Origin of the sequence: Enterococcus sp. AZ015 (assembly GCF_050499225.1) — a bacterium.
GTDB classification, from domain to species: Bacteria; Bacillota; Bacilli; order Lactobacillales; family Enterococcaceae; genus Enterococcus_D; species Enterococcus_D entomosocium.
On the sequence record NZ_JBMHEX010000001.1, the window covers coordinates 2,896,445 to 3,127,130 of the forward strand.

The 230,686-nt window shown below is 42.4% G+C and carries 226 protein-coding genes, 1 tRNA gene, 1 pseudogene and 3 other annotated features (2 of these 231 cut by a window edge); of the genes and pseudogenes, 55 read left to right on the forward strand and 173 right to left on the reverse strand.

Annotated features, from left to right (window positions below; genetic code table 11):
• The 28 genes and pseudogenes from IGK85_RS13445 to IGK85_RS13580 form a co-directional block, all read right to left on the reverse strand.
• Positions 1-1,810, reverse strand: partial view of an immunoglobulin-like domain-containing protein gene (locus IGK85_RS13445; protein WP_429972267.1) — the 5' portion only. The gene continues 500 nt to the left of window position 1, outside the view; 1,810 of the gene's 2,310 nt are visible here — the first part of the coding sequence; it begins with the start codon at positions 1,808-1,810; its stop codon lies beyond the left edge, outside the window.
• Entirely contained in the window at positions 1,807-2,820 is a 1,014-nt protein-coding gene (locus IGK85_RS13450) for a hypothetical protein (RefSeq protein WP_429972268.1), read from the reverse strand. Before IGK85_RS13450 ends, IGK85_RS13445 begins: the two co-directional genes overlap by 4 nt.
• Positions 2,820-3,839, reverse strand: coding sequence for a phage tail protein (locus tag IGK85_RS13455; protein ID WP_429972270.1), 1,020 nt, complete (start codon positions 3,837-3,839; stop codon positions 2,820-2,822). Before IGK85_RS13455 ends, IGK85_RS13450 begins: the two co-directional genes overlap by 1 nt.
• Positions 3,840-3,847: 8 nt before the next feature.
• Positions 3,848-4,669 (reverse strand): phage tail domain-containing protein, encoded by an 822-nt coding sequence (locus tag IGK85_RS13460; RefSeq protein WP_429972272.1) that lies wholly within the window; start codon positions 4,667-4,669, stop codon positions 3,848-3,850.
• On the reverse strand, positions 4,669-9,180 hold the full coding sequence (locus IGK85_RS13465) for a phage tail tape measure protein (protein ID WP_429972273.1): 4,512 nt from the start codon (positions 9,178-9,180) through the stop codon (positions 4,669-4,671). The genes IGK85_RS13460 and IGK85_RS13465 overlap by 1 nt, the downstream gene beginning before the upstream one ends.
• A gap of 188 nt (positions 9,181-9,368) precedes the next feature.
• The gene (gpG, locus tag IGK85_RS13470) at positions 9,369-9,731 is read right to left on the reverse strand and encodes a phage tail assembly chaperone G (RefSeq protein ID WP_429972274.1); all 363 of its coding nucleotides are present in this window, start codon (positions 9,729-9,731) and stop codon (positions 9,369-9,371) included.
• Positions 9,732-9,772: 41 nt separating this feature from the next.
• Positions 9,773-10,345: a major tail protein gene (locus IGK85_RS13475; RefSeq protein ID WP_016612816.1), complete on the reverse strand. Its 573-nt coding sequence runs from the start codon at positions 10,343-10,345 to the stop codon at positions 9,773-9,775.
• Positions 10,346-10,349: 4 nt separating this feature from the next.
• Entirely contained in the window at positions 10,350-10,775 is a 426-nt protein-coding gene (locus IGK85_RS13480) for a hypothetical protein (protein WP_016620201.1), read from the reverse strand.
• A complete protein-coding gene (locus IGK85_RS13485) occupies positions 10,772-11,137 on the reverse strand; it encodes an HK97-gp10 family putative phage morphogenesis protein (protein ID WP_429972275.1) in 366 nt (121 codons plus the stop codon). The genes IGK85_RS13480 and IGK85_RS13485 overlap by 4 nt, the downstream gene beginning before the upstream one ends.
• Positions 11,137-11,472: a phage head closure protein gene (locus tag IGK85_RS13490; RefSeq protein WP_016620203.1), complete on the reverse strand. Its 336-nt coding sequence runs from the start codon at positions 11,470-11,472 to the stop codon at positions 11,137-11,139. Before IGK85_RS13490 ends, IGK85_RS13485 begins: the two co-directional genes overlap by 1 nt.
• Positions 11,450-11,794 carry a head-tail connector protein gene (locus IGK85_RS13495; protein ID WP_429972276.1) on the reverse strand — a complete coding sequence of 115 codons (345 nt, stop codon included), beginning with the start codon at positions 11,792-11,794 and terminating at the stop codon, positions 11,450-11,452. Before IGK85_RS13495 ends, IGK85_RS13490 begins: the two co-directional genes overlap by 23 nt.
• Positions 11,784-12,194 carry a hypothetical protein gene (locus IGK85_RS13500; RefSeq protein ID WP_429972277.1) on the reverse strand — a complete coding sequence of 137 codons (411 nt, stop codon included), beginning with the start codon at positions 12,192-12,194 and terminating at the stop codon, positions 11,784-11,786. The genes IGK85_RS13495 and IGK85_RS13500 overlap by 11 nt, the downstream gene beginning before the upstream one ends.
• Positions 12,194-13,405 carry a phage major capsid protein gene (locus tag IGK85_RS13505; RefSeq protein WP_429972278.1) on the reverse strand — a complete coding sequence of 404 codons (1,212 nt, stop codon included), beginning with the start codon at positions 13,403-13,405 and terminating at the stop codon, positions 12,194-12,196. The genes IGK85_RS13500 and IGK85_RS13505 overlap by 1 nt, the downstream gene beginning before the upstream one ends.
• Before the next feature lie 60 nt (positions 13,406-13,465).
• A complete protein-coding gene (locus tag IGK85_RS13510; protein WP_042890854.1) occupies positions 13,466-14,086 on the reverse strand; it encodes an HK97 family phage prohead protease in 621 nt (206 codons plus the stop codon).
• On the reverse strand, positions 14,022-15,284 hold the full coding sequence (locus tag IGK85_RS13515; RefSeq protein ID WP_429972280.1) for a phage portal protein: 1,263 nt from the start codon (positions 15,282-15,284) through the stop codon (positions 14,022-14,024). The genes IGK85_RS13510 and IGK85_RS13515 overlap by 65 nt, the downstream gene beginning before the upstream one ends.
• A gap of 28 nt (positions 15,285-15,312) precedes the next feature.
• Positions 15,313-15,483 (reverse strand): hypothetical protein, encoded by a 171-nt coding sequence (locus tag IGK85_RS13520; RefSeq protein ID WP_429972281.1) that lies wholly within the window; start codon positions 15,481-15,483, stop codon positions 15,313-15,315.
• Between the two features lie 10 nt (positions 15,484-15,493).
• Positions 15,494-17,236 carry a terminase large subunit gene (locus IGK85_RS13525; RefSeq protein ID WP_429972282.1) on the reverse strand — a complete coding sequence of 581 codons (1,743 nt, stop codon included), beginning with the start codon at positions 17,234-17,236 and terminating at the stop codon, positions 15,494-15,496.
• A 17-nt stretch (positions 17,237-17,253) separates the two neighbouring features.
• Entirely contained in the window at positions 17,254-17,778 is a 525-nt protein-coding gene (locus IGK85_RS13530; protein ID WP_016612827.1) for a phage terminase small subunit P27 family, read from the reverse strand.
• Positions 17,779-17,946: 168 nt separating this feature from the next.
• Entirely contained in the window at positions 17,947-18,282 is a 336-nt protein-coding gene (locus IGK85_RS13535) for an HNH endonuclease (protein WP_429972283.1), read from the reverse strand.
• Positions 18,269-18,568 (reverse strand): hypothetical protein, encoded by a 300-nt coding sequence (locus IGK85_RS13540; RefSeq protein ID WP_429972284.1) that lies wholly within the window; start codon positions 18,566-18,568, stop codon positions 18,269-18,271. The genes IGK85_RS13535 and IGK85_RS13540 overlap by 14 nt, the downstream gene beginning before the upstream one ends.
• Before the next feature lie 258 nt (positions 18,569-18,826).
• Positions 18,827-19,426 (reverse strand): sigma factor-like helix-turn-helix DNA-binding protein, encoded by a 600-nt coding sequence (locus tag IGK85_RS13545; RefSeq protein ID WP_429972331.1) that lies wholly within the window; start codon positions 19,424-19,426, stop codon positions 18,827-18,829.
• 101 nt (positions 19,427-19,527) lie between these two features.
• Entirely contained in the window at positions 19,528-19,713 is a 186-nt protein-coding gene (locus IGK85_RS13550) for an XtrA/YqaO family protein (protein ID WP_429972285.1), read from the reverse strand.
• Positions 19,714-20,231: 518 nt separating this feature from the next.
• Positions 20,232-20,786: a hypothetical protein gene (locus IGK85_RS13555; protein WP_429972286.1), complete on the reverse strand. Its 555-nt coding sequence runs from the start codon at positions 20,784-20,786 to the stop codon at positions 20,232-20,234.
• Positions 20,737-20,850, reverse strand: a pseudogene (locus IGK85_RS13560) (HNH endonuclease); the annotation flags it as partial. The gene IGK85_RS13555 and the pseudogene IGK85_RS13560, both read right to left, overlap by 50 nt.
• A complete protein-coding gene (locus tag IGK85_RS13565; RefSeq protein ID WP_429972287.1) occupies positions 20,838-21,080 on the reverse strand; it encodes a hypothetical protein in 243 nt (80 codons plus the stop codon). The pseudogene IGK85_RS13560 and the gene IGK85_RS13565, both read right to left, overlap by 13 nt.
• Positions 21,081-21,363: 283 nt before the next feature.
• Complete coding sequence (locus IGK85_RS13570; protein ID WP_315042382.1) at positions 21,364-22,125, reverse strand: DNA methyltransferase; 762 nt, start codon at positions 22,123-22,125, stop codon at positions 21,364-21,366.
• A gap of 42 nt (positions 22,126-22,167) precedes the next feature.
• Positions 22,168-22,620: a class I SAM-dependent methyltransferase gene (locus IGK85_RS13575; RefSeq protein WP_429972288.1), complete on the reverse strand. Its 453-nt coding sequence runs from the start codon at positions 22,618-22,620 to the stop codon at positions 22,168-22,170.
• Positions 22,620-23,285, reverse strand: coding sequence for a DNA cytosine methyltransferase (locus IGK85_RS13580; protein ID WP_429972289.1), 666 nt, complete (start codon positions 23,283-23,285; stop codon positions 22,620-22,622). Before IGK85_RS13580 ends, IGK85_RS13575 begins: the two co-directional genes overlap by 1 nt.
• Positions 23,286-23,402: 117 nt before the next feature.
• Between IGK85_RS13580 and IGK85_RS13585 the strand changes: the two genes are divergently transcribed.
• Positions 23,403-23,687, forward strand: coding sequence for a hypothetical protein (locus tag IGK85_RS13585; RefSeq protein ID WP_429972291.1), 285 nt, complete (start codon positions 23,403-23,405; stop codon positions 23,685-23,687).
• A 196-nt stretch (positions 23,688-23,883) separates the two neighbouring features.
• Positions 23,884-24,780 carry a toll/interleukin-1 receptor domain-containing protein gene (locus IGK85_RS13590; RefSeq protein WP_429972292.1) on the forward strand — a complete coding sequence of 299 codons (897 nt, stop codon included), beginning with the start codon at positions 23,884-23,886 and terminating at the stop codon, positions 24,778-24,780.
• A 385-nt stretch (positions 24,781-25,165) separates the two neighbouring features.
• Here IGK85_RS13590 and IGK85_RS13595 read toward each other — a convergent pair whose 3' ends face one another.
• The 15 genes from IGK85_RS13595 to IGK85_RS13665 all read right to left on the reverse strand — a co-directional run bounded on the left by IGK85_RS13595 (position 25,166) and on the right by IGK85_RS13665 (position 30,865).
• The gene (locus tag IGK85_RS13595) at positions 25,166-25,477 is read right to left on the reverse strand and encodes a MazG-like family protein (protein ID WP_429972294.1); all 312 of its coding nucleotides are present in this window, start codon (positions 25,475-25,477) and stop codon (positions 25,166-25,168) included.
• Positions 25,478-25,675, reverse strand: a complete 198-nt coding sequence (locus tag IGK85_RS13600; protein ID WP_429972295.1) for a hypothetical protein — start codon at positions 25,673-25,675, stop codon at positions 25,478-25,480.
• Positions 25,676-25,771: 96 nt separating this feature from the next.
• Complete coding sequence (locus IGK85_RS13605) at positions 25,772-25,960, reverse strand: hypothetical protein (protein WP_429972296.1); 189 nt, start codon at positions 25,958-25,960, stop codon at positions 25,772-25,774.
• Positions 25,961-25,972: 12 nt separating this feature from the next.
• Positions 25,973-26,305: a hypothetical protein gene (locus IGK85_RS13610; protein ID WP_429972297.1), complete on the reverse strand. Its 333-nt coding sequence runs from the start codon at positions 26,303-26,305 to the stop codon at positions 25,973-25,975.
• The gene (locus IGK85_RS13615) at positions 26,280-26,561 is read right to left on the reverse strand and encodes a hypothetical protein (protein ID WP_429972298.1); all 282 of its coding nucleotides are present in this window, start codon (positions 26,559-26,561) and stop codon (positions 26,280-26,282) included. The genes IGK85_RS13610 and IGK85_RS13615 overlap by 26 nt, the downstream gene beginning before the upstream one ends.
• A 1-nt stretch (position 26,562) precedes the next feature.
• Positions 26,563-27,075, reverse strand: a complete 513-nt coding sequence (locus IGK85_RS13620; RefSeq protein ID WP_429972300.1) for a Holliday junction resolvase RecU — start codon at positions 27,073-27,075, stop codon at positions 26,563-26,565.
• Between the two features lie 14 nt (positions 27,076-27,089).
• Complete coding sequence (locus tag IGK85_RS13625) at positions 27,090-27,908, reverse strand: rolling circle replication-associated protein (RefSeq protein WP_429972301.1); 819 nt, start codon at positions 27,906-27,908, stop codon at positions 27,090-27,092.
• A 225-nt stretch (positions 27,909-28,133) separates the two neighbouring features.
• Positions 28,134-28,883 carry a hypothetical protein gene (locus IGK85_RS13630; protein WP_429972302.1) on the reverse strand — a complete coding sequence of 250 codons (750 nt, stop codon included), beginning with the start codon at positions 28,881-28,883 and terminating at the stop codon, positions 28,134-28,136.
• 15 nt (positions 28,884-28,898) lie between these two features.
• Positions 28,899-29,321 carry a hypothetical protein gene (locus IGK85_RS13635; protein ID WP_429972303.1) on the reverse strand — a complete coding sequence of 141 codons (423 nt, stop codon included), beginning with the start codon at positions 29,319-29,321 and terminating at the stop codon, positions 28,899-28,901.
• On the reverse strand, positions 29,318-29,539 hold the full coding sequence (locus IGK85_RS13640) for a hypothetical protein (RefSeq protein WP_429972304.1): 222 nt from the start codon (positions 29,537-29,539) through the stop codon (positions 29,318-29,320). Before IGK85_RS13640 ends, IGK85_RS13635 begins: the two co-directional genes overlap by 4 nt.
• Positions 29,540-29,552: 13 nt before the next feature.
• Entirely contained in the window at positions 29,553-29,807 is a 255-nt protein-coding gene (locus IGK85_RS13645; protein ID WP_429972305.1) for a hypothetical protein, read from the reverse strand.
• Entirely contained in the window at positions 29,807-30,037 is a 231-nt protein-coding gene (locus IGK85_RS13650; RefSeq protein ID WP_429972307.1) for a hypothetical protein, read from the reverse strand. Before IGK85_RS13650 ends, IGK85_RS13645 begins: the two co-directional genes overlap by 1 nt.
• On the reverse strand, positions 30,021-30,182 hold the full coding sequence (locus IGK85_RS13655; protein ID WP_429972308.1) for a hypothetical protein: 162 nt from the start codon (positions 30,180-30,182) through the stop codon (positions 30,021-30,023). Before IGK85_RS13655 ends, IGK85_RS13650 begins: the two co-directional genes overlap by 17 nt.
• 66 nt (positions 30,183-30,248) lie before the next feature.
• Positions 30,249-30,560, reverse strand: coding sequence for a hypothetical protein (locus IGK85_RS13660; protein ID WP_429972309.1), 312 nt, complete (start codon positions 30,558-30,560; stop codon positions 30,249-30,251).
• Positions 30,561-30,619: 59 nt separating this feature from the next.
• The gene (locus tag IGK85_RS13665; protein WP_008380402.1) at positions 30,620-30,865 is read right to left on the reverse strand and encodes a helix-turn-helix domain-containing protein; all 246 of its coding nucleotides are present in this window, start codon (positions 30,863-30,865) and stop codon (positions 30,620-30,622) included.
• A gap of 193 nt (positions 30,866-31,058) precedes the next feature.
• Between IGK85_RS13665 and IGK85_RS13670 the strand changes: the two genes are divergently transcribed.
• The 3 genes from IGK85_RS13670 to IGK85_RS13680 all read left to right on the forward strand — a co-directional run bounded on the left by IGK85_RS13670 (position 31,059) and on the right by IGK85_RS13680 (position 33,653).
• Positions 31,059-31,373: a helix-turn-helix transcriptional regulator gene (locus IGK85_RS13670; protein ID WP_254904878.1), complete on the forward strand. Its 315-nt coding sequence runs from the start codon at positions 31,059-31,061 to the stop codon at positions 31,371-31,373.
• A 275-nt stretch (positions 31,374-31,648) separates the two neighbouring features.
• Positions 31,649-32,398, forward strand: coding sequence for a hypothetical protein (locus IGK85_RS13675; protein ID WP_429972310.1), 750 nt, complete (start codon positions 31,649-31,651; stop codon positions 32,396-32,398).
• A gap of 115 nt (positions 32,399-32,513) precedes the next feature.
• On the forward strand, positions 32,514-33,653 hold the full coding sequence (locus IGK85_RS13680) for a tyrosine-type recombinase/integrase (protein ID WP_429972311.1): 1,140 nt from the start codon (positions 32,514-32,516) through the stop codon (positions 33,651-33,653).
• Positions 33,654-33,784: 131 nt separating this feature from the next.
• Here the strand turns inward: IGK85_RS13680 and IGK85_RS13685 are convergent, their stop codons facing one another.
• From IGK85_RS13685 to IGK85_RS13695, 3 genes are all read right to left on the reverse strand, one after another.
• A complete protein-coding gene (locus IGK85_RS13685; protein ID WP_008380394.1) occupies positions 33,785-34,837 on the reverse strand; it encodes an aspartate-semialdehyde dehydrogenase in 1,053 nt (350 codons plus the stop codon).
• A gap of 304 nt (positions 34,838-35,141) precedes the next feature.
• Positions 35,142-36,929 carry a glycoside hydrolase family 13 protein gene (locus IGK85_RS13690; RefSeq protein ID WP_008380392.1) on the reverse strand — a complete coding sequence of 596 codons (1,788 nt, stop codon included), beginning with the start codon at positions 36,927-36,929 and terminating at the stop codon, positions 35,142-35,144.
• 160 nt (positions 36,930-37,089) lie between these two features.
• Positions 37,090-37,575, reverse strand: coding sequence for a MarR family winged helix-turn-helix transcriptional regulator (locus IGK85_RS13695; RefSeq protein WP_008380390.1), 486 nt, complete (start codon positions 37,573-37,575; stop codon positions 37,090-37,092).
• Between the two features lie 138 nt (positions 37,576-37,713).
• On the opposite strand from IGK85_RS13695, the gene IGK85_RS13700 reads away from it, so the two are divergent.
• Together IGK85_RS13700 and IGK85_RS13705 are read left to right on the forward strand one after the other, a co-directional pair.
• The gene (locus tag IGK85_RS13700) at positions 37,714-40,056 is read left to right on the forward strand and encodes an ABC transporter ATP-binding protein/permease (RefSeq protein ID WP_008380388.1); all 2,343 of its coding nucleotides are present in this window, start codon (positions 37,714-37,716) and stop codon (positions 40,054-40,056) included.
• A 156-nt stretch (positions 40,057-40,212) separates the two neighbouring features.
• Positions 40,213-41,562, forward strand: coding sequence for an Nramp family divalent metal transporter (locus IGK85_RS13705; RefSeq protein ID WP_008380385.1), 1,350 nt, complete (start codon positions 40,213-40,215; stop codon positions 41,560-41,562).
• Positions 41,563-41,604: 42 nt separating this feature from the next.
• Here the strand turns inward: IGK85_RS13705 and IGK85_RS13710 are convergent, their stop codons facing one another.
• The 9 genes from IGK85_RS13710 to IGK85_RS13750 all read right to left on the reverse strand — a co-directional run bounded on the left by IGK85_RS13710 (position 41,605) and on the right by IGK85_RS13750 (position 52,716).
• Positions 41,605-42,828 carry a DUF1015 domain-containing protein gene (locus IGK85_RS13710; protein WP_429972312.1) on the reverse strand — a complete coding sequence of 408 codons (1,224 nt, stop codon included), beginning with the start codon at positions 42,826-42,828 and terminating at the stop codon, positions 41,605-41,607.
• On the reverse strand, positions 42,828-44,012 hold the full coding sequence (locus IGK85_RS13715; protein ID WP_008380381.1) for a phosphoglycerate dehydrogenase: 1,185 nt from the start codon (positions 44,010-44,012) through the stop codon (positions 42,828-42,830). Before IGK85_RS13715 ends, IGK85_RS13710 begins: the two co-directional genes overlap by 1 nt.
• Positions 44,013-45,092, reverse strand: coding sequence for a 3-phosphoserine/phosphohydroxythreonine transaminase (gene serC / locus IGK85_RS13720; RefSeq protein WP_005233933.1), 1,080 nt, complete (start codon positions 45,090-45,092; stop codon positions 44,013-44,015).
• A 125-nt stretch (positions 45,093-45,217) separates the two neighbouring features.
• Positions 45,218-46,144 (reverse strand): alpha/beta fold hydrolase, encoded by a 927-nt coding sequence (locus tag IGK85_RS13725; protein WP_008380378.1) that lies wholly within the window; start codon positions 46,142-46,144, stop codon positions 45,218-45,220.
• Between the two features lie 205 nt (positions 46,145-46,349).
• A complete protein-coding gene (locus tag IGK85_RS13730) occupies positions 46,350-47,756 on the reverse strand; it encodes a glycoside hydrolase family 43 protein (protein WP_008380375.1) in 1,407 nt (468 codons plus the stop codon).
• A 30-nt stretch (positions 47,757-47,786) separates the two neighbouring features.
• Entirely contained in the window at positions 47,787-49,580 is a 1,794-nt protein-coding gene (locus IGK85_RS13735) for a glycoside hydrolase family 2 protein (protein WP_008380372.1), read from the reverse strand.
• Between the two features lie 18 nt (positions 49,581-49,598).
• Positions 49,599-50,432, reverse strand: coding sequence for a carbohydrate ABC transporter permease (locus IGK85_RS13740; RefSeq protein ID WP_008380370.1), 834 nt, complete (start codon positions 50,430-50,432; stop codon positions 49,599-49,601).
• Positions 50,433-50,443: 11 nt separating this feature from the next.
• Positions 50,444-51,319, reverse strand: a complete 876-nt coding sequence (locus IGK85_RS13745) for a carbohydrate ABC transporter permease (protein ID WP_429972313.1) — start codon at positions 51,317-51,319, stop codon at positions 50,444-50,446.
• Positions 51,320-51,474: 155 nt separating this feature from the next.
• The gene (locus tag IGK85_RS13750; RefSeq protein WP_008380367.1) at positions 51,475-52,716 is read right to left on the reverse strand and encodes an extracellular solute-binding protein; all 1,242 of its coding nucleotides are present in this window, start codon (positions 52,714-52,716) and stop codon (positions 51,475-51,477) included.
• 246 nt (positions 52,717-52,962) lie between these two features.
• On the opposite strand from IGK85_RS13750, the gene IGK85_RS13755 reads away from it, so the two are divergent.
• Positions 52,963-53,871, forward strand: coding sequence for an ArsR/SmtB family transcription factor (locus IGK85_RS13755; RefSeq protein WP_008380365.1), 909 nt, complete (start codon positions 52,963-52,965; stop codon positions 53,869-53,871).
• A 78-nt stretch (positions 53,872-53,949) separates the two neighbouring features.
• On the opposite strand, the gene IGK85_RS13760 is transcribed toward IGK85_RS13755, so the two are convergent.
• From IGK85_RS13760 to IGK85_RS13785, 6 genes are all read right to left on the reverse strand, one after another.
• Entirely contained in the window at positions 53,950-54,978 is a 1,029-nt protein-coding gene (locus IGK85_RS13760) for a Gfo/Idh/MocA family protein (protein WP_008380362.1), read from the reverse strand.
• Positions 54,979-55,002: 24 nt separating this feature from the next.
• Positions 55,003-55,971, reverse strand: a complete 969-nt coding sequence (locus tag IGK85_RS13765) for a sugar phosphate isomerase/epimerase family protein (protein WP_008380360.1) — start codon at positions 55,969-55,971, stop codon at positions 55,003-55,005.
• Complete coding sequence (locus IGK85_RS13770; protein ID WP_008380358.1) at positions 55,968-56,687, reverse strand: ThuA domain-containing protein; 720 nt, start codon at positions 56,685-56,687, stop codon at positions 55,968-55,970. The genes IGK85_RS13765 and IGK85_RS13770 overlap by 4 nt, the downstream gene beginning before the upstream one ends.
• Positions 56,684-57,436: a sugar phosphate isomerase/epimerase family protein gene (locus tag IGK85_RS13775; protein ID WP_008380356.1), complete on the reverse strand. Its 753-nt coding sequence runs from the start codon at positions 57,434-57,436 to the stop codon at positions 56,684-56,686. Before IGK85_RS13775 ends, IGK85_RS13770 begins: the two co-directional genes overlap by 4 nt.
• Before the next feature lie 30 nt (positions 57,437-57,466).
• A complete protein-coding gene (locus IGK85_RS13780; protein WP_008380354.1) occupies positions 57,467-58,540 on the reverse strand; it encodes a Gfo/Idh/MocA family protein in 1,074 nt (357 codons plus the stop codon).
• A 234-nt stretch (positions 58,541-58,774) separates the two neighbouring features.
• Positions 58,775-59,641, reverse strand: coding sequence for an AraC family transcriptional regulator (locus IGK85_RS13785; protein WP_005233920.1), 867 nt, complete (start codon positions 59,639-59,641; stop codon positions 58,775-58,777).
• Between the two features lie 132 nt (positions 59,642-59,773).
• Between IGK85_RS13785 and IGK85_RS13790 the strand changes: the two genes are divergently transcribed.
• Positions 59,774-60,562: a PHP domain-containing protein gene (locus IGK85_RS13790; RefSeq protein ID WP_008380351.1), complete on the forward strand. Its 789-nt coding sequence runs from the start codon at positions 59,774-59,776 to the stop codon at positions 60,560-60,562.
• A 111-nt stretch (positions 60,563-60,673) separates the two neighbouring features.
• Here IGK85_RS13790 and IGK85_RS13795 read toward each other — a convergent pair whose 3' ends face one another.
• From IGK85_RS13795 to pfkB, 12 genes are all read right to left on the reverse strand, one after another.
• Positions 60,674-61,324: an HAD family hydrolase gene (locus tag IGK85_RS13795; protein WP_008380349.1), complete on the reverse strand. Its 651-nt coding sequence runs from the start codon at positions 61,322-61,324 to the stop codon at positions 60,674-60,676.
• Positions 61,321-62,001: a fructose-6-phosphate aldolase gene (locus tag IGK85_RS13800; protein ID WP_008380347.1), complete on the reverse strand. Its 681-nt coding sequence runs from the start codon at positions 61,999-62,001 to the stop codon at positions 61,321-61,323. Before IGK85_RS13800 ends, IGK85_RS13795 begins: the two co-directional genes overlap by 4 nt.
• 42 nt (positions 62,002-62,043) lie before the next feature.
• Positions 62,044-62,400, reverse strand: a complete 357-nt coding sequence (locus IGK85_RS13805) for a PTS glucitol/sorbitol transporter subunit IIA (protein ID WP_008380345.1) — start codon at positions 62,398-62,400, stop codon at positions 62,044-62,046.
• A gap of 22 nt (positions 62,401-62,422) precedes the next feature.
• The gene (srlE, locus tag IGK85_RS13810; RefSeq protein WP_008380342.1) at positions 62,423-63,421 is read right to left on the reverse strand and encodes a PTS glucitol/sorbitol transporter subunit IIB; all 999 of its coding nucleotides are present in this window, start codon (positions 63,419-63,421) and stop codon (positions 62,423-62,425) included.
• Positions 63,422-63,433: 12 nt separating this feature from the next.
• Entirely contained in the window at positions 63,434-63,988 is a 555-nt protein-coding gene (gene srlA, locus IGK85_RS13815; RefSeq protein ID WP_008380340.1) for a PTS glucitol/sorbitol transporter subunit IIC, read from the reverse strand.
• Positions 63,988-64,473, reverse strand: a complete 486-nt coding sequence (locus tag IGK85_RS13820; RefSeq protein WP_008380338.1) for a transcriptional regulator GutM — start codon at positions 64,471-64,473, stop codon at positions 63,988-63,990. Before IGK85_RS13820 ends, srlA begins: the two co-directional genes overlap by 1 nt.
• Positions 64,470-66,332 (reverse strand): BglG family transcription antiterminator, encoded by a 1,863-nt coding sequence (locus tag IGK85_RS13825; protein WP_008380335.1) that lies wholly within the window; start codon positions 66,330-66,332, stop codon positions 64,470-64,472. Before IGK85_RS13825 ends, IGK85_RS13820 begins: the two co-directional genes overlap by 4 nt.
• A gap of 15 nt (positions 66,333-66,347) precedes the next feature.
• On the reverse strand, positions 66,348-67,148 hold the full coding sequence (locus tag IGK85_RS13830; RefSeq protein WP_008380333.1) for an SDR family oxidoreductase: 801 nt from the start codon (positions 67,146-67,148) through the stop codon (positions 66,348-66,350).
• 558 nt (positions 67,149-67,706) lie between these two features.
• The gene (lacD, locus tag IGK85_RS13835; protein ID WP_008380331.1) at positions 67,707-68,684 is read right to left on the reverse strand and encodes a tagatose-bisphosphate aldolase; all 978 of its coding nucleotides are present in this window, start codon (positions 68,682-68,684) and stop codon (positions 67,707-67,709) included.
• Positions 68,685-68,688: 4 nt separating this feature from the next.
• The gene (locus IGK85_RS13840) at positions 68,689-69,138 is read right to left on the reverse strand and encodes a PTS sugar transporter subunit IIA (RefSeq protein ID WP_008380329.1); all 450 of its coding nucleotides are present in this window, start codon (positions 69,136-69,138) and stop codon (positions 68,689-68,691) included.
• Positions 69,135-70,541 carry a PTS fructose transporter subunit IIC gene (locus tag IGK85_RS13845; protein WP_008380328.1) on the reverse strand — a complete coding sequence of 469 codons (1,407 nt, stop codon included), beginning with the start codon at positions 70,539-70,541 and terminating at the stop codon, positions 69,135-69,137. The genes IGK85_RS13840 and IGK85_RS13845 overlap by 4 nt, the downstream gene beginning before the upstream one ends.
• Positions 70,538-71,476 carry a 1-phosphofructokinase gene (gene pfkB / locus IGK85_RS13850; RefSeq protein ID WP_008380326.1) on the reverse strand — a complete coding sequence of 313 codons (939 nt, stop codon included), beginning with the start codon at positions 71,474-71,476 and terminating at the stop codon, positions 70,538-70,540. Before pfkB ends, IGK85_RS13845 begins: the two co-directional genes overlap by 4 nt.
• Before the next feature lie 154 nt (positions 71,477-71,630).
• Between pfkB and IGK85_RS13855 the strand changes: the two genes are divergently transcribed.
• Together IGK85_RS13855 and IGK85_RS13860 are read left to right on the forward strand one after the other, a co-directional pair.
• Complete coding sequence (locus IGK85_RS13855; protein ID WP_429972315.1) at positions 71,631-72,380, forward strand: MurR/RpiR family transcriptional regulator; 750 nt, start codon at positions 71,631-71,633, stop codon at positions 72,378-72,380.
• 217 nt (positions 72,381-72,597) lie between these two features.
• Positions 72,598-73,893 (forward strand): ISL3-like element ISEfa11 family transposase, encoded by a 1,296-nt coding sequence (locus tag IGK85_RS13860; RefSeq protein ID WP_429972316.1) that lies wholly within the window; start codon positions 72,598-72,600, stop codon positions 73,891-73,893.
• 169 nt (positions 73,894-74,062) lie between these two features.
• Here the strand turns inward: IGK85_RS13860 and IGK85_RS13865 are convergent, their stop codons facing one another.
• From IGK85_RS13865 to IGK85_RS13890, 6 genes are all read right to left on the reverse strand, one after another.
• Positions 74,063-75,001 (reverse strand): 2-dehydropantoate 2-reductase, encoded by a 939-nt coding sequence (locus IGK85_RS13865; protein ID WP_008379573.1) that lies wholly within the window; start codon positions 74,999-75,001, stop codon positions 74,063-74,065.
• A gap of 265 nt (positions 75,002-75,266) precedes the next feature.
• Complete coding sequence (locus IGK85_RS13870) at positions 75,267-76,229, reverse strand: rhodanese-related sulfurtransferase (RefSeq protein WP_008379571.1); 963 nt, start codon at positions 76,227-76,229, stop codon at positions 75,267-75,269.
• A gap of 107 nt (positions 76,230-76,336) precedes the next feature.
• Positions 76,337-77,086 (reverse strand): alpha/beta fold hydrolase, encoded by a 750-nt coding sequence (locus IGK85_RS13875; RefSeq protein ID WP_008379569.1) that lies wholly within the window; start codon positions 77,084-77,086, stop codon positions 76,337-76,339.
• A 98-nt stretch (positions 77,087-77,184) separates the two neighbouring features.
• Positions 77,185-78,057: a fructokinase ScrK gene (gene scrK / locus IGK85_RS13880; protein ID WP_008379566.1), complete on the reverse strand. Its 873-nt coding sequence runs from the start codon at positions 78,055-78,057 to the stop codon at positions 77,185-77,187.
• A 19-nt stretch (positions 78,058-78,076) separates the two neighbouring features.
• Positions 78,077-78,574: an LURP-one-related/scramblase family protein gene (locus IGK85_RS13885; RefSeq protein WP_008379563.1), complete on the reverse strand. Its 498-nt coding sequence runs from the start codon at positions 78,572-78,574 to the stop codon at positions 78,077-78,079.
• A 3-nt stretch (positions 78,575-78,577) separates the two neighbouring features.
• Positions 78,578-79,453 carry an SPFH domain-containing protein gene (locus IGK85_RS13890; RefSeq protein WP_008379560.1) on the reverse strand — a complete coding sequence of 292 codons (876 nt, stop codon included), beginning with the start codon at positions 79,451-79,453 and terminating at the stop codon, positions 78,578-78,580.
• 164 nt (positions 79,454-79,617) lie between these two features.
• On the opposite strand from IGK85_RS13890, the gene IGK85_RS13895 reads away from it, so the two are divergent.
• Positions 79,618-79,974, forward strand: coding sequence for a hypothetical protein (locus tag IGK85_RS13895; RefSeq protein ID WP_008379558.1), 357 nt, complete (start codon positions 79,618-79,620; stop codon positions 79,972-79,974).
• 39 nt (positions 79,975-80,013) lie between these two features.
• On the opposite strand, the gene queG is transcribed toward IGK85_RS13895, so the two are convergent.
• Positions 80,014-81,189: a tRNA epoxyqueuosine(34) reductase QueG gene (gene queG / locus IGK85_RS13900; protein WP_008379556.1), complete on the reverse strand. Its 1,176-nt coding sequence runs from the start codon at positions 81,187-81,189 to the stop codon at positions 80,014-80,016.
• A 259-nt stretch (positions 81,190-81,448) separates the two neighbouring features.
• Between queG and IGK85_RS13905 the strand changes: the two genes are divergently transcribed.
• The 4 genes from IGK85_RS13905 (at position 81,449) to dhaL (ending at position 85,982) form a co-directional block, all read left to right on the forward strand.
• Positions 81,449-83,773, forward strand: a complete 2,325-nt coding sequence (locus IGK85_RS13905; RefSeq protein WP_008379554.1) for an HAD-IC family P-type ATPase — start codon at positions 81,449-81,451, stop codon at positions 83,771-83,773.
• A 204-nt stretch (positions 83,774-83,977) separates the two neighbouring features.
• Positions 83,978-84,382: a dihydroxyacetone kinase phosphoryl donor subunit DhaM gene (dhaM, locus tag IGK85_RS13910; RefSeq protein ID WP_005228160.1), complete on the forward strand. Its 405-nt coding sequence runs from the start codon at positions 83,978-83,980 to the stop codon at positions 84,380-84,382.
• On the forward strand, positions 84,379-85,362 hold the full coding sequence (dhaK, locus tag IGK85_RS13915) for a dihydroxyacetone kinase subunit DhaK (protein WP_008379550.1): 984 nt from the start codon (positions 84,379-84,381) through the stop codon (positions 85,360-85,362). The genes dhaM and dhaK overlap by 4 nt, the downstream gene beginning before the upstream one ends.
• Before the next feature lie 14 nt (positions 85,363-85,376).
• Complete coding sequence (gene dhaL / locus IGK85_RS13920) at positions 85,377-85,982, forward strand: dihydroxyacetone kinase subunit DhaL (protein WP_008379548.1); 606 nt, start codon at positions 85,377-85,379, stop codon at positions 85,980-85,982.
• A gap of 78 nt (positions 85,983-86,060) precedes the next feature.
• Here dhaL and IGK85_RS13925 read toward each other — a convergent pair whose 3' ends face one another.
• From IGK85_RS13925 to hisS, 4 genes are all read right to left on the reverse strand, one after another.
• The gene (locus tag IGK85_RS13925; RefSeq protein WP_008379546.1) at positions 86,061-87,929 is read right to left on the reverse strand and encodes an acyltransferase family protein; all 1,869 of its coding nucleotides are present in this window, start codon (positions 87,927-87,929) and stop codon (positions 86,061-86,063) included.
• A gap of 198 nt (positions 87,930-88,127) precedes the next feature.
• Positions 88,128-89,003: a YitT family protein gene (locus tag IGK85_RS13930; protein ID WP_005233887.1), complete on the reverse strand. Its 876-nt coding sequence runs from the start codon at positions 89,001-89,003 to the stop codon at positions 88,128-88,130.
• Between the two features lie 156 nt (positions 89,004-89,159).
• The gene (gene aspS, locus IGK85_RS13935; RefSeq protein WP_008379543.1) at positions 89,160-90,935 is read right to left on the reverse strand and encodes an aspartate--tRNA ligase; all 1,776 of its coding nucleotides are present in this window, start codon (positions 90,933-90,935) and stop codon (positions 89,160-89,162) included.
• Positions 90,936-90,946: 11 nt separating this feature from the next.
• Positions 90,947-92,245, reverse strand: coding sequence for a histidine--tRNA ligase (hisS, locus tag IGK85_RS13940; protein WP_008379541.1), 1,299 nt, complete (start codon positions 92,243-92,245; stop codon positions 90,947-90,949).
• Positions 92,246-92,648: 403 nt separating this feature from the next.
• Positions 92,649-92,853, reverse strand: a binding site (T-box leader).
• 189 nt (positions 92,854-93,042) lie between these two features.
• On the opposite strand from hisS, the gene IGK85_RS13945 reads away from it, so the two are divergent.
• Positions 93,043-93,477, forward strand: a complete 435-nt coding sequence (locus tag IGK85_RS13945) for an acyl-CoA thioesterase (protein WP_008379539.1) — start codon at positions 93,043-93,045, stop codon at positions 93,475-93,477.
• Between the two features lie 90 nt (positions 93,478-93,567).
• A complete protein-coding gene (locus IGK85_RS13950) occupies positions 93,568-93,738 on the forward strand; it encodes a hypothetical protein (protein WP_008379536.1) in 171 nt (56 codons plus the stop codon).
• A gap of 68 nt (positions 93,739-93,806) precedes the next feature.
• On the opposite strand, the gene IGK85_RS13955 is transcribed toward IGK85_RS13950, so the two are convergent.
• From IGK85_RS13955 to nox, 14 genes are all read right to left on the reverse strand, one after another.
• Complete coding sequence (locus IGK85_RS13955) at positions 93,807-94,445, reverse strand: PepSY domain-containing protein (protein ID WP_008379532.1); 639 nt, start codon at positions 94,443-94,445, stop codon at positions 93,807-93,809.
• A 107-nt stretch (positions 94,446-94,552) separates the two neighbouring features.
• The gene (locus tag IGK85_RS13960) at positions 94,553-95,911 is read right to left on the reverse strand and encodes a sensor histidine kinase (protein ID WP_008379530.1); all 1,359 of its coding nucleotides are present in this window, start codon (positions 95,909-95,911) and stop codon (positions 94,553-94,555) included.
• On the reverse strand, positions 95,901-96,608 hold the full coding sequence (locus tag IGK85_RS13965; protein ID WP_008379528.1) for a response regulator transcription factor: 708 nt from the start codon (positions 96,606-96,608) through the stop codon (positions 95,901-95,903). Before IGK85_RS13965 ends, IGK85_RS13960 begins: the two co-directional genes overlap by 11 nt.
• A gap of 142 nt (positions 96,609-96,750) precedes the next feature.
• Positions 96,751-98,187 (reverse strand): ABC transporter ATP-binding protein, encoded by a 1,437-nt coding sequence (locus tag IGK85_RS13970; RefSeq protein WP_008379527.1) that lies wholly within the window; start codon positions 98,185-98,187, stop codon positions 96,751-96,753.
• Complete coding sequence (locus IGK85_RS13975; RefSeq protein ID WP_008379524.1) at positions 98,184-98,885, reverse strand: energy-coupling factor transporter transmembrane component T; 702 nt, start codon at positions 98,883-98,885, stop codon at positions 98,184-98,186. The genes IGK85_RS13970 and IGK85_RS13975 overlap by 4 nt, the downstream gene beginning before the upstream one ends.
• Entirely contained in the window at positions 98,882-99,481 is a 600-nt protein-coding gene (locus IGK85_RS13980; protein WP_005233871.1) for an MptD family putative ECF transporter S component, read from the reverse strand. The genes IGK85_RS13975 and IGK85_RS13980 overlap by 4 nt, the downstream gene beginning before the upstream one ends.
• A gap of 602 nt (positions 99,482-100,083) precedes the next feature.
• Positions 100,084-100,242 carry a hypothetical protein gene (locus IGK85_RS13985; protein WP_225869312.1) on the reverse strand — a complete coding sequence of 53 codons (159 nt, stop codon included), beginning with the start codon at positions 100,240-100,242 and terminating at the stop codon, positions 100,084-100,086.
• An 81-nt stretch (positions 100,243-100,323) separates the two neighbouring features.
• A complete protein-coding gene (locus IGK85_RS13990) occupies positions 100,324-100,911 on the reverse strand; it encodes a hypothetical protein (RefSeq protein WP_008379520.1) in 588 nt (195 codons plus the stop codon).
• A gap of 35 nt (positions 100,912-100,946) precedes the next feature.
• A complete protein-coding gene (locus IGK85_RS13995) occupies positions 100,947-101,846 on the reverse strand; it encodes a hypothetical protein (protein ID WP_008379518.1) in 900 nt (299 codons plus the stop codon).
• A 25-nt stretch (positions 101,847-101,871) separates the two neighbouring features.
• The gene (locus tag IGK85_RS14000) at positions 101,872-105,003 is read right to left on the reverse strand and encodes an RNase A-like domain-containing protein (protein ID WP_429972318.1); all 3,132 of its coding nucleotides are present in this window, start codon (positions 105,001-105,003) and stop codon (positions 101,872-101,874) included.
• Positions 105,004-105,592: 589 nt separating this feature from the next.
• Complete coding sequence (gene rplT, locus IGK85_RS14005; protein ID WP_003128653.1) at positions 105,593-105,952, reverse strand: 50S ribosomal protein L20; 360 nt, start codon at positions 105,950-105,952, stop codon at positions 105,593-105,595.
• Between the two features lie 63 nt (positions 105,953-106,015).
• Positions 106,016-106,216 carry a 50S ribosomal protein L35 gene (gene rpmI, locus IGK85_RS14010; protein WP_003128650.1) on the reverse strand — a complete coding sequence of 67 codons (201 nt, stop codon included), beginning with the start codon at positions 106,214-106,216 and terminating at the stop codon, positions 106,016-106,018.
• A 60-nt stretch (positions 106,217-106,276) separates the two neighbouring features.
• A complete protein-coding gene (gene infC / locus IGK85_RS14015; RefSeq protein ID WP_005228103.1) occupies positions 106,277-106,798 on the reverse strand; it encodes a translation initiation factor IF-3 in 522 nt (173 codons plus the stop codon).
• A gap of 47 nt (positions 106,799-106,845) precedes the next feature.
• Positions 106,846-106,969 (reverse strand) — a sequence feature (ribosomal protein L20 leader region).
• 99 nt (positions 106,970-107,068) lie between these two features.
• Positions 107,069-108,403 (reverse strand): H2O-forming NADH oxidase, encoded by a 1,335-nt coding sequence (gene nox / locus IGK85_RS14020; RefSeq protein ID WP_008379508.1) that lies wholly within the window; start codon positions 108,401-108,403, stop codon positions 107,069-107,071.
• A 332-nt stretch (positions 108,404-108,735) separates the two neighbouring features.
• Between nox and IGK85_RS14025 the strand changes: the two genes are divergently transcribed.
• Entirely contained in the window at positions 108,736-109,371 is a 636-nt protein-coding gene (locus IGK85_RS14025) for a pentapeptide repeat-containing protein (protein WP_005233801.1), read from the forward strand.
• Here IGK85_RS14025 and IGK85_RS14030 read toward each other — a convergent pair.
• Entirely contained in the window at positions 109,368-110,273 is a 906-nt protein-coding gene (locus tag IGK85_RS14030) for a magnesium transporter CorA family protein (protein WP_008379505.1), read from the reverse strand. The genes IGK85_RS14025 and IGK85_RS14030 overlap by 4 nt on opposite strands.
• A 90-nt stretch (positions 110,274-110,363) precedes the next feature.
• A complete protein-coding gene (locus IGK85_RS14035) occupies positions 110,364-111,008 on the reverse strand; it encodes a deoxynucleoside kinase (RefSeq protein WP_008379503.1) in 645 nt (214 codons plus the stop codon).
• 305 nt (positions 111,009-111,313) lie between these two features.
• Here IGK85_RS14035 and mvk point away from each other — a divergent pair, with 305 nt between their 5' ends.
• The 5 genes from mvk (at position 111,314) to IGK85_RS14060 (ending at position 117,610) form a co-directional block, all read left to right on the forward strand.
• A complete protein-coding gene (gene mvk, locus IGK85_RS14040) occupies positions 111,314-112,246 on the forward strand; it encodes a mevalonate kinase (RefSeq protein WP_008379501.1) in 933 nt (310 codons plus the stop codon).
• On the forward strand, positions 112,239-113,237 hold the full coding sequence (gene mvaD / locus IGK85_RS14045) for a diphosphomevalonate decarboxylase (RefSeq protein WP_008379498.1): 999 nt from the start codon (positions 112,239-112,241) through the stop codon (positions 113,235-113,237). Before mvk ends, mvaD begins: the two co-directional genes overlap by 8 nt.
• A gap of 36 nt (positions 113,238-113,273) precedes the next feature.
• The gene (locus IGK85_RS14050) at positions 113,274-114,356 is read left to right on the forward strand and encodes a phosphomevalonate kinase (RefSeq protein WP_005233792.1); all 1,083 of its coding nucleotides are present in this window, start codon (positions 113,274-113,276) and stop codon (positions 114,354-114,356) included.
• Positions 114,353-115,393 (forward strand): type 2 isopentenyl-diphosphate Delta-isomerase, encoded by a 1,041-nt coding sequence (gene fni, locus IGK85_RS14055; protein ID WP_008379495.1) that lies wholly within the window; start codon positions 114,353-114,355, stop codon positions 115,391-115,393. Before IGK85_RS14050 ends, fni begins: the two co-directional genes overlap by 4 nt.
• A 294-nt stretch (positions 115,394-115,687) precedes the next feature.
• On the forward strand, positions 115,688-117,610 hold the full coding sequence (locus IGK85_RS14060; RefSeq protein ID WP_008379492.1) for a heavy metal translocating P-type ATPase: 1,923 nt from the start codon (positions 115,688-115,690) through the stop codon (positions 117,608-117,610).
• Positions 117,611-117,691: 81 nt separating this feature from the next.
• Here the strand turns inward: IGK85_RS14060 and celB are convergent, their stop codons facing one another.
• From celB to rpsO, 4 genes are all read right to left on the reverse strand, one after another.
• Positions 117,692-119,032: a PTS cellobiose transporter subunit IIC gene (gene celB, locus IGK85_RS14065; protein WP_034872146.1), complete on the reverse strand. Its 1,341-nt coding sequence runs from the start codon at positions 119,030-119,032 to the stop codon at positions 117,692-117,694.
• A 2-nt stretch (positions 119,033-119,034) separates the two neighbouring features.
• A complete protein-coding gene (locus IGK85_RS14070; protein WP_008379488.1) occupies positions 119,035-120,435 on the reverse strand; it encodes a glycoside hydrolase family 1 protein in 1,401 nt (466 codons plus the stop codon).
• A 210-nt stretch (positions 120,436-120,645) separates the two neighbouring features.
• A complete protein-coding gene (gene pnp, locus IGK85_RS14075) occupies positions 120,646-122,763 on the reverse strand; it encodes a polyribonucleotide nucleotidyltransferase (RefSeq protein WP_008379486.1) in 2,118 nt (705 codons plus the stop codon).
• 382 nt (positions 122,764-123,145) lie between these two features.
• A complete protein-coding gene (gene rpsO / locus IGK85_RS14080) occupies positions 123,146-123,415 on the reverse strand; it encodes a 30S ribosomal protein S15 (RefSeq protein WP_005228072.1) in 270 nt (89 codons plus the stop codon).
• Between the two features lie 216 nt (positions 123,416-123,631).
• Here rpsO and IGK85_RS14085 point away from each other — a divergent pair, with 216 nt between their 5' ends.
• The gene (locus IGK85_RS14085) at positions 123,632-124,492 is read left to right on the forward strand and encodes a MurR/RpiR family transcriptional regulator (protein WP_008379484.1); all 861 of its coding nucleotides are present in this window, start codon (positions 123,632-123,634) and stop codon (positions 124,490-124,492) included.
• Positions 124,493-124,561: 69 nt separating this feature from the next.
• Here IGK85_RS14085 and IGK85_RS14090 read toward each other — a convergent pair whose 3' ends face one another.
• From IGK85_RS14090 to IGK85_RS14120, 7 genes are all read right to left on the reverse strand, one after another.
• Complete coding sequence (locus IGK85_RS14090) at positions 124,562-125,947, reverse strand: glycoside hydrolase family 1 protein (RefSeq protein WP_008379483.1); 1,386 nt, start codon at positions 125,945-125,947, stop codon at positions 124,562-124,564.
• Positions 125,944-128,199 (reverse strand): glycoside hydrolase family 3 N-terminal domain-containing protein, encoded by a 2,256-nt coding sequence (locus tag IGK85_RS14095; protein ID WP_035006799.1) that lies wholly within the window; start codon positions 128,197-128,199, stop codon positions 125,944-125,946. Before IGK85_RS14095 ends, IGK85_RS14090 begins: the two co-directional genes overlap by 4 nt.
• 6 nt (positions 128,200-128,205) lie before the next feature.
• Entirely contained in the window at positions 128,206-131,253 is a 3,048-nt protein-coding gene (locus IGK85_RS14100) for an alpha-mannosidase (protein WP_008379479.1), read from the reverse strand.
• Positions 131,254-131,337: 84 nt separating this feature from the next.
• On the reverse strand, positions 131,338-132,990 hold the full coding sequence (locus IGK85_RS14105) for an extracellular solute-binding protein (protein ID WP_008379477.1): 1,653 nt from the start codon (positions 132,988-132,990) through the stop codon (positions 131,338-131,340).
• A gap of 21 nt (positions 132,991-133,011) precedes the next feature.
• Complete coding sequence (locus IGK85_RS14110; RefSeq protein ID WP_008379474.1) at positions 133,012-133,926, reverse strand: carbohydrate ABC transporter permease; 915 nt, start codon at positions 133,924-133,926, stop codon at positions 133,012-133,014.
• A gap of 15 nt (positions 133,927-133,941) precedes the next feature.
• Positions 133,942-134,895, reverse strand: coding sequence for an ABC transporter permease (locus IGK85_RS14115; protein ID WP_008379472.1), 954 nt, complete (start codon positions 134,893-134,895; stop codon positions 133,942-133,944).
• Between the two features lie 55 nt (positions 134,896-134,950).
• Complete coding sequence (locus IGK85_RS14120) at positions 134,951-136,309, reverse strand: alpha-L-fucosidase (RefSeq protein ID WP_008379471.1); 1,359 nt, start codon at positions 136,307-136,309, stop codon at positions 134,951-134,953.
• Positions 136,310-136,605: 296 nt separating this feature from the next.
• On the opposite strand from IGK85_RS14120, the gene IGK85_RS14125 reads away from it, so the two are divergent.
• From IGK85_RS14125 to IGK85_RS14140, 4 genes are read left to right on the forward strand one after another with little or no spacing between them, the layout of a single operon-like run.
• Positions 136,606-137,235 (forward strand): DUF624 domain-containing protein, encoded by a 630-nt coding sequence (locus tag IGK85_RS14125; protein ID WP_008379469.1) that lies wholly within the window; start codon positions 136,606-136,608, stop codon positions 137,233-137,235.
• Between the two features lie 15 nt (positions 137,236-137,250).
• On the forward strand, positions 137,251-139,122 hold the full coding sequence (locus IGK85_RS14130) for a beta-N-acetylhexosaminidase (protein ID WP_008379467.1): 1,872 nt from the start codon (positions 137,251-137,253) through the stop codon (positions 139,120-139,122).
• 18 nt (positions 139,123-139,140) lie between these two features.
• Entirely contained in the window at positions 139,141-139,638 is a 498-nt protein-coding gene (locus IGK85_RS14135; protein WP_008379463.1) for a hypothetical protein, read from the forward strand.
• A 25-nt stretch (positions 139,639-139,663) separates the two neighbouring features.
• Positions 139,664-140,968, forward strand: a complete 1,305-nt coding sequence (locus tag IGK85_RS14140; RefSeq protein WP_086372375.1) for an alpha-L-fucosidase — start codon at positions 139,664-139,666, stop codon at positions 140,966-140,968.
• A gap of 238 nt (positions 140,969-141,206) precedes the next feature.
• Here IGK85_RS14140 and IGK85_RS14145 read toward each other — a convergent pair whose 3' ends face one another.
• The 8 genes from IGK85_RS14145 to IGK85_RS14180 all read right to left on the reverse strand — a co-directional run bounded on the left by IGK85_RS14145 (position 141,207) and on the right by IGK85_RS14180 (position 150,002).
• A complete protein-coding gene (locus IGK85_RS14145) occupies positions 141,207-141,707 on the reverse strand; it encodes a GNAT family N-acetyltransferase (protein ID WP_005233764.1) in 501 nt (166 codons plus the stop codon).
• 150 nt (positions 141,708-141,857) lie between these two features.
• Positions 141,858-143,159, reverse strand: coding sequence for a family 20 glycosylhydrolase (locus tag IGK85_RS14150; RefSeq protein ID WP_429966543.1), 1,302 nt, complete (start codon positions 143,157-143,159; stop codon positions 141,858-141,860).
• Positions 143,160-143,178: 19 nt separating this feature from the next.
• Entirely contained in the window at positions 143,179-145,446 is a 2,268-nt protein-coding gene (locus IGK85_RS14155) for a helix-turn-helix domain-containing protein (protein WP_008379459.1), read from the reverse strand.
• 129 nt (positions 145,447-145,575) lie between these two features.
• A complete protein-coding gene (locus tag IGK85_RS14160; protein WP_035006796.1) occupies positions 145,576-146,502 on the reverse strand; it encodes an ROK family protein in 927 nt (308 codons plus the stop codon).
• Between the two features lie 529 nt (positions 146,503-147,031).
• Positions 147,032-147,568, reverse strand: coding sequence for a flavodoxin domain-containing protein (locus IGK85_RS14165; protein WP_008379457.1), 537 nt, complete (start codon positions 147,566-147,568; stop codon positions 147,032-147,034).
• A 19-nt stretch (positions 147,569-147,587) separates the two neighbouring features.
• Complete coding sequence (locus IGK85_RS14170; protein ID WP_008379456.1) at positions 147,588-148,169, reverse strand: TetR/AcrR family transcriptional regulator; 582 nt, start codon at positions 148,167-148,169, stop codon at positions 147,588-147,590.
• Positions 148,170-148,451: 282 nt separating this feature from the next.
• Positions 148,452-149,633, reverse strand: coding sequence for an AI-2E family transporter (locus tag IGK85_RS14175; RefSeq protein WP_005233743.1), 1,182 nt, complete (start codon positions 149,631-149,633; stop codon positions 148,452-148,454).
• Positions 149,634-149,648: 15 nt separating this feature from the next.
• Complete coding sequence (locus tag IGK85_RS14180; RefSeq protein WP_008379455.1) at positions 149,649-150,002, reverse strand: PTS glucitol/sorbitol transporter subunit IIA; 354 nt, start codon at positions 150,000-150,002, stop codon at positions 149,649-149,651.
• A 118-nt stretch (positions 150,003-150,120) separates the two neighbouring features.
• Here IGK85_RS14180 and IGK85_RS14185 point away from each other — a divergent pair, with 118 nt between their 5' ends.
• From IGK85_RS14185 to IGK85_RS14195, 3 genes are read left to right on the forward strand one after another with little or no spacing between them, the layout of a single operon-like run.
• Positions 150,121-151,143, forward strand: a complete 1,023-nt coding sequence (locus IGK85_RS14185; RefSeq protein WP_008379454.1) for a lactonase family protein — start codon at positions 150,121-150,123, stop codon at positions 151,141-151,143.
• Between the two features lie 19 nt (positions 151,144-151,162).
• On the forward strand, positions 151,163-151,513 hold the full coding sequence (locus IGK85_RS14190) for a hypothetical protein (RefSeq protein ID WP_005233740.1): 351 nt from the start codon (positions 151,163-151,165) through the stop codon (positions 151,511-151,513).
• A gap of 33 nt (positions 151,514-151,546) precedes the next feature.
• Positions 151,547-151,708, forward strand: a complete 162-nt coding sequence (locus tag IGK85_RS14195; RefSeq protein WP_005233739.1) for a hypothetical protein — start codon at positions 151,547-151,549, stop codon at positions 151,706-151,708.
• A gap of 43 nt (positions 151,709-151,751) precedes the next feature.
• Here IGK85_RS14195 and IGK85_RS14200 read toward each other — a convergent pair whose 3' ends face one another.
• The 10 genes from IGK85_RS14200 to metG all read right to left on the reverse strand — a co-directional run bounded on the left by IGK85_RS14200 (position 151,752) and on the right by metG (position 166,835).
• Positions 151,752-153,299 carry a bifunctional metallophosphatase/5'-nucleotidase gene (locus IGK85_RS14200; protein WP_005228018.1) on the reverse strand — a complete coding sequence of 516 codons (1,548 nt, stop codon included), beginning with the start codon at positions 153,297-153,299 and terminating at the stop codon, positions 151,752-151,754.
• Between the two features lie 175 nt (positions 153,300-153,474).
• Complete coding sequence (locus tag IGK85_RS14205) at positions 153,475-154,758, reverse strand: ABC transporter substrate-binding protein (RefSeq protein ID WP_008379453.1); 1,284 nt, start codon at positions 154,756-154,758, stop codon at positions 153,475-153,477.
• Between the two features lie 16 nt (positions 154,759-154,774).
• Positions 154,775-156,067 (reverse strand): MBL fold metallo-hydrolase, encoded by a 1,293-nt coding sequence (locus IGK85_RS14210; protein ID WP_008379452.1) that lies wholly within the window; start codon positions 156,065-156,067, stop codon positions 154,775-154,777.
• Positions 156,051-156,869: a carbohydrate ABC transporter permease gene (locus tag IGK85_RS14215; protein ID WP_005228015.1), complete on the reverse strand. Its 819-nt coding sequence runs from the start codon at positions 156,867-156,869 to the stop codon at positions 156,051-156,053. Before IGK85_RS14215 ends, IGK85_RS14210 begins: the two co-directional genes overlap by 17 nt.
• 4 nt (positions 156,870-156,873) lie before the next feature.
• A complete protein-coding gene (locus IGK85_RS14220; RefSeq protein ID WP_008379450.1) occupies positions 156,874-157,755 on the reverse strand; it encodes a carbohydrate ABC transporter permease in 882 nt (293 codons plus the stop codon).
• On the reverse strand, positions 157,755-158,828 hold the full coding sequence (locus IGK85_RS14225) for an ABC transporter ATP-binding protein (RefSeq protein WP_005233711.1): 1,074 nt from the start codon (positions 158,826-158,828) through the stop codon (positions 157,755-157,757). The genes IGK85_RS14220 and IGK85_RS14225 overlap by 1 nt, the downstream gene beginning before the upstream one ends.
• 469 nt (positions 158,829-159,297) lie before the next feature.
• Positions 159,298-160,800 carry a ribosomal protection-like ABC-F family protein gene (abc-f, locus tag IGK85_RS14230; RefSeq protein WP_008379448.1) on the reverse strand — a complete coding sequence of 501 codons (1,503 nt, stop codon included), beginning with the start codon at positions 160,798-160,800 and terminating at the stop codon, positions 159,298-159,300.
• A 487-nt stretch (positions 160,801-161,287) separates the two neighbouring features.
• A complete protein-coding gene (locus IGK85_RS14235; RefSeq protein WP_005228008.1) occupies positions 161,288-161,716 on the reverse strand; it encodes a hypothetical protein in 429 nt (142 codons plus the stop codon).
• 171 nt (positions 161,717-161,887) lie between these two features.
• Complete coding sequence (locus tag IGK85_RS14240) at positions 161,888-164,566, reverse strand: cation-translocating P-type ATPase (protein WP_008379442.1); 2,679 nt, start codon at positions 164,564-164,566, stop codon at positions 161,888-161,890.
• Between the two features lie 262 nt (positions 164,567-164,828).
• On the reverse strand, positions 164,829-166,835 hold the full coding sequence (gene metG / locus IGK85_RS14245; RefSeq protein ID WP_005233704.1) for a methionine--tRNA ligase: 2,007 nt from the start codon (positions 166,833-166,835) through the stop codon (positions 164,829-164,831).
• Between the two features lie 356 nt (positions 166,836-167,191).
• Between metG and IGK85_RS14250 the strand changes: the two genes are divergently transcribed.
• Positions 167,192-167,467 (forward strand): hypothetical protein, encoded by a 276-nt coding sequence (locus IGK85_RS14250; protein ID WP_008379440.1) that lies wholly within the window; start codon positions 167,192-167,194, stop codon positions 167,465-167,467.
• A 50-nt stretch (positions 167,468-167,517) separates the two neighbouring features.
• Complete coding sequence (locus tag IGK85_RS14255; protein WP_005233702.1) at positions 167,518-168,348, forward strand: NUDIX domain-containing protein; 831 nt, start codon at positions 167,518-167,520, stop codon at positions 168,346-168,348.
• Positions 168,349-168,494: 146 nt separating this feature from the next.
• On the opposite strand, the gene IGK85_RS14260 is transcribed toward IGK85_RS14255, so the two are convergent.
• The 5 genes from IGK85_RS14260 to opp3b are packed head-to-tail and all read right to left on the reverse strand — an operon-like array spanning position 168,495 to position 173,513.
• A complete protein-coding gene (locus IGK85_RS14260; RefSeq protein ID WP_008379437.1) occupies positions 168,495-169,493 on the reverse strand; it encodes an RNA-guided endonuclease TnpB family protein in 999 nt (332 codons plus the stop codon).
• Positions 169,494-169,523: 30 nt separating this feature from the next.
• Positions 169,524-170,462: an ABC transporter ATP-binding protein gene (locus IGK85_RS14265; protein ID WP_005233685.1), complete on the reverse strand. Its 939-nt coding sequence runs from the start codon at positions 170,460-170,462 to the stop codon at positions 169,524-169,526.
• Between the two features lie 14 nt (positions 170,463-170,476).
• Positions 170,477-171,529 (reverse strand): ABC transporter ATP-binding protein, encoded by a 1,053-nt coding sequence (locus IGK85_RS14270; RefSeq protein ID WP_216593164.1) that lies wholly within the window; start codon positions 171,527-171,529, stop codon positions 170,477-170,479.
• A complete protein-coding gene (locus IGK85_RS14275; RefSeq protein WP_005233683.1) occupies positions 171,529-172,572 on the reverse strand; it encodes an ABC transporter permease in 1,044 nt (347 codons plus the stop codon). The genes IGK85_RS14270 and IGK85_RS14275 overlap by 1 nt, the downstream gene beginning before the upstream one ends.
• Entirely contained in the window at positions 172,572-173,513 is a 942-nt protein-coding gene (opp3b, locus tag IGK85_RS14280) for an oligopeptide ABC transporter permease (RefSeq protein WP_005233681.1), read from the reverse strand. Before opp3b ends, IGK85_RS14275 begins: the two co-directional genes overlap by 1 nt.
• Before the next feature lie 84 nt (positions 173,514-173,597).
• Between opp3b and IGK85_RS14285 the strand changes: the two genes are divergently transcribed.
• Positions 173,598-173,933: a DUF3899 domain-containing protein gene (locus tag IGK85_RS14285; RefSeq protein WP_005227990.1), complete on the forward strand. Its 336-nt coding sequence runs from the start codon at positions 173,598-173,600 to the stop codon at positions 173,931-173,933.
• A 100-nt stretch (positions 173,934-174,033) separates the two neighbouring features.
• On the opposite strand, the gene IGK85_RS14290 is transcribed toward IGK85_RS14285, so the two are convergent.
• From IGK85_RS14290 to IGK85_RS14345, 12 genes are all read right to left on the reverse strand, one after another.
• Positions 174,034-175,695 carry a peptide ABC transporter substrate-binding protein gene (locus tag IGK85_RS14290; protein WP_005233679.1) on the reverse strand — a complete coding sequence of 554 codons (1,662 nt, stop codon included), beginning with the start codon at positions 175,693-175,695 and terminating at the stop codon, positions 174,034-174,036.
• A 441-nt stretch (positions 175,696-176,136) separates the two neighbouring features.
• Positions 176,137-176,784, reverse strand: a complete 648-nt coding sequence (gene pcp / locus IGK85_RS14295; protein WP_008379428.1) for a pyroglutamyl-peptidase I — start codon at positions 176,782-176,784, stop codon at positions 176,137-176,139.
• A 30-nt stretch (positions 176,785-176,814) separates the two neighbouring features.
• The gene (locus IGK85_RS14300) at positions 176,815-177,735 is read right to left on the reverse strand and encodes a DUF979 domain-containing protein (protein WP_005233677.1); all 921 of its coding nucleotides are present in this window, start codon (positions 177,733-177,735) and stop codon (positions 176,815-176,817) included.
• Positions 177,736-178,419 (reverse strand): DUF969 domain-containing protein, encoded by a 684-nt coding sequence (locus tag IGK85_RS14305; protein WP_005233676.1) that lies wholly within the window; start codon positions 178,417-178,419, stop codon positions 177,736-177,738. It abuts the gene before it with no gap.
• A 196-nt stretch (positions 178,420-178,615) separates the two neighbouring features.
• Positions 178,616-179,683: a 23S rRNA (adenine(2503)-C(2))-methyltransferase RlmN gene (rlmN, locus tag IGK85_RS14310; protein ID WP_008379422.1), complete on the reverse strand. Its 1,068-nt coding sequence runs from the start codon at positions 179,681-179,683 to the stop codon at positions 178,616-178,618.
• A gap of 305 nt (positions 179,684-179,988) precedes the next feature.
• A complete protein-coding gene (locus IGK85_RS14315; RefSeq protein ID WP_008379420.1) occupies positions 179,989-180,285 on the reverse strand; it encodes a hypothetical protein in 297 nt (98 codons plus the stop codon).
• An 8-nt stretch (positions 180,286-180,293) separates the two neighbouring features.
• A complete protein-coding gene (locus tag IGK85_RS14320) occupies positions 180,294-180,665 on the reverse strand; it encodes a type II toxin-antitoxin system PemK/MazF family toxin (protein WP_005227961.1) in 372 nt (123 codons plus the stop codon).
• Between the two features lie 9 nt (positions 180,666-180,674).
• Entirely contained in the window at positions 180,675-181,796 is a 1,122-nt protein-coding gene (alr, locus tag IGK85_RS14325) for an alanine racemase (RefSeq protein WP_008379416.1), read from the reverse strand.
• A gap of 121 nt (positions 181,797-181,917) precedes the next feature.
• The gene (gene acpS, locus IGK85_RS14330) at positions 181,918-182,283 is read right to left on the reverse strand and encodes a holo-ACP synthase (RefSeq protein WP_008379414.1); all 366 of its coding nucleotides are present in this window, start codon (positions 182,281-182,283) and stop codon (positions 181,918-181,920) included.
• Positions 182,284-182,485: 202 nt separating this feature from the next.
• On the reverse strand, positions 182,486-184,012 hold the full coding sequence (gene cshA / locus IGK85_RS14335) for a degradosome RNA helicase CshA (protein ID WP_005233663.1): 1,527 nt from the start codon (positions 184,010-184,012) through the stop codon (positions 182,486-182,488).
• Positions 184,013-184,302: 290 nt separating this feature from the next.
• Positions 184,303-185,652 (reverse strand): UDP-N-acetylmuramoyl-tripeptide--D-alanyl-D-alanine ligase, encoded by a 1,350-nt coding sequence (locus IGK85_RS14340; protein WP_008379410.1) that lies wholly within the window; start codon positions 185,650-185,652, stop codon positions 184,303-184,305.
• Positions 185,653-185,738: 86 nt separating this feature from the next.
• Positions 185,739-186,833, reverse strand: coding sequence for a D-alanine--D-alanine ligase (locus IGK85_RS14345; RefSeq protein WP_005233659.1), 1,095 nt, complete (start codon positions 186,831-186,833; stop codon positions 185,739-185,741).
• Positions 186,834-187,015: 182 nt separating this feature from the next.
• Here IGK85_RS14345 and IGK85_RS14350 point away from each other — a divergent pair, with 182 nt between their 5' ends.
• Positions 187,016-188,758 (forward strand): ABC1 kinase family protein, encoded by a 1,743-nt coding sequence (locus tag IGK85_RS14350; RefSeq protein WP_008379408.1) that lies wholly within the window; start codon positions 187,016-187,018, stop codon positions 188,756-188,758.
• A gap of 52 nt (positions 188,759-188,810) precedes the next feature.
• Here IGK85_RS14350 and IGK85_RS14355 read toward each other — a convergent pair whose 3' ends face one another.
• The 6 genes from IGK85_RS14355 to IGK85_RS14380 form a co-directional block, all read right to left on the reverse strand.
• The gene (locus tag IGK85_RS14355) at positions 188,811-189,263 is read right to left on the reverse strand and encodes a YaiI/YqxD family protein (RefSeq protein ID WP_008379406.1); all 453 of its coding nucleotides are present in this window, start codon (positions 189,261-189,263) and stop codon (positions 188,811-188,813) included.
• A gap of 167 nt (positions 189,264-189,430) precedes the next feature.
• Entirely contained in the window at positions 189,431-190,096 is a 666-nt protein-coding gene (locus IGK85_RS14360) for an ABC transporter ATP-binding protein (RefSeq protein ID WP_008379404.1), read from the reverse strand.
• 10 nt (positions 190,097-190,106) lie between these two features.
• Positions 190,107-191,588 carry an ABC transporter permease gene (locus IGK85_RS14365; RefSeq protein WP_008379401.1) on the reverse strand — a complete coding sequence of 494 codons (1,482 nt, stop codon included), beginning with the start codon at positions 191,586-191,588 and terminating at the stop codon, positions 190,107-190,109.
• 170 nt (positions 191,589-191,758) lie between these two features.
• Complete coding sequence (locus IGK85_RS14370; RefSeq protein WP_008379399.1) at positions 191,759-193,615, reverse strand: carbohydrate-binding domain-containing protein; 1,857 nt, start codon at positions 193,613-193,615, stop codon at positions 191,759-191,761.
• Between the two features lie 15 nt (positions 193,616-193,630).
• Complete coding sequence (locus IGK85_RS14375) at positions 193,631-194,308, reverse strand: DUF4956 domain-containing protein (RefSeq protein WP_005233649.1); 678 nt, start codon at positions 194,306-194,308, stop codon at positions 193,631-193,633.
• Positions 194,298-195,020 (reverse strand): polyphosphate polymerase domain-containing protein, encoded by a 723-nt coding sequence (locus IGK85_RS14380; protein ID WP_005233646.1) that lies wholly within the window; start codon positions 195,018-195,020, stop codon positions 194,298-194,300. Before IGK85_RS14380 ends, IGK85_RS14375 begins: the two co-directional genes overlap by 11 nt.
• 131 nt (positions 195,021-195,151) lie before the next feature.
• Here IGK85_RS14380 and IGK85_RS14385 point away from each other — a divergent pair, with 131 nt between their 5' ends.
• The 3 genes from IGK85_RS14385 to IGK85_RS14395 are packed head-to-tail and all read left to right on the forward strand — an operon-like array spanning position 195,152 to position 197,631.
• Complete coding sequence (locus IGK85_RS14385) at positions 195,152-195,826, forward strand: response regulator transcription factor (protein ID WP_005233644.1); 675 nt, start codon at positions 195,152-195,154, stop codon at positions 195,824-195,826.
• Between the two features lie 3 nt (positions 195,827-195,829).
• Entirely contained in the window at positions 195,830-197,146 is a 1,317-nt protein-coding gene (locus tag IGK85_RS14390; RefSeq protein WP_005233642.1) for a sensor histidine kinase, read from the forward strand.
• Between the two features lie 11 nt (positions 197,147-197,157).
• A complete protein-coding gene (locus tag IGK85_RS14395; protein ID WP_008379395.1) occupies positions 197,158-197,631 on the forward strand; it encodes a GNAT family N-acetyltransferase in 474 nt (157 codons plus the stop codon).
• Positions 197,632-197,983: 352 nt separating this feature from the next.
• On the opposite strand, the gene udk is transcribed toward IGK85_RS14395, so the two are convergent.
• From udk to IGK85_RS14410, 3 genes are all read right to left on the reverse strand, one after another.
• Positions 197,984-198,607 (reverse strand): uridine kinase, encoded by a 624-nt coding sequence (gene udk / locus IGK85_RS14400; protein WP_005227927.1) that lies wholly within the window; start codon positions 198,605-198,607, stop codon positions 197,984-197,986.
• Positions 198,608-198,690: 83 nt separating this feature from the next.
• Positions 198,691-199,374: a YjjG family noncanonical pyrimidine nucleotidase gene (locus IGK85_RS14405; RefSeq protein WP_008379392.1), complete on the reverse strand. Its 684-nt coding sequence runs from the start codon at positions 199,372-199,374 to the stop codon at positions 198,691-198,693.
• Between the two features lie 14 nt (positions 199,375-199,388).
• Entirely contained in the window at positions 199,389-200,105 is a 717-nt protein-coding gene (locus IGK85_RS14410; RefSeq protein WP_008379390.1) for a 16S rRNA pseudouridine(516) synthase, read from the reverse strand.
• 300 nt (positions 200,106-200,405) lie between these two features.
• Here IGK85_RS14410 and IGK85_RS14415 point away from each other — a divergent pair, with 300 nt between their 5' ends.
• The 3 genes from IGK85_RS14415 (at position 200,406) to IGK85_RS14425 (ending at position 202,952) form a co-directional block, all read left to right on the forward strand.
• Positions 200,406-201,020 carry a 50S ribosomal protein L25/general stress protein Ctc gene (locus tag IGK85_RS14415; RefSeq protein ID WP_005227923.1) on the forward strand — a complete coding sequence of 205 codons (615 nt, stop codon included), beginning with the start codon at positions 200,406-200,408 and terminating at the stop codon, positions 201,018-201,020.
• Positions 201,021-201,338: 318 nt separating this feature from the next.
• A complete protein-coding gene (locus IGK85_RS14420) occupies positions 201,339-201,656 on the forward strand; it encodes a DUF960 domain-containing protein (protein ID WP_005233624.1) in 318 nt (105 codons plus the stop codon).
• Between the two features lie 243 nt (positions 201,657-201,899).
• Entirely contained in the window at positions 201,900-202,952 is a 1,053-nt protein-coding gene (locus tag IGK85_RS14425; protein WP_035006786.1) for a helix-turn-helix domain-containing protein, read from the forward strand.
• A 38-nt stretch (positions 202,953-202,990) separates the two neighbouring features.
• Here IGK85_RS14425 and IGK85_RS14430 read toward each other — a convergent pair whose 3' ends face one another.
• The 6 genes from IGK85_RS14430 to IGK85_RS14455 form a co-directional block, all read right to left on the reverse strand.
• The gene (locus IGK85_RS14430; protein WP_008379385.1) at positions 202,991-203,845 is read right to left on the reverse strand and encodes a MetQ/NlpA family ABC transporter substrate-binding protein; all 855 of its coding nucleotides are present in this window, start codon (positions 203,843-203,845) and stop codon (positions 202,991-202,993) included.
• A 44-nt stretch (positions 203,846-203,889) separates the two neighbouring features.
• Positions 203,890-204,576, reverse strand: coding sequence for a methionine ABC transporter permease (locus tag IGK85_RS14435; protein ID WP_005233617.1), 687 nt, complete (start codon positions 204,574-204,576; stop codon positions 203,890-203,892).
• Positions 204,569-205,603, reverse strand: coding sequence for a methionine ABC transporter ATP-binding protein (locus IGK85_RS14440; protein ID WP_008379383.1), 1,035 nt, complete (start codon positions 205,601-205,603; stop codon positions 204,569-204,571). Before IGK85_RS14440 ends, IGK85_RS14435 begins: the two co-directional genes overlap by 8 nt.
• Before the next feature lie 71 nt (positions 205,604-205,674).
• Positions 205,675-205,924, reverse strand: a binding site (T-box leader).
• Between the two features lie 77 nt (positions 205,925-206,001).
• Positions 206,002-206,340 (reverse strand): glycine cleavage system protein H, encoded by a 339-nt coding sequence (locus tag IGK85_RS14445; protein ID WP_008379381.1) that lies wholly within the window; start codon positions 206,338-206,340, stop codon positions 206,002-206,004.
• Positions 206,322-206,699, reverse strand: a complete 378-nt coding sequence (locus IGK85_RS14450) for an arsenate reductase family protein (protein WP_008379379.1) — start codon at positions 206,697-206,699, stop codon at positions 206,322-206,324. Before IGK85_RS14450 ends, IGK85_RS14445 begins: the two co-directional genes overlap by 19 nt.
• Before the next feature lie 9 nt (positions 206,700-206,708).
• Positions 206,709-207,893 (reverse strand): FtsW/RodA/SpoVE family cell cycle protein, encoded by a 1,185-nt coding sequence (locus tag IGK85_RS14455; protein ID WP_008379376.1) that lies wholly within the window; start codon positions 207,891-207,893, stop codon positions 206,709-206,711.
• Positions 207,894-208,457: 564 nt separating this feature from the next.
• On the opposite strand from IGK85_RS14455, the gene IGK85_RS14460 reads away from it, so the two are divergent.
• Genes IGK85_RS14460 through IGK85_RS14490 form a run of 7 tightly spaced genes read left to right on the forward strand, consistent with a single transcriptional unit; the run spans position 208,458 to position 214,585 of the window.
• The gene (locus IGK85_RS14460) at positions 208,458-210,401 is read left to right on the forward strand and encodes a BglG family transcription antiterminator (RefSeq protein WP_008379374.1); all 1,944 of its coding nucleotides are present in this window, start codon (positions 208,458-208,460) and stop codon (positions 210,399-210,401) included.
• Positions 210,402-210,403: 2 nt separating this feature from the next.
• A complete protein-coding gene (locus IGK85_RS14465; protein WP_008379372.1) occupies positions 210,404-210,859 on the forward strand; it encodes a PTS sugar transporter subunit IIA in 456 nt (151 codons plus the stop codon).
• 15 nt (positions 210,860-210,874) lie between these two features.
• Positions 210,875-212,212 carry a PTS galactitol transporter subunit IIC gene (locus tag IGK85_RS14470; protein WP_005233598.1) on the forward strand — a complete coding sequence of 446 codons (1,338 nt, stop codon included), beginning with the start codon at positions 210,875-210,877 and terminating at the stop codon, positions 212,210-212,212.
• Positions 212,213-212,227: 15 nt separating this feature from the next.
• Complete coding sequence (locus IGK85_RS14475) at positions 212,228-212,512, forward strand: PTS sugar transporter subunit IIB (protein WP_008379369.1); 285 nt, start codon at positions 212,228-212,230, stop codon at positions 212,510-212,512.
• 12 nt (positions 212,513-212,524) lie between these two features.
• Positions 212,525-213,373: a class II fructose-bisphosphate aldolase gene (locus IGK85_RS14480; protein WP_008379368.1), complete on the forward strand. Its 849-nt coding sequence runs from the start codon at positions 212,525-212,527 to the stop codon at positions 213,371-213,373.
• Positions 213,373-214,065: a triose-phosphate isomerase gene (locus IGK85_RS14485; RefSeq protein ID WP_008379366.1), complete on the forward strand. Its 693-nt coding sequence runs from the start codon at positions 213,373-213,375 to the stop codon at positions 214,063-214,065. The genes IGK85_RS14480 and IGK85_RS14485 overlap by 1 nt, the downstream gene beginning before the upstream one ends.
• A 4-nt stretch (positions 214,066-214,069) precedes the next feature.
• Complete coding sequence (locus IGK85_RS14490) at positions 214,070-214,585, forward strand: YjbQ family protein (RefSeq protein ID WP_008379364.1); 516 nt, start codon at positions 214,070-214,072, stop codon at positions 214,583-214,585.
• A 102-nt stretch (positions 214,586-214,687) separates the two neighbouring features.
• Here the strand turns inward: IGK85_RS14490 and IGK85_RS14495 are convergent.
• Positions 214,688-214,760, reverse strand: a tRNA-Thr gene (locus IGK85_RS14495).
• A 126-nt stretch (positions 214,761-214,886) separates the two neighbouring features.
• On the opposite strand from IGK85_RS14495, the gene IGK85_RS14500 reads away from it, so the two are divergent.
• On the forward strand, positions 214,887-215,123 hold the full coding sequence (locus IGK85_RS14500) for a hypothetical protein (RefSeq protein WP_005227896.1): 237 nt from the start codon (positions 214,887-214,889) through the stop codon (positions 215,121-215,123).
• 179 nt (positions 215,124-215,302) lie between these two features.
• Here IGK85_RS14500 and upp read toward each other — a convergent pair whose 3' ends face one another.
• From upp to IGK85_RS14545, 9 genes are all read right to left on the reverse strand, one after another.
• Positions 215,303-215,932, reverse strand: coding sequence for a uracil phosphoribosyltransferase (upp, locus tag IGK85_RS14505; protein ID WP_005227894.1), 630 nt, complete (start codon positions 215,930-215,932; stop codon positions 215,303-215,305).
• Positions 215,933-216,180: 248 nt separating this feature from the next.
• Positions 216,181-217,425, reverse strand: a complete 1,245-nt coding sequence (gene glyA, locus IGK85_RS14510; protein WP_008379359.1) for a serine hydroxymethyltransferase — start codon at positions 217,423-217,425, stop codon at positions 216,181-216,183.
• 81 nt (positions 217,426-217,506) lie between these two features.
• Entirely contained in the window at positions 217,507-218,535 is a 1,029-nt protein-coding gene (locus IGK85_RS14515) for an L-threonylcarbamoyladenylate synthase (protein ID WP_008379357.1), read from the reverse strand.
• Positions 218,536-218,711: 176 nt separating this feature from the next.
• Positions 218,712-219,569, reverse strand: a complete 858-nt coding sequence (gene prmC, locus IGK85_RS14520) for a peptide chain release factor N(5)-glutamine methyltransferase (protein ID WP_005233577.1) — start codon at positions 219,567-219,569, stop codon at positions 218,712-218,714.
• Positions 219,562-220,635 carry a peptide chain release factor 1 gene (prfA, locus tag IGK85_RS14525; RefSeq protein WP_005227884.1) on the reverse strand — a complete coding sequence of 358 codons (1,074 nt, stop codon included), beginning with the start codon at positions 220,633-220,635 and terminating at the stop codon, positions 219,562-219,564. The genes prmC and prfA overlap by 8 nt, the downstream gene beginning before the upstream one ends.
• Positions 220,636-220,638: 3 nt before the next feature.
• Positions 220,639-221,223 carry a thymidine kinase gene (locus IGK85_RS14530; protein WP_005227882.1) on the reverse strand — a complete coding sequence of 195 codons (585 nt, stop codon included), beginning with the start codon at positions 221,221-221,223 and terminating at the stop codon, positions 220,639-220,641.
• A 136-nt stretch (positions 221,224-221,359) separates the two neighbouring features.
• Positions 221,360-221,941 carry a GNAT family N-acetyltransferase gene (locus tag IGK85_RS14535; RefSeq protein ID WP_008379353.1) on the reverse strand — a complete coding sequence of 194 codons (582 nt, stop codon included), beginning with the start codon at positions 221,939-221,941 and terminating at the stop codon, positions 221,360-221,362.
• Positions 221,942-221,995: 54 nt separating this feature from the next.
• Positions 221,996-222,421 (reverse strand): GNAT family N-acetyltransferase, encoded by a 426-nt coding sequence (locus IGK85_RS14540; RefSeq protein ID WP_005233566.1) that lies wholly within the window; start codon positions 222,419-222,421, stop codon positions 221,996-221,998.
• Positions 222,422-222,423: 2 nt separating this feature from the next.
• Positions 222,424-222,945 carry an AAA family ATPase gene (locus IGK85_RS14545; protein WP_008379349.1) on the reverse strand — a complete coding sequence of 174 codons (522 nt, stop codon included), beginning with the start codon at positions 222,943-222,945 and terminating at the stop codon, positions 222,424-222,426.
• A 91-nt stretch (positions 222,946-223,036) separates the two neighbouring features.
• Here IGK85_RS14545 and msrA point away from each other — a divergent pair, with 91 nt between their 5' ends.
• A complete protein-coding gene (msrA, locus tag IGK85_RS14550) occupies positions 223,037-223,555 on the forward strand; it encodes a peptide-methionine (S)-S-oxide reductase MsrA (protein WP_008379347.1) in 519 nt (172 codons plus the stop codon).
• Positions 223,556-223,717: 162 nt separating this feature from the next.
• Entirely contained in the window at positions 223,718-224,782 is a 1,065-nt protein-coding gene (locus IGK85_RS14555; protein WP_008379345.1) for an iron-containing alcohol dehydrogenase family protein, read from the forward strand.
• A 152-nt stretch (positions 224,783-224,934) separates the two neighbouring features.
• Here IGK85_RS14555 and IGK85_RS14560 read toward each other — a convergent pair whose 3' ends face one another.
• Together IGK85_RS14560 and IGK85_RS14565 are read right to left on the reverse strand one after the other, a co-directional pair.
• Entirely contained in the window at positions 224,935-225,729 is a 795-nt protein-coding gene (locus IGK85_RS14560) for an HAD family hydrolase (protein ID WP_337447202.1), read from the reverse strand.
• A 183-nt stretch (positions 225,730-225,912) separates the two neighbouring features.
• Positions 225,913-226,731: a Cof-type HAD-IIB family hydrolase gene (locus IGK85_RS14565; RefSeq protein ID WP_008379340.1), complete on the reverse strand. Its 819-nt coding sequence runs from the start codon at positions 226,729-226,731 to the stop codon at positions 225,913-225,915.
• A 391-nt stretch (positions 226,732-227,122) separates the two neighbouring features.
• Here IGK85_RS14565 and IGK85_RS14570 point away from each other — a divergent pair, with 391 nt between their 5' ends.
• The 3 genes from IGK85_RS14570 to IGK85_RS14580 form a co-directional block, all read left to right on the forward strand.
• A complete protein-coding gene (locus IGK85_RS14570; RefSeq protein WP_008379338.1) occupies positions 227,123-228,529 on the forward strand; it encodes a TrkH family potassium uptake protein in 1,407 nt (468 codons plus the stop codon).
• Between the two features lie 198 nt (positions 228,530-228,727).
• On the forward strand, positions 228,728-230,077 hold the full coding sequence (locus IGK85_RS14575; RefSeq protein WP_008379336.1) for a Mur ligase family protein: 1,350 nt from the start codon (positions 228,728-228,730) through the stop codon (positions 230,075-230,077).
• On the forward strand, positions 230,070-230,686 hold the 5' portion of the coding sequence (locus tag IGK85_RS14580; RefSeq protein ID WP_005233555.1) for a type 1 glutamine amidotransferase. It continues 55 nt past the right edge of the window; only the first 617 of its 672 coding nucleotides appear in the window; the start codon lies at positions 230,070-230,072; the stop codon falls past the right edge of the window. Before IGK85_RS14575 ends, IGK85_RS14580 begins: the two co-directional genes overlap by 8 nt.

The window sequence follows — 230,686 nt, forward strand, 5'->3', positions numbered from 1 at the left end:
AAGAGGTTAGTTTGATCGTTCCTTGGATCCATACAGGAGAATTGTTAGATAAGGTAAACTTCAAATTTTCTCCTGAGCCAGTCCCGACCTCAACCTCTTTTCCCCAAGATGCTGCATCTGTATTAACGAACATCGCTACATTGTAAGTTCTTCCTATCGCTAGGCTAAGTGGTGGAGTCGCCCAATAAACTCTTCCTTTGGTGGCAGTTGTATTATTCAAGACAACACCGTTTGCATCATATGTCATTGCAAAGTTTCCTTCGTTAAACGGACGTGGTTCTCGCTTTTGGAAATCTGGGTCAGGAAACTGATTTGTGAGACGAATCGTATTTTGTTCCAGCGTTTGGACTTTTTGTTGTGTTAAGGTGAGATCTTTTTGCATTGCTAGCTCGTCTGGATTTGGTACCCAATCACCCACAACATTCCCTTGTGCAATCATTGCTCTCCAAAGGATGAACTCGCAATCATCCTCCACACGATCCCGACTAAACACAAATTGCATAGCCGCTGTTCCGGCAACAGATACCCTCGGGGGGAAAACCACTCTTTTTCTTTCCCCAGGCGATACAATAATCACTCCGCCTAAATTATTCTGAACTCGAACATTTGTTGAGCCTGTATTTTCAATATAGATACTATGGATGTAGCTCACGTTTGGAGAAACCAACCGATTGGCCCGCACTATCCCCATGATGATATTGGTCCCGCCTGTAACAGTATGTTTTACCGCATTATTCGTTCTCCATTCTTCTACTGACTGATTTTCTTCGTACGTGATCACTGACCCAAGGTAGTTGATCATTTTAGGTGATTCAGAATCACTTAAATAATTCCGTCCACCGTATTCAAGGCTATTGGCTAATGATTCAATTTCATTCCTAACCGTTGTTAGCCGATTTTCTAACTGCGTGATCGTTGCTGCTAAGGATGTCAGGCTGTTGTTGATCGCTGTAAATTTAGCTTCCGCCTCTTCTTTATACCGATCGACTTCTGCCTCGATTTCATCAAGCATCGCCTTTACCGATGCACGCATCTCAGTCAAATCATCTTCGACCTGTTGCTTTGCATTCGCGAGTTTCTCGTAGATCTCGTGGAATCCCTCGTAATAAAACTGAGACACGCTTTCGGTCATGTCGTCGATTGGGCTTCGTTCGATGTGAAAAAGAAATCGACCAGCTGTATCTAGTTGCTGATCGTTTGGAGGCTTGATGTAAATGCTTCCGTCCACTCGTCCTTGGTGGCCAAGGATATTATTTTTAAGGATAATCGACACAAGTCCTTCTGCAGCATCCTCGATCACCGCATGATATACGTGCCGGAAACGTCCCATGTCGCTTGTCTCTGATCCACCTTCTAAGCAGATTGGAACGACGGTGCCGTTTGATAATGGCTGTGGTGCGCCATCTTTATCAAGCTTGAAATACATCTTTGCAGTCCCTCGATCATGGGAGAAAAATACAACCTTGGTACTGATTGGATCCACACGTTCTGCTTGGATTCTGATCAAGGATTCATTTTTCTTGAATAACGCATTATCTGTCTCAACTTTGATCGTTACAACTACACGTGCAATTTCGTTATTGCCCGAGTCGTATCCGACTAATTCAACTTTGTCATGTCGCTTGATACGATCCGGACCAACATAATAGGTAAAGAATCCGTTGTTAAAGGTGCCGCCCCAAGACACGTGATGATCGTTGATAAACAATCGACCTCTGACGATTGGATCTGTGTATTGACCGGTGAGCTCCACCTGACCAATCGAAAAGGTATCTGGAAACAAACGAGGAATAGTTGATTTTTCTGTCATGAGAATACTTGCCCCCCTAACGATCTTTGCTCCATTGTAGTTCCTGTGATCGACGCTGCGGTGTCTCGGAAAATAATAGCACCACGTGCCCCACATATAACCGTGTTGTTATTCCCCGCCACATCTCCAGACAGACGAGTCATTGCTGTAAATTCGGCACGTATCACCATACGTTGATGACTGGCCCACGAGGTGTAGACATTACCCGAGCAACCGCTAAAGTGAAACGTATTGTAAGAATCGTGTGCAAGTGTCGAAGCCGTTGCCCGACAATTATCAATAGCACCATAGCTCACTCGGTCAAATCGGATGAAGTAGCCCGGCGAGTTTGCGATATCCGTAGATTGAATACCTCTTACACGGCAATACGTACTGCAATCAATGAACTGGATCGATCGAATAAAGCAACTTAAGTTCCCGGTTAGTGCGCTGACAGATGAGTTATTCTCTGCTACGATTTCAATATTATCTGCCTTAAAACCTCGAACGGTAACATCTTCAAGATATGCTCCGCTTCCAATCCGTATATTAAAGCGCGTGGTCGATAGCAACGGTAAACTGTTGACGGCTGCTTGAACTGTTAAGAACGGCTTTCGCTCCGTTCCGTCGCCTGTTGTGTCGTTCCCATCTTTAGAGACGTAAATTACTTGGGTTCCGCCAGATCCACCGTAAAGCATCTGGATTACCTCAAGTAGCTGATCATAACCATCGCTTAAATCCTCGATTTTAGATACTAATTCTTGCCTTTCATGTGCTGACAATTCCTCTCCGGCGATTAATCGCTCTTGTAGTGTTAAAAATGTCTCCCCTCGCCAGTTGACACGTGCGTCGATCACCTCATTCGGTGAGTTGCCGCCTGATTTTAGCACGGTGTTACTAAATCTTGCTTCAAGGTATTTATCTTTTTGATCGAGGCGGTTTATCTCTCGCTCTGTTTGATCAACGTTATGGTTAAATGCTTTTTTCCATTCCAAGCCAATACGATTCGTTACTAATTTAAAAAATCCCACTAGATCAACCTCCTTTGTATTAATTTTGCAAGTATGCTAGTCATCGTCTTTTTTGTGTTAGATAGCACTACCTCAGGTGGCTTATTAGGCAATGCAGGATATTTTTTATACCCAACTACTTGGATATAGGTATTGATGTTGAGCGGTTCATAGACAAATGGCACAAAATCACCTTTATCTATCTCAATAGCCCACTTCAGATTTACAACACCTGATATAGATGGTTGGTCTTGTAATTCACGAATTAATCTTTCCCGCATATTTGCAGCAACCTGATAGCGCTCGTCTCTCACTGGCTGTTGAATTCTGATCCCCCATTTTGCCGATTCGGGCGACGTGTATGTGATAGGTGAAAAATATTCCCTGTCGTCATCATCTGTTCCGCCAACCCCTCTAATCTGCGTTCGTAAATTCAACGTGTCAATATCAAACCGCACATCGTCAGTGTTGTGCTTATAACGTATTTGCTGCTCTGTTTTTTGACCGTAATTCCCAGAAGGATAAAACGTGAGGTGTTTATTATCAGGGATTACAACTGCTCCAAAGTCTGACAACAATTTATTGATTAGACCTAGATAACTGTCATCTCCAAAGTTTTCCACGTCTCGACTACCTAAAACATTATTTGGATCTATTAAACTCCAAGTAAATCCGCGATTTCCCGCTGCAAAAACGTGAGTAAGTAGTTGTCGCATTGTACGGCGACCGGTCACTGTATTGTATTGATATCCCTCGGCAATCGAGTAGTAAACGTGTGTTGCAACTACTGACTTAAATAAAAAGGCTCCTTCTCCGCCATCTGTCAGTTGCTTTATAATAAATTCTTGACCTTGGTATATAATCGAACTTTCAAAAGTAACAAGATCATATGAAACTTTGTTTTGCTCATTAAGCCTTACTGTTAAAGAAAGTTCCCACGTTTCGCTTTCTTGCCAATTTTCGAAGAAAGAGCCCTTGTCATAATCGACAAGAAGCTCTTCTTCTGTTTGTTCATAATTTCGTATAATTAAATCTGCCATGGTTTCACCTACTTATACAAAAAGCGGAAATCCCACTCTGATCGCACGCGGCTTATATTCTGAAGTTCGATATCGTTTATGCCAGGTACTAACCTAATCAATGCATGATTCGTATCGATGCCTCGATTGACACCGTTTCTTTTCGGGTATACACCATCTAATTCAATCCAATCACCACGTCTTGTGCTAAATTCAGGATGATAGATAAACCGTTCACCTGTAGTACGGTTAAATATGTTTAGCTGACCATCGCTTTCACCTTCAACTTTGATTCGCAAATCATGCTCCCGAGGATCTACTGTGAAATCTCCCGCATTAAAAATTATAAATCTACTAGTATCGTGCGTATAGCTATAATCCTCAGATGCTAAACCTTGCGAAAATTGCCAAGTTGATTCTAATGAGAAATCGTCTAGACTTGTGCTAATCGACTCAGCATGCCCGCGATAGCAATAGAACAAAATCGTCCCATTAACGTATCGGCTTGTGACTTGTTCATAATCAATCGCGATTCTCACACGATATCTCTTGCCCGGCTCATTTGGATTAACTAAGTAAATGAGCTGCTTGTCAATTAGGAAACTTTGAAACTCTGAGACGAAGAGAGAAGCATCTTGATATGAGGAAACATTTATTAAAAAATCTGTACTTATAAAAAAGCCATTATACCTCTCGTTACTAATCTGACTTCCGTCCACTCCTTCAAATTGTATAAAAGTTTGTTCGAGATCCGGTGCTTCTCTCTTCAAACCAGAAAATTTTATTCTAGGGCAACACTCTTTCAATGAATATTGTGCACCGCCTTTTATGATTAAAACGTCTGATCCCACTAAATCCCCCCTAATCCTTTATTCGCAAATAAGCGTTCCAAAGTGATTGCGTTGTTTCTATCTGCTGCAGATGCTATGTCTTTTTCTGAAATAACAAGCTCTTTGCGAGCTATTACCTCAAGCAACTTAACAACTTTTTTTAGATCTGAAGTATTTTTCTCTGTACTAGTAGTAGATACCCTATCCGTGCGTGAACTTGTAGTCCAATCATTGATTCTGCTCAATGCAGTATCATCGAAACTTGTTCCATGTTCATACCGCGGCAAAGTCTCCATCATTTTTGAGATTGATGGCCATATTTTTGTCCCTCTAGGAAGATCATAAAGTGTCCAATCAGGAGGAGATATACCAAAATCCCCTTGAGGTGTAAGAAATGGTTCCGCTTTGCCTCCATCACCAAGCCAAACAGGCCCTCCTTGAAAATATGGATCGCCGGTAGCCTTTCCCGGAAGTGTCGGTCCGATAAAATCAGCTCTAACAGTACGGGTTGTAGTTGCAGGTATCTCAGCGAACCTCTGCCATGCGCTCAAAGCATTTCCGAAAGGTCCGCTTGCCTTATCTTCACCCTGAGCAACTTTAGTTGATGGATTAACATTGCGATTGTAGTTGTTTATTGACGAGGAAGCGCTACTTACTTTATTTAGCACATCGGAATTTTCGCCGAACAGCGTCTTTAGATGAGGCAAGACATTTCTGTTATATGTTTCAACTGAAATCGTACCATCGCGAACCTTAGATAAGATATCCTCGTTGTTTCCTAGCATTAACTTAACTTCTGTAGGCAGAGCATTCCATGCGTTAAAAGAAGCTTCCGAGGCAATCACTTTATCAAGCAAATCTTGATTGTTTGCTAGGATTTCCTTTATGCTACTCGGCATTTCATTCCATAGCCCCAAAGCTGTCTCTGATGTTGCAAGGACTGCCAAAAAGTCATAGTTGTCGCCCAAAAGTTCTTTTGTATCATCAGGAATTTCTTTCCATCTATTGTACGCTTCTTCCGATTCATTTAACTTGCTTAGAAGATTAAAATTCTCGGCTTTCAAATCTTTAATTTCTGGTTCAAATTCTTCCCACAAGCCTAGATCGAGCATTGTTTCCGCCATAACTTCTGGTGTGTTAGAATAAAGAAATGCTGTTTTAGCTTCAAGGGACATCCCCTCCCAATTACCAGCTGATTCTAAAGCTTCATACATCGTTATAGAAAACTCATCTTGAAGGATTGCTTCCTTATCTCCCCAAGCCATTCCATCCCACCACTCATTAGCAAGCGCCGCTTCACCAATAATTTTTTTAGCGTTGGAGTCTAGATCCGCCTCATGGATCAACAATTTCATGTCATTCCATGTTTGCGCGTCTTTTGTCGCCTCGATAATTACCTCATTGGCATTTGTCTTTACCTCACCGGTCTTTTCATCGAACACCAGGTTATTCCATGTTGCAGCGGCACTGCCCAGATGCTTACTTGCCTCATTTGCTGTCCAAGCTTGCTTTTCAGCGTTTTTTGTAGCATTAATAGCCAGTTGACGGCTCATGTTTTCCGCATTTTCGATAATCGATTTATTATTAGCAATCATCGCTTGACCAGCTTCACTAGTGGCATTTATTAATTGTCCATTTGCTAAAGAAACTTCATTGATCAGTTCTGGATACTTAGCAGTAATTGCAGCCATTTGAGCGTCAAAACCATCAACCGTAGTTTGGTTAATATCATCCCATGCACCTAAAAATTTCTGTGCAAACTCGCCTTCGAGGTTATATCCAAGCGCTTCGAGGTTCTTTTCCATATCTTTTCTTAACTCGGTTGAATTTTCTGCAGCAGCTCGACGCTGTTCCCCTAAAGCCTGTAGCCATGCTTTGGATTGTTCTTTTGTTGCGTTTTCTACATCAGCGTTCATTGCATCCAGAATTCTTGATTTCTCATCAGCCGATACATCAAGTGTTTCCACATACGCTCGGGTTGTGTCTCTAGCTAAATCTTGAATGATTTTACTTTCTGCAACACTTAGATCACGATCGTGTTTCGCTGCATTAGCTTTGATCTCGCTGATTCGTTGAGTATTTTCTTGTACCGTTACCAACGCATTTTCTGCTGCCTCGATCTCGCCTTCTAGCATACTTTTCATGGCTGCATCAAAAGCTTCCGGAAGCTCATCAAGCAGGCCTTTAAGCCCCTCAATTTTTCGTGATAAAGAATCTTCAATAGTACGTCCAATGGATTCAACGCTTTCAACCATTTTAACCGAGTCAGTTTCAAAGCCTTGCGCCATCATTCCAAATTGTCCAGCAGCTGCTTCAGTATCGTTTTTGACAGATGATAATGTCTCATGTGTAACGGCTCCCACATCTGTGCCCCATTCGCGTGTTCTGCGGGATGATTCGATAGCTTCCTTGCCCCAAGTTTGGTAAGCAATTGCTCCCAAACCTAACGCTGCCACTGTCAAACCTAGAGGAGAGGTTAACAAACCTAAGCCTTTTGCAAACAGTCCAGTTCCGCTTTTTGCGCCTAAAATAGAGGTAGTGAACCAATTTGATTTATCAGTTGCTCCAGCTACTTGAGTAGCATATTCGACAGTTTTGCTACCGGCATCTGCCGTCGCTTTAGCTTTATGCTTTAGCGTGCCAGATATTTCGCCAATTTTTTTCGCAAATGATGCTACCGATGAAATCCCTCCGCCGATAGTGCTTAAGAAGGACCCAGTAGCTGTTACAGCTGGTCCAATTGCGGCAGTGTATAAGAGAGTTTTAACAATTGTTTCTTGTGTTTCTGGGCTTAACTCCGAAAACTTTTTAGCCAAATCAGCAAGTTTTTCAATTAATGGTTGAGAAGCAGCAATCGCATTCTCAAACGCATCCAAGAATGGTCCACCCATGTCAATCGCCACATCCCGTACTTGGTTTTTAACTACACCTAATTTATGTGCGACCGTCTCTTGTCTAATCGCATACTCATCCGCCAAAGCGGTTCCTTCATCATACGCTTGATTTCCCAATCGAATAGAATCAGAAAATAGATCCGATGCATTCGCCCCACGTAACAAAGCGTCACGTAAACGAACTTCACTGATTCCCATGTCATCAAGGACCTTTATTGTCGAGCTTCCTTGTTCCTCAGCTTTTGATAACCCGACAACAAATTCCATGATAGCCTCAGCTGGGTTTTCTTTAAATAGATTGGCAAACTGTTCGCTTGTCATACCCGCAACATCCGCAAATTCTTCTAAACTTGTCTTCGAATTATCAGCCTCTTTATACATTTTTCTGAGCTCAGCTGACGTGAAGCCCATTTTTCCAGAAACATCCGTTAACTCCTTGCCTCCGTTACGAACAGCTAACGTTAATTGTTCCCAAGAAACTCCTTGATCTTCTGCATGAGCTTTTAACTCATCGAATGCACCGATACCCGTTTCAGTGGCTAACTGCATCTCAATCATTACTTTAGAAAAAGCAGTACCACCCGCTTGAGCCTCAATACCAACTGACGAAAGAGCTGCTGCAAAACCTAATATTTCACCTTCAGTCATTCCTACTTGAGTCCCAGCTGCAGCTAGATTCATTGCCATGTTACCTATCTCGGCTTCGGTTGCAGCAAAGTTATTTCCGAGCTCAACCAATGATGACCCGAGATTTCTAAACTCGGTTTGTGGCATACCAGTAATATTTGCTAAACGCGCTAAGGCAAACGAAGCATCTTCCGCACTAAAAACTGTAGTCTCTCCCAACATGATCATCGTTTCAGTAAAATCAACTACATTTTGTGTTTCAATGCCTAACTGACCAGCTGCTTCAGCAACACCGGCTATTTTGGAATGACTTGAGTGGTATGTACTTGTTAATCCGCGCAGTCCAGATTCTAACTCATCGTAGGAATAAATAACTTTTCCGTTTGAATCAACCACTTCATCATTAGTTTTCATGACACTAGCAAAATCTGTTTCCCAGTCCATAGCAGCTTTAGTGACTAAACCAGCCCCTGCCATAATTGGTGCTGTAACCCCCATTGAATACTTCTTGCCAAAGGAAGACATGCCATCACCAACGGAGCTTACCTTGCCACCAAACTTTTCCATGGCTTCGCCACTTTTTGTCCAATTTGATTCGCCAATAGCAATCTGCTTGCCTAACTCGTTATGTTGGTTAGTTAACCTTTCAATTTCTGCTACGGTCTTGTTAACAGCTGCCTCAGCACTTAAAAGCTGTGTCTTTTGATCAGAAGTTGCGTTATTGACATCACCAATACTTTCAGTCAAACCATCGTATTTTTCACGTTGTTTAGCTAGTTGAGCCGTGTAATTTTCAATGGCTTTACCCGTTAAATTGTATTGTGCCTTTTGATTAGTTACTTTTGTTGCGTTATTGTCCCAAGCTGTACCTTGTGACTTCAGCGCCGTTTCTTGAGCCTTCATCACACTGTTGATCGATCGCATTTGAGTCTCTAGAACTCTTGACGACTGCTGAAAAGGATCAATATTAAGGCTTGCTGTAGTAACTAAGTTTCCTAGATTTGTTGACAAGGTTTCGCCTCCTCCCTACATAAGCATCGCTAGAAAGTCTTCTGTTAATTCCGATTCTTGCTTTTGCTCCTGGAACATCTCGTTAAATATCTCAAGGTCTTCTAAAGTCATATTTAGTATTTCAGGTAGTTTATAACCACTTCTCATTAAAGACTGGATAATATTTTTCAGTGATTCAAAGGCTTCATTTACGCTGACTGCTTTTTTTCGCCGTCGTCCTCAGCTTCTTCCTCGTCTGATTTTTCCTCTTTTTTCAGTTCCCCACCAAGAGCCAAAACAAGAGTTTTATCAATCATTATTTTGTCTTTAATTTCCAAGCCATCCATTAATTGTTCTGGTGAGAATTGGTTGCCAAAAATTTTAGATATCGTTTCAGCGAGGTGCTGCTGAACACTTTCGAATGCCTCGGGATCGTTGAATTTTTCTTGATCACTGTAATGGTTATCCCTAATGATCTGGTGCTGCATCGCATAAATACTTTCTTTTAAAGTAAAACGAGATTTTGTATATGTTCTTTGTTCGCCATTAATCAATAAATTAATTTCAATCACTTTTGCTCCTCCTTTAAAAAAAAGAGAGGGAAGATCCCTCTCTACGCTGTTGGAATAGTAATTCCACGAAAGACTTTTTGTCTGAACTTCGCAAGATCAAAATCTGGACTGTCAGCACGTGCAATAATATGAGTAATACCATCGTTACGCGGTTCGAAGTTACCAACAACAGAATCGGGCTGTCCAGTTGGTGTCTCAGCCCGAGTATTAAGATCAACTCCGCCAGGCATGAACTTGCCCTTAACTAATCCAAACCAGACAAACTGCCCAGTATTCAAACGTGAGCGGAAAATGTGAGCAGTGTATGGGATATTCATATCAGCTGTGTACACTTCCATACCGTCTTCTAACTCAATTCCATGTAATACAGCTTTATGTTCTGATTTAATATCTGCATTCCCGATAGTTAACGCTAATCCAGAAATACCACCATCTAAAATTGCCCATAATGCGTCATCTGCTTGAAATGTTCCGGTGTTAAACGTTAACGCCAACTGTGCTGAGGTTAACCCGGGGATTCTCATTGGTTGACCAGTAACTCGATCTGATTCATCCAGTTTTGCTACTTCCCAATTATCTAAACCAATTTTTACAGTGTTTGTTGTCTCTGCCATTTAATTATTCCTCCTTGTTTTTCCAATCAAAAAACCGATACTTTCTGTTGTTCATCAACAGATCAATATCGGTATCTTTGTATCTAGGATTTTCATTTGCTGTGTAATGCGTAAAATCATTGCTTTTCAGCACATGATCAATACATTCTTTGATTTGATATGATTCAGTGTCCGTATGACACCAGAATGAGATTAAAACTCTTTGCTCCTCCGAGTGCGCTGTATCATCAAAATATGATCCATCGCTCTCAAATATTGGACTAATACGAATAAAGGGTGCATGCTCCTTCTTGCAATAAAGCGGTGGTATCTCGTGTTTCCAGATTCCGTTTTCCCACTCTTCAAAAGGATCTATACGCATTTGTTCCATCAGCTGAGCCAGATCATCTGATTGGCTTAACAATTGATAAACTCTCGTTTCAATATTCATAATTTAAGCCCCTCGATGATTTTATCTGCGTATATCTGCTGTGCTATCGGTCGAGCCTCCGATACGGTTTTCTCTTTAAAGTTCTGCGGACGTTGATATATTGTGCCTGTATCGGGATATTTAACCCGCCAACCAGCTGTCCTACCAAATCCGATATCTTTTTCGATTTGCCCTTGTGGACCACCTTTAAAACCACTTACCGCAACATCGCTTTGCATCTGTCCTCCATCTACTGGTGTATTCCCCTTCAAGATTTCAGCCGTTTTATCTGCAACTTCGGAGACCGCTTCTCGAGCGACCCTCTTATTTTGCGCTTGGAGCTTATGAATATTAGACAAAACCTCATCTAATCCTTCTGGCATTATTTAACCACCTCCACCGTAATCATCAGCATGTCTTTCGATTGCCAATCCTCTTCGATATCGATGATTCGATACACGCGACCACGCCAGTTGATATACTTTTCCTCTTCGATGTCTTTGCGAAATCGAATATAAAAGGTTCGCTTGTTGCGTCTTTTTTTCAGTTCTTCAATCTTATCTGTTGAGCGATCGCGAAACTCTTTTGTCGTTGCTTTTGCTACTTCCGCCCAACAAAAAAAGCGCTCTTTCTCTTTTTTGATAAGATCGCCATTTTGATTCTTTTCATTCTTGTACTCAATGAAAAAGATACGTTCATTTAGGTTTCGAGTGAACAATCATGCTCCCTCCCTTAACACGCAACTGGTGAATAATATTTTCAACACCATTTGCGAGGTGTCGAAAGGTGTCTGCTGACACCCCTCGATGCTCGTATTCCTCTTTAGTTTGTTTTTTTACTGCCAAGTGAAAGCGTGGGTCATCCCAAAAGTCATTCATGGTCAGTCGCAAGCTGATCGCTTCCATAATTTGCAACGCCGCTGCATCTAAAAATTCCGCTATCAGATCATCTTCATAATCATGGTCAACCTTGAGATAATTTTTTATTTTCTCAAGCTCTTCGCTTGTCAAGAACGAAGAGTAGCTATTGCTATTCTTCATTCTTCTTTTTACTTTTCTTCGGCGCTGCTTTCTTAGTCTTCTTTTTTAGTTCAGGCGCTGACAGATTTTCGTCAGAATCCTTTACGTTTTGTTGGTCATTTTGTGAGAGCTCTTCTTCTCCGAGAATTTGAGACGTTTTTTCTTGACTCTCCTTTACCTCACCTTCGTTTACTTTCTCACTACCTTCCGGAATGCCACCCTCGTTATTGACAGCTGGTTTGACCTCTTCTGCAACATCCTCAACAATTTCAATATGTTCTGGATATTTTCGGAATCGTTGACTGTAGTTTTTCTTTTTCGCTACTTTGTCATCAATCTTGTATACCGTCCAAGAAGGAGCATATGTTTTGACTGCTCCTTCGATGTCTAGTTTGATTGTATTGCGCACGCGAATCTTCATTATTCTTCCCCTCCAGTAATTTCTGGCGTTTCATAAGTTAAGAAGTAACCAGCTTTTTCATCAGCGATTTGAATATCAAAACGTAAGACCGCTTGTAGGTATTGACCATAAAGGTCGTGTGCAACCCAACGCACACTTAGCTGTTTCCGATCTGCAAACAAAATACCTCGCTTGACATCTCCTAAGAATGCATTCGCTTCCCCCGCTTCTCCTAATAAATCATCACCGATAACAAAAATTGGATAGCCACCAAAAGATTTGCCTGAAGGAGAAATAATACTATCTTGCAACATGTATCTCCCATTGCCATCTTTGACCGTATCTAAAAAGTTGTAAAACGACTGAGAAGCAACAATGGTTTTAACATAAGCTGGATCTAAATCAACATTGTAAATTGTTTTAATGTCATCCAATCCATGGACAGTTTTCTTTGGAAATTTTTTAAGCGTCTCACTCATCGCGTAATTGGTAGTATTCAATGAGATTTCTGCGTTATTTTCAGCAACTAGATTGACCAAATCAATATCTGCATCATCGATTGACTCTTGAGATAATGGAATGGCTCCACGATAAGTCACGATATCCCATTCAACACTGCCAAATTCTGGTTTTGCTAACGCAGGATTTTTCTCTAGCTCAGCGACAGAATACATGCGAGTTGTAGCACGTTTCAAGATTGGATATTTTCCAGAGCCTTTTTTAGCTTTATGAATACGAGCTAGAAGCTTTAAATTAACGACCGTATTGATTTCTCGTACAGGAGTGTATGAAATTTCTTCCGAGGTCACATTTTTTGTATCATCTTTAATGATTCCGTCAGTGGTTGGGTCGATCGCACGCCAAAACTTCTCAGGTACTAGTGCTTCATCTTTTCCAACCATTGTCAGACCTTCTGTTTCTGCACCTTTCGATCGGATAAAACTATTCAATGCATCTCGGTATTCTTGGTCTTGCGAAGTTTCGCGATTACGTCCTTCAACGGGTTTAGTGTTACCATCTTTTTGTTCTTCATAAAGTGCCAAAGTCTCTCGCAACTCAGCAAGTTCAGCTTGCACAGCATCGCGCTCTGCTTTTTTGGCTTTTGCCTCCTTAACATTTTCTTCTCCCGCATCACCTTGTAATAGTGATCGAATTTCAGACGCTAACTGGTTTTCTGTCGCCTCGTTGGCAGTAATCTTTTCGCGCAATTCTTTGATTTTTTCTTCAAACATTTGTTATCCTCCTATTTTTTGGTATAAAAAATAGCCATCTCAAAGTTGAGTGACTAGAATTTATAAATTTTTTAGTATTTCTTCTTTTTCTAAATCGATCAACATACGGTCCGCCTCCTGTTTTTGCGGATGATTTCGCAGTTCATCAACGATCTGCTTGCTTCTTTCCCCTACCACTGCCTCAGTGTCTGGATAGGCTGGCGTAGTGACCACCGATACATCGTAGAGACGATCGATTTTATTGATCAACCGCTCATATATACCTGTTTCTTTGTTTTCACGCCATTCTTCAGCTTCTTCCTCATCAGGAATAGTAAAGCCAAAAGAGCATTGATTGATCACACCAGCGCGGATATTCTCGATCAAGTCTTTCGATAAAGTCGTATTAGTGGGTTTGATTCGGAATTTCAAACCGATATTATCGACTTCTAAGTCGAGGTTTGCCCCTGTACGTCCTAAGATTTGTGACTGGTTATGATTAAATAATGCAACGACATTGCTTATATCAGCTTCATCTAAACATCCTCGCTCTAACTTTTCACGGAAAGGATAGTACCAACCTAAAGTATCGGACCATCGATCGAATTTTAATGCATAACCTTCGATTACTTCGACTTCATTCTCCAATTTTCTCAATTCCAGTTTCGTTGTCCGCTGGCGGATCTCCGTTTTGTTCGTCATATTCTTCCCCCTTTCGTTTTCGTCTGTTTTGCAGATCTATTTGATACTTCTCAGCTAAATCAGACCAAACATAATTTAAGCTAAATTTGCGACGCTGCATATCAGGGTCCCTACTTGCAGATATTCCCATTAAATTAAGCGCCTGATCACCAGTGACTAAGCCGCCATTATATAAACGCATCACATCCTCCGGCATCAGTCCTGTAACGGATCTTGTATCGAAACTAAGAACAAATTTTTTGCGTTCCGATTGTTCCAAAAGCTTCAACTGAAACTCCGAAGTAATCGCATTAAAGTAATAAGGCAGATCATTCAATATATAATCGTCATTTAGTTGCTTGACGGACTGGTTTGGATTTGTTATCGCTAGCTTGTGTGCTGGAACCCTCAGACATTTAGCAATCTGAGCGGTTGAATAGTTATTAGAATTGATCAAAGATAAAACATTGGTATCAATTTCAAGTGGTGTATAGTCCATAGTTGAATCCATGACTATTGGACTTCCGCCTGTGGCTCCTTCTCGTGATACTTCAAATTCCTTACGAACGGCTTTTCTGGATTCGCCAGACAATTTTGCACCTTGCATTTTTAGAATTCCACTTGAAAATCCATCTCGGAAAAATTTTAATAATGTTGAAATTCCTGATTCTTGCAAGCTGATTTCATTTCTGAGCGAAAGCAAGGGCGACCGACCATATACTGTATCACTACTAAAAAACTTCCAATGGATGACATCTTCTGGGTCACAATGTATCTCTCGATTACCTTCTAACGGATAGAAAACATAGGATCGAGAAGTATAATCATCGCCAGATTCAATAGAAACTGCTGATGGCGGATAAAATTCAAACTCAAGAGCCCTTTTACTTACTGGATCACGAAGAATTCTTGAATAGGCGTTTCCACACAAAATTGCATTTACCGCCATCGCAAACTTCCATGCATGAGAAGTCGCTTCTTTAGTCGATTTCACATTAAGCAAGTAATTTAAGTCCTCATCTTGATTAATTCCGCCGTCTAGATCTTGTTTTATAAGCGGAAATCGGGCGATATCTCCAGCTACAATCGTAACTGCGGTCAAAATATCAGAATTTCTTAAAGCGCGTATACCTGTGTAGGATTGCGAAGTTGATGGGTCATCATAAATGAGCGCATTAATTTGCTCCTCATTTGATCCTAGCGGTTTAAAAAAGGTCACGTCATCACCTCCTTTCTGATAAATTTGATTAGCCTAATTCTTTATTAATAGCTATGCCAGTTGCAAGAAACACACTCCCCAATACCATCCATCCAATAATAGGATCGAGTAAAAATGCCCCATATACAAAAGAACTGGCTGCAAGAAACAAACAAATCGTATGAATGTTTTTGAATAATATTTTCATTAATTTTGTCATACTCTACCTCCTAGAATCCAAAATCCCCATCGAGTATTTTTTCATCAGTCCAATAACCATCTGCTTGAAATTCTGTGTAACAGACTGCATATGCGTCTAACAAAGCATCGATTGGATCAATCTTGTTACTATTTTTATTTTTATCTATGCGCATACCGTTATTGTCTGTCTTTGTGATTGCATTATTAATAGCTGCAGTCAGCAAACGATTTCCGCTATGCCTGACTTTCTTGTCAATTACATCATCTCTAAACTGCTTTGTCGGCATGTTTAGAGTTAAGGTACCTTGACGAATTTCAACTTGTAGCCATTCTGGATGATATTTTTCAATAGACGTCAAAATATGCCCATACTGATGAGGATCGTAAGCAATGCATTGTACATCTAGATCATTTTCAAGAATTAAGCTCTCTAACCACTCGTAAGCTTCATCATAATCAATCACACCGCTTTCTAGATCCGTAATTTTACATTCTCCCTTTTCTTGCAGATCCGTATAATTTATACCGTCACGTTTCTCTTTTGTTGCTAGTCCATACTTGGTTGCAACAAAAGAAAAGCTATCTACAAAAAAATAGTCTTCCATTTTTATAGCCCAAGAAATACTAAACAAGTCGCTTGAACGGCCGACATCTACACCGATCCACGCTTTGCGACCGCCAATATCAGGCTTTTCGACCTGTGCTTTTTTCCAATGCTCTGCCGATAAATACGACTCTTCGCTTGACTGCATCCACATGTTAAAATTTTTGACTAATACCCTTACTGTGTTACCAGTCTCTTTAGCAGTTTTCCATCGCTTTTTAAGATAGTTCATCATTTTTTCTTTCAAAGCATCAACCACTAGAATTGGATTACTTTTAATGTACATTTCAGGATTTTCTATTTCATCAAGTGATTCCTGCTCAGCAATATAAGCGAATTGTTCTTCATCATCAAGCTCGCCTTCTAGTATGCTTGTCATTCGTGGGTATTCCACGGTGTACATCGGCACATTTAAATCAAAGTTTGCTGTTGAAATGATCAGTGTCAACGGATTATCTAATTGCCCCTGTCCGGATTCGATAAGCTCCATCATCTCGTTCGTTTTACTCGCGCCATATTCATCAAAAACACCGACATATGGCTCAAATCCATCAATTGCTCCAGTTTCTTTGGATAAGTAGGTAATATATGACTCATCTCCTAGATTCTTCAGCTCATCTCGCACACGCTTTGTAGCCTTTTTGATTTCAGCAAACTTAGCACGTAATGCATCCAGCTGCTTCCTAGCCATCTCAAACGCAATTTTGGCTTGATCTTTTGCGTTCGCAGTACAAAAGATTTGCCGAGACATCGCCGGGTTTTTCCCAAAAAGAAACTCATATAGAACAATCCCAGCAATCAAAATTGTTTTCCCATTTTTCCTGGCAACACTGATAAAAGCACGTTTAAAGCGGCGTAGCGCATTATCCTTCTTATGTCTCCAACCATATATATTGCCGATAATAAAACGTTGGAAATTTGCTAATGGATAGGTTTTGCCAGTTTTCACATCTGGAAGCATTTCAAGAAAATCGATTGCTTTTTTTGCTTCTTCCGGCTCAAATACAAACTTCCAGCTCATTTTCGGAATCTTTAACAGATCTCTAAGGTGCCGCATACAAGCATCATAGACCTTTTTACATGATTCAATCTTTCGTTCGATTATGAGAACAGCATACGCATACGTATCATCTTTGTATTGATTAGGTATCTGATTATAGTCAAGCACGCATATCCCCTCTCTTTTTATCCGAACTGATCAAATATACTTTTTGGCTTTTCGCCTTCCTTAGGCAAGAAAATCCTCATTCGTGAATCAACTGTCAACCCAAGGTTGGCGGCGCAACTTTTGATTTGAGAACTAGCCTCAGCCATAATCGATATTGCTGGGTTCTTTTTTGTCTTGATTGGAATCTCGATTATATTTACAACTTCGTTCCCATCTTCATCAACGCTTGTTTCTTGTATTTGCCCGATCGCGTAAATCCCATTCTTCTGAACTTCTGATTCGGCTTCCCTGTATAATTCGTACCAAGTACAATACAATTCTAGAATCGCTCTATCTAGGTTTCTAATTGGCATTTCGTCCAATTCTTGTGATACCCTTTGATACTCATATCGAGCAATTCTCCCTAAATGCTTTGGCGGTGTGTTCTGTAATTTTTTGAAAGGATCGGATGCTGATTTCTCCGCATTTGTTCTGATTTCTTTCTGATCATTAGTCAAATGAGACTTGTTATTTTTCAAAGGCTTTATTTTCCTTCCGGCCATCACGATCACCTCCAAAAAAATATTTCAAAAACGGAAAATTGGTCACGGAAGAGGGCAGCGTTGTTCAGCCTCCCACAGACCCCACCCCGTACAAAAAAAGTGGGGGTACATCCCCCACTTTAAGTCTCTATTTATAATTTTTACCCACCGAAACTAGATGGAAATGTTTTAATTTATCATTTCTTTTTTTGTTTTTATAGTATGACAACTATCGCATAATGGTTGGATGTTATCTTTGTCTAGTCGTCTCTCCCAATCCGCACGAACTGGAACTATATGGTCAGCAACTGTTGCATCTCCACCACACATGCAGCACACGTAATAGTATTCGTTGAGCACTTGTTTACTCAGAGTGCGCCAAGGTTTTGAATTGTAGAACTGCATGAGTTCTTTTTGATACCTCCACCTATCTTGATTGTATGAACGAAATTCCTCAGTTCTACTATCATGATCAACAAAAACTCTTCTTCCATTTACAAAAGACAACTTTTTAGGTTTGCTCATTTTCTTTTGCTTTCTCAGCGTAAGTGCTGACCATAGCCTTAGCGATTGTAAACTTACCGTTTAGGCCCAATTTGTTAATATCTATCCCGAATTTTTCTCGAAGCATCAATGCATTGTGATCAGCTTTCAAAGCTTTATCAATTAAATAGTATGATAGAGCGCAAGTTTCCTCTACAGTTACTCCGTACATGATTACAACAGAATTAAACAAATCTGCTATTTTATCCATATCTTTTTCACTTCTTAATTCATCAAGTTTTTCTATAAACTTTTCTTTTTCATCCATGAATTTCCCTCCAATAGATAAATCCATAATTCGTGTAATCGATGGCAGGCTGCTATCCAACCATAACAACCCCATATATAACGATAGTTGGTCGTATGCCATCAACGTTTCCGCATTGATGGCGATTCCCCTCTCAACAGGAGGCACTCGAAGAAAAAGTAGAATGTGTGAGTAATCTAATCCACTACTCTCCATTTAAGAGGAGTTTTCCCTCTCATATATATGGCGCATACGGGTTACAAAATTCATAGATTTTATTTATAGCTCTTCCCAATCATCAAAAAATAAAGAGGTCTGGCACGGATTCTCAAAATAGAATTCTATTTTATTTCTGATTCTTTGAGCCATTGATTTTATTGTGCCGATTTCTATGTTCATTTTTTCTGCGCATTCTTCTTCAGTTAAGATGGCTTCATTCTTTAATAAGAAATATTCTTTTTCTCTCGGAGATAATACTGACATGATTTCTTTTATCTGGATCAACCGTTCCTGCTTCTCCCAGTTCTTTTCCTCTTTATTCAAACTAGCCAGAAAGTCTAGTTCTCTGGATGATTTCACTCCATGGTGTTTGACTGCTCCATCTATATCTCCCCATAGCTGGGTTCGTTTGTTCTTGTTTTGTTTAGTAATTTCTTGCAGTGACTGGGGTTTCTCATGACCATTTTTAAGCCACCACAAGGCGTACTGCGTGCTTGATAGCATTTCATTGAGTATTGTCAGATCTTGTTTGTCCTGCACTGCCCGCATATCAACAACCGTATCTTGGTTCTGAGCCTCAAGAGCCACTGTCTTTTTTCTCTGGATCATTTTAATCTGTTTTCTGATAGCCTTGATGTCATTTTTATAGGCATCGATCATGTAAGACACTTAAAAACCTCCTCGCTTAAAACAAAAAAACGGACACAAACCAGCAGGCATCGCCTGTTAGCTTGTGTCCGCCAGTTGTCTGGTAGGACTAACTAAAATAATTCTTCCGTATTTTCTTTCACGCGTTTAACTTTTCCATCTTTGCAGATAATCTGGATTTCTCCATATTCAGGGAGTTCTATCATTTTCACTTTGCCATCTGATGCGATTGCTACAAAATGAGAAGAGATAATCTTCTCATTTGATAAATCTATGTCATTGATTTCCTTACTTTTCATCTTCATCCTCCTGCATCGCTTTCTTGCAAATTATCACTGCACTCATAATGATAATGATGCAAAACACAAAACCTATAATTGATAATGTTTCCAAGTACACACCTCTTCTTTTAGAATAGCCCTCTGTTTGGTTATTTCTTTCTCTGTCGGTCTAAAAACCACATAACACGTTGCATAATCTCGATAATTAATGACTCATACGTAAATCTGACTTGCTTGTTCTTATCGTAGTATCTAATTGATGGTCCAAGTACCGCCAGAACCGATAGTAAAATGATAATATGCCTAAGCATTTCAATTCCTCCAACCATTTATATACTTTCCTCGGTTACTGCTGATTTTAACCGATGCAACTTACCAATAGCTTTGTCAATTAAATTCTGATCAAGTTCTTTCTTGCTTGCTCTTGCGTCCTTACTCATTGATTCATTACCTCCCCAGTGGTTCGATCACTAGATAATACTTTCTATTTAGGATCATCATTAGTCACATAAATAAATGTAATCACATTGGTTCCTTCACCCCATGCGTGGCTTGTTACATAATGATTCGTCATTGATACAACTCCGATCCTCTTGCTTTTTTACCTTCTCATCTTCAGATTGGTTGACCAAGTACCTATCTCCATATTGGTTTCTAATTACTGTTAAATCAGGATTCGTAGAAAAATCTAGGCCACATTTAAGTTCTTCAGTCGCTTCCACGATTTTATTAAATTCCTGCTCCCATCCCTCATATCCCTTCGAAGAAAAGTTAGCAGTTACATTACCACCTTCAACGAATTGCTTAGTGAAGTTTTCATACACTACATCTACGATTTTGTAATAAAGCAATGCTGACTTAAGACCTAATCCATCCGCTGCCAATTTATCAACCAATAGTTTTTTACCACCAATACCATCAGCATTAGAGGTTGTTACTACTGCTTCAGGATATAGTTCCTTGATTCTAGTCATCAAAGATTTATTTCTTTGACCAACAATAATAGTGTAACTTCCGTCTTCAACGTATTCCTTTAGTGTGTTATAAGCTGTCAAATTCATCATCCCACTTTCTTTTCTTTGGTTGCCCACGATAGTTCATTCTATCGTGTCGCTTGTTGTGACAGTCCTTGCATAACGTCGTTAATGTACTGAGACCTTCCTGATAGAAATTGATCGCTCTACCTCTTGTAAAGTCCCTTTTCCTTCAATCCAACTCGCAGAAATACCGTTACTATTTATAACAACATTCGCAACTATCCCTCTATCCTTGGCATAGTTATACTGATCATTGAATGCATAAAGGGCTTTTTTAAACGATGAGAAGAGCATTGGATAAACCCCATCATCATCGGGTAAACATGTAAACTCCCAAACTTTTTGCATACGAATCCACCTTCCTCCTGTTCCGTTATCGCTGACGATTGCGGAATTAATTGTGTTGCCACATCCTCTATTTACCATAGTTAAATTTTTAATGGTCTACTTTTAACATTGAATGATATACTTAAAAAAAGGAGTGATTGAAATGTGGCTTTTCAGTTTAGTTTGGTACATTTTCATTGGTTTTTGTTTATATTGGGTCATTAGACTTGCTGTAAAACACGGTATTAATGATTCAAAAAATTAAATTCTAATTTTTTACTACTCTTCCCTTAGAGTAGTTTTTTTATTTCGTCGGATTACCAACTAAACCCATCGCCAGAACTTTATGAAATATGTCCTCAACTAATGTAGCTGGTATATTTGATCGCTCGTTGTAGTCTCTACTAAAGCCAGAATTCCACTCAACTTCATTTGGGATAATATCTTTTTTTAGGTCTAAATCTATATTGCTCTTGAATTTAGTAGGTTTCTTAATTGGATAATCATAATTGTTGTAAAAAGTAAGATTCTCATAGGGAATCTCAAAGCCTAGAATCTTCTCAATATATTCCCACAAACGGCCATGAGCCGGATTCTCTATGATGTAAACGTTTGGTTGATATCGTTTGATGATTTCAATCGTGTTAAATGCACAAAGCTCGCCATTTATTCGCGTCATTAGTGACTTTTCTGGCTTGAATTGATACCGATCGTAGTCACTCCTGTATCTGATAGTAAAGCGAGATAAAGGTACTTGCGGCTCAAAGAGTCCATCTCCCTTTTCTTGTTTCCAACAGGCATTCCCATTATCCATAGCACTTGCCACAGACCAGGATTCACACGGCGGACTTGCAATGATAAGATCTGGATTTGGCAAGCTATCTAAGTGATCGAATAAAGTATTATCTCCAAACAACCTAGAATAATCTGCTAAGTTCAGATTGATAAAATGATTACTCTTGTTCTTGCGGTCAATTCCAATCGAATAAATCTCAATATCTTCAAACTTTTTTGCAGCTTTTGAATAACAACCATTTCCGCTGTCGAATAGCGCCCAAACGATCATTAGTGCCCTCCTTTCAGTTTGCTATTTTGGTGGATAGCTGACTTACTTCATAAATACTAGCCAATGTGTTTTACTCCTTTTATTACCAAACAACGGTTGCTCACCGATCGCTGCCAATACCTCTTGTAAAGAAATTTGATCTTCATTCCATTTGAATATCAAGCTACCATTAGTTTTTAGAACTCTCATACATTCTGCGAACCCTTGGCGGATATCTTCTGGCCAAAGTTCGTCTAACTTACCGTACTTTTTCGCTAGCCAAGAATTGTCACCTGCATGGATCAAGTGTGGTGGATCAAAGACAACCATATCGAAAGTGTCAGATTCAAAAGGCAATTCTCGGAAGTCTCCGACTATATCTGGATCAACATCAATCACATGTCCAGTTTCAAGTTCCTCATAATGCTGTCGAATATCCATAAAAGTTACATTGGGATTCTGCTTATCAAACCAGAACATACGACTACCGCAGCATGCGTCTAGAATTCTTGCCATTAATTCACCTTCTTCAAAGCTGCAGCTGAGATATATTCCTCACTAATGCTTGCAATATGCTCGCAAAGCTCTTGGGGAATTCTCGAACGGTCAACGTTGCCCTTTATCCCTTGTGTACCTGTCTGCGATCCACGAGGTGCAGAAACGTGACAAGGTGCTCCATTCTTGCACATCGGTTTAAATTTCGGCTCTGGATGATTTGTCCATATATCCGTTGGCTTCATGCGTGTATCGCCGTACTGACAATAAGTTACTGTATATCGTGGTAAGTCTTTCATAAATCGCATCTTCCGCATCCCACCTCTGGGATTCTCGATAAAGAAGAGTTTAGGATTCAAATCTCGAATCAATTTCAGCATATGTTGATTTGTTAGATCACAAAATGATGCATACTCTGATTTCGCGGCTAGATTTCCATCTGGTTCTTTCGTTCGATGATGACTGATTGCAGCGATACTGTATGATGTGCAATCTGGACTGGCCCATATCACATCTGGTTGTCCGAATCTAAGCAAGATATCTTGTGCAGTGATTTTTGAAATATCGGCATACCAGTCAATATTTTCATGCTTTCTATCCCATTCGATAGAAAATACTTCATGCCCTGCTTTTTCAAAAGCCTTTCCGATCGATCTGGTACCGGCAAATAATTCTAATACTTTCAAAGTCTTACCTCCTTCAGGTGGTTGATTTCATTAATTTTAATAATTTAATAGGCATGAAACGGAAAAAGGTATTAACGTCATTTATGGTATAATTATTAATAAAAGGAGATGATTATCTTGAGAAAGCTAATAACATTAACCCTATTCCCATCCAACATAGATGGATCTGAATATTATCTCGAAGAATTTAAGGAAAAACTACAAAATGACTTTGAGATTGTTCCTTTCTTTACCCCGAATGTTTCTTGTAATGTTCTTGCTAGGTCGTGTACTATGCGCATAGCAACCCATTCAATTGACAATTTACTTTTGATTGACGACCGCATATTCGAAAACCTTGAGTATGACAAAGTAAAAGGAGCAATTGATCAATTTATAGATTCTAATTCAGAAGACAATTAATTTTGTCTTCTTTTTAGTAATTTTGGTGTATTTAAACCAAAATGTAGTGATTTTAAAAAGTAATATTCTATAAAGATAATTAGGTTTTTTTAAAGATTATAAAATTGTATGGTTTTTTAATAATTGGCAGTGTGGAATACTGACTCTTTAGTTGTTATAATTCAGTTATCCGTAATAAAGATAAGGAGACTACACTATGCCAAACTCAAACCCATCACACTTTAATCTAATTGTTTCCGCTGATCCTTCAGCTTGGGAAGATAACGTCGCTACATTCTCTAGAGATAGATTTTTAGAGTTTACTTATGGTAATAAATTTGAAAAAAGAAATAGCCATGAACATTCCGAGTATTTGAAAGAAATAAAAGAATATCCTTGTCTTTTTTTATATGAAGAGCAATCAGTTAGAAGAGATAATCTATCAGTCATGGGTTATATTGGTTACATTAAACAACCAGTTATTTCTAACGTAAACATAATATTCGATATAGAAAAATTAGACTCATTATCACTACATGATGTTGAGGTTATGTCTTCAGCTCTTCAAGTAGAACGTACTTACTATGGTGAACTCAACAGAACACATTGGGCTGTAAAAAATATTAATTTATTCGAAGTAATTGAAAGATACAGACCTTATTTAGAAAATCAAACACTTGTAACAAGACCTAAGGTTTTCTTCTCTTACAGTTGGAATGAGGACTACACATCCCAGGTAGTTGAAGATCTATATGATATATTAATAGACCAAGGAATAGATGTAACTTATGATAAAAGGCATTTGAAGCCTGGCCATAACATGAACTTTTTTATGGAAAGTGTTAAGCGTGATAATTTCACTAAAATATATGTTTTCTGTGATAATTCATACATTAAGAAAGCAAATGGCTTATCTGCAGGAGTTGGTGTTGAGACAAATCTTTTAAAAGGTTATGTAAATAACCATCCTTATCAAACAAAAGTTATTCCTATCACACTCGATGGAAGTTTTGATGCACCTTTTTTCTTAGAAGATACAAAAGGATTTGATTTAAGCCCTTCTAATTGGATAAGTGGTAAAGATCAGATAATTAACGACATTTTTAATTCTTAGTTACCTCACAAAATTATTCGTCTCCCTGGATCATCTATTTAGGAAGACGAATGCTCCCTTAATAAAAGTCATGCTATATCTTTTGGAAAACGCCTTTTCGATCGTACCTAGTCAACAGTTATATCGCATCCTGTTGCTCAATCTGTACACCTTTTAGGTGGATTACTGAATTAAGGAATAAACTCAACTTCATTCAACGGAAAGTAGTGAACTATTCCCTTGTAATCCTTAACTTGAACATGTGTAGAAACAGTAGTATAAGAGCAAAGCTAAATTTCCTTTTGAACAAACTCGATAAATTCAAACTTTTTTCCACTCTTTATATGTGTTAAATCGTGTACTCTGCTCATTTATACCCTCCCTCTCTAGTTTGTAAAAAATTCCATTAATGGAATTTTTTCAGGTCACTGGACTTAACGAAAACACCATTGACCATCTTTCCAGTCCGACCTTTGATTTCGTCATAAGCGAAATTCAAGCACTCGTATAAATCCATGTCGTTTTGCATTGCCAAGATGATCAGGGTTACTACTACATCGCCAATACTATCGCGTAATGCATCTTGATCGTTTCTTGCTAATACAGCCAAAAATTCCCCTGTTTCTTCGATAACTTTCAGCATTTGTTTGCTAGATTCAGCATTGTTCAATCCTTTAGCTTTTGCCCAACTCTCTACTAATTTGACTAACTCATCCATTTAATTTCCTCCTCTTTCTTCTTTGTAAAATTTTTCATCGCCCGACCCTTTTAAGTTATCTACCCACTGATCAGCTCGATCGACATCAAATTGATAAGCTACATTTTTACAATCAGTCCAGCACATCATTGACCCGAAAAAATATGCGTAAAGCTTAGTATTTTTAGTCTGCATCACAACATAGAATTTTTTATCCATTCGATTCTCCTTTATTAAGCGTTTTAAAGATATACACATATCCACAGACTTATGCACAATATATTGTAGGAACGTATTTTCGCCCACAATATATTGTCAAAACACACATTTAAATCCTAAATCAATCAAAAACTCTTCACGCTGATTTAAAGCAGTCCTGTAAATTGCTTGCACACCAATTTGTTTCGCGTGTTCTAAACCTTCGCTGCTGCTGACATAGCGATAAGTTTTTGCTTTTTCATCGACTAAGATCGCGCTAAATTCGTTATAATAGATCCGTTTCAAAACAATGCCTCCTCATGATTCTTTAAACCGATACGTCCGCCCCTGGTCATCTCTTCCGCCGGTCCTAATGAGTGAGTTAATGTTTCCCCTCGTCTTCTTGCATTTATTGCAGATGTTGATTTTAGTGCCTTCGTAAATGACTTCACCTTTATAAATCACCTCGACGATTCGATTATTGGGATTTTCGGCACGCCACAACTCTTTTCTGAGCGCATCGCGTTCTATTATCACTGCTGGATTAGTGTCAAAATCTGCTCGCTTAGACAGCTGTTCCAATCGGTACAGCTTTTCAAGCCTAACTTTCCGCCTTAATTTCTTTTCAATATTCTTTTGGTGTTGCTGCAATGTGATCGCCCTCCTTGTCAGGGTTATAAACATAGTCGTATTCCTCATACTTTTTATCGCCTAATAGCCGGAAATACTTTCCGCTTTGAGTGATCAAGAAATAGTACTCCTCCGCATTCTGATCAACACACTGTCCTAGATATTGACTTGGATTTTTAGGATTTGAGCGAAATCCTAACCATTGCCATCCCCGCGCCTGTACGAAAAGTTCAAACGTCATTCGTGCAGTTGTATAACTGTTTACTAGATTGGACATACTAGGATGCGCCTCCTCTCCATTTGCCTAAAAAGTCAATGAAACCCGGGGTCTCAACTTGATAGGCTTGCAACTCAGATTCCGTCAAGTATTTACGACCATACTTGTTTTTCATGTTGATCCAATCCGTCCACGGCACAAATCCGACCGTTTTTCTGATCATACAGCAGACACCAGCGATCGCGCCCAGGTGCGCATGCATGTCGAGGCAAGCAGCTTGATGATCCGTAACAACTAATTGCTGGATTCGGTCCTTAGTCGTCCTCTTTGCTTCAAAAACCATCGACCGTCCATCTGCCAAAGTCCCCTTGTAATCCGGTTGCGCTTTGCCGATCGGATAAACGATCATGCTGCCATCTTTATTAATTTTCTTAACCCGAAAAGGTTCCGGAGTCTTCTCGATCATCGCGATTCCTTTGTGCTGATAGTAGATGCATCCTTGATCAATCAAATTTTCAAACAATCGTCCTTGATCATTACTTTGACGGTTACGCCAATTTGTTGAATAGTTCATGTGATCCTCACTTTCTAGCCATCTCGGCTTTTCTTCCACATTTTGAGATATAAATGCCATCCTCTGAACTCGTTGTATTTAAACTTGATGTCTTTGATCACGTGATTCGGATATATCTTTCTGATCGTCTCGAATCCTAAATCATTAGACATCGCCATTTTTTCAATCTGACGAAAAGAGAATATTTTTTTCCGCTTTTGCTTTTTCGGTCGCTTTAAATTCGTGCTGCAATTCCAAATCTTTTCGCCTTTTTTCCACCGCGCGCCTTTTGATAAGTATGTCGCTAATGCTTCAAGTCCTTCGTCTGTCGGGATTAACCGTTTAGCGTTGACCCTTCCTAACGATTTACGATTCTTGCATCTTCCACGCGCCCAACAATCCTCGATGTCATCTCTTGATAATTCCGGAACATGATTGATCACAACATGAAAATGCACGCGTTTAAGATAGTCGCCTTCTTGATCCAACTCATACTCCATGACCCAAATATATTTAAAGTCGCGACCATGCTTCTGATACTTTTTGCGACAGTTACGCAAAAACACTCTTGAGAGGATATATTTTGCTTTGCTGATTTGTTTTGGACCAGGCATCTCCCCCTCCTTAAACGTGAGTGTGAAGAAATAATCTCCTTTACCAAAGTTTCCTTGCAATGCGATCCTTAACCATCGAAATGTGTTACGGTTATTTACCAGCTGCTGCGCTGGCTTTGTCAGATATTCTGATCCTGTATTTTTGATTCGGTTCTTTCTTGTTTTTTCAACTTCCACTACTGGGACGATTGCCACTTCTTGATAATCTCCAGCGTAGTATCGATTCGCTTGTATATGCATATCCCATTTCTCCTAAAATCTGCTTTGTGTCCTCAAGTTAATACCTATTACAAGGACGTTAAACGCTGATTTATCAACGTTTTTCATTGAACCGAGACTTGAGAGATGATATAATGAACTCAGGTAGATTCATCAATCAAGAATGGTCCGTCTTTTTGTAAAGATGGGCTATTTTTGTATAGAAAAAAGCTGCATGAGATCATACAGCTTTATGAAGTTTTTGACTTATAAGATAATCGTGATCTTACTTTGTTCAATTAATTCTGCAAGCTCCTTCGCGAGATATTCGCTGATTGATTCTTTTGCATGATGCTTCCACAATCCGCCGTCCGCTTCAAACAATGCACATTCCCCACGCTCATTGATTCTGAAAATAAACTGGCTTTCCGGCTGCTCTACTTCTAAGAACGTCCGATACGGTCGCAACGTTGCCGGGCTAGGTACTTTTCCCTCAGCGACTGTTCTTGCGCCTGTTTTTACTGTTGCTGTTTGAGTTACTCCGTTATCCGTTACATCTGCGCCATCTTCGATCCGGATCGCGCTAGAAAATTTCAAAATAGCTTCCGCGTGATCGGTGCGATCAAATAGCGATTGAATATTGATGACAAAGCGTTCCTGATCTAAAAAGTTTCCGTAAGGGAATCGTTGCATTTCCGCTTGTGCTTCGATCAAGCTTTCTCGTTTACGCTCGGCATTCAGCTGACTGTATACAACGACCTTAGTTGGGCTTTCAACATGCACTAATAACTCGTCGGGATCATCGATCGTCTCCTGATCAAACTTAGACAATAAATACTGTTTTAGCCCGGTTAACGAGTTAACCTCAAGCGGTTTTGCGTATTTTGCAGGCAGCAAGTTGACTAAATTCGCTTTGCTGCTGTCATAAAACACATGATCCTCAATCTTGTGAATCACCTCTTGTCCGTTGCTCAGATCCACGGCATACTTCAATGCGTCCTTGATATTCTCACTCATGTTTTTTCCTCCAATTTAATTGATTTGTTGTTTCTGAAAATCAACAATGCCACTTTCTCTGCGCTCGATTTCCTCGACCGGCTGTCCGGTATCTGTTTTGACTTGTAAGTCGTCCGGATCCATGAACAACTGTCCGCGAGCGCTTGATTTCAATTCGCCGGCTTCAATTTGCCCGGTGTCTTGGTTGCGTCCGAACAGCACTTTAGTTTCCGTTTCTTCACGAGGGACCAACTTGGAATTGCTCTTTGTCGATAGAACAAACATGTCGCGATCTTTGTTAGGTATAACTTCAATCGTCAGTGTGATCGTGCGTTTTTTGGTCGGCTCGGTGTTGCGGTCTAGTACGTTTTCAAGCACTTTTGCCATTTCATGCTCGAATTTTTCTTGAATTGCGCCATCATCAATAGTAGATAAATTTAAGTCAATTTCTTCTTTCATCGTTTCCACGGCTCCTCTCTTCCTGCTATCGCTCGCCGATAAAGCACCGGATGTTTGACTTTGTACTTAAATTCGTTCAGCTGATCGAATAAAAAGTTCGGTACAGTTTTCTTCTCCTTCCTAATTTTTCGAATAGTACTGCGGACTACCCGGATTGTCTGGTAGTCATCATATCTTTCTTGTTCTGCCGCATTCATCGCGATCTTTCGTTTTGCCATGCGTTACCTCCTGCTAAGAATTATTTGAATCGGAAAAGCGGAAAATGATTTTTTCCTCTATGCCTTTGCCGATTGTCACTTTGTGATGCCACAACTCGATTCCATGAAGTTGAAACAGTTCTGTTTTCCCTTGTCCTGTTTTCGCCTCAATCTTATAGACTTGTGTGCCTTCTCGTATCATTTTGCGGATGTACAAGACATCTGCTGATTGTGAAGCGAGATATGCGATTGCTGTTGATAGTGTGTAAGTAGATGCCGTTTGATCCATCATCTAGCACCGTGAGCGTTCGAGTTATGACGCAATTTGCGTTTGTACTCGCCATTTGCGATCCTTGCATTGTAGCGATCGACAAACCTGTTATAGGCTGCGACAAAGAAATGCCATGCGGTCCAAAGAATAATTACTGTTAAACCAGCAATCAGCGATACGCTGCTAACCATCGCCAATAGTGATAAAAATAAAGTGACAAAAAGTGTGTCTTTAAGATCCTTGCTCATTCGGCTTTTCCCTCCCTTCTTTCGGAAAATCCAAATTTTTGACAACATCCTGGTTTGGCCAATATCTTTCAATGAGATTCAAAGCCTCTTCTCGTGTATGAACCTTATGAGAAATTTGCCCATCTGAAAAAGTAACTGTTATCATAGAAAACTCCTTTCCTGTGATTATTGATGATGATCGGAAAACGACCTCATGCATGCCCGCATTTTTTTATCGTATTTTTCTTTTGTCGTTTTCCTCTCGCCATTTTTTCACTTTGTTAATGTTGAAAACTGGACTACCGCTCAGATTTGGCTCTGATTCAAGCCCAGCTTTCCGCCAGTTTCTGATTGTTGACGTTGAAACGCCTAACCTCTTTGCAAGCTCAGTTTGATTAAACTCAACTTGATTTATTTCCTTAAAAATGAGTTCTTGTTGTAACTCTTGCTTGATTTCTTCCCTTAATTCTTGTTTGACAGCTGGCAAGATAATCGAGAGGCTTTTTTGTACTTCCACGCTGACTAACTCCTCAAAAGCTGTCATTTGATCAAGCTCCCTTTTTATAGAATTTCTATCAATAAACACCTAACGCCCTAGAAAACTTATATCAGCTTTTTCGGTTTTTCCGAATCAGGGTCTAAATAAATATCTGCAACCCTTACACCCAAAGCTTTGGCCAGCTTCTCTAATGTTTCGTATTTACCATTACGCATTTTTTCGATGTCTGTTTCGTAGATAAATATTGTTCTAGATGTGACATTGCTCTTCTTTGCGAGGCGTTCTTTTGAATATCCTCTTAGTCGTCTCAGTTGCTCCAATGTATATTTTTCTTTTTTGATTTCCGCCATAATTTTCACCTCGTTTATATTTTGCTAACCCAAGTATATATTTCGGTTTTTCTGAAGTCAAGACTTTTATTTCAGTTTTTCCGAAACAGATGTTAGCTTTTCTATCTTAATCAAGAAAAATCAACAAATAATCGGAAAAGCATTTCATTTTTTCCGAAGCAGTGATATGATGTATTCAAGGAGGGCGTTAGTGATGTTTGCAAAGAATTTAAAGTATCTTAGAGAGAAACACAATATGGAACAAATTGAATTAGCAGAAAAGCTTGGCAGAAAGAGTTCATCATCAATCAGTGAATGGGAAAAGGGAAAATACACTCCCAAACTAAAGGTGCTGAATGAAATTTCAAAAATTTTCAAAATTGATATAGATGATTTGATGAACGTAGATCTATCCAGTAACGAATATACTCAATCTATCGAATCATTGTTTAATCAGTTAGATGACGATCGAAAAAAAGTTGTACTTGAATTTATCCGTTTTCAGCTTGACGACCAAAATAAGCAGTAAGTGAAAAGATTCACCAGTTATACTTTACCACATTTCTTAATATAAACTAACGTTTTTTGCTATATTTGATAAAATAATAGCATATGTAAAATTTAAACGGCTTACTGAGTGCTTTTTCATCAACTCTCGCCGGTGCAATAAGTACGTTCGACTCGTACTGAGAGAATTTTCATTGATATTCATATAAACAAAATACTCCTGCCAAAGTTGGGCCTTCGGCAGGAGCAATCTCTTTTTGCTATTACACAAATATTTTATCAGAAAGAGGTAGGAAAATGAATATAAAAGTTGTTTTTAGGAAATTATCAAATTTTATTCCGATAGTCGCCAGTGGAATTGAAGTCTTAGACAAACACCCCCATGAGTCAACATTTGAGAGACTACAAGATTTACATTCATCTAGTGTACCTGATTCATCATCCATCGCAAAGTGCAATAATTTATTAGATTTGATCGACAGAATGCTAAGTAAGTTACCGACGAATATATTCTTACCCATTTTTTTAGTAGTAACAAGTATTTTATTAGCTGCTTGTAGTACTGATAACGAACTTGAAAAACTAGGTTTAGAGAAGACAGTGGCAGAAGATTTTTATAATTTCTCGAACACAACAAAAGAGTTATATTCTACTTTTATTAAAATCAATGAGTATCTACCTGATAAAAACTATGTAGTTACAAATGAAGATTATAAAGAAGTCTCTAGCCTCGTTAAGGATCTAGAAACATACTATGAGTCATTAAATCCAAAAGGATTCAGTGAATTTCAAGAATACTTATATGATGAATCGAATACTATACGCAGCCCTATATTGATAATCGACAACATAGAGAAGAACTCAAGACAATTTAAAGTTGCCGAGGCTATGTTAATGTTTGATAATCTAACATACTATGCCAAGACATCCCTTGAAGCTAATAACGTATCGGACGATAATGTTGATATTATCATGGATTGGTATCACAACAATAACGATTATCAAAATCTATTTCAAGAGGCATACGAACATCGTTTTGATAAATAGCAAAAATAGGATACGTATATATAGCTTTTCTTCCCTCGCTGGTGCGTCAAGCGTGTTCGATTCGCGCTGAGGGCATTACCCTTTTCATGCATGCCCGCTGGAAAGGATAACAAATATGGCAGTAATCAAAAAGTACAAAAAAAAGAACGGTCAAACCGCTTATCAATTTGATTTATATCTAGGAGTTGATCCAAAAACAGGTAAAAAAAGGCGCACTACACGCAGAGGCTTTGCAACTCAAAAGGAGGCAAAACTAGCGCTAGCACGTCTAGAAGCTGGCGTTGACGAAGCACCAGCCAAAGGTAATACTCAACAAAAGAAGTATACCACTTTTAACGACGTTTTTAAATTGTGGTATCAAACTTATAAGCTCACTGTTAAAGATACTACGTTGGAAAAAACGGATATCCACTTTAAAAATCATATTCTCCCAGCTATTGGTCATTTAGTCATTGATCAAATTACCTATGAGGACTGTCAAAACGCAGTCAACCAGTGGTCCACGGAAACATCCATTTGTCGGATCTACAAATCATATGCAAATAAGATATTTGAATTTGCTATGAAAAAAGAGATAATCTCCAAAAATCCGATGGCGCTAACTGACATACCGAAACAAAAATCGAAAAAGAAATCGGATGATCAGACTTACTACTCAAAAGAAGAGCTGGCGGATTTTCTGAATTGGACTAAACAGCATCGCCCTGAAAAAGAGTACGTTCTTGTTCGGCTACTTGCTTACACTGGGATTCGCAAAGGTGAACTGGCTGCTTTGGTTTGGGATGACGTTGACTTTGACAAAAAAACATTGCGTATAAACAAGGCAGTTGTATTACTAAAAGAACTCACTCTAACAACTCCTAAAACAGAATCGTCGTACAGAACAATCTCGCTCGATCCTGACACGTTAGAAGTTCTCAGACAATGGAAGACCTCTCAGAAAAAAGAATTTTTTAGACGAGGAATTAGAGCCAAATCTGATAGCGAACAACTAATTGTTACAAATAAATTTAATAGCTTCATATATCAGAACTATCCCAAAACTGTTATGAGTCATTACCCGGGTAACAATCTCACACCGCACAAGTTACGTCACACACACGCATCTTTACTGTTAAACGCTGGCGTATCGATCACAGATGTGCAACGCCGGTTAGGTCACTCAAGCGCAGCAACAACTATGAGCATATATGCTCACGCTACTAAAGATGATGCGCACGTTGCGGCCGCTATGTCGAGAATTTTTGCTGGGTAAATCTATGGGTTAGTCAAAAGGGTAGTCAAACTGACTTTTCCTTGATAAACCGTGATATATCAAGCTAGTTATTATACAACAAAAAAAAGAAAAGCGTGGCATTCACCACACTTTTCTGAAAAACTTATGGTTTACACATGAACTAATCCTTGCTGATGCAGGCTTTCGGCGATTTGAACAGAGTTCCATGCCGCACCTTTCAGCAAATTATCAGAAACGACCCATAAATGCAAGCCGTTTTCGACATCCAAATCTTTGCGAATCCGACCAACAAAGGTTGCCGTTTTGTCCACACTGGTCAAAGCTTGCGGGTACACTTGTTGACTCGGATCATCTTGCAAGACAGCTCCTGGGGCTTCGCTGATCCACTGCCTAACTTCCTCAACACTGGCATGGTCTTTGGTCTCGATATAAATCGACTCCGAATGACCGCTAAACACAGGGATTCTCACACACGTAGCTGCTACTTTGATCTGCGCATCTTCCATGATCTTCTTCGTTTCATTGATCATTTTCCACTCTTCGTAAGTATAGTCGTCTTCAGCAAAGACATCGATTTGTGGCAAGGCGTTAAACGCGATTGGGTAGTGCTTTTTATCGCTGCCTGCTGGTAAAATCTCAGGATTTAGTTCATCAGCGGCTTTGCCGGCTAATAGTTCTTGAGATTCACGAGTCAATTCAGCCAAGGCTTGTGCGCCAGCACCTGAAACTGCTTGATACGTTGAAACCAAGACCCTCGATAAACCGACTTTTTGACGAATCGGTTCTAATGCCACCATCATTTGAATCGTTGAACAATTCGGATTGGCAATGATTCCTTTATGTTGCGCTAATGCATGAGGATTCACCTCAGGAACGACTAGAGGAACATTCGGATCCATCCGAAAATGACTGGTATTGTCGATTACGACTGCACCGTGTTTGACTGCTTCTGGAGCAAATTGTTTTGAAATGCCACCACCGGCACTGAACAATGCAATATCGACTCCCGCAAAGGAATCTGCGGTCAGCTCTTGAATAACGAGTGGTTCATTTTTGAACACAAGGGTCTTCCCAGCAGAACGTTTGGATGCCAACAACGTTATTTTTTTGATCGGTAACGTGGTCTTCTCCAACATCTCAATCATTTTTGTTCCTACTGCGCCGGTAGCTCCGACAACTGCTATGTGATACCCTGTACTCATCAAATCACTCCTCGAATAAAAATACATTTTTACTAGTTTATCATATCTTGTAAAAAAGAAAAGGCCTTTCGTGGAAAGAAGCGCAAAAAGAAGGCAGAACTATCTAAATTTTCAATCGTTTTCCCCGTTTCAGGAAAAAACTACCTATATTTAAGGGTTATCATTTGTCACATTTAGGTGTTATAGGATATAATACCGACAGAAGGAATTTTGGGGAAGATTCTTTCCAACGTGCATGGGGAAATTAAAAATACCCAAAACATTGAATGAGGCAAGAATTGCATATGCAATTCTTGCCTCATTTTTATGCTTCATTCGATTCTTCGTTATTTACTTTCACGATAGCAAAGCCTTTGTTATCGATGATCATCGTCTCATCTTCCAGTTGGACAAACTGTTCCATCAAAATTGAATCAGGACGAGAGAGTGTAAGTTGGTCCTCGCCAGTGTTGAAAATACCGATGATCCGCTGTGCCCCCAACTCTCGTTCGAAAATGATCAGGCCATCTTCTTCCGAAACCCAGTTCCAACTCAAGGAACCTTCAGATAAGACTTTTTGGTTGTCTTTGCGTAGTTTGATCAATGACTGGGTGAAATGCAGCAAATCACGATCTTGCTTTTCCTCATCCCAAATCATACATTTACGACAATCCGGATCCATATCACCGGTCAAACCAATCTCATCGCCGTAATACAGGCAAGGAACTCCTTGTTGCAGATACGTAAAGGCCATCACTTGGCGCATCAAGTCTTTGTCTCCCCGAGCCAAAGTTAACAAACGCGGGGTATCATGAGAATCCAAAATATTGAACTGCACTTGGTTGGTTTGCTCCCGATACAACATCAGCTGGTTATTTAATTCCGAGACCATTTTCGTCATGGAGATCTCGTCTTTGACAAAATATTCAATGATTGCATCTGTAAAGGCGTAGTTCATCACTGCATGAAACTCGTCGCCTTGTAACCAGCGTTGAGAAGAATGCCAAATTTCCCCAAGGATATAAAAATCATCTTTGGCCTCATCACACACTTGGCGGAATTTTTTCCAGAAGAAGTGACTAACTTCATTAGCCACGTCCAAGCGCCAAGCATCGATATCAAATTCTTCGATCCAATAACGAGCGATCTTCAACAAATAATCTTGCACATCGGGATTTTCCGTATTGAGTTTCGGCATATGCGGCGTAAAGGCAAAAACATCATAGGTGATGTCATAAGCATCTTCAAAGTTTTCCCCTTCTTTGTAGTTGACAGGAAACTCATTGATGTGGAACCAATCAGCAAACGGCGAATCTTTGCCGTTTTTGATGACATCTAGCCATTGATGCGAAGTATCCCCCATATGGTTGAAAACAGCATCCAGCATAACTTTGATGCCGCGTTTGTGGCATTCCTCCACTAATCGTTTAAAGGTATCGTTATCACCAAAAGCAGGATCGATGGCCAAATAATCGATGGTATCATACTTGTGATTCGAATATGCCTCAAAAATCGGACAGAAATAGATCCCATTGATTCCTAGATCGACAAGGTAATCCAAATGATCGATGACTCCTTGTAGATCCCCACCGAAAAAGTCTTGGCGATCGGGATTTTTTGAGCTCCATGGCAACACACCTTCAGGATCATTTGATGGGTCCCCATTTGCAAAGCGCTCAGGGAAAATTTGATACCAAACCGTTTCTTTCGCCCATTCGGGAATTTTGAAACGATCGGCTTCTTGGAAGTAAGGCATCCGAAAATAATTGTTGTTCATTTCTAAATATTGCTGTTCAAAGGGGTAGACCCCGTGATCCCCATAGAAGACATGCAACCCATCGTAACTTTCGATGGAAAAGCCGTAAGACAAACGGCGGAATTCTGCTCCGACCGATACTTGCCAATAATCATGCAAGTCCGTGGAAAGAATTTTTTGCATTTCAATTCTTTGTTGGTACCAAGCTTCTTTATACAGTGTGTAAGGATCACCGCAAAGCAGCTGGACATGGCGGACGTCTTGACGGGCGGTACGCAAACGGATATGCATTTTATCCTTCTCGTACAAATACGCAAATTCACTTTCGGGACGATGATAGATGGCAGTAGTATTCATAGCAGACTCCTTTGACTTGTTTGATACACCCATTGTCGCACAAATCAGAAGTCAAAACAAGAGAAAAACGCAATCGGTTGCTTTATCTAAAAAATCGATAATATAAGTCAATATGAAATTAATTCAGTGATTGAAAAGCAAACGATTGCTTCACCCTTTTTTAATCAAACGGTGTCTTCTTCTCACATTGATTGCCAGTCCGTAAAATGTCATATTTACGCAAGATCCCCACTGCCTCCGTCAACGACTGACTCAACTGCTGGATATCTTCCACAGCCATTTGAGCGGTTTTGGCATTCAAGCGGTCTTCCACTTGTTTTTTCTTTTGGACAAACAACTGCTTCCCAGCTTCTTCCAAATAAACATTGACGTTGCGACGATTGACGCCGTTGGTTTTGCGTACCACAAAGCCAGCCTTTTCCAACCCCGAGATCGAACGACTGATTTGGACTTTTGATGTACCGATTTGCTGGGCTAACTCGGACATCGTAATTCCTTCATTACTAGAGATCACCACGAGTTCCAAGATTTCCATTTTGGTCAATTTTAAATCTTCCAGACCGATTTCTTCAAACAATATGTTTCCCATCAGCGAAAAGATCTCCGCAAACACCGCCATATTGAATGTTCCTAACGCTTTTTCCATACTCTCCCTCTTTTCTGTCTTTAGTTTAGTATAAATTATTTGTTTAAACAATGATAATCGTTGATTTTTGTTAACCATTATGATAGCGTGGTTACATAATGAAAATAATCGTGAAAACGGCAAGAAAAGAGTGACCCCATGTTAGAATTAAAAGATATCAAGAAGTATTATACAGTTGGCGCCAGTACTACGAAAGCCCTCGACGGCGTCACCGTCGCCTTTCGTAAACAAGAGTTTGTTGCCATTTTAGGGCCAAGCGGCTCTGGGAAAACAACCATGTTGAACGTGATCGGCGGCTTAGATAATTACGACTCTGGTGATATGATCATCAATGGCAAATCAACCAAGTCCTTTAAAGACCGCGACTGGGATGCCTATCGGAACAATTCGATCGGCTTTGTCTTCCAAAGCTACAATTTGATCAGTCATTTAGGCATCATCGACAACGTCGAGCTTGGAATGACCTTGAGCGGTGTGTCAAAAGAAGAAAAACGCGCCAAAGCAACCGATGCTTTGACGCGTGTGGGCTTAGCTGAGCATATGCACAAAAAACCAAATCAGCTTTCTGGTGGTCAAATGCAGCGGGTAGCGATCGCTCGTGCCTTAGCAAATGATCCTGATATCCTCCTTTGTGATGAACCTACAGGTGCCTTAGATTCAGAGACAAGTGTCCAAATCATGGAACTGATCCAAGAACTATCAAAAGAAAAATTGGTCATCATGGTTACTCATAATCCTGAATTGGCCCACAAATACGCTGGACGGATCATTGAATTCAAAGACGGACGAATCATTAAAGATTCGAACCCCCATGTCGAAGGCCAAAAGAAAGACCAATTCGAATTAAAGCACACAAAAATGAGTTTTATGACGGCCTTACGTTTGTCGTTTAACAATATCCGAACCAAAAAAGGGCGCACCTTCTTGACAGCCTTTGCTTCTAGTATCGGAATCATCGGAATCGCCATTGTTTTGTCACTATCAACGGGATTCCAAAAACAAATCGACAATACCCAGTCAGAAACATTAGCTCGTTTTCCGATCACGATCTCACAAGTGGCCACTGAACAAGATCCATCAGCGATGGGTACGCGGGATAAATCTGAAGATTTCCCTTCAGATAAAGAGGTCACTGCCAAATTAAGTGATACGGATCGTGCAACCCATATCAACAAAATCGATCAAGAGTTTCTCGATTACATCAACGACATTGATCCTGAGTTAAGTAACAATATCGGCTACACTCGTTCAACTTCATTGAATCTTTTCCGCAAGATCGATGACAATGTGGAACAAGTCAGCTTCTCCAACGCGTCGCCTGACAATGAACAGACCAATGCCATGATGTCTGCCATGAGTGCCTCAACCGGTATTGGGGTTTCGACTTTCCCTGAGCAGTTATCAGAGGATAACGGCAATTTCTTGAAAGACAACTATGACCTTTTAGAAGGCAGCTACCCAAGTGCCAGCACAGATGTCGTTTTGATCGTCGATGAAAACAACGTAACGAATGTCAATGCATTGATCAATCTCGGTTTTGATATTGAAGATGGTGACACGGTTTCCTTCGACGATATCGTGGGAACAAAAATCACATTGGCGTCTAATGATGCCTTTTACACCGAATTGCCGACTGGAAACTTCATTCCAAACCAAGATTTAAATGAAGTTTTCGATAACAGCAACAACAAAGAATTAACGATCAGCGGAATCTTACGTATCAAGCAAAACTCTACGATGAACTTGCTTTCAACCGGCATTGCCTACAGTGATGCCCTCGCGCAAGAAGTGATCAAAGAAAACCAAGACTCAGCGATCGTCCAAGCACAAAAAGATAGCGACACCAACGTGATGACGAATGAACCCGTTGACGAAAGTGCCAAAGATTCATTGATCGCTTATCTCGGCGGCAGTGATTTACCAAACAGCATTATGATCTATCCAAATGATTTCAGTGCCAAAGAAAAAATCCTTGATTACTTGGATGACTTCAACAAAGGCAAAGACAAAGAAGACCAAATCGTTTATTCCGATTTAGCCGGTACGATGACTCAATTGACTGGTGGCTTGATGGATGCCATCACCTATGTCTTGATCGCTTTTGCAGGAATCTCCTTGGTAACCAGCATGATCATGATCGGTATCATCACTTATACCTCTGTACTAGAACGCACGAAAGAAATTGGGGTCTTAAAAGCATTAGGTGCTCGTAAAAAAGACATCACCCGCGTCTTCGATGCCGAAACCTGTATTTTAGGGATCGCTTCAGGAGCTTTAGGTGTCCTCATTGCTTGGTTAGCCACATTCCCGATCAACGCAATCTTATATAGTATGACTGATCTCGAAAATGTTGCTCAATTAAATCCGGTCCACGGCCTGATCTTGATTGCCGTCAGCACCGTTCTAACCATGATCGGCGGCCACATTCCAGCTCGAATGGCAGCGAAAAAAGATGCAGCGATCGCTTTACGCGCCGACTAATTTTATAAGAAAACCTAACAGGCAGCAGCCATCCCCTTGGCTGCTGTTTTTTTGTCCTTCCTTCTGACTTCCAAAAGGTTTCTCTTGAAAAATCCATAAATGAGGAATACAATAGATTTGTTTTTAGGTATACCTAAAAAGATAGGGTGTGAAACGATGAATGAAGAAAAAAAATTGATCCAAGCGGCCAACGGTCCTAGCTTGGAAGAAATAAATAATACAGTTGCCATCCCAAAAAACGGCAGCTTTTGGCGCAATCTCTTAGCGTTCTCTGGTCCTGGGGCATTGGTAGCCGTGGGCTATATGGACCCAGGAAACTGGATCACCTCGATCGGAGGCGGTGCTGAATATGGCTATCTCTTACTTTCTGTGATCTTGATTTCCAGTTTGATCGCTATGCTACTGCAATACATGGCAGCCAAGCTAGGGATCGTGACCCAGATGGACCTTGCGCAAGCAACTCGTAAACACACCAGCAAAGGTTTAGGCTTTGTCTTGTGGATCGTCACCGAATTGGCTATCATGGCAACGGATATCGCGGAAGTGATCGGAGGAGCGATCGCTCTCAATCTACTATTCGGCTTACCGTTATTAGTTGGGGTCATCTTAACGATTTTCGATGTATTGCTTCTGCTCTTTTTAATGAAACTAGGTTTCCGTAAAATCGAAGCGATCGTCATGACACTGATTTTGGTCATTATGCTGGTCTTTTGTTACGAAGTCATTATTGCTCAACCGGATCTACCGGCTGTCTTGCAAGGCTTTATTCCCCAAAAACAAGTCTTGAACCATGGGCAGCTGACAATGGCATTGGGGATCGTTGGTGCGACTGTGATGCCCCATAATCTCTATCTGCATTCTTCGATCTCCCAGTCACGAAAAATCGATCGCAGCGATACTCAAGAAGTGGCAACGGCCGTGCGGTTCGCTACTTGGGATTCCAATATCCAATTATCCGCTGCGTTTTTGGTCAATTGCCTGCTTTTGATCTTAGGAAGCGCCTTGTTCTTTGGTCATAGCGAAGAAGTCGGCACCTTCTCCGCGCTGTTCAATGCATTGCAAGATTCCTCCATTGCTGGTGCTGTCGCCAGTCCAGTCTTGAGCGTTCTGTTTGCCGTAGCGCTCTTGGCATCCGGTCAAAATTCAACGATCACTGGGACACTGACAGGCCAAGTCGTGATGGAAGGATTTATCCATATGAAGATCCCTACTTGGGCGCGACGTCTGATCACCCGTGGCTTATCGGTGATCCCCGTCTTGCTTTGTACGATTTACTTTGGCGGCAACGAACAAGCTCTGGACGATCTGCTGATCTATTCGCAAGTCTTTTTAAGCATCGCCTTACCCGTTTCGATGATTCCGCTGGTTCTTTTTACCAGCTCAAAAAAAATCATGGGGGAACGCTTCAAGAATCCGCTATGGGTCTCTACCTTAGGCTGGATTTGTGCCATTGCACTGACGGTCTTGAATGTCCGCTTGATCATCGAAACACTCGGCAACTTCTAATATCGAAAAAAGCTTACGAGGTAGCCTCGTAAGCTTTTTTGGTTAATTCGTTTCTAAATCATGTAAAAACAGACCGCTCAACAGTTTTGGTTCAAACCAAGTTGATTTTGGCGGCATGATTTCTCCCGCATCGGCTACTGCCAAAAGATCGGCCATTTGCGTTGGATACATGGAAAAAGCCAATGTCCATTCTCCGCTATCCACCAAACGTTCCAATTCTTCTGGACCACGAATCCCGCCGACAAAATCAATGCGTTTGTCTGTCCGCACATCTTGGATCGCGAAAATATCAGCCAGCACGTATTGTTGTAAAAGCGACACATCCAGCTGTCCTACCGCATCTTGCGGCACAGCTTCCGGTTTGATGGTCAACTCCCACCACGCATGGTTTAGGTACAGATGAATCGAACCACGTTGCGCTGGTTTCTTCCTTGTAGTTTCTTGAATCGTAAAATGCTGGGCTGCCTGCTCAAAAAAGGTTTCTGGCACCGGTACCCGCAAGACCCGATTGTATTCCCAAATCGCTAATTCATTTTCTGGGAATAAGATTGCTAAAAAGCGGTCGCTTTCTTGGCTGCTTTGGCCATCGGCTCGCTTTTGCAAGCCAACTTTAACTGCTGACTCTGTACGGTGATGTCCATCCGCAATATAGAGGGCATCTACAGCTTGAAACTGCTGGGCAAAAGAGGCGACTAGCGCTGGATCATCGATCAGCCAAACACGATGCTGCACCTCATGATAGCTGACAAAATCATAGATCGGCGCATGCTCTGCTTGCCACGCATCGATCGCTTCTTTGACTGCTGCTGGTTGGCGATAGCTCAAGAAAATCGGACTTGTATTGGCATCACATGCCAGAATATGATTGATCCGATCGATTTCTTTTTCTGGACGGGTAAACTCGTGTTTCTTGATTTTCCCAGCGACATAATCATCGATCGAGGTACAGGCGACAAGCCCAGTTTGACTTCTGCCAGCCATCGTCAATTCATACAAATAATATGCGGGCGCCGTTTCTTGAATCAACCAGCCTTCTTCTTGAAAAGATGCAAGATTTTCAGCCGCTTTTTGATACACCTGTGGATCATAAGGATCGATTCCTGGCAAGTCGATCTCCGAACGGTCGATGTGGAAATAGCTGTAAGGATTGCCTTGCGCAAACGCTGCGGCTTCTTGTGAATTGACCACGTCATAAGGCAGCTCGGCCACTTTTTCTGCCAATGAGGCTTCTGGACGAATGGCTTTAAACGGAAATACTTGAACCATTAATACCCAACCTCCTGATTTTTGATGACCCGTACACGAACGATATTTTCGTTCTCCCGCAGTTTATCGGCTAATTGATTCAACAATGCCTCATCTTCAGAAGCGACATCTGCTAGGGTGTAAGCAAAGTCTTCCCGTCCACGATTCAGCATATTGTCGATATTAATCCCAGATTCCGCAATGATCGACGAAATCTGACCTAACATATTCGGTACATTGCGATTGATGATCGTCAGACGATAAGGCGAATGAAAAGCCATCTCAACGGTTGGAAAATTCACCGAGCGCTTGATGGTCCCGAATTCCAAGAATTTTTTCAATGTTCGGGCTGCCATCTTGGCACAGTTGACTTCAGCTTCTTCTGTTGATGCACCTAAATGCGGCAAGACGAGTACTTTTTCATTGTGCAGCAATTGTTCATCCGCAAAATCAGTCGTATAGCCAGCTAAACGGTCGGCTTTTAACGCACGTAAAACGGCATCTGTATCGACGATTTCTTTACGGGAAAAGTTGAATAGCTTCGTTGTTGTTTTCATTTTCGCAAGTTCGGCTTCCCCGACGAGATGATGGGTGTTTTCCATTAGCGGTACATGAACCGTAATAAAATCACAGGTTGAAAAGACTTCCGCAATATCATTGGCACGCTTGACCCGACGAGAGATCGTCCAAGCAGTATCCACTGACACGTAAGGATCATAACCGACTACTTCCATCCCTAGACGATAAGCATCGTTGGCAACCATCGCTCCAATAGAACCAAGGCCGATGATTCCTAACTTTTTGCCTTCTAACTCTGTTCCAGCAAATTGACTTTTTTGTGCTTCTGCTTGTTCTTCCACATTATCACCGTTCAAGGTTTGGACCCATTGGGCACCTCGTAAAATCGGGCGGACACTTAAGAGCAGACTAGCAATCACTAATTCTTTGACCGCATTGGCATTGGCACCGGGTGTATTAAAGACGACGATCCCTTTTTCAGTACATGCTTTGACGGGAATGTTGTTGGTCCCAGCCCCTGCACGAGCAATACCTAAGACACTTTCAGGAAAAGCGTAATCGTGCAATTTCTGGCTGCGCAGCAAAATCCCTTGCGGTTGGTCGCTCTCGTTGATGGCATACTTTTCTTTTTCTAAACGCTGTAATCCTTCTGGTGCGATCGCATTGAATGTTTTGATTTGGAACATTTATTTGACCTCCGCTTCAAATGATTTCATAAAGTCGACTAACGCTTGAACGCCAGCTAATGGAAAGGCATTGTACAAGCTTGCTCGCATTCCTCCAACGGAACGATGCCCTTTCAAGTTCTCAAAACCAGCTTTGACAGCTTCTTCATTGAAGCGCTGATCTAATGCTTTATCCCCTGTTACAAAAGGAATATTCGTTAGTGAACGGCTATCAACAGCCACAGGACTACTGTAAAGAGCAGAGGCTTCGATCGTTTCGTATAAAAGCGCCGCTTTTTGGCGGTCTTGTTCTAAAATTGCAGGAATGCCGCCTAATTCTTCCAACCATTCAAACACCAATTTAGCAATATAGATAGCATACGTTGGTGGTGTATTGTACAATGAGTCATTTTTAGCCTGTAGACGATAATCCAGCATTGGAGCGAAAACAGCATCATCATTGAGTAAATCTTCTCGGATGATCACTACCGTCAACCCTGCAGGACCAATATTCTTTTGGGCCCCAGCATAAATCACACCGAAGTCTTCTACGCGATAGTCATTGGCTAAAATATTTGAGGACATGTCTGCTACGATCGGCACATTGCCAGCCTGCGGAATCGTTTGAAAGGCCGTCCCTTCAATGGTATTGTTCGTGGTGATATGCAAATAAGCCGCTTCTTGATCGATCGCATCTTCTGAAATTTCTGGAATATAAGTAAAGTTTTGATCCTCACTAGAGGCAATGACTTCCACCGTCACGTTTCCAAGCGCTTTTGCTGCTTCAATAGCTTTCTTCGACCAAGAACCGGTATTTACGTATAAGGCTTTTTTGTTTTGTGCAAGATTCAAAGGGATCATACTGAATTGGAGACTCGCTCCGCCTTGTAAAAACAGTACCTGATAGTTTTCAGGAATTCCCATTAATTTTCGTAAAAGTGCTTCTGCATCTTTAATGATTGCTTCAAACAAGGAGGACCGATGACTCAGCTCCATAACGGACATCCCACTTCCGCGGTAATTCAAAAGTTCGGATTGTGCTTTCTCCAATACGGGACGGGGCAATACGGCAGGACCAGCTGAAAAGTTATAAACTGTCATACAAAAAATCTCTCCTTTATGTTAGATGTGAAAATCATTATAACAGATAGCCGAAAATGAAAAAAGCCTTAAAAGAGAAAATAATTTTGAATTTTCAGAAAAGACTACCAATTTCTTAACGTTCGTCATTTCGGCATTTTTTCAAATAGCCAGCGAGAAATTTCATTGTAAACGATCTCGCGGTTGCGCTCATTCAAAATCTCATGACGGCCATGTTCGAGCAAATACATCGTCACGTCAGCATTTTGCTTCAGTTGCTGAGCCAATTGGCGGACGCTTTTGCCATAGTGCCCAACAGGATCGTCTCCACCTGAAATCAGCAGCAGCGGCAATTCTGAATCAATCTTGCGCAGTTGATCCGGATCACTGGCAGCTTGTGTCAATGTAAAGAGATCCTTGTAAGCTGCTAAAGAAAAATGAAATTGGGTGTAAGGGTCCTTCAAATAGCGATCCACTTGCTGCGGATCACTGGTCAACCAATCTTTGGCGGTCCGATTGGGACGAAAACGCCGGTTGTGCTGGCCAAAAACTAGCTGTTCCATTACGTGATAAGGCCATTGCTGAGCGGCAAACGGCCGCAACAAGTTCGTAACGAGTTTACCTCCTTGCATCAGCACGGCTTTTTCCATCGTGGTGCCCATGATGATCGCTCCTGTCAATGGATGTGGCTGACTAAACAAATAATTCCGCAAAACCAGCGATCCCATACTGTGACCTAAGATAAAGTATGGTCGGTCTGGATAGCAAGCAGCGGCGTACTGATGGACTATTGCCACATCTGCCACTAAATGTTTGGCACCCTCTTTTTCACCAAAATCCCCATAAGCCTGTGTGTCCTTCACGGATTGCCCATGCCCTAAGTGATCATGACCGACCACCGCATAGCCTTGTGCAGTTAAACATTCCGCAAACTCGTGGTAACGTTCAATGTGCTCAATCATTCCGTGGACGATTTGCACGACTGCTTTTGGCTGTTCTTCTGGCAGCCACGTTTTGACAAAAAGCTGATCCTTCCCATTTGATGAAGTCAGCTTTTCTTGATTCATCCTCATAGTTTGCACCTCTTTTGCTTTTTCTTTTCCCTCCGCCAAATAAAACGGTCGTTTTCTTTATTATACATGGAATTTTAGGCTATGGCGGTAGGAGTTGGGAATTTGCGAGGATAAAAAAACTCCTGCTACATTGTCTAGAGACAAAGTAGCAGGAGTCAAACGATCATTACCCATCGCTTGGATTGGAAAACTTCCTCACTATTTTTTATTTGAATTTGACGATTTCTAAACGATCAATACTTAGCGTATCCACCCCAATCTCAGACGAAAGGGTGATTTCCTGCGCCCCTTTCGGTAACTTCATGCGGACTTGTAGCGGTTGATAATATTCGGAAGGATAGACATCCACCACGTGGTTTGCTTGTTTCGTTTCAATCCTGACCTGAATTGGGTCATTCAAGGAGAGATAATCAGTGGTTTTGACATAGGCAATCACCAGAAATTCGTCTGCTTCTTCAATCTGCGGAGCAAAGATAATTTTGTCAGTCGTTGATTCAAAGCCTTGGACGACTTTCTTAGAGAGTGCTGCCTCATCTTCGACAAGCACTAAATCGCCCTCCAGCAAAGCACGGCTAGCAGTTAATCGCAGTCGATTGGGCTCAGCTTTTGGCAACGCTTGAACATGCCACTCATCAAAAGGAGCTTCCAGTAGAATTTTATCCTCTTGATCCCAACCAAACTTTTGTAAGCGGATCGAACGGTTCCAGCCCGAATGATCCCACCGAGCAGCATGATAAATCAGCCAGTCTTCAGAACCATCTTTTGATTTGGCAAATCCATTATGACCAGGTCCATAGACAGTGTTTGTCTGTTGGAAAATCGGCGCTGGTTCCTTTTGCCAGTTCGCTCTTTCTAGCGGATCATCAGCCACATCTAGGGTCATAAGACCAAGAGCGTAATCATTGTCCCAGCTTCCACTGGCAGAGTATACCAAATTGACTATTTCGTCTTTGATCATCACTTGAGGGGCTTCATTGATCAATGGTGTTTGCCGCATTTCCCATTCATATTCTGGTTCTGAGATAAGTCGTTTCTCCCCAATCACTTCCGTAGGGGAGGCCATTTCCGCTAAATAAAGATTTTGCGCAACATTTTCATACCCTTCCCAGCCCGACCAAAGGAAATAGCGTTTGTCATTGATCTCTAAGACTGTTCCATCAATCGCAAATTTATCATCCATCCCTTTGATCTCTTCCAATTGCCACTCACCCATGTAAGGATCTTTTTGATGATTGACTAATGCGTACATACGATGCGTTTCTGAAGGACGATTAGCCGCGAAATACATCACCCAGCGATCATCTAAGTAATGAAGCTCAGGTGCCCAGATACTTTCAAATTCTGCTGGCATTTCCCAGATGATCTTTTTTTCACCAGCAGCAACGAGAGAGAGGTTTTCAGCACGCCAAAGCGTTAAATTATTCCCAGTCGTTTTGGTATAATAAAAGAACGCTTCCGTTTGCAAGATCCAAGGATCTGCCCCATCATTATCGATAATTGATGTAAAATCGGACACTTCTTCCCCTGGATCAGTTCCAGCGCTACAACCGGTTATCATAAGCGCAGCAATCAAGATACTTACTCCACTGAGCCAAGCTGCTGATTTCCCCATCGGACATCGCCCCTTTCCTTACCAATCATTTCATTCTACCTGCGGTGGATGAAACTGCTCATTGATCTCTTTAATTGCTGCCAAATCAACTTTTGGTTGGCGATCATAGGTCAGTAACCCATTGATTTCTTGTTCGACATCTGTCAACTGAGTGTAGCAATAGCCCCAGAGTCCGACAGAGTCATATACAGCCACCATGATTCGCTGATAATCCTTCAAGAAATCTTGTTGATTTTCCACTGAGGTATAGCCCCAACCGGGTTGCCCCGAAACATCGAAGCCAATACCGCCGAACTCGGTCAATAAAATAGGCTGATCCTGATAAGAAAATCCTCCGGCGAAAATCGGCCAGGGGGTCGATACTCGACTCACCAATTTTTCTCTCGTGCTGAGACTGTCTTTGAAGTATAGATATTTTTGCCGTTCGGATTCTTGCCCATGCGCATAATTATGAATCGCACAAATATCTGTCTCCGTCATCGCCCAACCATCATTTGAAATAACCAACCGTTGCTGGTCTAACGAATGGATAAAGTGATACATCGCTTGAGAAAAATGCTGTTGCTGACGATCAAATGAGATTTTTGGCACACCCCAGCTCTCGTTGATTGGGACCCAAGTAACGATCGAAGGATGACTATAATCCCGAGTAATGATTTCTGTCCACTCTTGCATCAAGCGCGTTACCGAAAGATCGGTATAGATTGCCGGCGCCGCACACTCTCCCCAAACAAGAAATCCTAATTTATCTGCCCAGTATAAAAAGCGTGGGTCTTCTGTTTTTTGGTGTTTTCGGCAACCATTAAATCCCATTTCTTTGGCCAATAAGATGTCTTGTTTAAAGTCCTCATCTGTTGGTGCAGTTAACAAGCCGCTCGGCCAATAGCCTTGATCGAGCACCAGCTTCTGGTAGTAAGGCTTGTTATTTAAGTAAATCATACCGTTTTCTGTATGTATTTTACGCATACCAAAATAACTTTTTAGCTGATCGATGGCCTTCCCTGCTTCTCTAAGAGTCAATTCAACATCAAATAATTGCGGTTTTTCAGGTGTCCAAGACCAGCCTTCATGGTGAAAATTCGTCCGAAAAATTTCTTGCTGGAAAATATCAACCGCAAAACTCAACTTAGAAGTGATAAAGTCTGCCTTTCCGCTGGTAACTAAAGCACCTTTAAAATAGATTTGATATTCTAAGACTACTTGTGGCTGTAACTGGTTCAGTTCTACATCGATCTTAACGGCGCCAGCATCAAAATCACTCGTAAATTTCACCTGTTGCAGATGGGATTCGGCAACTACTTCAAGCCAAACTGGCTGCCAGATCCCTGTTGAGTTTGTGTACCAGATTCCTGCTGATTCTTCTTCCCAAAATTGTTTCCCCCGTGGAATGCTTTCATCAAAATGTGGATCAAATGCTCGCACACTTAGTATTTGCTCTTGTCCAGATACTAAAGCATCCGTGATGTCTATATCAAAAGAGGTATGCCCTCCGCAATGATTTTTCACATGATTGCCATTGACAAACACATCTGCTTCATAGTCCACCGCCCCAAAATGCAAAAGGACACGACTTTTTTCAGGGACTTGCACATTGAAGGTCCGATAATACCATACAACGTCGTGCACTTCTCGATGATCAATGCCGCTCAATGCACTTTGATAGACAAAGGGAACATTGATCTTGTACGGATAGTTTGCTTCATTTGTGTACCACTTTTCTTTTAAACCAAGATTTTGGTCATCAAAGGTAAATTGCCATTCACCATTTAAGCTTAACCAATTCTCTCTCTCAAATTGCGGTCTCGGGTATTCTTCTCTACTCATATTTCCTCCAAAAACAAATTATTTTATGCCACTTTGCAACGACATTGACGCCATAAAGCTTTTTTGCGCCACCAAATACAATAAAAAGGTAGGGATCAAAGCCAAGATTGCTCCGGCAGTTCCAATTCCCGGATAGGTCATGTATTGCCCTTGTAGCAACTGCAGCCCCGGTGTAATCGGTAATTTATCAATATCGTTTATCACGATCGATGGCCACAAGAAGTCATTCCATGAGCCAGTAAAACTAAATAACGCAACCACCGTCAATACAGGTTTGATCAGTGGTAAGATAATATGATAAAAGATTTGAAACTCGTTGGCCCCATCGATCACAGCCGATTCATCCAATTCTTTAGGAATCCCTAAAATGAACTGCCGAACGAGGAAAATGTTATAAACACCTGCAGCCCCAGGAACGATGACTGCCAGAAATGTATTGGTCCAACCTAACGTATCAACGATTTTAAAATTCGGGATCAAATTGACCACCCCGGGAAACATCATCGTTCCTAACAATAGGGCAAAAATCAAATCTCTCCCCTTAAAGGTGAGTCGTGTATAGCCATAGGCTGCAAACGAGACGATCACCATAACCAACAGCGTATGTGAAGTTGAAATAATCATTGAATTCACAAACCAGCGGAACACAGGAGAAGAATCATTGCCTTGTAACAAGCCAAAAAAATTAGCCAGCGTCCAATCTTGTGGAATCAAACTGAACCCAACCTTTTGAATCTCTGCCTCCGATTTAAACGAGGTAAAAATTGCCCATATCAAAGGAAAGAGCCAAATCACACAGACGATCGCTAGCAAAATAAAGGCAATTCTTTTCCCTAGTTTGTTTTCTCGCATCTTCTTCCCTCCTATCTTTCCATTTTTTTGATGACCATAAATTGCACAATCGAAACTGCCATGATTACAAAACCTAGTAAAATAGCCATCGCTGAAGAAATTCCTGCAACCGAGGTACTACTACCAAAAGCATTTTCTTGGATGTACATCATCAACACGCGAGTAGAATTGTTGGGTCCGCCACCCGTCAACATTAGTGGCTGACCATAAATATTAAACTGAGCGATGGTCGTCATGACCGTGGTAAAAACAAGCTGGTTGCGAATACTCGGCAAAGAAATACGGAAAAATTTCGTTATACTATTTGCACCATCTAATTCTGCTGCTTCTAACTGCTCTTTAGAGACGCCATTTAATGCAGCAACATAAATAATTAGATTCCCACCTAATGTCCACCAAATCGTCACGATCAAAATAGCGATCCATGCCCATGGTTGCGTGCCTACAAAATTGATGTCGATACCGAATACTTCTTTGATTGGCCCAAAAGATTTGCTCAAAAGGAACCCCCAAATAATCATGACGGCAGAGATTGCAAACAGTGTTGGCAGATAGAGAATCGATTGAAAAAAACGCATCATTTTTGGTTTAGCAGACAATGCAACCGCTAGCAACAAGGGAATTACAATACATAACGGAACGGAGATTGCCGCAAAAAACAGCGTATTTTTCATTCCATTAAAAAATTGCGTATGATACAACGAGTCTTGATCAAACAAAATCGTTTGAAAATTATCAAACCCGACAAAAATCGGTGTACTGAACAGATCCCATTCAGTAAAAGAAACATAGATCCCAATCACTGCAGGAACTAAAAAGAATAAAAGAAAAAGGAGCATATGCGGACCAATAAAAACGATTGTCCAGCCATTTAACCTTTTTTTCATCAATACCCATCCTTCCTTGTATTTCTAGTGCAGCTCTCAACAAGAAACAACTGTGACAGCCCTTTAAGCCTATCAGAATTCCTCCCCTATCAAAAAATGGACTGAATTCTTTTTATGGTCGCTCTTCCTTCTGCCACAGCCTCTATGTGAGAAGATTATTTCATCTTTTCTTCTACAACTTTTTGGATCTCACCAAAAGTCGTTTGAATATCTGCTTTTCCTGTGATCATGTCCCATGAGCGATTATCATATTCACCAAAGATATACGATAAGCCATCAACTGCGTTAACAGAAATTGCCGCTTGTCCTTTTTCTGTCTTCAATAAGAAGGATTGTGGCATCTCAACATATTCTTCATTGTCTAGCATAGCTAAGGAAGTAGGATTTGCACCTGATTTGACCCACTCTAATTGGTTTGCTTGTAACCAAGTCAGAAAGTCGACCATGCCACTTTTCTTTTCATCGGAACGTTCCTCGTTCGTTTTGAACATTGCAAACTGATCGACGCCTGAACCTTGAATGATATGTTCCGCATCCCATTGAGGAGTAAATGTTTGGCCCCAAGTGAAGTCACTGATTTCTTCCATATTACTTAGCATCCATGTTCCTTCTGGAAGAAAAATCAGTTTCTGGTTTGCAAAAAGTTTATTTGCATCTTCACCATCTGGGACCATGTAGCCGGCATCGTACAGATCCTTAAACTCTTGAACGGCATTGTAAGAATACTCATTATCGATATTGATGTTTCCTTGTGAATCTTGCCATTCCCCACCCATTTGTTGGTAGAGATTCGAATAATTCTGCATGCCCCATGTATAGCCAAAACTATAGATACCATCTGCTTTTGCTTTTTCCCCAGCTTGTCTGATTTCTTCATACGTCACTACGCCATCATCCAACACTCCTGGAACATATTTATCCACCAAATCTTGGTTGTAATACATCACCCACGAACCCATGGTTGCCGGAATCCCATATTGACTATCATCCACTACACCAGTGTCCCAAGCAGCTTCAACGTAGTTTTCCCGTGCCAATTCTGTCCCATCGATCATGTCATCCCAGGTTTCAAGCATGTCTTGGTGTTTGTACGTAGGCAAAGCTTCTGAGGCAATCAAAGCCAAATCAGGAACACCTTTCCCCGATTTCCCCGCAGTCGTCAACTTTGAAGTAAAGGTATCACCTTGCATGCTTACTAACTTCACTTTAAAGTCTGGGTCTGTTTCATTGTATTGATCAATCGTTTTTTTGATTTTTTCACCGTCTGGTCCTGTCGTCGAAGACCAAAGCAAAATTTCTGAATTATTACTTGAGCTACCACTCCCGCCACAAGCAGCTAACAACACTGTACATAATAAGCTTGTCCCTACTAAAACAATAGATTTACTTACTTTCATTTTTTACACTCCTTTTAATTTAACTAAAAAGTAAAATGACATCCAATTATCAATAAACATAATCGTTAGACTATCGTCAAATAATGTTTACACCGTAAAGTTACTATAAATATAAAGCGCTGTCAACATTATTTTAACAAGGTATAACCAAAAATTATATCATTTTACTATTTTGTAAATCCACAAGGTTGTGTTATAATTAAACCATCTTTTCATTAAACATTTTAGTATAACGAGGTGATCGCTATGGAATTGGATTTAACAAACGCATCTTTACCGATCTACGAAGCACTGGCAAATGAAACTCGCTTAGCGATTTTAAGAGAATTAGGCGATAAGAAGAAAAGCATCAGTGAAATTGGACAAAAATTAGCAATCAGCAATGCTTTAATGACCAAACATATCCGTAAACTCGAAGAAGCTCAGTTGATCAAAACCGAAAAAGGATCGGGGCAAGACTGGAAGAAAAAATATTTGTCTCTAAAAACTGATTTCATCAATATCAATTTCCCAGCAAAAGTGTTTCCAGAAATGAATCTAACCTCCCAATCTGTGAAAATCGGCCACTTCACCGATTTTAAAGCTGAGCCTTCTTGTGGAATGGCGACCAAAGACCGCTTGATTGGCGCCTTAGATGATCCAAAATCTTTTCTGGATCAAGAACGTGTTGATGCAAGTATCATCTGGCTAAATAACGGTTTTTTAGAATACAAAATCCCAAATCCTTTGAAAAATGGTGAAAAAATCGAATTACTGGAAATCAGTATGGAGATCGCTTCAGAGTTCCCAATTTCGAATAACTATTGGCCCAGTGATCTTTCCTTTTACTTAAACAATCACTGCATCGGTAGTTACACCGTACCAGGAAACTTTTCGGATGTCAGAGGTTCTCTGACTCCGCAATGGTGGATCGATGAGTTCAGTCAATATGGATTGCTTAAGCATTTACGCATCAATCGCTATGATACTTCCCTCGATGGAGAAAAATTAACAGATCACAACCTGAATGAAATCGACTTAGACCACAGTGACTTTTTCACCTTTAAAATTGCTGCACCTGCAACTGCCGAAAACGCTGGTGGTTTGACCATTTTCGGCGATCGATGGGGAAATTATCCTCAAGATTTATTGTTCAATTTTTACGTATCGGAATGACTGTTGTCGTTCCATTACACAAAAAAAGCACGTAGCGAAGAGAGACCACTCCCTCAGCTAGTGCTTTTTTCTATTCTCTTACGCTGTGGCAAAAATGCGTTCGATCAACTGCATCACTGCTCGGACTTCTTCGTTTTTAACGATAGGTTCGGCACCGTTGCGTACAACGTTGTAAAAATTCTTGTAGAAAGGTTCAAAATCCGCTTCGGCTTTCGGGAAAGGAATCTCTTTGGCTGCCAATTCCGATGGCGGTGCCATCGTTTTCGTCAAGCCAACGCCTGCTTGGACTGGTTTTGGTGCAGCCACATCTTCGCGACCTGTTGCTTGCACCATTTCCCCATTTAGATCCCAATCGGTGATGGTGGCTGTTCCTTCTGTTCCTTTGATGTACCAGCGAGGCAATTGCGTGTAATTGGAGGTTCCAACTTCCACGATTGCTTTAACCCCATTTTCAAAAGTAATCAAAGCGAAGAACCCATCATCGACTTCTTCCCCCAACACAAAGCTAAGATCCGCTTTGACGTCTTTCACTGGGCTGTCGATCAGCCATAGCATTTGATCCAACAAGTGAACGCCCCAGTCTAAAAGCATTCCCCCACCTTGTTTTTTCACATGGCGCCAGTCTCCTGGGATGCCGTTTGCCCCTTGGACCCGTGACTCTAATTGGAACAAATCACCGATCTGTCCATTACGGTACAGTTCGCGTACAAGTAGAAAATCAGGATCCCAACGGCGGTTTTGGTGAACCATAAAGGTATTGCCAGTTTCTTGGGCAACCGCCACGATCTCATCTAGTTCCACAGTATTCAGCGCAACAGGCTTCTCGCAAACAACATGTTTGCCGGCTTTCAACGCAGCGATCGATAACTCTTTGTGCAAGTCATTAGGTGTGGCGATCAATACTGCTTCGATCGTCTCATCGGCTAAGACTTCATCATAGCTTTTAAAGACCTTATGGCCTTTTTCTTGGGAGATCGCTTGACGTTCTTCATTGATATCGTAAGTTCCTACGATGTGGATTCGTTCGTTTTCATTTGGTAAGATATTGTGGACATGGTACGCACCCATGCCGCCATATCCGATTACTGCAAAATTGATTGCACTCATGTCTGACACTCCTCGGTTTTCTTCTTATGCCCACCACATGGATGAAGCTTCTTCACGGATCATAATCGTCTTCAAGTTGCCGATGGCACGAGTCAGTCCTTCATCAATGGACATGATTGGATCTTCATGTTCAATACTCAAGACATAATCATACCCATAAATTCTAAGCGCAGAAATAATATCTGACCAGACTTGTAAGCTGTGGCCGCAACCGACTGAACGGAAGGTCCAAGCTCGGGTTTTGACATTGCTATATGGCTGCATGTCCGTCAAGCCATGCATGTTGATATTATCTTGATCCAAATACGTATCTTTGGCATGGAAGTGATGGATCGCATCGGCTTCCCCTAAGATTTTGACCGCTGCCACTGGGTCGATCCCTTGCCACCATAAATGACTTGGATCCAAGTTGCAGCCGATGGCTTTACCCGCAGCATCCCGCAGTTTCAACATCGTATAAGGGGTATGTGCCAAAAAGCCACCATGAAGTTCGATCCCAATTTTAACACCAGCCGCTTCCGCTTCCGTGTTGATGCCTTTCCAATAAGGAATCAGTTTTTGTTCCCATTGATAATTATAATTGTCATCGTATTCCGTTGGCCATGGCAATACTGGCCAGTTGACTTGTGTATCTGTTGCATTTCCGCCTGAAACGCCTGAAAATCCATTCACAACAGGTACATTCATCAAGCTGGCTAATTTGATGGTTTTACGCAAAAGTTCATCGGCTTCTTGCGCTTCTGCTTTTAGTGGAGAGATTGGGTTGTTGTGACAGCTCAAAGCTGAGATTTCCAATCCTTTATCAGCTAATTTTGCCAAGTATTCTTTTCGCTCTGCTTCACTTGCTAGTAAACGGTCAATGTCTAAGTGGGCATTGCCGGGAGAACCACCGGTACCGATCTCAACGGTTTGGAGCCCTTTTTTCGCTACTTCATCGATCATTTCTTCAAAGCTAAGTTGATTGAATAACGGGGTAAAAACACCTAATTTCATTTTCTTTCCTCCTCAATTGCTTGAAAATGCCCATATGTTGGGTAACGATTTTCTGTTGGTGCACACCAGCGAGCCGCATTTTGGATCACTTTTTGCACTTTGGGATTGTAATAGCTTGGGAATGTCTCATGACCAGGCTGGAAATAGAAGATTTTGCCATTCCCACGGCGGAATGTACAGCCGCTGCGGAAAACTTCACCACCAGGGAACCAGCTGACAAAGATCAATTCATCCGGCGCTGGAATATCAAAGTGCTCGCCATACATTTCCTCTTGCTCTATTTCGATCCATTCGCCGACTCCTTCAGCGATTGGGTGGCTTGGATTAACATTCCAGATCCGCGCATGCTGATCGTCTACCCGCCATTTCAAATCGCACGACGTTCCCATCAACGTTTTAAAGATTTTCGAAAAGTGGCCAGAATGCAAGACGATCAGTCCCATTCCTTCCCATACACGCTGCTGCACACGAGCAACGATAGCATCATCGACTTCTTCATGCGCCATATGGCCCCACCAAACCAACACATCCGTGTCAGCCAATACTTGCTCCGTCAACCCATGTTCTGGTTCATCAAGGGTCGCCGTTCGTACTTGAAAATCATCCTCTGCTAAAAACTTGGCAATTTGACCATGGATTCCTTCTGGATACATTTTTTGGACGGTCTCATTCGTTTTTTCATGACGAAACTCGTTCCATACCGTAACATGGATCATTGGTAGACCTCCTCTACGATGTCTTTTAATTGCAGATAATCAATCCCGCTGGCTTCTAAAGGAGCGAATTTTTGAAACGCTTCCTGCTCGACGATCAGCCATGGTAGTTCTAATGCTTTAGCTGCTTCTACATACGACTTAATTGGTAAAATCCCATTGCCGATCTCGGTGCTTTCCTGCGGCTGCTCTTGCATATCTTTGATATGAACCAAGCCGACCTTCGTTTCGCGTTCCTTTAGCCAAGGTAAAATAGCCACGTTTGCAAAGGCTAACCAGTAAAGGTCGGCTTCCAAACGCAGTTGCGGATTGTCTTTGATCAGTTCATCGATCATGGATTTTCCAGCAACTTCAGTAAATTCATGGGCATGGTTGTGGTAGTAGCAAATCAGCCCTTCTGCCTGCAATTTTTGGGTGATCTGGGTCAGCTCCGCAGCAAAGGCTTGCCATTTTTCCAAAGAATCAAAGCTGGCATACGGAATCACGATCCGTTGATTGCCAATCGTTTTTTCAAAAGCGACGGTTTCTTCAAAACGATCTTGCAATGCTTCAAACGGGATATGGGAAGCCGCGACCGCCAAATCCAACTGCTCCAGCATTTCTTTGATCTGAACAGCGCTGTGTCCATGATAACCGGCAAATTCAACACCGTCATAGCCGTTTTGTTTTACTGTTTTCAACGCATCAAAAAGATTTGTCTTGCAGTCCTCTTGAATACTCCAAAGCTGTAAAGCAATTTTCGGTTTTGTCATTTGTGCTCGCTCCTTTTCTTCCAGCAGTTCTTATAGGTAGACTGGCTCACCGGTTTGCGATGATTTGTAGATCGCTTCTAGAATCTCCGTCACGACCATTGCTTCTTCAGGTTTGACCACTGGTTCGGTATCGTTGATGATCGCATGGATCCACGATTGTGCTTCTAAAATTTCTGGCGTCTCCCCGTTTCCTTCATAAAAATCAACGCCGCCTGTTTCAAGTTCGATATTTTTTTCATACAGCAAGCTGTGGTCTTCCCCATTGATGGTCAAACCGTTGTTCATATCCGCACCGGCTTTGCTACCCATCAGTGTCGTTTTGGCCTCTTTCACATCCAAGCTGTTGAGCGCCCAGCTGGCTTCTAAGAAAATCGTTGCGCCATCTTCCATGACCACAAAACCAAAGGCCGAATCTTCTACTGAGAATTTCTCTGGGTCCCAAGGGCCCCAAGCATTTGCGGCATTTTTGGTTTGCGACAACTCATGATACGCTTTTCCGACAACAAATTTTGGTTTGTAATTGTTCATCATCCATAAGGTCAGATCCAATGCGTGGGTACCGATATCGATCAACGGACCGCCGCCTTGCGCTTCTTCATCAAGGAAAACACCCCAAGTTGGCACAGCCCGACGACGGATCGCATGAGCTTTCCCAAAATAAATGTTTCCTAATTGTCCTTCGGCGCACACTTCATGAAGATAACGAGAATCTTTTCTAAAACGGTTTTGGTAGCCGATCGTGAGTTTTTTCCCTGTTCGGTTGGCTGCTTCGATCATTGCTTTGGCTTCTGCCGCTGTTTTTGCCATTGGTTTTTCACACATGACATGACAATCTGCTTCTAGTGCAGCAATCGTCAACTCAGCATGTGAGGCGTTTGGTGTACACACATGGATCACATCTAGATCAGCTTGTGTCAACATTTCTTGATAATCGCTGAATACTTGAGCATCTTCGGTCCCAAATGCTGATTTCGCTTCAACTGCACGTTCAACCAGCAGATCACAAAAGGCAACCATTTCTACTTCTTCTACTTGAGACAAGGCAGGCATGTGCTTGCCGTTTGCGATCCCACCGCACCCAATGATTCCAACTTTAACTGTCATATCTTTCCTCCTGAAAACGCTTATTATTTTCTACCCCCTCATTATAGCGAAACATCGAAAGCAGTTCTTCCCAGTTTCCATTGAAAAAATTCCCGAAAATTATCTTATGAAACTTTAACAAAAAGAACCACTCCACAATTTATGCAAAGCGCTTAAAAAAACACTATCGAGAAAAAAATAGTGCCAGATCAACAAAAAAACAGTCGACAAGCACAGGCTCATCGGCTGTTTCTATCAATTTTGATTCAATTGTTTCTGGTACTGCAACGGTGATTGACCAACGGCTTCCTTAAAGACATGATGAAATGTTTTGACACTGGCAAAGCCAGCTTTTTCAGCGACTTCTGCCATCGGGATCTTTTCATTTGCCAAGATAAATTTGGCTTGATTGATACGGTATTCCGTCAAAAACTGCATGAAGGTCTTGCCAGTATTGGTTTTAAAGAAACGCGTGAAATAATGAGGACTAAACCCTACATGTCTTGCGGTGTCCTCCATCGTCAAGACTTCTTGGTAATGGGATTCGATGTACTCAAAGACATCATTCAGACGCTGCAAGGTTTCTTTGTATTGTGCGGCCGTTCGTTTTAGTGGATTGACGGCTCGTTTTCGCTTTGGCAAGCTTTGATAGCACTCCCCGATCAACTGGTAAAGCAGCCCGAGAGTCAAATAACGCTTCCCAACAACATTTTCCTCTTCCAACTGATACAACTCGATCAAGAGACCTGTTATTTTTTCCGTAAAACTCGCTGGCCAATTTTTGCTGTGGGGCTCCCCTTCTTCAAAGAGTGTCATCAAGGATACTTCATTTTCTCGCAGCAACGGCTCTTCAAAAAGCTGCATATCAAATTGATAGACATAGCGTTCACTCTCAGGCGATGCTAGAAAATAGTGGGGTTGCCCGCTGGAAAAAAGATACAGATCCCCTTCCTCCAACTCAATGATCGTATCGTCAACACCAATATTCACCGTGCCACGCTTAGCGTAAATGATCTCGATTTCTTTATGGACATGGGGATAAACGATGGTCAAACCATCATTTAGAAACGTTCGAAAACGAAATTCACTTTCAAATTCAGGAATTTCAAGATACATACTCATGGCTGACCGACTCCTTCGCTCTATTCTTATTTATTATAAGCGAAAAATTGCCTAAGAGAAAACCTTTTCTCAGCCAATCATAGTTTCTTCTGCTTTTTTGTGGTATCGTATTCAAGAAAAGGAGTCTTGTTTATGAATTATTATGATCAACATCTGCATACATTTTTGTCTTTTGATTCAGATGAACAGTTTGAGAATTATCTAGCTTACCAGCCTGCCTACTTCGTTGCGACAGATCATTTCGATTTGAAGAACCCCTATTCGGGATTCCGTGATGATATTCCTGACTATGAATTACTAGTAAAAACCCACCAGAAGCTGCAAGAGACCACAGCGACGAAACTCTTAAAAGGCATCGAGATTGGTGTCGTGCCTGGTCAAGAACAAGAAATCTTGCGCTATCTTGAAAGCCATCCTTATGACTTGAAATTGATCAGTATCCATCAAAACGGTACCTTTGATTATATGGACGATGCCGTGTTGACGAAGGACAAATTTGCAGTCGCCAAACAATACTTTGACCAAATGGCCCACGTGTTGGACTCGTTTCCAGACGGGCATATCGTGACCCACTTTGATTATGGCTTGCGTCGTTTCCAATTTACAGCTGAGGAATTGGCCGCCCATTTTGAAACAGAGTTAACGACGATCTTCAAAAAAATCGTTGCCCGTGACTTAGCGATGGAAATCAACGCTAAGAGCTTTGGCCCTTATCAAAATGCCCACCTTTACCAATATGCTATCCCGCTGTATCAAAGTGTTGGGGGTAACTTGTTCACCCTCGGCTCTGATGCCCATAAAGCCAGTGATTATCGGTTAGATTTTGCAGCGATGAGCGATCTGCTGCGTTCCTTTGGTGTCAATCAATTAGCGGTCTTTCAAGGTAGTGAACGGTTTATGGCGGATCTGCCGACAGAATAAGCTTATTCTTTGACTATCATGCAAAAAAATTAAAAATGACCAGCCTATAAAGGATGATTCCAGCTTCATTAGCAATCATCCTTTATAGGCTGGTCATTTTAGACGTGCGTATTATTTAATGGTTTTCAATCCTTGCACATTCAGGTCACGAAAATCAATGATCGTTTGATCCGCTGGCAGATCTTGCGCAGAGAATGCTGGATTTGCAAAACCAATACAGTACATACCCGCATCTTTGGCAGCTTTACAGCCATTGATCGTATCTTCAATGACGATACATTGCTGAGGGTTCGTACCCAACAAAGACGCTACTTTCAAGAATACGTCGGGAAAAGGTTTCGAGCGTGCTACCTCTTCACTACTGACGATCTCAGTAAAATAGTTTCGCAACTGCAATTGATCCAGGTTCTCCTCAATCTCTTTTTTGGGAGAAGAGGAAGCAACACCAAGCTGAAAGTTCGCTTCTGCTAACTGCCGAATCAATGTTTGCACATGAGGAATCGCTTTGACGCCATCACGTGTGATCAACGCTTTTCTTCTGAGATTCATTTCTTCAATGTACGCTGAAACAGATTTTTGTAACTGTAATTCTTCCTTCATTTTTTCCCACATAAATTCTGCAGTGGTCCCCATGAACTGATAGTGATACGACTCATCTACAAGGTGTCCTTCACTATGAAGCATCGCTGTTTTTGATTCTAAAAACGTATACTCAGAATCTACGATAACCCCATCCATATCAAAAATTACCGTTGGCATCATTGGCATAACCCCTGAATCGATGGCGACTCAAATGTCTCGACCCAGTCATTGTGAAAGTCCGTTATTGCTTTTTGAATGGAAGGCATGGCTAATCCTTGTCGATAGATGTCTGGATCAGCAGTGAGCGCATGTGCCCCTGCACGAATCGCGCGATTCATTTGCGCAGTGTTCTTAAAGCTTGCAGCAAGGATCTTACTTTGTGCTTGAGTGGTATGAATCGCTTGTGCCAATGATTCAATGACTGTTGGTGCATCAACATTGATATTTTCCATACGGTTATAGTATGGCGCCAAATAATCGACTCCAGCACCAATCGCTAAGAACCCCTGTAATTCGGTATAAATGGCTGTAGCTGTTAAATTGAATTCACGCTCTTTTAATCGTTTGATGGCTTCTAACCCATTTTCATTGACAGGGATTTTGATATAGACGTCGTTTCCCAGCTTATTGATAATCGTTTCTGCATCTAGAATCATCTCATCGACAGTTTCCCCAACCACTTGAACGTGTAAGGACGCTTCTCCGATTCGTTCTTTCACTGCTTGCAAATGAGTAAAAAAGTCGATGTTCCCCGCAGCTTTCAAAATCGTGGGGTTCGAGGTTACTCCTGCCAGCGGGAGTACCTTTTGATAGTGGGTGATTTCCTCAAGATTTACTGTATCCAAAAAGAATTCCATTGTTTACACTCCTTCAATCTTACGTTTTACTAGACAGTTTCCTTACTTAATACTGATTTTTGTTCCTTTTTCAATCACAGGGATCGTTTTTTCTTCTACATAAAGTGTGCCTGGTAATTCAGAGGTCGAACTGCCATCAAATTTAATCGTGATGTGTCCTAACTCTTGCAAATTCCTTGATACCACGTCACCTACCGAGGTAATTTGATAGCTTTGATCATCGATCCATAATTTTTGTTCAGATGTAATCGTGCCATTCATTGGCTGTACTTCAATTTTGTAACAATAGTCAGCTAATGCTGCCGGTGCATCTTTGCCAAAAAGAATGATCATATTTTCTTCGCGAAATAATTCTGCCTCCACACCGATTGAAAGAACTGTCGTAGTAAAAACTGCCATTTCTGCTTCCTCCTATACTGATTTAACTATAAAGTCCAAAACTTGCAAGCCATGCTACGAAGACCCGTGGTACACCATTTAAGAAACGAGAATAAAGAACAGAAGGTACCCCAACCTCAACCGTTTCCGCTTCTGCCTCTTCTAATCCTAACCCAACTGGAATGAAATCACAGGCATTTTGAGTATTGATCGCAAATAATGCAGGTAGAGCAAGTTGAGGTGGAATCGTTCCTTTACCGATCTCGACCCCAATCAGAGTTCCAATCACTTGACTGATCACTGCCCCTGGTCCAAGTAACGGGGAGAGAAATGGCAAGGAACAAATAAAGCCAATGATCATCAATCCCCAAATATTGCCAGCCAATGGCGCCATTACATTCGCAAAGAAATTTCCAACGCCTGACCCTTGAATGATCCCAATCAACAGGGAAACAAATGCCATGAAGGGAATGACGGTATTGATCATCGTCTGAACCCCATCTCGTGCAGATTGGTTAAAGGTCGCAACGACTTTCCCGGCGCCCATCCCGATCTTGGCAATAAAATTTTGCTGCTCGGCTTTTTGCTCCGTGATTTTTTTCGAAGTATCGTAGGTAAATTCCCGCTTAGGAGGTGTTGCTTCATTGGTGACAGTGATTGCTTCTTGCTCTTCGCTTAATGAAATTTGGTCGACCCCAACCGCCGAAACATAGATCTGTTCATTGATATATTGTGCTAATGGCCCGCTTTTCCCCGTTGCGACGACATTGATCGTCGGAATCCCTTTTTTGGGATAAATACCGCAACGTAGTGTGCCACCACAGTCAATGATTGCCAATGCAATTTCATCATCGGGAATCGATGTTTTAAAGCCATTGACTGCTTCCATTCCCGTTAATTCAACAATTTTATCAACGATTGCAGGTCGCTCACCACCACCAGTAATGTAAATAAATTTATGTCTTTCTTCTGTCGGCGTGATCACTAAGGGACCGCCATAACCACCGCTGCCTTTGACTACTCGTATACTTTTATACGTCATCTTGATTCCTCCTTATTCTGCCACTAGTTTGACGGTTTTACTCAAAGTGATGCCTTGCTGCTTACACACGTAAGCAGTCGTAAAGTCGGTGACCCAACCACCAATAAAGTTCATGATCATACCGACCAACAGATAACGAATCGCCAGCTCCATCGAGTTTAAGCCTAATGTTGTGATTCCTTGGGCAATACCCAACCATACAAAGAGTTCTCCCGGATTGATATGAGGAAATACCCCATTACTGGTGTGACAAAATTGCGCTTGTGAAGCATAATAGCTAGGTTTATAGTATTCAGGTAAAAAGCGAGCCATAGTAAACGACATTGGATTTCCTAACATAAAGGCAGATAGGAAAGGTAAAAGCAAATAGCGAGTAAAAGGATTTTTTGAAGATAAACGTGCCACTTTGGTCACGCGTTCTTCTCCTAAGAAAGCAATCAACGTATTCATGGCGACCATCAGCATTAGCACCACTGGAACGATACCTGTCATCCATGAGATAAAGGTTTCTGCTCCGGTTTGAAAAAGGCTCATAAAACCTTCAGCAAATTTTGTAATATACTCCATTATTTTGCACTCCTTTTTTCTTTCATGTATATTTTCTCTTTCCATGTTTGTATTTGTATTTTCAACAGTGTTACAGGCGACACTCCTTGACTTTCGGTATAGTTCCCGGCTTCTGTGCGCAAATAGATTTCTCTGGCATTTTCCATCGCTTGAATCGTCAACTTGTTTTCTTTTTGCACATTGGGATGGTACTTATCGATATAATGAATATCTTCTCCTAGATAGACCGGCAGCTCTTTAAACTTCGCCAACACGGTTACCCCTTGCATCTTTCTGGCATCAAGAATGATTCCTGCTGGATCGACCGCAAATAAAACGATCGTTCCTGCTTTTATTTTCCCAGCTCTGCGTCCAATCGCTACCTTGCCTTTTTTGCGCAGTTGCTGATAGTTTTGATTAAAGTGTTTGATCTGTTTTAACCCAAAAAGAATTTGTAACAAATAGGCGCCTAAGGCAAAAATACCAAATAGATAAACAAAACTCATATAATCAACTCCTTCTGATAAAGCCATTCTTTCAATGCCAATAGATTTTCTCGGGCACTGATTTCTTCTCTGAAATCCGCGTTGCCAGCAATCGCAAATAATTCATCATAAATGCGCAACAAGTCTTGTTCGTTTTTCCCTGTCAATTCACTTGGAATACCTAACAAAAAAATCAGTTTGATATTGCCCTCAGGAGTAACCAATTTCCTTTTGAATACACCTATCGACAGAACGATTTTATCTGTTTGATCATTGATCGCATGGGGAAAGCCAATCTCAGAATCAAAAATCGTGGCATGTTTTTCCTCTCTTTGTCTGATTCGTTCCAAAAAGCACTCATCTACTATATGCTCCTTTGTTAATTCGGCGATCATTGACTGGACATTCTCTTGATAGGTCAAGTCAGGATCTAAGTGATTAAAATGTAAGAGGATCGACTGCTTCCCTACTGACTGCAAGCGTTCGGCTTTTTCCCACTCATTGCGCAACCAATGATCGTCAAATAAGTTGGTCAATTTAATGATTGGACTTTTCACTTGCTCTAAATGTTTTAATGGAATCGTCGTAAAAATGGCGAAGTAATCGGTCAGATTTTCCTGCTGATAGGCTTCCTCTGATAAATGGGTGATGCGAATATCATTGCCTAAGACTCGTTCCAATTGACGACGAATGATCATCGCCGTACCTCTGCCACTGTGACAAACTACAGCAATTTGCTTTTTGGCTGGTTCGTTTTGTTGGCTTTTCAAAGCAAGTTCAAAATAAAGTGCTAGATAACTGATTTCGACTGTGGGTATGGTTCGACCAACCACTTCTTCAATCTCTTGTAGACCGACTTTGGCTAATTCATAGGCAAAGGGATATTGTCGCTCGATTTCGCCGTAAAACAAATCGCTTAATTTTGCTTGGACCACGATTCGGTTGATCATATACTTTAAGTGTTCTTTCATTTCTAAAAACAAAACTTTCTCATTGATATCCAAAACGAGCGTGCGATGGATTCGCTTTAGCATCGCTTTAAAGTACTGTTCGACTGCTGTCGGGACAACCGTACGCTCAATTAAGGAATTTGCAGATAAATTTAACGGGAACCAGAGAAAGTCCTGTTCTGTTTGACTTAAAGTCACTCGGTATTTGGTCTCTAGATGATAGATCAACTGCTCGATTTGTTCTTCTTCTTTGATGAAATTTGTATAACAATTCGGTATCGTCTCTAAATAATTCCCTTCAATGATCCTTTTCATGGAAATAGAAATCACTTTATACAGTAAACGACCATAATACTGCGGAATCCCTGAGAGAGAAATGATTTTTTGGATCATTGCTTGTGTATCGTTTTCTAAATAATTTTCATAAAAATAATCTTGTACATAATAGATGTAAAGCAAACGCAGATTAAATTCACTTCCTTTAATCTGAATTCCTCTGTTTGGCGTTCCGATTACTTCTGTATCAAAAGGTTTGAGTAGCTTTTTTAGCATCCGAAAATCATTATAGACAGTACTCCTACTGATCCCTAGCGCTTCAGACAGATCGTCAATTAAAATAAATGACTTTTCCTCGATCAATTGTTTTAGGATAAATGCCACCCGTTTACTTGCTGAGTTAAAATCGGTTTCTTTTTTTAACTTTCCAGCCAAAATGAGTTCAAATTCTTCAGCGTCTTCTACCTCAATCGAATAGCTCTTTTTCCTTTGCACGATTTTCGCAATACCAATTAGTTCTTCATTAAGCAGATCAATACTACTCTTTACTGTTTTTGAACTACTGCTCAACTTTTTCTGTAAATCAATGATTGAAATATCCTTATGGGTTATTAACAAGTCTAAGATTTGATACCATCGATTTACGAATGCCATTTTATCCCCCTATTTCTATCCCCTAGTTTTTCCTCCCGCTACATTTGTTGTCACTCCTGTAATATAACTGGATCGATCAGACAGGTAATAGCAGACCAAGTCAGCTACTTCTGTCAATTTGCCACTCCGACCTAGAGGAATTGTACTCGTTTTTGTGTATCCTTCTCGCAGTTTTTCAACTGTCGTCCCTCTTGTGTAAGCCAATGCCTCCTCATAGGCAGGCGTTCTCAAACCTGTTTCTTCCATGATGCCGGGTGCAATACCCACCACTCGAACATTTGATTTTCCTAATTCTTTTGCCCATGATCTTGTATAGCTATTGAGTGCCGCTTTGGTAGCAGCATATGCACTTTGCCCTTCAGATCCTTCAAGCCCTGATTCTGATGACATATTGATGATGACTCCAGATTTTTTATTGACCAATTCTCGGGCTACTGTTTGCGTCATTAGGAAAACGCCCTTTTGATTGATTGCACTCATCTTGTCAAAAATAGGATCTGATAATTCATATTTCCCATGAGGATCTTTCTTATCTACTAAAAGACGTGGAATATTGATCCCTGCATTGTTCACTAAACCATCGACAGTTCCAAACCGCTCAACGACTTTTTCTACACCTGACTCCACCTCTTCCCTTACTGAAATATCCGTTTCAACAAACAACAAATTGTCATGTTGTTGGGTAGCTTCTGTAAGGTCAAAATTTGCCACATTCACCCCTTGCTCTAATAAACTTTCGACAATCCTCTTTCCGATTCCTGAAGAACCTCCTGTTACGATCACGGTTTTTCCAGCTATATTTAACCAGTCTTTCATACGTTCCCTCCTACAATTTGATTACGCTTTCAGTATAAGCGTTGACCAATAATAATTAAGACAGGATTTTTTCAAAGATCTGGAAAAAAAGTGTACGAATTCACTGAATAATCTTCAGACCGTTTGCCTTATAAAACAATGCAATTTTATTTTGCAACTGAAAGAATTCATGTTGAAGCGACTTCTATTCTATCCTATCTTCTCCTTAGATGGAGCCATCCACTCTTTTTTAAAGGATGGTTTGTGTACTAATTGCTCTCGATTTTTCCACAACAAAGCCACTCCAATAACAAGCAGTCAAAGAAAGAAAAACTCCTACCTTTTTCTTCCACAAAAAAAGCTTAGGAAAATTCCCTAAGCTAATTGAAACGATTGAAATTAGAGTGTATTAAAAAGGCGGAGATTGGTTAGTACGCTCCTTAAGAATGACCCAACTCGTTGACTTTTTCAAATGAAGACTTCGGCGAAAGTCAATCTCAGATATCCGTTTAACCGTCTGGAAGCCAGCATATGTTGACACCTTATTTCCCCAAGTTCAGATATTCCCATTGAAAGAAATCATTCAGTTGTTGCCTGACAAGAAGAAGCTGTTTCCATTAGCACTTCATTCAATGTTTCGATGTTTTTTCTACCGTCTGTTTGCATCCATTGTCTTGCAGCAGCTTCTCCTTTAGTGGCAAATACCTTAACACCATCTGCCCAAGTTGCTCGCCCGCATAATACACCATTGAAGGTTGAACCAGCTGCTTTGGCAAAACGGAGGGTTTCTTGAAAAAGCTCCGCACTGACGCCCCCGCTAAGAAAAATAAATGGACAAGCAGTCATTTGGCTTTGTTCTTTAAAGAATGCTGCAGCCTCTTTTTGTGTATAGACAACTTCATTTCCGAACCCTTCAACAAACTTCATATTGACAGGAACTTCTACTTTCAAAACAGCCACGTTATAGCGCGACTCCGCAAAAACCTTCATCATTTGATTGACTTTATGTGGTTTGATCGTTGCGTATTCTTTCGATGTGTTATCCGAAATGGTCGCATCATAGGAGACTAGCTCTAAGAAAAAGGGCAGCCCTTCCGCCAGACATTCAGAACCGATTCGTTCTATATAAGCTTTCTTTTGATCGTTGATCGCATCGCTTTCGTCTACATCATAGTAGAGTAAAAACTTACAGGCATCTGCTCCTGCCTCTTTGAGCTTCTTGACTGACCAATAATTTAACGAGTCTGGGAGTCTCCCAGGCGTCGTTGCGTCATACCCCGTTTTTTCATAAGCCATCAATAGACCAGTTTGCTGAGCGCGTTCTTTTGCTGCCGGAAGTCCGTATTCTGGATCTAATAAAATAGCCGATGCATAGGGTGTTAGTTCTTCAGAGACGATGGTTTTAAACTGCTCGATCGCTGCATCCGACACTTCTTTTTTATATTGACTTAGCATCCTCTTTAATGCGCCTCTTTGATCGATCGCTAAGGCACTGATGATTCCTTTTGAATTACAAAGTTTTGTTACTGCTATCGGTTGCTTCATTGTCGTAGTCATTTTTTCAATTCCCTTCTAGATACTGATTCATTACTTGTAGTAAAGCTGTTTTAGAAGTAGTTGTTTGGATCGCTTTTTTAAAATCTTCTTTCATCAGCATCCTTGCCACTTGAGATAAAATCGTAAGGTGGGTACTCCCAGCTTCATTCTCTGGTATAAACATAGCGATGATCGTATGGATTTTTTGTCCGTCTAAACTGTCCCAATCGATTGCTTCTCTAAGTTTGATTACACTAATAAATGGTCGTCTAATAACACTGCTCTTCGCATGAGGAATGGCAAAACCATCCATCATGCCTGTAGAGCCTTGTTCTTCTCGAAGGATAAATGCTGCTTCCACTTCTGAAGCATTCGTAGCATCGCCTTGTCTCCGACTTTCTTTTGCTAGAAATGATAAAGCTTCTGCTTTATTCTTTAAGAGGGAATCGATAAAAATATATTCTTCCGTAATCATGCTTTCACGTCCATTCTCTGTTTGGCAACTTTTCTTTTTTGAACCAATCCTAGCAACAAACCACCTGCGATCGATCCTGCCAAAATCGCACTTACCCATAAAAGACCATGAGTAACAACGGGTAATACCAGGAAGCCACCATGAGGTGCAGGCACTTGCACTTTGAAGAGATAGGTCAGTACAGCAGCAATCGAAGAACCAAACATCATGATCGGTAACACTCTCAGCGGGTCTTTTGCCGCAAAAGGAATCGCTCCTTCTGTAATATGTGTTGAGCCTAAGATAAAATTGACTAATCCAGCATTTTTTTCATTTGCATCAAAATACTTCCCAAAGAATAAAACGGCAAAACCTGTAATCAATGGTGGGGCAATGCATGCTGCCGAAACTCCTGCCATGAAACTAGTATTTCCTTGTGCCAATAAAGCAGTACCTGTTACATAAGCTGCTTTATTGATTGGTCCTCCCATATCGAATGCACACATACAGCCAACAATAATTCCTAATACAAAGGGACTAGAGTTTTCGAAACCAGCTAAGAAGGACATCATTGCTTCGTTGATTGTTGCCATCGGTCCTGACACAAAGTCCATAATCAGTCCTGTAATCAAGACTCCTAAAACAGGATAAAGAAAAATTGCTTTCAAACCATCTAATGATTTAGGTAAAAGAATCAATGCCTTTATCAGACCTAGCACGACATAACCGGCTAAGAAACCTGAAACGATCCCACCTAAGAAACCAGTGCCGCCGTCTGCCGCGATCAAGCCCCCAACAAACCCAACCACTAGTCCTGGTCGTTTCGCGATGCTCTCCGCAATAAATGCTGATAGGATCGGGACCATCATACTCATAGCAAAACCACCGATTCCATTGAGTCGGGCAGCAAATTCGTTGTACTGAGCGTTAGTTGGATCAGCCGAATAAATCCCCCAAAGAAATGAAATAGCAATCAAGACTCCCCCACTGACCACAAACGGCAACATATGAGAGACACCATTCATTAAGTTTTTGTAGATCGTATGTCCAATCCCACTGACGGCTACTTCTTCTTTATCGGTCGGAACAGATTGCTTCGACTGTTTGATTTTCCCTGCACCCTCTAAGGCATCAGCGATCAATTGATCCGCATTGCGAATGCCCGAAGCTACCGGGACATCAATGATTTTTTTGCCTGCAAAACGTTCGGCTTGAACATCTTTATCAGCCGCGATAATGACTGCGTCGGCAGCTTCGATCTCTTTAGCAGTCAATGCATTTTCGATCCCAATCTGTCCATGAGTCTCTACTTTGATCGAAATGCCTCGCTTCTTAGCGGCTTGCTCTAATGCTTCTTGTGCCATATACGTATGCGCGATCCCCGTCGGACATCCCGTCGCAGCTACTATCTGAAATTTTGTCATTTATGGACTTCCTTTCTATGAACATGTATTTGCGCTTCCAATTCAGGGATATCTAAAAAGTCAGTCAATCCCTTTTTAAAAGCAGTTGAACTTCCCGCTGCAATACTTCTTTTCAATGTATGAGAAACCTTCTCCTTGCGAACCATCCCAGCAATAAAGGTCCCTAATAAGCTGTCTCCCGCACAGGCTGTATTTACCACTTTGCCTTTTGGAGCATTAGCGATCAGACAAGTTGCTTCATTTAAAAAAATCCCCCCCTCACTTCCTAAAGACAGCAACACATTTTGCGCTCCTTCTGCAATTAACATTTGACCGTATTTCTGATAATCTTCGGGTGCGATCGTGGCGACATCAAATAGTGTCGCTAACTCTTCTTCATTTGGTTTGATTAAGTAAGGACGATACTGCAAACATTCCCGAACTTCCTTATAACTACTATCAATAATCAGCTTGACTTCTCGTTCCTGACAGATTTTACTGATCTCAATCAAAACCGTCGGCTGAACACCTTTTGGCAAACTCCCAGAAACACAGAGAAAATCACCTGGAACAAGAGTCTTGATTTTTGCTAACAATCGTTCCACATTTTCTGGACTGATCGCTGGTCCTTGATTGACCAATTTATATTCTTTGTTTTCTTCGTTGACTTGTGTAAAGACATTGATCCTTGTCATTCCATTAACCGCTACAAAATCGTTCTTGATGTGCTTTTCGCTTAAAAAATCTTCAATATATTTTCCTGTAAAGCCACCACTAAATCCTAAAGCAGTGCTGGGAATACCTAGCATTTTCAAAATAAGAGAAACGTTCACCCCTTTGCCATTGGCTTGGATATCATCATCTAGTGTACGATTGACAACTTGAGGCAAAAGCTGTTCTGTTTCAATAAATAAGTCAATCGCTAAATTCATCGTGCATGTGTAAATCGTTCCCATAATTGTTCCTCCTTGCTGTACCTTAAGTATGCACTGTTTCTGAATGTACATGTTTTCTAAAACGATCCATTCTGTTGAAAACATTTTCAATCTTGTTTGATTCCATTTGATTTTCAGATACAATCACACTAAAATAGCGATAAGAGGTGGCAAGATGGACAACAAATTAAGTGAAGCAGAACTATTTTTATGGAATTACATTACGCAAAACCTTTCAGAAATTCCGAGCCTTTCGATTATCAAACTAAGTGAACTGGCAAATGTTTCAACGACAACGATCGTCCGAACCATGAAGAAAAAGGGCTATGAGGGCTACACCTCTTTTAAACATCATTTAAAAGAGCAATCGAATATGACCTTGAATTTTTCAAACGTGGAGATGGTGGATGAAGAGATCCGTCGCTCCATTATTAAAAATGAACAAGAAGTCATTCGTACCTTAAATATGCTGGATACGGGCACTATTGAAGATGCGATCCAAAAAATATACAACGCGAAACGAATCGTTATTTTTGCACAGGGCTTTTCAGAATTGATTGGGGAAGAAATGAAGACAAAATTTCAACTGGTGGATAAATATTGTGAGTTGTACACTGATCCCAATATTATCACTACGATCAGTAAGCGTTTACGCAAAGAAGATACCGTGATTTTTGTTTCATTAAATGGGGAAACCGAAGAATTAGTCATCGCGGCTCAAAATTGTTACGACAAAGAAATCGGATCGCTTTTGATCACCGCCTCAAAAGAAAGCCGCTTGCTGGAATTAGTCGAGCTTTCTTTGATTGGCTTCAAATCAGAAATTTCCTTTTTCCCTGATTATGAAGTCCGCTCACGACTGCCCTTATCGGTCATTGCTCGAATATTGTTGGATTCTTATGCGATTCGCATCAAGAAAAAATAAGCAGACTCACTCGAAATCAATAAAAAAAGTCTTTTCGCCCTCATAGTGTTTCTGCTATGAGCGAGCGAAAAGACTTTTTTGGGCTCTATAATTTATGGGACTGATGAATCAGAATTGATTCTTCAGTCCCATTTTCATTTTAGGTATTAAAAAACATATCGTTCTCTAGTATGATTAAATCACCACAAAATAAACAACTGAGAGGACGATATGCTATATGAATGATTCTATCAAAAAAATGCTGAGAATAATAGAGAAAGATTTGATGATTATAGAGGTCTCTTACGAGACCCTTCAGAAGAAAAAGACGTTGGTCGTCGATGCTGTTCTCTCGCCTACTCCTCGTGCTTGTAGAAGTTGTGGTTCTACTGTGGTAGATGGAAACGGGAAAGCAATTATAGTGAAAAATGGGAAGAAGGAAACGATTGTCCGTTTTGAACAATACAATCATATGCCTTTGGTTATGCGCCTAAAAAAGCAGCGCTATACCTGTAAAAACTGCCGAACCCATTGGACTGCTCAAAGTTATTTTGTCCAACCCAGACATTCAATCGCAAATCATGTTAGATATAAAATTGCTTCTTTACTGACTGAAAAAGTATCTTTATCTTTTATTGCGAAAAGCTGTCAGGTATCTTTGACCACCGTTATTCGTACATTGAAAGAGTTTAAAAGCTATTTACCAAAGCAATCTAAGAAGATTCTCCCCAGAGTATTGATGGTTGATGAATTTCGTTCGCATGCTTCCATAGAAGATAAAATGAGCTTTATTTGCGCAGATGGCGAAACAGGAAAATTAATAGATGTTTTGCCTACGCGTAAATTACCTCGATTAACAAGCTATTTCTTAGGTTGTACCAATCCAGAAGAAGTAGAATTCTTGGTGACAGACATGAACGCCGCCTACTTCCAGCTCACCAAACGTGTTCTGCCAAATGCGAAAGTAGTGATTGATCGGTTTCATATTGTCAAACACATGAATCAAGCGTTCAATGAGTTGCGTATCCGTGAAATGAATGAACTTCGTAAAGCCGGACAGAAAAGCCAGGCAGAAAAACTGAAAAAGAACTGGCGCTTTTTGCTAAAAAATCGTGCAAACATCAACCATTATGAATACAAAACATGGAAAAGTTTCCGAGCACCAAAATACCCATTTCTTACTGAAGCAATGATGATTGATCGATTGCTTGAGTTTTCTACGCCCCTGAAGGAGGCGTATCCCTTTTTTCATGAATTAGTTGAAGCCTTTCGAGACAAAGACCCTGACTTATTTTTCTGCATATTGGCAGAACTTCCCGAAACGTTAGATGACGGCTTTCGGGAGAAGCTTCAAAACCTTCTGACTTATGAAGAAGGCATCACCAACGCAATGATCTATCCTTATTCCAATGGAAAAATAGAAGCGAAGAATACCCACATAAAGACAATGAAACGAGTATCCTACGGATTTAAATCATTCGAGAACATGAGAATTAGAATCTTTTTGATCAATCAATTAATCAATGTAAGATAACAAAAAATCTGAGCCAGAATGTGGTTCATTCTGACCCAGATTTGATTTTGCACAACTCATCAGTCCTTATTGACAAAGAGCCCTTTTTTGCTGAATGATTTGGATGCAGTCTCTTAAAATCGCTACTGACTGCTAGCGATTTTAAGAGTTATTACCTTCGCAGAAGTGTTTACTCTGCTGCTAAAATATCTTCCTTGGCATGGATCATTTGAGTCAAAAAATCACAATAAGGCGTTGGCACTTGGTACTTGCGGCCTTTTCGTGAGATTGCGCCATTGATATAATCGATCTCGGTTTTGCGATGATTATTGATCAAATCTTGATACATGGATGGATAGTGCATTCCGATGCCTTCTGGATCATAGGTTTCCTCAATATGGTGGACTACTTCGGATACATCCAGTTCAACAGATTCATGGGTAGCAACTGCCGCAAATTCTTCCACAATCGTTTGGACCATCGCACGCGCCGTTGAGGTTTGTCCGAATTGGGCAATATTCACATTTAAAATCGAACACAAACCATTTAGTGTGCCGTTGACACAGGCTTTGCGATAGATGGAGTAGCGAATGTTCTCAGAATAAGACGCATTTAACCCAGCATCAGCCAAGACTGCCGCTAATTGACGGGCATCTTCTTCTTTGCCCGGTTCGATATTTTGCAGTTCTACAGAACCATCCCCAAACAAGCGAACATTACCAGGACCAATCAAGTCCGCCGTCCAAATGGTATTTCCTAAAAAGATTTTATCCGTGCTGACATATTTTTCAATAGTGTCCTCATGACCGATCCCGTTTAATAAGCATAAGACTTTCGTTTGCTCTCCGATCATCGGTTTGATCGTTTGCATCATTTGATCCAGTTGCATCGCTTTAGTAAAGACCAGGATCAAGTCTGCTTGTACAGTCGTTGGGATCTCATTTTGCGAATAGATCGAAAAAGGGACTGCGATCTCTTCACCGTTTAAGTTCGCTCGTAATCCGTGTTCACGGATCGCTTCGATATGCGCCGGCCAGCCGTCGATCAACGTGACGTCATTTCCGCCTCTTTTTAGCATAATAGCAAAACGGCTGCCCATAGCACCTGCACCAGCAATAACAATTTTCATCTGAATTCCTCTTTCCTCTTCCACAATTAGGTATAGTTTACTCTAAAATCGTGAAATATGCGAGAGCCTTGCGTTTTTTCTCGATAGGAAAGAAAAAAGAACAATTGGAATAGTTAGATTTTTCAGATAATTAAAAAACGGTCGTTTCCAATTTTGTCCATTCAAAAAGTCGCACGGAAGATTGAAAACTTGACTGAGCTAAACCAGTTTTCGGACTCACGTGCGACCCTTCTATTCAATTATTTCCTGTGAAACAGTTGTCGTTTTAGGCAGTGACTGTTTCATTGTTTGTTGCAAAGTTTTTTAGCCGTTCAGCTTTTTCCGCTTCTGTGATCCCATGTTGTTCCACGTAACGGTTGTGTTCGTGGATGGCACAATCATAGCTACAGGCACCTAAATGGGCAGCTTGATTTTCTTCAGAAGTCAAAAATTGGCGATTGCATTCTGGGTTGGCACAGTTTACATAGCGCTCGCAAGGTGTGCCATCAAACCAGTCGCGACCGATAACTTTTTTATCCACATGATTGATTTCCACACTAATGCGTTCATCAAAGACGTACATTTTGCCATCCCAAAGCTCGCCTTGAACTTCTGGGTCATTCCCATAAGCAAAGATACCACCATGAAGTTGGGCCACATCATCAAAGCCTTCTCGCAGTAACCAGCCTGAGAATTTTTCACAACGGATACCACCAGTACAATAAGTAACGACTTTTTTATCCATAAATTTTTCTTTATTATCGATGATCCATTGCGGCAACTCACGGAAGCTGCGGATATCAGGACGAACGGCTCCCCGGAAATGGCCTAAGTCATATTCATAATCGTTACGGGCATCGATCACCACGGTATCTTCATCTAACAAAGCTTCTTTGAACGCTTTAGGATCTAAATATTTTCCAGTCATTTCTAATGGATCGATGTCATCTTCCAGGTTCAATGAAACCAATTCTTTGCGCGGACGAACGAATAGCTTTTTAAACGCATGTTCTTCTACTTCATCGATTTTATAAAAAATCCCTTTAAAACGGGGATCAGCTTCCATTTTTTCCATATAGCGATCCGTCGCTTCAACCGTTCCAGAAAGCGTGCCATTGATCCCTTCATTGGCTACTAAAATACGGCCCTTGATGCCAATTTCTTTTCCAAATGCTAAATGCTCCTTGGCGAAGCTTTCCGGATCTTCAATTGTTGTATATTTATAAAATAATAAAACGCGGTATGTCAAACCAATTCCTCCTTTTTTTGCACCCTACAGTATAGGTTATCGCGTGACAAAAAACGAGTTTTATGCTTGTACCTTTTCACACAATCTTTTTCTTTGAGCAAACAGTGTCATGGATTGGTTTTATTGAGCTCTGCCACGAAAAAAGCTGTGACTTGATCCATCGTTTCTCCACGCACCAGATGGCGTTCTTCTCGCGAGATAAACTGCAGATTTGCTTCTGGATTTTCTGCCACAAAGGCTTCCACATCAGCATAAGGAATTTTCTCGTCTTGGGTACCATGCCAAAACAAAAGAGGACGCTGTCCTAATTTCTCTGGTTGAGAAGACAGATCGTAAGCATCCATCCAGCTTAAAAGCTGACCATAATCCTCGGGTACAAAGAACCCAGCAGCGCCGGCGTGCATTTGGATGCGGTCACGGTATTTCAACATGGAAGGAGAACCCATGATACAAGCTGCCGCTGTGATTTCTGGATGCTGGCATAATAAACCACACGTGGTCATCCCTCCCATGGAGACACCGCCAACTGCGATCTGACCGTTGACCAAACCAAGGTTTTCAAAAAAATCGACTAAGTAAGAAAACTCAAATAGATTGGTTTGGATACTTTGCCAAAAAGTTAAAGAAGGAATCTCCGATAGCTGGGTCTTGCGCTCCCCATGATTGGCTGCATCTGGCAAGACCACCCGAAAACCTTCTCTAGCCAACTTTCTGCCTTGTGTCAACACTAATTCTTTACTCGTCTGCCAGCCATGATAGTAAATAATCAATGGCAGCGGCTCATAAATCATTTCTTCTGGTACGACTTCTAAGACCGGAATATTCCCGATTTTTCTTTTTCGAACAGCTAATTTCATTCTTTTCCACCTCAGCTTAAGTATACAAAAAGTCGCCAAAAGCGCCACTGATACGCTGCAAAAAAAGACCATACCCAAAGAGTATGATCTTTTTTTATTTATGAATGTAAGACCGCTTCTCGAGCCAATGCCAAACAACCGAGGGTTCCAGCGTTGTCTTCCAATGCTGGGGTCACGATATATTTGCTTAACTCAGGCGTTTCGACATACCCATTGACCAATTTTGCAAATGCGTCGTGGACGTTTTGCAGCATATGGCGCTGTTTCATCACTCCACCGCCAAAAATGATCACATCTGGAGAAAACATCAAGGTTGTATTGTAGGCACATTGAGCAATATAGGAGGCTTCGATCTCCCAATAAGGATCATCTTCTGCAACCTCTTGTCCTTTTTTCCCTAAGCGTTTTTCGATGGCTGGTCCAGCGGCCATCCCTTCTAAACAGTTGCCATGAAATGGACAGCTGCCAGCAAAGTCATCTTTTGGATGAGGGACGACCAGCATATGCCCCATTTCTGGATGACTAAATCCTTCGATAAAGCGCCCTTCTTGTAAGGCACCGCCGCCAACACCTGTACCGATCGTGTAGTAAACGACACTACTCAATCCTTTGCCACTGCCGAAGACATACTCACCATAGGCAGCCGCATTGACATCTGTTGTCCAAGAAATCGGGATCGGAAATTCTTTTTTCATGGTACCGATGAAATCAAAATTTTGCCATGCCAATTTCGGGGTCGAGGTAATGTACCCATAAGTGGCAGAATCGTGATGGATATCGATAGGCCCAAATGAGCCAATCCCAATCCCTGCTAAATCTGCTTGGTATTGTTTGAAGAAATCAATGACTAAAGGCATTGTTTCCTCAGGTGTCGTTGTCGGAAAGCTCACTCTTTCCTTGATCGTCATTTCTTCATCGCCAATGGCACACACAAATTTTGTACCGCCTGCTTCAATCGAACCGTATAACATGCACATCGCTCCTTTTTTTCTAACTACTTGCTGAACTTGACGCTGCGGCATCATCTGCTTTGACGCGATCGATGGCTACCACTAATGCAATGATCAGGTCATCTAGATCTTCTTCATAGATCACGACTTCATAGGTATCGCCCCAAGAGATCCATTTTTTGTGGATCTCTGCGATCCGCTTGCCGTTGCGGTTGACCACAAAATCCATATCCCACCAATTGCCGTCCACATCGATGCCTTCTGCACTGATGGAATAGCGGGCTTTAAAAAATGTGAAATGTTTTTCTAAAACGATCGCTTCTTGGCCGTGGACTTCCACAAAAAATTTTGGTAATAAACTGAACACTTTTTTGGTGATCTGCGCGATCGGTCGCTGCTGCTCATTGAAGATCGTAAAACTTTTCGGGATCTTAAAAAAACTGCCTTCGACATAATAGCGAGGGTTTTGTAAGTCATCGGTCACGGTAAATTTTTCGCCGATGCTGAAAACCTTCTGTTTGATGTAAAGTTTCTTCAAATGCTACACTCCTTTCTCTTTGACATCGCCCGTATTGATCACCGGCTGAGTGCCTTTATCGGTAATGATCGACACCAATAAATTATTGATCAGTTGGACTTTGCGGTCGTCTGTGAAATTGATGTCCTGTCCGTCTTCGATTTGTTCTAACGCCATTTGTGTCATGGAGACGGCCCCTTCAACAATGATTTGCCGTGCTGATAAAATTGCTTTAGCTTGTTGGCGCTGCAGCATCGCACTAGCGATCTCAGTCGCATACGCGAGGTGATTTAAGCGGGTCTCTATGACTTCGACCCCAGCAACAGCTAATCGTTCCTGCAATTCTTTTGCCAACTCCTCCGAGACTTCACTTGTATTGCCTCGCAACGTCAGATCATCGTCATTGAACGTGTCATAAGGGTATTGCGTCGCAATATGACGAATCGCTGTTTCACTTTGGATCTCAATGAAGTCTTGGTAATAATCGACATCAAACAATGCTTTAGCGGTATCTACAACTTTAAATACCACCACTGCCGAGATCTCGATCGGGTTTCCGTCTGAATCATTGACCTTCAACAGCGAACTGTTAAAGTTGCGAACTTTCAATGAAACATTGATTTTTTGGGTTAATGGGGTTGTCACAAACAAGCCGTTGTCTTTAATGGTTCCTAAATATTGCCCAAAAAAGAGGATCGCTTTGGCTTGGTTGGGTTGTACGATCGTTAACGAACTAAGGAAAAGAAACGAAACGATCCATAAAAGAATACTGAGAACGATTTCGAGAACGCTCTCATTTACGAACCCATGATAAAACAAATAACCGCCGCCAACTAATAACCCGATTAGCACAACCAGTGCTAAATACCCATTCACATGAAATGTCTGTTTTTCTGTCATTTTTATTCCTTCCCTTCTTGCTCTTATCTTACCTTGGTTAAAGCCGCTGTGCAAATGTTCTTGCGCATATCAGCGACGATTCCCAATCAAGCTATTTTGTTTTCTGCAACTTTCCCGTTACAATTAAGGTAGGACAAAATTTTTCACAAAAAGGAGTAATTCTTATGGCACAAAAAATTGACTTAGAAACGAGTAAATGGTCGTTGGAATCGATCATTAAAACGGTCGGCACCGATCTTTCCTCTGTTGTGGAGGTACAAAACAAAGACGGCATTGACGTTGTAGTGATCTCGAAAGACGAGTGGCAACATCTTTTGGAATTACTCGATGCGCGTCATGCAGAAGGCTATCGGTTAGAACAAGAGCTTCCTGAAGAAATTTTAATTGACGTTGCCGATACCGACAATCAGTATACAGAAGACGGCGAGTTAGAAATGGAACTGCCTGAACGTGTGCATCCAGCACCTGATTTTGAACTGGATTCAGAAGAAATCGTTGAAAGTGATGACGTACTAGATTAAATAAAAAAGCAAAACGGCCCCGGGCTCGTTTTGCTTTTTTTATAGCTCTTTTTCCTGCTTTTTGGTAATGACTGCTTGCAATCGTTCGATGGCAGGCTGCAATTCTTGTAGCGCCTCTTCTTCGGGTTCTAACTCTGCACACCGTTGCAGTCGCTCTAACCACATTTCTGGTTCTTTGACGCCCAACTGGCCAATGGCCCAATAAGCCGTTCCTCGAATCACTGGGCGCACGTCTTCTGTCGCACAGCGCCAAATCGCTGGCAAGGCACTGCGGTCTCCCACATTGGCTAAGGCGATGATGGCATTACGCTGCAGAGGTTTTTTCCCCCGCCAAGAGCCAGATAGATGTCCAAATTGTGCTTTGAAGGCTTTGTTTGATAAAGACAGCATCGGTTGCAGTTTTGGATAAACGGTATCGACTTCAGGCTCCATCTCTTGATGAAAATGGAAGTCTTTCCCCCGATTATAAGGGCAGACCAGCTGACAAATATCGCAGCCGTAAATCACGTTATGCATCTTTTTGCGGTACTCTTCTGGCATCATACCCTTCGTCTGGGTTTGATAGGACAAACAGCGCTGGGCATTCATTCGACCATCGCCCAATAACGCTTTGGTGGGGCAAGCCGTCACACAACGCATGCAATCACCACAACCAAACGGGACTTCTTCATCTGGTTCAAGAGAGATATTAGTGACGATCTCCCCTAGATAAACAAACGAACCAAATTCTTCCGTAATCAGCAAGCCATTACGACCGATAAAGCCAAGACCCGCCCGCTGCGCTGCCGCCACATCCACCAATTCCCCTGTATCGACTTGCGGTGCGAAACGCCATTCGACTTGTTCTTCCATCGTTTGCGCTTGTTCTTTGATAAAGGCGATCAAGCGATCCAATCGTTCTCGCAAAATATCATGGTAATCGATGCCCCACGAGGCACGGGCAAACATGCCGCGTTTTTCATCCCGCGGGACTTTCTCTTTGATTTTTGTCGGATAAGCTAAAGCGATCGCAATGATCGTTTGCGGATTTTCAAATGTCCGTTCAGGATAGATACGCTCTTCGATCACGGGATGCTCAAAACCAGACGTATGACCTTTGGATTTTTGTTCCCGCAAGGAAGGCTCCAATGCCAAAAACGGCTCCGCTGAAGCAAACCCGATTTTGTCAATGCCAAGCCGCTTGCTTTCTGCAATAATTTTTTCTTTTAAAGACATGCTCGCTACCCTCTTTTGTCCGCTAAGCATCTGCTTCTCGGCTTTTTCTCTTCCCCTATTATACGTAAGCACCTGAAAAAAGTCGATGGTGCGGTTTGTTCCCCCAGTTTTTTTCTTTCTTTAAAAGAACACGTGTTGATTGTTTAAGATTTTAATTAATTTTATCGTTATTTTCCTCGCAACGATTGCATTGCCTTTTTCGAATGCTAGACTATATAAAGGAATTAGAAAGAAATGAACAAATGAAATGGAGATGCTTATGACTCAATTACCCACCGGCTTGACTGCAGCAGAAGTCGCCAAGAAAACCCAAGAGGGGTTGCACAATGATTATGAAACAAAAACCAGTAAATCAACTGCTGCGATCATCAAAGACAATTTACTGACATTATTCAATTTTCTCAATCTATTGATTGGCGTTTTTTTATTTGCCGTAGGCGCCTATTCCAACATGTTCTACTTAGCGATTATTTTTGTGAATATCACCATTGGGATCAGCCAAGAATTGCACGCGCGTAATTTAGTAAAAAAACTCTCACTTGTTTCACCGCAAACGGTACGAGTGATTCGAGATGCCCAAATCCATGAGATTTCAGCCAAAGAATTGGTCTTAGAGGACGTAGTTATTCTTGGTGCTGGGGACCAAATCCCCGCTGATATGACTGTGCTTTCTGGACTAGTCGAAGTCAATGAAGCGATGCTGACTGGTGAAGCCGATCTGGTTGTCAAAGAAGCAGGTGCTTCCTTACTCTCAGGGAGTTTCATCGTCAGCGGTGAAATGACAGGAACAGTCCTTCATGTCGGTGCAGAAAACTACGCAGCGAAACTAAGCAATGAGGCAAAGGTCCACAAACCGATCCGCTCTGAGCTGCTTGCTTCGATCCGTAGTGTATCCAAATTCACCAGCTATGTAATCGTTCCTTTAGGGGTGATTTTGTTCTTCCAAGCCTTTATGATGCGAGATGCTGGGATCAAGGAATCCGTCGTCGTTTCTGCCGCTGCCTTATTAGGAATGTTACCAAAAGGACTTGTCCTGCTGATCAGTATCGCCTTGACGACAGGTGTCATTAAATTGGCAAAAAAACGGATTTTGGTCCAAGACATGTATGCCGTTGAAACCTTAGCGCATGTCGATACCCTTTGTCTGGATAAGACGGGGACGTTGACGGAAGGCCATATGGTTCTCGAATTGATCGTTCCTCTCCAAGCCGACAGCGACCCTAACATGCTCTTAGGGAATTATTTGGCAGCCAGTACGGATAACAATTTGACGATGCAAGCATTGCGTCAAGGCTGTCCTGAGCTAACGGATCATCAGCCGATCGACGTCGCTGCCTTTTCTTCACAGCGCAAATGGGGTGCTGTGGCTTTTGAACATCTAGGAAATGTCTATCTTGGTGCACCTGAAAAAGTCGCCGGCTCTGCTGCCTTGCCGCAAGTCATAGAAGCGCAAGAAGCTGGTCTACGGGTGTTGATTTTAGCCGTAGAAACTGATCCAAAAACGCCAACATCCTTTGACCCAACCAACGCACAAGCGGTGGCTGTCTTGATTTTATCCGATATCATCCGCCAAAACGCAGAAGAAACCTTGGCTTACTTAGCGGATCAAGGCATCGATCTAAAAGTGATCTCTGGCGATAATCCAATAGCTGTCGCAGCGATCGCCCATCGTGCAGGCCTAGCGAATGCCGATCAAGCCATCGATCTTTCTACCTTAACGACCGAAGCAGAAGTCCGAGAAGCTGCGACACGCTATACGGTCTTTGGTCGTGTGACTCCTGAACAAAAGAAACTACTCGTTCAAGAATTAAAAGCCAATCAACGGACCGTTGCCATGACGGGTGATGGCGTCAACGATGTGTTGGCACTACGGGAAGCCGACGTCAGCATTGCAATGGCTGCTGGCGACAGTGCGGCTCGTCAAATCGCTAACTTTGTCTTATTGGATTCTGACTTTACTACGTTGCCAGATGTTTTATTTGAAGGACGCCGCGTCGTCAATAACGTGACCAAAGCGTCGGGAATCTTCTTTATCAAGACGATTTACAGCTTCTTGCTCTCTTTGGTTTGTATCCTGACATCCAGCGCCTTTCCGTTCTTGCCGATCCAAATCACATTGATCGACTTAGCAATTGAAGGCTATCCTTCTTTCTTCCTTTCCTTTGAAGAAAACAAAGCACCGATCAAGGGGCGCTACTTGCCGACAGTCTTGCTCAATGCGTTGCCAAATGCCTTGTTGGTGTTAGTCAATTACTTTGCGATCCGCTTTTTACAAACCGATTACGGTTGGTCGCAATTTGATACGACGACCTTGTTGTACTATTTGTTGATCGGGATCAGCTGTATCGCTGTGATTCGCTCTTGCTTGCCATTAAATCCATTGCGATTGTTCTTAGCGATTACCACTACCGTGGGGATCTATGTCGCAGCAATGCTTTTCCACGGATTGCTGGAAGTCGGTTTCTTGACCGCCGTAACATTGCCTTACTTCCTTGGCATGATGGCATTGAACATCTGCCTGTACGTGGGGCTTTCTTTCCTAACGAAGCGCTTTTCAGCCAAAGTGCTCGTTAAACAATCCTAATTGATTTTGCAGCATCGCTCTTTCTTGCTTTGTCCAGAAAGACGATGCTGTTTTTTTGTCCTCTCCATAGGTGCAACCATACAAGAAGAAAGAAATTTGGTATACTGAACCTGTAGGCGGTTTCAACAAGGACGGTGTTTCTTTGGAAAAGGCAACCCCCTTGTCAAACAGCCAAATTTAATCAGAAAGTGTTGGTGAAATTGGATGAAAAAAAGTATTTTACTCGTTTCTCACAGTCAGCAACTCACCGAAGGATTAAAACAGATGATCGAAGAAATGGCTGATGGCGAGTCAGTCACGATCTATTCTTTAGGCGGGACAGCAGAAGGAGAGCTGGGTTCTGACGCCACGAAAATCGTGGATGCCGTCAACGAATCCGCAGATGCTGAACTGATCTTAGTCTTTGCCGATCTAGGCAGTGCCGTTTTGAATGCCGAACTTGCTTACGACATGCTGGAACCTCAGCAACAAGAACGCTATCACCTGATCGACGCGCCGCTGGTGGAAGGTGCCTTTGCTGCAGCGATCACCGCTGGTTTTAGTGATGATTTGGCACAAATCGTTGCAGAAGCAAAAAAAGCAGCCGAGAAAGGATGGCATGAAGCATGAAAAAAATCATTAATGATCCCTCAATGATCGTAGAAGAAATGTTGGCTGGTATCGTAGGCAGTTATCCTGAACTGGTCCATCAAGTCGCCGACTCACGGGTGATCGCTAAGAATAATCAAAAAGAACAAGTCGGTCTTGTTTCTGGCGGTGGGAGCGGACATGAGCCGGCCCATGCTGGCTTTGTCGGTGATGGGATGCTTAGCGCCGCCGTTTTAGGCGATGTCTTCACCTCCCCTACCCCCGACCAGATTTTGACGGCTATCCAAGATTCTGATCAAGGACAAGGCGTCTTGTTGATCGTCAAAAACTATACTGGCGATATCTTGAACTTTGAGATGGCCAAAGATATGGCAGAAATGGAAGAGATCACAACGGAGATCGTGGTCGTTGATGATGATATCGCTGTTGAAAATAGCACCTATACTGCTGGGAAACGAGGAGTTGCCGGTACGGTCTTAGTCCACAAGATTTTAGGCGCAGCTGCTCGTAATGGTGCCAGCTTAAGTGAATTAAAAACACTGGGCGATGCCTTGGTTGCATCGATCAAAACCATTGGGGTCGCATTAAAAGCGGCAACAGTTCCTGAAGTTGGGAAACCAGGTTTTGACTTAGCCGATGATGAGATCGAGTATGGCGTGGGTATCCACGGCGAACCTGGTTACCGTCGAGAAAAACTGAAACCCTCACGTGAACTAGCAAAAGAGTTGGTGGAAAAAATCTTGGCGGATTATGAAAAGACCCCAGAAAAAGTCGGTGTCTTGATCAACGGTATGGGTGGTACGCCGCAAATGGAGTTATTCGTTTTTGCCAATGATGTCGCGAAATTACTCGCAGAAAAAGACATCCCTGTCTCCTTCCATAAAGTCGGCAATTTCATGACTTCCATCGATATGCAGGGACTTTCACTGACCTTGATCGACTTCAGCGAAACGGATCACACCGATGCGTTAAATGAAGCCGTCACAACAATAGCCTGGTAAAGGAGCGAATAGAGATGCAATTGACAACAGAAACGGTGCAAGCATGGTTAGATACCTTCACGAAAGAAATCGAAGCAAACAAGGCCTATTTAAGCGATTTAGATACACCGATCGGCGACGGTGACCATGGCAACAATATGGCACGCGGCGTAGCCGCTTATCAAGATGCTTATGCCAAACAAAAGCCAACGACGATCAGTGATACCTTTAAAGTCTTCTCGATGGCAATGATCTCAAAAGTCGGCGGCGCTTCGGGTCCCCTTTATGGTTCGGCGTTTATGAATATGACCAAAGCAACGAAGGAACTAGAAACAATCGACTCCTTTGAACAATTAGGTACGATCGTTGAAGAAGGCTTGACCGGCATCAAAATGCGGGGAAAAGCTGAGTTTGAAGACAAAACGATGGTCGATGTGTGGCAACCTGTCGCAGAAGCCTTGAAAAAAGGTGAATTGACCAAAGACACGATCGAAGCAGCGAAAGAGCATACCAAAGAACTAGTGGCTAAAAAAGGCCGTGCCTCTTATGTTGGTGAACGTGCCATCGGTCATATCGATCCCGGATCGGCTTCTAGTGCGATTTTATTTGAGTCTTTGTTAACGGTGATAGAAAAGGATTAAAAAAACGATGCTCTTACAAAATACCGTTTAAGACAAAAGACAAACCTTATGATTGCATAAGGTTTGTCTTTTTCTTGTTTATTCCTCTTGTAAAATCGTTTGGGCAACTAGCTTCACGTATTGATCCATGCCATCTGGATTTGGATGGACCCGATCTTCATAGAACCAGGACTCTTGGTCATTACTCAAATCATACCAATCGATCAAGGTCATATTGTCGTATTTTTCCGCCATGCGCTCCAACATCCGATTGACTTCATTTTGCCAACGCTGTGTCGGTACCCGTACATTGATCCAGTAGACTTTGCGATCACCGATCTCGTTCATAAAGCTGTCAAATTGGGCTTCTGTAAAGGAACCATTCGTCCCTAGCCCCACAAGGACGGTATCCCGCAAAAGATTTTTTTCTTTCAAGTCTTTGATCAATTCAGGGCTCGCATACAGCTGGCGCCCAACATCCCCATCAACTACCGCTTGGGTAAAGACTTCTTTCAAGTCAGCCGTTGCATCCAGCATCACAGAATCACCAAAAGCCGTGATTTCAAGAGATTCCGCTTTTTTCACTTGGGCTGCTGTTAAATCATACTTTTCCATGATATTTTTTTCATCTTCACTCGTGTTCGCCTCATCATCCGCTTCATTTCCTTCAGCATTCGCGTTCTTTTGCGATTGCTCTGCCGCTTTTTTATTGGCCGCAATGTTGTCTTTCAACTGCTGCTGCTGGGCATCGACATAATTCGTCGGTGCAGTCACGACGCCAAACAAAGCAACGAGGGTAATGAGTAAGCTGGGCACTAACCACGGTTTTTTCCAACTAAAAATTGGTTTACTGAACCAACCGCGGACCGTTCTGAATGTATCTTTGTACTGGAATTTACGCATTGGGTTTTCGATAAACCGATAGGACAATTCACTGATAAACAAGATCAAGAATAGTTCCACTAACGTGTGCATCAGCACGTTCTCACCGATATTTCCCACTTTTGCTTCGTAAAAAATCATCACTGGAAATTGATACAAATAGATCCCATAACTGCGCTTGCCGATATAACTGAAAATCGGATTACTCAATACACGATTCAAACTGGCTCCGGGATGAGCGGTGACTGCCACAAGAATCGTACATAGGATACTGATCAAGAACATGCCGCCATAATAGACAAAGGTCAAATGATCATCTAAGAAAAAGAACGCTGCGATCAGACCAGCCAAAGAAGCAAAACCAGAGATATTTAAGACCCGTTTGGCTTTTTGCGGTATCTCTTTCTTCAAGTGGGTACTTGGCCAAATGAATGCTAAGGCACTCCCCATCCAGATCGAAAAGAGCCGCGTATCTGTTCCATAATAGACCCGTGTCGGATCAGCGCCTGGTGTGTAAAGGACCGCTAACAGAATTGCCGATAAAATCGTGACTGCGGCAGTAAATTTAAAGGCGCGATGCCTCTGCTTGCCGATTTTCATCAACAAAATAAACACTAAAGGCCAAATCAGATAGTTCTGTCCCTCCACAGCCAGTGACCACAGATGGGTAAAGGGGGATTCATTGCCGAACCGATCAAAATAGGATAACCCATGATTGATCTGCCACCAGTTGTTGTAATACAGCAGCGAGCTAACAAAAACCCCGCGCAAATTATTCAGCAGGTTTCGCTGGAACAAAGTGATATACGCTGCTGAGATAAGCAGCATCACCACCATTCCTGGATAGAGCCGTTTCATCCGCCGAACATAAAAATCTTTGACTTTGATTTTGCCGTTTTGATCCCACTCTTGCCTCAGCAAGTCAGTGATTAAATAACCTGATACGACAAAGAATACTGGAACTCCTAAATACCCGCCTCGCATATGAGTAGGTAGTAAATGATATAAAATAACGCCGATGACTGCCAAGGTTCGAATGCCGTCAAACCCGGTAATATAGCGGCTTGTGCTTAAACGTTTATTCATTTTTCAACCACTTTTCTCTAATTGATCCAATTGTTTCATAAAAAAACAATTTCAGCATGAACGCTATTGATTCCATACTCTCATAATTTACCAGAAATCCCCCATATAAAGCTAGCAACATCTGCTATATTTCAAAAAAATTAATTTTTGGCGAAAAAAAAGTACTTCTATAAAGAAATACTTTTTTCAACTCCTTTTTTACAGTTCTTCTTCATAAAAGCGACCCAAAATCTGGACATTTTCCGCAATACTAACAAAAGCTTTTGGATCGGCTTCTTTCATAGCACTGCGCAGCATCGGCAGTTCAAAGCGTGTGACTACCGTCAGCAAAACCGTTTGTTTGTCATGCTTGTAGGCTCCTTCGGCTTCATTGATGATGGTAATGCCTCGCCGCATATGTTTTTGGATCGTTTGAATGACTTCTTCTGGGTTGCGAGTGATGATCGTCACCTGCATTTTCTTTTGCTTCGTAAAGACCGCATCCGTCACTTTTCCACTGACAAAAATCGCGATTGCACTATACAACGCATATTGCCAGCCAAACAAGATTCCGGCGGCGAACAAAATAACAATGTTAAAGAAAATCGATATCGAGCCGATCGTCTTCCCTGTCCGTTTGCGGATGGCAATGCTGACAAAATCCAGCCCTCCGGAAGAAAGACCATTCTTCAAGGCATAGCCGATCCCCACTCCATTGATGGCACCACCGAAAATCGCACAGATCATCGGGTCCGTCGTGACGGTTTCTTCTGGCAAAATTTGCACGAATAAGGATGTCAATAAAACAGTGATTCCAGTAAAGATCGTAAATTTGTGGCCGATCTTAAACCAGCCAAGAAAAAATAATGGCACATTCAACAATAATAGCGCAAGGGATAAGGGGATATAAAACCCGATCCATTCTCTTGAGATCGTAGTAATGATCTGAGCGACACCGGTAATGCCGCTGGAATAAATATTGCCCGGCTGATAGAAAAAATTGACCGCAATCGATGCCAGCAGTGCGTACACGATCGAGAATGAAAGTTTGTTGGCATATTCCGGATGAGGGAGCCATTTAAACAGAGGAGTCATTGCATTTCATAGCCTCACTTTTTTGATTTGCCTTTATTATACTTCAGCACATAAAAAAAGAAACGAGCAATGAAAGAAATGGGTGAATTCTCATGAACTTTTTTCATTCATTCACCAATTTCTATTTCATCACTCATTTCATCATGGGTTTAACGCTTATTCGTTTTCTTCAACCGTTGTTACATCAATGCTCAAGTCAAACAGTTGCATTGGCGAAACGGTACTTGGCGCTTGTGACATTGGATCAGCCGCTTTCCCATTTTTAGGGAAGGCAATGACTTCGCGAATGTTTTCTTCACCAGCCAAGAGCATGACTAATCGGTCTAACCCAAGGGCGATGCCGCCATGTGGTGGGAAACCATAATCCAAAGCATCCAATAAGAAGCCAAATTGATTTTGCATCTCGCGACGTGAGAAGCCTAGCGCTTCAAACATTTGCTCTTGCACTTCCCGTGTATGGATACGCAATGATCCGCCACCTAGCTCGTAACCGTTTAGCACGATATCGTAGGCTTGCGCATAGACTTTTGAAGGGTCTGTCGTTAACAACGGCAGATCGCTTTCTTTTGGCAATGTGAACGGATGGTGAGCAGAAACATAGCGACCTGCTTCTTCATCGTATTCAAATTGCGGCCAGTCAGTAACCCATAGGAAGTTGAATTTGCTCTCGTCGATCAAGCCTAATTCTTTTCCTAATTTATTACGGATCGCACCTAACGTCGCTGAAACGATCTCAAAGGAATCGGCACCAAACATCAGAATATCGCCAACTTCCGCATTGGCTGCTGCAATAATCGCGTCGGTTGCTTCCGTCAAGAATTTAGCGATCGGTCCTTTCAATCCATCTTCTTCAACTTTGACCCATGCCAATCCTTTGGCACCAAATTGGCCAGCGTAATGGCCTAGATTGTCCATGTCTTTTCTTGAGTATTTGTCTGCAGCCCCTTTGGCATTCAAGACTTTCACAACGCCGCCTTTTTCAAGAGCCATTTGGAAGACTTTAAAATCAACGTCTTTCACAACTTCTGATAAGTCGATAAGCTCCATGTCAAACCGTGTATCTGGTTTGTCACTGCCGTAGCGTCCCATTGCCTCATCATAGGTCATCCGTGGGAATGGCAAGGTAACTTCGATGCCTTTGACTTCTCGCATCACTTTTGCCAATAGCTCTTCCGTATAGGTTTGGATTTCTTCTGCCGTCAAGAAAGAGGTTTCGATATCGACTTGGGTAAATTCTGGTTGACGGTCGCCCCGCAAATCTTCGTCACGGAAGCAACGTACGATTTGATAGTAGCGATCGAAGCCGGCGCCCATCAATAACTGTTTAAAAATTTGTGGTGATTGCGGCAACGCATAGAAATGACCTGGATAGATCCGTGAAGGAACCAAATAATCCCGCGCGCCCTCTGGTGTTGATTTTCCTAGATAAGGTGTTTCGATATCCAAGAACTCGTTCGTGTCTAAGAAATTGCGGATCACTTGCGTCGTTTTCGCCCGCATCACGATGTTGTTCGTCATTTTTGGACGACGCAAGTCTAAATAACGGTATTTCATGCGAATCTCGTCGCCAACGGTTTGATCATCTTCAATCAAAAAGGCTGGTGTTTTTGCAGTGTTTAAAATCGTGATTTCGCTGATCATCACTTCATAGGCACCTGTCACCATTTTCGGATTGATGGCTTCTGGTGCACGATTGATTACTTGACCTGTTACTTCTAATACATATTCGCTGCGGCATTTGTCCGCGATTTCCCAGGCTTCTTTCGAAACCTCAGGATTGAAGACGATTTGCACGATCCCTTCCCGGTCGCGCAAGTCAATAAAAATCACGCCACCTAAGTCACGGCGCTTTTGCACCCAGCCTTTTAGTGTCACTGTCTGGTTTAAATGGGTCTCATTTACTAACCCGCAATATACTGTACGTTTTGTCATTCTTTTTCTCCTCACTCAAACATTTTGGTTGTCATTTCATCGTAGATCTCATCGAAGCGGGCATAAAGATCCGCTAACGGAAATTGTTTTTCTTCACGGCTTGCCATGGATTTGATATTGATCACTTGTTCTGCTAATTCTGTTTCGCCTAGAGTCAGAACCAACCGTGCCCCTTGCTTATCAGCAGATTTAAACTGGGCTTTGGCTTTACGATCCATGAAATCACGATCGGCAGAAAAGCCGAAATTACGAATCGCTTGCACGACTTTCAGCGCTTCTAAATTGGTTTCTTGTCCCAGACCAACCACATACGCATCTAACTCATTCAAAGCAGGAATCACAACTTCTTCGGCTTCCATAGTGATCAATAAACGTTCGATCCCCAAAGCAAAACCAAAACCAGGTGTTTCTGGTCCACCTAGCTCTTCCACTAAATGATTGTAACGACCGCCGGCACAGATGGTGGCTTGCGCCCCCATTTTTGGTGCCTCACTCATGATCTCAAAAATCGTGTGGGTATAATAATCCAGACCGCGCACCATATTCGAATCGACCTCATAAGGGATCTCCAACGCATCCAGCATACTCGTTACGGTTTCAAAATGTGCCTTGGCATCTGGCGTTAAGTAGTCTAAGATCGATGGCGCATCTGCCACAAATTTTTGGTCTCGCTTGTCTTTGCTGTCAAGAACCCGCAAAGGATTCTCATGCAAGCGGCGTTTTGAATCCTCACTAAGCTCCGCTTCATGGGGCGCTAGATAATCGATCAACGCTTGACGATAGTTTTGGCGTGTCTCTTTGTCACCTAATGAATTGATGACCAAGCGCAATTGACTAAGTCCTAATTGACGATAAAAATCCATTGCCATCGCCATTGTCTCAACATCGGTCGCTGGATTTGCTGAACCGAAAACTTCGACACCGATTTGGTGGAATTGACGCAAACGGCCTTTTTGCGGACGTTCATAACGGAACATTGGTCCCATGTAAAACACTTTATAAGGCTTCGTATGTTCTGGTCCGAATAGTTTGTTTTCGACATAAGAACGAGCGATCGGTGCGGTGCCTTCTGGACGCAACGTCACATGCCGCTCTCCTTTATCGTAAAAATCATACATTTCTTTTGAAACGATATCCGTTGTGTCCCCTACACTGCGGGCAATCACTTCAAAGTGCTCAAAAATCGGTGTCCGAATCTCATTGAATTGGTAATCGCGAAACACTAAACGTGCTGTTTCTTCCACAAATTGCCATTTTTCGGATTCTCCTGGCAAAATATCGTTGGTTCCTTTTGGACGTTGGTAACTCATCGTATGCATCCTCCTATTTGTTTCATGGTTGCCCATGTTCTTTGCTTTCATTACTTGTTTGCTTATTCACCTATTGCTTGTTGCTCGTTGATATGGGTGGGTTGTTCTCGTGTTTGGCTTTTGGGTTATTGCGCTTTTAGTGGTTGGTTGCTGCTGGTCATCATCTATTCTGTCTTGCTTCAAAAGACAATCCCAGTGATTCCTAGTACGGTTACTACGCTCCCTAGGGTCGCCTAGTACTGTTCATCATCTATTCTGTCTTGCTCCGCAAGCCAACCCCAGTGATTCCTAGTATGGTTACTACGCTCCCTGTGGTCGCCTAGTACTGTTCATCATCTGCTCTGTTCCGCTTTGCGGACCAGTCGCAGTGATTCACAGCAAAAAACTCGCCCTTGTTTTTTTATACAAGGGCGAGTTTTGATTACACGCGGTACCACCTAAATTCGAGAAATGTTCTTCTCCTCTCGATTAACGCTCGGTCACGGAACAGCTTTTCTTCTGTTCATCTCCAGATTGTCTTTCCTTTACACGTCCTAAACTGCTTTCAGCCGGGGCAGTTTTCTCTTTTAAGGAATAGAATAAAGTACTCGATCCTTCACTGATTTTTGATATTATCTATAAACTACAAGAAAGCTATGAAAAAGTCAAGGTGTTTCACTGTCTTTTTCACTCCGCTGCTCTCTAGTAGCGTTTTCTCTAGTAGTCAACGCAAAGAAGTTACCCTTCTGTTTGCTTTTCTTTCTTTTTGCGTTATGCTGAATAACGAAGGTTTTGTTTCTATGAAAGGAGCTGTTTTTATGTCTTTATATTCAGGCTATATCCGTCAACCACACTACTATGAGACCGATCAAATGGCGATCATCCATCACGCCAATTATATCCGCTGGTTTGAAGAGGCCCGCGTGGAATTACTGGCGTTTTTGGATTTACCATATCATACCATCGAAGAAGCTGGCTTGATCGTTCCTGTGCTGGAAGTCAGTGCGCAATACAAAACGATGATTCGTTACGAAGATGAGGTGCGAATCGATGTTTTGGTCGACAAATATACGGGCACGCGTTTGGATTTTCGCTATGAGATCTACAAAACTAGCGATGGTCAGTTGGCTACGACAGGGACTTCAAAGCATTGTTTTTTAGCAAAAGAGACCAATCGCATCGTGCAGCTGAAGCGTAGTTTTCCTGAAATCCATCAACGATTTGCTGATTATGCTGCCCTGTCAGGAGAATAATCAATTCTGATCACTCATTTAAGTCAAAATCCTTGCTTTTTGAAACGGCTTTCGTATAATCAAAAGTAATTTCAGGGAAGGATGATGGCGATGTACGTGATTAAAGTTTTGCATGGTTACATTGGCAAAGATGGTCGTCGCACTCGTGAAAAAATTCCAGACAAGTTATGGGTCTTTGAAGATCGGAAGCAGTCCGAAGCATTTGCAGATAAAATTGGTGGTCGCGTCAAACCGTTAACTGAAGTCAAACAGCATACGTAAAGAAATAAGCCGTTATCGTCTTTTGCGCATAGACGATAGCGGCTTATCTTTTTTACTGCGTAAAAGGATTAGTCATCCAATTCTGTTTCAAGTACTTCACCTGTTTGGGCATTGATTTTCACATCTGTTTGTTTGTTGCCATCTTCTACTTTGACTTCCCAATAGGTTACATTCATTTCTTTGTCTAAGGACCAATCTGTTGCTTGACCACCGCCAGCTTCTTTCACGGCGATATCAGAAATTTCTTCCAATGAAAGCAAGTTGGTTAGGTCCAATTGATCGGCATCTTTTTTGACACCGTTTTGTTCATCGGTATCCAATTTTTCCGTTCTTTCTTCAGAAGTTTCTTTGGTTTCTGCATCGATCTTTAATTCAAACTCATTCGTGTCATCCACGCCTTCTACTTGGTAGAAGTAATTGCCAAAAGAAGTATCCAAATCAATCGAAGTGATCGCTGCATCTGGGTATTTGTCTTGGAATATTTTGATCGCTTCTTCTACGGTCACCGTAGGTAAGCCGCCATTGGCGATCGCTGCACTGCTTGAAGAGCTGTCTGTTGCTTGTGACGACGTTGTTTCACTCGATGAGGCAACTGCTGTGCTTGAGCTGCTGTTTTGCGCAGGTTCTGAATTTCCCGTGTTGTTTTGTGTACATCCTGCCAATAATCCTAATGCGGCAATTCCGAATAAAATAGTTGTTTTTTTCATGTTTCATTCCTCCAATTGTTTGTGTATTCCTTTTTTCTATATATTTAGAATAACAAGTTCCCAAAGAAAAAGAATCAAAATTGCTTGAAGAAAATCTAAAAAAATCTTCATCTTTCTCTTTCATTTGGAAAGGCAAGTTTAAAGATACTGCCTTGCGGTTGATTGTCTATCACGGTGATTTTGGCATGATATTTGTCTGCCAGCTGTTTTACCAGTGAAAGCCCAATGCCTGAACCGGCAATCTGGCTAGAACGAGAATCTTCTACCCGATAGAACCGTTCAAAAATCAAGGCTTTCTTGTCATCGGGAATCCCAATGCCAAAATCGGCGACGGTTAAAGACAACTGCCTTTGCTCTTGTGTCAAGGTCACATGAATCGGCTGATCAACAGGCGAATACTTCGCGGCATTTTCTAACAGGTTTTGGATGATTTGCTGGAAGTCACGTTTATGTCCTCGCTTCATACATTGGTTCTCCACAAAATATTCAATCGATTGCGGAACGATCGTCGCTTGTTTTTCACACTCTTCTCGGACGATCTGGGAAACATTAACAAGGGTCATTTCTTCTTGGGATTGATTTTTTTCTAGGTCTAGCAATTGATTGCTCAATGTTTCCAAACGCTTCGACTCTTTGTCAATAAATGCCATCGAGGAAGGAATGACTTCGGGATGTTTGGTTCCACGCCGCTGGATCAATTGGACATGTCCGCGAATCGCAGCCAAAGGTGTGCGCAGCTCATGGGAAGCATCGGCAACGAATCGTTTTTCCCGTTCGATCGTCTCACGCTGTTCTTTCAACAATTTATTGAAAGCCAAGGCCACCGAACGAATCTCGATGGGTTCTTCAGACACTGACAATTCTCCTTGTCGGCTTTGTTCAATGGCAGCAATTTCTTGCGCCATGCCAGTAAGCTTCTGGCTCCATTTCCCGACACTCCAATAAATCAGCAGACTGCCCACCACAACAGCGATCAGATTCAAGAAACTGCTGATCATAAAGAGACCATAGGCTAATTCCACACTATCCTCCCCATTGATAGCGATCGTCACCTGATCCCCATCGACTTCTTGGGTTTTCGTGTAATAGATGCCCTCCTCTGTAAAAACGATGTCTTCGAGAAACGGCATCACTCGCCCTTGATTGATATCGGTAAAAATCTCTTCCGCATCTTCTGATGAAACGACACTGCCATCGGCTAAGATCACTTGCAGGGCGTCTTCTTCATCTGCCGAGACATAGGCATTGACGAGAGTGTCCCAGGTATCCCCTGATGCCTCACCTTTTTCGATGGCTTCAAGAATGTTGCTAGCACGATTTTCGATATGTTCAAACAAATAACCTACGGATAATAAAATAAACAGCAGATTGAAGAGAATCAGCAGACCAAAGAGTATCAAGGAAAAGCGGCTCGTCAATTGAAACTGGGCTGTTTTTCTACGTTGGTTGACTGACTTATTCTTCATGGTCGGTCCTCAAGACATAGCCTAATCCTCGAACGGTTGCGATCATTTTGCCTTTGCCGCAAACATCCAGCTTGTTCCGCAGTGTACGGATATAGACATCTACAACATTCGTTTGACCGTCGTATTCATAACCCCAAATCTCATTCAATAGGTCATCTCTGGTTTTGACGACTTCCGGCTCTTTCATTAATTCATATAAAATCCCAAACTCTTTGGGCGTCAACTCAATGGTTTCACCGGCAACCTGAACCAAGTGCTTGGCGATGTCCATCATCAACTCCCCCGCCACTAATTGGTTTTGCTGGTTCTTTTGTTGTTTGGCTTCTCTTTGCAGCCGCCGCTCGATCACGCGAATTCTGGCAAACAGTTCTTCGATTTCAAAAGGTTTCGTTAAATAATCATCTAACCCAACATCAAGCCCCGTCACCACATCGGCGGTTTGATTTCTGGCGGTCATCATCAAAATCGGGATGTCGCTTTCTTTGCGTATCCGCCGCGCCACTGTGATGCCATCATAGATTGGCAGCATCCAATCCAATAAAATCAGATCAAAAGCATTTGCTTGCTGATTGAATAAGGTCAATGCCTCTTGCCCATCTTTGGCCCAGACCGTGTCATATCCCTCAAAAGTCAATTCGGTCTGGATAAAACTGGCTAAACTTTCTTCGTCTTCTACTAGCAAGATCTTCAAAGCCATATGCGCTCCTCCTCTGGTTTTGCTTCTATCATAACGGATTTTTTCAAAACTTCCTAACTGATTGAAAGAAAAAAAACATGAAGATTTTTTCATGTTCGACCAAAAAAAGACGGCATGAACCAAGGTTCACTCCGTCTTTCAGTTATTCCATATTTTTTGCCAGCTGATACGTGCCAACAAGTTCTCCTTTTTCGAGTTGAATCATGTAAGGACATGTTTCAGCTAAAAACTCACGATCATGACTGATCACGGCTAATAAATCAACTTCTTTGGCAACTATTCGCAGTAGTTTTGCGACTTCCTCCATTTGCTGCAAATCTAATCCACTCGTTGGTTCATCGAAAAACAACAAACGTTTGCCAGAAAGCAAGGCACTGCCAATCGCAACTCGTTGTTTTTCCCCACCCGACAAGCTTTGTGGATGACGGGCAAGGAGTGGTGTTAAGTGCAACAATGAGACTATTTCTTCAAAGCGAGCTGGGTTTTGGGCTTTGATCAGCAACTCTTTTTCCACCGTTTCAAAAAACAGTTGCAAGTTGACATCCTGCATCACAAGAAAACTTTCCTGCAGCAGCTGCTTTTGGGTTCGCTTTTGTCCATTGATGGCAAATACTGCTTCTGGGCATTTTTTCAATCCTGACAGGACTTGCACCAACGTACTTTTGCCAGCACCATTTGGTCCAACGATCCCCACAGCTTGCTTCATCGGCAGTTGTAGTTCAGGCAAGTTGAGCGCCCAATTTCTGCTGTTTGCCGAGCGTTTTGATTGCTTGATCTGCAGATGCGTTGCCGTTAATCCAGATTTTTCTGGCAAAGATTCTCGGCAGTGCTGGGCTGCCAATGTCACCTCACCTACTTTTCGCAATCCTAACTCGTGAATTGCCTCCTCCGGCAGTGACAACAGCTGATCTGCTGGATAGGACGCCCGCAACCGCCCTGCTTCTAATAAGCAAAAGCGGTCTGCCAGTGGCGCCAAATACGCCAAGCGGTGTTCGGCGATCACAATGGTTTTCCCTTGTTGTTTTAAAGAAGCCAATCCTTGAGTCAACTTTTGGATCGCTTCTTGATCCAAATTGCTGGAAGGCTCATCCAATAGGAACACATCATGGGGCAACATCGTGGCTGCAGCGAGAGCAATCAGCTGTTTCTCCCCACCAGAAAGGTCAAAGACACTAGCATCAAGCAACGGGGTCAAGGAAAACTGCTGCGCTACTTCGGTGATTCGCTGTCGAATGTTTTCTGGCGCGACGCCCGCATTTTCCATTGAAAAAGCCAACTCCGAATAGACATCCGTGGTGAAAAATTGGGTCTTGGGGTTTTGAAAGACGACGCCAATCGTCTGGGCATAATGGGAGAAATCGGCAACTGGCAAGTCTGTTTCTCCGACACGGATCTTTCCTTGCACTTCGGCGGGATACAGCTCAGGGATCAAGCCATTCAAAACATTGAGCAAGGTCGATTTTCCGCTGCCGCTAGCGCCGCACAAAACGATGACTTCCCCAGCTGCGACTGTCAAAGAAAGCTCAGATAATACGGTTCGATTTTCTCGTTTCACTGACACTTGTTCTAGTGTGATCATCCAAGCCACATCCTTTTCACGATAAAGCCGCCTAATGCTAAAAAGACCAAGCCATCCCACCAGCGCAGCTTCAGTTCGTGGACGGTGGTATGGGGAGTTTCTGATGCTAACCCGCGAACCAGCGCCGTAGCCGACAGTTCGGTTGCGGTCTTTTCAGCCGACATCAGTAATGGGATCAAAAAATACTCCGCACTTTGCAGTGGATGAAGCAAGATCGATCCTGCCGACAGCGAGATGCCGCGAAAGCGCATCGCTTGGCGAATACTTTTGAAATCTTGTACCAATGTGGGGAAAAAACGAAATAAGACTGCCAGCGGGACTAATAATACATTGGGCACGTGCATTTTTTGCAACGCCGCCATCCACTCACTGTTCTTCGTCCCACTAATGGCAAAAGCCGCCGCCATGATCGTTGGCAATAAGCGGCGATAACCGACGGAAAAGAAATCCAGCAACACGATCAATAGGTGGTTTCCTTGGCGAAACAAAAAACTATCTGCCAGTGTCAGCAAGACAAACACGCCATAGAACATCAGGCCTTTTTTCCAAAAGCCGCTGACTAAAAATAGCAGCAGCAAGAACGTGACAAAGACAAACTCATCGATCCAGCTAATGGACACCATCATAGTAAAACTAGCAAAGAGAATCACCGCCAATTTGCTGCGGGGATCAAACCTTGTTTTCGACACATTCCTCACCCTTTATGCGATTGGATCGTTGGTTGAAAATGTTTTTCCATCAAGCGGCTACCAATGCCTAAACCAGCCACCGCACCAATCAAAACGGCCAATGCACAAAGCCCCAACATCACATTGGAGGTATGAGCAAACACACCGGCAATGTAGGTTTCATCTTTTCCGCGAGCCACTAATGAATCGATGTAGGCATTTTTCATAAACCACAGGGGCAAGATCGGGCCCATCAAGCCAAAACTAAAGACGATATAACTCGCCAGTACGCGAACGTTCTCTTTGAGCTTTGTTTTGTATTGAATCAAATCAGCTGTTAAGGCACAAATCATATTGGGCAAAAAGGCCAATGGAAAATGTCCTGAAATCAAAAAAAAGAGCCCTACCACGGTACCCATAATGGTGATTGCGCCAAATTTCGGTACTTTATTCAATAAAATCAGATAGATAATGCCAGAAAACAAAGCGGTGACTGCTGGAATAAATAAATTATGAAAACCTGGGATCACAAAACGCAAAATCAATAGACAGACGCTCATTAAAAGAAAATAGATCGCTGTATAGATCCCCACTGCAATTAAATCTTGAACCTTTAGTTTTTTCACTGCGTATACGCTCCTTCTTGCAAGCAATCAATGAAAAAAACGTTGCTGCTTGCTTGTACAAACTTATTTTTACAAAGCCTCAGTATAGCACAAAGCAGACGTTTTTATGGGGAGATATGCTTATCAACAGTCGATTTTCTTCTAGAACAGAACCAACAAACAGACGTGACTTCTGAATGGCTCCATTTCAACACACAGGGACCTTTAAAGATCCACTAATGGAAAAATGATGCTTTCACACGCTTAGTTGTTTTCTCCTCTTCCCATCTTTGCGAAATTAATGAATAATAGATAAAGACAAACATTAAAAATCAGCACAGACTCTTCATCATTTTCTTTATTAAGAAACCAGCAGGTGCTTCTAAAAAAAAACAATAAGAAAGCTGACTGTCGCTTATTCGTTGAAGAAAATCAACGCTGTACTGCTGTGTAAACAGCATAAACCCAACTGTAAAAACATTTTGACACTTGATTTCAAGGCATTGTCAAAGACATTTGATCGTTAGAACACAGACATTGGCCTAAACTAATGATAGAAGGAGCGGATAAAATGAACTTAAGCAAACAAATAAAAAAACATCGGGAACGATTAAGTCTCTCTATTAAGGTAGCTCAATGATATCTTCTCGCACGCCGAGAAACAGATAGCTGATGGTTTTACTTGCTTCATCGACAATCTTAAAAAGTTTGGTATTGCGTTGCTCTGTCCAGCCATTCTCTGGTTTATGGCTAAAAAGATAGCATGCTTTCTTGAGCTCCATTTCCCACTCTTCTTGTGAGAAGGCTTGAATTTCCAGTTTATGGTACTGAATAGCAACTGTCTGCTTTATATTTGGATAGTATTATTTTCGATCAAGAAAATGGGCATTTTGTTTCTGAATCCACTGATCATAAAATTTCTGCCATTCTTCAGCATTTTTTATTGTTATCGTTTCAACGTCTTCATTGAATAGATGTCGAAAACCATCGTATTCTTCTGATTTATGCTTCTCAGCAACTGTTTCAGTACCGGAGAATTTTTTATCTTTTCCCCCTATCACTGGTTCAAAACAATAGAATATATAGCCAACTTTATCTTTAAAACGTTCAATATAAGACCCCTTTACAAAAATTGTCTCAGCGAACAAAAGAGTGCGTTCTTTTTCCTGTGCAGGGGTCCAATGATCTTTTTTTCTATGCCTAAATTGATAGTAAAGCGGACGGATATGTTCTTCTAGCTTCTCCGTTGTTTCTTCATCATAGAAATATCTCCATCCTTCAAGATAAAAAACATAGTCTTGATCCTTTTGGTCTTGATTGGCTCTATAGGTTTCTTTTTGCCCTTGATAATATTTGCTTTCTTTTTTCTCCATTTGGGCATACCAGTTTAGTAGGTTTTGCATATATGTTAAATCTTTTTCTTCTATGTCTTCATAATATACGTTGCGCATTTATTTTCTTCCTTTGTAGTAATTTCAGCTCCCCATCAACACTCTATCTCTTGACTATAAAACCACACATTTGCACCTTCGTTATTCAGCAAATCAATAATGTCTTCTCGAATGCCTAGAAAGACATAGTTGATCACCGTGCCACTTTCATCAATCACTTTAAATAACTTGGTACTTCGCTGTTCGGTCCAGCCGTTTTCTGGTTTGTGACAAAAAATATAGCCGACTTTCTTGAGTTCTGCCTCCCATTCTGGCTGCGTCTTTGCTTGAATTTCTCGTTTATGGTATTGAACAGCTACTGTTCTGTTTATCGCCTTATTATACCTTCTTTTTTCTATGAACCATTGGTTTTGATCTATGAGCCATCGATCGTAAAACATACACCATTCTTCCCATTCATGGATAGTAACTGTCTCAATATCTTCGTAAAACAAATGGCGGAATCCATCATATTCTTCTTTTTTCTCTTGCTCCTCAACAGCTGATTGCATTGGAGAACCTGAATTGTCATCATTGGAGAAATTTTTATTCTCTATCCTAATAATCGGTTCAAAACAACAAAATAAATAAGTAATACGATCTTTAAAACGTTCAATAGGTGAGCCCTTCACTAAAATTGTTTCCGCAAATAAAAGCTCTCGCTCTTTTTCCTGTTCTGGCGTCCATTGGTCTCCTTCTCTGTGGACAAACTGATAACGAAGACTTTCGATATGTTTTTTTAGCTTCTCTGGTGTTTCTTCATCATAACCATATCTCCATCCCTCAAGATAGAAAATATAGTCTTGATTCTCTTGATCTTGATTGGCTGTATAGGTCTCTTTCTGTCCTTGATAGTACTTACCTTCTTTTTTCTCCATTTCGGCATACCAGTTTAGTAGGTTTTGCATATATGTTAAATCTTTTTCCTCTATGTCTTCATAATATATGTTACGCACTTGTACTCTTCCTTTCATTATTCGTTTAATCACCCATTTTATAAACTGGATAACTCGTCAATACTCTAAATCCTTTTTCAGAGGATGAAGGCATCAGAAACAGTTGATTATTCCTTAGCGGACTCCAAGGAACATTATTACTATTATATCCTTTCCCCAACGCAAACGGAGTATCTACAAATTGTCCTTTCTGCTTACCTACATTCTGAAAAACTTCTGGATGTTTCAGCTTGGTCACATTGATGGCAATCAATGCTTCCACTACCCCGTAGTAAGTGGAACTAAACAAGAGATTGTCTGTATTCAGACGATTTTTCAAGTATGCATCCGACTTCATTACATGTTTTTCAATTGTATGTCCTCGTTTATTGCCTTGTCCTTCCAACTCGTCTTGGACTAAGTCTTTGAATGTATACCATTCATATTCATCCTCAATATTATCAATTCCTAATTCATCAAGATCTGCCAAAATCTTATAGATAGCCAATTTACTGGCCCCTGCAGCAGATTTTCGGATATCATCTGGGATAACACTTTTAGGCAGTTCTTCTCCAGTTTCGGTGTTTTTGATTTCACCCGTCTCATCATTTACTCCATAGGTTTTCCCCTCATAGGAAACGATCCCGTGGTAGGTGAATTTTTCAAGCTCTTCCCAACTACCAGTTTCAAATTCTCGAAAAATAGACGGGGTTGTTAATTGTAACTGATTGGTATGGATCAGATGTGCTGCGTAGTAAACGACCAGCGTTCCAGCCATCGCTAGAAGTAAGGTTGACCCGGTAATCACAAATCGCTGTTGTGGACCAAAATTGACTATTTGAGCATCTGTATAGAACTGACCATTTCCAACATATTGTAGCGGCGCCGAAAGGGACGTACTTCCTAATGGCAGATTGCCAACATTAGGAAATGTTTGCTCTCTTAAATTGGTGCCCAATAAGTAGTTTTTACCAAACATTGCATCTAAAACTGGATGGCTTCCTCGCGAGGTTCGCCAAATTGAATTTAACTTATTTGAAACACTTACTGCTGTTGGTAATTGAAGTGGTCGATGGTGGGGAGCATATATGTCGGTCAATTCTTGATGAAACACACCATTTAAGTAGATATGTGTTCGCTCTGGATTGGTATCAATTGAAAGCTGGAAATCATTGAACTGGTGTCGCCTGATTTGTAGCGTTGTTTCAGCCGTAATATCCGTCATCACAATATAGTAGCTGCCAGCAGGTAAATCAAGGGTAACGGTATTGTTAGAGCCTGAGTACTTTCGATCAAATACCTTCGTTTCATTTTCTTGATAGACTGTTAATCTTTGACCTGATCTACCTCTCATATCAAAATCTAGTCTGGTTGTCTCATCTAGTGTAAGTGAAAAATATTGGTTTTTGATAGATCGACGACCCTCGTTAAAGAAACGCCAAGGTTGGATATGATTATTCTTTTTAGCAACAAGCAAATCAATACTGTTCGGAATAACAATACTGATTTCATCTTCTGACCAGTGATTAATCCAATTCAAAAAATAGTTTAAGTCCTTGTCTGCACACGGATCATAGCCGCTTGGAACATCTTTATAAAATTCAAAAAATTCTGGTCGCATTGTAAAGTAATAGCTTTGACTTGATTTATACCTGATTTGGTTTGCTCCAGGATCTCCTCCTGTAAGCGTAAAACGAGGTCTTTCCATTTTTATTCTTGAAGGAGGCATTCGGTTGATTACTTTTCCATAGGAATATCTTCCATCTTTAGAACGAATCAAGAAGTAACTTTCTTCGTTTAAAAGAAGATACTGAGTACCAGATACATTATTATTACTTTTTACTTCCAAGTCCTTCGTATGGTCTTTTTCTTCAAAGCGGTCATCTATTCCTTTATTCGACCTTCTCACATAATGATCAAGCGTCATATACTCTTTTTCTACAATACTGATTTCATCTTCCGACCAGTGATTAATCCAATTCAAAAAATAGTTTAAATCTTTATCTGCACATGGGTCATAGCCTTTTGGAACATCTTTATAAAATTCAAAAAATTTCGGATGCATCTTAAAATAATAACTTTGACTCAATTTATATCTGCTTCGATGGGCTCCAAGTTCTCCTCCTATATGCGAGAATCGCGAGCCGGATATACTCCCGACCGAAGAAGGAAGATACACAGTTTTTCCATATGAATATTTCCCGTCTTTAGACAGAACTAGGAAGTATGCTTCTTGTTTTAAAAGAGTATGTTGGTTTCTTTCTGAGCGTATGTCTGTTTCTAAGTTCAAATTATTCGTATAATCCTTATCACCCCAATCACTCTGCAAATTACTTCTAAATAATTCATCGAAATCAGCGTGTCTTACTGTGGTATAAGAATTTTCACCATTTACTTCATTTGGTTCTGAGTATACTTCTTCATCAGATTCCGATTTTTTGTCACTTTTATCAGAATCACTAGATGTCGCATCCTCAGAATTTTCATCCATACTAACCCCTTCAACATTTTCTTTTGACTCTTCCGATTGTTTATTTTCCTGCGATTCTTTACTAGTCGAAAAATCGTGATTGGTTTCTTCTCTAGAGGATGTACTTTGTTGTGAAGATTCAAGTGCTTTTTGATTTGACTGTTCTTGCTTTACTTGGTCCTGATAATCAGTAAATAAATCTCGAATAATTATCGTTTCCTCTAAATCGGAAAGCAATTCAGATAAATCAGCTGGTTTGTTCAAATACAGGTCGTACCAAGTTTCATCAAAAAAACCATACCAAGCATAGTTGACGATAATAAAGGTCATAGGTGAGGTTGGTTTTGTCGTTTTACTATGATTTTGGATAAAGTCAGCTACTTCTGATGGTGCTAGTTGCCAACTGCTTTCATCAATCAATTGATGAAAGTCCCCATCTTTAAAAACGGGAAAATATTTTTGGTAATCCAACTGTCCTTCTACATAAAATCGAATATTGATTGGATTTAAGAATACCCAGTCTTCCTCTTGAAAAATCTCGGACAGTTGCTCTTTCTCAGTCGAGAAATCTACTTGTTCTGCTGGCTCAGATAAAAAGTAAATTCCTCTGCTTGTTTCAATTTCCTCTGCTACAACGATGGATGCTGGTAAAAAATAAGGAATCAATAACCCCAATACACTCCATAAAATCAACAAACGCTTTTTCATTTTTCATCTACTCCCATTTTGAATCAGTTTATTCATCCTGTCCTATTCCTATGGCGAGTATTTTTTTGAATATTCTGAAAAATGCACCTATTTAAAATTCTAATTTTCTATGTATTACATATATTTTGCAAAACCCGATTCACATTGGCTATCCAATGTTCTTTCCATAACCTCCTTGTATCATCCTCTTTTCGAACTAAGAAAGCCATTGACACAGCCATAAAACATTGTACATCGACTGCTGATAATGACTTAAAGTTAATCCTATATTCACAATAATTATATTATTTGGGTATTCTTTTGTCAAAAAATACTTTTATTTTTATTTTTCACAGCAAATAACGACCTATTTATTAACAATAAACTACTTCCGACACCTTAAATTATGCGACAAAATCGATCAGTTTCTTTATATATTTATCCGCTTGATTTCTATGATTAATAAAAAATTTTTAATCAAGAAACACGCTTTATTCCTTTGATTTGCGTACTAAAGAAAGTACATCAGTAAAGGATCGCACTGTTTTGTAAAAAAGTATAAAAAAAACCCCGCTCAAAGAGCGGGGCTAACGTTGTTGCCAACGATTGATTATTTGTTTAAAGCGTCTTTTGCTTGGTCAGCTAATGCAGTAAATGCTGTTGCATCGTTTACAGCCAAGTCAGCTAACATTTTGCGGTTGATGTCGATTTCAGCTAATTTCAAGCCGTGCATCAATTTTGAGTAGCTTAAGCCATTCATACGAGCCGCTGCGTTGATACGAGCGATCCACAATTTGCGGAAGTCGCGTTTCTTTTGACGACGATCGCGGTATGCGTAGTTGTATGAATTCATTACTTGTTCTTTTGCTGTTTTAAATAGAGTGTGTTTAGAACCGTAGTAACCTTTTGCTAATTTAAGCACTTTTTTACGACGTTTACGAGTTACTGTTCCACCTTTAACACGTGCCATGTATAATTCCTCCTAATATGAAAATCGATAATTGTTTGTATACGTGAAGCTTGGGTTACGCAATTATTTCATGCGTGCTAGTTGTTGACGGATACGTTTGTAATCGCCAGCTGAAACCATTGAAGCTTTACGCAATTGACGACGTTGTTTTTTTGTTTTGCCGTGGAAACGGTGACTGGTAAAGGCACGGAAGCGTTTCAATCCGCCGCCGCCAGTGCGTTTTACGCGTTTTGCTAATCCGCGGTGTGTTTTTTGTTTTGGCATAACTAATTTCCTCCTCAAAATCTTTCGTTATCTGACTTTAAACTGAAACTCAGTGAGTCATTATTTATCGTTTTTTGGTGCTAATACTAAGAACATACTGCGGCCATCCATTTTTGGCTTTTGCTCAACAGTTGCCAAATCAGCAGTTTCTTCCGCCAAACGATCTAACACTTTCTGACCAATTTCTTTATGGGTAATGGCACGGCCTTTGAAACGGATCGAAGCTTTCACTTTGTCCCCTTTTTCAAGGAATTTACGTGCATTACGCAATTTTGTGTTGAAATCATTGACGTCGATCGTTGGACTTAAACGAACCTCTTTAATGTTGATTACTTTTTGTTTCTTACGAGCTTCACGGTCTTTTTTCTGTTGCTCAAAGCGGAATTTCCCGTAATCCATAATTCTTGCTACTGGCGGCTTAGCATTTGGTGCCACCAATACCACATCAAGGTTTGCTCGTTCTGCAATTTGCAATGCTTCAGCTTTACTCTTTACACCAAGTTGTTCGCCGTTTTGATCAATCAAACGCAATTCACGTGCACGAATGCCGTCGTTTACCATCATATCCTTTGCTATGGTCATTCACCTCCGAGTTTTTTGAGAGAAAGAAAAGCTTGTCGATTCGAAATCAGACAATAAAAAAACGAGTTCTTCACGAACCCGCACGTACTCCACACAAATAAATGGTAGGAATCCTATTCTGCCCAGCGATATCTTCACTCAGGCGAGAAGCGGGTGCTTCTGCTTTTATTTCTCAACTTTTATAGTATACTGCTTTTTCCTCTTATTGTCAACAGTTTTCATGATTGTTTCAAAAAAAAGCCGGAGCATACGCTCCGACTTTCGTGTTTCTTATTCTGCTTTCAACGCAGCCATCGTGATGTAGTTGTATGGTTGATTGAAGTGAGGCAAGAAGAAGATATCTAATAGCTTCATCTTGTCGATCGTTACGCCTTCTTCGATCGCTAGTGAGAACATGTGGATGCCCATTGCGATTTCAGATGTTCGTGATGCCATTTGTGCACCAACGATGCGGCGTGATTCTTCTTCATAGACGATGCGGATTTTAACCGTCGCATTTTCTTTCATGAAGCCTGGTTTTTGGGTATCTTCGTAATCAGAGTATTTCACTTTCATGCCATTACGTTCGGCAGCTTCGACTGACAAGCCAGTTGAAACCATGTTGTAGCCGAAGATCGAAATCCCGTTTGATCCTTGAACACCTGTTGATTCTAAAGAAGTTCCGCCGATATTATGGGCAGCGACGATCCCTGAACGTACGGCATTCGTTGCTAATGCGATATAAGTGGTTTGTTGCAAAGCATTTGAGTACACAGTTGCACAGTCACCGACTGCGTAAACATCTGCATCGCTTGTCCGTTGATGGCGGTCCACTAAGTACGCGCCGTTAGCAAACAATTCCAAATGATCTTTGCCTAGCTCATTGTTTGGTAAGAAACCGATCGCATTGATCACTAGATCAACTGGGTATTCGCCGTTGTCTGTTACAACTGCTTCTACTTTCTCTGTTCCTTTGTATTCACGTGCTAATTCACCGAAATGCAATTCAATACCATTGTCAGCTAAGTTTTTGTCCATATCTTCTGTGAACCATTTGTCGTAGTAGTTTGGCAATGCCCGTGTCGCTGCATCAAAAAGCAACACATTTTTACCACGGCGTTTTGCTGCTTCAGCAATTTCAACACCGATGTAACCAGCACCGATAACGGCAACGTTTTTCACGTCTTCTGAGGCTAACTCTTTATCAACCGTTTGTCCATCTTGGAATTTTTTCAAGAAATGGATGTTTTTCAAATCACGTCCAGGTACTTTGGGTGAGATCGGAACAGATCCAGTTGCGATGACAACTTTGTCATAAGATTCAACGATCGTTTCACCTTCACTGGTCACAGCGTGTACTTCTTTTTTCTCAAAATCGATATGGTCAACCACTGTTTCCATATGGATTTTTGCACCTTTTGCTTCAAAATCTTCACGTTTTGTATAGAACAAGCCTTCGTATGAATCGATTTGACGTCCAACCCATAAAGCAGTCCCACAACCTAGGTAGCTTAAGTTTGTATTACGGTCGATCATTACGACCTCTTGGTCTTTGTAGTTATCTAATAGTGTATTGGCAGCAGCAATCCCCGCGTGGTTTGCACCGATAATAACTGTTTTTGTCATGGAAAATTTCCTCCTTTTGTTTACATTGTCATTATAGCTCGCTTGTGAATTTGAAAACTATCAACTTTTTCGCGATTTTAAAAATTTGTGACAGTTTTTCGTTGATATACGTCACTTTCAGCGGGTTAAGTTTCTATATCAAAATTATTTTCGTCTTGCAAGTAAAAAGATTGTGAAAAAATATGTATTAAAAATCAAAGATTTTCCTTGTTATAAAAGCATTCTGCAAACCGATTGAATAAATTTCACAATACCCTGCCGCTTTTTCGTAACTATCGCGGCATCGATTCGCCGTGTTATACTGAGAGAAAAACATACAGGATGGGATCTTGATGAAGAAAAAAATCGTATTGCCACTACCGCCCTTATTGTCGGCATTAGAGCCACAGGATTTTTATTTAGAAGAAGAACTGCTTTTCGAAGGGGGGGTGTTCGAAGGCGGTGATTATAGCTATGATACTTGCAAAAACCTTATCTTGAAGCAATGTCATTTCAAGAAAGTGACGATGCAAAAAACACGCTTGAGTCAATGGGAATGTCAAAATGTCCTCTTTGAGAACTGCGATTTTTCTAATCTGGAATGTTTTGGTGCCAGCTTTCATCGTGTTCACTTTAAACAGTGTAAATTGACTGGTACGAATTTTGCGGAAAGCTATTTCCGTGACTGTACCTTTGAAGATTGCGTGGCAAACTTTGCTTCTTTTAGCAATACCAATTTACGGACGATGCTGTTTCGTCAGTGCCAACTAAACGACAGTGAGTTTTATGAGATGGATTGGAAACACTTGACGCTACAAGAAAACCAGTTGAACAATAGCAACTGGTTTCACACAAAATTAGCAACTTTAGATTTTCGGACCAATCAATTTCAAAAGATCGCGTTGTCCTTTGAACACTTGCGAGGACTAACAGTCGATCAAGAACAAGCCTTGGTCATCGCCGCCGGTCTAGGTTTGGTGATCGACTAACGAATTCTGCGCCATAAAGCAATCAACATCCAGACGGATAACACTAAACTGATCAACAAGGCAATACCCCAACCGAAAATACTATTGGTAAAAGGCAGCGGAACATTCATGCCAAAGAAACTGGTGACGATGGAAGGCACAGTCAATAAGAGGGACCAAACGGTCAAAAACTTCATGGTATCATTCAAGTTATTGTTTAATAGATTATTGTAGGTACCAGACAATTGTTCCAAAATTTGGAATGCCAGTTGGGTCATTTCCACTGCCTGTTTGGCTTCGATCAAGGCATCATCCAGTTGTTCCCGCTCATCATCATCCATCAAACGATAAATGGATAATGCTTTGATTTGCTCCAAGAGGACCGCATTTTGTTTCGTGGCAGACACTAAAAAAACCAGTCCAACTTCCAAATCAGACATTTGCAGTAAGTTTTTATTGGTTGTTTTTTCCCGTAGTCGCTGATTCAAGCGAATCCGCTCACTATTGACTTCTTCGACTAACGGAAAAAACGTGCCAGAAATCAAGAACAAGCTTTGAAACAAAAAATGAATGGGCGTTTGCAGCGGGTTTTGCAGGATCAAGCGCTCCATCATTGGAATCACATAACGGGTATTGTGGGATGCAAAAGTAAAGAGTTGCTTCCTTTTTAAAATAAACGTCATCGGGCTGGTCTCAAAATGATTTTCACGCTTTTCTTGCTGAGGTACATTGAAAACCAGCAGCAATGCTTCCTCTTCGGCATCATATTCGACCCGCGCGCGTTCGTTTTTATCTAAAGAGTACGTAAGCATCTCGTCAGACAAATGATATTGTTTTTGCAGTGCCATCACGCTTTTTGCGTCTTGTTGGTCGACTTGAATCCATTCATAGTTTCCGTCATAAAAGACATGTTTGTTTTCCACAATCCATCCTCCACTCTTGCTTTCTTCTATTATAAAAGAAAACAGCCAGAAGCCCAATCAAAGGACTTTCCTGGCTGTATTGGCTATTACTTATTTACGGGCGTCTTTCAAGGCCTCTTCCACCATCGTTAAAACGGCCTGTGCCGCTTGCGGGTCTTCGACAAAATTGAATTGATCGCCATCGATCTGGATCTTTGGACTCTCATTGTACTCTTCGTACCATTGATCGTAGCGTTTGTTCAACTCTTTGTAATAGTCGTATAACGAAGGATCAAAGGTCAACTGCTCATATTCCCGCCCACGTTTTTCAATACGCTCGAGCATCGTTTCAAAAGAAACGCGAATATGCACCAAAAGATCTGGATGCTTTTTGTGGGCTGCATACGGCAGCTCTTCTAACATATTGGCTAACAATTCATCATAGACTTTGACCTCGGTATCGGTCGCTCGCCCAAGGTCCGCATTTAAATGGAACAACAGTGAATCCTCATAAATGGAACGGTCCAGGACGTTATTGTCGTCTTTCATGGCTTGCTTGATACTTTCAAATCGTTTATTTAAGAAATAGATTTGCAGTAAAAACGCATATTTATTTGGATCTGCATAAAATAATGGTAACACTTCATTGTCATCGATCGATTCATAAAAGGCTTGACTGCCAAAATGATTGGCGATCAATGCGGTCAAACTTGATTTACCGGCACCAATCGTTCCTGCTAATACGATCACGCTCATATCCCCCAACTCACTCATCACTAAATATTGTATGTTGCATTTGCGATATCAACTATACAACACTATATCTTGTGCCGTCAACTGAAACTTTTGAAGCACAGATCAAGAATTTTTTCAATAAAAGTTTAAAGATTTTTGCTTTTTTTTGAAATCTCATACGGAATGCTTAACGAAAGAGCCTTCTTCTAGTAAAATAGGAAAGGATCTTTAATTAAATTGTGTTTTTGTCAGGAGATAGTTACAATTGACTGACAAACGATAAATGAATCATGTGGGGTAAGCTCCCTAGAGAAATGAGGAAAATAATGTCAATTGGTACTGGCATAGCTACAGGAAAAATCATCTTAATGGGTGAACATTCAGTTGTTTACGGTGAACCAGCAATTGCTTTCCCTTTTGCGGGAGCAAAAGTACAAGTCGAGATTACAGCAAATGAAACAAACACCTTGATTTCAAGTTACTATCACGGTCTGCTTGAAGAAGTCCCCAGCCACTTAAAAAATGTCAAAGACTTGCTGCATCGTCTGCAACAAGACTTCCACACGGGTCCTTTTGCAACCTCCATCGTCAGCACTATCCCTTCTGAACGGGGAATGGGTTCTAGCGCGGCGGTCGCTGTTGCACTGACTCGCGCTTTTTTTGATTGGATCAAAAAAGACTTTACAAAAGAAGAATTGATGACCTATGTCAACTTTTCTGAAAAAATCGCTCATGGCAATCCTAGCGGGATCGATGCTGCGGCAGCCAGTGGGACAGATGCCATTTACTTTATCAAAGGGCATCCCATCACTTCGTTTCCCCTCACGATCGACGGTTATTTGCTCGTCGCTGATACTGGAATCAAAGGGCAAACGAGAGAAGCAGTCAAAAGTGTCGCCCATCTTTTTGAAACCAGCAAGCAGCTGGCTAGTCAAGCAATCCAGCGTTTAGGGATCGAAACCAAAAAAGCTAAAGAGGCCATCATAGCCAATCAATTAGAAGTATTAGGTGAAAGCATGAACAACGCCCATCAGGCACTGCAGCAGCTAGGGGTCAGCAATCAGCAACTGGATCAGTTGGTTTCCTTAGCGTTGGCACACGGTGCTTACGGGGCAAAGCTGACCGGCGGGGGCCGGGGCGGCTGTATGATCGCACTAACCAAAACGAAGGAACAGGCTGAGAATATCAGCCGTATTTTATTGTCCGATGGCGCTCGTGCGGCATGGATACAAGGATTAGGAGTTTATGAACATGTATAAGGGAAAGGCTCGCGCCTACACGAATATCGCATTGATCAAGTATTGGGGAAAACAAGATGAAACTTTCATTTTACCGATGAACAATAGTTTGTCCCTGACCCTCGATGCTTTTTACACAGAAACAACGGTGGCTTTTTCACCTGATTTTCCACAGGATTGCTTTACGCTGGATGGTGTGGTGCAAACAGACGCTGCCACAAAAAAAGTTGCGGACTTTTTGGATCTGGTACGAAAAAAAGCGGACTGCCCGTGGTATGCCACGGTGGAAAGTCAAAACTTCGTCCCAACCGCTGCTGGACTTGCCTCTTCTGCCAGCGGATTAGCGGCCTTGGCGGGTGCCTGTAGTGAAGCACTGGACTTAAACTTGTCGGAGCAAGAGTTATCCCGTTTGGCCCGTCGCGGTTCTGGTTCGGCGTGTCGGAGTATCTACGGCGGCTTTGCTGAATGGCATCAAGGCACCGATGAGACTTCTTTTGCCACGCAAGTGCCGTCGAATGGCTGGGAAGAAGAATTGAGTATGATCTTTATTTTGATCAACGCACAAGCCAAAGAAGTCTCCAGTCGTGAGGGGATGCGCCGAACCGTTGAAACCTCGAGCTTTTATCCAGGCTGGCTTTCTGCCACTGCCACCGATCTCGTGAAAATGAAACAAGCGATTGCCGAAAAAGACTTTACTGCTTTAGGGGAAACGACCGAGGCCAACGCCTTGAAAATGCATGGAACGACCTTAGCCGCCGAACCACCTTTTACTTATTGGGCTTCTGAATCTTTACGAGCTATGGAATGTGTCCGAATGCTGCGAAAAAAAGGATTGGCTTGCTATTTCACGATGGATGCTGGTCCCAATGTCAAAGTTTTATGCCAAAAACAAGAAGAACAAACGATTTTACGTGAATTAAGTGCTCACTTTGCCTCAGAACAATTAGTAACTGCTCACGCGGGCAAAGGATTAGCCTTTTTACCGGTGGAAGAATCTTCTGCCATCAACTAAGAAGCCATTAAGAAGCCATCGATTAGGAGTGTCGAAATGATTGAACTATCCGTTCCCGGAAAACTATTTATTGCTGGTGAATACGCCGTTGTCGAACCTGGTCATCCTGCAATCATCGTTGCCGTTGACCAATTTATTACAGTCAATGTGGAAGAGGCCCGTAAAAACGGCAGCATCCAGTCTGCCCAATACAGCGACCTGCCGATTCGCTGGACGCGTCGCAAAGGCGAATTAGTCTTAGACCATCGGGATAATCCTTTCCACTATATTTTGGCAGCCATTCGTCTGACGGAAAAATATGCCCAAGAAAAAGGCATCCCCCTTTCCTTTTACGATTTAAAAGTGACCAGTGAACTGGATAACTCGAATGGTCGCAAATATGGCCTCGGTTCCAGCGGTGCCGTGACTGTTGCCACGGTCAAAGCATTGAATCTGTACTATCAAATGGAAATGGATCGGTTGACCCAATTCAAAATTGCGGCTCTTGCCCATCTCGCTGTTCAAGGCAATGGGTCGTGCGGTGATATTGCGGCCTCTTGTTATGGCGGCTGGATCGCTTTTTCAACCTTTGATCACGACTGGGTCTTAGCCAAACAAAAGGACCATACCTTAACAGAATTGATCGCTTTCGATTGGCCAGGATTATCGATCCGTCCCTTGACGGTTCCGAAATCGCTTCGACTATTGATTGGTTGGACAGGCTCTCCTGCCTCTACTTCTGATTTAGTGGATCAAGTCTATCAATCCAAAGAAGAAAAAGAAAACGCCTATGCCGCTTTTTTAGCAGCCAGCAAAGACTGCGTCAATCGATTGATCGACGGCTTCTTAAATGAAGACAGTCGCACGATCAAAAAAATGATCACGGAAAATCGAAAGCTCCTGCGAGAGTTGTCTGCACTAACTGGTGTACCGATTGAAACCCCCGCACTTAAAAAGCTTTGTGATCTAGCAGAAAATTATTGTGGCGCAGCCAAATCTTCTGGTGCCGGCGGTGGCGATTGCGGCATCGTGATCGTTGACCAGAAAACCGGTATTTTACCATTGATGAGTGCGTGGGAAAAAGCCGAGATCACCCCATTGCCGCTGCATGTTTACCATTACCGGGAGGACCTATCATGAATCGAAAAGATGAACATGTTTCCTTAGCAAAAGCGTTCCATAAAGAACACAGCAACGATTTTGATGCAGTTCGCTTGGTCCACCAGTCCTTTCCGCAAATTGACGTGACTGATGTGTCAATTACGACGACTGTCTTTGACCGCTCATTTTCCAGCCCTTTTTTCATCAATGCCATGACAGGCGGCAGTGAAAAAACCTTAAAAATCAATCAAGAGTTAGCAGAGATCGCGCAAGCCTGTGATTTGATGATGGCAACCGGCTCCGTTTCGGCTGCCTTAAAAGACCCAAGTGTCGCCGATTCTTTCCGTATCGTCCGTAAAGCCAATCCTGACGGCTTCTTATTAGCCAATATTGGCGCGGGCAGTCCCGTTGAAAATGCACAGCGGGCAGTGGAACTCTTTGGTGCCGATGCCTTGCAGATCCATCTGAATGCACCGCAAGAATTAGTGATGCCAGAAGGCGATCGTCAATTCAGCCAATGGCTGTCCTTATTGGAAAAAACGATGGCTTCTGTTGCCGTTCCGGTTGTCGTAAAAGAGGTCGGCTTTGGGATGTCCCGTGAAACGATCCAGCAGTTACTGGCGATCGGCGTACAAACGATTGATGTTGCTGGCAGCGGCGGCACAAGTTTTACTCAAATCGAAAATGCTCGTCGAAAAAAACGTGAATTGGCGTATTTAGACACCTTTGGTCAATCCACCGTGATTTCCTTGCTGGAAGCAAATGAGATCCAACAGCCCTTTACCCGCATCGCTTCAGGCGGGGTTCGGGATGCTTACGATATCTTCAAAGCACTTTGCCTTGGTGCCGATAGCGTAGGACTATCCGCCACGATCCTCGTGCTGCTTTTGTCAAAAGGCAAAGAAGAAACCATCGCCACCTTACAATCATGGAAGGAACAGCTGCAGCTGCTCTACACAATGGCAGGACAGACAAGCACCAAAGACCTTACCAAGGTTCAGCTGATTTTTTCTGGTGCTGTCAAAGAGTGGTGTGAAGCACGCCAGATTCCCTTAGCAAAGTATAGTTTGCGTTAAGCGATCCAATCGCTGACTACCACATCGAACAAGCAAAAGTAGTACAATTCGTTTTTATTGTACTGCTTTTTTTGTGTTTATTTTTCTATAATAACGGATTCTCCATTTGCAATCCGGACATAAACGTTATTTAATCGCTACTTGATAATCACTTTCATTATCAGGTACGTTGTTTTTTTACCATCTTGTTTTCGAATGTGCTATGCTCAAGTTGAGGGAGGAACAATCGATTATTTCTTGAGAAAAAGGATCGGTTTTTCATTCCTAGACTACATTCAAAAGGAGGCGTTTCTTATGAGTAAATCAGAATCGTCGGCTGTTTTTTCAACGATCGCTTGTTTGCTATTGATGGCAACTGGCTTTCTTATGGCATCTTTTTCCATTCCTTATAGCTTTGTCCCTTATCTGTTAGCGATTCTTGCTGGTGGTTGGAAACAAACCTGGGAAGGCACGCAAGAATTGGTGCACGACAAACGGTTAAACGTCGATCTATTGATGGCATTAGCCGCCATTGGTGCCTGTGTCATTGGCCATTGGTTTGAAGGGGCGATGCTGACCTTTATCTTTTGTTTGAGCGGTGCCCTTGAGGAATATACGACCAACAAAAGTACGCGAGAAATTAGTTCATTAATGGCACTGCAACCAACGACTGCCTTAAAAATGATTGAAAGTGGCGAGCTCGTCGAAGTACCAGTGGAAGCCCTTCAGTTAAAAGATACGATTATGGCGGCAAAAGGCAGTGCGATCCCGATCGACGGTATCGTGATCCAAGGAAACAGCAGCGTTGATGAGGCGTCCATCAATGGCGAATCCATTCCTGTCGAGAAACGTTTAGGCAGTGAAGTCTTTGGCGGAACCATCAACCTCGGGCAGCCATTGTACATTGAAGTTACTCAAACGAGTGAAAACACTCGCTTTGCAAAAATCATTCAATTGGTGGAAGAAGCACAGCAAATGCCAAGTCAAACGGCGACCCTGATTGAAAAAATCGAACGGATCTATGTGCCGATCGTCTTGATCGCCGTTCCGCTAATGATCGTTTTTTGTACGTTTTTCACGAATTGGGGGTTCCAAGAAAGCTTTTATCGCGGCATGGTCTTACTGGTGGTGGCATCTCCTTGTGCCTTAGTCGCCTCTGCTACTCCTGCGACCTTAGCAGCCATTTCTCACGCTGCTCGTTTAGGCGTTTTATGCAAAGGCGGACAAGCCTTGGATGCCTTTGCCAATGTCAAAGCGATCGCTTTTGACAAAACCGGAACGCTGACTCGTGGCAAACCTGCTGTCACTGATGTCCAACTGTTGCTGGATGAACCCTTTATTCCCCAACTGATCGTCGGGATGGAAAAACAATCAAATCACCCATTGGCTGAAGCGATCTTGGCGTATTTTCACGATGAAAAGCCATTGGAATTAGCCGTGGAAGAACAAGCGGGGGTCGGTCTAGCCGCCACTTACCAAGCTGCCCATTGGACGATTGGAAAAGAAGTCGATCTAACCTCTGTTGCTGTCAGTGAACAAACCCGCATCCAAGAATTGAAAGCAGCCGGAAAAACCTTGATTTATATCAATCGTGACCGTGTATTAGCAGGGTATTTAGCACTATTGGATCAGCCCCGTCCTGAAGCTCGTGAGAGTCTTGCCTACTTCAATGAGCAAGGAATTCACACGACGATGCTGACGGGTGATCATTTAGGTACTGCCAAAGTGATTGCCGCAGAAATCGGCTTGTCTGACTACGAAAGTGATTGCCTGCCTGATGAGAAAACCACTCGGATCAAAGAAATGAAAGAAACCTACCAAATCAATGCGATGGTCGGTGATGGGATCAATGATGCTCCAGCCTTAGCGACCGCAAGTGTAGGGATCGCGATGGGCGAAGGAACAGATGTCGCAATGGATGTGGCGGACATCGTCTTGATGAAAAATGATTTGCTGCGTTTGGTCGACAGTCACCGTTTGGCTAAGAAATTACAGCGGATCATCAAACAAAACATCGTCTTTTCTATCAGTGTCATCTTGTTGCTGATCGCTTCAAACTTCCTTGAATTTCTCACGCTACCTCTAGGGGTCGTGGGTCATGAAGGAAGCACGATCTTAGTTATCTTAAACGGATTGCGTATGCTTTTGCCATTACACAAAGAAACACCCCAGCAAGCCAAACCAACCCGCAAAGATTGCGATGATTGTGTCTTGTATCAACAGTCTTTGCATACGTGACCACTATTTGCACTAGCAAAAACGCCCATTGTTGGCACTTCACTAGAAGTCCATCAACGGGCGTTTTGCTGTTTTTTCTACTTATGCTTGATTGGCAAGTTGTTCCGTGTAGAGTTTGCCATCGTACATCTTAAAGAATGGATAATAGCAGAGAATGGAAACCCCTAAGTTGATCAAAGCGATCAGGATGGCTCGGAAATCACCGCCGGTTCCTAAAAACGCCCCTATGCCCACCGGTGAAATCCAGGGAATTCCCGTAATGACTTTATCGACAAAGCCAAACGAGCTAGCAAAGTAAGCAATCGTCACGTTGATCAAAGGTGTTACGATAAAGGGGATGATCAAATACGGATTGTAGACGATCGGTGCCCCGAAGATCACTGGTTCATTGATGTTAAAAAGCCCCGGTAAGATCGCTGCTTTTCCTAAGACTTTGAGCTGTTGTGATTTTGCCACAAACAGCATCAATAAAACCAATCCAAGTGTACTTCCTGCGCCACCCATAAAAATATACATGTTCACAAAATCCCCAGCAAAAATATTATTGGCACCATCGATATTTTCAGTTAGAGCCACCAATAGGATGGGATTGATGAAACTATTTTTTATAACTGCCGTCCCATGAACCCCCACTGCCCATAAGAGATGGATAAGGAGCATAATCACGATGATTCCTAACCACGAACCCGTCAACTCCTTCACGAATTCAAATGGTTTGGATAGCAATCCGTGAAGATCCGTGTGGAAAACCGCCAGTACTCCATTGATCGCCACCATCAAAAAGGCAATCAAAATCGCTGGGATCAATGACGCAAATGCTTTGCTGACTCCATCAGGAACCCCTTCAGGCATCTGGATGGTGATCTTTCTTTTTACACAAAAACGATAGACTGACGTAGCAAGTACTGCAGTGATAATCCCGATGAAGATCCCTACTCCACTGAAGCGAGTGATCCAACCGCCTAAAGCGACCCCATTATAAACAATGGCGGTTTCGCTCTCTGACTGCAGCAATTGTGCCGCACCATCTGTGATATCGACTTGGACGATCGTCATTAAAAAGGCAAACAAACTTAATAACGCCCCTACAAAACTGCTCATAGTCAAATGCTCTTCTTTATGATAGATCTCAGTTAAATAATACCCTGTTGCTAAACAATAAAAAACAGCAATCGAGCCAACAGACATGGTAGTTACGACACTATAAAGCGGTGAAAATCGTAAAATCGTTTGTTCGAAAAAGCCAGCCAGTGGTGGAATGATTTGTGGTAAATTATTGATGATTAAAAAAATCGATCCGACGATCGTAAAAGGAACCGTAATGATCCCAGCTTGCATGATTGCGCGAATAAAGCGTAAATTCGCCAACTTATTCAATGGCGGCATCAAACGCGTTTCTAAAAAGGTAAAAACACTTGTCATCATTACTCCTCCAACGAAGGGATCGCCCCTTCTTCAATCAGCTTTTGATACCAATAAAAGCTGTCTTTTCTCACTCGTTTTTGTTCTTTTTCCTCTGCATCATTGCGATCTACGTAAATAAAACCATACCGTTTTCGAATCCCTTCATGCACACTAATCAAATCAATGGCAGACCACGGGCTATATCCGATCAGATCCACCCCAGCATTGATCGCGGCTAAGCATTGATTGATATGCTGCGACAAATAATCGATACGGTACGGATCATGAACCGCGCCATCTGCTTCTAGATGGTCTTCGGCCCCTAAGCCGTTTTCAGTAATGATGATCGGCAAGTGGTAACGATCATAAAGTGTTTGCAACGTCGTTTTCAGTCCCAAGGGATCGATGGTCCAATTGAAGGCATTTTTCTTCAAGAACGTATTGGTGAACCCTTTGTAAAAACCACGCTCCATAATGTCTTCACTTTGCTGATCACTGATGCCGTTTTTCATGTCCCCAGCTTCCGTCGGCTGCTCCACTGTCACCGTGGTGTAGAAGTTCATTGCGACAAAGTCAGGCAGAGCCCGTTTCATCAACACCTCATCTTCCGGACCAAAGTCAATCGTGAGGCCGTTTTGGTTCAAATAATCTTGAAAGACCGTATTGTAACGACCGAAGCAGGCGAAATCAAGGTACGCCCAGTTCCGGACACTGTTGAAATACAGCGCCGCTTGGTTGTCTTCTGGTCGACTAGTCGCCGCATAGACCAACGAAATATTCGGCACCGGTCCGATTTTGCCATTCGGTACGATTTCATGACACGCTTCGAAAGCATATTTTTCAGCGATCATCAGGTGATGAAATTGCTGGTATTTTTCTGATAATGGAATCTTTTTCCCTAATATTTTTTGATCCACCAACAGCATGATATTTGGTTCATTGATCGTCAGCCAGTGCGTCACTCGATCCCCATAGGCTGTAAACAGCGTTTTGGCGTATGCGGCAAATGCCTCAACGGTGCTGCGTTTTGTCCAGCCGCCTTCGTCTTCCAATGCTTGCGGCAAGTCAAAATGGTTCAACGTTACAAAGGGCTGAATGCCGTGTTTCAGCAATTCATCAATGACATCGCTGTAATGATCCAATCCTTTTTGATTAATAGTACCGCGCCCTTCTGGAAAAATTCGCGACCAAGCGATCGAAAAACGGAAAATTTTGATCCCCATTTCTGCTAACAAGGCGATATCCTCTTTGTACTGGTGGTAATGGTCGACAGCCACAGTAAAATCCGCGATCTTGTGGTTGTCTCTTGGACGAGTATCTTGGACACTCAGTCCCTTGCCATCGGTTTGATACGCTCCTTCGGTTTGGTGAGCGGAAATCGATGCTCCCCATAAAAAATCAGTTGGAAATGTTTGTTTCATATCGTACTCCTTATCCTAAATAAGATGCGTTTAACATCTTAGAATTATTGCTTGCATGGCAAAGACAATATTCTGAATTATCTCTTATTTTTCGCGGTAACGCAAAAAATAACTCCTGTCAAGTAAGACCCTTTTGAAGAGCTGCTACTTAGACACAAAAAAAGCAAAGTCCAGTTTCCTAGACTTTGCTTATGATTTAGAAGTAACAGCTTATTTTTGCTCTGCTTTATCTTCGTTCAATAGTGCTTTTCTTGAAAGGTTCACACGGCCTTGTTTGTCGATTTCTGTGACCTTCACTAAGATTTCGTCGCCTTCTTTGACAACGTCTTCTACTTTGTTGACCCGTTCGTTCGCAAGTTGTGAAATGTGAACTAAGCCGTCTTTGCCTTTGATCAAGTTGACAAACGCACCGAATTTTTCAACACGGACAACTTTCCCAAGGTACACTTCGCCAACTTTTACTTCTTTCGTCAATTCTTCAATAATCTTGATAGCTTTTTGGATCATTTCTGCATCAGCAGAAGCAATCGAAACTTTTCCGTCTTGATCAATATCGATTTTCACGCCAGTTTCATCAATGATGCCATTGATGGTGTCGCCGCCTTTACCGATTACATCTTTGATCTTCGCAGGATCGATTTGGATCATTTCGATCTTCGGTGCATATTGGCTTAACTCTTCACGAGGAGCAGCCAATGTTGATGTCAATTCATTTAAGATTTCCATCCGTGCTTTTTTCGCTTGATCTAATGCTTCTGTCAAGATTTGTTCAGTGATTCCTTGAATCTTGATATCCATTTGTAACGCAGTGATCCCATCTTTGGTTCCAGCAACTTTAAAGTCCATATCGCCAAGGTGATCTTCTAAGCCTTGAATATCAGTTAAGATCGTGTAGTTTTCACCATCAGATACAAGTCCCATTGCGATACCTGCAACTGGTGCTTTGATTGGTACCCCTGCATCCATCAATGCTAAAGTTCCAGCACAAATACTTGCTTGAGAAGAAGAACCATTTGATTCTAATACTTCTGCAACGAGACGGATTGTGTAAGGGAAGTCTGTTTCATCAGGAATCACTTGTGCTAAGGCACGTTCGCCTAATGCACCATGACCGATTTCACGACGCCCTGGTGAGCCGGCACGACCAGTCGAACCAACAGAAAATTGAGGGAAGTTGTAATGGTGGATGAATCGTTTTGATTCTTCAACCCCTAATCCATCAATGATTTGGTGTTCTCCTAAAGGTGCTAACGTACAGGCGGACAATGCTTGGGTTTGTCCCCGAGTAAATAGACCAGAACCATGAACACGTGGCAATAGGCCAACTTCTGATGCCAGTGGACGGATTTCGTCTAATTGACGACCATCCGGACGAATCTTGTCGATAGTAATCAATTCGCGAACCACATCTTTTTCAAGATCTTCCGCGATTTGTTTCACTTCTTTCAAGAATTGTGCTTCCTCTTCATGTCCAGCAAATTTTTCTGCATACACTTCTTTCACTGTGTCTTTGACTTTATCGATCTCGTCTTCACGAGCCAATTTTTCTTCAGTCATAACAGCAGTTTTCATTGTTTGGTAGTAGCCGTCGAAAATTTCTTTTTTCAAGTCAGCATCTACTTGTAACAATTTGACTTCCATTTTTGGTTTGCCCACAGCTGCGACAACTTCTTCTTGGAAGGCAACCAATTCTTGGATAGCATCAAAACCGAATAATAACGCACCTAACATGTCTTCTTCAGAAACTTCTTTCGCGCCTGATTCAACCATGTTGATGGCTTTTTTCGTTCCAGCTACTGTCAATTCGATATCAGTTTGTTCTGCTTGTTCTACTGTTGGATTCAAGACGTACTCGCCATTGACCCGACCAACATCAACACCAGCGATCGGTCCGTCAAACGGGATATCTGAAATAGACAATGCTAAAGAAGAACCTAACATTGCCGCCATTGCTGGCGTACAATCTTGCTCAACACTCATTACGATGTTTGTTACTTGTACTTCGTTACGGAAACCTTCCGCAAACATTGGACGGATCGGACGGTCAATCAAGCGGGCAGTCAAGGTTGCTTCCGTACTTGGACGTCCTTCCCGTTTGATAAAGCCACCAGGTACTTTCCCTACGGCATACATTTTTTCTTCGTAATTGATTGTTAATGGGAAAAAGTCGGTATCTTTTGCTTCCTTAGATGCAACCGCTGCACTTAGGACAACCGTATCGCCATAACGAACCAATACAGCTCCGTTTGCTTGTTTGGCTAATTGGCCAACTTCTACTTCTAATGGGCGGCCGCCCCAAGTTGTTTTGAATACTTGTTTTTCTGTCATGTTCTGCTCCTTTTCATCGGATCCCAGCAAGTCACTACTAAACAAATGAAAAAATCGGAATGTCGTTCCGCTGCTTTCATTTGGTTAGTAGGATGCTGCTTACAAGGACCCAAAATTCTTTTTAGCTGCGCTTTTTGATTCACCAGTCAAAAGGCCGCTCTTTCGGTGTTTCACTTTTTAGATGGCTCGAGATCACCTGTCAGACTGCATCAGCTGTTTTAGCCGACACTGCAGTCGCAGTGATTCCGCTGCTTGGTCACTACGCTCGTTTTCCTCGCCTAGTAGGTTTCATCATCTGCTCTGTGCGGCTTGCGCCGCTCAGTCGCAGTGATTCATAGCAAAAAAGTGAGATTCGGGTTGAACCTCACTTTTCTTTGTTTGATTAACGACGTAATCCTAAAGCTTGGATTAATTCGCGGTAACGTTGTACGTCTTTTTGACGTAGGTAAGCTAATAAGTTACGACGATGTCCAACTTTTTTCATCAACCCACGGTATGAATGGTGGTCTTTTTTGTGCATACGTGCATGTTCGTTCAAATGGTTGATTTCTTCTGTTAAAACAGCGATTTGAACTTCTGGAGAACCAGTATCTCCTTCATGACGTGCAAATTTGTTGATGATTTCGTTTTTGCGTTCTTTTGAAATTGCCATGTTTTTCACCTCTTTTTCTTTTTCCCCTGCGACTGAGTAAAACGTTGGTGATTCGTTAAACCAAGTAACAGGTACTGTGCTTTTCACACGTAATTACTTTACTTGATTCTAAGGAAAAAAGCAAGTTTATCTACCTATTCTTTTCGTTTCTTTTGAAAGCTCCTCCAAAACTTATGTTATACTTAGGATACTACTCTATCTAAAGGAAGTGTAAGGATGAGCGTTCTTTCCCGAATCGAGAGCATGAAAAATGAATTATCGCTTTCTGAGAAGAAACTCTTCGCATTCATGGAGGCCAATCCTGAAAAAGTGCCGTCGATGACTGCGAGTCAATTAGCAGAAGCCACTGGGATCAGTGCACCGACTGTCGTACGCTTTGCGAAAAAAACCGGCTTTGCTAGTTTGACAGATTTAAAAATACAATTATCTGCGGAATCCGGCTTGCGCCAAAATGCCAATGAAAACTTGGGCTATGCCGATGTTGAATTAAATGAGCCCTTTCATGCCATCACATCTAAATTAAGCCACAATGCACAGGTGACTATGAATGAGACGGCCCAATTGTTAGAAGAACAGCTGATGTTGGCTGCCGCTGAACTGATCGCGACTCGTGAGCGAATCTTTGTCTGCGGGATCGGTGCTTCTTCATTGATCGCACAAGATATCCAACAAAAATGGACTCGTTTAGGCAAAATCGTCGTGTTTGAAAATGACTACAATCTCTTGTTGCCGCAACTCGTCAAAAACGAGAAAAAAAGTCTCCTCTGGGTCATTTCCAACAGTGGACACACGCCTGAGATGGTTCACTTAGCAGAAATCGTTAAAAATCTTGGCGTCCCGATTCTGTCACTCACCCGATTTGGCAGTAATCCGTTAACAAAGTTGGCGGATGTTCCCCTGCAAGTGTCCCGTTCCAAAGAAGCCAACCAACGTAGTGCTGCTACGAATTCGATTATCGCCCACCTATTGGCGGTCGATGTCCTTTTCTATGTCTTTTTAAGCAAGAATGAAAAGCTGGCACGCAATATCTATGCCTCACGCCAAGCCATTGCCGATTTTCGTGAGAAGTATTTATAAAATATTCATAGCCAAAGAAGTCCGCAGGAAAGTTTTCCTGCGGTATTTTTTCTTCTAAGGACACTTTGATCAATCAAGGGCATTCTTGGCAGCTACTTCTGCCAACCAAAAACTGGACGCTTTGGGATAACGCTTGAAGCCATTTTTCAAATCCACTCGATAAAACCCATAACGGTTTTTATATGCATTCAACCAGCTCCAGCAATCCATAAAGGTCCACATATGGTAACCGAAACAAGGAGACCCGTCTTCGATTGCATGATGCAGCTGACGCAAATGGTCTTCAACAAAGGCGATCCGATACGTATCATTGACCTGCCCCGTGGCGTCCATGAACCGTTCTTCCTCAGATACCCCCATGCCATTTTCGGAAACAAACCATGGCATGTTTTGATAGTCATTCTTTAGACGCATCGCGATATCGTAAATCCCTTCTGGATAGATTTCCCAGCCGCGATGAGGATTGATTTTTTTCTCTGGCCAATCGTACCCACGAAATAACTGACGTGGCTCAAAGGGACCGGATGCTGCCTTCTGCGGAAGTGGTGCTTGGATCCGCAACGGTTGATAATAATTGCAACCAATAAAATCTACGGTATTTTCGCGAAAAATTTCCTCATCTGTTGCTTCATATTCAGGGGACAATTGATGCTCCTTGAATAAGCTCGTTAGCTTTTCAGGAAATTGTCCATAAACGACACTGTCCAAAAAACTGCGAATATACAAGAGATCTGCCCATTCAGCGGCTTCTCGATCAGCCGCTTCTTGACTTTTTGGATAAACAGGTGACAAATTCAAGATGATACAGATTTCTCCATCAGGAAGTGCGATTTTACGAAACTCGGCAACTGCCTTCGCATGGGCTAACAAGGTATGATAACCTACTTGAATTGCCCGCTTGAAATCACGCGCTTGCGGCCAATGAGCATCTCCGTAATACCCACATTCAATATGCACCAATGGTTCATTAAAGGTCGCCCATTTTTTCACTAAATCGCCAAATTGTTCAAAAGCAGTTTTTGCATAAAATGCAAAATGGTCCACGGATTCCCGCGCCTCCCAGCCTCCTTTTTCCATCAGCCACCAAGGCATGTCAAAATGAAACAAATTAATGATCGGTTCGATGCCTTGATCCAGCATTTCCTGAAAATATGCCCGATAAAACCGGACTGCCGTCTGATTCAATGTTTTTCCATCTGGTAATAAGCGGGTCCATGCAATCGATGTCCGATAGGAATTCAAGTTCATGGCCTTCATGTTTGCTACGTCTTCCCGGTATTGATAGTAGGTATTTGAGGTATCGCTTGGTCCGACACCATCGTAAAAGCGTGACGGCTCCAACTCAAACCATTTGTCCCATGTAGAGGGACTTTTGCCGTCAACCACTGCGGCCCCCTCGGTTTGCGGTGCTGACGCGGCCGCTCCCCATAAAAAGTTTTTTGGAAAGTGAATCATTCTTTTGCTCCTTTCTGAATTACCTGCCACGTGCGGTCAGGGTTGGACCGTTGAAATACAAATCGATACTGCTGACCTGCTGTTTCGACTTCCAGACAAAACGATGTTGTTTCTTCCAAGGAAATTGCCAGCTGCTGCAATGATGCTTCACCGATCACGAGTTGAAAAGTTGCTTGTCCTTGACTAGGCACCCATACTTTTTGAAAGCCGCATAAGACTTTTTTCCTCGGCACATATGCTTTTGTATACTCTTTTAGATAGCATTGGACCACTTCTTTACCAGACACAGTAGAATGATTTTCAAGTGTGCCACTGACGATAATGCCTTCCCCTGCATATTCAGCCGAAACCGAGCTGCAAATAAAAGAGGCATAACTAAGACCATAACCAAAAGAATATACTGGTGCGCCTTTTTGATCGAGGTAGTCTTTTTGAAACGCTGTGTTTCGATAATTATAACAGACAGGCAGTTGTCCAACTGTATCAGGAATAGAAACTGCTAATTTCCCACTAGGTACCGCTTCACCAAAAAGAATCCGAGCAATCGCTTCCCCTCCATATTGGCCGGGATAGCCAGCGTAAAGCACCCCATCGAACAAGTCTTGCAAAGGAGCTAAGCAATGCGGTCGACCGGAAATCACGATCCCAATCAGCGGCTTTTTACTCTTCTTCAACGCAAACAGTAAATCCAACTGGCATTGCGGCAAATCGAGGGTAGCCAAGTCGATATTTTCTCCACTGGTCATTTCCTGAGATCCCCTTAAGGCGGCACCGTTTTTGTCAAAATCCGTTGTGAAATCACGGGCACTGGAGCCGCCGATCGTCACTAAGATGACATCCGCTGTTTCTGCAATCTGACAGGCTTGCCTTCGTTGAGCCAGTGTGCCACTAGAGATTTCGCAGCCTTTCTCGTAGAAGAAGTCAGCTTGATGCGTACTTAAACTGGTCAAACCTTCCCAAAGGGTCGTACATGTTGTTTCTTCCTTGAATGGCGTATAATCCCCCAGCTGATGATAGAGCTGTTTAACGTGAGGACCGATGACGGCAATCTTTTGTCGCGTTTTCTTCAAAGGCAAAATGCCATTGTTCTCTAGTAAAACAATCGATTCTTCCGCCAATTTCAAGGCAACTTGTTGCGCCTTTTCTTTACGGGGCAATGAAACATGGGGCGTTGCTTCTTTAAACAAGCCAAGTTTTTCTTTCAAAAGAAGCACACGGCGGACTGCATCATCGATCGCCGTTTCCGCAATCAGCCCCTCAAGGACAGCTTCTTCTAACACTGGGAAAACTTCATCCCATAAACTAACATCCACACCGCTGGTCAAGGATTTGGCGGCCGCTTGCGGGCGGCTCCCCAGCCAGTCAGCAATCCGATCCAGCCCGCACCCATCGGCCATCACAATTCCCGTAAAGCCACTTTCTTCTCGTAAAACCTCTTGTAACAAATAAGCATTAGCATGGCAAGGAACACCATCTAGATCATTGTATGCAGCCATACACCCCAAGGCCCCAGCAGCAATCCCTGCTTTCATTGGTGGCAGATGGATCTCGCGGAATTCCCGATCACCGATTGCCACTGGCCCTGCATTGTGTCCCCCCATTCCTGCACCTTGGGCAGCAAAGTGCTTCAATACCGCTAAAACGTTCTGCTTTTCTATCGTTGTTTTTGATCCTTGTAATCCTCTGACGGCCGCTTTGGTAAAGCTGCTGGTTAAAAACGGATCTTCACTGAAACATTCTTCAGTTCGCCCCCAACGCGGATCTCTAGCAATGTCCAATGCGGAAACCAAGCCAACATGGGCTCCTTTTGCCCGAATCTCTTGAGCAGTGATAGTTTGGGCCGCTTGATACAGCTCTGGATTCCAACTAGAACCAACACTAAAATTGACCGGAAACGTCGTCGCTTCTAAACCTTGGTGCCCGTGAGGACACTCTTCACTGAGAAGGGCCGGAATCCCCAGCCGAGTGTGCTCCTGCAAATAAGTTTGAATCATAAGGGACAGCTCATAGGACTCCGTGGTCGTCAGGCCTGTTTGCTGATTTCTACCTGACCAAGGATCAGCTCGAAACACGCCGTAAATCCAGCCAAGACTGCCAAAACGAGCTACTTCTTTTTTAAAGGTTTCAGTCAACATAATTTTTCCGTTAGTTTTTTCATAAACTTCCCAACCATACAGACGCTGATTCAGCTGGCCGATTTTTTCTTTCAACGTCATTTGCCGTAAAAGTGTCTCAATCATATGCTTCTCCATTTCTATTTAGTCTTCTAAATAAAGCATGATGGTCTGGATCTCAAAAGGCTGGAAATGGATTGTGATGCTTTGGGCATCCAGCGGCTCGACCGGCAGTTCAGCGACGGTTTCTTCCAAAAGATTCGTTAAAACCGCTTTTTTGATTCTTTTTTGGCAACGCAATTGACAGGCGGTGGTTTGATTGTGATATTCATACAACCGCACGATCAGTGCCTCTTCATCTTCGGCTTTTTTCACCGTATCCAGCAAGACATTCTTTTGATCGACTGCTAGAAAAGCTTCTGCTGATAGTTGTGGCACACTTGGAACGGTTAGAACGGGAACATTCAATGCCAAAGCTTCTTCCATCGTTTGCGCGTCTTGCCAAGTCCCTTCGTGGGCGTACAAGGAGTAGGTAAACTCATGAAAGCCTTGATCCGCTTCTGGATACGGATCGATCGGCGATTTGATCAAAGAAAGCCCGATCTTTTGATAATCCGTATTGAACCCATATTTCGAATCTGTCAAAATACTAACCCCATAATTTCCTTCTGAGAGATCAACCCATTTTTGACCACAGCTCTCAAAACGTGCTTGGTCCCATGTCGTGTTTTGATGCACAGGTCGTTTTACCTGCCCGAATTGAATATCAAACGTTGCTTCCAATGTGTTAACATCAATCGGCATCAATGCCTTTAACAGCAGTTGATGCTGGTGCCAATCAACCGCTGTTTCAAAATCGATTCTTCCCGTGCCATGGTAAAAATGCAGCCATTGCGTAATAAAAGAATCTTCAAACTGACGTTTGATCTTCAAGGTATCGCGAATCTCCCCTTGCTCAACAACCTCAGCTGAGAGAACTTGCTTCACAGGATAAGGCTTCTTCTGGTAATAAATATCAATGTCCCACGCATCATAATCCATTGGCAGATCTTCGTAAGCCACTAACTGATTCAACCGCTCGCCTTTTGGCACGATTTCTCGCTGCTGCCGTTTGTCAAATAAAGAGATGATGTCAAAGTGTTCGTCAAAAATCACTTTAAAATCAACCGTTTCAAACGATTCCTCCAGCCGCATTGCCACTTGCTTTGATTGAGGCACAGCTGAGACAGGGGTCAGTGTTTTGCAGCTCAATCCAGCCATGGCGGGAATTTTGACTAAGAGCCGGTCATCATAGGTCCGCTGAGTCAGGTAAGCTTCTTTGATCCCTGTCTGATCGTCTAAATAGACCAGACCCGTCCGCTCTTGTCCCAGCGGATTAAAGACATGCCATGACGTAGCTTCGGCTGCTTGCACCGCTGGAAACAAAGTTTCGATCAGCTTGCAGCCTTTATCAAAGAGCTGTTGATACTCTTGATCCGTCTGATCATAAACTTCTTTGATCGAGCTTCCCGGCAGAATGTCATGGAATTGATTAAATAGCAGCTGTTTCCAAAGTTGTTCTAATTCAGCTTGCGGATAACGATTGATTGCACAAATACTATAAAGTTTTTCAATCGTCTGTAAGAAAAATTCTCCTTGGCGATTGGCCTTCTTGTTTTTGCCAATCGAAGTCAGTGTTCCACGATGGTATTCAAAGTACAATTCGCCGTACCAGACCGGGCCAGGTTTTTCCTTAAAAGAATCTGCCAGTCGATCAAAAAAGCCCCCCACATGATTGCCAGTAATCGTCGGCATATCTGGCAGTGTCTTTTGCAGCCGTTTCTGGACTTCTAGCATCTCTTTCGTCGGGCCTCCGCCACCGTCACCGTACCCATAGGCAATCAAAATTTCGTCGTGCTGATCTTTTTGCTGATAACGTTCAAAACTCCCCTTAATCGTATACGGATCTAGCAATCCATTATACGTCGTATAATAATCTCTTGGACTGTATCCTTCACTGATGGTGGTAATAAAATGCGTCAAAACGCGGCTGCCATCAATTCCTTGCCAATAGAAGGAATCATAAGGAATTTGATTGAACTGGTTCCATGACAGCTTCGTCGTCATAAAGTAGGGCGTATTTGTTTTGCGTAAAATTTGCGGCAAGGCGGCTGAATAACCAAAGACATCCGGTAGCCATAAGATGCGGCTATCGACTTGAAATTCCTCTTTCATAAACCGTTTGCCATAAAGGATCTGACGAACCAGCGATTCCCCTGAAGTCAAATTGCAATCTGCTTCCACCCACATCGCCCCGTCAACTTCCCATCTTCCTTCTCGAACTTTTTCTTTGATTGCAGCGTAAAGTTCAGGATAATGTGTTTTCATGGAGAGATACAGTTGTGGTTGGCTTTGAAAAAACGTGTAATCTGGATACTCCTCCATCAATTTCAAGACCGTCTGGAAACTGCGCTCACCTTTTTCAATTGCTTGCTGTGCCGTCCAAAGCCACGCCAGATCGATGTGGGTATGGCCGACAGCCGTCACTTTTTGTTTTGGTGTATGCGCTGGTAAGTAACATGACGCAAGCAGCTGCTTTGCTTTTGCGAGACTTTCATAGAATGCCGCTGAGTAGGGCGTACGAAAATCCAAGACATTGGCGACTTGACCAAGGACTTGTTGATAAAATGCTTCGTCACCGCCAAAGGCACGAATGGCACGCCAACTATCAAACAGCGTATAAAAATCAAACCAGAGTTCATTGACGACAGGATCCAATGCCAATAAGTTGATATGCAGTGGGAATGGTTTATCGGAACGGCCCGAGAACAGATCAATCTTCAGTTTGACTGCTTTTTGTTGATATCCTTCAGCCAAAGTGACCTCTCGATGATTGACATCGATAGCTTGGACATAGGTATCGTCCAAATAAATTTTGATTTGGGGATTGGTGGTGTTGTCCCACTCTGAGAGGCTTGAATAGACTTGTAAGACACAAGGATTCCCTACCCAATCATTGGGAACTTGAAAGCTGCCTTTCAGCTGATAATAGGTGTTTTTTTCTCCGAAATAACTCCCTTGCTCATACGGTACCCAATCCTCTTGTTTTAAAAAAAGCGGGTCTATTGGCTGTTGATAGCGTACACGGTACTGTTTTAATTTGTAGAAAATTTTTCGGATGCGTTCAAACTCGTAAGGCTGCATAACTCTCATTTTTCTTTTGACTCCTCTATCTATTTTTTGAAAAAAAACGGGTGGAGATTGATTGTCTCGACCCGTTTCTCTTATCGTATGATATTAGTTTGCTTTCCAGCGGTCATAGGCCGTTTGATAGACTTCGACATATTCGTCAATGCCCATTGCTTCGATCGTTTTCACATAATCGTCCCACTTGTCTAATGGCTCGACACCTGTGATAAACTTCGCTTCCATTTGTTCTACATAAGTTGTCAAATCAGTGGCAGTGGCTGCTACTTTGTCATTTTCTTCAATCGTTAAATACAGTAGCGGGAATGGTACTTCAGCGATGTCTTCCATCTTTTCTGCCGTTTCTTGTGCAACCCAATCACTAAAACGAGTATCTGGTTCTTCATCAGCCGTTTTGCGGATATGGTATTCACCTGTTGTATCAATGACAATGTTTGGTGTAGTCAATCCATATGCCGGCGTGATTTTGCCGCGTTCGTCTTCCGTGTTGTCTGTATCAATGCCATCCACATAAACCCGGACTTTTTCGCCATCCGCATTTTCTTGGTACTCCCAAAGAACACCTTCTGGCCCTTGTTCAATATATTTTGTGCCTTCTTCCGAATAGAAGTAATCCACCCAACGCATGGAAGCTTCTGGGGAAGGATTGACATTGGTCAATGCAAAAGTTCCCCGAGAGATTCGTGGACTGCCAGGAATCTTGGCTTCTGGTGCCCATTCAGAGGTCAACGGTTGGAACATCGGATCGTTCATCGCCTCTGCCTCACTGCGACCAGTAGTAAAGAAGCTGAAATAGTCGGCAAAAAGCCCTAGTTGATTGTTTTCACCCTTCGCTTTTTTCTGCTCATCTGACTGTCCATAAACTTCTTTATCCAGCAAGCCTTCATCGTAAAGTGTATTCATGTATTCCAAGAATGCTTTGTAGTTTTCTGATGTCGGTGTGTAGGAGACCACATCATCGTCCACTTGAATCCCGCGAGTCCGTAAGCCAAAGGCGGCCATCAACCAAACACGTGTCGAGTTCATATCGACATCCGTCAATGGAATCTCGTCTGCTTGACCATTTCCGTTAGGATCTTCGTCTTTGAAACGCGTCAACAATTCTTGCAGTTCCTCTGTGGTTTTCGGCAGTTCTGATACACCTAAATTATCTAGCCACGTGCCGTTGTACCACATCGGGCCTTGCCACCAGATTGAAGTCGCATTCCGAGAGATCATTGGTAAGGAGTAAATGTGCCCATCTGGCGTGGTGATCGATTTTAAAATAGAAGGATCTTCTTGCGTCAGTGCATAAAGATTTGGCATGATTTCTGGCGTGATATACTCCTCTAAGGGAAGTAAAATCCCTTGTGAACCGTAATCGATCTCCATCGAAGCAGTCAGTGCTTGCGAACCAGCACCGTAAACGATATCCGGCAAGTCGCCGGAAGCAAAGGCTAAGTTCAGTTTCGTACTAAAGTCAGCCGATGGCGGTGTCGTATAAGTCAGTTTGATACCGGTTTTTTCTTGGTAATCCTGTAGCGTCGGCATGTCTTCCCACTCGGCCATTCCCACACCTGGTGCCATGATATTCAAGGTCAGCTCTTCGCCTTCTTTGATGATTGGAAATTGGCTGTCATGATTGATAGCAACCTCTTTCTTTTCTCCAGTTCCCTCATCTGAAGAATTGCCGCAGGCACCCAAGACGAGGGTACTGCATAAAGCGACACCCGCCATTCCTAAAAGTTTCTTTTTTAATCCCATTTTCTTCCTCCTTTGATTTTTTTATCCTTTAATTGAACCGACCATCATGCCCTTGACAAAATACTTTTGTAAGAACGGATAGACGATGATTACCGGTAACGAAGAAACGATCATGACACCGTACTTGATGACTTGAGCGAGTTGCTGTTTGCTATATAGCATGTTCGCCATTTCTGAAGTCACATTGCTGACGGTATTTGAAGACATATCTTGAAGAATCAAAATTTCTCTTAAAATCATCTGCAGCGGGTACATCGATCGATCAGAAAGATAGATCAATGCGTTAAAGAAGCTGTTCCAATGTCCGACGCCATAGAACAAAGCCATTACCGCAATGATCGGCGTTGATAATGGTAAAACGATCTGCATGAATAGACGAAAATCGGAACAACCATCCACAATCGCTGCTTCTTCCATCTCTCGCGGAATTGTGGATTGAAAAAACGTTCGTGTGACAACCACATTGTAAACCGAGACGGCCCCTGGAATCACCAGTGCCCAAACGGTATTCAGCATACCTAAGCTGCGAATCAGCAAATAGCTGGGAATCAAGCCACCAGACAGGAACATGGTAACCAGCATAAAATTGGTGAAGGCCCGTCGCCCATAAAAATCTTCTCGCGATAACGCATAGGCACAAGGCAAGGTTACCAAGAGATTGATCGATGTTCCTAACACTGTATAGTAGATCGTGTTCAAATAGCCACGCCAGATACTGCTGTTGCCCAATAATGTTCGATAGCCTTCGAAGGTGATTCCTTTTGGTAAAAGCCACATTTCACCTGAGTTTACCAGATGCGGATTTGAGATCGAAGCGCTGACGATATAGATCAGCGGATATAAAACGATCAGCAATGAAATTGCTAAAAACACATAAACAAAGATCAAAAAGATTTTATCAGCACGGGTATCTTTTATTAAAGAAGTTGTTTTCACTTTTGGTCCTCCCTCCTACAATAGACTAGAATTGCTTAAACGTTTGGCAATATGATTGACTACGATCAACAAAACTGAATTGATCAATGAGTTAAATAGGCCGACTGCCGCAGCAAAACTGTACTGCGCATCTAACAGCCCTTGCTGGTAAACAAAGGTCGCAATCACATTCGAGGATTGCATGTTCAAAGGATTCTGCATCAAGATGATTTTTTCAAACCCAACTGACATCAAGCTGCCGAAGCTCATGATCAATAAGATCACCATCGTGGGCATGATCGTTGGAATATTGATATACCAAACGCGTTGCAGACGAGAAGCGCCATCGATCGTTGCCGCTTCGTGCAGTTGCGTATCGACTCCAGATAGAGCTGCCAGATAAATCACAGACCCCCATCCCGTTCCTTGCCAAACTCCGGACAGGACATAAATCGTTTTAAACCAACGAGGATTGGTCATAAAGCTGATCCGCTCGAAACCCAAAAATTCTAATAGGTGATTGATGATCCCTGTTGAGGGAGATAAGAAAGCAATGACCATACCAACCATGACCACCACAGCAATAAAGTTTGGGGCATAGGTGACTGTTTGGGTAATCTTTTTAAACGGGCCGTCTTTGATCTCATTCAAAGCCAATGCCAGGATGATCGGCAGCGGAAAACCGACAACCAATGAATAGATACTGATTCCTAAAGTATTTTTGATGAGTTCCCAAAAATAATAGGAATCGAAGAAACGTTGAAAATGTTTAAATCCAACCCAAGGACTTCCCAAAATCCCTAATGAAGGCATATAATCCTTGAATGCAATAATGATTCCATACATCGGTCCATAAGAGAAAATCAAAATAATCAAAAATGCTGGCAACACAAACAAGTACAATTGCCGATTTTTCTTGATCTTCATTTTTATATCTTGTTTCTTTGTTTTAGGTACTGAAACGGTTTGTCTGATTGGCGCTGTTTCCATTCTTCCTCCTCCTTGCTTGGTGTTAGCCTTATCATGAATTGTATTCGCTTTCAAATCAATGTGTATTTTTTTCCCTATGTGTCGAAACGCGAATCCCAACTGCCCCAACGTTCGGCTGACTGATATCCGACCATAAGAGGTACGGTTCGGTAGCGTTTTTATAGAATGGTAACGCTTTTTTAGTGGCTAGATCAATTAGCTCGTCTTCTTCAGTTGCGCCAATCTCTGTTAAAGGAATCTGTTCGCAAGCGCCTGCAGCGATACTGCGAAATGCAAAATGAGCCTTGCCCTCTTTTTGATAGGTCAAATGCCATTCATTTGGCCAAGCTATTGGGTTCGCCCGCGTTTCATAGATACCTTCACCATATAGCGCCAACCAATTGCCGATTTCTTCTAAGCGTTGGGTCTCTTCGAATGTAAATTCGCCATCAGGTGTTGGGCCGACACCTAAAATCAAATTTCCCCCTTTGCTGACTACCTCAATCAAGGTTTCCAGCAGTTCTTGGCTGCTCTTGAAGGTATCATTCGGCACATATCCCCAATCATTCCCAATCGGGATATTGCTTTCCCAAACTTTTTTAGGAATTTCTGCTAATGCAGGAATTTTGCGTTCTGGTGTCACATAGTTTTCATGACGGCCACCCATCATTCGATCAACGATGATCAATTCCGGCTGTTTCTCACGTGCAATCTCAGCTAAACGATCCATTTGTAGGTCTTCTTTTCCTTGCCCGCACCAACCGGCATCTAGCCAAAGAAAATCGACTTTTCCGTAATTGGAAGTAATCTCTACAATCTGACGATGCACAAATGACACATAGCGCGCCCAGATTTCTGGGTGAAGGTGGGTGTCATAGCTGGCATGACGGCCTTTGACGGTATCATCATCCAACCAGTAAAAAGGAGAATACCAGTCAGCTTTAGAATAGTAGGCTCCTGTTGCAATCCCTGCTTCTTGAAACGCCGTAAACACTTCTTGTAAAATGTCGCGTTTAAAGGGACTTAATTTCCCGCCGATTTTAAACTCTGACTCCATTGTGTTAAACATCGAAAACCCATCATGATGCTTTGTTGTGAATAAACAGTACTTAAATCCCGCCTTCTTACAGATCTTGGCCCATTTACGGGTATCCAGCTTCTTCGGCTCAAATTGATTAATCAACTGCCAATAATCCAAACGCAGTGCTTCGATAGTTTCTCGATAGGGCTGGTTTTCTCTAGCCCATTCATCTTTTTCAGATAATTGCCATGATTCAACGATCCCCGCTTCAGCATACAGCCCATAATGGAAGATTACTCCGAATTTCAAGTCTTGAAACCATTCCAGACGCTGCTTGAGCATTTCTGTTTCCGGGACCCACGCTGCTTGCTCTCTCTCCTTGGCTTCTTCAATATCGCCGCGAATTTTTGTCATACATTTGCACTCCTTTCTTTGCTCTAAATGTAAGCGAAAAAAAGTCCATCTAACAATATGTAACTTTTTTCACTGTGTTAAACCAAGCAAGAGCGTTTGCAAAATTTGTAATGAAGAAAGCTTCCTTCCATAAAAACGTGAGGAGAAATAAAGCGGGTCAAACATATTTGCTGTGTTTTTCCTGTATGGGATGTGTGATTTTTTCATCCATGCCCATTATCCATGGATCAATGGTACGATAAGGACAACAATTAAAGCGGATACAAAATGGTTATCCGTAAGAAAGTGAGGATTTTATGAAACAATCCAATGGTCTTTATCATGTTTCCTATCAAGTCGGTGAATGGCTCCTCCATTGCCTAAAATTGCAGTTTCTTTGGTTTTATTGGGTATTTCGATATGGGATATTTTTAGGCATTTTCCCTGCCACCGCTACGATTATCCAAGCTTTTTTCAACAGTTTCCAAAAAAAGGAACGCCCAGCGGCTTTGAAGCCTTGGTTCAGAACTGTCGTGAAAAAAAATTTCCGTCGCGCCAATCAATTAGGAGCCATGCAAGCGAGTTTGCTGCTTTTCTTATGGCTAGAATTGCGCATCTCTAGTACCTTTATCCAAAATAGCTTGATTCACTTTTTTTTGCTGCTGTTGTTTATCAGTGCCCTTTTGATCAGCTTGTATCTGCTGCCAGTGTATTTGCGTTATGACTTGACCCTTCTTCACTATTTTAAACAAGCGGTATTATTGATGGTTATCAGTATTCCCCAAACGATTGCGATGATTTTGGGAATCTTAGTAACTACAATCATTTTGACTTTTTTACCGATTTTATTAGTCATCGGCTTTGTTCCTTTTTTCCTTTTTCCAAATAGTTGGTTCTCTTTTCAAGCGATCCAACGTTCAGAATCATTGCTGATAAAAGAAACTTAAGAAGGGACGTTCGTAATGAAAGACATTTTTATCCAAAGTAATGAAAATCTTGATGATTTTTTTAGTAACATACTACCGGAACTAGCGTTGCGAGAATCACCGCAAGGGCATCCATTACAGCTGATTCAACGGCCCGGTTCTCTGAAAATTTGCCACGGTCCGCTAGCAACAATCATTTACTATCAAGAAAAGGCCCATTTATTTCGGGCATTAACTTTATGGGTGCATGAAGACCGCCCAGTCTATGTCTTAGAAGAACAGCCGCATTTTGAAGCAATTGGACCAATGATCGATCTGTCCCGCAATGCAGTAATGACCGTTGAAAAACTGCAACGCTTTATTCTATTGACAAGCAAGATGGGGCTTAATCGTCTCACGCTTTATATGGAAGACACTTATGAAATTCCAGAGTATCCTTATTTTGGTCATTTACGAGGCCGTTATACACAAGGTGAGTTAAAGAAGCTTGATAGCTACGCGCAAGCTATAGGTGTAACTTTGATTCCGGCGATTCAAACATTGGCACACTTAACGAATCCCTTAAAATGGGGATTTGCTAAAAACATTCGGGACACGGAAGATATTTTACTGGTGGGAGAAGAAGAAACATATACCTTTTTGGAAGCAGCGATCTGTTCGATCCGTTCGTGTTTTTCGACGGATCAGCTACACATTGGCATGGATGAAGCACACCAATTGGGGAAAGGAAGATATTTGGTATTGCACGGTTTAAAAGACCGTTTCTCGATTATGGCCGAACATCTGCAGCGGGTAGCTGCGCTTTGTCAAAAAGTGGGTTTTAAGCCGATGATGTGGAGCGATATGTTTTTTAGGATCGGTGCACCTACTGGTGATTATTACGATCCAGACGTGTGTTTTCCCACAGAATTGTTTGCTGACCTTCCTGCTGTCAAAATGGTTTACTGGGATTATTACCACCATGATCATGCCTCTTATCAGCGAATGTTTGCGAAACATCGGGAATTAAAACAGCCGATCGCCTTTGCTGGAGGTATCTGGACTTGGAACGGTTTGGCGCCGAACTATGGCAAGAGTTTCGCCACCATGCGTCATGCCTTGCAAGCCGCCAAAGAAAACGATGTTCAGGAAGTTTATGCCACACTTTGGGGCGACGACGGAGCCGAAACACCGCTGATTGCTGCGCTATTAGGTTTGCAATATTTCAGTGAAGCGCAGTTTGGAAACGACCTTTCGTTAGAGAAATTAAATGAAAAATTCCAGCTCTTTCACGAGTCAGTTAGTAGCGATTTCTTGCTGCTTGATCGTTTTGATCAAACTGCAGGTGTACCAGAAAACAATCCTCACGGAGAAAACCCCAGCAAGCTACTGCTCTACCAAGACTTGCTGTATGGTTTGTATCAGGAAAACTTAACCGATCTTTCTTTAGCATCCCACTATCAAACATTGGCTCAAGAGTTGGCAGCTGTGAAATCAACACGGGACACACAAACGATGTTTGCCTTTTATCAGCAGCTGGCTGATGTTTTGGCACAAAAAGCTTGTATTACCGACCAAATCACCAGTGCCTATAAAAGCAAGGACTTCACGAAATTGCGCCAAGCAGTCGATGAGCTCAGTGTCTATAAATCCGCCTTGCAATCCCTTTATGAAGCCCATCGTAAAGTCTGGTTTGACTGGAATCGACCTTTCGGTTTTGAGAGTATCGATCTGCGCTACGGCGCCTTGCTGATGCGCTGCGACACGACACTCTGGCGGCTTACTGCCTTCTTGGACGGGGAGCTCGATACTTTGGAAGAATTGACTCAACCGTCCTTACCAATGGTGACCCCTTTCAGCGGCAACACTTCTGTGGGTCGCAATTTATTTCATGGAATCTATAGTGCGGGGAAAATTTCTGATGTTTAAAAGAAGGAGTGAGAAATTATGAAAACATCCTTGCTGCGCCGAACCATCATCGTGAGTTTGCTGGCTGTTGTTAGCCTATTCTTTCTCTATTTTCTAACAACCGATTCTTCTGCTCCAGTTCATGCCCAACCTTCAGAAAAACTGGAGATGACAGGTAATATTACAAATCAAGCAGCGGCGGAGGCTTGTTTGGCAGTGCTGAAAGAAAATTTACAAGCAGCCTCTGACCAAGATGCGACAGCTTATGCCGCCACGCTCGTGGCAGCGGCGCGAGCAGAGACGAGCCAAGAATTGGCTGCTTTTTTTGCAGAAGAACAGCTGCAGCACACGCTGCTTTCTTTTGAAGTCGTTAAACAAGAGACAGGATCCATGCTGGTCGCGGCGCAGCAGAAAACGATCAGCCCAAAAGATTCTTCCTACCGTGATCACATCACAGAGGCTTACCATACTTTCGTTAAGGAAGCAGATGGCTGGAAAATTCAAGAAACAGTCATGACGAATACAGAATTTCTTTAAGTGAGTGAAAAAGGAGTGATTTTTAATGAGAACGTATAAGAATTGGCCTGCCAACTACCCTGATCCAAACTGGTTCCTCCATGATCGGTTTGGCTTATTCATCCATTTCGGCCTATTCAGTATTGGCGCTCGACACGAATGGTTTATGACGACAGAAAAAATTGAACCCACCACCTATCGCGAGAACTATTTTTCTCAGTTTGATCCTGATCTTTTCAACGCGGAGGAATGGGCTCAAACCGCAAAGAAGGCCGGTTTTCAATACATGGTCTTCACGACGAAACATCATGAAGGCTTTGCCCTTTGGGACACCGCGCTCAGCGACTACAAAGTAACCAACACCCCATTCAAGCGAGACCTCTTAGCAGAACTGCTGCCGGCATTTCGCAAGGTAGGCATTAAGGTCGGACTGTATCATTCGCTGATCGATTGGTATCATCCAGATTTCACGCTCGACGGCCTGCATCCGCAACGAGAGACTATTCAAGCCCGTCAAGCCAATGACCAGCGGGACATGCGCCGTTATCAAGATTTTTTGGCTGGTCAAGTCACCGAACTATTGACCAATTATGGAACCATCGATTATATGTGGTTTGATTTTCCTTATAGCCATCGAGATTGGGGCTGGTCAAAAGGCAAGGGTGCAGCCGATTGGGATAGTAAGCGAATCGAAGAAATTTGCCGAAGTCTACAGCCGGAGATGTTACTGAATGATCGTTTGGATTTGGGCCGCGGGATTACCACCCCTGAGCAATTCCAACCAGACAAACCATTAGAAGCGAATGGATTGCCTTTAATATGGGAAGCGTGCCAAACGATGTACGAAACGTGGGGCTATGATCGTGATGCTCAGCACTGGAAATCCAGTGAAATGATGACCAAAATGCTGATTGACACAGTAGCAAAAGATGGGAACTTTCTCTTAAATATCGGCCCGAATGCTCGTGGAGAAATCAACTTACCAACTCGCGGCCATTTAGAAGCCATCGGTTCATGGATGCATTATCATCAGCAAGCGATTATCGGCTGTGGTGCCAGCACTTTTCAACCGCCTATTGACAGTCGTTACACCCAAAACGGGAATAAACTTTACTTGCACCTCTTCTCCTACCCCTACAAATCCTTGCATCTTCCGGGACTTGCAGGATGCGTGAAGCATATCCGTTTCTTACATGATGGCTCCGAGTTGTTTTATCGAGGATTTGATCCCGAGGAAGTTCTCACGTCAACGGAAGCCATCATCAACAAAGAGGACCTTGTTCTCAGCTTACCCGTCTGCTCCCCAGATGTGTTGGTACCAGTGGTCGAAATCACTTTAAAAGAAATATAAGCGCCTATTGCACTGTACTAAATGAATATTTTATTGATACAAAAACATTGTCCTTACTTTCTTTACAAAAAAATGACTAGAAACTGATCGTTTCTAGTCATTTTTTATGGCTATTTTTTCAAAAACTCCCCAAATTCGCTTATACGAAAGTAGCGAGCTAGCTTGTTGAACAGGTGATGAGAACATGCAAACAAGCTGCGGGATTAATCCTTTTTTAAAGGTACTTACCACGGGAAGGTCAAAGTTCCTTAGACAAATAAAGAACAAGATCGTCATTGTTACAACAAGGCACATTCATCGCACAATTCTGATTATTGAACCAAACACCAGATCCATCTGGAATATAGCCTTGTTTTACATACAGTCTCTGGGCCGATCCATAACCATTGTGTAAACCTACCCCTAATGTCACCACGGCAGCTATTTCTCGTGCCTTTTCTTCGGCTGCTTTTAAAAGCTGACTGCCTACCCCTTGTTTTTGATAAGATTCAAAAACATTAAAATCCACAATTTCTGGGTACAAGCCTTTAAATGGTCCGTGCTTTGCTAGAGGGACCAATGTCAAATACCCGGCAGTTTTGTTGTTTATTTTGGCAAGCAAAATGTATCTCTCCCCCGCTTCTTGCTCGTTTAAATACTCCATCAAGAGCTGCTGGCGAGAAGGCCACCCTTGCTTTAAAAACATTTGATCCATTTCAAGGATATCTTTTTTCTTCAACGGTTGAATGTCTATGATCACTTATTGCTCCATTTCTCCCCTCACTCGGAGTTACGTTCATTTTATCAAAATACTATTGGCTTTTGTTTCACTTGTCGCTAAACTTATTCATCATAAAGAAAACAACAGGGATTGTCAGCGATGTGCCCTTTCACCCAATTCCTCTAACAATCAGCTGAGTGTCGCTTCCCACCCATCATAAAGCTTTCGAAATGTCTCTTTTGGTCGATTTGGCTCATTATAAACTTTTTGGCTAATGGCCGCTTGGAGCCAAAAAATCGCTTGGATCACTTCACGACTAGTCTGAGCCTCAGGTACATCCGCCCAGACGGATAAAGCGATCGCCTGTGTTTGGGCAAGCTGTTCCTGTGCAACTTGTTGTCCATTGGCAAACGTCGTCAACTGGAATTCATTGCTGATTTTTTCGTAAGTTGGGTAGGTATACCCTGCCGCTTCTCCTAAGACATAATAGAAAAAATTATCATTGTGATTGATCATGGTATAGCCCTTTTCAAAAAAGACATCCGCCGGCGCCATATTCTGGTTCCAACGGGTCCAATAGGAGATTTGACAATTCTCCGTCAACGTTGTCTGCTCTTGGCGATTCAAGCGGTAAAAACCATCATTCCAGACCCGCACAACAAAGCCGAGACTTTCAACAAAGGCCGCCAGCTCATTGACATAATCAATAAAGACTTCGATTCCGCTGGCTTTTTCCCCATAGCGCTCGCGGGCAGCTTCGATCATTTGTGGAAAGTTTTCTAACTGGTCAAAATCAATAAACTCATCGGCCCCGATGTGAAAATAGGTGCTGTCTTCAAACAGTTGCGCATATTCTCGATAAACTTCCTGAATAAAGGCTATCGCTTCTGAATCCAAAATGTTCAGTGCTCGATCATCACGAGTGCCATCTGCTGTCGGCAATTGCCATTGAGGTTTTTGTGCTAGGACTTGACGCAAATGACCAGGAGAATCAAAATCAGGGATAATGGCAATTTCATGGTTTTGAGCATACGCAATCAATTCACGAATTTCTTGCTTGGTCAAACATTCTTCCGAAACAATTTCTGGAAATTGCTGGGATTCAATCCGAAAGCCTTCGTTTTCCGAAAAATGAAGTTGCAGATGCGTGAATTGGAAGCAAGCCATGCTGCGGACGATTGCTTTCAAATCAGCAAGCGAATAAAATTTGCGCCCGATATCGATCATCAGACAGCGTTCTTTAAGCGCTGCTATATAGCTTTTCTGTGCTAATTGACCCGTCGCCTGATCTCGGCCATATTTGGTTAACGCGTAAAAGGCATGTTCTGGCGAGGACACACTGATTGTTTGGTTTTCAAATCGAAAATCAGCATCCAGCTGCGGATCGATCACTATTTTCGGTAACGGATCTTTCGCCGACTGCCAACCTATTTCCTCAAAAAAGACGGCTGCTCGTTGCTGAACTTTTGTCAAATCAACTTGTTTGTTCATCTCATTTTCCCCCATACTTTCAATAATTTCTCATTTTTTGGTTCATTTCACGGTATTGCCCTGGTGTCACACCCACTATTTTTCGGAACTTTCTCGTATAATTGGAAACATCATAATACCCATTGTTGCGAATAATTTCTTTGATTGGCAAATCTGTTTCAATCAGTTCCTCTTTGATTTTTTTCAGTCTTAGTTCTTGAATATATTTGGAGAAGGTTTTGCCGCTTTCTTTTTTTACAAAACGGCTGACATAAGAGACAGAAACACCAACCTCCTCTGCCACCGATTCCAAGGAGAGCTGTGAGGAATGGTAATTTTCTTGGATAAAACTGAAGATTTTCTCATTCATTTCCGACTCGTCATCCAGCGGCTGTTTCTGCACCTTCGTGCAAATCTGCTGGGCAATCGTTAACAAGGCAGACTGCAATTGATTCAAGCTGTTGAAATCAGCACTTTCAGAAGCGGTATGCAGTACTTCTGCCCCCACCAATTCACCGCCGACTTGCGCGATCGTATTCAACAAGTAGTAGCCATACATTTTTTGGACACGAGGCGAAGTCTGTTTACTCTCGCCTTCTTCGATCAACCGCTGGATCGTTTCACTGGCAATCTCAATATTTCCTTGATTCAAGGCTTGGATCAATTTTAATTTTTGATTATCTGGGTAATTGATTGGCAAATGATTGGTCTCTTTGGAAAGCTCCGCATAGTAGCTGATTTGCTTGCCTTGACTCCCTTGATTTTCCAGTGCTGCCAACCCTTCGATATAGGATTCATTGATGGCGGTTAGTTGATCGACCGTCATACCGACACCCATTGTGGGTGTTAGGGAGATCGCATGGGTAATTTTTTCCGCAATGGCATCCACAATTTCTTGTTGTTCTTTGCCATCAACAAACCCTACGGTCAAGGCTAACATTTCTTTGGATAAAATTTCCGTCGCATATGCCGTATAATCCGCCTCTTTGATTTCCTCGATATAATCGATCAGAAATTTTTTATCTCCTTGCTTGGCTTTGGAATCCACAGTTTTCGTATCGATGGCGATCACAAAGTAATTTGACTTAGGAAAGCAGACATGAACCGCTTCTAAAAGCAAAGCCAGTTCTTGCTCGGACCGAAAACGTCCGCTCATTAATTTGCGCAGCACTTGCTCTCTGGCATGAGGTGTTTGCAGGCGGACTTCCTGATGTAGTTCTTGGTGCTCAACCAAAAATGCCGCCAAGGTATTATGGACATCATCCATCGAATGAAGGGTCATTTTGGGGTCCCGATGAAACTCCTGAACCAGATTTTCGATTTTGCGAATTGGGCGATAACTACGTAACCCAAGCATCACGACTGCAGTGATACCCGTAAATAATATGGCGATAAATACTAGGACGAACTGCTCTTGTACACGGTTGACCGATGCCAGCGCTTGATTCGGATTAGCAACGGCTACCACTGAAATATTCAATTCATTATTGGCAATCGCTTGAACAAAATACGTTGATTGTTCAAACCGCATTCGTCCTGTTTGAATGCCTTTTTTCATGCGTTCGGGATGATTTAAAAAGCGCGCTAACTCATCATTGGTGGTACTGGCTAATAACTGGTACTCATCATTGATAATATAGGTGTTACTGATCCCATCGTTATTGCTGAGATCAAGAATTCTCTTCAAATTGTTCTCTTTGATTTCATAGATCGCTGAGCCATAGACAGTCATCTCTTCACTTTGAATGGGAACGATATAAAAGAAACGGGAATATCGCTGCTCCTCACCGGCGCCTTCTAATGTCAACAATGTAGGCGCTGAGGAATCCAATTGTGCGGCTAACTGTTCCTGGCCCATTTCATTTTTCGGCAGTACTTTTTTCAAAAATGTGTCAAAAGAGAATGATCCTACGGTTGAATACAAGGTTGCTGGGGACTCTTTATAATATAAATAGACTTCTTCGACTAAGTCGTTGGTGATTTTGTACGTTTGCATGGCCTCTCTTGCTTCTTTGGTCAAGTAAGGATGCTGCAAATATTTCAATGAGACAACATGATCATTGGTCATTTTTTGCGTCAGATAATTCAATTGAATAAACGTATTTTCTAAAGAATATTTCAACTGAATCAATTGATTTCTAGCGGTCAGCATCACTTGTTCATTGATACTTTTGACAGATGTATCATACCAAATCCATGACACGGCTAAAAAAGGCACTAAAAACACGATTAAATAAGAGCTGATGGCACGAATGATTCCCCTAAATAGTTTTTGACGATTCAGTTCCGTGTACTTTCCCATTTGCATCACCTATTCTCTGTTATTTCGAAAGCTCAAAAACGCTTTCATTTATCGGTACTTATTTAGGAGAAAAGAATGTATGATACTCTAATAAAATACGCTTTATTTTAATAAAAAACAATGCTTTTTTACAAGTCAGCTATCAGGCTTGTATTTTCTTAACCAGTTATAACAAGCGCCCAATAAATTAGATTCATTGCCGAAACGACAGGCACAAATGTTTGGCACGATAACAGTACTAGGAATCTGCTCAGCAATCATAGCTAATCGTGCGTTTACATGTGGGACCAAGAAACGGCTCGCACTGATTCCACCGCCAATCAAGATGATTTCCGGATCAATCATATATTGCAGGCTATAGCAAGCCGCCGCCAGTTTATCGACAAAATCAGCTACTACTGGCAGACATCGCGGATCTTGTTCTTGAACCAGTGTATCAATACGCTGGCCATTGATTGTTGGGTCTCCGATACGTTTTGCTGTTTTCTCTACTAATGTTCTGGTTGACCCTGCGATGCTCCAAAGTTCCCAATCCTTCCTTTCGGTCGGAAAAAGCAGATAACCAAACTCTCCTGCTAGTAAGTGTTTGCCGCGAATCAATTGATGATCGATCATCAAGCCACCGCCAACGGATGTACCTAGGACAATTGTCGCAAAGGACGCACAATTTTGAGCGTGACCCAACCATTTTTCTGCCAATAGCGCACAGTTGCCATCATTTTCGGCAGCAACTGGACATTGGTATGTACTGCGCAAATGTTTAACCAGTCTTTTACCAAATCCTTCATATAAAGGTGATGTCATCCCGATTTCTTGGCTTTGTGGATCAACCAGTCCCGTTGAGCTAATAGCGATGCCATCAAATGCTGCTGCATAGAATGCATCGATCTGTCGACATATACGTTGCGTGACTGTGGAATATTCCTTGTTCATAGGAAATTGAGTCAATTGTCTGCGTTCCCCTTGACTATTCACTAACCCACATTTAATAGCAGTACCGCCAATATCAATTGCTAAAATCCACATTTTCTTGACCTCGCAAGGTTTTCTTTTGTCTTGCATTCAGTATACGCAACCAATGTTTTCAGCGACCATATGTATTTCTTGCAACAATATGTCAAATCCGTCCAAGCCATAAAAAAGCCCGCAACGAAAGATATCTTGCATTTAGAAAGAATATACATTGTACATACAGAGATAGCTTCTCTGCCTTTTTTTTAGCACTTGAAAGACCTGGTTTAACGTTCAGCTTCACAAAAATGTTCATCATGCAAAGCTAAAAAATAGAACTATTAGATACAATGTCTGAGAATTTTATAAACAAAGGAATCAGCTACTCCCGTTTTTTCTATTAAGATAAGCTATAAACTAAAAAACCGTCACGCATAAGACATCCTCTCATGCGTGATCGGCATTCTACTTACTCATTGAATTTTAGGAATAGATCAAACAATTTTAAGAACTTAGTTGCAGACTCTTGGTGTCACAACAAAAAATCTATTCGCAGTAAACTAATTTTGTTCTGTTCTTACACTCTGGTCACTTATTGCTCATTTGATTCATAAAACCTCAATAAAGCGCTTGTGCTCGTTCAATACAATTCCTGCTCCAAATAATCCACCAACGGAACCAAGTATTTTTTATCCGTCCAATCGCAATCTTGTCCATTGGCTTCCATGAGTACCTTCGTCTGTGGGTCATAGGTGTGTGGCTCTTTTTTAGCGGCCGCTTTTCTTAACATTTTCACTAAGGTTCGATCGAAAAAGTTCATTTTGCTTTCCTGCCATTGTCCTCTTCCGTAAAAAAAGGGGATGTCCTTTAGCGGACCCGTGAGATTCTGTTCTCTGAGTTTTTTCACTACCACTTTTTCAGGAACAGAAGCTCCCGCACAAAAGATGAGTATCTCTTTGCCTTTTAGCTGATTGCTATTCTTTTTTAAAAAGGACAGTCCAGCAATACCCGAAGCATAGATTCCCCCACAGAAGATAATTGTGTCATAATCCATTACTTCAGCTATTTTGGCTTTTGGGGTTTCTAGGCAGGGAAAACCTGTTGCTTCTTGAAGCCAGTGGACATACTTTTTGACAGCGCCGTATTTCGATTGATAAACAATAATGCCATTTTTCATGAGGAATTCCTCCCTGCAGTTAGGACTGCGACCTACTTTTTGCGCCATCTATTGCCTGTTTCAAAAACATCTCGTAAGCTTTTTCCTGTTGTGCATAGATTTCATCTAGTGGAATACCAGGTGTCGTTACTGCGAAAATCGTACCGATTCCGATCGTGTAAATGAGCATATGCAAGTGCAGCTGTTTGGCGGTTTCTATGCTAATATTCAAATCGGCGGCAATCCTTTGGGCTACTTGAGGATTCGTCTCCAACTGATACAGCTCTTCTAATGACGAAACATTCGCTCTTTTTTGTAAGACAAAAATTCTCAAAATTTGGGGTTCTTCTTTCGCCAATTGCAAATATGCGTGTCCGGTGCTGCGAAACAGATCCTGGGAGTCACTATGGGCTTCTAAAAACTCTTGTAAAAATTGCCGTGCTCTCTGCTCTACTTCTGTCCGCAGTCCTTCCATATTGGTGCAATAACTATAAATGGGCTGGACTGAACAGCCTAACCTTTCCGCAATATTTTTGACAATCACTTGCTCCATACCGCCTTTTCGAGCAATCTCAAAAGCGGCATCAACCACCATTTCCTTTGTTATTCGTTGTTTTGGCATCCAAGACCCTCCTTAAGCACAAGTCACATTATATAAACGATTTATATAACTCGATTATATTCTTTTGTTCCTGCGAAGTCAATCGGATCCAAGACACTACTCCCTCACTCTTTCTATTGAATAAAGAGCTGTCGGTTTCTCCCAAATCATCGTTCATAGGTTGTAAATCTTGCATTACTTCCCAGTGATTGCTGGCTCTTTTATCCGCACAAAAAAGGTACAGCCCACAGAAAAAGGCTGTACCGTTGATAATACGTATGGACTCTTTTGCACTCGAAGCTGCTAAACTTCTGGGGTGTCCTCTGGTGGTGCTTCGAGGATTGGTTCTTCCTCTTCATACAAGGAGGAAACCCGCGTATACCATTCAAACACATGGGTAATGATCACCTTGGCAGCCGCATAGACAGGAATCCCTAAAATGACCCCAACAAGACCAAATAGTTTTCCTGAAGTCAAGAGGACTAAAAGAATCGTGACAGGATGGATCGACAATTCGTTTCCTAAAACTAACGGTGAGATCAAGCGTCCTTCAATGGTCTGCTCAATGACAAAGACGATCAGGACTTGGATCAGCAATACCGGCCCACCAACAATTCCTAAAAAGACCGCTGGAATCATGGCCAAAAAAGATCCTAAATAAGGGATCAAATTTAAAAAGCCAGCTGCAATCCCCAGTGTGATGGCATAATCTAAGCCAATAATACTAAAGCCGATCATAAACATCACTGCGACCGCAAACGCCACTGTCAGCTGTCCCCGAATATAGGAGGATACCTGGTCATTCATTTCTTTTAAAACGATCAGTGACGGCTGGCGCATTTTGGTTGGTAAAAATTTGACAAAATAAGGGGCTAGTTTGCGGCCATCTTTCAGTAGGTAGAACAAAATAAACGGCATGGTAATGACCGCTAAAACGATCGTCGCAACGGCCCCGAAGAAACTACCTAGATTTTGAATCGTACTGCGGGAAAGATTTTGGACGATATCCGTCAGAGAAGAAATCAACTTCTCATTGGAAGCTTCGATCTGATCTTGGACTTGCGAGAAGATTGGATCAGACAAGATTTCATTCACCTTATTCTCAATAATCGTCAAATACCCCGGCAGATTATCCGCAAAACTCATGGATTGCTCTTGGATCTTAGGAATGATGACCACCACCCCCCAGACAATCAGACCAACCACCAAAACAAAAAGACCAAAAATACTGTAAATTCGTTTGATTCCTTTGCGCTCCAAATAGTCAACAGTGGGATTCATCAAGTAATACAAGATCCCCGCCAAAATGATTGGCAATCCGACGATGGCTAAAAATTGCCAGACAGGCTCAAACAAATATGAAACTTTCGTGAAGAGCAGCAAAATTAAGAGAATCAATAAAATGACCAGCAAGCTGGTCACTGCTTGATTGTTTAAAAACCATTTCCAAAACCAGGAATGCGGCTTTTTCTGCGTTTCTTTCATGACATTCTTTGCCTCCTAGTTGTACGTCACTTGCATGCCGACTTCTAGGTTCGGCAAAACAGTTGGCGTTAAATAAATCGCACTTGAAAGCGGTTCTTCAGCCGGCACTTCGTCAAAGACAAAGGTCACATGCTGGATCGTTTGCAGGATTTGGTTAGCCACCGTTCCTACATATTGGACTTGATAGGTCTGATCACCAAAAGTAATCTGATCCTCTTTCTTTACGACTAACTCTTGCGAATCAGGAATCGTTTGGATGACTGAATATTCTCGCAATGTATCGGTCGCTTCTTCCCCAAAGAAGATGATCATTCTTTCTTGCGAATCGATCGCCTGTGGACCAATTTCTTTGATCGTCCCTTTTTTCATATGACAAACTCCCCTTTCTATCTTCTCGTTTATTATAACATAAAGAGTTTTTCTACCCGCCCAAAACCGCATTCTATGGTAGAATTAAATAGGAATGAAACTATTAGGAGGTTTTTTTATGTTGCAAACGATTTATTTAGGTACGTACACTCGTCGCGAAAGTAAAGGGATCTATTCGATCGCTTTAGATACGGAAAAAGGAACACTGACCGATTTGACCTTATGCGCGGAAGAAAAAAGTCCGACTTATCTTGCCCGCAGTAAAAAAGAAGCAGTTTACAGCGTCACAGAAGTAGCTGGCAACGGCGGCGCCGCTGCTTATACCCCAGACTTTACCTTGCTGAATACCGCAACGGAAGAAGGCGCACCCCTTTGCTATGTAGCAGTTGATGAAACCCGTCAGCTTTTATATGGTGCCAACTACCATAAAGGTGAAGTGAATGTTTATAAAATTCTAGAGGATGGCAGCATCGAAGCAACGGACAGCATCTACCATGATGAACCCGTCGGCTCTCATGAAAACCAAGACAAACCTCATGTCCACTATACTGACTTAACACCAGACCAACGTTTAGCAGTTTGTGACCTTGGAACAGACCGGGTCTATACTTATGATATTTCAGAAGATGGCAAACTGACAGAAGTAGCTGTCTATGTGGCAGAAGACGGAACTGGTCCTCGTCACTTAGTCTTCCATCCAAATAACCAATACGCTTACTTAGTGGGCGAATTAGACAGCTCATTGACTGTTTTACGCTACAATCAAGCAGATGGCAGTTTTGAGAAAATCCAAAAGGTGCCAACGATCCCTGCGGACTTTACGGATTTCAACAGTGGCGCTGCGGTACGTATCTCGAACGATGGACGTTTTGTTTACAGCTCAAATCGCGGCCATAATTCAATCGCTGTTTTTGAAGTAACCGATGAAGGCGCTGGCCTGGCTTTTGTTCAATCAATCTCAACAGAAGGCGACTTCCCTCGCGATTTCGATTTGGACCCGACAAACGATTATCTGGTTTGTGCCAACCAAAATTCTGATAACCTAACGTTATACAAACGCGATGAAGCCACTGGCAAATTGACTGTCTTAGAAAAAGACATCTACGCACCAGAATGTGTCTGCGTCTTATTCAAAAAATAAAGTTTTGGAGGATTCCCCCATGTTTGATAAAACACCGAAGGAACTCGTGCTCAAAGATTTTTCTAATATCTACAATAAATGTCAATCAACCTTTGAACTAGTGACGAGCCGCAAATACAATGAATCATTGGTCCTATTAACGACTGCGGAAACGTATGCGATCGCTGAAAAAGCCTATATTCGCTGCGATACTGCCAAAGAGCTGCAAACAGCGGAAGTCATTGCTTTCTTTGATGCTTTTGAGATCTATTATTTTGAATTAAAACAAGTCCTTTTTCATGATGACGATGATTTTGTTTCTTTAAAAAATCGTTTAGAAAAAATGAAAGACACTTACGAAGCATTGACAGCCTCATTTCATTTGTTATGATGAAATCAAATCAAAAGTGAAAAAGGTGACGTTATGAACCAAGAACAAGTGTTGGATCGTTTACGAGAAGAATTGGCCATGCCATTTTTCGAAGCAAAACTAGAAGACAAAGACTATTCCGAAGAAGACTATCAACAAGTCAAAGCGGATTTGGTAAAATACTTTGATGACTATGTACGTAATGTAGAAAATTAAGAAACAGCCTGCGATGATTCATTCATCGCAGGCTGTTTTGCTATTATAACGTCACTAGAAAGTTTTGATTCGTCGTGGCTTCGATCTGAGGATGCTGTTTCAAATAGTCAGCAATCAGTTCCGTCATATCGACTTGAATCTCACGAACGATTTTTTCGGCAGAAAACATGGCGTAGTTGCCACCGCCCACGGCACGGTATTGGTTGATGACGATCTCTAATTCTTGGTCCATCGCAATGGCTTTTTCTTCAAAGTCCAAACGGGTGATTCGTTGACCAACGGGTTGACTAAGATCGATCGTATACTCGATGCCTTCATACATATCGTAGTTATAATATTGCGGTTTTGGTTCAATAAAAGCAGGATTGAAAACGATCTGACCGTCAACAACGGCTAAATAATCCGCCGTTTGTTCTAAAGCAGCTTTTAATTCGGCACCTGTTATTTTGACTACAGCTAACGTATTTGGGTAAATATAATTGGTAATCACATCCCGCATCGTGATGGTTGCGCCAAAGCCTTTGCCTTCATTGTTGAAAAGAGCAGTGCCAGAAATTTTGGCGCCACTGGCAGCCATCTGAACACGATTGATGAATTCAATATAAGGATGCTCTTTCAAGCGTGCCCCCATCGGATCGGTGATTCGCATATCCCCACTGACTTTGCCTAACGGCTGATCTAGCCATGTTTGTAACTCTTCTTCGATGGGTGCTAACAAAGCCAACGTCTCTTGATCTGGGACAGCATCCGCAACAGGGATCAACGCAGCCGTACTGTTTGTGACATGAACCCCTGTCTGATTTTTTTCAACCGTCAATTCGATGGCGCCGATAAAGCTTCCACGATAACCGGGCTGCACAACAGGGACACCATTGATTTTTGTGGCGATCTCACGATGTTGGTGTCCTGTGAAGAAGGCATCGATTCCTGAGACTTCCTGCAATAATTGATAGCCCTCATTTTCGCCGGTCAATAATTCAGTCGGTTCCCCAGTGACTAAATCACGCTCGAAGCCGCCATGATAACTGACAACAACAATATCGGCTTGTTCTCGTAAGTAAGGTACATAGTTTTTCGCTGTCTCAACGATGCTGACAAACTGCATCCCGCGAATCGTCGCAGGCTGTTCCCAGTGAGGAATATAGGGCGTCACCATTCCTAAGATCGCGATCTTGACCCCTTCTTTTTCAATGATGGTGTAGGCTTGTCCAAAAAATGGTTCTCCCGCTTCATTTAAAATATTCGCTGCCAGTACTGGTGTTTGGTAGCTGGCGATCGCTTCTTGCAAATAAGGCAGACCGTAGTTGAACTCATGATTGCCTAAGACATGAACATCAACGTCTAGGTGGTTGACGACAGCGGTCAATGCGGCAACGGAGTGCTGGCTTTTGGCAATGTAATAGCTTAAGGGCGAGCCTTGGATAAAGTCGCCATTTTCGATCGTTACGACCGGTCCGGTGGCTGCTTGGCGCAGTTCTTTCATTTTGGTGGCAACTTTTGCCACGCCGAATCCTTGTTCCGTGTCATCGGCAAAATTGGTTGGATAGACATAGCCATGCATATCGCTCGTTTCTAAAAACGTGATTTTCATTCAAAAGACTCCTTTTCCCCTCAATACACCAAAAGGGCATGCGCATAAGTCGAAAACCCTCGAAAGCCAGCAAATTCTGCTTCCTTGCGTCTTCAAACCTTATGATACAAACCCTTTGGTGTTTCATCTCAGGTGTTTCCCTGATTATACCCTATTTTGACGAAGAAATTCAGAATTATTGGTTCCAAGCATCTTCTAATTGTGGTTTTGCGTTTTCAATCAATTGATCGACATCTTGATCTGTATTAGACAAAATGTTTTCCATGATTGAGCGCATTTCATTGTAAGCAGGATCAGCATTTTCAATCACTGGGATCGAGAACAATTCTTTGGTTGCATCTTCTAATTTGGCAGCTACTTTTGTTTCAGGATTGTTTTTGTATTCATCGCTTTCCAAAACAGATTCAACAACTGGCATGTAGCCGGTATCGATCGCCCATGTTTTTTGCGCTTCTGGAGAAGTTAAGTATTTCATGTATTCAAAAGCAGCGGTGCGTTGCTCTGGTGTTGCGCTGTTGAACATGTACAAGTCAGTTCCTTGTTGCAAGTTGATTGGTTCTGGACGAGCTGCTACGTCATATTCAAATTTGCCTTCGGTATCTTTTTTAACAAAACCTTCCCCTGCGATTGAGCCGACATACATTGCGACTTGCTCGTTGGCAAATGGTCCAGACAAGTATTGATCAGAACCAGCGATTCGGAAGTAGCCCTCTTTGACACCATCCAGGTAGTAGTTGATGACTTCTTTTGATTCATCGCTGTCTAGTTGCAAGTCTTTGTCAAAATCAACACCTTGGTTTTTCATTGCGATGGCGTAGTAGTTGTTTAATGAGTCAAAACCAGCACCTACTACTTCACCGTTTGATTTTTCATAGATTTCTTGAGAAGCTTCTTTTAATTCTTCAAGGTTTGTCGGTACGTCAATACCATACTCGTCTAACATGTCTGCATTGTAGAACAGCATTTCTGTTGATTTGTTGAAAGGAATCCCGTATTGCACGCCGTCGATCTGCGCGCCTTCTAAAAGGGCACTGCGGATCTCTTCTTGGTCACCCCAACCGATAGTATCATCGTTGATGTATTCGCCAAGATCAACCAACATGTCATCTTGGGCAGCATTCCATAACCAACCAGGATATGCTTGGGTGATAGTTGGTAGATCTTTTGGTGAAGGCAAGGTTGAATTCACCTTTGCTTGTAGATCAGAGTAGCTGGATTGGTTTTGCAATTCGATCTTGATGTTTGGATTTTCGTCCATGAATTGCTCCGTCAATTTCGTCAATGATTCTTCTTGCGCGCCATTCATTGCATGCCAAAAGGTGACAGTCGTATCATCGCTTAGTTCTGTAACGATTTCATCACTTTCGGTAGAACCAGATGAATCGTTGTTGTTTCCACAAGCCCCTAATACCAATGTCGCGGCTGCAGCTGCTGCAAATGCAAGTTTCTTTGTTTTCATTTTTTCCTCTCCTCTATCACTCTAAAATAATTTTTTCACCGCGTTGCGGCAATATTCTTTCACCATACGGATTCACCAGATTTTCTGGTTTCAGCGTATGGATTGGAACCAATCGTTGGGGCTCGATCCATGCAATGATCTGATCTAAATCAGCTGGTTTCGCATGTCCCGAGTTTGGCAAACGGACAAATTCGATCTCCAGTGCTGCCAGTTGATCCAAAAAGACTTGATAAGCTGGATCAAAATCGCCTAACGGCTGCGCATCACTGTGAATATACAATCCACCTGTTTGCAAGTTTTCAAAATGCGCGACTACTTGCCAAAGGTACTGGCTCGTGTCGGCACATAATGCCTGATAAGAAATGGCGAAGGCTGGATCGAGAGTCGCTGGTACTTGATCATCGATCGTATAGAACGGTACATCTTTATTGAAAATTTCTTTCAACAAAGCAGCTTGCGTCGCCTCTAAAACAACCGTCCGCGGCGCGGCTTCAACAAGCGCCATAAAGCGCTCAACATTGGCTGGATAGCCATTGAAGGTAATTTGTCGTTGGGGATTTTCTTTGACCAAACGCACGAAGGTCTCAATCAATTCTGTTTCACTTTCCACCGTGATCGCTTTGGGGTCCGGTTCTCTTTCTGGGAAGCTGATGCTGACCCCTTCCATCATCAATAGATCCGTGTGTTTGGCTAATTGACAGAATTCTTTGGTACGCTCTGGATGATAGCCATGCAAACGCAAATCACCGGTATAAGCGATAAAATGATCCGGCGTGCGAATTAACAAGGCCGCCGCACCGTACGCATCATGATCGACTGGAATGATCTCGACTTCGATTTCCCCGATCCGAATCACATCATGGGGTTCTAAGCCGATCAATTCTCGGACAAAGCTTTTTTCCTCATGAGGAACGGGCAGCAAGAAGTCCCCTTTTTGATTCAACACTTCGAGGATCGCTTTGGTTTCCTTCAAGGTGTACATAGGAATATTTGGGTCTAAAAAGTTGATCATCTTGGAATGATCCAGATGGGCGTGGGAAAGAAAAACTGCTGTTTCTTGGTATTCTTTCGTTTCGCTTCCTTGGTACGTGTAGTCTAAGCGTGGATCGTAGACATTTTTCAGTTCTGGTATCCAGCGATGCGCAACTAACGTTTGTAATTCTTCATCTGGTAAGGGTGTTTCTGGATGATACTCCGAACCGAAATCAAAAAAGATATGGGCATCTTTGTACGCAACTTCGATGACGGTTCCTCCAATCGTTAAAATTCCGCTATGGAAGGTGATCGTTGTTTTATCCTTTGATGCCATCTTTAGCCACTCCTTTGATAATTTCTTTTCTAAAGATCAAGTAAATGATCAGAATTGGAATGACGGTCAAGGTCGCTGCCGCCATTTGTAAATGAACGTCACTGCCGCTTTCTGTGGTAAAGGCAGCCAATCCATTATTTAAGAGACGGTATTTTTTCTCATTCGTCACTAACAACGGCCATAAGAAAGAATTCCAGCTAGAGATGAACGTCAGAATCCCGACTGTCACCAAGGCTGGTTTAGACATGGGGATCAAAATTCGGCGGATATAAGCTAGGTCGCTGGCACCGTCAATTTTGGCTGCCTTATAAAAGGTATTAGAAATACTTTGTAAATAACCGTTTAAATAATAGATGTAAAAAATACTGGTCAGAAACGGAATGATCAAGGCACTATACGTATTCAATAAGCCCATTCGAGCAATCGTATTGTAATTGGTAAAGATGATGGATTCATAAGGAACCATCAGTAAGGAGATCATCAAACCAATCACGAGACGCTTGTATTTGAATTCAAGACTCGTTAATGCAAAAGCAGCTAAAATTGCCGTGATCAGCGTCGCTATGGTAGTGACCGCTGAAACAAAGACCGTATTGAAGAAGTAGCGTAAAAACGGTGCTCGGGTAAAGACTTCCCCGTAGTTGCTCCATTGGAAGGACTCTGGCATGATCGTCGGTGGAATACTGGTTGCTTCACTGTAGGTCATTAGCCCAGCTAAAATCATATAGACAAAGGGAAACAGCGTGATCACTGCTAAAATTGCTAAAAACAGCATCGAAACAATCGTGACAATTTTTTTCATTCGTTTATTCGCCCACTTTCTTCAAAAGTTTATTTTGGATAAAGGTGACGAGCAAAATAATGATAAACAAGATCACGGTTGCCGCCATTGCAATCCCCGGACGTCCGGCGATATGGAATTTGTCGTAGATATAAAAGACTGCTGTCGTGGCACTACGAGCGATCCCTGGCTGGCCGCCAAACAAAGCATATACTTGGGTATAAACTTTAAAGGCACTGATCAGATTGACCGTCAACAAGAAAGCAAAGGTCGGGATCAACTGCGGAAAGGTGATTTTCCGAAAAATTTCGCCATCGGTAGCGCCAAACATTTTTGCGATTTTATAATGTTCTTTGTCGATGTTGCGCATTCCTGCCAACAAGATAATAATGTTGAAGGCGAGGCTCGTCCAAACGCCGAAGATGATCAAGGTCGTCATACTCATGTTGACGTTATCTAGCCAGTTGACTGGCGCAATGCCGACAAGACCTAGCAGATAATTAATGATCCCGTAAGAGCCATTGAAAAAGTAACGAAACACGATCCCGATCGCAATCGTACTTGTGACATAGGGCATAAAGAAGATCGTTTCAAAAAAACTTTTGTATTTGACTTTTTCAAAAATGATCCAAGCAATCGCTAATGAGAGAATCAGCGAGATCGGCACGACCGCAAAAGCAAACAGTGCTGTGTTTTGCAGTGCTCGAAAGAATACGGGGTCCGTTAAAACCCTTTGATAGTTCTCAAGCCCAGCATACTGTTGGTTAATCAAGGTTCCTTTTTGGAAACTCATGATGAAAGAACGAAACAGCGGATACACACTGAATAAGAAAATAATGACCAATGAAGGCAGTAAAAACAGCCACGCCTTTGGTTGATTCTCAGGGTTATAATTTTTTTTGAACATTAGTAGACCCGCTCTCCTTTTTCATCAAAGATAAAGGCTTTTTTGTAATGAAAATCAAATGACACTTGCGCGCCTTCTTCAATGATCTCTTCAATACTAACGATCGATTTCATATGTTTAGCAGCCAGATCAAAGTTCAAGATTCGTTCTCGTCCGATCAGCTCCACACTCTTGATTTCTGTTTGGAACAACCCCGTTTGTAAGGTGGTCAGCACATCTTCTGGACGAATACCTAACGTATATTGGCCGTCTGTCAATGGTTTCTTGAAGCGAATGTCGGTAAAGCGGTCAACTGGGATCGTGAATGCTGGATGGATCATTTGTCCCTCTTTGACTTCTACTGGCAAGATGTTGATGATTGGATTACCAATGAATTTCGCTACGAAAAGATTGTTTGGTTCTAAGTAAAGGTTTTGCGGATCATCATTTTGTTGAATGATCCCTTCATTCATCAAAATAATCTTATCACTGATAGAAAGAGCTTCTTCTTGGTCATGAGTCACGAAGATCGTAGTGATTCCTACTTCTTTGACTAACCGACGAATTTCTTCACGGATCTTCAAGCGCAAACGGGCATCTAAGTTACTCAATGGTTCATCCAGCAGTAACACTTCTGGACTTTGCACCAAAGCACGAGTAATGGCGACCCGTTGCTGTTGTCCACCGGAAAGGGTTCCTGGTTTTTTCTGACTTAATTCTTCAATATTGGTCAGCTTCATGAACTTTTCAGCAATTTTCTGTGCTTCGTTTTTCTTGATTTTTTTCTCTCCGACTGTCAAGGGAAACATGACATTTTCTAACACAGTCATATGGGGATAAAGGGCATAGTTCTGAAAAACAAACCCGATATTGCGGTCTTTCGGCTCCGTCTTAACAACGGAAGTACCATTAAAGCGGATATCACCATCGGTGGGACTTAACAACCCCGCGATCAAATTCAATATCGTCGATTTCCCGCAACCACTAGGTCCCAACAAACAAACCAAATCGCCTTTTTCTATTGTAAAATCTACTGCTTTCAAGGCTTCGAACTTATTATCAAAAACCTTCTTCAACCCGACTACTTCTATCAAAACTGCCCCTCCATTTTCTCTTTTTCCTCCGAATAGTTGACTGGCATTTCAAGTCACAAAAAAAACGAACTCTTGATGTTTCGGTCAAACGCTCAAAGAAATTCGATTTTAATCATAACAAACGAATGTTTTTATTCGATACTATTATTGTAAATGTTTTGTAAAAACCAATGGGAATTATGAAAGAATTTTTAATTAATTTACCAAACAATGAGAAAACGATGAGTGATTCAAAGGGAATTCTACCCGCTAATCCCGAACATTTCGTCATTTTTCGAAAATTTTCATGAAAAAATGAATGAATTTTATCAAATATACATACCTGTGTATAATAACACTATTTTTACACAGCTTTTTTATCAAAAGCACCCTTATTAAATACTTACTAAAATCGTCAGTATCTCTCCGATTAAAATAACAAAAAAGGACGGTTTTCTCAAAGAAAACAATCGTCCTTTTTCCCCTTCAGTTATTCGACTTCATCGATCGTCAACGTCAGCAATTTCGTTGAGACTTGCTCAAGAAAATAACGGTCGTGTTCAATGATCAGCATAGAAGGCTCCACCAAATGGATTACTTCCTCTAATTGCTTCTGATTGAAGACATCCAAATAATTCAGAGGTTCATCCCAGATAAACAATTCTGCTGGTGTTGCTAATGATTTGGCTAGTTCCACGCGTTTACGCTGCCCCATGCTCATTTGCTGGATCGGCGTTTGAAAAACAGCTCTTTCCAAGCCAAGCTTTTTTAAGTTATTTAGCAGATCTTGATAATTCAAGCCATGCTCTTGGGCAAATTCTGTCAGCATCCCACAATTGTCCTCGTAGTTTTGTCGAACATAACTGATGGTGATCCCATGGGCTGTTTTGATCGTCCCTGTCTGCTGTCCTTCGAAAGTACCTAAAATACTCGCAATCAAACTGGACTTGCCAGATCCGTTGGCCCCTTGAATCCCCAAGCGCTCTTTTTGACGGATCGCAAACGTCAGCGGTTTAAACAAAGGCTTCTCATAGCCGAGCTGAAAATGCTCTGCTTCCAGCAACACGTCATGATGGCTAACAAGCGGGGTCATTTTCAGAGGATCGATCCACTCAATGTCTTTTAACAACGCAGACTTGTCTTGAATTTGATCTTCCATCCGTTTAACGATCGCTTTCGAGCGCTTCATGGTCCGTGCCGCTCGGGCACCGATCGCCCCCGTATCATAGATTGCCCCACTGCCTTTTTTGGTCGGCGACCCTAATTTGTCCCGTTCGCGTCCTCGGGACCACTCCGCTTTCTCGGCTGCCGTCTGCTTCAAACGACCGATTTCTTTTTTCAACTTGCTGTTTTGTTCTTGCTCATAGGCATCTTTTTGCTGCTTTTGCAGTTCATAAACTGAATAATTCCCTTTGTACAACACCAAGCGGCTTTTTTCGATCGCCAATACATGATCGACGACTTCATCGACAAACTGTCGATCATGGCTCACAACGATAAACCCGGTTTTTTGCTGCAAATAGCGGGCAACATGTTGGCGAGCGGTCACATCCAAATGGTTGGTTGGCTCATCGATCAAAGCAAAATTCTCTTCATCAACGAACAAACGCGCCAATAGAACTTTCGTTTGCTCGCCGCCAGATAAAGTGGCAAAGGGCCGCCAAAGAATTTCTGGATCAAGTTGCAGCAGGTTCAATTCTCGTTCCAAACGCCACTGCTCAAATTCACCGGATTCTTGTAAAACAAAAAGCGTCAGTTGCTGTTCGTCAGCGACGGTTAAGGGAAAATAAACGAATTGCTGCTCATGGGTAATCGAGCCGCTATAAGGCAATTCATTGAGCAGCAAACGCAGCAAGGTCGTTTTGCCGCGACCATTTCTACCAATCAACCCTAATTTCCATTGTGTATCAAGGTTCAAGTTGGCATCCTCAAAAAGCAACCGTTCCTGGCTATCAAAGCCAAAAGTTAAATGATTAATACTGATATTCGACATAAATATACCTCGTCTCTATTCACGGAATAGAGTAGACCTAAAGCTATTTTCAGAATCAGTTTTTAGAGGTACACAAAAAGATCCTCCATTGAAAAAGTCAACCAATCCTGAAAATCTGCAGACTATCCCCTTGGAGGAACAGTTTCATGCAGCTTTCAACAAATTGGTTAATTTTTCAATGGAGGATCCCTCATTTCGTTTAATAGTGCCCTAAGTATAGCATTGATCGACAAAAAAGCGCAAGCTTGCTATTCCTTGCTATTTCAACTTTATATTTTGTTCACAAACTATCCCCGCTTTTGATGGAAACATTTCATTAAAAAACAAAAAAAAAACCATCAGGTTGGTTAGTCCTGATGGCAAAAGGAGTAAAATGAAAAATAAAAAGGTTGTTGGTTGTGAATTCATTATACCTCCGATAAAAAAACTTTACATGTGAAAAACATAACAGTTAAATTAAATAACTCTTGTTTAACTTGAATGTTTATCATTTTTTTAACAATAAAGCGGTCATCCGTTGGATAGCAAAAGAAATTTCGTCCGTTGCTTCATCTTGCTTAGCTTCAGCTGCATCAAAGGCTTCTTGGTCGATTTTGTTATCCAGACTCAAAATCATCTCATCACAGCCGGCAACATATTTCATATACGCTCGCTCGAATTTTTTATGGATCCCCATCACATTCGCTGGTGGACGCAATTTGCTGATTTTTTCCAGCATCAAGCGGTATTTGTCCGTGCCTTCTTTAAAAATTCTGGTAATCTCAGCTAGCCGCTCAGGTGTTACCTCTGCTTCTTTCTTCTCGTCGATCGCTTTGCGGATCTCTTCATAATTGGGATTCATTTTCTCCCCGATCGCTTCTGTTTCTTTGACAAGATCGTTGATTGTTTGTACATAAAAACCTAAGTTTGGTCGCACAGTGGGTCCCCTACTTTCTTTGTTATTATCTTCTATTTTACCGTTTCTTGCTGCAAATGAAAAGGTCAAGAAACAGCCATAGGGTTTATCGAAAATAAGCCAGCAAAAAAAGGCCTGCTGCCCATGGAGAAGGACAGCAGACCATTCGTTGTTTTTCTGTTTATTTTTGGCTTATTTGCGTCCCATTGCTCGTTGGATCGCTTTGACGATCTCAACGACTGGAATGATCGCAAAGGAGGCGCCTAAAACGATGCCCCATTGATACAAGTCAAGGTGTGCGACACGGAAGATATCATTCAATCCTGGCACAATGAAGATCACTAGCATCAATGCAAAGGAAAGTAGGATCGCCCAGTTGAAGGCTTTGTTTCTAAATGCTCCTACTTTAAAGAGCGACTGATGGATCGATTTGACGTTGAAGGCATGGAACAATTGCATCAATCCTAACGTGGCAAAGGCCATCGTTAAGGCATCGGCATGGATCGCATCGTACGTATTGTGAACGGGCCATTGGATCGCTGACCAATAAACGAACAGCACGGTTGCTGCTTCTAAGATCCCTTGGTAGATGATACTGCTCATCACACCACCGGAGAAGAAGTTGGAACTGCGTCCCCGCGGTGCATGTTTCATTAGATCTTTTTCAGCAGGCTCCATTCCTAAGGCAATTGCTGGGAAGGTATCGGTTACTAGGTTGATCCAAAGCAAGTGGATCGGCAATAGCGAGTCCCAACCCCACAAGGTTGCTAAGAACAAGGTCAAAACTTCCCCTAGGTTAGCGGCTAGCAAGTATTGAATCGCTTTTTGAATATTGGAGAAGACTTTACGTCCTTCTTCCACTGCTACGACGATCGTAGCAAAGTTGTCATCTGCTAGGACCATATCGGAAGCACCTTTAGAAACTTCGGTACCCGTAATCCCCATACCTACCCCAATATCTGCTTGTTTCAAGGATGGTGCATCATTGACCCCGTCACCAGTCATGGCAACGACTTTGCCTTCTTGCTGCCAAGCTTTGACGATGCGGACTTTATGTTCCGGCGATACCCGCGCATAGACTGAATAGTGGGCTACCTTTTGGGCAAACTCTTCTTCGCTCATTTTATTGAGTTCAGCGCCGGTCAAGACAGCATCATCATCGCCCGGTTTGATGATCCCTAAACGTCCCGCAATGGCTTCAGCTGTATCTCGGTGGTCTCCGGTGATCATGATTGGACGAATCCCAGCTTCTTTGGCTAAACGTACCGCATCGGCTGCTTCTGCTCGTTCTGGGTCAATCATTCCGACTAAGCCAGCAAAGACCAAATCATTTTCGACGATTTCTGATTCTAAGTTTTCTGGCACTTGATCTACGTATTTGTAGGCCATTCCCAATACCCGCAGCGCTTGTTTTGCCATATCGGTATTGTTGAATAAGATTTTTTCTTTTTCTTCATTCGTCATTGGTAGCTCTTGGCCATCCAATAGTACTTTTGAGGTTCTGCCTAGTAAGACATCCGGTGCACCTTTGACAGCAACTAAATAGCGGCCGTCTTCTTGTTGGTGGATCGTACTCATAAGTTTTCGGTCAGAATCAAAGGGCAGATCCGCTACCCGTGGTTCTTGATTGACGAGATCCCGCACATGGAATCCTTGATCCATCCCGAATTGCACCAATGCGGTCTCGGTCGGATCACCGATCAAGTTGCCTTCTTCACCAAATTTTGTATCATTGGCAAAGTTCATGACTTTTAATGCCATGTTGTCTAACGGAATATCTTCTGAAGCAGCATGTTGTTTGTTATTGACATACAATTTTTCCACGGTCATTTGATTCAACGTCAAAGTACCGGTTTTATCAGAAGCGATAATGTCCGTTGCCCCAAGGGTTTCAACCGCAGGCAATTTACGGATCACTGCATTTCGTTTCGCCATTACTTGCGTACCTAAGGCTAAGATGATCGTTACGATCGCTGGCAGCCCTTCTGGGATCGCCGCTACTGCTAATGAGATCGAAGTCAATAGCATGTCGACCCATGACGTATTGTTAAAGATCGTTCCAACAAAGAACATGATCACTGCAATGATAATGATGGCGATCGTCAGGAATTTTCCTAGTTCATTTAAGTTACGCTTCAACGGTGTTTCGGTTTCTTGGGCGCTAGCTAGCATGCCAGCGATTTTCCCAACTTCGGTTCCCATTCCTGTATTGACCACGACCCCTTTTCCGCGGCCATAGGTCACATTACTGTTTGAATAGGCCATATTGACGCGATCGCCGATCCCGACATCCGTCCCTTCGATGACAGTCAATTCTTTTTCGACTGGTACGGATTCACCGGTCAAAGCGGCTTCTTCAATTTTTAACGAACTTGCTTCTAAGAGGCGTAAATCTGCCGGTACGACATCGCCAGCTTCTAATAGGACAATATCCCCCGGAACCAATTCATCGCTCTTGATGGTGACGGTATGACCATTACGCAGGACATTGGCATTTGGTGTGGACATTTCTCTTAGTGCTTCGATGGCTTGCTCTGCCTTTGCCTCTTGAACAACACCCATGATCGCGTTGATAATGACAACTGCTAAAATAATAATTGAGTCCACGACTTCATGGGAAACGACTGCTGAGATAATTGCCGCCGCTAGCAAAACGATGATCATCAAATCTTTAAATTGCTCAAAGAATTTTTGTGCCATCGATTTCTTTTTGCCTTCTTCTAATTCGTTGGGACCATACTCAGATAAGCGTTTTTGCGCTTCATCGTTCGTTAATCCATTGGCATCTGTTTGCATTTCTTCCAGAACATGCTGCGCTTCTTGCGCATAAAACGCCTGCGATAGCTGCTCCTTTTTGTTTTCTTCTGACATGTTTCTCCTCCTTTTATACTTACTCTTCCTTTATTGTACATGATATGAAAAAAAATAGACTTATGTATGCACTGTCTAAGCATACATAAGTCTCACTGTTTAAGACAGCACCAGAAATTTCTTTCAGGATGGTGATACTGCCGCAGATAAAATCCGCCAATTACTCCCTCATGTTCATATCAATAACCTACATTATACAAAAACTTTTCGGGTCTGGCAATTTTATTTTCGCTGAAATTCAACAAAGAATTTCTCTTAAAAATCAAGCGATGACCGAGCCGTTTGGCATGCCTTTTGGCGCTTCCACGATTTGCAGACGACCATCATTGTCTTCTGCAGAAAGGATCATTCCTTGGCTGACTTGCCCCCGCATTTTCCGTGGTTTCAAGTTGGCAACGATCACGACTTTTTTGCCGATCAAATCTTGTGGTTCTGGATAAAATTCAGCAATCCCCGATAAAATTTGACGATCTTGATCATCTCCCGCAGCTAAGCGGAATTGTAGCAGCTTGTCGGCCCCTTTGACTTTTTGACAATCAACGACTTCTGCCACTTTTAATTCGATCTTGTCGAAGTCTTCGTATTTGATCTCGGCTTTGTCTGATTGCAATGTGGTTTCTTCTGGATTCCATTTGACTGTTTCTTCTGGACTTTGTGTCCCTTCAGCCATTTTCTTTTGGATGTAGGCTACTTCTGTTTCAAGTTCCAACCGAGGGAAAATCGGTGTGCCTTTGGCAACGACTTTCGTGCCACTTGGAAATTCACCAAAGCGTAAATCTTTCAGATCCATGGCAACAGAAGCCAATCCTAATTGTTGGAAAATGTTGGCTGGTGTTTCTGTCATCACCGGTTGCAATAAGATCGCAACGATGCGTAAGCTTTCCGCCAAATGAACCATCACACTGTTTAATTCCGCGCGCTTTTCTTCTTCTTTGGCTAACACCCATGGTTGGGTTTCGTCAATGTATTTGTTGGCACGGGAAATCAATGTCCAAACTTCTGACAATGCCGTACTGAATTCCATTTTATCCATGGCTTCATGGTAACGACCAACCACATTGGCCGCAGTCGTTGACAGCTCGCTATCAAAAGGCGTTACTTTTGAGGCATAATCGGGCACTAAGCCATCACAATATTTATTGATCATGGCGATCGTCCGATTCAGCAGGTTGCCTAAGTCGTTGGCTAGATCGTAGTTCAAACGAGAAACGAAATCTTCTGGTGTAAACACACCATCGCTACCAAAAGGAACCGCCCGTAATAGATAGTAACGCAACGCATCTAAGCTGTAGCGCTCCACTAACATTTCTGGATAAACGACATTGCCTTTTGATTTCGACATCTTGCCGTCTTTCATCATCAACCAGCCATGACCAAAGATTTTTTTCGGTAAGGGCAAGTCTAAGGCCATCAGCATGATTGGCCAATAGATCGTATGGAAACGCACGATTTCTTTCCCAACCATATGCACGTCAGCTGGCCAGTATTTTTGGAACAAGGAATCGTCCTCTGAGCCATAGCCTAATGCCGTAATATAGTTAGATAACGCATCGATCCAAACATACACCACGTGTTCAGGACTAGCCGTGACAGGAATGCCCCATTTAAAGGTCGTTCTGGAAACAGCCAGGTCTTCTAAACCTGGTTTGATGAAGTTATTCAGCATTTCATTTTTGCGTGATTCTGGTTGAATGAACTCTGGATGTTCATCATAGTATTGAACCAAACGATCGGCGTATTTGCTCATACGGAAGAAATAAGAAGATTCCTTCACCAATTCTACCTCATGACCGCTTGGCGCTTTGCCGCCGATGACTTTGCCCTCTTCATCTCGGTAAACTTCTGCTAATTGCGTTTCAGTAAAGTATTCTTCATCAGAAACAGAATACCAGCCTTCGTATTCCCCAAGATAGATATCGCCTTGATCAAGCAATTGCTGGAAGATTTTTTGAACGGCTGTTTTATGGTAGTCATCCGTTGTACGGATAAATTTGTCATAACTGATGTCTAGTGTGTTCCATAATTTCTTGACGTCAGCTGCCATTTTGTCGACGTATTCTTGCGGATCTACGCCAAGTTCTTCTGCTTTTTTCTCGATTTTTTGACCGTGCTCATCGACACCCGTTAAATAAAAGACATCAAAGCCCATCAATCGTTTGTATCGTGCTACCGCATCACAAGCGATCGTCGTGTAAGAATTCCCGATATGCAGCTTGCCGCTTGGATAATAAATTGGCGTCGTAATATAGAATGTTTCTTTTTCAGCCATGGACGCAAGTCCTCCTTTTCACTAGTAAAGTGTATACTTAGGTAGTATACAGTTCGCAACCCAAAAATGCTATAAATTTAATCAAAAAAGCGGACATAATAAGACCTTTCTTCATGCTCTAAAAGAAGCAAAGGAATCGTTTTCGTCCTTAAAACGCAGCAAATAAACCAGCAGATTTGAGTATTTCTTTTCTACTAGTTATCATAGCGCAGATAGCCGTTCACTTCAATGTTCTAGGGGAAGAATCTGATCCTGACAACGAATCTCATAAGAAATAAAGGTGTTTTATCTCTCTTTGATTAACAGGTACTTCTTTTGCTATAATGAGGAAGACTTCTCTTATAGAAAGGAACGCTATGACTCGAAAAAACAAACAGCATTTTTTGCTTTTAACCGCGCTTTCTGTGGGGCACTTGCTCTTTTCAACCACAGGTTACCCCTTTTTGTTTGCTTACTTCAACAGCCATGATTACGCGGCGCTTTTTGCGACAGCGCTGGCAATCCTACGGGTAGCTTTTCTGCTATGGATCGCTCTTTGGGGCTATTTAACACTCAAAGAACACCCTCGGTCTTCTTGGCTTTATCTCGCACTGTTTTTCATTAATTTGATCGTTCCTTATTTTTTCCGTTAAGGAAAACCATCGCGCTCAGTTACTTACTTTATCTAAGGCAGGAGAAACCAATGAAAGAATTTACCTCAAAATCAGCTGAAAAACACTACTATGAGAAAGAAGCTTCTGAAGCAGACTTTCTTACGTGGTATCAGGCACAAGATCAGCCGAAATACGAGAAACCCTCCGTAACCGTCGATATGGTGTTGATGTGTTACAACAAAGAAGAAGAACAACTCAAAATTGCGCTGATCCAAAGAAAAGGCCATCCCTTCCGCAATTCTTGGGCATTGCCGGGGGGCTTCGTCAATCCGAATGAATCGACAGGTCAAAGTGTGATCCGTGAGACCCAAGAAGAGATCGGGGTCACTATCTCCAAACAAAACATCGAACAGCTGCACACCTTCAGCACCCCTGGTCGTGATCCACGTGGGTGGGTAATCACCGTCAGCTATTTGGCATTTATTGGTGAAGAGCCCTTAAGTGCTGGGGACGATGCGAATCAGGTACGCTGGTTTTCTCTGGAAAGAAAAGCCAATCAAATCTATTTGACCAGCGGTGAGATCGAGATCATTCTTGACCTGGTGACTGGTGCCTCTGTTGGAAAAGATACGCTGGCTTTTGACCACAGCGCGATCATTCTCAAAGCCTTCAAACGGGTTGCCAATAAGATGGAGCACGAGCCGCAAGTGCTTCTTGTGTTAGGCAAAGACTTTACGATCACGGAAGCCCGTAAAGTATTCGCCAAGTTTTTAGGGATCGATTTTAAAATGATCGATCATTCCAACTTTAAAAAATCCATGCTTCAATATTTTACGGAGGTCGGCGAAAAGCCCGTTGGCATCGGGCGTCCCTCAAAGATCTATCGCTTAAATGACGCATTTTTAGGTGATAAAATGTAAAAAAAATACAACCCCCTGCTAAACCATAGTTTGGCAGGGGGTTGCTGGTTAATCATAATTAGTGAACGTGGTTCCTAGAAACAAAAATCATAAAGATTTTTTCTATACCCTAGGCGATCCCTGGCGTTCCTTCCAGTTCAAGCAGATCAGCTGCTCATTTCGCCTGAGAGCCGCTCTAGCTTCTGTTGGTCCTGCGTGTCCAACGTGACAAAACGCAGTTCTTTGCCGTACCACTGCGCTTTGTACTGGATTTTGCGAACAAACTGATGCCAATCGCTGATGCTGTAATGACCGGCTTTTAGAACCGTTTCTTCAGCAATTTGTTCCAAATAGATTGTATCGTACTGTTTTACGAGATGATAACTGACTTGATCGATGAATTCCCGCTTTTGACAGCAGTGAAAACGATAGAGGCGAGCGACTTTTCCTTTTAGCTTCTGATAATTCCGTGCCTGAGTCAAAAGGATTTTTTTCCGTTTGACCGCCGTAGCTTTCACCTGAAGTTTGCGTTCTGCTCGTGTCAGCTTCTGTTTTGTTTGGATCGCATGCTCACAAGTGACCGGTACCGATTGGTTGGCTTTGATCAGCTGCTGCGGATCATAAACAACCGCGATAGACGCTTGCTGTTTCGGGAGTGGTGTGATCTCTTCCAAACAAAGAATCGAGATATAAAACTCTTCATTGTTTTTCGCTGAGATCGTTGCCGATTTGATTTTCCCTTTGATCTCCCGATGCTTTTTTACTGGAACCAGTGTTTTGAGCTTTGGCAGCTTGATTTGATCCTCTTCAAAGTAAATGGTGTGCTGCTGATTATTCGTAGTATACGATTGCCAAATACTTTTTTTGGTTTTCATTTTTGGAAAGCCAGCCCGCTTTTGAAAGTAATTTCGAAACGCTCGGTCCAGATTCCTTTGTGCATTCGCCAATGCCAAACTATCGGTCTCCTTCAAAAAAGGATACTCCTTTTTTAGTTTGGCTGGCGTCAACCCTTGCTTTGCTTCATTGTTGGCCAGCTCCTCCATCTTCGCCTCCAGCAGTTGATTGTACGTAAACCGAACACAGCCGAAGGTTTCGATGAAAAACTGTTTTTGCTGTCCATTAGGATAGATCCGAAATTTGTATGCTTTTAAAACACCCAGTTTCATCTCCTCCTAACACTCCCTATACCTTTGACGCTAGTTCCCCTTTTTTTGTGCTAACTTTTCTTGGTAGATCTTGGCTTCTTGTTTCGTGGCATAAACGAAATGTCCTGGTGCGATCTCTTCCATTGCTCGTTCTTGGTTATCGTTTGGTTCGCTGACGTATTTGATCCGTTTGCGTTGACGCTCATGGTCAGGATCTGGCAGCGGAATCGCTGATAAAAGACTTTCAGTATACGGATGGACCCCGTAATGATAGATTTCATCACTGGTTCCTACTTCTAGCAGTTTGCCGTTGTGCATCACGCCGATCCGATCGCTGATGTGTTTGACCATCGATAAATCATGGGCGATAAACAAGTACGTCAATTTATGTTCTTCTTGCAGATCTTGCAGCAAGTTGACAACTTGGGCTTGGATCGAAACATCCAATGCCGAGATCGGTTCATCACAAATGATGAATTTTGGATCGACGGCTAATGCTCGGGCGATTCCGATCCGCTGACGTTGTCCCCCTGAAAATTCATGAGGATAACGGGTCCCATGACTTGGGTTTAGTCCGACGGTTCGCAAGAGTTCATCCACCCGATCATTGCGTTCTTTTTCATTTTTAGCTAATCCGTTGATATCGATCCCTTCGGCAATAATGTCGCGAACTTTCATCCGTGGATTCAAGGAGGCATAAGGATCTTGGAAGACCATTTGAACTTCCCGGCGAAAATCAGCCAGCGGTTTCTTGCCTTTGATTTTCATAACATCTTGTCCATCAAAAAGAACTTCGCCTCCGGTAGGATTATTCAAACGAATCACCGTCCGTCCAGTGGTCGATTTTCCGCTTCCGGATTCACCTACTAGACCAAAGGTTTCTCCTTCATAGATTTGGAAGGAGATATCATCGACGGCTTTGACTTCGTCTTTGCGGCCAACGTTAAAATATTGTTTGAGATTCTTTACTTCAAGTAAAACTTTTTCCAACCGTTTCTCCTCCTTTAGACAGATGCCTGAGTATTTTTTTCTTGGAATTTTTTCCAGCGAATCAAGATCTCATCCGGCGGAGTTACCTTCGGTGCTTGCGGCGCTAACAGCCACGTTGCTGCTTTGTGGGTCGGTGAAACATCAAAGAACGGCGGTTGCTGTTCTGCATCGATCTGCAAAGCAAATTCGTTTCGTGGATAAAAAGCGTCCCCGGTTGGCGGGTCCAACAGATCCGGCGGTGAACCAGGAATCGCGTACAAACGATCGCCTGTCCCTTCTAACGTTGGCATCGAACCCAACAAGCCCCAGGTGTATGGATGTTGCGGGTTGTAGAAGATTTCTTCTGCGGTGCCCACTTCGACGATTTTCCCACCATACATCACGGCTACTCGGTCAGCCACATTGGCAACGACACCCAAGTCATGGGTGATAAAGACGATGGACGAATTGATTTTCTTCTGAATATCTTTTAATAACTCTAAGATCTGTGCTTGGATCGTTACATCCAATGCAGTCGTCGGTTCATCTGCAATTAAGATCTGTGGGTAACAGATCAGCGCGATCGCAATAACGATCCGCTGCCGCTGACCACCCGAAAATTGATGCGGATAATTTTTCAAGCGTTTCTCAGCATTCGGGATGCCGACAAGGTTCAGTAATTCCAACGCTTGTCGCAAGCCCTCTTTTTTACTGATTTTGTTGTGCTTCATCAATGACTCTGCCACTTGCTTGCCAATCGGCATCGTTGGGTCTAGTGAAGTCATTGGATCTTGGAAAATCATGGCGATTTCCTTGCCACGGATTTTTTGCAGTTCTTTTTCGGATTTTTTCAAAATGTCCGTCCCATTGAAGAGGATCTGGCCATTATCGACATTGGCATTGCTGGCTAATAACCCCATGATACTGCGGGTTGTCACGGACTTGCCGCTCCCGGATTCGCCCACGATCGCCAAGGTTTCTCCTTTGTATAGATCGAAACTGACATCGCGGATCGCTTGGACTTTCCCAGCAAAGGTGTCAAAAGAAATTTCTAAGTTTTTCACTTCTAAGACTTTTTTCATAGCAATCACTCTTTCATTTTCGGATCAAAGGCATCACGCAAACCGTCTGCCAGCAAATTGAACCCAATCATAATCACAGACAAGGTCACAGCCGGCACCCACATTTGGTAAGGCAGGAACAAGAAGGTTTTGTAGCCATCGCTTAGTAGCATCCCTAAAGATGCTGAAGGTGGTTTTAATCCTAGCCCAATAAAGCTTAGGAAGGCCTCGAAGAAAATCGCCGAGGGAATACTGAACATCATTTGTACGATGATCACGCTGGAAATATTTGGTAATACGTGTTTCATCGCAATCTTGAGACGGCTTTCCCCCAGCGTTGTTGCGGCTAAAACGAATTCCTGATCTTTTAGTTTCATTGTTTGGGCCCGTACGATCCGCGCCATTGGAATCCAGTTAGTGATCGCCATTGCTGCCACGATCGAGAAGATCCCAGGTTCGAAAACTACCAACATTAAGATCATTACCACTAAGTTGGGAATACCTGATAAGATTTCTAGGAAACGTTGCATCACATTATCGATTCGTCCACCTAAAAGACCAGAGATCAAACCATAGGTTACACCAAAAATGATATCTAGCATCGCTGCGATAAACGCAATCAATAAGGAGATACGTGTCCCTACAAATAGACGACTCAATAAGTCACGACCTAATCCATCCGTTCCTAAAAGGAAATATGTCCCGTCAGGTACATTGGCAGCTGCATACTTATCTACTAGCTCGCCTCCCACCATCGCATAGCCGTTTAAGCCATTGATGTTGATACCGGGAATTTTCGGCGGCAGATTTGTAAAGGTCACATTTTGCGCGGTCGGATCATGTGGCGAGACAAAAATGGTAATGATTGAGATCGTAATAATGATCAGCAACAAAACGATTGAGAAAACAGCGGCTTTGTTTTTTTTCAAACGACGCCATGAATCTTGGAAAAAGGTTAATGAGGGGGTTGCGATCGCTTCACGCTCTTCATTGGTATTTTTTTGTAACGGTTGAAATTTGGCTGCATCGATGGCAGCAACATCATTTGCTGTGTAAGGTTTCTCTGCCATTAGCCACGACTCCCTTCTGAAACTCGGATCCGCGGATCAACGATTCCATATAAAATATCAACAACAAGAATCACAAAGACCAACATTGCGGAATAAAGGATCGTTACCGCCATGATCGTCGGATAGTCATTGGTCATGATTGATTTTACGAACTGTTCACCGATACCCGGGATCGCAAAAATATTTTCTACGACAAGGGAACCAGTCATCAAACCGACAGCTAGCGGTCCTAACAACGTCAATAACGGAATCAAACTATTCCGCAAACCGTGCTTGAAGGCAATTTCCCAGCGGCTCAACCCTTTTGCTCGTGCCAACTCGACATAATCACTATGCAGCACTTCCACCATCTCGGTTCGAATAAACCTAGCGGAATCCGCTAACGGCGACATCGCTAAGGCGACGGTCGGTAAGATCGTGCTGGCAAAGGTCTCCCACTTGGCAATCGGCAAGATCCCTAGTTTGATGGCAAAAATATATTGCAGCAAAACGGCAAAGACAAAGTTAGGGATCGAACGCCCTAAGATCGCCACTAAGGTAGACGTTGTGTCGACCCAAGTATTTTGTTTCATTGCAGAGATCGTTCCTAAAATAATCCCAAAGAAGGTACCAAAGATGATCGCTTGTAGTCCTAGTTGCAGTGAAGGTCCGATTCTTCCTGATAATAAATTCGCTACTGGCTGGTTTTTAAATTGGAAAGAGATCCCAAAGTCACCTTTTAGTAGATTGGTCAAATAAAGCCAATATTGGGTAATGATCGGTTTGTCCAATCCTGCTTGCTCATTTAGCAAGGCAATTTGTTCTGGACTTAATTTTTCAGCATTCGTATATGGTGTTCCTGGCAAAAATTGCATCAAGAAAAAGGTGATCGTGGCAATCAGCCATAATGTTAAGACCATGTAGAACACTCGTTTCAATAAATATTTCAAAAAGCTGTTCACGCAGTTTCCCCCTTAAGTATTTTGACTTCTATTCAATAATTATGTAAATTAACATAGTACGAATCATTAAAAAGGAGTCAGATCATGAAAATAAAAAAAAGTAGTGGGCTCATACCCCTCCTATGCCTCGCAATTTCTGGCGGATGGTTAGCCATAAAAAATGAATTTTCCATAGCAGCTCTTTCAGATGCCCTTTTCTTGTGGGCGCTGTTCTTTTTGATCATTGGCGGTTTTTTATGGGTATTTGCTTCTGGTTTCTTTGACCATTTTCAATATTCCATGAAGAAAGCTTTTTCCAAAAATAAAACAGATTATCTGAAATTATCCCAAGTCGGCAAACAGAGTTACGCCTTTTGGTTATGGCCTGGTGTCTTCTTGTTATTCCTTTCATTGCTCTTTTTAATGATTGCTACTAGTTAATTTCATTCTTATAGTTTTACTCATTGAAATGAGAAGCAAAAGGCTGAGACAAGAAATTGTCTCAGCCTTTTCTTCGGCATTTCAAGTCAACTACTCGTGATTATTCGATTGATGTCCACTTGTAGTCGTATTGTGCGCCCGCTGCGTGAGCAACAACACCTTTGACTTTTGTTGCACGTAAATGTGCTTCCGCTTTTTGATAAACTGGAATGACACCTTGTTCATTCATAATGATTTTTTCTGCATTGACTAAATCTTCCCAACGTTTGTCAGGGTCATTGGCATTGGTCGTACCTGCTGCTTTTACAGCTGCATCGTATTCTTCACTGCTCCATTGACCACGGTTGTATGAGTTACCTGTCGTAAACAAGTCAGTAAAGCTACTTGCATCGGCATAGTCAGCACCCCAACCGCCCATTACTGTATCAAAATCACCCGCATTTGAACGATCCAAACGAACAGAGAATGGAACTGGACTTAACGTGACTTTCACACCGTCCAATGTTTTTTCGATCGTGTCTTGCAAGTACTCAATGATTTTCTTGGTTGAGTCTGTATCAGAAGCTAAGATATCAAATTCTAATGAATCGATTCCTAATTCTTCTTTGGCTTTTTCCCAATATTCTTTTGCTTTCTCTTGATCGTAGCTAATGACGCTGCCAGCTGCTTCTGTGAAGTCTGTATGATCGCCAGGACTGAAAGTCATGCCTTCCGGAACCAAACCACTTGAAGCAATTGAACCATCACCTAAGATGGATGTTACTAAGGCATCACGGTCGATCGCATAAGAGATTGCTTTACGCAAGTTTTCGTTACGGAAAGGTGAATCTTCATCACGTTGATTCAATTCTAAGTAAGAAGTCGTTGCTTCTGGTTGAGAAACGAATGCTTCGTCGTTAGCCATCTGTTGCGCCAGTTCACCTGTTAGGATGACATCATCTGCTTGACCATCTTGGAAAAGATTCAAGGCAGTTGAGGATTCTTTCACGACGCTTACGTTGATTGTTTGTAATTTAACAGTGTCTTTGTCCCAATACTGATCGTTCTTTTCATAAGCCCATTCTGTATCCGTTCCTGGTCCATCAAAACCAGTCAGGACAAATGGTCCATTATAAACGGCATTGTCGCTTGTTGATGCATATTGATCGCCATTTTCTTCCACTACTTTTTGATTTTGTGGGAAGAATGATGGGAATGCTAATAAGTAATCAAAGTAAGGTGTTGCTTTTTCTAGGGTGATTTCTAATTCATAATCCCCCACTGCTTTGATGCCTAGCTCTGATGGATCCGTATCGCCAGCTGTGATGGCATCCGCATTTTTGACTGGTGAAAATAGATACGCATATTCTGATGCAGTTTCAGGTTTGACCGTCCGTTGCCAGCCATAAACATAATCCGCTGCTGTAACAGGGTCACCATTTGACCATTTCGCATCTTCACGCAATTTGATCTTGTAAGTTAGTCCATCCTCGCTGACTTCAGCTGCTTCAGCTGCACCAGCAGGTTGTGGTGTGCTGTCAGCATCCAAACGATACAGTCCTTCATATACATTGTTCAATGCACTGAAGCTGATCGTATCGGTTGCTAATGAAAGATCCGCACTTGGCATTTCTTGTGAAACCACTACGTTAAATACTTGTTCTGCGTTGCTATCGCCGCTAGTTGCTGTGTCATTGCTTGAACTATTTGTTCCGCCTGTTGTACAGCCGGCTAACACCACGCCACACACAGCTACTAAACCATAGGCCCATTTATTTTTCATCCTGTCCTACCCCTTAATTGAATTAATTTTCAGAATAATCATGCGATTTCTGAAGTTAGATAAGATTTTAATTAATAATTATTAAAAAAGCAATCCCTTTTTCGATAAAAAACACCTTTGGAAGAAAGTTTTCTTGGTATTTACTTACCTTACTCTCATCAAACATTCGTTAAATGCTATTTTTCCTTTCTTTATTTATAAGAAATAAAGCGAAAAAAATAATAAAAAAACATGGTTAAATGTAACTTACATTCATTTTCTGTCTGCTTTTTTCATTTCAGTCATCAAAATGAGAAATGTCTGATAGAAAAGCAAACATGCAGAAAACAAGGATGATTTCTTATCAAATTCAGACAAAAAAGACCTGATCGCATGCTTACTGATCAGGTCTTTTCATTTTAAGAACTTTTGTTTTGTCCTCGAAAGGATGTCCTTCAATGATTAATGGATCGCGCCGCCAATCGCTTTTAAATCTTCTTTGTCGGCATAATCAACGATAGCTTCCACTGCTGCAGTTAATCCTTTGGCGATGTCTTCGATGCTCATTGCAGGCTGTCCTGCTTTATCGACGACTTGCTGAGGAATAAATGGCACGTGAATAAAACCGCCTTTCATTTCAGGGTATTTTGTATCGATCATGTATTGTACTTGATACATGATGTGGTTGCAGACGAAGGTTCCAGCAGTATTAGAAACGGCTGCAGGTATTCCTGCTTTTTTCATATTTTCTACCATTGCTTTGATTGGCAGTTGTGTGAAGTAGGCAGGCTTTCCTTCTGTTTGGATCGCTTCATCGACGGGTTGATTGCCTTCATTATCAGGAATCCGGGCATCATCCACATTGATTGCCACTCGTTCTGGTGAGATGGCAAACCGGCCGCCCGCTTGACCGATGTTTAAGACGACATCTGGGTGGACCTCTTCAATTTTCTCTTCGACGATCGCCGCTGATTTCCCAAATACAGTGGGGATCTCTGCTTTCACGATCTGTGCACCATGAATTGTATCTGGCAGTAATTTCACTGCTTCTAAGGCAGGATTGATTGCTTCTCCGCCAAATGGATCAAATCCGGTAATTAATAGTTTCATTTCCATCATCCTTCCATCTCTGTTTTACCACTAAAATGCCCAAAAGTACATTAAAGCGATGTGGATCACTAACAATAATAAAGCAATTGGGGCTTGTGCTTTAATGACACCATTAGGGTCTTTCATCTCTAACAAAGCCACTGGCAGTGCATTGAAATTGGCTGCCATCGGGGTCAGCAACGTGCCACAAAAACCAGCGGTCATTGCTAAAGCACCAGCAACAACTGGATCGCCGCCTTGCGCCATTACGAAAGGTACGCCAATACCGGCAGTTATAACGGTAAATGCTGCAAAGCCATTTCCCATGATCATAGTAAAGATCATCATTCCTAAACAGTAAGCCACGACACCGATAAAACGATTGCCTTCTGGCACGACGCCAGAGATTCCTTGAGAAATCACATCACCAACACCAGCAGCGTTAAAAATGACACCTAGTGCTGCTAATAACTGCGGCAAGATACCGGCAGTTCCGACTTGGCGAAGCATCCGGTCGGAATCGTCTAACACTGTTTTTGGTTTAGCGGAAGTTAGCACGACTGCCAACAAGAGTGCTAAGATCGACGCGATCCCGATCCCCACTTGGCCCCCTAATGGTGTATAAGAAATCACCACAGCGATCAATGCCAAGCTGATACATGGTACGAAGATCGTACTACCGATCCGTTTTGCTGACGCTTCGGCTTTTTCATCATCAACGTCGACGATTTTACCGATCTGTACTTGTTTGAAGAAGGTCAAACAGCCCATCAAAACGATCAAAATTCCGTCCACAAGATACGGCAAAAAATTTCCGAAAGCAAAGACGACCCCTAGCAGTAACCAAAAGGCAGAGGTGCCTAATCGTGTAGGATGGTCTGCTTCACGAAAAACCCGGACAGCCGTCATGATCGACAGCAGCCCAATCAAGATATAAAAGAATTCTAGTAATCCGTTAACGATTCCTTCCATCTATTTCTCCTCCTTCTTGCCATATTTTTTTGCTAATTTGCGATCAAAGAGCAAGTTCGATAACGTGGCAATAACTAAGACGATCAATGCGATCGGCAATGATGCTTGAGCGATCGAACTAGCTGCCACATCATATCCAAGTGATTGCAACGTTCCTACGATCAACAGCACACCAGAAGCAGCCACGAAGGTATTTTGGGCAAAGAAATTCCCGAAATTTTCATTAGCGGCAGCCCGAGCTTTGATTTTTTCCTGATCTTTTTCATCCAGTTCCCCAAATTTATTTTCCCCAGCAGCTTGCGCCATCGGGTTAACGATTGGGCGGATAAATTGCGTATGTCCTTGGATCCGAATAGAGAAAAAGCCAGCAAGTTCCCGAATAAATAAGTACAAACTCAAAAACTTCCCTGGTGTCAAGCCTTTGATTTTTTCAATCAATATGACGGCCTGCTGTTTCAAGCCAAAACGTTCCGACAAGCCGACCATTGGTAATGTCAACAAGAACAGTGTAACGAGTCGATTATTGACAAACGCTTCTCCTAACATTGTTAAAAAATCAACAACAGAAATTCCCGATACAAGCGCGGTGACAAAACCAGCAACGATTACGACAGCAATAGTATCTAGCTTCAGCAAAAAGCCGACTAAAATAACTAGAATACCAATTAATTTAATCCATTCCATCAAATCATCCTTTCACAGTAAGCTATTTTTAATGAATACCAGCTTTTAGTATAATCTATTTTTTTCTTGTAAAACAATGTTTTTTGAATTTTCTTTACAGGAATACGCTTTCTTTAAGGCGTTTTTTAATTGCTTAGATAATAAAAAACCAAAAGAAGAACTGCGCTTGTGCAGTCCTTCTTTTGGTTTTTTGTGTTTAAGAAGCAGAAGCTTCTTTTTTCATTTGTTTGCTTCGCAGCTGTCCGCATGCTGCGTCGATATCTGTCCCATGTTCTTTACGAATCACACAGTTGATGCCGTTTTTCTTTAAAATGTCATAAAAAGCTAACACATCGGCTTTTTTACTTCGAGCATATTGGTCATGCTCACTCACTGGGTTATAAGGAATCAAGTTGACGTAAGACAATTTCTTTTTATCCTTCAATAATGCTGCCAACTGACGGGCATGTTCCGGTCGGTCGTTGACATGATCCAGCATGATATACTCAAACGTGATGCGACGATTGGTTTTTTCTAAATAATAATCGACCGCTGCCATCAGTTTTTCAATCGGGAAGTTCCGATTGATCCGCATCATGGAGGTTCTGACTTCATTATTTGGGGCATGCAGCGAAATCGCTAGGTTCACTTGCAAGCCGTTCTCCGCAAACTCTTTGATTTTATGCGCCAAGCCGCTGGTTGACACGGTAATATGCCGCGCACCGATCGCTAAACCTTTTGGGTCGTTAATAATCTGCAAGAAATGCATCACATTGTCATAGTTATCAAAGGGTTCGCCGATCCCCATGACGACTACGTGAGAGACCCGTTCTCCCTCGTTGCGTTCATCAAAATAGTGTTGTACTAACATGATTTGAGCCACGATCTCGCCTGCTGTTAAATCCCGCTGTTTCTTTAATAACCCACTGGCACAAAAGGTACAGCCGATGTTGCAACCGACTTGGGTCGTCACACAAACCGACATGCCATACTCTTGACGCATCAAGACCGTTTCAATCATGTGATTGTCGGGCAATTGAAATAAATACTTGACGGTCCCATCACTGGCTTCTTGTACCACCATCTGCTTCAGGGGATTGATCACAAAGGCTGCCGTCAGTTTCTCAATCACAGGTTTCGGTAAATTGGTCATTTCTTCAAAGCTGGTTACTCGTTTTTCATAGAGCCACTCCCACACTTGGTTGGCTCGAAATTTCTTTTCGTTTTGTTCAGTTATCCACAAAGATAGATCTGATTTGGTAAGTCCATAAATCGATGGGTTCACTTTTTTCCCTCTTTTCAAACTAGTCGCTACATACTATAACTGAATTCTTTGTGAAAAGCAACCGTACCTTGGTTGTTTGTCAAAGCAAAACCGTTGCTCTACTGCGCTGGTTGATCATTTTTTCGATGCTCAATGTTCCCATCCATCACGCCATCTTACTTGAAATAGCTCTCACAAACATTTTAGTCATAAAAAACAAGCAGTGAATGAACCAACTCCTGTGAAATAAATGGAGCAGCTCTTTCCTGCTTGTTTGCTTTTCCTTGAAGAGATACTCTCTCATGGGCACTGCTTTCTTCACATGATCACCCTTCAAAAGAAAGGACTCGGTCTTCTTTGGCGGTCAACATCCCCCGTTGCGGTGGCTGTAGCTGTAAATAAAGCTGGAGTGACATTTCTAATATCAGTTCTTTGTCTCCTTGTTGAAAAACGCCGTAATAATGGGTCTGTTCCCGTTTCTCTTCATATGTATGACTGACAAGGTAATACCCTTGTTCCATGGTTTCGTTGCGCTTTTTGGTTTCTGAAAGAAAACGGCGAATATGTTTATAAGTAAAGAGAATCAATAAAATGACAACTACTATTAATACTACATACCCCATTGCTTGTTTTACACCTCGATCGTTGATGTAGCAAAGGTCGGCTCCACACCAATACTGATCATCAAAGCAGCATCGACTTCACACATCACTTTATCGTCTAAATGACAAACTTTTTCTTTCAACCGACTTTTGTCGATCGTGCGGATCTGTTCCATCAAAATGACGGAGTCTTTGCCAATCCCTGTGCAAGAAGCGGAAATCCCAATGTGGGTTGGTAATTTCGGCTTCGCCATTTTTGCCGTGATCGCCGCAATGATCACGGTGGGACTGAAGTGATTGCCCAAGTCATTTTGAATGATCAAGACCGGTCGTATTCCGCCTTGCTCCGATCCAACGACTGGTGAAAGATCGGCAAAATAAATATCTCCCCTTTTTACCATAGGACCACCCTAACTTTTATATTCTCGCGGAACCCTTGCTGAGAGGGTGCACGCTACTTCATAGTGAATTGTTTCTAACTGGTCTGCAACATCCTGCATCGTAATTCGTTTCCCATGATTCTCACCAATCAACGTGACCGTTGTACCGACAGCAAAGGCTCGCGGCAAACGAATCATCAGTTGATCCATACACACCCGACCGACGATTTCACAAGGTTCACCTTCTACTAAGAGTGAGAAGCCTTGCATTTTTCGTAACCAGCCATCCGCATAACCGATAGGCACAGTGCCGATCCATTCCTGATGGGGCGTGATATATGTCTCACCATAGCCAATCCCCGCTCCTTTTTCAAGTAATTTCACTTGGATCAGTTCAGAAACAAGTGAAAGGGCTGGTTTTAAGGAAAATGGTTCCTTCAATGCATGACCTGACGGATTCAATCCATACATCGCGATCCCAAAACGGACCATATTCCCAACGGCCTCTTTGTGCCACAAGGAGGTCGCGCTATTGCCTGTATGTATATATGTCGGCAAATAAGGCAAAACAGTTAAGACTTCTTTAAACCGCTGGTGCTGTGTTTCCCAATAAGTTGTATCAGCTTGATCGGCTGTGGAGAAATGGGTAAAGATTCCTTCCCAATCAAATGTGGGATGAGTTTCCAACCAAAGAACGGCTTGAAGCACTTCTTCTGGGGTCAAAAAACCGATTCTCCCCATGCCGGTATCCACTTTGACATGTACTTTAAGCGGTGTCTTTATAGGATTCTCTTCCAAATAAGTACCGGCTTCTACCAACCAGTCCATCGAAGCGACTGGAAAAGAAAAATCGTATTCTGCAAGTAAGGGAATATCTTGCACGTTCACAACCCCTAAAATCAGCAGCGGGTCAGTGATTCCTGCTTCTCGCAATTCGATTGCCTCATCGATCGTCGCAACGCAAAAACCGGCTGCACCGCCTTCTTTGGCTGCTTGAGCAGTTTGTACCGCTCCGTGCCCGTACCCATTAGCTTTTACCACCGCAAAAAGAAACGTCTCGCTTGGTAAGTGAGCAATCTCATTTTTGATGTTTTCGGTAATCGCGGTCGTATCAATAATCGCTTTCGTTGGTCTATGGTAAGCAACCACCATTTCCAGTTCCTTCTTTCTACTAATGCTTGATCAGACAAACAAATTAAGTTGGTTTTATGTAGTCGGCTGTTCGTCCATAAAGTATCGTAGTTTTTTCACCAAGTGACGACTTCCACTCAGGTTACTCACTATCCGATACTTCTAAGATAATTTGTGCAAAGGCAGTATCATTTGTATGGGTGATACTGACAAACGTTTTTTCTAAAGGGTGCGGTGCTTTGGTAACGATCGGTGCACCGAATTCATTGGTCAAGACTTCAATATCATGAAAAGAAACTTTGCCGATCCCCGTCCCCCAAGCTTTGGAGAACGCTTCTTTGCAGGCATAGCGCCCCCCGAGGAACTCTACCTGACGTTTCAGGGGCAAACGGGCAAATAATTTTGCTTCCTTCTCTGTTAAAATACGCGTTATAAACTGAGGTTTTCTTTCAATTAATTCTTTCATTCGAGGCAGCTCGACTGCATCGATCCCGATTCCTTTAATCATTCTTCTCGCTACCTTTACTTAAGATAGGGGTTTCCAAATTGGAATTGGCCCTTGTTTAGCTAGTTACCATTCTACCAAAAAAATGGCGAATTACCATTCAAATCTGACGAGTTTATACGGAGATTAAGATTTTCATTTGCTCGTATTTGTTTTTTATATAAAAAAGACCTTGCAAGTTTCCTTACAAGGTCCACAAACTCAATTAGTCTTGGTTATTTCTGATAACGAAACCGCGTTTTTTGTCGTTGCTACGGCGATTGTTTTTACGGGCACCATCTTTTGAATAGTTACCACGGGCTTTATTGCCGTTGCCGCCGCTACGGTTCCCACCGTTTTCTTTGCGGTTACGATTGCCGCCATTGCTGTTATTGCTGCGACGTCCGTTTTTATTGAATGATTTTTTTCCTTGAGGTAATGGGCGTTCTGGTGTGATTTTGACTGGTTCTAAATCAGCTGGATCTTTCGCCATTGTTTTTAGAAGCAGTGCTGCTAAATCTTGTGCAGAATAACGTTCCAAAAGATCGTCGGCTGCTTGCAAGTATTTATCCAAACCATTTTCATCCAATTTTGTTTCAACAGATTCGATTGCGGCACCTAATTGACCTTTAAAAGCTTCTTTTTCGGTTGGTGGGCGCATTGGTGTCATCCGTTTTTTCGTTAAGTTTTCAATGACATGCAAGTAGCTCATTTCGTTTGGTGTAACGAAAGTCACTGACATTCCGCCTTTTCCGGCACGACCTGTACGTCCGATCCGGTGAACATAGCTTTCAGGATCTTGAGGGATATCGTAGTTGTAAACGTGTGTAACACCAGAAATATCTAATCCGCGAGCTGCTACGTCTGTGGCAACTAAGATATCTAATTGACCACTCTTAAATGAACGTAAAACGCTCATCCGTTTTTGTTGAGAAAGGTCCCCATGAATGCCTTCAGCTTTGTAGCCACGGGCTTCTAAACCACGTGCCAATTCATCAACACGACGTTTCGTACGACCGAAAACGATCGTCAATTCTGGTGATTGCACATCCAACAAACGAGTCATGACATCGAATTTTTCGTAATCTTTTGAGCGAACATAGTATTGATCAATCAAATCAGCGGTCATTTCTTTGGCTTTGATTTGAACATGTTCAGGCTCTTTCATGAATTTCACGCCGATATTTTTGATTGCTGGCGGCATTGTTGCTGAAAATAGTAACGTTTGACGAACATCTGGCACTTGGCTGATGATTTTTTCAATATCTTCCAAGAAGCCCATGTTCAACATTTCGTCTGCTTCATCTAATACAAGCGTTTCAACCGTACCTAATTTTAAGGTGTGGCGGTTGATATGGTCTAACATACGTCCTGGCGTACCAACTACGATATGGGGACGATCTTTTAATTGACGGATTTGACGGCCGATATCGGCTCCACCGTAAACTGCTTGAACGCGAATTTTTTTGTCTTTACCAAGACGATACAATTCTTCTTGGGTTTGGATCGCTAATTCACGGGTTGGGGCAATCACTAATCCTTGTAGTTGATGGTTCGCTGGGTCGATTTTTTCTAACATTGGCAAACCAAATGCGGCGGTTTTACCAGTACCGGTCTGTGCTTGACCGATCACGTCTTTGCCTGCTAAGGCTAATGGAATCGTTGCTTCTTGGATGGGTGTTGCTTCTTCAAAGCCGGCACGCTCAACAGAAGTCAATAATTCGTTGGATAATTCTAGATCTTTAAATTTCAAATGGATCCTCCTAGGCTGGTCATCTTTTCGATGCCTGTTTTTCTATCATCGAAGCGTAGGTTAGTTCTTCAGAAACACAAGAGTAGTCCCATTTACTCTTATCTTTCTCTCGGTACCGAAAAACCGCTTCACGAAGGCATTATAAAAGGCTAAAACAAGTGTTGTTTGTCTCAGCCATCATTTTATCTCAAAACGTCAATGTTTTTTACAGTAATCATTCTGTGCTTCATCTTTCGGCGTTAGATAAGTATAACACGTTTTGAAAGTTTCAGCAAGATTTCAACTCCGCTTTACATTCCTTTTAGTGCATCAACGACTTCGCTCAAGCCCATGCCATTGCTCCCTTTGATTACCAAGCTGTCGGAAGGTTCTAAAGTTTCCTTTAAGGAGGCGATCAGTTGTGGTTTTTCATCTGTCGCAAAATAGCGCACCTTGTCAGCAAGTGGTGACTGAGCTAGTCGTTTTTGCAATGCTTGCATTTCTTTGCCATAAAGAAAAACTAGTTGGAACGAGTCATCTAAATGTGCGGCCATCTGCTCGTGCATTTGTGCAGAATCTGGTCCTAATTCAAGCATATCTGCCAATACGGCGATCCGTCGTCCTTCTAACGGCAATTTGCGGAAACTATCCAATACGAGACCCATGGCAGTCGGATTGGCATTGTAAATATCGCTCAAAATCGCTGCTCCATTACCGGCAGTCACCCATTGGGTCCGATTTTTCGTTAATTGAAAATGCGCCAAGCCCTCCTTGATGGCTTCATTTGATACACCAAAATGACGTCCTAAACCAATCGCGATCAAGGCATTTTTGACATTATAACCGCCTAATACCGGTAAGGTAAAAGTCGTACCTGCTACCGTAAAAATCGTTTGATCTTGCGATTCCTCTACGATGTCTCCTTGCAGATCTCCCTCTGTTAAGCCAAAAGTTTCAATGGGCTGCGTCAAGTTAGGAACAAAGGGGTCTAACAATGGTTCATCCGCCGGCATCATAAAGAAGCCGTCTTTTTTCAATCCTGCGGTGATCTCCATTTTGGCTTTGGCGATCCCTTCTCTGGACCCTAAGTTTTCAATGTGGGCTTCGCCAATCAACGTGATAGCAGCAGCATCAGGTTCTGCTAAGCGCGAAAGGACTTCGATCTCTCCTGCATGGTCCATTCCCATTTCTAAAATCAACACTTGCGTATCTTCTGGTGCATGCAAGATAGTCAAAGGCACGCCTAGTTCATTGTTATGGTTACCTTGAGTTTTGTAGGTCTGGTATTTTTGTGCCATAACCGCGTCTACCATATCTTTTGTGGTTGTTTTCCCATTACTTCCGGTAATAGCGATGATTTTTGGCGCAAGTTTTTCTTTGTAGGCTCGTGCTAACTGTTGGAACGCTTTGACAGTATCCTTGACGGGGATCACAAGGATGCCTTGCGGTGGTTGGATGGTGGGATGACTCCACAATGTCGCGATCGCACCATTGTCTTTGGCTTGTTGGGCAAATTCATGTCCATCCCGAGTCCCCGCCAAGGGAACAAAAAGACTGTTTTCTTTGATTAGACGGCTGTCAAACTCCACAGAGGCAAGTGGTGTCTCATTTTCAATTGGCTGACCAAATACGGCAGCGGCTTCTTTTACAGTAAAATTCATCAGTTTCGCTCCTTTTTTACAAAAAAAGAAAGCCCAAGATCGCTTCAAGTATTTTCCTTGAGTTGAGCTGGCTTTCTTCCTGCTATTTATTCTGCTTCTTTTTCATTCTCTGCTTCAACTTCTGCTTCTTCCACATTCGTCAAGAAAGAACGTCTTTGGTTGAAACGATTCATCCCTAATTGGATCAATTCTTCAATCAAATCACCATACGGCAATCCGGTCTTTTCCCATAGCAATGGGTACATGCTGAATTCAGTGAATCCCGGCATCGTGTTCAGCTCATTTAAAAAGAGCTCGTTTTTATTGGTCAAAAAGAAATCACAACGGCTCAACCCACTGCCGCCCAACATCGTATAGGCTTTTTTCGCAAACTCTTGGGCTTTGGCTTGTGTTTCTTCGGGAATTTGTGCAGGAATCTGCATCTCGATTCGGTTGTCAATGTATTTGGAATTGTAATCATAAAACGCAACATCTTTTACGATTTCTCCCGGCATGGTGGTCCGCACGTCTTCGTTTCCAAGAACAGCGACTTCGATCTCACGGGCTTCGATTCCTTGTTCAACGATCGCTCGGGTATCATAGCGATACGCTTCTTGTAGCGCATTTTGCAGTTCTTCACGGTTCTCGGCTTTCGAGATACCGACACTTGAGCCCATGTTGGCAGGTTTGACAAACATCGGATAAAGCAGACTGCCTTCACATTGATCGAAAATCTTTTTCGGATTTTCTTTCCACGCATTTTTCAAGACTGGTACATAGGGAACTTGCGGAATTCCCGCAGCTTGCAAGATGTACTTGGTCATGATTTTGTCCATCCCGCAGGCACTAGTCAAGACACCGGCTCCGACATAAGGCATTCCGATGGTTTCTAAAAACCCTTGGATCGTGCCGTCTTCGCCGTTTGGTCCATGGAGCAATGGAAAGACGATCGCGTCTTCTTCATAGATGGCCCCAGGTGAAATTTCTTCCCCTTTGGTCTCTTCGTTGGTCAATGCCAAAGTATCTGGTGACGTTGGCGCCTCAGACAATAATGGGCCTTTTAACCAGCGTCCTTCTTTAGTGATCATTACTAATTGAACTTGGTAGTAATTATAATATACAGCATTAACAACTGAAAAAGCGGATAACAGTGATACCTCATGCTCTGCACTGCGTCCCCCGTATAATAAAATGATTTTCAAAAGAATTTCCTCCTGTATTCATTGATTCTACCAAACTAAGTCTTCCACATTTTAGCACAAAATCGACCAACCGGCATTAAATCTTGCAGAAATTTCTTTAAGCTTACACAGTCGTTAGTTGAATGTTTTTCATTTTGTCAGTACTATGAATATATCACGGCACGTTTAAAGAGGTGGGACCTATGACAGAACAAACTGCTCCTTCTAGAAAAGGACGATTAAAACAAATCCTTCAAGTCTTTTTGAAATACAAAGTCGTTCAAAATATCAGCAAACAGCAGCATCCCGAAATGGTGCGTCAAGCGTTTGAAGAATTAGGACCAACATTTATCAAAATCGGGCAGATGCTTTCGGTCCGCAATGACCTGCTTTCCAGCACTTTCGTTGATGCCTTCAAGCAGTTACAAGACAATGTCAAAAGTGATCCATTTCCCAAGGTCAAAGCACTGCTGGAAGCAGAACTACAGCAGCCACTAACGGAAGTTTTTTCCGCTTTTGATGAAATCCCAGTCGCCTCAGCTTCCATCGGACAAGCCCACCGAGCAAACTTGATCAGCGGCAAAGAAGTGATCGTCAAAGTGCAGCATCCGGGAATCATTGCGGCGATTCAAGTGGATCTCGATCTTTTTGAAAAGGCTCTACCGTTGGTTCGTGCAATTCCAGAAGCCAATGTGGTGGATTTAAAAAGCGTGTTAAGCGAAGTCAGACGATCCCTTGCCAATGAAACAAATTTTTTGCAAGAGATGAAAAATGCGCAGGAATTCTACCGTAACAATCACCAAAACCCGCAATTGGCATTGCCAAAAGTTTATCCCGAATGGTGCACCCAAAAAGTATTAGTCATGGATTACATGGCCGGTGAAAGTTTGAACTGCTTGCTGACCCGCAGCAATCAAGATATCGTTTATGACAATCAGTCCGTGAAAGCAGTGAAAAAACAAGTGGGAACGCTATTAGTCGAAAACTTTATGAAGCAAGTCTTTGAAGATGGCTTCTTTCACGCTGATCCGCATCCTGGCAATCTTTTTTTACATGTCTTCACAGATCAAGCCAATCGACCAAAACCATTCCAAGTCAAACAGCGCGTCGGTGTCCTCGGCGGTGTTGATTATTCATTGAAGTGGCAAGAAGAAGCGATTATGCCGCCTTACCAAGTGATTTTCTTAGATTTTGGGATGATGGGACACTTGGATCAGTCATTACGCAGTCGCTTAGCTGATGCATTGATTGCTTTGTATACCCAAGACACCCAAGAAGTCGGCAAAGCTGTCTTGCGTTTGTGCAACAGCAGCGGCAGTTCCTTTGATGAAGTCGCCTTCTATCAGGATCTTCAAAAATTTGTTGAAAACTACTATAATATGCCGCTAAAGGATATCGACTTGCAAAAAGTGATGGGGGAAGTCATCACGATCTGCCATGATAACCAACTGCAGATGCATCGAGACATCACCTTGCTGATTAAGGCTTTTGGCACCTTGGAAGGTGTGATCAAAGCCTTAGACCCCGAATTATCAATGATGGAAGTCACTCAGCCTTTTGCACAAAAATATTTCTTACAGCAGCTGAGTATTGAAGACGAGGTGAAAAAAAGCGCCTTGGCAACCGCAAAAAGCTTGCGGGCACTTAGCCATCTTCCTGATCGAACCTTGGCTGTCTTAGACACTTTTGCCACTGGTAAACACCGGTTAAATTTAGAGATCCGCGAACAAAAACAGCTATTGGATCGCTTTGATCAGATGGTCAATCGACTGGTGATCGGTATTATTCTAGCTGCGGTCATCCTTGGCTCTTCCTTATTGGTGGTCGCCAGCCCGCAACAAGGAGCCTTCGTCCATCAGATGGGGATCTTCGGATATACCTTGGCATTTTTCGCGATCGTAGCTTTAGTCGGCAAATACTTTTATGATCGTTTTCGTAAGAAATAAATAAGCACCTTCAATTCCCGTGTTTCATGCAGAAGCTGGGTCTTGAGGGTGCTTATTTTGCAAGGGTCTGTCGCAATTCGTTTTCAAAGATTCGTTTGAAGACTTCCCGATCCTCTTTCGTAAAGGGCTTCGGTCCTTTTGTGCGCTTGCCTGCTTTACGCATCTGCGCACCTAAGTAGCGTTGACCTAATAAAAAATCGATCGTTTCTGGCAAATACTCAGTACTGTTATGGTGAAAAACTCGTGCTTTTTTGGGCAAGACTAACGAGGCTAAGCCATAATCTTGGGTGACGAGAAAATCGCCGGGTTCTATCTCCTTCACGATTTCATAATCCGCGCGATCCGAGCCTTTGTCGACATAGACAAAGTGGACATGGGCGGGATAGTCTTTGGTCGTATAATGATCGACACTGGTCACGATCACTACCGGCAGCTGATACTGCTGAGCCAGTTCAATCACTTCATTTTTCACCGGCGAACCGTCGCCGTCAATAAAAAGCCGCATCTGCTTGCTCCTCTCAAAAGTTCCTTCTTTTACAATTACTTCTATTGTAAGAGGAGCACCTAGAAGATGCAAGCAGACTTTGCGGTATTTTCATTTCAGTCTTGCTCAATGAGGGAATAAGAATGACGATCTTTGTCTCACTAACTAGCAGTTACCATACGCAAAGCTCACCTTTCAATTTTAGAAAATGCTCGTTCCTTCAACTCATAAACGACATCGCAAGCCTTTGCTACTTCTTGTTCATGGGTCACTAAGATGATACATTTTTTTTGCTCATGGGCAATTTCTTGAAATAGTTTGACGATTTCTTTAGATGTCGTTTCATCCAAGTTTCCAGTCGGTTCATCAGCCACGATCAGTTCATGTTCACAGCACAACGCGCGAACGATAGCGACCCGTTGCTGTTGCCCACCCGATAATTGGGTCACTTTTTTCAGTGCCAGTTCTTCCGTGATACCAACTTTGGCTAAGTTGGCTAAAGCATAGGCCTTTTTATCGGCTTGCTGCGACTTCGCGATCGCCATGGCTGTGATCACATTGTCCAGTGCCGACATATAAGGCAATAGATTATACGCTTGGAACACGATGGAAACATCTTTGCGGCGGTATTCTCGCAATCCGATTTTTGCTAACGTTTCTTCGTTGTAAAGGATCTTTCCTTCTTTCGGGGTATCTAGGCCCGTGATCAGCGACAGGAAGGTTGTTTTCCCCGATCCGCTAGAACCTAAGATCGCATACATCTTGCCAGGTTCAAAGGTCAAATCAACGTCACGAAACAGCGCTTCTGCTTCGCTTTGATACCAATATCCTAATTGTTCTGTTCGTAATGTCATGTCGTTCCTCCTAAGAAACCAAGATTTTTTTCGGATTCAACCGCAAAATGCCCGCGGAAGAGAGTAAGATCGAGCCAAAACTGATCCCTAGACCGAGTAATGCCAATAAACCAATTTGTTGAGGGGAAACGGTGATCTCCAAGGACTCCACTTCTGCTGATTGGGTGAAGGATGGGAAAGAGCCCCCACGATTTCCGCCCATTTGCGGCATCTCCCCGCCTCCAGGACCAGCGTTTTCAGTGGCTGCTTGGTCAGTCGTTTCTGTTTGTTGTGCCAATAATTGCTCTCCGACGGCATTACCGACAAGATTGCCGCTAGCGGCCGCAATCCCTAAAGCAAACACCATACAGACAAAAATCTCTGTGAAAAATTGTAGGATCACTTTGGCCCGTGACTCGCCTAAAGAGAGCAATACGCCAATCTCATAGCGACGTTCCCGAATCGACATCATCACGATCAACGTCAAAATAATGATACCGGCAGCAGCAACTAACACAATAATATTTTTTGCAAAGCTAGCGACATTATTCAATGGTGTCAGCATCGACTGATACATTTGATCGTTGGTTTGAATGCTGTAGGTTTCTGTATCGATCAACCCTTCCGCTTCTTCCACGAATGCTGTCATCTCAGACGGATCACTCAAGGTATAGGTTGCCGAGTCAATGGTGTCCTCATTGCCGCTCAACGTATTGGCAAGGGTATAAGAAGCAAAGATCGTGTTGGCTGGATTGAGAAAGTTGAACATTTGGCTCATGCTGTTGCCTACTTCACTCGTTTCATAGATTCCCTTGATCGTCACTTCGACTTCATTGTCCTCTGCATCAGTGATCGAAAACGTATCTCCGACTGCCAAATCATTTGCTTCAGCCAACGAGGATTCGATCAGTACTTGGTTCGTGCCTTCATCCTCAGAAGTAATGCCTTCTCCATCCGTGATCGTCGCTGTTCCTTCCGAAAAAGTCGTATACGCCGCACTAGTTGATACACCAGTGATTTGGAAATCACCCGTACTCATATTCCCACCAGGCATTCCTCCTGGCATACCGTCCATTTGCCCCGTCTCGCTGCTATCGGTTGCTTCTGACTCTGTCGATGAGTCACTGCTGGAGATCGGTTCGATCCCGCTGACGGCATCAGCAGAGGTGCTGACTTCAAAACTATATGAGGCAACCCCGTCTAAATCGGCGATCGCTTGGGCATCAGTAATCGCTACTGGTGTCGATTGAAAACTCCCTGGATCTGGTCGGGTGCTTTGGTCATCGCTGTCAGAAGAAGAGCTCCTTTGCTGAAAAGCCTGCTCGCGGTTTGCTTGCAACGTCACAGTTGCGCCAACACTTTTCTGGGCATTTTCAGTCGCTACTAGTGCCGCACTGCGAATCGTCAGACCCGCCAATACAAAAATCAAGATTGCAGAAAATACGGCGATCAGCAACAGGCTCCGGCCTTTTTTCGCCCATAAACTTTGGAGACCTCGTTTCAAAAAATTCATCTTTGTTCCTCCTGAATAGCTATTTATTGTCTTTCGACTATAAGGATCCTAGCTTAAATTGACCTTAAACCGTCTCCTGATTTTTTGAATCATAGAAACAGACCGCAACGACTGCCTGCGATCTGTTCGATTTATTGATAACCATTTGGTGATGATCGGTGAAACTTCAACTAACGATCAAAACCACCGCCCATCTGATTGGTTGTCGCTGTTGCACCTGATTGGGTCAAGTTAGCGATAGTATCCGTGACGGACAATGTTCCTAACTCTGTCCCATCACTGAGGGTTCCGCCAGCATAATAACCGGAGACTGCTTGTGCATCATTCGTCCCACCACTGACCAACGTATAGCTGCTATCGGTCAAATCTGGGCTGGAAAGAACCACGTGTTGGTAGCTTTTGCTTGGGGCATAGGACAAGATCGTCTGACCTTGACTGTCCTTTAAGGTCACTAGGGTCTCGGCTGATTGGGTTTGATCGAAACTGATTCCGATCGACTGTTGACTACCACCGCTAACGTTCATGGCCATATCGGTCGTGCCTGCCGCTAACAAGACGCCGCCGGTGAGTTCAAATGTTCCGTTATAGTCCAAAGCACCATTGCCACCGGTCGTTGGACCATTTACGATGACGACGCCATCACTCATGGTGACATTGCCATTACTATCCAGGCCATCCCCTTCGGCATCAATGACCAACGTTCCACCAGTGATCGTGATCTGTTTACTGTCATCCGCGGTATCGCCGCCGCCAGGGCCGCCACCAAAACTGTCTTGACCAAATTGTCCCGTTGTTTCATCCGTATCACTGCCGCCACCGGCATTGATCCCGTCGTCGCTAGCCACGACGTGTGTCGTGCCACCAGCAATCGTGATTACACTTGCTTCTAATCCTTCATAGGATTCTTCGATAGAAATCATTCCGTCGGAGATCGTCAATTCATTGTCGGCGTGGATCCCATCATCGCCACTGCTGGCAGTGATCGTGCCACCTGCAATGTTGATCGTATCATTGGCATGCAGGCTATCATCCGCACTATCGATCGCAAAGGTGCCGCTGCTGATGGTCATCGCACCGCCAGCTTTCAATCCTTTGTAACTTTCATCCGTCACTAGCGACTGACTTTGGGCTCCGTCAGCCGTTTTGATCGTAATATCAGCTGATTGGATGCTTAAATTTGTTTCTGCTTGGATCCCGTCACGACCACTTTGGATCGTAAAGGTACCACCATCAATCGCAACGTAGCCTTTTTCCGCATCTTCCGTATTATTCGCTTGGATGCCATCTCCTTCAGTGGTGTTCAGTGTGTAGTTCCCCGCCAAGATCGACACGGAATCTTTTCCTTTGAGGGCATTGTTTTTCGCTGTGATTTCAATCGTCCCCCCTGCTAAAACCAAATCATCTTTGCTGCGCAATCCGTTGCTGTAATTTCCTGTGATCACCAACGTCCCATCGCCGTTGATGGACAAATCTTCTTTACTATAAAAGGCAGCATCTGGTTCTGTCTCGCCTTCAGCCAAGGTGTAGCTGCTGCCATCCGTCAGAGTATTCGTCGTATCACTGGCTAAGGTCGTGATGACTTTTTCTGCTTGTTCGATGACGACGGCCGCCCCGTCTTCATTGGTGATCGTGACACCGGCAAAGATCAGATGGACTTTTTCTTCTTTGTTGACGTTGACAACCAGTTGGCCATTACTTAACGACCCGCTGACGACATAGGTGCCGGCTTGGGTGATCGTCACGGTTTGGTCTTCCACTGAAACGCCATCAACAGCCGTCGTGTCGCTGCCATTCAATTCAAGTTGCGTAGCAGTTGCCTCATCGTAGGAAGCATCAACATCTTCTTTTTCGTAACTACCGTAATAGTCCACAGAATCATCAAGGGTCGTTGAAACGTTGGTCACTGCGGCAGAACCGGAAACTGCTGCTGCGGAACTGGAACTGCTGCTCGTGCTAGTACTATCGGTTTGCCCGCAAGCGCCTAAGAGCAGCGATGAGAGCAAGAGTGGATAAATGAGTTTTTTCATAAAAGGTTCCTCCTTCTACAGCTCATCGCGGTTAGCGGTGAGCTTGCCTAAAACAACAGGTAAATTGCCATTACGAACCCGAACTTCATCAATGATTTGCTTTTCTTGCGCTTGGTCTTTTAACAGCAACTGATAGCGCAATTCATACAAGCTTCCCATCGTCGTCGTTCGAACCGATGTCAGTTTGGCAGAATGCGTATATTTTTCAAAGAGATCATCGAATAATTGCGGATAATCCAAATCTTCCGGAATCGTGACCTTCAGTTCCCGTTCACTCGTGGCTTGTCGATCGCCAAAGGGCATCGTATATAAAAGAGTCAAGAAAAGCGCCACGATAATGGAAAAAATGACAACATAGCCGACATACCCCATCCCAGTTGCCAGACCGATCCCCATCGACCAAAAGACGCTGGTAATCTCTCTAGAACCCCCGGGAACCGAGCGGAAACGAATCAAACTGAAGGCACCTAAGATCGCCACCCCTGTGCCAAGATTGCCGTTGACTAGCATGATCACCGATTGAACGAGAATCGGTAAGACTGCCAAGGTAATGACGAAGTTTTTCGTATAGACATTGCGGATCATATGGATCGCTGCCACTAATAATCCTAAAAGCAATGAGGCGGCGATACAGATCAATAAGCTACTCCATTCAAGGGTGCTCGTATCGCCAGAAAATAGACTAGATAACATGTAACCGTTCCTCCTTCTTGAATAAATGCCGTTGATAGGTTTGGGCATATTTTGAAAAGCTGCCTTTGCGCACACTGTATTTGTTCAGCAGTTCCACAAACCATATTGGATAAGAGCCGAGGGCTTTGACTTCCATCAACACTCCGACTTCCGGTGCTACTAGTGCACCGTCACTACCGGAACCTAACATGAGATCGCAGGTGCGAAAGCGAATGTTTTGATCGAACGTCACGCGAAATTCACTATCATCATCAACAAACAGCGACAGGCGATCATAGGCAATCAAGACTTTTGGTAGCAGGTCCGGGTTTTTCTTAAATAACCAGTGGATCTCCGCGGCGATTTGCGGGGCTTCCTCCATTGACGGCAAGACCCCCGTTTGCAACCAGCGGCAATAGTCAGCATAGGGCATCGGAACGCGGCGTTTGTAGACCACGCCACTGACTTTCTTCTTGATCTCTAAAAAAATCAACTGTTGCTCTGTCGGTACCCCATAGCTGCGGACCCGAAATTTTTCTTTGTATTTCGGTTTGTCCATCGAATGACGAATAAAGCGGTAATCCTGGGTATCATAATACAAGGACATAATCGTGTGTTGCCCATATTCATCGATCGCCATTTTTTGCTGCAACTCGCCAAGAAATGCTGGAAATTGCTCCTTAGTCAATAGATATTTCGTCTCTTTTCTTTGAAAGACTTTTTTTAATTTCATAAAATGTTCCTCCCTTGAAATCCATGCACTGAATTTACGGCAGCTATCTTAAATGCAGCTTAAGACAAAACAGTTTTTTTAAGCATTTTTTATGCTATTCGTGCTATTCTTATCCTTAAAGAGGTGGGAACATGATTAAATTATTAGTAATCGAAGATGACAAAACATTATCTGAAAATATGAAAGAGATCGTCAGCGAAATCGGTGAAGTCACGCAAGCATATGATGGCAGTGAAGGCTTGTACGAGGCGGAAACGGGGATCTATGACTTGATTATTCTTGACTTGATGATGCCTGAGATGAACGGCTATGAGGTGCTTTCAGCATTACGAAAAAAAGGACTCCAAACACCCGTCCTGATTTTAACAGCCAAAGACGGCTTAGAAGACAAAGTAACCGGCTTTCAAAAAGGGGCTGATGATTATTTGACCAAGCCTTTTTATCGGGAAGAATTATTGATGCGGATCAAAGCGTTGCTAAAACGCTCCTTAGGTTTGTTCAATGAAAATACACTGGAATATAACGGGTTGCTCTGTAACCTTGGCACCAACGAGGTCAGCTATCAAGGGGAGCTTTTACCGATTCAAGGGAAAGAATTTGAGCTACTGCTCTATTTTCTACAAAATAGAAACATTATTTTGACCAAGGAACAGATTTTTGATCGCATCTGGGGGTTCGATTCAGAAACGACCCTGACTGTCGTAGAAGTCTACATGAGCAATCTGCGAAAACACTTGCGCCAGACAGGAATCGACAAAGAGATCCGTACGTTGCGAAATGTCGGCTATATTATGCAAGGAGCCTAGTCTATGAATAAAGAACGCTCTAAGAGACAACGGCTGCACTCCTTTCTCCTAAATGTCAGTGCCTTTGCTTTGGTCTTCTTACTTTTAGGAACGATCGTGCTCCAATTATTCAACCAATCGGCTTATCGTCAAACCGATATTTCTTTGGAACAAGCAGTCAAAGATACCCGCTTGATCCAAGCTGAGATCAGCGCTTCACAATCCAATCTAGAGGTATTGCCTCCAGATAGTGCAATGCCGAAGATCCCTGGTACCAATCGCTTCAACACCCAGTTGATCCTCTGGTCTGAGGACGGCGAGATTTTAAACAAACAGACTTTAGGCGGCCGTTTTTCACAATTGGCAAGTCTATCTTTAGATACGAGCCATTTAGACAGTATCACGTCTTTTTCAGTGGTGGATCAGTCCTTGTCAGAGGAAGAAGAGACACTTTTGTTTCGCTCAATCACCACCAAAGCCCCAACCAATGACGCCGGGGTCGGCTATATCCAAGTCTTAGCGAACACCAATCAAATCAAAAACGCCATGAACAATTTCCAAACCATCTTGATTTTATCGATGATTTTTTTCTGGATTCTCTCGATCGGGATCAGCTACTTGCTTTCCAGCTTGAACATGCGCCCAATTTTAGCCTCGTGGAAGAAACAACAAGAATTTGTCGAAAATGCTTCTCACGAGCTGCGCACACCATTGACGATCATTCAAAATAGTCTGGAGCGCCTGTTTACCAAGCCCAATCATACGATCATTGAAGAATCTGAAAGCATTGCACAAGCGTTAGCGGAAACCCGACGGCTAACTGGATTAACGGCAGATCTACTAACGATTGCCCGCAGTGATTCCAATCAACTGCTGTTAACGAAAGAAACCGTCGAATTAGTTCCGTTTATCGATGACTTAGTCAAACCTTTCAAAGAAATTGCCGAACTGGATCAAAAACATTTTATTGTCGAAAATTTTGCCAAAACGACCGCTTGCTTTGATCAAAAGAAAATTCATCAAGTCCTCGTGATTCTCCTAGATAATGCCTTAAAATATACCAGCAGTGGTGATAAAATTACGCTCTTATCGGAGATTTCTAACAAGCAATGGCTGATCGAGGTCAAAAACACGGGACCAACTATTTCCGATGAAGAGAAAGCTCGCATCTTTGACCGCTTCTACCGCGAGGATCGTTCTCGCTCCAAGGAGACCGGCGGCTATGGTTTAGGCTTAGCGATCGCCAAGCAAATCGTCGAAGAGCACAAAGGACAAATTCTGGTCAAAGATCTGCAGCCACGAGGGGTTATTTTTCAGATTCGCTTACCTAAAGAAGGATAAAGGAGAAAAAAATGCAGGTCATCACCCTTAAAGAACACCCTGAATACTTAGCAGAAGCGATCCGTTACTTCCAAAAACAGTGGGCTAGCCCCGATTCCCTCATGGTTTATGAAGACAGCCTGACCCATAGTTTTTCAACAAGCATTTTGCCGCAATGGCTACTGCTGGTCAACGATGAGATGGCATCCGACGGACCTTATCAAATCATCGGCTGCGGCGGCTTGATCCCCAACGACTTCATCAGTCGGATGGATTTGACGCCTTGGCTTTGCGCCTTGTATGTGGACCCTTTGTGGCGTGGCCAAGGCGGTGCCCGCCTTTTGATCGAAACAGCTAAACAGCGCGCTGCTGGAGCTGGTTTTGATTCTCTGTATCTATGTACGGATCTTTCTACTTTTTATGAGCAGTTTGCTTTCGAACCGATCGGCACTGGCTACCACCCTTGGGGAGAGCCTTCCACCATCTATCGCTGTTCTCTCACGTAAATAAACAAAAAAAAGCTGTGAACAAAATTGTTCACAGCTTTTTTCACTCACAGTACTATTGCTAGTAGAATACCCTATCTCCACAAAAGGAATATTCCGACACCCTACAAATCCGGTAGGTTGCTTACGCGGTGTGCCTCTGCTATCAATCTGGTCAGCTAATGCTAGACCTTCTCGACTCGTCGCATGAGGATTACTTTACCATAAAATTAGTCGGAATACTACTGTTTTTTTTTTTATAAAATCAAAAACTGCGAATAAACATCTTTCAAGAAAGAGCACTTATCAGCAGTTTTTCATGAATCAATGGTTACTTTTCAATAGAAACATTCCCATCGACGGTTAAAAAAACTTAGGATAAGAAGGTCGCTACTTTGGTCGTAATCAAATCAATGGCTACGTGGTTTTCGCCGCCTTCTGGTACGATGACATCAGCATACCGTTTTGTCGGTTCGATAAATTGATGATACATCGGTTTTACGACCGTCAAGTATTGTTCGATCACAGAATCCAACGTCCGGCCACGTTCTTCCATATCACGTTTGATTCGGCGAATAATGCGAATATCATCGTCTGTATCAACATAAAGTTTAATATCCATTAAATTACGTAATCGCTCATCTTCTAAAATCAAGATCCCTTCCAAGATAATGACTTCTTTGGGTTCTTGAATGATCGTTGCTTCGCTGCGAGTATGAGCGACATAATCATAGACAGGTTTTTCGATCGTTTGATATGCAAGCAGCTGCTGCAAGTGATCGATCAACAAATCAGTATCAAATGCAAAAGGATGGTCATAGTTGGTGTTCAACCGTTCTTCAAAGCTCAGATCACTTTGGTCTTTATAGTAGGAGTCTTGTTCAAGCATCATAATAGAATGGTTGGGGAAATGATTAAAGATCGCCCGACTCACGCTTGTTTTTCCACTACCTGATCCACCTGTCACACCAATAATAATGGGCTTGCCATTCGTCATTCAATTAACCTCTTTCATCTTAAAAAATTCACACTGGTTCTATTATAGCGAAAATTCGGCAAATTACTACTGTTTCTGTAGAATCAGTGCTGCAATAAAGGAAGTAATTGCTGCAAACGTTCGATCTCAACGGTAGGCTGAATCTCACCACTGTTTTTTTTCTTTGGATTAAACCAAATCGTGTCGATCCCTGCCAATTGTCCGCCTAAGATATCTGAAGTCAGTGAATCGCCAATAATGACTGTTTCTTGTTTTTTAACGTTTGGTATGCGGGCAAACACGTAGTCAAAATATTCTTTCATTGGTTTTTGATAACCCGTGTCTTCTGAAACAAAAATATCACGGAAATAGGGCTTCAATTTGGCATCTTCCAAGCGACGGTACTGGGTTTCAGAAACCCCGTTCGTAACCACGTATAGGTCAAAATGCTGCGCCAACTCCGCTAAGATCTCATCACTGTTGTCTAACAGTTTATGTCCTTCATTTAGAAATTCTCGGTACGCCAATTCAACTGCTGGACTATCGACCTGAATGCCTTGCGTTTCAAAAAACAAGCCGAAACGCTCATTGATGACTTGGTCTCTCGTGATTTTCCCTTGCTCAAACTGCTGCCACAAATCATGATTGATCGTTTGATAGCTTTGTTTGCGCTCTGGAGTCATTTCCAAGCCGTGAGCTTCAAACAGTGCTTTTAAGGCTTGATCTTCGGTATCTTGAAAGTCGAGGATCGTGTCATCGACATCAAATAATAATGTTTTATACTTCATTTTCTCCCTCTTTCTCAGCGGAAATGCGCCGCCAGTCCTTTTAATTCTTCTTGCGTCAGCGAGCGATAACTGCCCACTGCTAAATCATCTGGTAGAACCAGCGAACCCATCGCTGTTCGTTTCAGCTGAATGACTTTTTTCCCTCGGGCTAAAAACATCTTTTTCACTTGATGGAACTTGCCTTCAGCAATTTCTAACGAAACAAAGGAATGATCCGCTCGGGCATCGATGATCGTTAGGGCAGCTGGTTTGCAAGTGACACCACCATGAAAGGTGATCCCTGCAGCAAATGCCGCCACATCCTCAGGAGTCACCAAGTCATTGACCACCACTTCATATCGCTTGGTCACCTTTTTGGTGGGATGCAGCAAGTCATAGCCTAACTGACCATTCGTCGTAACTAATACCAACCCTTCCGTGTCCCGATCCAATCGACCGACGGCATAAAGATCAGGATGTTGATCTTCGGGTGCAATCAAAGCGATCACTGTCTGGTGCTGTTGATCCAGATTGGCTGTAACGACACCCTTGGGTTTGTTGACGATATAATAGCGTTCCTGTGTTTCCAACTGCCGCCCCGCAACCATGATTTGATGCAAGCTGCTATCGACGTTGCGCTCGGGCCTTCGCTCAATCCTATGATCCACAAAGACTTTTCCTTGCTGAAACAACCGTTTCATCTCTTTCCGGGATGTATTCAATTGTTGCTCGATCACTTTATCTAAACGCATAAATTTTTCTCCATAGTGGCTATTATAGCTTAGGATCTAGCGAAAGGAAACTGCCAGGATTTCAAATGATTTGACTTTCTTTGTCTTTTTGCGTAAGGTTAAAGAGTAAAGTAAATATAGTTTCTCATACACAGCGTTATGACCTGGTGGAGAAAAGTTGAACCAAAACTTTCTGGGGCAGTTGTGTACACAACTGCCCTTTTGCGTGTTTTCACTCACGTACCACTTAATGTGCAGAGTTAACAAAATTTGCTTAAAAAATCTCGTTACTAACGAGAAAATTTTAGGAGGAATTGAGTTATGTCAGTATCATTAGAAGTTACGAAAAGAGAAGTTCGCCCACGTTCTTTACGGAACAAGTTGCGTCACGAAGGAAAAGTACCTGCAATTGTCAATGGGTACAAAGTAGAAAGCACACCGATTGCTGTCAATGCAGCAGAATTAGAAAAAATCTTGCGTGAAAATGGATTGAATACCGTAATCACGATCAGTTTAGAAGGCAAAAAAGTCAATACACTGATCAAAGAGTATCAATCAGATACCTTCACACGCAATTTAACCCACGTTGAATTCCTATCTGTCGATATGAATGAAGAAACAGAAGTAGAAGCAGAAGTAACCTTAATTGGTGAATCTGCTGGTGTCAAAGCTGGTGGTGTTCTAGCACAAAACTTGTATACAGTCGTTGTATCAGCAACACCAGACAAATTGCCTGAACGTGTTGAGATCGATGTGACGTCATTAGAGATCGGCGATTCATTAACAGTGGCTGATCTGCCTAAGAACGACGAGTACACGATCGTGACCGATCCAGAAGAACAAATCGTTGCGGTTACTGAACCACAAGAAATCTCTGAAGATGAAGAAGCCGGCGAAGCTGCTGAACCAGCAGTTATCGGTGAAGACGAAGAGTAATCATAGAACACCGTTCTTAAGACCACGTCTTCAATCAACAGACACTTCTAAGAAATGTAGGACTCTTGAAGGGATTTCCCTTCAAGAGTCCTTTTCATTCTTACGAAGAGCTGGTATGCTGCAACTGACTATTTCCCATTGAAAGACGTCTTTGGGAAAGCTTGGTCCAGCCAACCCAACAAATTTTTAAGAAAATAGTTAAAATGCGTCGCTGACCAAAAAGAAAAGCAGAAGTAGTTGCATTTTTGACGGTTCTTCATTATGATAAATAGACAAATTTGATGTTAATGGCAAGCCTACTTGAAGGAGGGGTTTATTATGTTTGAAACATTTGATGATCACCGCAGTCGTTACGCTTCTGGCGGTATTGTTCAAACACTACCTAGCGAACTGATCGATAGTATCTGGTTAATCATTGATCTTGATTTAAAAGGGTTTATTCCGTTGACAAATCTGCTCACCTTTGAAGTCCAAAACAATCATGGTCGTGTCACCCTGCTTTTTTCTCAAGCACAAAGTCAAATCGAACTTGGTGTTGATCTACCTTACCGGTATTCCGACCTGTATCCCCAAAAAGTCTATGTGTATGATGATGGGCAGCGGCAAACGATTTTATTACCTAGCGAGACTCGTTAACGCCCATTCGCCATTCTCTTTTTATAACGACACCTATATAAAAAACCACCCTTTTTATTTTAGAAGGTGGTTTTTTTTTGCATACCTCCTTTCATTTAATTCTGTCTAGCAGCAATTTCAAATAAATACTCGACAAAAACATCGTTTTTTATTACGTTTTATTGACTATTTTTTGCGAGTGAAAATAACGAATGAAGTTCCCTTATAATAAGGACAGTTGCAAAATTTAGCTGAAAGAGGTGCATGATGTTGAAAAATATCCTTGAAAAAGATATTATGCAAATGCTGCGACTCTCCACAACACTTTTAACCGAAAATCCCCTGCCTTTGAATAAAGCTGCTGCCGCCCAAAAAATCTCTGTCAAAACGATCCGTCGGCTACTGTCAAGCTATTTAAACGAGGACCCATTCTTCCACTATGATGTACAACAAGGGCACATTCGTGCAGACCGTCATTTGCAGCAATCAGCCAGTTGCTCCCTCCCCCATATGGAAATGATTGCTGCATTATTCAATAAAAGTGCAAATTATCAGCTACTCTTGCTCTTGTTAAAAATGCCGACTATTTCCTTTGCAGACCTCTACAAACGCTATTATCTCAGCCCATCCAGTTTGCATCGGCGCTTTTCATCCTTTTCTAACTTTTTAGCACCTTATCAACTAGCTATCGATCGCCGCAGTTATCCTTTAATCACTGGCAACGAACGACAACTGCGCTATGTGCTTTTTCGCCTTACCCTCTTAGCAAACCCAGCGCTTATCTCCCCCAATCAAGCGTTTCAGGAGCTGACACAAATCCATCAGTTACGGAAAACTGCTTTTTATCCCAACACATCAATCACGTTTACTCAACAAGTTTTTCCCAAACACTTTGTTCCAAGTTTCTACTTAGTCGGTGAACGCAGCTATTTGTTTTTATGGAAACAGCTTCTAACACTGGAGCCTTTCTATGTACCTGCAGAAGAATCTGGCCTCTTATGCCAAATCATCACCCCAGTTTTGAGGCAGTATCCAATCGAGCAGCCGTTAGAGGTTCTTTTGCCGAAAATTTTCCAAGCCCATCTGCTGGGGGCATTATTGGAGGGCAATTTATTTGTCTACCCGCCATTAAATCCTCGCTTATCTGAACGTTCACAACGCTTGGTCCGTGCTTTCTTGACACAGCTTCCCCACTACGAAAAACTTTTAAAGAAGCATCCCGAGTTGCCCTTACTCTATGAATGCATTTGGCAAGACGTCTCTTTCTTCCAACCCATCATTGCCTTTCCGCAACAAAAAGAGCGCCCACTTGAATAGCGGTACGCTCTTTTTAAAATCATTCTACTATCAGTAAATTATTGTGCGTCAGCATCAACGATTTTCACTGAACCTTGCCATTGTTCTTCAACAAAATCTTTGATCTCGTCTGAATGCAACACTTCGATCAATTTCTTGATTTTGTCGCTGTCTTCATCACCACTGCGAACAGCGATCACGTTGACATAAGGAGAATTATCCGCTTCTAACAAAACAGAATCATCTACTGGGTTCAAATCGATTCCGAATGCGAAGTTCGCATTGATGGCAATTAGGTCTGCTTCGTCGTTTTGATAAGCAGTCGCCAGAAGAGAAGGATCGACGTCATGTTTAAATTCTAAGTTTTTCGGATTTTCAGCAATATCATCAAAGGTTGCTGTTTCCGTATCAACGCCGTCTTTTAAAGTGATCAAGTCAGCATCTTGTAAAATCGTTAAGATACGACCCCAATCAGATTCAGAAGTCGAGGTAAGAACCGTTGCGCCATCTTCTAATTCTGAAATATCAGAGATTCGTTTTGAGTAAAGACCCATTGGTTCGATATGGATCGCACCGGCATTGACAAAGTCATAGCCGTTGTCTGCGATTTGCTTGTTTAGATAAGGAATGTGTTGGAAGTAATTGGCATCGATATCACCATTTTCCAATGCTTTGTTTGGCAACACATAATCATCGAAGGTTTTGATTTCAAGATCAATGCCTTCTTCTGCTAGTAAAGGTTTGGCTTGTTCTAAAATTTCCGCATGAGGCGTAACCGATGCACCGATCACTAATTTTGTTGATTCTCCCTCAGCCGCAGATGAATCAGAGCTTCCTGAATTTGAGCCCGTTCCACAAGCAGCTAAAGCGGCAGTTAACAATAAGGTTGTTGCAATACCAAAAATCTTTTTCATATCCATTTCCTCCCATATTTTCCACTTTTTGTTCTTCGTTTCATTTACCGTTTATCGGTGGCCTTCGCAAGGAAATCGCCGACCCCTTGGATAATGAAAACGATAATTAAAATAATCACTGTTGCAACAAGCGTAACAGTGTAATTTCCACGTTGAAATCCTTCTTGCCAAGCCAAAGCGCCTAGCCCACCGGCACCAATCGCACCTGCCATGGCGGTATAACCAATCATTGAGATCGTTGTGACCGTCAGTCCTGAAATCAATGCCGGAACACTTTCTGGAATCACGATCTTATAAATGATCTCCCAGTAACTGGCGCCCATCGCTTCGGCGGCTTCAATCACACCAGGATTGACTTCACGAAAAGCAATTTCCACCATCCGAGCATAAAACGGCGCAGCCGATAAAACTAATGCTGGGATCGCTGCTTTTGCCCCTAGGAACGAACCGACTAATAATGTTGTAAACGGAATGATCAAGACCATCAAAATCATGAATGGCGTTGAGCGAAAGGCGTTACTGATGATGGAAACCACATTATAGAAAATGTTGGCTCCCGCCGTTTGTTTACGCCCTAGTGAATAAAGCGCCAATCCTAGAAGCAAACCGATCACAACCACTAAAACCATTGAGAAAAAAGTCATAAACAAAGTGTCCAGAGTGGCTTGCTGCATGTTGGTCCAGTCGACTTTTTCAAAATTAAAATAGGTTTCTACAAATGACTTATCCACGTTCAATCACCTCCACGCCCACTTGCTGCTCTTTGAAAAAGGCGATCGCTTTTTCGACCTCACTTGCTTCACCTGTCAATAAGACCGTCAAGCCGCCGAAGGATCCTTCATTGGTTTGTTGGATCTTTCCGTAAACGACATTGACATCGATCTGAAAGCGGCGGATCGCTTGTGAAATGACTGGTTCATTGGCGTTGTCTTGTGTGAATGTCAAGGTCACTAAATGCCCTTGCGGATTTTCTCGTAAGAAGGCTTGCCGTAGTTCTTCAACATCTTCTTCTGGTTCCAAATCTTGCTGAACAAAACGTTTGGTCACTTCTTGCTGCGGGTTACGGAAAACCGATTGTACTGATCCTTCTTCAACGATCTGCCCATGCTCCATCACCGCGACCTTGTTGCAGATTTTACGAATGACGTTCATTTCATGGGTAATCAGCACAATCGTCAAATGCAATTTTTTATTGATGGAAAGTAAGAGATCCAACACTTCTTCTGTTGTTTGTGGATCTAACGCACTCGTTGCTTCATCACACAGCAAAATTTCTGGTTCATTCGCTAATGCACGAGCAATCCCGACTCTTTGCTTTTGCCCGCCAGACAATTGTGCCGGATAGGCAGTTTCCCGTCCTTCCAACCCAACTAACTTGATCAGCTCTTGCGCCCGTTGCCGTCGTTTTGCTTTTTCAACGCCTGCCAACTCCAATGGCAATTCGATGTTCTCCGCCACCGTTCGAGACCATAATAGATTAAAGTGCTGAAAAATCATGCCGATTTTTTTACGGAAGTTTCTCAATTCTTTGTTTTTCAATGCCAAAATATTTTGACCGTTAATGACTACATCTCCTGCTGTCGGCAATTCTAAGCCGTTCAACAAACGAACTAATGTACTTTTCCCAGCACCAGAGTAGCCAACGATTCCATAGATATCGCCTTTTTCCACTTGCAGTGAAACATCATTGACGGCGTGGACAGCCGTTTGCTTTTTGCCGAATGACTTTTTTACATGCGACAATTCGATTAATGCCATGTTATTCCCATCTTTCCTCTTTGGTTGGTTAAACACAAAAAAAGCTTTCATCCTCTGTACATTATACTGTTACAAAGGACGAAAGCACAACTTCCGCGTTACCACCTTGATTTACTGTCGATTCACATCAACAGCCTCGCTCAGTACTTGAATTGCTTCGCATACTGCTGCACTGTAACGGGTGCCTCCCGTGATAGGCTTGTTTCCACTCACCTATCATGCTCAAAGACCATCTTCCATCCTCTCTCCGTTGCCCATTTGCACCAAACAGGGCTCTCTGTGTACGTTAAGAACATGTACTCTTCTTTTCAAAGCATTCATTTATTGAGCAAATTATAGCAACGTCTTATCCGACTGTCAATTCTTTTTGAAAAAATAGTCGTTTTTACAGATTTGACTTACAAGTCTTCAAATTGACTTGGGTCAACCTCTTTGAAGCTGACAAGCCAAGCGTTCATTTCGTCTTCATCATTTAAGGTATCAATGGATTGATCGATTTTTTCATTTACGGAAGAAATCACGCCCGTCAATGGACTTGGAAATTCACTGACTGCTTTTTCCGCTTCCAGCTCAACAAGGGTCTCTCCTTGTTTTAAAGCAGTTCCTGCTTTTTGAATCGAAGCAAACGTGACCGCACCAAGTTCTTCTTGCGCTTCTTTTGTTAAACCGACACAATATTCTTTCCCGTTAAACAAAACCCACAAATTATCTTTTTTTCTTAAGCATTTCTTTTCCATGATTCTTGTAAGACTCCTTCATATTCATTTTCTTTAAATCCATTAATCAAAAAGCGGTCGCCGCTAACGAGTAGTGGGCGCTTGATCAACATACCATCGGTTGCCAGCACATCGGCTGCGTCTTGGGCAGTCATGGTCGGCACTTTTTCTTTTAATTGCAATTCACGGTATTTCATGCCGCTTGTGTTAAAGAAACGGGTTAACGGTGCTTCGCTTGATTGAATCCAAGCCAGCAATTGTTCCGGTTGAGGCGGTGTGGCCACCATATCGATCGCTTCAAAGGGAATCTCGTGCTCTTCTAACCAACGCTTCGCATTTCGGCATGTACTGCATTTTGGGTACCAATAAAATGTAATCATGTGAACTCCTTAAAGTGTTTTTGGTGCGGTCTCAGCTTGATAGCGCATCGATAAAATCAAACCGATCCCAATCATATTGCTTAATAGGGCAGATCCTCCTTGGCTGATAAACGGCAGTGGAATCCCCGTCAACGGTAAGAGACCGATGTTTGCGCCAATGTTTTCAAACACATGGAAGAGAATCATCATAATGATCCCAGTTGCCAAGTAGGCATAAAATTCATTGTTGGTATCGAAACATACCCGGATCATCCGGTAGATCAAAATAAAATACAATAAAATGACAAACGCGCTGCCAATAAACCCAAAATTCTCACCGATCACCGAAAAGATCATATCGGATTCTCGGACCGGTACATACACATCGCTGACATTAAATCCTTTCCCGAACATCCCGCCAGAGGCGATCGCCATCAGAGCGTACGCCAATTGGAAGGATTGCCCTTGAGTATCATGAAAAGGATCTAGCCATGAATCGATACGAGCGAATTGGTACTCTTTAAAGATCCCTGTATTGTACAGCAACTCACGACCAACATCGGTGGTCACTAAGAAAATCGTTCCGCCACCGAGAATCACGAATGCTGCAATCACTGGCACAACGATTCGCCAAGAGATCCCCGACATCAAGAAGACCCCACCGAAAATCGCCAGAAAGACCAGCATCGTACCAAAGTCGTTTTGCAAGGTAATCAGGATCAGTACTGGAATCGTGACGGCCAACATTTTCGCAATCAGCAACCCATCTGTTTTCAGATCCCGTTCCCGATGCTTGACATTGTGCTGCGTGACGACTAAGGCCAACATCATAATATAGGCAATCTTCATCAATTCTGAAGGCTGGAGGGTAAAGGGACCAAAACGGAACCAGTTTTTTGACCCTGTCGAGGTAGCCATTGTCCGGTCATAAAATTTCAACAGCGCCAACATGACGGCTAATCCAGCTCCATAAATATAGGGAGTCAATTTCCAGAGCCATTTTGATTTGATCTGCATGATAATAATCACCGCAATAATACCTAACACATACCATAAAGCTTGAAACCCTAGGGTTCGCCACATATTCGGGTTATTTGGATCATGCGTCAACGCCACATACAAGGACGCCACTCCAATCAGACATAATAAAAATACGGGTAGAATCACACCGTAGTCAATTCGATTATCGTTCGTTTTTATTCGTGAATTTTCCATGTCCACACTCTCTTCTGTAGAATCTTTATCCATTATAGTGATATTTGAGGAGAAAAGAAAGGATTGTCCATGAGCATTCACAAAAAATTTAGAAACTTTAATGATTTTCGGGAAAAGAGGGTTAAAAATAATTCAAATTGATAAGAATTACAACGAGAGCGGACCTAACTTCTGATTCATATCTGATCAATCAGAGTATAATTACAGTATATCTATTAGACAGGAAGTTCAGAAGCATATTTTTCTATTAAAACTCGCTGAATACGTCTATATCTTATTAGTAATAAATCACTTCATTTCAACTATTCTTCTTTATTTTGATTATTCTTTGCTCAATGTAACCGAAGTACCCGAACAAAGCAACTTTAACTCAGTCAAAAATTGCCACCCTATTTTCATTTCAAAGAAATAGCAACCCGTGACTACTTCTCTTAAGCTGCTCAAAATATAAATTGATGCACGACGAGCCTAATTTACCACATTAATGTGGTAATGAAATGTTATTTACGCCACCACATAATTTCACTAGAATACAATTAAGGAAGCGCTTCCGGAGGTGAACCAATGATTTTAAATGATCGAGAACAACTACTGTTGCAACTACTATTAGAACAAACGGAGTTTCGCCCTGCCTCTTTTTTTCAAAAGCAGTTAAATGTATCCCAGAAAACGGTTTATAACAATTTAACGACTTTAGAAAAGAAACTAAAAGATTCGGGACTAGCTATCAAAAAAGTCCCAAGAAAAGGAATCTTTTTATCTGGTTCTGAATCAGCAAAACAGAATGGTTATCGATTGTTAGCAAAAAAAGAGACTAAACTCGAACTATTTTCACCTAATTATCGTAAAATCTTTATTTTCGCTAACTATCTGTTTTCAGTAAAGCCAATGCACTATCAGGAATTCTCTGAATATTTTTATATTAGTAACCAGTCAATAAAGAAAGATGTTGATGAAATCGTTGCTTTCTGTCGATTCCATCAAGTATCTACAAAAATGACTACTAGCGGACTCAAGCTAACCTCAGTTGAATCTGCTGCTCAAAACGTATTCAAATCTTTTTTAGAGAAGTATACCGACGCCAAAGCCAGTGAAAATCTTTTGGTCAACAATCTCTTTGACTCTAAGGTACTCGATTTGACGAAGAGATTTGTCTCAGATATGACCCAGACAATCGGCCACCCCGTCAACAATTATTCTATCGACTCCTTGAAGCTTTCATTGCGTATTTTTCTTTCAAGACTCCTTATAGATAAACACATTGAAAAACAAGAGCATCTAGTATTTGACGAACTGAGACGAATGAAATTCTATATGATCGCGGTTGATTTTGCTGAAATGATCCAACAGCAACTACCTGTTCAATTTAGTGATACAGATATTCAATATGTATGTTCCTTGTTATTAGCACACGGCATCGAGCCTTTTGGTCAAATGGATGAGCCTCACGAATCTACTATCACAAATTGTACGAAACAAATCATTCAAAAAATGTCACATATGTTAAACGCAGATCTGACACAAGATAAATTATTGCTGCAAACATTGTTGGCTCATATCGTTCCCATGATCCATCGATCAAAGACAGGGATTTTATTGAAAAACCCACTGATAAAAAGTATCAAAAAACAATACTCAACAATGTATACATTGACCAAATATGCAATTGGAGATTTAGAGGAGCGATTTCAAATCTTATTAACAGAAGACGAAGTTTCTTTTCTGACGATCCATTTTCAGTTAGCCTTTGAAAAGATAAAAATTACTAACCATATACTAATTGTTTGCCAATCAGGTTTTGCTACATCGGAGTTGATTTTTAACCGTATCAAACAGACGATCGCTGCTGATACCGTATTGGAGATCATTCCTTTGAGTAAACTGGCCAGTACATCTCTTGAAGCTGTTGATCTGATCATATCAACTATTCCATTGGACATTACAGCACCGCCAGTTATTTATATTTCGCCGCTTCCTACTACCGAAGAAATAGGAAGAATCTCAGCAAAGATATCTAATCTTAATGAGAATGAGAAAAATTTTTACTCAAAAAAATACCAGAAAACGACTTTATTACAAAAATATTTAGATCCTACTTTCCTTTTTGTCAAAAAAAAGTTTCGAACAAAAAAAGATGTACTGGATTTTTTAGCAGATGATTATCTGAAAAAAAAGCTTGTTACAACAAAATTTAAGCATTCTCTATTTGAACGAGAGGAACTAGGAAGCACTGGCTTAAAGACGGGAGTAGCCATTCCACATGCTGATCCACATACAGTGAAAGAAACAAAACTTGCTTTTCTCACCCTCGATGCGCCAATTACTTGGGGAGACACAAAAATCCAACTAATTGTTTTGCTTGCGATTGCTGAAGAAAACATGATCGAGGCAAAAGAGTTGATCGCTTCGATTTACGGATTGTTTAACTCAGCCGAAGAAATTCAATGGATCGTTAATAGTCAAACGCAAGAAGAACTGTATCAAAGATTGTTAAGAGGAGGAAATTGATCATGTTTTTTGATCACCAAATCGTGTTACTTGAAAAAGATTTTAAAACAAAAGAGGAAGCTTTTCGACTATTAGCAGACGAACTCATCAAAACTCATTGTGTAAATGATCAGTTCTATCAAAATATCGTACAGCGAGAAGAAACCTTTCCTACAGGTTTAAAAATTAACGGCATTGGGGTAGCGATCCCACATACGGACAGCAAATTTGTTTTACGATCCCAAGTCGCTTTTATGTCACTTGCCTCTCCCCTTTCATTTATTGAAATGGGTTCGCAAGAAAAGAAAATCGATGTATCTCTGTTGTTCATGCTTGCATTGAAAGAACCACATGAGCAATTGGGTATGCTACAAAATCTTATCTCTATGTTTCAAACACCAGGGGTTTTGGAAGCCCTATCCGCAGTAACGACTAAAGAAGCGTATCTTTCGATTATTGAAAAAAATGGACTGCAATAAAAAGGAGGAACAATTATGTTAAATGCATTACAGTGGTTCGTTGATCTAGGTTCAATCGTTGTTTTGCCTATTTTAATTTTTATTTTTGGAATAATTTTGGGGACCAAGCCTGGCAAAGCCTTTACTTCAGCCTTAACTGTTGGTGTCGGGTTTGTTGGATTGAATTTGGTGATTGACCTTCTAAGCAGCAGCTTGGGTCCTGCCGCCCAGCATATGGTTGAACGTCTAGGATTAAATTTGACAACGATTGATGTCGGATGGCCTGCCGCAGCAGCAATTTCTTACGGGACGATTTTAGGAAGTCTTGCGATTCCGATTGGTGTGGTCCTAAATGTTCTACTCATCATTTTAGGGCTGACTAAAGTATTGAATGTAGATATTTGGAATATTTGGCACGCAGCCTTCATCTCTTCTCTGATTTATGCCCTCACTGGAGACTTTGCAATGGGGATCGCGGCCACCGTCATCTATTTGATGATGATTCTTTTAATGGGAGATATTTTAGGTCCGATCATTAATAAGTTCTACGGATTTCCTAATATCACTTTTCCTCATGGTACCGCCGCACCCGGATTCATCTTTGCACTACCGATGAATTGGCTCTTTGATCGTATTCCGGGACTAAAAGATTGGAAAGCAGATCCAGAAACCATTCAGAAAAAATTTGGTGTCTTTGGTGACTCTACTGTTATGGGCTTTTTGATTGGTCTCATCATGGGAATACTTGCCGGATATGACACAGCAGGTGTCGGCCAATTAGCCGTCCAAACAGGCGCTGTGATGGTTTTGATGCCTAAAATGGTTGCTTTACTGATGGAAGGACTAACACCTATTTCTGAATCTGCAAATGAATTCGTCAAAAAACGGTTTCCTGGAAGAGAGCTTTACATCGGTATGGATGCAGCATTATCGGTTGGTCATCCAGCTGTCCTTTCTTCCTCATTGCTGCTAGTTCCGATCACTATTTTGTTAGCCGTAGTTCTACCTGGCAATACGACCTTGCCTTTTGGTGATTTAGCAACCATTCCCTTTCTGATTTGCTTGATGGCTGCTGTTTTTGGAGGAAACATCATTCGAACGGTAATTGCTGGAACGATTTATATGGTAAGCATTCTCTATATTACTTCGTGGGCAGCACCGCTTGTCACTACTGCTGCTCGATCCGCAAACTTTGATCTACAAGGAAACTCTATGATCACTGCTATGGCTGAAGGAGGTTTATGGACCACATTCCTTTATGTCGGCTTAACCAAAATATTAAGCTGGGGCGGTTTAGCCATAATTGGTGTCTCTGTTTTGTTTGGATTGATTTATGTAAATAAAATTCGTCCCAAGAAACAACTATCAAAATAATAGGAGGAAATGATAATGAAAAAACTATTGATTATGTGCGGCACAGGTGTTGCAACTTCAACAATTGTAACAAATAAGGTAAAAGAATGGCTGAAAGAAAAAGGGATGACTGATCAAGTGAAACTGTATCAATCCAAAGTGGCAGATGAGATGAATAAAATTGATGACTATGACATCGTGGTGAGTACAACGGTTGTTCCAGACTCAATCAAAGATCGCGTAATTATGGGGCTGCCACTCTTAACAGGGATCGGTACAGAAGAAATGTACGCGGAAATCGAAAAGAAAATCAAAGAATAAGGAGAATGGCCTATGTTGGTCACAACAAAAGAACTATTCGCACATGCAGAAAAACACAACTATGCATTACCCGCAGCAAATTTTTTCGACTTAACTAGTGCAAGAACATACGCGGAGACTGCTGAACGTTTAAACAAGCCTTTGATATTGGCCTTCGCTCAGTCCCATATGAACATGTTGACTTTAGAAGAGGCAGCCATGATTGGAAAATTTTTGGCAAAGAAAAGCACTGCACCTATCGCTCTGCACCTAGATCATGGTACCGATGAAGAGGTCATCAAAAAAGCCATTCATTTAGGTTTTACTTCCGTAATGATCGATGCTTCTGAGGAGCCATTTGAAGAAAATGTCCGCCGATCAAAGGAGATCGCCGATTACGCTCATAAAAATGGTGTCGTTGTTGAAGCCGAAATCGGGCACGTTGGGTCGGAAAACAGTCTGGAATCAGCCGGAAATAGTCAATCTATTTACACAGAACCTTCTGAGGCTGTTGCATTTGCCAAATTAACCGGGGTTGATTCGTTGGCAGTTTCTATTGGCACCTCTCACGGACATTATCAAGGGATACCCAAAATAAATTTTGACGTTTTAAAGGAAATACACCATGCTGTCAATGTTCCTCTTGTTCTGCATGGCGGATCCTCTTCTGGCGATGAAAACCTTGAAAAATGTGCCTTAGAAGGTATCCGGAAAATAAATATTTTTACTGACTTTGTCACTGCTGCTATGAATGAAATTCACAAAAATCAACCAAATGACTATTTCGATTTACTTCATTCAGCAAGCAATGGAATGTCCAAGACACTCGAGCACTATTTTACAGTCTTTCATACCAAATCTTATCGTGAAGGAGAAAGCTAATGAAAAAAAGAACTTTAAGAACGCCATTCTTTGTCATCAATCCCAAAGCCTATCTTTATGGAAAACAAGCATTGGCATTGGCAAAAGCTGCTGATGAGTTGTCATCTTTGTATGACATCGACATTCTATTTACTGTTCAGCATGCAGACGTTTCTTTAATTAAACAGGCAACAACACATTTATTCGTCACTGTCCAACATTTAGACGGAATCGAAATTGGTCGTGGAATGGGCTATGTTTTACCCGAAGCAGTGGCAGAAGCCGGAGCTGAAGCTACCTTTTTAAACCATGCTGAACACCCCATGACATTGCAAGAACTGACTAAAGCGATTCAGCGCTCAAATGAATTGGGTCTCTTAACAATTGTCTGTGCGAATTCATTGAGTGAAGCGAGAGCCGCGGCTTCCCTAAAACCCGATGTGATGGTTTGCGAGCCAACCGAACTAATTGGGACAGGACAAACCAGTGATCTTCAATACATGACGGAAACAAATCGTGTTGTTCGGGAAATTGATCCAGAAATCCTGATTTTGCAGGCTGCTGGTATATCTAGTGCTGCCGATGTTGAAAAAGCTTTGTCGTCAGGTGCTGATGGTACCGGAGGGACAAGCGGTATTGTGCAAGCAGATGATCCAGTTCAAACCCTTACAGAAATGATCAAACAAGCGGTGAAGCATAAAAAGGAGGATTAACACTGTGAAATTTTTAAAAGAGCAACTGACGTTAACTTCTAACGGGAATCGAGTGTCTTACCACAACATCACAGAAGAAGTGAAAGCAATGGTTGAAAAAAGCGGAATTTCAAATGGAATCTGTCTCGTACAGTCTCCCCATACGACTTGTTCTGTTATCTTTGAAGAATACATGCATGATACAGACTTTAACGGAGATGAATTTCTTCAAGTTGATTTAAACCGAATTCTCGATAAAATTATCCCTCGTGAGTTATCAGAAAATACCGATTACCGTTATCCTGGACCAAAGCATTTAGAATTTTTGATGAGTCTGGACGATCCAAACTACCCAACAGATCCAGCAACGATTTTAAACGGCGATGCGCATATTCGCTCGAGTTTTTTCGGTGCAAGCGAAAGCTTTATTTTAAGTAATGGCAAGCTAGAGATCGGCTCCGTAGGCTATATCTATTTTGTTGACTTCGATCAAAATCGTGTGCGAAATAGGACATGCCATGTAATGCTAATGGGCGAATAAGAAAAGTTATTGGGTAAATCAGGAAAAATTGAGATTACTTATCGCCTGCAAAAGAAAAACCATGAATCCTCTAAAAGAAGATTCATGGTTTTTCATTTCTTATGCCAGCTGCAGGATTCGAACCTGTGACCTACGCGTTACGAGTGCGTTGCTCTACCAACTGAGCTAAGCTGGCGTTGTATGGCACAAAGAAAATTATATGCAAAAACGGTTGTTTTGTAAAGAGGTCTGCTGAAAAAAATCTACTTACTGAAATTTTCCGAAAATTGTGATATAATAGAAGTATCAAGGAGGTTTTTACATGGCAACATTTGGTAAATTCGAAACAACAATTGTCCCGTCACAAGAAGGTTCAACGTTTGAGGTCGCTACTCCTGTCATGTTCACGTTCCATGGGAAGAAACAAACTGGTACCATCACAAAGCAGTTGAAAAACTCTGCGGTGGTCGAGCTGAACGAAACCCCAGAAAACCAGAAATTAGTTTCGCAAAGTAATGGTGTATTGATCATCAATTACAAACAATTAACCAAACTATAACCCGTTTAATGCAAGGAGAAAATCAGTTGATTTTCTCCTTTTTTCATTGTCTGATTTTTTGAAAAGCGCAAAAAAAGCCATGGATAACCGATCGAACCGTTTTGGCTGTCGATCTTCTTCCATGGCATCATTGACGAGGCAAAACTTGAAGCAGTTGCCTTTGTCTTATTTGTATTGATTTATTTTGTACCGAATAGACGGTCACCGGCATCGCCCAAACCAGGAACGATATAGCCGTGTTCATTTAGGCGTTCATCAAGATTTGCAGTGTAGATATCAACATCTGGATGGGCATCTTGCAATGCTTTCACGCCTTCTGGTGCAGCAACTAAGCAGACGAATTTCATGTTTGAAGCGCCGCGTTTTTTCAGTGCGTCGATCGCCATGATCGCTGAACCGCCCGTAGCTAACATTGGGTCAACGATAAATAATTGACGTTCATCGATATCTTCAGGTAATTTTACGAAGTATTCGTGTGGTTCTAGCGTTTCTTCATCACGGTACATCCCGATATGACCAACTTTTGCGGCTGGGATCAATTCAAGGATACCATCAACCATGCCTAGACCTGCGCGCAGGATCGGAATGATCGCTACCTTTTTACCAGATAGTGTTTTTTGTGTTGATTCTTCAATTGGTGTTTCAATCACTAGATCTTCAAGCGGCATGTCGCGAGACACTTCATACGCCATCAACATTGCGATTTCATTAACAACTTCACGGAAAACCTTTGTTCCACAGTTCTTGTCGCGGATCATTGTTAATTTGTGTTGGATCAGCGGGTGATCGATTACTTGAAATTTACCCATTTAAAAAAATCTCCTTTGGTTTTTCTCTTATTTTAAAGCAAATCGGCTCTTGTTACAACCATCTGCCACAGGCAATACTGCTTTTCCTCAAAAAAAGGATTGTGTTAGAAGGAAGGAGACAAGACGGCATGTAACACGCCTCTGCGTTCATTCTAGCCCCTTTTTCACTTTTGGTGATCAAAGAGCTGGAGCGCAGGAAAAACGCGTGAGACATCTTGTCTGACCTTAACTTCTGTCACAGTCCCATTTTATTTGTTTTTGTAAAGTGGATAGTTGTCCGTCAATTCTTTGACTTGCGCCGCTACTTCTGCCAAGACGGCTTCATCATTTGGTTTTTCTAAAACTTTGACGATCAATTTCGCCACTTCGACACAATCTTCTTCTTTAAAGCCACGACTAGTGATCGCTGGTGTCCCCACGCGAATCCCACTCGTTTTGAAAGGACTTAATGATTCGAAAGGAATCGAGTTTTTATTGACGGTGATATTGACTTGATCCAGCAATGCTTCTGCTTCTTTTCCGTTCAAATCAAAGCCACGCACATCGATCAATAATAGGTGATTGTCTGTTGCACCAGAGACTAAGCGGGCTTGTGGTGCTTGGTTGAAGACTTTCGCCATTGCTTGCGCATTGCGAATGACTTGTTCAGAGTACTCTTTGAACGACGCATCTTGTGCTTCTTTAAATGCAACAGCTTTCGCTGCAATCACGTGCTCTAATGGGCCGCCTTGAATACCAGGGAAAACGGCACTATTGATTTTTTTCGCTAAATCTTCATCATTTGTTAAAATCAAGCCGCCTCGAGGGCCGCGTAATGTTTTATGGGTCGTAGAAGTCGTGATATCCGCATAAGGAACTGGGTTTGGATGAAGACCAGCCGCTACTAAACCAGCGATATGCGCCATATCCACCATCAATTTTGCGCCAACTTCATCAGCGATTTCACGGAACTTCGCAAAATCGATTGTACGTGAGTAAGCACTGGCACCGGCAACGATCAGTTTCGGTTGATGCTTGCGCGCCAAAATACGAACGACATTGTAGTCAATGACTTCTGTTGCAGGATCAACACCATAACTAACAAAATTATAGGTCTTGCCGCTGAAATTCACTGGTGAGCCATGGGTCAAATGACCGCCTGCGGAAAGATCCATCCCTAATACTGTATCGCCTGTTTCGATCAACGCTAAATAAGCTGCTGTGTTGGCCTGAGAACCAGAATGCGGTTGAACATTGGCATATGCCGCACCGAAAATACTTTTCGCCCGTTCAATTGCTAAGTTTTCTACCACATCAACAAATTCACAGCCGCCATAGTAACGACGACCTGGATAACCTTCAGCGTATTTATTTGTCAAAATACTACCTTGCGCAGCCATTACACCTTCTGAAACGATATTTTCAGACGCAATCAATTCCAAATTGTTTTGTTGACGATTCGTTTCTTTTTCGATCGCTTGCCACAATTCGGGATCAAACGTTTGATAATCCATGCTTACAACACCCCTTTACCTTAATGGTAGCATTGTATCACATTTCTTCATAAGCTACCTATAATGAATTCTGGTTTTTTGCTAATTTTCTTGAAAGAAACTTTGATTTGCAGCTTTTTTCAACCGATTCATATAAGCAGCCCCTAAGCCGCTTTCTGGAAACGTGGGTGCAAATAAGACATCTAGCTCAGCAATCGATTCATCTAACGCCCGTAACCCCGCAAACAGCCCTTTTGTCGCAGCTTCCACACTGTCATCAAAAAATAAATAGATGGCTGCAGCTTCGAAGCGGACCTGCTCGGCGATCGTCGGTCCAGCTAAAACACCTACCTTAAGCTGCTGTTCTCTCGCCCAAGCCATGGCTGCCGACCAATCTTGGTCATTGACCATCATGACGTTGGTATTCGGTGCATAGTGCTTGTATTTCATGCCTGGCGCTTTGGGTGCTTCACTTTCTGTTACTAAATGCTGATCGACGAGGACTTTTGTTTGTAAGACTGCTTCAAGCTGTTCTTTAGAGATTGCACCAGGGCGTAAGATGATCGGCGGTGCCGTTGGGTCACTCAAATCTAAGACCGTTGATTCGACACCGATCTGTGTCACCCCATCGTCCAAGATGCCAGCGATTTTGCCTGCCAGATCATGCTGAACATGCGCAGCTGATGTTGGGCTTGGTTTACCAGATGTATTTGCGCTAGGACCAACCAATGGCTGTTGGGCTTGTTTGATCAACGCTAACGTCTTGGTGTTGTTGGGCATCCGAAACGCCGCTGTGGATAAGCCGCCAGTAACGATGCTAGGTAAGCTGTCTTTTTTGATCGAAAAGATCAAGGTTAGGGGCCCAGGCCAGAAAGTTTCCATCAATTTATCAGCAAAAGGATGCTTGTTATCCACAAACGGTTCCAACTGCTCTGGCTCGGCAATATGAACGATCAAAGGGTTGTCACTAGGTCGTCCTTTGACTTGATACACTTGCGCAACAGCCTTTGGCAAAAGCGCGCTAGCCCCTAGTCCATAGACAGTTTCCGTCGGGAACGCCACTAATCCCCCCTCAGCTAAGATAGCTGCTGCTTCGTTTAACTTTGATTGATCAAAAATTTTTGTTTCCACAATTTATCCACATCCTTTTTTGAGAAGTTTCCACACTTATCAACATTTTCTCGTTTCTTATCCACATTTTGTGGATAAGTCGTTTGTCAAGTGTGGATAACCTTGTTTATAACTCCATTTATTCCCAAATTGTTCATTTCATAAGGTTTTTGCACTTTTTCTGTAGCAAAAAAAATTTATTTATCCACATCTTGTGGATGACTGACAAACACCATCCGATCTTGACCCGCAAGATCTTTTACTACGGTAACTTCTTTGTTGGGAAAAGCGGCTGCAAAAAGCTGTTGAACAGCTTGTCCTTGCTGGAAGCCGATTTCCAGCGCCATTTGCCCACTTGGTGCCAAACACTTCGGTGCTTGCTGTGCTAATTGCTTATAGATCGCCAATCCTTGTTCTTGAGCAAAAAGCGCCATTTTAGGTTCTTTTTCCCGTACGCTGATATCCATCAGCGGCCACTCTTCAGCGCTGATATACGGCGGGTTGGAAACGATCAGATCCCATTGCTGATCTGCCACAGGCTCCAAGGTATCTCCTTGGAAAAAGCGGATCTCCGCACCTAAGGCTGTCGCATTTTCTTTAGCAACAGCTAACGCCTCTGCTGAAAGATCCACGGCACTTACCGACCACTGGGGACGTGCCAATTTTAAGGCAATGGCGATCGCTCCTGTACCCGTGCCAATGTCAACGACTCGTAGCGGCTGATCTGCTGGTAGTTTTGCCAGACAGTTTTCCACCAGCTCTTCGGTTTCTGGACGCGGGATCAAGGTTGCAGGGGTCACTTTTAAGCGATGACCATAAAATTCTTCATACCCCAATAAATATTGCGGGGGTTCATGCTGTAGCAACTGTTCAAGATCTGCTGCGATCTGTGCCTCATCTTCCCTTAGGATGGGTTGGTCCATCTGCAGCAGCCAATCGAGTTGCTGCCAGTTTTTTCGCTGTAAAAACAGGTATTGGATCGCATACCCGTCCAGTCCTTTCGTTTCTAAAAAAGAAGAAGCCCGTGAAAGGACTTCTCGATAGGTTTTAGCCATTTTGCATCTCATCTAATTTTGATGTTTGATCGTAAACGATCAGTGCATCAACAATTTCATCGAGTTTTCCAGCTAAAATTTGATCCAATTTTTGAATAGTCAACCCGATACGGTGATCTGTTACGCGGTTTTGCGGGAAGTTATAGGTCCGGATCCGTTCAGAACGATCGCCGGTACCCACTGCTGATTTACGGTTTGCATCGTATTCGCTTTGTGCTTCTTGCTGCATTTGGTCATAGACCCGTGCCCGCAAGACTTTCATCGCTTTCTCACGGTTTTTCAGCTGTGAACGCTCATCTTGCATCGCAACAGCGATCCCAGTTGGCAAGTGAGTCAAACGAACAGCAGAAGCTGTTTTGTTAACGTGCTGACCACCGGCACCAGAGGCATGGTAAATATCGGTACGAATATCTTTGTCTGCGATATCGATTTCGACTTCTTCTGCTTCAGGCATAACCACGACCGTTGCCGTAGACGTATGGATTCGGCCTTGTGATTCGGTAGACGGTACCCTTTGCACTCGGTGGGCGCCGCTCTCATATTTCAATTTTGAAAAGACGTTGTCGCCAGTGATCATCATGATGACTTCTTTGTAGCCGCCGATCCCAGTGACGTTGGCATCCATGACTTCGACTTTCCAGCCTTGGTTTTCCGCATATTTTTGATACATATTGAAAAGATCGCCAGCAAATAAGGCTGCTTCGTCGCCGCCTGCTGCACCACGGATCTCCATGATGATGTTTTTGTCATCATTCGGGTCTTTTGGCAACAACAAAATCTTGATGCGTTCTTCTAAAACGTCTTTTTCTTTTTTCAAGTCAGAGAGTTCTTCTTTGGCCATCTCAGCCATTTCTGCATCTAGGTTTTCCCCAAGCATTTCTTCAGTGTCCTTGATTCCTTCAACGACTTCTTTGTAACGGCGGTAGACTTCCACCGTTTCCCGTGTATTGGCTTCTTCTTTTGAAAGCTGCATGAAGCGTTTGGTGTCAGAGATCACGGCTGGATCACTTAGTAATTCGCCTAATTCTTCGTAACGGTCTTCGATTGCTTGTAACTGATCGTACATTGATTATTCTCCTTCTTTTTTCATTCCCGGGTGAAAGTAATGCTTGCGGCAAACTGGATAATACGCTTCATTGCCGCCGATTTGTACTTGATCGCCCTCGTAAACGGGTTTTCCGTCGATATAGTGCAAGTTCATGGTTGCTTTTTTATGACAGAACCAGCAGATGGTTTTCATCTCTTCGATTTTATCTGCGTAAAGCAGCAAGTATTTTGAGCCTTCAAATAATTCATTGCGGAAATCATTTTTCAAGCCAAAGGCCATTACAGGAATACCTAACTCATCCACGATTTTGGTGAAAGCCAGCACGTGATGCTTCTTTAGGAACTGTGCTTCGTCGATCAAAATACAATAAGGTTTATAACCGAGGTCTTTGATCAAATGAAATAGATCCGTTTCATCAAAAATCGGGATCGCGTCTCGCTCTAAGCCGATGCGACTCGAAACATTTCCCACGCCGCTTCTCGTGTCCAATCCACTTGTCATGATCACGACTGGTTTGTCTTGTTCTTCATAGTTGTGAGCAACTTTCAGTATCTCGATCGTTTTCCCACTATTCATTGCGCCATATTTAAAAAAAAGCTGTGCCATCTCGCCCATCCTTCCTCATACTCCTTTGGTATTATACTTGAAAAAGGAGAATTTTTACAGACTTAAATTCGACACACGCCGCCTTTTACGCAAGAGTTTTACGAAAAGTTAACGGATTTTTTGCTGCCGGTACTTCTTAATCATTTCTGGCTTTTCTGGCCACTTCTGCCAATACTTGACAAGCCAGTGGATATTCTGGATTTTCATTCCCATTGATATCCGTTGCAATGATCACAAAACCGAGCTGCTGGTAGAGCTTGATTGCTGCGTGGCTCCACGTTTGCGTATGAAGATACATCGGCTCGTTGGCTGCCTCTAAGACAGAAACGACTTGCGTGACCAAGCCGCGAGCGATCCCTTGACGTTGAGCTTGCGGCATTACTGCTACCCAATGGACTAGCGGAACCGGTGTACCGTCTTGCTTGGCTTTTTTCCAAGCGGTAGCCGTGCCGACCGGTGTACCTGTTTGATCAAGGGCAAAAAACATTCGCTGTCCTAGCTGTGCTTGCTCGGGCATAAATTCTTTTTCAAAATACGCCAATGCCTCTTCCTCATTGTCAAACTCTCCGACGGATGTTTCGATCCGTGCCCAGTGCCTTTCGTCTCCTGCTTGGTAGCTGCGTAGCGAATAGTTATCGGATTGAATGGGCTGGATCGGTGTGCTTTTGTGTGCTCGCTTCATCCAGATTTCTGCATATGGAATTGATTTATCTAACATTGGTTGTGCCTCTCTTTCCTTGGTTTCGTCCTTGTTCAACGGTTTCTTTGGGATTCAATCACGTAATTTCTTTACTAGAAAAATTTCTGTTAGCTGATTTTGCGTATGGGCGATTCTCCCGATTTCTTCATAGCCCACTCGCTGATAAAAATCTGGTGCTTGGAAATCAAAAGTCGCCGTCTGGCAATTTTCACAGCCAAATGCTTTCAACTGCTGTTCAAGATCCGTAAGAATCTGCTTGCCATACCCTTTTCCCCGCTCGGATGCTTTGACCCACAGGGTGTCAAGATAGCCGATATGATACATTGAGGCGTAGGCAATACCGCCAGCAATCACCACACCCTCTTTTTTGATTACACTGCTAAAGTTCTGATAGGTCTCTGTTTGTGTAAATGGTTTTTGATGCTTTGTGTATGCTGTTAATGCTGTTTCTAACGCAGCCAATTCTTGGTCTGTTCCTTGTTCAATGATTCGCGCCATATTCAATCACTCCTTCTTGTTTCTTGATAATCTGCGATGATCTGATCGACCGTTTCTGCTATCGTTAGGCCTTCTTTGATCAGTCTTTCCTCTGAAGATCCTTTTGGGAAAAGCAAGTCTCGCTCAAGCCACCATTTACGCATCGCTTCCTCGGAAAAATAGTCTCGCTGCATTCGGGTCTGATGTCTTTTGACCGTTTCCTCGAAAGAAAGATCAAAATAATAAACTAGCTTTTTTTGGGGAAAGAGTTTCATTAGAAAGTCGAGAAAGTCTTGGTATTTTTCACGAGAATAAATCCCCTCAACAAGTATCATCGGCACTTTCCCCTTCGCATATAGGACAGCTTCTTTCATCAAACCGCTGGCTAAATTATTAGGGGTATCTTTGACACAAAAAATTTCTCGCCGAAAAACATCTTGTGAAATCAGCACTGCCTCTTCCCCAAAAACGTGCTGAACAGCTTTGGCAATAGTGGTTTTTCCGCTGCCAGAATTCCCCCGTAGTAAAATTAACATGCTTTCCATGGGCGGTCCCTTCTTCGTTAGTAAGTTATCTAAGCATATCTCTTGTTTTTCTCTACTAGAAGCATACCATAGAAGCAAAGGAGGAATACCTATGAATGATACGGCAATTTTTGCTGGTGGTTGTTTTTGGTGCATGGTGAAGCCTTTTGATTCACAGCCAGGCATCCTCAAAGTGGTTTCGGGCTTTACTGGCGGCCATGTCCCTAACCCAACCTACCAACAAGTAACGACAGGTACCACCGGTCACACCGAAGCAGTTGAAATCACCTTTGATCCTGAAGTCATCTCTTATGAAGAATTAGTTGCCATCTATTGGCAGCAGACAGACCCCACGGATGCGTTTGGTCAGTTTGCCGACCGTGGTGATTCCTATCGTCCAGTGATTTTTTACAATAGTGAAGAACAAAAAGCGATTGCGGAAAAATCAAAGGCGCAGTTGCAAGCTAGCGGCCGCTTTGACCGTCCGATCGTAACGAAGATCGAACCAGCAGAACCTTTTTATCCTGCAGAAGATTATCATCAAGATTTTTACAAAAAAAATGCAGCCCATTACAATGCTTATAGCGAAGGCTCCGGTCGAGCCGGCTTTATTCGCCAAAACTGGGCTTAACATTTTGGAAAACGTTCCTTACAATTCATCACTAACAGCCGATCTGCCTCGTCAGCAGATCGGCTGTTTTCTGTTTTTTCCCAAAAAGGAAATTGACAGTCAGGGCATTTTCGCGCTACACTGATTAGAAAATTCTGACGATTATAAAGGAGTGTTTGTTTGATGTTAGCTAATGAAGTCCGTCCAGGTCCAAACCGTTATATTACGGGCGATGGGGTCTTAACTGATTTGCCGGAGTATTTACGAGAGTTCCAAGAGGTAGCAGTAATTACTGGGGAGCAGTCATTCGATGTGTTTTCGAACTATTACCCTCATTCATTTGACTACCCGATCTACCGCTACGATGGATCATCGAGTTATGAAAATGCGCAAACCTTAGCTGAAGCGATCCAGCAAGCAGATGCCGTGGTGGCAATCGGCGGCGGCAAGGTCGCTGATACAGCAAAAATCACCGCTCAAACCCTTGGCGCAGAGCTGATCGTGATCCCTACATTGGTTTCCAACTGTGCGCCCTTTACCCCGGTGATCGTCGCCTATTACCCCGATCATACGATTTGTAAAATCGACTATGCCAAAAAAGGTGCCTACATGACGATCGTCGACACCCGTTTTTTACTAGCCACACCTGTTGATTACTTTATCGCAGGGATCGCTGATACCTTAGCCAAATATTATGAAATGGAAGCCATCTTCCGCAACATGGCAGAAGACGACAAGACTGCCTTAGTACGGCTAGGTTTCCAAAGCGCTCTTTTGATCAAAAACTTGCTGATTGCCGATGCGATCCAAGCTGTCAAAGACCTAGAAGCTGGGCAGCTGACACCCGCCTTTGCCCGCATCACCGACGCGATCATTGCTTTGGCAGGCGAAGTTGGCGGTTTTGCAGTAGAGTTTGGCCGCACGTCCGGTGCGCATGCGCTGCATGACGGCTTGTCTTATTTGAATGAGACCCATAGTGTCTTGCACGGCAATAAAGTCGCCTACTGCATTTGGGTCCAGCTTGCCTATACCAATGATTTTGATGTGATTGAAGAATTACGGCCGTTTTACGAAGCTTTGCACTTGCCGATGAAGCTGAAGGATCTCCACGTGACGCGCCTTGATCGGGATTACTTCGCCTCGGTTCTGACCTATGCTGTCAAGGAAGAAGAAACCTTTATTTTGATCGATCCTGCGATCACACCCGAAAAAGTCTATCAGGCGATCGAAGCAGTAGAGGCGCTGTAAACCGTACAAATTGCTAAACAACTTTATATCAATAAAAAACTGTTTCCCTAATGCATTTCGGAAACAGTTTTTTTATTTGATCAAACTGACACGCAGTAGCAATCCTGGCTGCGCATGTTCTTAGCGGGCAACAGCAACTGACGCATTGCCCATCACTGCACGGCTTCACCCAGCAACCCGTTTTCTAAGCAGTATTGATAAATACCTTCCTCGGCTACGTGACCAATCACTTCGTCAGCGATCGCTTTTAACTCATCCGAAGCATTGGCCATTGCTAGACCCCAACCAACTGCCTCCAGCATCTCAATGTCATTGTTGCCATCCCCAAAGGCAATGGCTTCGGATTTATCCAAGCCATAGTAAGCCAGCATTTTGGCAATGCCGCTTCCTTTCCCGCTGCTGGCTGGAATAATATCGACTGCCCGATCCCACCAGGCGGTGATTTTCGCCTCTGTAGTATTTGCCATCACTTTGGCGTAGTCTTCTTTCCCTGAACCTAACATCACTTGGAAAATGTCTTGCTGTTGGATCAACTCTTCAAAATCTTCTGCCACGATCACTTCTTGGTGAGCAAAGGAAAAATACTCAACTAAATCAGCATCTTTGCCATTGGCAACGGTACGATCCTTCGTTGCGATTGCTACTGGACGCTTGAGCGCCGTCGCATTTTCTATGATTTGCTGAACATCTTTTTTAGGAATGGGGTTTTGGTGGATCCCCTCGGCTTGATTAAAACAATACGATCCGTTAAAGGTCAAAAACGCATCGAAGGTCACGCCTTCAAATTGCGGCAACGCGATGGGACTTCTGCCAGTCGCAATGCACAACAGGATCCCTTGCTTCTTCAAGGCTTTTAATGTGGCTAACATTCTTTCAGAGATTTGCTTTTTGTTCATGTCGATCAGTGTGCCATCAACATCAAAAAAAATAATTTTCACGTTCTTCATGATCTTCCCCATTTCCGTCTCGATTTTCAAAAAAATTGATGCGCTTTTCTCTCTATTGTTCCGTGCGGATCGTCGCTGTTATCTTTTATTTCTTTTATCTTCTCATAAATTGCCAGCGTTTTCTTCTGAAATCGTGAAAATTGATCGGAATACTTACCTATTTTTAAGAATCTTAAAGAACGCCTAGACTATCGGGAACAGCTGATCCAATGTGACTAATACTCCATCCTCATCATTTGAGGGACAGACAGCGGTGGCAACGGCTTTGACGTTTTCTGGCGCATTGTCCATCGCATAGCCTCTCTGGCAATAGGCTAACATTTCCAAATCATTGCCGCCATCGCCAAAAGCGACACATTGCTCAGGAGTGATCCCCCATCGCTCTACCAAGCGTGCCAATCCTGATGCTTTGTGGCAGTTAGGCACGATCAGATCCACGGAACCATGCCCACTGCCTGTTGGCACTAGCAAACCAGCTAGTTCTTTTTGAAATAGTTCCGAATAATAGGCCGTTTTTTCGACAGGAACGGTTGGGGCAAATTTCAGGATCGTGTCCTCTACTTGGGCAAAGTCATCGACCCATTGCAATTTGTGGTAATACTTATTTGTTAATTCAAAAAAAGCATCACTGACCGTTCCCCGTTCACAATAAGCACTATTGAGCCCACACATTACATTTTTAACTTCGGAGTATTTTTTACATAAATCTAAGGTTGCGAAAACCGTTTCTCGGGGAATGTCCGCTGCAAAAAGCACTGTTTCTTTGTCTTTGACAAGTGCTCCGTTTTCTGCAACAAAACTCAGCTCGTGATCATAGCCGGGAAATTGAGCCCGCAACTGGTAATACTGATTGCCGCTGGCAACGACAAACTGACAGCCGACTGCTTTCATGCGGCCCAACACGGCCTTGAAGCGGGGAACATCATACGTATAATCCGTGCGCATAAAGGTTCCATCCATATCGACAGCTACTAACTTGATATCATAAGGGTTGGCATTCATCTACTTCTCTCCATTCTGGCTTTCTTTATTAAAGAAAGCGTTTTTCTTACATTATTATTTTAACATGTATATACAACTTCCGCATCCTTTTTCTTGCTAAAAAATCGATTGAAGGGATAGTGCCTCTCAAAAAAGAGACTACTGCTTTACACCATTCAATCGTGCCTACCTTTTCAAAAATCCTTACAATGATTGAAGATCATTCAAAGGCAGACCATCGCTGCCAAACACAAGGATTGATTGGCGGCTCCTTTGCCCGAATGAAAAGAATCACTCCAGAAACGTTTCCTTGCGCAATTTCTGCCCCACATAAATTCTATCCTGCTTTCTTTCAAATCTACTTGGTTCTTTGGTATACTGGGGATAGTTTAATTAGTGAGGGGTTTTTGTTATGAACTTTACCCGCTTTGCTCGCTTGACGCAGCGCAGGAGCAAGACGTTTATTTCCCAGAATGTATCTTCAATCCAAGTGATTGTTTTTTATTATATCGTGATGACGGTGGTCTCTTTGGGGCTTTTTTCACTTCCCTTCTTTCGGGAACCGGGCTCTCATGTCGCGTTTATCGATCTGTTCTTTATGGCGGTCAGCACGGTCAGTGTCACAGGGTTGACTACCTTCCCGATCAATGACGTATTTAACGACCGCGGGGTCATTTTATTGGAAGTCCTCTTTCAAGTTGGTGGTTTAGGGATCATGATGATCTCGACCTTTTTTGCGATCGTTTCACGGCGCAAAATCAGTTTAAAGCAGCGCCAATTGATCATGACAGATATGAACCAGCCAAAGCTTAGCGGGATCGTTCGGATGATTCGAACGACGTTTACCATCATTTTAGTTTGTCAGTTGGTAGCAGGTACGATCTTCGCTGTTTATTTTCATCTTTACGGGTATTATGACAATTGGCGTGACGCGATCTTTTATGGGTTTTATCAAGCGATCTCTGCTGTGACCAACTCAGGGTTTGATGTGACGGGCAATTCCATCTTGCCGTTTTCCCATGATTATTTCTTCCTGACGTGTATCATGATTTTGATTTTTATCGGGGGGATCGGATTTCCAGTGATCATGGACTTTCGGGAATGGGTCCTTTTTAAAATGAAAAAACAACGCCGCCGCTTGCCGTTTCGCTTTTCTTTATTCACAAAAATTGCTGTTTTGGCTTTCGTGATCCTCTTTGTCGGCGGCACATTGGCGATTTTTTTCCTTGAGAAAGATTATTTATTCAAAGATTACAGCTTTAGCGGTATGTGGATGAACAGCATGTTTTATTCTATGACAACGCGGAATGCTGGCTTGCAGATCCATGACTTAGGCAACTTCCAAACCACGACGTTGATCGTTTTCTCCTTGCTGATGTTTATTGGTTGTAGTCCCAGTTCTGTTGGTGGCGGGATTCGGACGACGACCATTGCCATCATTGGGCTGTACCTCTATGCCTTCTTAAAAAGTGAGGATAATATCAATATCTTTGGTCGCCGGATCGATCAAGATGACGTCCGCAAATCGGTGGTAGTCTTCATGCTTTCGATGGGCATGTGCTTCTTTTGTGTCTTATTCTTGACCGCCATCGAGGATATCCCTTTGATTGCCATCATTGTTGAAGTTTCCTCGGCCTTTGGAACCACAGGACTTTCTTTAGGAATCACGGGCGATTTATCAACTATTGGCAAACTCGTGATTGCTCTTTTGATGTTTATTGGCCGTGTCGGTATGCTGTACACTTTGATGTTATTCGTACCAAAAGAAACACGTGACTTAGGCTACGAGTACCCAACGGAAAAAATCATTATCGGTTAAAGCAGCAGCAAACCTGACAGAAGGTTTGCTGTTTTGCTTTTCAAGCCTTTGATCATCGCAAGTAAAAGAGCCATTTATCAGAATGGTCTTTGTAGAAATTTAAAGAATCGCAAAAGCAATTTAACCTTTTTCTTGGTATATGGTATGATAAATTGAATTTGCACAACGAAAGCATTCGCTCTAATGGAGGGTTACATTATGGGAATACGAAGTCATCTGGCTGTTTCAGTCGGTAAGACCTCTCAATGGGTATTAAAGAACTTTTTCAAAGGTGGCTCAAGCCTGCCTGGTAAATTAGCATTAAAAGTTGATCCACATATATTAGATCATTTGGCGAAAGATTACCAAGTCGTCGTGATCACAGGCACCAACGGCAAAACATTGACGACTGCCTTGACTGTCAATATTTTGCGCCAAGAATTTGATGAAGTATTGACGAACCCCACCGGTGCCAATATGGTCCAAGGGATCGTTTCAACCTTTCTATCGGCACGCCCTAAAAAAGGCAAAAAATTTGCGGTTTTAGAAATTGATGAAGCCAGTCTCAGCAAAGTAACGAAGTACATCAAACCGGAATTGTTCGTTTTCACCAATATTTTCCGCGATCAAATGGACCGTTATGGCGAGATCTATACGACCTATAAAATGATCGTTGAAGGTGCCGCAAACTCACCGGAAGCAATGATCCTCTGCAATGGGGATTCGCCACTGTTCAATTCGGTGGCAACTGTCAATCCGCGGAAATACTATGGATTTGATCATTTGCCAGATGAAGAGCAGATGGCCCATTACAATACGGATGGCGTGTTGTGTCCTGAGTGTCATCACATTTTGCATTATAAAATGATCACCTATGCCAATCTTGGGAAATACTACTGCCCAAATTGCGGCTTCCATCGACCAGAATTGGATTATAAACTGACGGAAATGACTGCAATGGACAACACCTCTGCTGATTTTGTGATCGATGGCAATGACTATCGCATCGAAGTTGGTGGGATGTACAATGTCTACAATGCGCTGGCGGCAACTGCGGTTGCGGAATATTATGGCGTAGCACCTGCAAAAATCAAATCTGGTTTGGCCTATGACGAAAAAGTCTTTGGCCGCCAAGAAGTGATCCGCATCGGGGACAAAGAATGTACGTTAGTTTTAGTTAAAAACCCTGTTGGTTTGAACCAAGTCATCGATATGATCGGCCTGTCGCCCTATCCTTTCTCACTAGTCAGCTTGTTGAATGCCAACTACGCAGATGGGATCGACGTCAGCTGGATCTGGGATGGCGACCATGAAGCGTTTGCCGATATGGGGATTCCTCAAGTGATCGCTGGTGGTGATCGTCACAAAGATATGGCGTTGCGGTTAAAAGTTGCGGGGATCCCTGAAGAGAAAATCATTGAAACCCCTGAACTTGATGACGTCATCAAGCAAATTGCAGACTTACCAACAGAAAAAGTCTATATTTTAGCGACTTACACTGCAGTCCTGCAGCTACGCAAAAAGCTTGCGGAAAAAGGCTATATCAAAGGAGGAATGAGTCGTGACTAAGTATCAACTGAATGTTGCCCACTTGTATGGAAATCTTTTGAATACTTACGGCGACAACGGCAATCTCTTGATGTTGCGCTACGTGGCCGAAAAACTAGGCGTGACCTTCAACGCAGAAGTCGTCAGCATTCACGAGCCCTTCGATCCTGAAAAATATGATCTCGTCTTCTTCGGTGGCGGACAAGATTTTGAACAAGTGATCGTTTCACAAGATATCCAATCAAAAAAAGAAGCCCTGACCAGCTATATCGAAAATGATGGCGTGATGCTGGCGATCTGCGGCGGCTATCAATTGCTGGGTCATTACTACATCGGTGCCAACGGCGAGAAAATCAAGGGGATCGGTGCCTTGGATCATTACACCTTAAGCCAAGAAAACAACCGGTTCATCGGTGACATCGTGATCCACAATGAAGAATTCGATGAGACCTATTATGGCTTTGAAAACCATAATGGCCGTACTTTCTTAGGTAAAGGGGAAAAACCATTGGGGAAAGTCATCCAAGGACAAGGAAACAATGGCGAAGACCAAACCGAAGGCGTGGTTTACCGCAATGTGTTCGGCTCTTACTTCCACGGACCGCTTCTCGCAAGAAATGAGCATTTGGC

Coding starts and splice junctions, on each gene's coding strand:
- IGK85_RS13790 (WP_008380351.1), top strand. CDS start 59,774: ATGAATTATTATGATCAACATCTGCATACATTTTTGTCTTTTGATTCA.
- IGK85_RS13795 (WP_008380349.1), bottom strand. CDS start 61,324: ATGATGCCAACGGTAATTTTTGATATGGATGGGGTTATCGTAGATTCT.
- IGK85_RS14095 (WP_035006799.1), bottom strand. CDS start 128,199: ATGGAGAAGCATATGATTGAGACACTTTTACGGCAAATGACGTTGAAA.
- IGK85_RS13530 (WP_016612827.1), bottom strand. CDS start 17,778: ATGGCCGGAAGGAAAATAAAGCCTTTGAAAAATAACAAGTCTCATTTG.
- IGK85_RS13600 (WP_429972295.1), bottom strand. CDS start 25,675: ATGGATAAAAAATTCTATGTTGTGATGCAGACTAAAAATACTAAGCTT.
- IGK85_RS13825 (WP_008380335.1), bottom strand. CDS start 66,332: ATGGCATTCGTAAATCGATGGTATCAAATCTTAGACTTGTTAATAACC.
- IGK85_RS14350 (WP_008379408.1), top strand. CDS start 187,016: ATGACAGAACAAACTGCTCCTTCTAGAAAAGGACGATTAAAACAAATC.
- IGK85_RS14180 (WP_008379455.1), bottom strand. CDS start 150,002: ATGAAAAAAGGGACGATCAAAGAAATTGGTCCACAGGCGATCGATTCG.
- IGK85_RS14450 (WP_008379379.1), bottom strand. CDS start 206,699: ATGATTACATTTTATTGGTACCCAAAATGCAGTACATGCCGAAATGCG.
- IGK85_RS13730 (WP_008380375.1), bottom strand. CDS start 47,756: ATGGGGAAATCAGCAGCTTGGCTCAGTGGAGTAAGTATCTTGATTGCT.
- IGK85_RS13820 (WP_008380338.1), bottom strand. CDS start 64,473: ATGAGTTTTGTTTATCTATTTGGTATTTTTGCCTTAGGCGCCTATTTG.
- IGK85_RS14215 (WP_005228015.1), bottom strand. CDS start 156,869: ATGAAAAAAATTGTCACGATTGTTTCGATGCTGTTTTTAGCAATTTTA.
- IGK85_RS14570 (WP_008379338.1), top strand. CDS start 227,123: ATGAACTTTACCCGCTTTGCTCGCTTGACGCAGCGCAGGAGCAAGACG.
- IGK85_RS13695 (WP_008380390.1), bottom strand. CDS start 37,575: ATGGAAAAAGCGTTAGGAACATTCAATATGGCGGTGTTTGCGGAGATC.
- IGK85_RS14240 (WP_008379442.1), bottom strand. CDS start 164,566: ATGTCAGAAGAAAACAAAAAGGAGCAGCTATCGCAGGCGTTTTATGCG.
- IGK85_RS14410 (WP_008379390.1), bottom strand. CDS start 200,105: ATGCGTTTAGATAAAGTGATCGAGCAACAATTGAATACATCCCGGAAA.
- IGK85_RS14430 (WP_008379385.1), bottom strand. CDS start 203,845: ATGAAAAAGATTTTTGGTATTGCAACAACCTTATTGTTAACTGCCGCT.
- IGK85_RS13485 (WP_429972275.1), bottom strand. CDS start 11,137: ATGCCAGAAGGATTAGATGAGGTTTTGTCTAATATTCATAAGCTCCAA.
- IGK85_RS13680 (WP_429972311.1), top strand. CDS start 32,514: ATGGCAGTAATCAAAAAGTACAAAAAAAAGAACGGTCAAACCGCTTAT.
- IGK85_RS13700 (WP_008380388.1), top strand. CDS start 37,714: ATGTTAGAATTAAAAGATATCAAGAAGTATTATACAGTTGGCGCCAGT.
- IGK85_RS14275 (WP_005233683.1), bottom strand. CDS start 172,572: ATGGCAGAGAAACCTTACACAGCAAATGATGTTGCTGCCATCGATGCA.
- IGK85_RS13640 (WP_429972304.1), bottom strand. CDS start 29,539: ATGGCAAAACGAAAGATCGCGATGAATGCGGCAGAACAAGAAAGATAT.
- IGK85_RS14480 (WP_008379368.1), top strand. CDS start 212,525: ATGTTGGTCACAACAAAAGAACTATTCGCACATGCAGAAAAACACAAC.
- IGK85_RS14155 (WP_008379459.1), bottom strand. CDS start 145,446: ATGCAAATGGGAAAGTACACGGAACTGAATCGTCAAAAACTATTTAGG.
- IGK85_RS14120 (WP_008379471.1), bottom strand. CDS start 136,309: ATGACAAAAATTCGCGGCGATATTGAAGAAGCCAAGGAGAGAGAGCAA.
- IGK85_RS14150 (WP_429966543.1), bottom strand. CDS start 143,159: ATGAACAAACAAGTTGATTTGACAAAAGTTCAGCAACGAGCAGCCGTC.
- IGK85_RS13875 (WP_008379569.1), bottom strand. CDS start 77,086: ATGAAATTAGCTGTTCGAAAAAGAAAAATCGGGAATATTCCGGTCTTA.
- mvk (WP_008379501.1), top strand. CDS start 111,314: ATGTCAATTGGTACTGGCATAGCTACAGGAAAAATCATCTTAATGGGT.
- IGK85_RS14320 (WP_005227961.1), bottom strand. CDS start 180,665: ATGGTAAAAAGGGGAGATATTTATTTTGCCGATCTTTCACCAGTCGTT.
- IGK85_RS13955 (WP_008379532.1), bottom strand. CDS start 94,445: ATGAAAAAAACAACTATTTTATTCGGAATTGCCGCATTAGGATTATTG.
- abc-f (WP_008379448.1), bottom strand. CDS start 160,800: ATGTCGAATATCAGTATTAATCATTTAACTTTTGGCTTTGATAGCCAG.
- hisS (WP_008379541.1), bottom strand. CDS start 92,245: ATGAGTTACCAACGTCCAAAAGGAACCAACGATATTTTGCCAGGAGAA.
- IGK85_RS14205 (WP_008379453.1), bottom strand. CDS start 154,758: ATGAAAACAAAGAAACTTGCATTTGCAGCAGCTGCAGCCGCGACATTG.
- prfA (WP_005227884.1), bottom strand. CDS start 220,635: ATGTACGATCAGTTACAAGCAATCGAAGACCGTTACGAAGAATTAGGC.
- IGK85_RS14460 (WP_008379374.1), top strand. CDS start 208,458: ATGATTTTAAATGATCGAGAACAACTACTGTTGCAACTACTATTAGAA.
- IGK85_RS13750 (WP_008380367.1), bottom strand. CDS start 52,716: ATGAAAGTAAGTAAATCTATTGTTTTAGTAGGGACAAGCTTATTATGT.
- IGK85_RS14300 (WP_005233677.1), bottom strand. CDS start 177,735: ATGGAAGGAATCGTTAACGGATTACTAGAATTCTTTTATATCTTGATT.
- IGK85_RS14560 (WP_337447202.1), bottom strand. CDS start 225,729: ATGAAGAACGTGAAAATTATTTTTTTTGATGTTGATGGCACACTGATC.
- IGK85_RS14340 (WP_008379410.1), bottom strand. CDS start 185,652: ATGAATTTTACTGTAAAAGAAGCCGCTGCCGTATTTGGTCAGCCAATT.
- IGK85_RS13925 (WP_008379546.1), bottom strand. CDS start 87,929: ATGAATAAACGTTTAAGCACAAGCCGCTATATTACCGGGTTTGACGGC.
- dhaL (WP_008379548.1), top strand. CDS start 85,377: ATGCAATTGACAACAGAAACGGTGCAAGCATGGTTAGATACCTTCACG.
- IGK85_RS14470 (WP_005233598.1), top strand. CDS start 210,875: ATGTTAAATGCATTACAGTGGTTCGTTGATCTAGGTTCAATCGTTGTT.
- pfkB (WP_008380326.1), bottom strand. CDS start 71,476: ATGGGAACGATTTACACATGCACGATGAATTTAGCGATTGACTTATTT.
- IGK85_RS13545 (WP_429972331.1), bottom strand. CDS start 19,426: ATGATCGATGCCTATAAAAATGACATCAAGGCTATCAGAAAACAGATT.
- IGK85_RS13970 (WP_008379527.1), bottom strand. CDS start 98,187: ATGATCACACTAGAACAAGTGTCAGTGAAACGAGAAAATCGAACCGTA.
- IGK85_RS13765 (WP_008380360.1), bottom strand. CDS start 55,971: ATGAAATTAGGTGTTTTTACCCCGTTATTCAATCAACTTAGCTTTGAA.
- IGK85_RS13690 (WP_008380392.1), bottom strand. CDS start 36,929: ATGAATACTACTGCCATCTATCATCGTCCCGAAAGTGAATTTGCGTAT.
- IGK85_RS14375 (WP_005233649.1), bottom strand. CDS start 194,308: ATGTTATCTAGTCTATTTTCTGGCGATACGAGCACCCTTGAATGGAGT.
- IGK85_RS14255 (WP_005233702.1), top strand. CDS start 167,518: ATGAAAGAATTTACCTCAAAATCAGCTGAAAAACACTACTATGAGAAA.
- IGK85_RS13860 (WP_429972316.1), top strand. CDS start 72,598: ATGAATGATTCTATCAAAAAAATGCTGAGAATAATAGAGAAAGATTTG.
- glyA (WP_008379359.1), bottom strand. CDS start 217,425: ATGGATTATCAAACGTTTGATCCCGAATTGTGGCAAGCGATCGAAAAA.
- IGK85_RS14105 (WP_008379477.1), bottom strand. CDS start 132,990: ATGGGATTAAAAAAGAAACTTTTAGGAATGGCGGGTGTCGCTTTATGC.
- IGK85_RS14175 (WP_005233743.1), bottom strand. CDS start 149,633: ATGAAAGAAACGCAGAAAAAGCCGCATTCCTGGTTTTGGAAATGGTTT.
- IGK85_RS13500 (WP_429972277.1), bottom strand. CDS start 12,194: ATGAAGATTCGCGTGCGCAATACAATCAAACTAGACATCGAAGGAGCA.
- IGK85_RS13845 (WP_008380328.1), bottom strand. CDS start 70,541: ATGACAAAATTTCAGATAGTAGCTGCGACGGGATGTCCGACGGGGATC.
- IGK85_RS14260 (WP_008379437.1), bottom strand. CDS start 169,493: ATGAAACTGGGTGTTTTAAAAGCATACAAATTTCGGATCTATCCTAAT.
- celB (WP_034872146.1), bottom strand. CDS start 119,032: ATGACAAGTGTTTTTACCTTTTTAGAAACGCGTTTGATGCCGCCATTG.
- IGK85_RS14355 (WP_008379406.1), bottom strand. CDS start 189,263: ATGCGGCTTTTTATTGACGGCGACGGTTCGCCGGTGAAAAATGAAGTG.
- IGK85_RS14535 (WP_008379353.1), bottom strand. CDS start 221,941: ATGTTAGATAAATCAATTCCATATGCAGAAATCTGGATGAAGCGAGCA.
- IGK85_RS14115 (WP_008379472.1), bottom strand. CDS start 134,895: ATGGAAACAGCGCCAATCAGACAAACCGTTTCAGTACCTAAAACAAAG.
- IGK85_RS13855 (WP_429972315.1), top strand. CDS start 71,631: ATGGACAACAAATTAAGTGAAGCAGAACTATTTTTATGGAATTACATT.
- IGK85_RS14000 (WP_429972318.1), bottom strand. CDS start 105,003: ATGAAAAAGCGTTTGTTGATTTTATGGAGTGTATTGGGGTTATTGATT.
- IGK85_RS13615 (WP_429972298.1), bottom strand. CDS start 26,561: ATGTCCAATCTAGTAAACAGTTATACAACTGCACGAATGACGTTTGAA.
- IGK85_RS13775 (WP_008380356.1), bottom strand. CDS start 57,436: ATGACAAAACCGAAAATTGCTTTACAGCTTTGGAGTATTCAAGAGGAC.
- IGK85_RS14165 (WP_008379457.1), bottom strand. CDS start 147,568: ATGAAAAATGGCATTATTGTTTATCAATCGAAATACGGCGCTGTCAAA.
- IGK85_RS14250 (WP_008379440.1), top strand. CDS start 167,192: ATGACTCGAAAAAACAAACAGCATTTTTTGCTTTTAACCGCGCTTTCT.
- IGK85_RS13780 (WP_008380354.1), bottom strand. CDS start 58,540: ATGACAGTTAAAGTTGGAATCATTGGGTGCGGTGGGATCGCAAACGGC.
- IGK85_RS13655 (WP_429972308.1), bottom strand. CDS start 30,182: ATGATAACAGTTACTTTTTCAGATGGGCAAATTTCTCATAAGGTTCAT.
- IGK85_RS14385 (WP_005233644.1), top strand. CDS start 195,152: ATGATTAAATTATTAGTAATCGAAGATGACAAAACATTATCTGAAAAT.
- IGK85_RS14380 (WP_005233646.1), bottom strand. CDS start 195,020: ATGAAATTAAAAAAAGTCTTTCAAAGAAAAGAGACGAAATATCTATTG.
- IGK85_RS14360 (WP_008379404.1), bottom strand. CDS start 190,096: ATGACATTACGAACAGAACAATTAGGATATTGGTATCAAAGCGAAGCA.
- IGK85_RS13665 (WP_008380402.1), bottom strand. CDS start 30,865: ATGGCGGAAATCAAAAAAGAAAAATATACATTGGAGCAACTGAGACGA.
- infC (WP_005228103.1), bottom strand. CDS start 106,798: ATGACCATAGCAAAGGATATGATGGTAAACGACGGCATTCGTGCACGT.
- IGK85_RS14100 (WP_008379479.1), bottom strand. CDS start 131,253: ATGAGAGTTATGCAGCCTTACGAGTTTGAACGCATCCGAAAAATTTTC.
- IGK85_RS14455 (WP_008379376.1), bottom strand. CDS start 207,893: ATGGAAAATTCACGAATAAAAACGAACGATAATCGAATTGACTACGGT.
- IGK85_RS14485 (WP_008379366.1), top strand. CDS start 213,373: ATGAAAAAAAGAACTTTAAGAACGCCATTCTTTGTCATCAATCCCAAA.
- IGK85_RS14425 (WP_035006786.1), top strand. CDS start 201,900: ATGATGTTGAAAAATATCCTTGAAAAAGATATTATGCAAATGCTGCGA.
- IGK85_RS13770 (WP_008380358.1), bottom strand. CDS start 56,687: ATGATCCATGTTACGGTATGGAACGAGTTTCGTCATGAAAAAACGAAT.
- IGK85_RS13725 (WP_008380378.1), bottom strand. CDS start 46,144: ATGAGGATGAATCAAGAAAAGCTGACTTCATCAAATGGGAAGGATCAG.
- IGK85_RS13685 (WP_008380394.1), bottom strand. CDS start 34,837: ATGAGTACAGGGTATCACATAGCAGTTGTCGGAGCTACCGGCGCAGTA.
- IGK85_RS13590 (WP_429972292.1), top strand. CDS start 23,884: ATGCCAAACTCAAACCCATCACACTTTAATCTAATTGTTTCCGCTGAT.
- IGK85_RS13965 (WP_008379528.1), bottom strand. CDS start 96,608: ATGGCTTTGAAGATCTTGCTAGTAGAAGACGAAGAAAGTTTAGCCAGT.
- IGK85_RS13520 (WP_429972281.1), bottom strand. CDS start 15,483: ATGACAAAATTAATGAAAATATTATTCAAAAACATTCATACGATTTGT.
- IGK85_RS14315 (WP_008379420.1), bottom strand. CDS start 180,285: ATGGGGTATGTAGTATTAATAGTAGTTGTCATTTTATTGATTCTCTTT.
- IGK85_RS14465 (WP_008379372.1), top strand. CDS start 210,404: ATGTTTTTTGATCACCAAATCGTGTTACTTGAAAAAGATTTTAAAACA.
- IGK85_RS14195 (WP_005233739.1), top strand. CDS start 151,547: ATGAACCAAGAACAAGTGTTGGATCGTTTACGAGAAGAATTGGCCATG.
- IGK85_RS14210 (WP_008379452.1), bottom strand. CDS start 156,067: ATGGCATCAAAGGATAAAACAACGATCACCTTCCATAGCGGAATTTTA.
- IGK85_RS14130 (WP_008379467.1), top strand. CDS start 137,251: ATGAAAGACATTTTTATCCAAAGTAATGAAAATCTTGATGATTTTTTT.
- IGK85_RS13785 (WP_005233920.1), bottom strand. CDS start 59,641: ATGAGTATGTATCTTGAAATTCCTGAATTTGAAAGTGAATTTCGTTTT.
- IGK85_RS13495 (WP_429972276.1), bottom strand. CDS start 11,794: ATGAAGAATAGCAATAGCTACTCTTCGTTCTTGACAAGCGAAGAGCTT.
- IGK85_RS14050 (WP_005233792.1), top strand. CDS start 113,274: ATGATTGAACTATCCGTTCCCGGAAAACTATTTATTGCTGGTGAATAC.
- IGK85_RS14555 (WP_008379345.1), top strand. CDS start 223,718: ATGTTAGCTAATGAAGTCCGTCCAGGTCCAAACCGTTATATTACGGGC.
- dhaM (WP_005228160.1), top strand. CDS start 83,978: ATGAAAAAAAGTATTTTACTCGTTTCTCACAGTCAGCAACTCACCGAA.
- IGK85_RS13705 (WP_008380385.1), top strand. CDS start 40,213: ATGAATGAAGAAAAAAAATTGATCCAAGCGGCCAACGGTCCTAGCTTG.
- IGK85_RS14220 (WP_008379450.1), bottom strand. CDS start 157,755: ATGTTCAAAAAAAATTATAACCCTGAGAATCAACCAAAGGCGTGGCTG.
- IGK85_RS13735 (WP_008380372.1), bottom strand. CDS start 49,580: ATGAGTAGAGAAGAATACCCGAGACCGCAATTTGAGAGAGAGAATTGG.
- nox (WP_008379508.1), bottom strand. CDS start 108,403: ATGACAAAAACAGTTATTATCGGTGCAAACCACGCGGGGATTGCTGCT.
- alr (WP_008379416.1), bottom strand. CDS start 181,796: ATGGTGGTTGCTTACCATAGACCAACGAAAGCGATTATTGATACGACC.
- IGK85_RS14170 (WP_008379456.1), bottom strand. CDS start 148,169: ATGCCAAAACAACGAATAACAAAGGAAATGGTGGTTGATGCCGCTTTT.
- IGK85_RS13650 (WP_429972307.1), bottom strand. CDS start 30,037: ATGAGCAAGGATCTTAAAGACACACTTTTTGTCACTTTATTTTTATCA.
- scrK (WP_008379566.1), bottom strand. CDS start 78,057: ATGTTATACGGTTCGATTGAAGCAGGCGGTACAAAATTTGTGTGTGCC.
- IGK85_RS14200 (WP_005228018.1), bottom strand. CDS start 153,299: ATGAAAATCACGTTTTTAGAAACGAGCGATATGCATGGCTATGTCTAT.
- IGK85_RS13630 (WP_429972302.1), bottom strand. CDS start 28,883: ATGAGTGAGAATATCAAGGACGCATTGAAGTATGCCGTGGATCTGAGC.
- IGK85_RS13575 (WP_429972288.1), bottom strand. CDS start 22,620: ATGGCAAGAATTCTAGACGCATGCTGCGGTAGTCGTATGTTCTGGTTT.
- IGK85_RS13625 (WP_429972301.1), bottom strand. CDS start 27,908: ATGCATATACAAGCGAATCGATACTACGCTGGAGATTATCAAGAAGTG.
- IGK85_RS14070 (WP_008379488.1), bottom strand. CDS start 120,435: ATGAAACAAACATTTCCAACTGATTTTTTATGGGGAGCATCGATTTCC.
- IGK85_RS13660 (WP_429972309.1), bottom strand. CDS start 30,560: ATGACAGCTTTTGAGGAGTTAGTCAGCGTGGAAGTACAAAAAAGCCTC.
- IGK85_RS13760 (WP_008380362.1), bottom strand. CDS start 54,978: ATGAGTGCAATCAATTTTGCAGTAATCGGATATGGCGGCATGGGTGCG.
- IGK85_RS14035 (WP_008379503.1), bottom strand. CDS start 111,008: ATGAGCGTGATCGTATTAGCAGGAACGATTGGTGCCGGTAAATCAAGT.
- serC (WP_005233933.1), bottom strand. CDS start 45,092: ATGACAGTTTATAACTTTTCAGCTGGTCCTGCCGTATTGCCCCGTCCC.
- IGK85_RS13535 (WP_429972283.1), bottom strand. CDS start 18,282: ATGAGCAAACCTAAAAAGTTGTCTTTTGTAAATGGAAGAAGAGTTTTT.
- aspS (WP_008379543.1), bottom strand. CDS start 90,935: ATGACAAAACGTACAGTATATTGCGGGTTAGTAAATGAGACCCATTTA.
- IGK85_RS13950 (WP_008379536.1), top strand. CDS start 93,568: ATGTACGTGATTAAAGTTTTGCATGGTTACATTGGCAAAGATGGTCGT.
- IGK85_RS14135 (WP_008379463.1), top strand. CDS start 139,141: ATGAAAACATCCTTGCTGCGCCGAACCATCATCGTGAGTTTGCTGGCT.
- IGK85_RS14185 (WP_008379454.1), top strand. CDS start 150,121: ATGTTGCAAACGATTTATTTAGGTACGTACACTCGTCGCGAAAGTAAA.
- IGK85_RS14290 (WP_005233679.1), bottom strand. CDS start 175,695: ATGAAAAATAAATGGGCCTATGGTTTAGTAGCTGTGTGTGGCGTGGTG.
- IGK85_RS13715 (WP_008380381.1), bottom strand. CDS start 44,012: ATGTTCCAAATCAAAACATTCAATGCGATCGCACCAGAAGGATTACAG.
- IGK85_RS13620 (WP_429972300.1), bottom strand. CDS start 27,075: ATGAACTATTCAACAAATTGGCGTAACCGTCAAAGTAATGATCAAGGA.
- IGK85_RS14530 (WP_005227882.1), bottom strand. CDS start 221,223: ATGGCACAGCTTTTTTTTAAATATGGCGCAATGAATAGTGGGAAAACG.
- dhaK (WP_008379550.1), top strand. CDS start 84,379: ATGAAAAAAATCATTAATGATCCCTCAATGATCGTAGAAGAAATGTTG.
- msrA (WP_008379347.1), top strand. CDS start 223,037: ATGAATGATACGGCAATTTTTGCTGGTGGTTGTTTTTGGTGCATGGTG.
- upp (WP_005227894.1), bottom strand. CDS start 215,932: ATGGGTAAATTTCAAGTAATCGATCACCCGCTGATCCAACACAAATTA.
- metG (WP_005233704.1), bottom strand. CDS start 166,835: ATGGCTGAAAAAGAAACATTCTATATTACGACGCCAATTTATTATCCA.
- rplT (WP_003128653.1), bottom strand. CDS start 105,952: ATGGCACGTGTTAAAGGTGGAACAGTAACTCGTAAACGTCGTAAAAAA.
- IGK85_RS14190 (WP_005233740.1), top strand. CDS start 151,163: ATGTTTGATAAAACACCGAAGGAACTCGTGCTCAAAGATTTTTCTAAT.
- IGK85_RS13840 (WP_008380329.1), bottom strand. CDS start 69,138: ATGATTACGGAAGAATATATTTTTATCGATTCCCTCTTAAAGAATAAA.
- IGK85_RS13635 (WP_429972303.1), bottom strand. CDS start 29,321: ATGAAAGAAGAAATTGACTTAAATTTATCTACTATTGATGATGGCGCA.
- IGK85_RS13930 (WP_005233887.1), bottom strand. CDS start 89,003: ATGACTCCTCTGTTTAAATGGCTCCCTCATCCGGAATATGCCAACAAA.
- IGK85_RS13895 (WP_008379558.1), top strand. CDS start 79,618: ATGGCACAAAAAATTGACTTAGAAACGAGTAAATGGTCGTTGGAATCG.
- IGK85_RS14475 (WP_008379369.1), top strand. CDS start 212,228: ATGAAAAAACTATTGATTATGTGCGGCACAGGTGTTGCAACTTCAACA.
- IGK85_RS13990 (WP_008379520.1), bottom strand. CDS start 100,911: ATGCGCAACGTATATTATGAAGACATAGAAGAAAAAGATTTAACATAT.
- IGK85_RS13890 (WP_008379560.1), bottom strand. CDS start 79,453: ATGACAGAAAAACAGACATTTCATGTGAATGGGTATTTAGCACTGGTT.
- IGK85_RS14285 (WP_005227990.1), top strand. CDS start 173,598: ATGAAAATAAAAAAAAGTAGTGGGCTCATACCCCTCCTATGCCTCGCA.
- IGK85_RS14420 (WP_005233624.1), top strand. CDS start 201,339: ATGTTTGAAACATTTGATGATCACCGCAGTCGTTACGCTTCTGGCGGT.
- IGK85_RS13905 (WP_008379554.1), top strand. CDS start 81,449: ATGACTCAATTACCCACCGGCTTGACTGCAGCAGAAGTCGCCAAGAAA.
- IGK85_RS14545 (WP_008379349.1), bottom strand. CDS start 222,945: ATGGAAAGCATGTTAATTTTACTACGGGGGAATTCTGGCAGCGGAAAA.
- prmC (WP_005233577.1), bottom strand. CDS start 219,569: ATGGCTAAAACCTATCGAGAAGTCCTTTCACGGGCTTCTTCTTTTTTA.
- IGK85_RS14365 (WP_008379401.1), bottom strand. CDS start 191,588: ATGAATTTTTTGAAACGAGGTCTCCAAAGTTTATGGGCGAAAAAAGGC.
- queG (WP_008379556.1), bottom strand. CDS start 81,189: ATGTCTTTAAAAGAAAAAATTATTGCAGAAAGCAAGCGGCTTGGCATT.
- fni (WP_008379495.1), top strand. CDS start 114,353: ATGAATCGAAAAGATGAACATGTTTCCTTAGCAAAAGCGTTCCATAAA.
- IGK85_RS13595 (WP_429972294.1), bottom strand. CDS start 25,477: ATGGATGAGTTAGTCAAATTAGTAGAGAGTTGGGCAAAAGCTAAAGGA.
- IGK85_RS13740 (WP_008380370.1), bottom strand. CDS start 50,432: ATGCGAGAAAACAAACTAGGGAAAAGAATTGCCTTTATTTTGCTAGCG.
- IGK85_RS14025 (WP_005233801.1), top strand. CDS start 108,736: ATGAAGAAAAAAATCGTATTGCCACTACCGCCCTTATTGTCGGCATTA.
- IGK85_RS13505 (WP_429972278.1), bottom strand. CDS start 13,405: ATGTTTGAAGAAAAAATCAAAGAATTGCGCGAAAAGATTACTGCCAAC.
- IGK85_RS14085 (WP_008379484.1), top strand. CDS start 123,632: ATGAGCGTTCTTTCCCGAATCGAGAGCATGAAAAATGAATTATCGCTT.
- IGK85_RS13565 (WP_429972287.1), bottom strand. CDS start 21,080: ATGCAAAAAGTTTGGGAGTTTACATGTTTACCCGATGATGATGGGGTT.
- IGK85_RS14415 (WP_005227923.1), top strand. CDS start 200,406: ATGTCAGTATCATTAGAAGTTACGAAAAGAGAAGTTCGCCCACGTTCT.
- IGK85_RS14140 (WP_086372375.1), top strand. CDS start 139,664: ATGAGAACGTATAAGAATTGGCCTGCCAACTACCCTGATCCAAACTGG.
- mvaD (WP_008379498.1), top strand. CDS start 112,239: ATGTATAAGGGAAAGGCTCGCGCCTACACGAATATCGCATTGATCAAG.
- IGK85_RS14390 (WP_005233642.1), top strand. CDS start 195,830: ATGAATAAAGAACGCTCTAAGAGACAACGGCTGCACTCCTTTCTCCTA.
- IGK85_RS14370 (WP_008379399.1), bottom strand. CDS start 193,615: ATGAAAAAACTCATTTATCCACTCTTGCTCTCATCGCTGCTCTTAGGC.
- IGK85_RS13510 (WP_042890854.1), bottom strand. CDS start 14,086: ATGACGAACAAAACGGAGATCCGCCAGCGGACAACGAAACTGGAATTG.
- IGK85_RS14500 (WP_005227896.1), top strand. CDS start 214,887: ATGGCAACATTTGGTAAATTCGAAACAACAATTGTCCCGTCACAAGAA.
- IGK85_RS14405 (WP_008379392.1), bottom strand. CDS start 199,374: ATGAAGTATAAAACATTATTATTTGATGTCGATGACACGATCCTCGAC.
- srlA (WP_008380340.1), bottom strand. CDS start 63,988: ATGGAGTATATTACAAAATTTGCTGAAGGTTTTATGAGCCTTTTTCAA.
- IGK85_RS13480 (WP_016620201.1), bottom strand. CDS start 10,775: ATGAATATTGAAACGAGAGTTTATCAATTGTTAAGCCAATCAGATGAT.
- IGK85_RS14160 (WP_035006796.1), bottom strand. CDS start 146,502: ATGCAAGACAAAAGAAAACCTTGCGAGGTCAAGAAAATGTGGATTTTA.
- rpsO (WP_005228072.1), bottom strand. CDS start 123,415: ATGGCAATTTCAAAAGAACGCAAAAACGAAATCATCAACAAATTTGCA.
- IGK85_RS13985 (WP_225869312.1), bottom strand. CDS start 100,242: ATGGAGCTCAAGAAAGCATGCTATCTTTTTAGCCATAAACCAGAGAAT.
- IGK85_RS13745 (WP_429972313.1), bottom strand. CDS start 51,319: ATGAAAAAAAGGTTAAATGGCTGGACAATCGTTTTTATTGGTCCGCAT.
- IGK85_RS13550 (WP_429972285.1), bottom strand. CDS start 19,713: ATGAAAAGTAAGGAAATCAATGACATAGATTTATCAAATGAGAAGATT.
- IGK85_RS14060 (WP_008379492.1), top strand. CDS start 115,688: ATGAGTAAATCAGAATCGTCGGCTGTTTTTTCAACGATCGCTTGTTTG.
- rpmI (WP_003128650.1), bottom strand. CDS start 106,216: ATGCCAAAACAAAAAACACACCGCGGATTAGCAAAACGCGTAAAACGC.
- IGK85_RS13865 (WP_008379573.1), bottom strand. CDS start 75,001: ATGAAAATTGTTATTGCTGGTGCAGGTGCTATGGGCAGCCGTTTTGCT.
- IGK85_RS14540 (WP_005233566.1), bottom strand. CDS start 222,421: ATGGCGCGAATCATTGAACAAGGAACAGACCAAGAATTGGCTGCGTTA.
- IGK85_RS14090 (WP_008379483.1), bottom strand. CDS start 125,947: ATGATTCACTTTCCAAAAAACTTTTTATGGGGAGCGGCCGCGTCAGCA.
- IGK85_RS13670 (WP_254904878.1), top strand. CDS start 31,059: ATGTTTGCAAAGAATTTAAAGTATCTTAGAGAGAAACACAATATGGAA.
- IGK85_RS13455 (WP_429972270.1), bottom strand. CDS start 3,839: ATGGCAGATTTAATTATACGAAATTATGAACAAACAGAAGAAGAGCTT.
- acpS (WP_008379414.1), bottom strand. CDS start 182,283: ATGATTAAAGGAATCGGGATCGATGCAGTCGAGCTGCCTCGAATGAAA.
- IGK85_RS14565 (WP_008379340.1), bottom strand. CDS start 226,731: ATGAATGCCAACCCTTATGATATCAAGTTAGTAGCTGTCGATATGGAT.
- IGK85_RS14305 (WP_005233676.1), bottom strand. CDS start 178,419: ATGGAATGGATTAAATTAATTGGTATTCTAGTTATTTTAGTCGGCTTT.
- IGK85_RS13540 (WP_429972284.1), bottom strand. CDS start 18,568: ATGGATGAAAAAGAAAAGTTTATAGAAAAACTTGATGAATTAAGAAGT.
- IGK85_RS14445 (WP_008379381.1), bottom strand. CDS start 206,340: ATGGAAAAGAAATGCTTAAGAAAAAAAGATAATTTGTGGGTTTTGTTT.
- IGK85_RS14440 (WP_008379383.1), bottom strand. CDS start 205,603: ATGGCATTAATCGAATTGTCGCATGTAAAAAAGTCATTCGGCAAAAAG.
- IGK85_RS13960 (WP_008379530.1), bottom strand. CDS start 95,911: ATGAAGAATAAGTCAGTCAACCAACGTAGAAAAACAGCCCAGTTTCAA.
- srlE (WP_008380342.1), bottom strand. CDS start 63,421: ATGACGTATAAAAGTATACGAGTAGTCAAAGGCAGCGGTGGTTATGGC.
- IGK85_RS13755 (WP_008380365.1), top strand. CDS start 52,963: ATGGAATTGGATTTAACAAACGCATCTTTACCGATCTACGAAGCACTG.
- IGK85_RS13710 (WP_429972312.1), bottom strand. CDS start 42,828: ATGGTTCAAGTATTTCCGTTTAAAGCCATTCGTCCAGAAGCCTCATTG.
- udk (WP_005227927.1), bottom strand. CDS start 198,607: ATGACGAATGGCAAGCCCATTATTATTGGTGTGACAGGTGGATCAGGT.
- IGK85_RS13830 (WP_008380333.1), bottom strand. CDS start 67,148: ATGAAAGACTGGTTAAATATAGCTGGAAAAACCGTGATCGTAACAGGA.
- IGK85_RS14395 (WP_008379395.1), top strand. CDS start 197,158: ATGCAGGTCATCACCCTTAAAGAACACCCTGAATACTTAGCAGAAGCG.
- IGK85_RS14125 (WP_008379469.1), top strand. CDS start 136,606: ATGAAACAATCCAATGGTCTTTATCATGTTTCCTATCAAGTCGGTGAA.
- IGK85_RS13805 (WP_008380345.1), bottom strand. CDS start 62,400: ATGGCAGTTTTTACTACGACAGTTCTTTCAATCGGTGTGGAGGCAGAA.
- pnp (WP_008379486.1), bottom strand. CDS start 122,763: ATGACAGAAAAACAAGTATTCAAAACAACTTGGGGCGGCCGCCCATTA.
- pcp (WP_008379428.1), bottom strand. CDS start 176,784: ATGAAACTATTAATTACCGGATTTGATCCATTTGGCGGAGAAGCAATC.
- IGK85_RS13945 (WP_008379539.1), top strand. CDS start 93,043: ATGTCTTTATATTCAGGCTATATCCGTCAACCACACTACTATGAGACC.
- IGK85_RS13800 (WP_008380347.1), bottom strand. CDS start 62,001: ATGGAATTCTTTTTGGATACAGTAAATCTTGAGGAAATCACCCACTAT.
- IGK85_RS13645 (WP_429972305.1), bottom strand. CDS start 29,807: ATGGATCAAACGGCATCTACTTACACACTATCAACAGCAATCGCATAT.
- IGK85_RS14575 (WP_008379336.1), top strand. CDS start 228,728: ATGGGAATACGAAGTCATCTGGCTGTTTCAGTCGGTAAGACCTCTCAA.
- IGK85_RS13675 (WP_429972310.1), top strand. CDS start 31,649: ATGAATATAAAAGTTGTTTTTAGGAAATTATCAAATTTTATTCCGATA.
- lacD (WP_008380331.1), bottom strand. CDS start 68,684: ATGACTACGACAATGAAGCAACCGATAGCAGTAACAAAACTTTGTAAT.
- IGK85_RS13570 (WP_315042382.1), bottom strand. CDS start 22,125: ATGATCGTTTGGGCGCTATTCGACAGCGGAAATGGTTGTTATTCAAAA.
- IGK85_RS13475 (WP_016612816.1), bottom strand. CDS start 10,345: ATGGCAGAGACAACAAACACTGTAAAAATTGGTTTAGATAATTGGGAA.